223 protein-coding genes, 1 tRNA gene and 1 riboswitch (2 of these 225 only partly in view) are annotated in these 225,073 nt (G+C 69.9%); of the genes, 119 read left to right on the top strand and 105 right to left on the bottom strand.

What is annotated here, in order from left to right:
• Positions 1–52, bottom strand: the start of a protein-coding gene (locus PIR02_02130) for a LuxR C-terminal-related transcriptional regulator (protein WZH37470.1). 2,303 nt of this gene lie to the left of the window's left edge; the window shows 52 of its 2,355 coding nt (coding positions 1–52); its start codon is at positions 50–52; its stop codon lies off the left edge, out of view.
• A gap of 896 nt (positions 53–948) precedes the next feature.
• Here PIR02_02130 and PIR02_02125 point away from each other — a divergent pair.
• Both PIR02_02125 and PIR02_02120 read left to right on the top strand, forming a co-directional pair.
• Complete coding sequence (locus PIR02_02125; GenBank protein WZH37469.1) at positions 949–1,224, top strand: helix-turn-helix transcriptional regulator; 276 nt, start codon at positions 949–951, stop codon at positions 1,222–1,224.
• Between the two features lie 92 nt (positions 1,225–1,316).
• On the top strand, positions 1,317–1,709 hold the full coding sequence (locus PIR02_02120) for a hypothetical protein (protein ID WZH37468.1): 393 nt from the start codon (positions 1,317–1,319) through the stop codon (positions 1,707–1,709).
• 183 nt (positions 1,710–1,892) lie between these two features.
• Here the strand turns inward: PIR02_02120 and PIR02_02115 are convergent, their stop codons facing one another.
• The 4 genes from PIR02_02115 to PIR02_02100 form a co-directional block, all read right to left on the bottom strand.
• Entirely contained in the window at positions 1,893–2,060 is a 168-nt protein-coding gene (locus PIR02_02115; GenBank protein ID WZH37467.1) for a hypothetical protein, read from the bottom strand.
• A gap of 111 nt (positions 2,061–2,171) precedes the next feature.
• Positions 2,172–4,166, bottom strand: coding sequence for an AarF/UbiB family protein (locus PIR02_02110; protein ID WZH37466.1), 1,995 nt, complete (start codon positions 4,164–4,166; stop codon positions 2,172–2,174).
• A gap of 358 nt (positions 4,167–4,524) precedes the next feature.
• Positions 4,525–5,850 carry a UDP-glucose/GDP-mannose dehydrogenase family protein gene (locus PIR02_02105; protein WZH37465.1) on the bottom strand — a complete coding sequence of 442 codons (1,326 nt, stop codon included), beginning with the start codon at positions 5,848–5,850 and terminating at the stop codon, positions 4,525–4,527.
• A 76-nt stretch (positions 5,851–5,926) separates the two neighbouring features.
• The gene (locus PIR02_02100; protein WZH37464.1) at positions 5,927–7,489 is read right to left on the bottom strand and encodes a sugar transferase; all 1,563 of its coding nucleotides are present in this window, start codon (positions 7,487–7,489) and stop codon (positions 5,927–5,929) included.
• 243 nt (positions 7,490–7,732) lie between these two features.
• Between PIR02_02100 and PIR02_02095 the strand changes: the two genes are divergently transcribed.
• Complete coding sequence (locus PIR02_02095) at positions 7,733–8,800, top strand: PIG-L family deacetylase (protein WZH37463.1); 1,068 nt, start codon at positions 7,733–7,735, stop codon at positions 8,798–8,800.
• Positions 8,801–8,818: 18 nt separating this feature from the next.
• On the opposite strand, the gene PIR02_02090 is transcribed toward PIR02_02095, so the two are convergent.
• Positions 8,819–9,100, bottom strand: coding sequence for a hypothetical protein (locus tag PIR02_02090; protein ID WZH37462.1), 282 nt, complete (start codon positions 9,098–9,100; stop codon positions 8,819–8,821).
• Positions 9,101–9,326: 226 nt separating this feature from the next.
• Here PIR02_02090 and PIR02_02085 point away from each other — a divergent pair, with 226 nt between their 5' ends.
• Complete coding sequence (locus PIR02_02085) at positions 9,327–10,400, top strand: PIG-L family deacetylase (GenBank protein WZH37461.1); 1,074 nt, start codon at positions 9,327–9,329, stop codon at positions 10,398–10,400.
• A gap of 27 nt (positions 10,401–10,427) precedes the next feature.
• On the opposite strand, the gene PIR02_02080 is transcribed toward PIR02_02085, so the two are convergent.
• The 5 genes from PIR02_02080 to PIR02_02060 form a co-directional block, all read right to left on the bottom strand.
• Positions 10,428–11,558, bottom strand: a complete 1,131-nt coding sequence (locus PIR02_02080; protein WZH37460.1) for a histidine kinase — start codon at positions 11,556–11,558, stop codon at positions 10,428–10,430.
• Positions 11,555–12,202, bottom strand: a complete 648-nt coding sequence (locus tag PIR02_02075) for a response regulator transcription factor (protein WZH37459.1) — start codon at positions 12,200–12,202, stop codon at positions 11,555–11,557. Before PIR02_02075 ends, PIR02_02080 begins: the two co-directional genes overlap by 4 nt.
• Before the next feature lie 153 nt (positions 12,203–12,355).
• Complete coding sequence (locus PIR02_02070) at positions 12,356–12,775, bottom strand: organic hydroperoxide resistance protein (protein WZH37458.1); 420 nt, start codon at positions 12,773–12,775, stop codon at positions 12,356–12,358.
• Between the two features lie 42 nt (positions 12,776–12,817).
• The gene (locus PIR02_02065) at positions 12,818–13,297 is read right to left on the bottom strand and encodes a MarR family transcriptional regulator (GenBank protein ID WZH37457.1); all 480 of its coding nucleotides are present in this window, start codon (positions 13,295–13,297) and stop codon (positions 12,818–12,820) included.
• A gap of 61 nt (positions 13,298–13,358) precedes the next feature.
• On the bottom strand, positions 13,359–13,847 hold the full coding sequence (locus tag PIR02_02060; protein WZH37456.1) for a hypothetical protein: 489 nt from the start codon (positions 13,845–13,847) through the stop codon (positions 13,359–13,361).
• A gap of 142 nt (positions 13,848–13,989) precedes the next feature.
• On the opposite strand from PIR02_02060, the gene PIR02_02055 reads away from it, so the two are divergent.
• The 4 genes from PIR02_02055 to glmM all read left to right on the top strand — a co-directional run bounded on the left by PIR02_02055 (position 13,990) and on the right by glmM (position 17,427).
• Entirely contained in the window at positions 13,990–14,826 is an 837-nt protein-coding gene (locus PIR02_02055) for an alpha/beta hydrolase (protein WZH37455.1), read from the top strand.
• Between the two features lie 289 nt (positions 14,827–15,115).
• Positions 15,116–15,562: a 50S ribosomal protein L13 gene (gene rplM, locus PIR02_02050; GenBank protein WZH37454.1), complete on the top strand. Its 447-nt coding sequence runs from the start codon at positions 15,116–15,118 to the stop codon at positions 15,560–15,562.
• A 24-nt stretch (positions 15,563–15,586) separates the two neighbouring features.
• Complete coding sequence (gene rpsI / locus PIR02_02045; GenBank protein ID WZH37453.1) at positions 15,587–16,057, top strand: 30S ribosomal protein S9; 471 nt, start codon at positions 15,587–15,589, stop codon at positions 16,055–16,057.
• A 14-nt stretch (positions 16,058–16,071) separates the two neighbouring features.
• Positions 16,072–17,427: a phosphoglucosamine mutase gene (glmM, locus tag PIR02_02040; protein ID WZH37452.1), complete on the top strand. Its 1,356-nt coding sequence runs from the start codon at positions 16,072–16,074 to the stop codon at positions 17,425–17,427.
• 174 nt (positions 17,428–17,601) lie between these two features.
• Here glmM and PIR02_02035 read toward each other — a convergent pair whose 3' ends face one another.
• The gene (locus tag PIR02_02035) at positions 17,602–18,531 is read right to left on the bottom strand and encodes a Ppx/GppA phosphatase family protein (GenBank protein WZH37451.1); all 930 of its coding nucleotides are present in this window, start codon (positions 18,529–18,531) and stop codon (positions 17,602–17,604) included.
• 71 nt (positions 18,532–18,602) lie between these two features.
• Here PIR02_02035 and coaA point away from each other — a divergent pair, with 71 nt between their 5' ends.
• The 10 genes from coaA (at position 18,603) to PIR02_01985 (ending at position 27,414) form a co-directional block, all read left to right on the top strand.
• Positions 18,603–19,547, top strand: coding sequence for a type I pantothenate kinase (coaA, locus tag PIR02_02030; GenBank protein ID WZH37450.1), 945 nt, complete (start codon positions 18,603–18,605; stop codon positions 19,545–19,547).
• 48 nt (positions 19,548–19,595) lie between these two features.
• Positions 19,596–21,446 (top strand): glutamine--fructose-6-phosphate transaminase (isomerizing), encoded by a 1,851-nt coding sequence (gene glmS / locus PIR02_02025; GenBank protein ID WZH37449.1) that lies wholly within the window; start codon positions 19,596–19,598, stop codon positions 21,444–21,446.
• A gap of 159 nt (positions 21,447–21,605) precedes the next feature.
• Positions 21,606–22,028 (top strand): holo-ACP synthase, encoded by a 423-nt coding sequence (locus PIR02_02020; GenBank protein ID WZH37448.1) that lies wholly within the window; start codon positions 21,606–21,608, stop codon positions 22,026–22,028.
• On the top strand, positions 22,025–23,146 hold the full coding sequence (gene alr, locus PIR02_02015; protein ID WZH37447.1) for an alanine racemase: 1,122 nt from the start codon (positions 22,025–22,027) through the stop codon (positions 23,144–23,146). The genes PIR02_02020 and alr overlap by 4 nt, the downstream gene beginning before the upstream one ends.
• Positions 23,143–23,646, top strand: coding sequence for a tRNA (adenosine(37)-N6)-threonylcarbamoyltransferase complex ATPase subunit type 1 TsaE (tsaE, locus tag PIR02_02010; protein ID WZH37446.1), 504 nt, complete (start codon positions 23,143–23,145; stop codon positions 23,644–23,646). Before alr ends, tsaE begins: the two co-directional genes overlap by 4 nt.
• An 89-nt stretch (positions 23,647–23,735) precedes the next feature.
• Positions 23,736–24,944 carry an OmpA family protein gene (locus PIR02_02005; GenBank protein WZH37445.1) on the top strand — a complete coding sequence of 403 codons (1,209 nt, stop codon included), beginning with the start codon at positions 23,736–23,738 and terminating at the stop codon, positions 24,942–24,944.
• Between the two features lie 10 nt (positions 24,945–24,954).
• On the top strand, positions 24,955–25,488 hold the full coding sequence (locus tag PIR02_02000; protein WZH37444.1) for a DUF3060 domain-containing protein: 534 nt from the start codon (positions 24,955–24,957) through the stop codon (positions 25,486–25,488).
• Complete coding sequence (locus PIR02_01995) at positions 25,485–25,766, top strand: DUF4190 domain-containing protein (protein WZH37443.1); 282 nt, start codon at positions 25,485–25,487, stop codon at positions 25,764–25,766. The genes PIR02_02000 and PIR02_01995 overlap by 4 nt, the downstream gene beginning before the upstream one ends.
• On the top strand, positions 25,763–26,479 hold the full coding sequence (locus PIR02_01990; protein WZH37442.1) for a response regulator transcription factor: 717 nt from the start codon (positions 25,763–25,765) through the stop codon (positions 26,477–26,479). Before PIR02_01995 ends, PIR02_01990 begins: the two co-directional genes overlap by 4 nt.
• Positions 26,476–27,414 carry a HAMP domain-containing sensor histidine kinase gene (locus tag PIR02_01985; GenBank protein WZH37441.1) on the top strand — a complete coding sequence of 313 codons (939 nt, stop codon included), beginning with the start codon at positions 26,476–26,478 and terminating at the stop codon, positions 27,412–27,414. The genes PIR02_01990 and PIR02_01985 overlap by 4 nt, the downstream gene beginning before the upstream one ends.
• On the opposite strand, the gene PIR02_01980 is transcribed toward PIR02_01985, so the two are convergent.
• A complete protein-coding gene (locus PIR02_01980) occupies positions 27,401–28,312 on the bottom strand; it encodes an alpha/beta hydrolase (protein ID WZH37440.1) in 912 nt (303 codons plus the stop codon). The two genes, PIR02_01985 and PIR02_01980, sit on opposite strands and share 14 nt — an antisense overlap.
• Positions 28,313–28,374: 62 nt before the next feature.
• Between PIR02_01980 and tsaB the strand changes: the two genes are divergently transcribed.
• The 4 genes from tsaB to PIR02_01960 are packed head-to-tail and all read left to right on the top strand — an operon-like array spanning position 28,375 to position 31,167.
• Entirely contained in the window at positions 28,375–29,007 is a 633-nt protein-coding gene (gene tsaB / locus PIR02_01975) for a tRNA (adenosine(37)-N6)-threonylcarbamoyltransferase complex dimerization subunit type 1 TsaB (protein WZH37439.1), read from the top strand.
• Positions 29,007–29,636, top strand: coding sequence for a ribosomal protein S18-alanine N-acetyltransferase (gene rimI / locus PIR02_01970; protein WZH37438.1), 630 nt, complete (start codon positions 29,007–29,009; stop codon positions 29,634–29,636). Before tsaB ends, rimI begins: the two co-directional genes overlap by 1 nt.
• Positions 29,636–30,736 carry a tRNA (adenosine(37)-N6)-threonylcarbamoyltransferase complex transferase subunit TsaD gene (tsaD, locus tag PIR02_01965; GenBank protein WZH37437.1) on the top strand — a complete coding sequence of 367 codons (1,101 nt, stop codon included), beginning with the start codon at positions 29,636–29,638 and terminating at the stop codon, positions 30,734–30,736. Before rimI ends, tsaD begins: the two co-directional genes overlap by 1 nt.
• The gene (locus PIR02_01960; GenBank protein WZH37436.1) at positions 30,733–31,167 is read left to right on the top strand and encodes a hypothetical protein; all 435 of its coding nucleotides are present in this window, start codon (positions 30,733–30,735) and stop codon (positions 31,165–31,167) included. The genes tsaD and PIR02_01960 overlap by 4 nt, the downstream gene beginning before the upstream one ends.
• Before the next feature lie 6 nt (positions 31,168–31,173).
• On the opposite strand, the gene PIR02_01955 is transcribed toward PIR02_01960, so the two are convergent.
• Positions 31,174–32,361 (bottom strand): class I SAM-dependent methyltransferase, encoded by a 1,188-nt coding sequence (locus tag PIR02_01955; GenBank protein ID WZH37435.1) that lies wholly within the window; start codon positions 32,359–32,361, stop codon positions 31,174–31,176.
• Positions 32,362–32,493: 132 nt separating this feature from the next.
• On the opposite strand from PIR02_01955, the gene groES reads away from it, so the two are divergent.
• The 3 genes from groES to PIR02_01940 all read left to right on the top strand — a co-directional run bounded on the left by groES (position 32,494) and on the right by PIR02_01940 (position 35,362).
• Complete coding sequence (gene groES, locus PIR02_01950; protein WZH37434.1) at positions 32,494–32,790, top strand: co-chaperone GroES; 297 nt, start codon at positions 32,494–32,496, stop codon at positions 32,788–32,790.
• Between the two features lie 138 nt (positions 32,791–32,928).
• On the top strand, positions 32,929–33,870 hold the full coding sequence (rarD, locus tag PIR02_01945; protein ID WZH37433.1) for an EamA family transporter RarD: 942 nt from the start codon (positions 32,929–32,931) through the stop codon (positions 33,868–33,870).
• A gap of 205 nt (positions 33,871–34,075) precedes the next feature.
• The gene (locus PIR02_01940; protein WZH37432.1) at positions 34,076–35,362 is read left to right on the top strand and encodes an ABC transporter substrate-binding protein; all 1,287 of its coding nucleotides are present in this window, start codon (positions 34,076–34,078) and stop codon (positions 35,360–35,362) included.
• Between the two features lie 54 nt (positions 35,363–35,416).
• On the opposite strand, the gene PIR02_01935 is transcribed toward PIR02_01940, so the two are convergent.
• The 5 genes from PIR02_01935 to PIR02_01915 all read right to left on the bottom strand — a co-directional run bounded on the left by PIR02_01935 (position 35,417) and on the right by PIR02_01915 (position 40,250).
• Positions 35,417–36,190, bottom strand: a complete 774-nt coding sequence (locus PIR02_01935) for a hypothetical protein (GenBank protein ID WZH37431.1) — start codon at positions 36,188–36,190, stop codon at positions 35,417–35,419.
• A 62-nt stretch (positions 36,191–36,252) separates the two neighbouring features.
• Entirely contained in the window at positions 36,253–37,035 is a 783-nt protein-coding gene (locus PIR02_01930; protein ID WZH37430.1) for an ABC transporter ATP-binding protein, read from the bottom strand.
• Positions 37,035–37,967: an ABC transporter ATP-binding protein gene (locus PIR02_01925; GenBank protein ID WZH37429.1), complete on the bottom strand. Its 933-nt coding sequence runs from the start codon at positions 37,965–37,967 to the stop codon at positions 37,035–37,037. The genes PIR02_01930 and PIR02_01925 overlap by 1 nt, the downstream gene beginning before the upstream one ends.
• On the bottom strand, positions 37,960–38,940 hold the full coding sequence (locus PIR02_01920) for a branched-chain amino acid ABC transporter permease (protein WZH37428.1): 981 nt from the start codon (positions 38,938–38,940) through the stop codon (positions 37,960–37,962). Before PIR02_01920 ends, PIR02_01925 begins: the two co-directional genes overlap by 8 nt.
• 11 nt (positions 38,941–38,951) lie before the next feature.
• The gene (locus tag PIR02_01915; GenBank protein WZH37427.1) at positions 38,952–40,250 is read right to left on the bottom strand and encodes a branched-chain amino acid ABC transporter permease; all 1,299 of its coding nucleotides are present in this window, start codon (positions 40,248–40,250) and stop codon (positions 38,952–38,954) included.
• Between the two features lie 298 nt (positions 40,251–40,548).
• On the opposite strand from PIR02_01915, the gene guaB reads away from it, so the two are divergent.
• From guaB to PIR02_01865, 10 genes are all read left to right on the top strand, one after another.
• Positions 40,549–42,051 (top strand): IMP dehydrogenase, encoded by a 1,503-nt coding sequence (gene guaB / locus PIR02_01910; protein WZH37426.1) that lies wholly within the window; start codon positions 40,549–40,551, stop codon positions 42,049–42,051.
• 120 nt (positions 42,052–42,171) lie between these two features.
• Positions 42,172–42,477: a hypothetical protein gene (locus PIR02_01905; protein WZH37425.1), complete on the top strand. Its 306-nt coding sequence runs from the start codon at positions 42,172–42,174 to the stop codon at positions 42,475–42,477.
• Positions 42,478–42,573: 96 nt separating this feature from the next.
• A complete protein-coding gene (locus PIR02_01900) occupies positions 42,574–44,262 on the top strand; it encodes an ATP-binding cassette domain-containing protein (protein WZH37424.1) in 1,689 nt (562 codons plus the stop codon).
• Positions 44,263–44,301: 39 nt separating this feature from the next.
• Positions 44,302–44,967 (top strand): TMEM175 family protein, encoded by a 666-nt coding sequence (locus PIR02_01895; protein ID WZH37423.1) that lies wholly within the window; start codon positions 44,302–44,304, stop codon positions 44,965–44,967.
• Between the two features lie 15 nt (positions 44,968–44,982).
• A complete protein-coding gene (locus PIR02_01890; GenBank protein ID WZH39067.1) occupies positions 44,983–46,098 on the top strand; it encodes a GuaB3 family IMP dehydrogenase-related protein in 1,116 nt (371 codons plus the stop codon).
• 13 nt (positions 46,099–46,111) lie between these two features.
• On the top strand, positions 46,112–46,981 hold the full coding sequence (locus PIR02_01885) for an SURF1 family protein (GenBank protein ID WZH37422.1): 870 nt from the start codon (positions 46,112–46,114) through the stop codon (positions 46,979–46,981).
• 9 nt (positions 46,982–46,990) lie between these two features.
• A complete protein-coding gene (locus PIR02_01880) occupies positions 46,991–47,512 on the top strand; it encodes a DUF3817 domain-containing protein (GenBank protein ID WZH37421.1) in 522 nt (173 codons plus the stop codon).
• The gene (gene guaA / locus PIR02_01875; GenBank protein WZH37420.1) at positions 47,509–49,089 is read left to right on the top strand and encodes a glutamine-hydrolyzing GMP synthase; all 1,581 of its coding nucleotides are present in this window, start codon (positions 47,509–47,511) and stop codon (positions 49,087–49,089) included. The genes PIR02_01880 and guaA overlap by 4 nt, the downstream gene beginning before the upstream one ends.
• A gap of 230 nt (positions 49,090–49,319) precedes the next feature.
• The gene (locus tag PIR02_01870) at positions 49,320–50,543 is read left to right on the top strand and encodes an MFS transporter (protein ID WZH37419.1); all 1,224 of its coding nucleotides are present in this window, start codon (positions 49,320–49,322) and stop codon (positions 50,541–50,543) included.
• A gap of 25 nt (positions 50,544–50,568) precedes the next feature.
• Complete coding sequence (locus PIR02_01865; GenBank protein ID WZH37418.1) at positions 50,569–51,936, top strand: glycosyltransferase; 1,368 nt, start codon at positions 50,569–50,571, stop codon at positions 51,934–51,936.
• A gap of 14 nt (positions 51,937–51,950) precedes the next feature.
• Here the strand turns inward: PIR02_01865 and PIR02_01860 are convergent, their stop codons facing one another.
• Positions 51,951–52,664, bottom strand: a complete 714-nt coding sequence (locus PIR02_01860; protein WZH37417.1) for an MBL fold metallo-hydrolase — start codon at positions 52,662–52,664, stop codon at positions 51,951–51,953.
• A gap of 71 nt (positions 52,665–52,735) precedes the next feature.
• Here PIR02_01860 and PIR02_01855 point away from each other — a divergent pair, with 71 nt between their 5' ends.
• Positions 52,736–53,293, top strand: a complete 558-nt coding sequence (locus PIR02_01855; GenBank protein ID WZH37416.1) for a TetR-like C-terminal domain-containing protein — start codon at positions 52,736–52,738, stop codon at positions 53,291–53,293.
• Here the strand turns inward: PIR02_01855 and ligD (PIR02_01850) are convergent.
• Together ligD (PIR02_01850) and PIR02_01845 are read right to left on the bottom strand one after the other, a co-directional pair.
• Positions 53,260–54,489: a non-homologous end-joining DNA ligase gene (gene ligD, locus PIR02_01850; protein ID WZH37415.1), complete on the bottom strand. Its 1,230-nt coding sequence runs from the start codon at positions 54,487–54,489 to the stop codon at positions 53,260–53,262. The two genes, PIR02_01855 and ligD (PIR02_01850), sit on opposite strands and share 34 nt — an antisense overlap.
• Before the next feature lie 331 nt (positions 54,490–54,820).
• Positions 54,821–55,705, bottom strand: coding sequence for a Bax inhibitor-1/YccA family protein (locus PIR02_01845; GenBank protein WZH37414.1), 885 nt, complete (start codon positions 55,703–55,705; stop codon positions 54,821–54,823).
• A 143-nt stretch (positions 55,706–55,848) separates the two neighbouring features.
• Between PIR02_01845 and PIR02_01840 the strand changes: the two genes are divergently transcribed.
• Genes PIR02_01840 through PIR02_01825 form a run of 4 tightly spaced genes read left to right on the top strand, consistent with a single transcriptional unit; the run spans position 55,849 to position 59,905 of the window.
• Positions 55,849–56,838 (top strand): glycerophosphodiester phosphodiesterase family protein, encoded by a 990-nt coding sequence (locus PIR02_01840; GenBank protein WZH37413.1) that lies wholly within the window; start codon positions 55,849–55,851, stop codon positions 56,836–56,838.
• A 53-nt stretch (positions 56,839–56,891) separates the two neighbouring features.
• Positions 56,892–57,821 carry an NAD(P)-binding protein gene (locus PIR02_01835; protein ID WZH37412.1) on the top strand — a complete coding sequence of 310 codons (930 nt, stop codon included), beginning with the start codon at positions 56,892–56,894 and terminating at the stop codon, positions 57,819–57,821.
• Between the two features lie 51 nt (positions 57,822–57,872).
• Positions 57,873–58,829 carry an ABC transporter ATP-binding protein gene (locus tag PIR02_01830; protein WZH37411.1) on the top strand — a complete coding sequence of 319 codons (957 nt, stop codon included), beginning with the start codon at positions 57,873–57,875 and terminating at the stop codon, positions 58,827–58,829.
• The gene (locus tag PIR02_01825) at positions 58,826–59,905 is read left to right on the top strand and encodes an ABC transporter permease (protein ID WZH37410.1); all 1,080 of its coding nucleotides are present in this window, start codon (positions 58,826–58,828) and stop codon (positions 59,903–59,905) included. Before PIR02_01830 ends, PIR02_01825 begins: the two co-directional genes overlap by 4 nt.
• A 24-nt stretch (positions 59,906–59,929) precedes the next feature.
• Here PIR02_01825 and PIR02_01820 read toward each other — a convergent pair whose 3' ends face one another.
• From PIR02_01820 to PIR02_01810, 3 genes are all read right to left on the bottom strand, one after another.
• A complete protein-coding gene (locus PIR02_01820; GenBank protein WZH39066.1) occupies positions 59,930–60,766 on the bottom strand; it encodes a DUF72 domain-containing protein in 837 nt (278 codons plus the stop codon).
• Complete coding sequence (locus PIR02_01815) at positions 60,763–60,948, bottom strand: hypothetical protein (GenBank protein WZH37409.1); 186 nt, start codon at positions 60,946–60,948, stop codon at positions 60,763–60,765. The genes PIR02_01820 and PIR02_01815 overlap by 4 nt, the downstream gene beginning before the upstream one ends.
• 222 nt (positions 60,949–61,170) lie before the next feature.
• On the bottom strand, positions 61,171–62,166 hold the full coding sequence (locus PIR02_01810) for a GTP-binding protein (protein WZH37408.1): 996 nt from the start codon (positions 62,164–62,166) through the stop codon (positions 61,171–61,173).
• Between the two features lie 79 nt (positions 62,167–62,245).
• Between PIR02_01810 and ykgO the strand changes: the two genes are divergently transcribed.
• The 4 genes from ykgO to PIR02_01790 are packed head-to-tail and all read left to right on the top strand — an operon-like array spanning position 62,246 to position 63,234.
• Positions 62,246–62,368, top strand: a complete 123-nt coding sequence (gene ykgO / locus PIR02_01805) for a type B 50S ribosomal protein L36 (GenBank protein WZH39065.1) — start codon at positions 62,246–62,248, stop codon at positions 62,366–62,368.
• 20 nt (positions 62,369–62,388) lie between these two features.
• Complete coding sequence (locus tag PIR02_01800; GenBank protein WZH37407.1) at positions 62,389–62,583, top strand: hypothetical protein; 195 nt, start codon at positions 62,389–62,391, stop codon at positions 62,581–62,583.
• A 49-nt stretch (positions 62,584–62,632) separates the two neighbouring features.
• Positions 62,633–62,941, top strand: a complete 309-nt coding sequence (locus PIR02_01795) for a metalloregulator ArsR/SmtB family transcription factor (GenBank protein ID WZH37406.1) — start codon at positions 62,633–62,635, stop codon at positions 62,939–62,941.
• Positions 62,938–63,234, top strand: coding sequence for a hypothetical protein (locus tag PIR02_01790; GenBank protein ID WZH37405.1), 297 nt, complete (start codon positions 62,938–62,940; stop codon positions 63,232–63,234). Before PIR02_01795 ends, PIR02_01790 begins: the two co-directional genes overlap by 4 nt.
• Before the next feature lie 98 nt (positions 63,235–63,332).
• Here the strand turns inward: PIR02_01790 and PIR02_01785 are convergent, their stop codons facing one another.
• Positions 63,333–63,557, bottom strand: coding sequence for an RNA-binding S4 domain-containing protein (locus PIR02_01785; protein WZH37404.1), 225 nt, complete (start codon positions 63,555–63,557; stop codon positions 63,333–63,335).
• Between the two features lie 171 nt (positions 63,558–63,728).
• On the opposite strand from PIR02_01785, the gene PIR02_01780 reads away from it, so the two are divergent.
• The 4 genes from PIR02_01780 to PIR02_01765 all read left to right on the top strand — a co-directional run bounded on the left by PIR02_01780 (position 63,729) and on the right by PIR02_01765 (position 66,055).
• Positions 63,729–64,058, top strand: a complete 330-nt coding sequence (locus PIR02_01780) for a PadR family transcriptional regulator (protein ID WZH37403.1) — start codon at positions 63,729–63,731, stop codon at positions 64,056–64,058.
• Between the two features lies 1 nt (position 64,059).
• On the top strand, positions 64,060–64,419 hold the full coding sequence (locus tag PIR02_01775) for a DUF1048 domain-containing protein (GenBank protein WZH37402.1): 360 nt from the start codon (positions 64,060–64,062) through the stop codon (positions 64,417–64,419).
• An 89-nt stretch (positions 64,420–64,508) separates the two neighbouring features.
• On the top strand, positions 64,509–65,297 hold the full coding sequence (locus tag PIR02_01770; protein ID WZH37401.1) for an ABC transporter ATP-binding protein: 789 nt from the start codon (positions 64,509–64,511) through the stop codon (positions 65,295–65,297).
• Positions 65,294–66,055 (top strand): ABC transporter permease, encoded by a 762-nt coding sequence (locus PIR02_01765; protein ID WZH37400.1) that lies wholly within the window; start codon positions 65,294–65,296, stop codon positions 66,053–66,055. Before PIR02_01770 ends, PIR02_01765 begins: the two co-directional genes overlap by 4 nt.
• Before the next feature lie 54 nt (positions 66,056–66,109).
• On the opposite strand, the gene PIR02_01760 is transcribed toward PIR02_01765, so the two are convergent.
• Positions 66,110–67,015, bottom strand: coding sequence for an NAD(P)H-binding protein (locus PIR02_01760; GenBank protein WZH37399.1), 906 nt, complete (start codon positions 67,013–67,015; stop codon positions 66,110–66,112).
• 65 nt (positions 67,016–67,080) lie between these two features.
• On the opposite strand from PIR02_01760, the gene PIR02_01755 reads away from it, so the two are divergent.
• Positions 67,081–67,422: a metalloregulator ArsR/SmtB family transcription factor gene (locus PIR02_01755; protein WZH37398.1), complete on the top strand. Its 342-nt coding sequence runs from the start codon at positions 67,081–67,083 to the stop codon at positions 67,420–67,422.
• A 141-nt stretch (positions 67,423–67,563) separates the two neighbouring features.
• Here PIR02_01755 and PIR02_01750 read toward each other — a convergent pair whose 3' ends face one another.
• Positions 67,564–68,082, bottom strand: coding sequence for a DUF1697 domain-containing protein (locus PIR02_01750; protein ID WZH37397.1), 519 nt, complete (start codon positions 68,080–68,082; stop codon positions 67,564–67,566).
• Positions 68,083–68,189: 107 nt separating this feature from the next.
• Here PIR02_01750 and PIR02_01745 point away from each other — a divergent pair, with 107 nt between their 5' ends.
• Complete coding sequence (locus tag PIR02_01745) at positions 68,190–69,470, top strand: Fic family protein (GenBank protein ID WZH37396.1); 1,281 nt, start codon at positions 68,190–68,192, stop codon at positions 69,468–69,470.
• Positions 69,471–69,642: 172 nt separating this feature from the next.
• A complete protein-coding gene (locus PIR02_01740) occupies positions 69,643–69,774 on the top strand; it encodes a hypothetical protein (protein WZH37395.1) in 132 nt (43 codons plus the stop codon).
• 30 nt (positions 69,775–69,804) lie between these two features.
• On the opposite strand, the gene PIR02_01735 is transcribed toward PIR02_01740, so the two are convergent.
• The 4 genes from PIR02_01735 to PIR02_01720 all read right to left on the bottom strand — a co-directional run bounded on the left by PIR02_01735 (position 69,805) and on the right by PIR02_01720 (position 72,032).
• Positions 69,805–69,880, bottom strand: a tRNA-Met gene (locus PIR02_01735).
• 70 nt (positions 69,881–69,950) lie between these two features.
• Positions 69,951–70,676 (bottom strand): GntR family transcriptional regulator, encoded by a 726-nt coding sequence (locus tag PIR02_01730; GenBank protein ID WZH37394.1) that lies wholly within the window; start codon positions 70,674–70,676, stop codon positions 69,951–69,953.
• Positions 70,657–71,562 carry an EamA family transporter gene (locus PIR02_01725; GenBank protein WZH37393.1) on the bottom strand — a complete coding sequence of 302 codons (906 nt, stop codon included), beginning with the start codon at positions 71,560–71,562 and terminating at the stop codon, positions 70,657–70,659. The genes PIR02_01730 and PIR02_01725 overlap by 20 nt, the downstream gene beginning before the upstream one ends.
• Before the next feature lie 32 nt (positions 71,563–71,594).
• Complete coding sequence (locus PIR02_01720) at positions 71,595–72,032, bottom strand: MarR family transcriptional regulator (GenBank protein ID WZH37392.1); 438 nt, start codon at positions 72,030–72,032, stop codon at positions 71,595–71,597.
• Between the two features lie 53 nt (positions 72,033–72,085).
• Between PIR02_01720 and PIR02_01715 the strand changes: the two genes are divergently transcribed.
• Together PIR02_01715 and PIR02_01710 are read left to right on the top strand one after the other, a co-directional pair.
• Entirely contained in the window at positions 72,086–72,454 is a 369-nt protein-coding gene (locus PIR02_01715) for a VOC family protein (protein ID WZH37391.1), read from the top strand.
• A 45-nt stretch (positions 72,455–72,499) separates the two neighbouring features.
• Complete coding sequence (locus PIR02_01710) at positions 72,500–73,438, top strand: hypothetical protein (GenBank protein ID WZH37390.1); 939 nt, start codon at positions 72,500–72,502, stop codon at positions 73,436–73,438.
• A gap of 7 nt (positions 73,439–73,445) precedes the next feature.
• Here the strand turns inward: PIR02_01710 and PIR02_01705 are convergent, their stop codons facing one another.
• Entirely contained in the window at positions 73,446–73,853 is a 408-nt protein-coding gene (locus PIR02_01705) for a YccF domain-containing protein (GenBank protein WZH37389.1), read from the bottom strand.
• Between the two features lie 80 nt (positions 73,854–73,933).
• On the opposite strand from PIR02_01705, the gene PIR02_01700 reads away from it, so the two are divergent.
• Positions 73,934–76,366, top strand: coding sequence for a 3'-5' exonuclease (locus PIR02_01700; GenBank protein WZH37388.1), 2,433 nt, complete (start codon positions 73,934–73,936; stop codon positions 76,364–76,366).
• A gap of 90 nt (positions 76,367–76,456) precedes the next feature.
• A complete protein-coding gene (locus PIR02_01695) occupies positions 76,457–77,497 on the top strand; it encodes an SseB family protein (protein WZH37387.1) in 1,041 nt (346 codons plus the stop codon).
• Positions 77,498–77,931: 434 nt separating this feature from the next.
• On the opposite strand, the gene PIR02_01690 is transcribed toward PIR02_01695, so the two are convergent.
• Positions 77,932–78,558, bottom strand: a complete 627-nt coding sequence (locus PIR02_01690) for a DUF1684 domain-containing protein (GenBank protein ID WZH37386.1) — start codon at positions 78,556–78,558, stop codon at positions 77,932–77,934.
• A 320-nt stretch (positions 78,559–78,878) separates the two neighbouring features.
• Between PIR02_01690 and ligD (PIR02_01685) the strand changes: the two genes are divergently transcribed.
• The 4 genes from ligD (PIR02_01685) to PIR02_01670 all read left to right on the top strand — a co-directional run bounded on the left by ligD (PIR02_01685) (position 78,879) and on the right by PIR02_01670 (position 83,543).
• Positions 78,879–79,904: a non-homologous end-joining DNA ligase gene (ligD, locus tag PIR02_01685; GenBank protein WZH37385.1), complete on the top strand. Its 1,026-nt coding sequence runs from the start codon at positions 78,879–78,881 to the stop codon at positions 79,902–79,904.
• 215 nt (positions 79,905–80,119) lie between these two features.
• Positions 80,120–81,985: an alkaline phosphatase gene (locus PIR02_01680; protein ID WZH37384.1), complete on the top strand. Its 1,866-nt coding sequence runs from the start codon at positions 80,120–80,122 to the stop codon at positions 81,983–81,985.
• A 65-nt stretch (positions 81,986–82,050) separates the two neighbouring features.
• Positions 82,051–83,166, top strand: a complete 1,116-nt coding sequence (locus PIR02_01675) for a hypothetical protein (protein WZH37383.1) — start codon at positions 82,051–82,053, stop codon at positions 83,164–83,166.
• A complete protein-coding gene (locus PIR02_01670) occupies positions 83,163–83,543 on the top strand; it encodes an LPXTG cell wall anchor domain-containing protein (GenBank protein ID WZH37382.1) in 381 nt (126 codons plus the stop codon). The genes PIR02_01675 and PIR02_01670 overlap by 4 nt, the downstream gene beginning before the upstream one ends.
• Before the next feature lie 76 nt (positions 83,544–83,619).
• Here PIR02_01670 and PIR02_01665 read toward each other — a convergent pair whose 3' ends face one another.
• From PIR02_01665 to PIR02_01655, 3 genes are all read right to left on the bottom strand, one after another.
• Positions 83,620–84,663: an ATP-dependent DNA ligase gene (locus PIR02_01665; protein WZH37381.1), complete on the bottom strand. Its 1,044-nt coding sequence runs from the start codon at positions 84,661–84,663 to the stop codon at positions 83,620–83,622.
• 4 nt (positions 84,664–84,667) lie between these two features.
• Positions 84,668–85,849: an AI-2E family transporter gene (locus PIR02_01660; protein WZH37380.1), complete on the bottom strand. Its 1,182-nt coding sequence runs from the start codon at positions 85,847–85,849 to the stop codon at positions 84,668–84,670.
• A 118-nt stretch (positions 85,850–85,967) separates the two neighbouring features.
• Entirely contained in the window at positions 85,968–87,209 is a 1,242-nt protein-coding gene (locus PIR02_01655) for an acyl-CoA dehydrogenase family protein (protein WZH37379.1), read from the bottom strand.
• 220 nt (positions 87,210–87,429) lie between these two features.
• Here PIR02_01655 and PIR02_01650 point away from each other — a divergent pair, with 220 nt between their 5' ends.
• Positions 87,430–87,972, top strand: a complete 543-nt coding sequence (locus tag PIR02_01650; GenBank protein WZH37378.1) for a YbaK/EbsC family protein — start codon at positions 87,430–87,432, stop codon at positions 87,970–87,972.
• Between the two features lie 162 nt (positions 87,973–88,134).
• Here the strand turns inward: PIR02_01650 and PIR02_01645 are convergent, their stop codons facing one another.
• On the bottom strand, positions 88,135–88,803 hold the full coding sequence (locus PIR02_01645) for a helix-turn-helix domain containing protein (GenBank protein WZH37377.1): 669 nt from the start codon (positions 88,801–88,803) through the stop codon (positions 88,135–88,137).
• Positions 88,804–88,970: 167 nt separating this feature from the next.
• Between PIR02_01645 and PIR02_01640 the strand changes: the two genes are divergently transcribed.
• The gene (locus PIR02_01640; protein ID WZH37376.1) at positions 88,971–90,452 is read left to right on the top strand and encodes an FAD-dependent oxidoreductase; all 1,482 of its coding nucleotides are present in this window, start codon (positions 88,971–88,973) and stop codon (positions 90,450–90,452) included.
• A 210-nt stretch (positions 90,453–90,662) separates the two neighbouring features.
• On the opposite strand, the gene PIR02_01635 is transcribed toward PIR02_01640, so the two are convergent.
• Positions 90,663–91,295: a LysE family translocator gene (locus PIR02_01635; protein WZH37375.1), complete on the bottom strand. Its 633-nt coding sequence runs from the start codon at positions 91,293–91,295 to the stop codon at positions 90,663–90,665.
• A gap of 344 nt (positions 91,296–91,639) precedes the next feature.
• Positions 91,640–92,731 (bottom strand): serine hydrolase, encoded by a 1,092-nt coding sequence (locus PIR02_01630; GenBank protein WZH37374.1) that lies wholly within the window; start codon positions 92,729–92,731, stop codon positions 91,640–91,642.
• A gap of 412 nt (positions 92,732–93,143) precedes the next feature.
• Here PIR02_01630 and PIR02_01625 point away from each other — a divergent pair, with 412 nt between their 5' ends.
• Genes PIR02_01625 through PIR02_01605 form a run of 5 tightly spaced genes read left to right on the top strand, consistent with a single transcriptional unit; the run spans position 93,144 to position 99,370 of the window.
• The gene (locus PIR02_01625) at positions 93,144–94,634 is read left to right on the top strand and encodes an amino acid permease (GenBank protein ID WZH37373.1); all 1,491 of its coding nucleotides are present in this window, start codon (positions 93,144–93,146) and stop codon (positions 94,632–94,634) included.
• The gene (locus PIR02_01620; GenBank protein ID WZH37372.1) at positions 94,631–96,022 is read left to right on the top strand and encodes an FAD-binding oxidoreductase; all 1,392 of its coding nucleotides are present in this window, start codon (positions 94,631–94,633) and stop codon (positions 96,020–96,022) included. The genes PIR02_01625 and PIR02_01620 overlap by 4 nt, the downstream gene beginning before the upstream one ends.
• Positions 96,022–96,792 (top strand): hypothetical protein, encoded by a 771-nt coding sequence (locus tag PIR02_01615; protein WZH37371.1) that lies wholly within the window; start codon positions 96,022–96,024, stop codon positions 96,790–96,792. Before PIR02_01620 ends, PIR02_01615 begins: the two co-directional genes overlap by 1 nt.
• Positions 96,789–98,162 carry a hypothetical protein gene (locus PIR02_01610; protein ID WZH37370.1) on the top strand — a complete coding sequence of 458 codons (1,374 nt, stop codon included), beginning with the start codon at positions 96,789–96,791 and terminating at the stop codon, positions 98,160–98,162. The genes PIR02_01615 and PIR02_01610 overlap by 4 nt, the downstream gene beginning before the upstream one ends.
• A gap of 2 nt (positions 98,163–98,164) precedes the next feature.
• Positions 98,165–99,370, top strand: a complete 1,206-nt coding sequence (locus PIR02_01605) for a serine hydrolase (protein WZH37369.1) — start codon at positions 98,165–98,167, stop codon at positions 99,368–99,370.
• On the opposite strand, the gene PIR02_01600 is transcribed toward PIR02_01605, so the two are convergent.
• Positions 99,367–100,320, bottom strand: coding sequence for a hypothetical protein (locus PIR02_01600; protein ID WZH37368.1), 954 nt, complete (start codon positions 100,318–100,320; stop codon positions 99,367–99,369). The two genes, PIR02_01605 and PIR02_01600, sit on opposite strands and share 4 nt — an antisense overlap.
• Positions 100,321–100,748: 428 nt before the next feature.
• On the opposite strand from PIR02_01600, the gene PIR02_01595 reads away from it, so the two are divergent.
• Positions 100,749–101,108: a cupin domain-containing protein gene (locus PIR02_01595; protein ID WZH37367.1), complete on the top strand. Its 360-nt coding sequence runs from the start codon at positions 100,749–100,751 to the stop codon at positions 101,106–101,108.
• 70 nt (positions 101,109–101,178) lie between these two features.
• Here the strand turns inward: PIR02_01595 and PIR02_01590 are convergent, their stop codons facing one another.
• Positions 101,179–102,084, bottom strand: a complete 906-nt coding sequence (locus PIR02_01590; protein ID WZH37366.1) for an EamA family transporter — start codon at positions 102,082–102,084, stop codon at positions 101,179–101,181.
• A gap of 72 nt (positions 102,085–102,156) precedes the next feature.
• On the opposite strand from PIR02_01590, the gene PIR02_01585 reads away from it, so the two are divergent.
• The 3 genes from PIR02_01585 (at position 102,157) to PIR02_01575 (ending at position 103,665) form a co-directional block, all read left to right on the top strand.
• Positions 102,157–103,071 (top strand): LysR family transcriptional regulator, encoded by a 915-nt coding sequence (locus PIR02_01585; GenBank protein ID WZH37365.1) that lies wholly within the window; start codon positions 102,157–102,159, stop codon positions 103,069–103,071.
• Positions 103,072–103,190: 119 nt separating this feature from the next.
• Positions 103,191–103,448: a nuclease gene (locus tag PIR02_01580; protein ID WZH37364.1), complete on the top strand. Its 258-nt coding sequence runs from the start codon at positions 103,191–103,193 to the stop codon at positions 103,446–103,448.
• A gap of 22 nt (positions 103,449–103,470) precedes the next feature.
• Entirely contained in the window at positions 103,471–103,665 is a 195-nt protein-coding gene (locus PIR02_01575; protein WZH37363.1) for a hypothetical protein, read from the top strand.
• Here the strand turns inward: PIR02_01575 and PIR02_01570 are convergent.
• The 6 genes from PIR02_01570 to PIR02_01545 all read right to left on the bottom strand — a co-directional run bounded on the left by PIR02_01570 (position 103,596) and on the right by PIR02_01545 (position 106,557).
• Entirely contained in the window at positions 103,596–103,997 is a 402-nt protein-coding gene (locus PIR02_01570; protein ID WZH37362.1) for an aldehyde dehydrogenase, read from the bottom strand. The two genes, PIR02_01575 and PIR02_01570, sit on opposite strands and share 70 nt — an antisense overlap.
• A 317-nt stretch (positions 103,998–104,314) precedes the next feature.
• Entirely contained in the window at positions 104,315–104,545 is a 231-nt protein-coding gene (locus tag PIR02_01565) for a hypothetical protein (protein ID WZH37361.1), read from the bottom strand.
• A gap of 2 nt (positions 104,546–104,547) precedes the next feature.
• Complete coding sequence (locus PIR02_01560) at positions 104,548–105,153, bottom strand: hypothetical protein (GenBank protein WZH37360.1); 606 nt, start codon at positions 105,151–105,153, stop codon at positions 104,548–104,550.
• Positions 105,154–105,357: 204 nt separating this feature from the next.
• Positions 105,358–105,594: a DUF1653 domain-containing protein gene (locus PIR02_01555; GenBank protein ID WZH37359.1), complete on the bottom strand. Its 237-nt coding sequence runs from the start codon at positions 105,592–105,594 to the stop codon at positions 105,358–105,360.
• Between the two features lie 5 nt (positions 105,595–105,599).
• Positions 105,600–105,920: a hypothetical protein gene (locus PIR02_01550; protein WZH37358.1), complete on the bottom strand. Its 321-nt coding sequence runs from the start codon at positions 105,918–105,920 to the stop codon at positions 105,600–105,602.
• Positions 105,921–106,002: 82 nt separating this feature from the next.
• Complete coding sequence (locus tag PIR02_01545; protein WZH37357.1) at positions 106,003–106,557, bottom strand: CGNR zinc finger domain-containing protein; 555 nt, start codon at positions 106,555–106,557, stop codon at positions 106,003–106,005.
• 90 nt (positions 106,558–106,647) lie between these two features.
• Here PIR02_01545 and PIR02_01540 point away from each other — a divergent pair, with 90 nt between their 5' ends.
• From PIR02_01540 to PIR02_01525, 4 genes are all read left to right on the top strand, one after another.
• Positions 106,648–107,826 (top strand): alpha/beta fold hydrolase, encoded by a 1,179-nt coding sequence (locus tag PIR02_01540; protein WZH37356.1) that lies wholly within the window; start codon positions 106,648–106,650, stop codon positions 107,824–107,826.
• 30 nt (positions 107,827–107,856) lie between these two features.
• A complete protein-coding gene (locus tag PIR02_01535; GenBank protein ID WZH37355.1) occupies positions 107,857–108,318 on the top strand; it encodes an AAA family ATPase in 462 nt (153 codons plus the stop codon).
• Positions 108,319–108,399: 81 nt separating this feature from the next.
• A complete protein-coding gene (locus tag PIR02_01530) occupies positions 108,400–108,774 on the top strand; it encodes a VOC family protein (GenBank protein WZH37354.1) in 375 nt (124 codons plus the stop codon).
• 234 nt (positions 108,775–109,008) lie between these two features.
• Positions 109,009–109,617, top strand: a complete 609-nt coding sequence (locus PIR02_01525) for a hypothetical protein (GenBank protein WZH37353.1) — start codon at positions 109,009–109,011, stop codon at positions 109,615–109,617.
• Between the two features lie 287 nt (positions 109,618–109,904).
• Here PIR02_01525 and PIR02_01520 read toward each other — a convergent pair whose 3' ends face one another.
• Both PIR02_01520 and PIR02_01515 read right to left on the bottom strand, forming a co-directional pair.
• Entirely contained in the window at positions 109,905–111,353 is a 1,449-nt protein-coding gene (locus PIR02_01520) for a hypothetical protein (protein WZH37352.1), read from the bottom strand.
• 19 nt (positions 111,354–111,372) lie between these two features.
• Positions 111,373–112,536, bottom strand: a complete 1,164-nt coding sequence (locus tag PIR02_01515) for an FAD-dependent monooxygenase (GenBank protein ID WZH37351.1) — start codon at positions 112,534–112,536, stop codon at positions 111,373–111,375.
• A gap of 136 nt (positions 112,537–112,672) precedes the next feature.
• Here PIR02_01515 and PIR02_01510 point away from each other — a divergent pair, with 136 nt between their 5' ends.
• Complete coding sequence (locus tag PIR02_01510; GenBank protein WZH37350.1) at positions 112,673–113,392, top strand: helix-turn-helix domain containing protein; 720 nt, start codon at positions 112,673–112,675, stop codon at positions 113,390–113,392.
• A gap of 21 nt (positions 113,393–113,413) precedes the next feature.
• On the opposite strand, the gene PIR02_01505 is transcribed toward PIR02_01510, so the two are convergent.
• The 3 genes from PIR02_01505 to PIR02_01495 form a co-directional block, all read right to left on the bottom strand.
• Positions 113,414–113,836, bottom strand: a complete 423-nt coding sequence (locus PIR02_01505) for a hypothetical protein (GenBank protein ID WZH37349.1) — start codon at positions 113,834–113,836, stop codon at positions 113,414–113,416.
• A 55-nt stretch (positions 113,837–113,891) separates the two neighbouring features.
• Positions 113,892–114,014, bottom strand: a complete 123-nt coding sequence (locus PIR02_01500; protein WZH37348.1) for a hypothetical protein — start codon at positions 114,012–114,014, stop codon at positions 113,892–113,894.
• An 86-nt stretch (positions 114,015–114,100) separates the two neighbouring features.
• Positions 114,101–114,601, bottom strand: a complete 501-nt coding sequence (locus PIR02_01495; GenBank protein WZH37347.1) for a small multidrug efflux protein — start codon at positions 114,599–114,601, stop codon at positions 114,101–114,103.
• A gap of 377 nt (positions 114,602–114,978) precedes the next feature.
• Here PIR02_01495 and erm point away from each other — a divergent pair, with 377 nt between their 5' ends.
• Positions 114,979–115,737 (top strand): 23S ribosomal RNA methyltransferase Erm, encoded by a 759-nt coding sequence (gene erm / locus PIR02_01490; protein ID WZH37346.1) that lies wholly within the window; start codon positions 114,979–114,981, stop codon positions 115,735–115,737.
• A 42-nt stretch (positions 115,738–115,779) separates the two neighbouring features.
• On the opposite strand, the gene PIR02_01485 is transcribed toward erm, so the two are convergent.
• The gene (locus tag PIR02_01485) at positions 115,780–116,748 is read right to left on the bottom strand and encodes an alpha/beta hydrolase (GenBank protein ID WZH37345.1); all 969 of its coding nucleotides are present in this window, start codon (positions 116,746–116,748) and stop codon (positions 115,780–115,782) included.
• Between the two features lie 91 nt (positions 116,749–116,839).
• On the opposite strand from PIR02_01485, the gene PIR02_01480 reads away from it, so the two are divergent.
• Positions 116,840–117,406: a TetR/AcrR family transcriptional regulator gene (locus tag PIR02_01480; GenBank protein WZH37344.1), complete on the top strand. Its 567-nt coding sequence runs from the start codon at positions 116,840–116,842 to the stop codon at positions 117,404–117,406.
• A gap of 362 nt (positions 117,407–117,768) precedes the next feature.
• On the opposite strand, the gene PIR02_01475 is transcribed toward PIR02_01480, so the two are convergent.
• The 5 genes from PIR02_01475 to PIR02_01455 form a co-directional block, all read right to left on the bottom strand.
• Entirely contained in the window at positions 117,769–118,449 is a 681-nt protein-coding gene (locus tag PIR02_01475; protein ID WZH37343.1) for a serine hydrolase, read from the bottom strand.
• 88 nt (positions 118,450–118,537) lie between these two features.
• Positions 118,538–119,014 carry a hypothetical protein gene (locus tag PIR02_01470; protein ID WZH37342.1) on the bottom strand — a complete coding sequence of 159 codons (477 nt, stop codon included), beginning with the start codon at positions 119,012–119,014 and terminating at the stop codon, positions 118,538–118,540.
• A gap of 645 nt (positions 119,015–119,659) precedes the next feature.
• Positions 119,660–120,100, bottom strand: coding sequence for a transcriptional regulator (locus tag PIR02_01465; GenBank protein WZH37341.1), 441 nt, complete (start codon positions 120,098–120,100; stop codon positions 119,660–119,662).
• Positions 120,097–120,927, bottom strand: a complete 831-nt coding sequence (locus tag PIR02_01460) for an alpha/beta hydrolase (GenBank protein ID WZH37340.1) — start codon at positions 120,925–120,927, stop codon at positions 120,097–120,099. The genes PIR02_01465 and PIR02_01460 overlap by 4 nt, the downstream gene beginning before the upstream one ends.
• 128 nt (positions 120,928–121,055) lie before the next feature.
• A complete protein-coding gene (locus tag PIR02_01455) occupies positions 121,056–121,310 on the bottom strand; it encodes a type II toxin-antitoxin system Phd/YefM family antitoxin (protein WZH37339.1) in 255 nt (84 codons plus the stop codon).
• Between the two features lie 48 nt (positions 121,311–121,358).
• Here PIR02_01455 and PIR02_01450 point away from each other — a divergent pair, with 48 nt between their 5' ends.
• The 3 genes from PIR02_01450 to PIR02_01440 are packed head-to-tail and all read left to right on the top strand — an operon-like array spanning position 121,359 to position 124,388.
• Positions 121,359–122,594, top strand: coding sequence for an MFS transporter (locus PIR02_01450; GenBank protein ID WZH37338.1), 1,236 nt, complete (start codon positions 121,359–121,361; stop codon positions 122,592–122,594).
• A gap of 28 nt (positions 122,595–122,622) precedes the next feature.
• Positions 122,623–123,789 (top strand): histidine kinase, encoded by a 1,167-nt coding sequence (locus PIR02_01445; GenBank protein WZH37337.1) that lies wholly within the window; start codon positions 122,623–122,625, stop codon positions 123,787–123,789.
• Positions 123,786–124,388 (top strand): response regulator transcription factor, encoded by a 603-nt coding sequence (locus PIR02_01440; GenBank protein ID WZH37336.1) that lies wholly within the window; start codon positions 123,786–123,788, stop codon positions 124,386–124,388. Before PIR02_01445 ends, PIR02_01440 begins: the two co-directional genes overlap by 4 nt.
• 115 nt (positions 124,389–124,503) lie before the next feature.
• Here the strand turns inward: PIR02_01440 and PIR02_01435 are convergent, their stop codons facing one another.
• Positions 124,504–125,040 (bottom strand): hypothetical protein, encoded by a 537-nt coding sequence (locus tag PIR02_01435; protein ID WZH37335.1) that lies wholly within the window; start codon positions 125,038–125,040, stop codon positions 124,504–124,506.
• Between the two features lie 347 nt (positions 125,041–125,387).
• Between PIR02_01435 and sucC the strand changes: the two genes are divergently transcribed.
• Together sucC and sucD are read left to right on the top strand one after the other, a co-directional pair.
• On the top strand, positions 125,388–126,551 hold the full coding sequence (sucC, locus tag PIR02_01430) for an ADP-forming succinate--CoA ligase subunit beta (GenBank protein WZH37334.1): 1,164 nt from the start codon (positions 125,388–125,390) through the stop codon (positions 126,549–126,551).
• Positions 126,552–126,568: 17 nt separating this feature from the next.
• Positions 126,569–127,471: a succinate--CoA ligase subunit alpha gene (gene sucD / locus PIR02_01425; GenBank protein WZH37333.1), complete on the top strand. Its 903-nt coding sequence runs from the start codon at positions 126,569–126,571 to the stop codon at positions 127,469–127,471.
• Between the two features lie 238 nt (positions 127,472–127,709).
• Here the strand turns inward: sucD and PIR02_01420 are convergent, their stop codons facing one another.
• Positions 127,710–129,161, bottom strand: coding sequence for an NCS2 family permease (locus PIR02_01420; protein WZH37332.1), 1,452 nt, complete (start codon positions 129,159–129,161; stop codon positions 127,710–127,712).
• A gap of 66 nt (positions 129,162–129,227) precedes the next feature.
• On the opposite strand from PIR02_01420, the gene PIR02_01415 reads away from it, so the two are divergent.
• From PIR02_01415 to purH, 4 genes are all read left to right on the top strand, one after another.
• Entirely contained in the window at positions 129,228–129,665 is a 438-nt protein-coding gene (locus PIR02_01415) for a nitroreductase family deazaflavin-dependent oxidoreductase (GenBank protein ID WZH37331.1), read from the top strand.
• Positions 129,666–129,786: 121 nt separating this feature from the next.
• Entirely contained in the window at positions 129,787–131,274 is a 1,488-nt protein-coding gene (locus PIR02_01410; protein WZH37330.1) for a DUF6350 family protein, read from the top strand.
• Positions 131,275–131,316: 42 nt separating this feature from the next.
• Positions 131,317–131,916 carry a phosphoribosylglycinamide formyltransferase gene (gene purN, locus PIR02_01405; GenBank protein ID WZH37329.1) on the top strand — a complete coding sequence of 200 codons (600 nt, stop codon included), beginning with the start codon at positions 131,317–131,319 and terminating at the stop codon, positions 131,914–131,916.
• A 65-nt stretch (positions 131,917–131,981) separates the two neighbouring features.
• On the top strand, positions 131,982–133,592 hold the full coding sequence (gene purH / locus PIR02_01400; protein WZH37328.1) for a bifunctional phosphoribosylaminoimidazolecarboxamide formyltransferase/IMP cyclohydrolase: 1,611 nt from the start codon (positions 131,982–131,984) through the stop codon (positions 133,590–133,592).
• 389 nt (positions 133,593–133,981) lie between these two features.
• Here purH and PIR02_01395 read toward each other — a convergent pair whose 3' ends face one another.
• Both PIR02_01395 and PIR02_01390 read right to left on the bottom strand, forming a co-directional pair.
• A complete protein-coding gene (locus PIR02_01395) occupies positions 133,982–134,500 on the bottom strand; it encodes a DUF1697 domain-containing protein (GenBank protein ID WZH37327.1) in 519 nt (172 codons plus the stop codon).
• An 80-nt stretch (positions 134,501–134,580) separates the two neighbouring features.
• Positions 134,581–136,008: an NAD(P)/FAD-dependent oxidoreductase gene (locus tag PIR02_01390; protein WZH37326.1), complete on the bottom strand. Its 1,428-nt coding sequence runs from the start codon at positions 136,006–136,008 to the stop codon at positions 134,581–134,583.
• 277 nt (positions 136,009–136,285) lie between these two features.
• Between PIR02_01390 and PIR02_01385 the strand changes: the two genes are divergently transcribed.
• The 10 genes from PIR02_01385 to PIR02_01340 all read left to right on the top strand — a co-directional run bounded on the left by PIR02_01385 (position 136,286) and on the right by PIR02_01340 (position 149,928).
• A complete protein-coding gene (locus PIR02_01385) occupies positions 136,286–137,416 on the top strand; it encodes a LacI family DNA-binding transcriptional regulator (protein WZH37325.1) in 1,131 nt (376 codons plus the stop codon).
• A gap of 41 nt (positions 137,417–137,457) precedes the next feature.
• Positions 137,458–138,741 (top strand): extracellular solute-binding protein, encoded by a 1,284-nt coding sequence (locus PIR02_01380; protein ID WZH37324.1) that lies wholly within the window; start codon positions 137,458–137,460, stop codon positions 138,739–138,741.
• Positions 138,742–138,817: 76 nt separating this feature from the next.
• The gene (locus tag PIR02_01375; GenBank protein ID WZH39064.1) at positions 138,818–139,717 is read left to right on the top strand and encodes a sugar ABC transporter permease; all 900 of its coding nucleotides are present in this window, start codon (positions 138,818–138,820) and stop codon (positions 139,715–139,717) included.
• Positions 139,714–140,541, top strand: coding sequence for a carbohydrate ABC transporter permease (locus tag PIR02_01370; protein WZH37323.1), 828 nt, complete (start codon positions 139,714–139,716; stop codon positions 140,539–140,541). Before PIR02_01375 ends, PIR02_01370 begins: the two co-directional genes overlap by 4 nt.
• A 2-nt stretch (positions 140,542–140,543) precedes the next feature.
• Entirely contained in the window at positions 140,544–141,611 is a 1,068-nt protein-coding gene (locus PIR02_01365; GenBank protein ID WZH37322.1) for a glycosidase, read from the top strand.
• A gap of 126 nt (positions 141,612–141,737) precedes the next feature.
• A complete protein-coding gene (locus PIR02_01360; protein ID WZH37321.1) occupies positions 141,738–143,744 on the top strand; it encodes a hypothetical protein in 2,007 nt (668 codons plus the stop codon).
• An 83-nt stretch (positions 143,745–143,827) separates the two neighbouring features.
• Positions 143,828–145,468 (top strand): Ada metal-binding domain-containing protein, encoded by a 1,641-nt coding sequence (locus PIR02_01355; GenBank protein WZH37320.1) that lies wholly within the window; start codon positions 143,828–143,830, stop codon positions 145,466–145,468.
• Entirely contained in the window at positions 145,465–145,959 is a 495-nt protein-coding gene (locus PIR02_01350) for a methylated-DNA--[protein]-cysteine S-methyltransferase (protein ID WZH37319.1), read from the top strand. Before PIR02_01355 ends, PIR02_01350 begins: the two co-directional genes overlap by 4 nt.
• A gap of 289 nt (positions 145,960–146,248) precedes the next feature.
• Positions 146,249–148,114: an ABC transporter ATP-binding protein gene (locus PIR02_01345; protein WZH37318.1), complete on the top strand. Its 1,866-nt coding sequence runs from the start codon at positions 146,249–146,251 to the stop codon at positions 148,112–148,114.
• The gene (locus PIR02_01340) at positions 148,111–149,928 is read left to right on the top strand and encodes an ABC transporter ATP-binding protein (protein ID WZH37317.1); all 1,818 of its coding nucleotides are present in this window, start codon (positions 148,111–148,113) and stop codon (positions 149,926–149,928) included. Before PIR02_01345 ends, PIR02_01340 begins: the two co-directional genes overlap by 4 nt.
• A 326-nt stretch (positions 149,929–150,254) precedes the next feature.
• Here PIR02_01340 and PIR02_01335 read toward each other — a convergent pair whose 3' ends face one another.
• Positions 150,255–151,094, bottom strand: coding sequence for a type IV toxin-antitoxin system AbiEi family antitoxin domain-containing protein (locus PIR02_01335; GenBank protein WZH37316.1), 840 nt, complete (start codon positions 151,092–151,094; stop codon positions 150,255–150,257).
• A gap of 262 nt (positions 151,095–151,356) precedes the next feature.
• A complete protein-coding gene (locus tag PIR02_01330) occupies positions 151,357–151,809 on the bottom strand; it encodes a GNAT family N-acetyltransferase (GenBank protein WZH37315.1) in 453 nt (150 codons plus the stop codon).
• Between the two features lie 175 nt (positions 151,810–151,984).
• Here PIR02_01330 and PIR02_01325 point away from each other — a divergent pair, with 175 nt between their 5' ends.
• Positions 151,985–154,204, top strand: coding sequence for an NADP-dependent isocitrate dehydrogenase (locus PIR02_01325; GenBank protein ID WZH37314.1), 2,220 nt, complete (start codon positions 151,985–151,987; stop codon positions 154,202–154,204).
• A 320-nt stretch (positions 154,205–154,524) separates the two neighbouring features.
• Here PIR02_01325 and PIR02_01320 read toward each other — a convergent pair whose 3' ends face one another.
• From PIR02_01320 to PIR02_01310, 3 genes are all read right to left on the bottom strand, one after another.
• The gene (locus tag PIR02_01320) at positions 154,525–155,925 is read right to left on the bottom strand and encodes a L,D-transpeptidase family protein (protein WZH37313.1); all 1,401 of its coding nucleotides are present in this window, start codon (positions 155,923–155,925) and stop codon (positions 154,525–154,527) included.
• A gap of 102 nt (positions 155,926–156,027) precedes the next feature.
• The gene (locus tag PIR02_01315; protein ID WZH37312.1) at positions 156,028–157,413 is read right to left on the bottom strand and encodes an FAD-linked oxidase C-terminal domain-containing protein; all 1,386 of its coding nucleotides are present in this window, start codon (positions 157,411–157,413) and stop codon (positions 156,028–156,030) included.
• Entirely contained in the window at positions 157,410–157,796 is a 387-nt protein-coding gene (locus PIR02_01310) for a YrdB family protein (GenBank protein ID WZH37311.1), read from the bottom strand. Before PIR02_01310 ends, PIR02_01315 begins: the two co-directional genes overlap by 4 nt.
• Before the next feature lie 104 nt (positions 157,797–157,900).
• A riboswitch (ZMP/ZTP riboswitch) is annotated at positions 157,901–157,986 on the top strand.
• Positions 157,987–158,043: 57 nt separating this feature from the next.
• Here PIR02_01310 and PIR02_01305 point away from each other — a divergent pair.
• The 3 genes from PIR02_01305 (at position 158,044) to PIR02_01295 (ending at position 161,017) form a co-directional block, all read left to right on the top strand.
• Positions 158,044–159,318 carry a serine hydroxymethyltransferase gene (locus PIR02_01305; GenBank protein ID WZH37310.1) on the top strand — a complete coding sequence of 425 codons (1,275 nt, stop codon included), beginning with the start codon at positions 158,044–158,046 and terminating at the stop codon, positions 159,316–159,318.
• Between the two features lie 241 nt (positions 159,319–159,559).
• Entirely contained in the window at positions 159,560–160,444 is an 885-nt protein-coding gene (locus PIR02_01300) for a bifunctional methylenetetrahydrofolate dehydrogenase/methenyltetrahydrofolate cyclohydrolase (GenBank protein WZH37309.1), read from the top strand.
• 90 nt (positions 160,445–160,534) lie between these two features.
• Positions 160,535–161,017 carry a cytochrome C5 gene (locus PIR02_01295; GenBank protein WZH37308.1) on the top strand — a complete coding sequence of 161 codons (483 nt, stop codon included), beginning with the start codon at positions 160,535–160,537 and terminating at the stop codon, positions 161,015–161,017.
• A gap of 66 nt (positions 161,018–161,083) precedes the next feature.
• Here PIR02_01295 and PIR02_01290 read toward each other — a convergent pair whose 3' ends face one another.
• The gene (locus PIR02_01290; GenBank protein WZH37307.1) at positions 161,084–161,707 is read right to left on the bottom strand and encodes an orotidine 5'-phosphate decarboxylase; all 624 of its coding nucleotides are present in this window, start codon (positions 161,705–161,707) and stop codon (positions 161,084–161,086) included.
• Between the two features lie 35 nt (positions 161,708–161,742).
• A complete protein-coding gene (gene hxlB / locus PIR02_01285; protein ID WZH37306.1) occupies positions 161,743–162,321 on the bottom strand; it encodes a 6-phospho-3-hexuloisomerase in 579 nt (192 codons plus the stop codon).
• A 102-nt stretch (positions 162,322–162,423) separates the two neighbouring features.
• Between hxlB and PIR02_01280 the strand changes: the two genes are divergently transcribed.
• Positions 162,424–163,251 carry a LuxR C-terminal-related transcriptional regulator gene (locus PIR02_01280; protein ID WZH37305.1) on the top strand — a complete coding sequence of 276 codons (828 nt, stop codon included), beginning with the start codon at positions 162,424–162,426 and terminating at the stop codon, positions 163,249–163,251.
• 14 nt (positions 163,252–163,265) lie between these two features.
• Here the strand turns inward: PIR02_01280 and PIR02_01275 are convergent, their stop codons facing one another.
• The 7 genes from PIR02_01275 to PIR02_01245 form a co-directional block, all read right to left on the bottom strand.
• The gene (locus PIR02_01275; GenBank protein WZH37304.1) at positions 163,266–163,997 is read right to left on the bottom strand and encodes a hypothetical protein; all 732 of its coding nucleotides are present in this window, start codon (positions 163,995–163,997) and stop codon (positions 163,266–163,268) included.
• 36 nt (positions 163,998–164,033) lie between these two features.
• On the bottom strand, positions 164,034–164,834 hold the full coding sequence (locus tag PIR02_01270) for an HpcH/HpaI aldolase/citrate lyase family protein (GenBank protein WZH37303.1): 801 nt from the start codon (positions 164,832–164,834) through the stop codon (positions 164,034–164,036).
• Positions 164,819–165,604 carry a fumarylacetoacetate hydrolase family protein gene (locus tag PIR02_01265; protein ID WZH37302.1) on the bottom strand — a complete coding sequence of 262 codons (786 nt, stop codon included), beginning with the start codon at positions 165,602–165,604 and terminating at the stop codon, positions 164,819–164,821. The genes PIR02_01270 and PIR02_01265 overlap by 16 nt, the downstream gene beginning before the upstream one ends.
• A gap of 8 nt (positions 165,605–165,612) precedes the next feature.
• Positions 165,613–166,758, bottom strand: a complete 1,146-nt coding sequence (gene hpaD / locus PIR02_01260) for a 3,4-dihydroxyphenylacetate 2,3-dioxygenase (protein WZH37301.1) — start codon at positions 166,756–166,758, stop codon at positions 165,613–165,615.
• Between the two features lie 168 nt (positions 166,759–166,926).
• The gene (hpaE, locus tag PIR02_01255) at positions 166,927–168,447 is read right to left on the bottom strand and encodes a 5-carboxymethyl-2-hydroxymuconate semialdehyde dehydrogenase (GenBank protein ID WZH37300.1); all 1,521 of its coding nucleotides are present in this window, start codon (positions 168,445–168,447) and stop codon (positions 166,927–166,929) included.
• A gap of 75 nt (positions 168,448–168,522) precedes the next feature.
• Positions 168,523–169,221 carry a GntR family transcriptional regulator gene (locus PIR02_01250; protein ID WZH37299.1) on the bottom strand — a complete coding sequence of 233 codons (699 nt, stop codon included), beginning with the start codon at positions 169,219–169,221 and terminating at the stop codon, positions 168,523–168,525.
• The gene (locus PIR02_01245) at positions 169,221–170,771 is read right to left on the bottom strand and encodes a fumarylacetoacetate hydrolase family protein (protein ID WZH37298.1); all 1,551 of its coding nucleotides are present in this window, start codon (positions 170,769–170,771) and stop codon (positions 169,221–169,223) included. The genes PIR02_01250 and PIR02_01245 overlap by 1 nt, the downstream gene beginning before the upstream one ends.
• A 117-nt stretch (positions 170,772–170,888) precedes the next feature.
• On the opposite strand from PIR02_01245, the gene PIR02_01240 reads away from it, so the two are divergent.
• Positions 170,889–172,271, top strand: coding sequence for an MFS transporter (locus PIR02_01240; GenBank protein WZH37297.1), 1,383 nt, complete (start codon positions 170,889–170,891; stop codon positions 172,269–172,271).
• A 268-nt stretch (positions 172,272–172,539) separates the two neighbouring features.
• On the opposite strand, the gene PIR02_01235 is transcribed toward PIR02_01240, so the two are convergent.
• The 6 genes from PIR02_01235 to PIR02_01210 form a co-directional block, all read right to left on the bottom strand.
• Positions 172,540–173,493 (bottom strand): hypothetical protein, encoded by a 954-nt coding sequence (locus PIR02_01235; protein WZH37296.1) that lies wholly within the window; start codon positions 173,491–173,493, stop codon positions 172,540–172,542.
• A 677-nt stretch (positions 173,494–174,170) separates the two neighbouring features.
• Positions 174,171–174,404 (bottom strand): hypothetical protein, encoded by a 234-nt coding sequence (locus PIR02_01230; protein ID WZH37295.1) that lies wholly within the window; start codon positions 174,402–174,404, stop codon positions 174,171–174,173.
• The gene (locus PIR02_01225; protein ID WZH37294.1) at positions 174,394–175,092 is read right to left on the bottom strand and encodes a ribonuclease E inhibitor RraB; all 699 of its coding nucleotides are present in this window, start codon (positions 175,090–175,092) and stop codon (positions 174,394–174,396) included. Before PIR02_01225 ends, PIR02_01230 begins: the two co-directional genes overlap by 11 nt.
• 119 nt (positions 175,093–175,211) lie before the next feature.
• Positions 175,212–176,606: an FAD-linked oxidase C-terminal domain-containing protein gene (locus PIR02_01220; GenBank protein WZH37293.1), complete on the bottom strand. Its 1,395-nt coding sequence runs from the start codon at positions 176,604–176,606 to the stop codon at positions 175,212–175,214.
• Positions 176,603–178,255, bottom strand: a complete 1,653-nt coding sequence (locus PIR02_01215) for a thiamine pyrophosphate-binding protein (GenBank protein WZH37292.1) — start codon at positions 178,253–178,255, stop codon at positions 176,603–176,605. Before PIR02_01215 ends, PIR02_01220 begins: the two co-directional genes overlap by 4 nt.
• Positions 178,256–178,485: 230 nt before the next feature.
• Entirely contained in the window at positions 178,486–178,923 is a 438-nt protein-coding gene (locus PIR02_01210; GenBank protein WZH37291.1) for a GNAT family N-acetyltransferase, read from the bottom strand.
• Positions 178,924–179,004: 81 nt separating this feature from the next.
• Between PIR02_01210 and PIR02_01205 the strand changes: the two genes are divergently transcribed.
• The 7 genes from PIR02_01205 to PIR02_01175 all read left to right on the top strand — a co-directional run bounded on the left by PIR02_01205 (position 179,005) and on the right by PIR02_01175 (position 187,696).
• On the top strand, positions 179,005–179,703 hold the full coding sequence (locus tag PIR02_01205; GenBank protein WZH37290.1) for a hypothetical protein: 699 nt from the start codon (positions 179,005–179,007) through the stop codon (positions 179,701–179,703).
• On the top strand, positions 179,700–180,212 hold the full coding sequence (locus PIR02_01200; protein ID WZH37289.1) for an RNA polymerase sigma factor: 513 nt from the start codon (positions 179,700–179,702) through the stop codon (positions 180,210–180,212). Before PIR02_01205 ends, PIR02_01200 begins: the two co-directional genes overlap by 4 nt.
• A gap of 183 nt (positions 180,213–180,395) precedes the next feature.
• Complete coding sequence (locus PIR02_01195) at positions 180,396–181,889, top strand: aldehyde dehydrogenase family protein (protein ID WZH37288.1); 1,494 nt, start codon at positions 180,396–180,398, stop codon at positions 181,887–181,889.
• Between the two features lie 465 nt (positions 181,890–182,354).
• The gene (locus PIR02_01190; GenBank protein WZH37287.1) at positions 182,355–184,004 is read left to right on the top strand and encodes an amidohydrolase; all 1,650 of its coding nucleotides are present in this window, start codon (positions 182,355–182,357) and stop codon (positions 184,002–184,004) included.
• A 91-nt stretch (positions 184,005–184,095) separates the two neighbouring features.
• The gene (locus tag PIR02_01185; GenBank protein WZH37286.1) at positions 184,096–185,097 is read left to right on the top strand and encodes a sugar ABC transporter substrate-binding protein; all 1,002 of its coding nucleotides are present in this window, start codon (positions 184,096–184,098) and stop codon (positions 185,095–185,097) included.
• Between the two features lie 71 nt (positions 185,098–185,168).
• Positions 185,169–186,695, top strand: a complete 1,527-nt coding sequence (locus PIR02_01180) for a sugar ABC transporter ATP-binding protein (GenBank protein ID WZH37285.1) — start codon at positions 185,169–185,171, stop codon at positions 186,693–186,695.
• Positions 186,692–187,696, top strand: coding sequence for an ABC transporter permease (locus tag PIR02_01175; GenBank protein WZH37284.1), 1,005 nt, complete (start codon positions 186,692–186,694; stop codon positions 187,694–187,696). Before PIR02_01180 ends, PIR02_01175 begins: the two co-directional genes overlap by 4 nt.
• Positions 187,697–188,105: 409 nt before the next feature.
• Here the strand turns inward: PIR02_01175 and PIR02_01170 are convergent, their stop codons facing one another.
• The gene (locus PIR02_01170) at positions 188,106–188,921 is read right to left on the bottom strand and encodes a MoaF C-terminal domain-containing protein (GenBank protein ID WZH37283.1); all 816 of its coding nucleotides are present in this window, start codon (positions 188,919–188,921) and stop codon (positions 188,106–188,108) included.
• A 132-nt stretch (positions 188,922–189,053) separates the two neighbouring features.
• Complete coding sequence (locus PIR02_01165; GenBank protein ID WZH37282.1) at positions 189,054–190,535, bottom strand: APC family permease; 1,482 nt, start codon at positions 190,533–190,535, stop codon at positions 189,054–189,056.
• A 156-nt stretch (positions 190,536–190,691) separates the two neighbouring features.
• Between PIR02_01165 and PIR02_01160 the strand changes: the two genes are divergently transcribed.
• Complete coding sequence (locus PIR02_01160) at positions 190,692–191,423, top strand: SDR family NAD(P)-dependent oxidoreductase (protein WZH37281.1); 732 nt, start codon at positions 190,692–190,694, stop codon at positions 191,421–191,423.
• 44 nt (positions 191,424–191,467) lie between these two features.
• The gene (locus PIR02_01155) at positions 191,468–192,271 is read left to right on the top strand and encodes an SDR family NAD(P)-dependent oxidoreductase (GenBank protein ID WZH37280.1); all 804 of its coding nucleotides are present in this window, start codon (positions 191,468–191,470) and stop codon (positions 192,269–192,271) included.
• Positions 192,272–192,478: 207 nt separating this feature from the next.
• Here PIR02_01155 and PIR02_01150 read toward each other — a convergent pair whose 3' ends face one another.
• The 3 genes from PIR02_01150 to PIR02_01140 form a co-directional block, all read right to left on the bottom strand.
• Complete coding sequence (locus tag PIR02_01150) at positions 192,479–193,435, bottom strand: helix-turn-helix domain-containing protein (GenBank protein ID WZH37279.1); 957 nt, start codon at positions 193,433–193,435, stop codon at positions 192,479–192,481.
• A 114-nt stretch (positions 193,436–193,549) separates the two neighbouring features.
• Complete coding sequence (locus tag PIR02_01145; GenBank protein WZH37278.1) at positions 193,550–194,143, bottom strand: TetR family transcriptional regulator C-terminal domain-containing protein; 594 nt, start codon at positions 194,141–194,143, stop codon at positions 193,550–193,552.
• 112 nt (positions 194,144–194,255) lie between these two features.
• The gene (locus PIR02_01140; GenBank protein ID WZH37277.1) at positions 194,256–196,277 is read right to left on the bottom strand and encodes a primary-amine oxidase; all 2,022 of its coding nucleotides are present in this window, start codon (positions 196,275–196,277) and stop codon (positions 194,256–194,258) included.
• 129 nt (positions 196,278–196,406) lie between these two features.
• Between PIR02_01140 and PIR02_01135 the strand changes: the two genes are divergently transcribed.
• Positions 196,407–197,000 (top strand): TetR/AcrR family transcriptional regulator, encoded by a 594-nt coding sequence (locus PIR02_01135; protein ID WZH37276.1) that lies wholly within the window; start codon positions 196,407–196,409, stop codon positions 196,998–197,000.
• Position 197,001: 1 nt separating this feature from the next.
• On the top strand, positions 197,002–197,643 hold the full coding sequence (locus PIR02_01130; protein WZH37275.1) for a zinc ribbon domain-containing protein: 642 nt from the start codon (positions 197,002–197,004) through the stop codon (positions 197,641–197,643).
• A 109-nt stretch (positions 197,644–197,752) separates the two neighbouring features.
• Here the strand turns inward: PIR02_01130 and PIR02_01125 are convergent, their stop codons facing one another.
• Positions 197,753–198,457, bottom strand: coding sequence for a helix-turn-helix domain-containing protein (locus tag PIR02_01125; protein WZH37274.1), 705 nt, complete (start codon positions 198,455–198,457; stop codon positions 197,753–197,755).
• A 101-nt stretch (positions 198,458–198,558) separates the two neighbouring features.
• On the opposite strand from PIR02_01125, the gene PIR02_01120 reads away from it, so the two are divergent.
• Together PIR02_01120 and PIR02_01115 are read left to right on the top strand one after the other, a co-directional pair.
• A complete protein-coding gene (locus PIR02_01120; GenBank protein ID WZH37273.1) occupies positions 198,559–200,403 on the top strand; it encodes an FAD-dependent monooxygenase in 1,845 nt (614 codons plus the stop codon).
• A 347-nt stretch (positions 200,404–200,750) separates the two neighbouring features.
• Complete coding sequence (locus PIR02_01115; GenBank protein WZH37272.1) at positions 200,751–202,223, top strand: NAD-dependent succinate-semialdehyde dehydrogenase; 1,473 nt, start codon at positions 200,751–200,753, stop codon at positions 202,221–202,223.
• A gap of 198 nt (positions 202,224–202,421) precedes the next feature.
• Here the strand turns inward: PIR02_01115 and PIR02_01110 are convergent, their stop codons facing one another.
• Positions 202,422–203,861: a helix-turn-helix domain-containing protein gene (locus PIR02_01110; GenBank protein WZH37271.1), complete on the bottom strand. Its 1,440-nt coding sequence runs from the start codon at positions 203,859–203,861 to the stop codon at positions 202,422–202,424.
• Positions 203,862–203,976: 115 nt separating this feature from the next.
• Between PIR02_01110 and PIR02_01105 the strand changes: the two genes are divergently transcribed.
• Positions 203,977–205,860: a phosphoenolpyruvate carboxykinase (GTP) gene (locus PIR02_01105; GenBank protein WZH37270.1), complete on the top strand. Its 1,884-nt coding sequence runs from the start codon at positions 203,977–203,979 to the stop codon at positions 205,858–205,860.
• A gap of 159 nt (positions 205,861–206,019) precedes the next feature.
• Here PIR02_01105 and PIR02_01100 read toward each other — a convergent pair whose 3' ends face one another.
• From PIR02_01100 to sdhC, 15 genes are all read right to left on the bottom strand, one after another.
• On the bottom strand, positions 206,020–207,885 hold the full coding sequence (locus PIR02_01100) for an ABC transporter ATP-binding protein (GenBank protein WZH37269.1): 1,866 nt from the start codon (positions 207,883–207,885) through the stop codon (positions 206,020–206,022).
• 237 nt (positions 207,886–208,122) lie between these two features.
• Entirely contained in the window at positions 208,123–209,574 is a 1,452-nt protein-coding gene (locus PIR02_01095) for an MFS transporter (GenBank protein WZH37268.1), read from the bottom strand.
• 179 nt (positions 209,575–209,753) lie between these two features.
• Positions 209,754–210,107 carry a Fe-S protein gene (locus PIR02_01090; protein ID WZH37267.1) on the bottom strand — a complete coding sequence of 118 codons (354 nt, stop codon included), beginning with the start codon at positions 210,105–210,107 and terminating at the stop codon, positions 209,754–209,756.
• Between the two features lie 103 nt (positions 210,108–210,210).
• Positions 210,211–210,684, bottom strand: coding sequence for a 6,7-dimethyl-8-ribityllumazine synthase (gene ribH, locus PIR02_01085; protein WZH37266.1), 474 nt, complete (start codon positions 210,682–210,684; stop codon positions 210,211–210,213).
• Positions 210,684–211,952, bottom strand: coding sequence for a GTP cyclohydrolase II (ribA, locus tag PIR02_01080; protein WZH37265.1), 1,269 nt, complete (start codon positions 211,950–211,952; stop codon positions 210,684–210,686). The genes ribH and ribA overlap by 1 nt, the downstream gene beginning before the upstream one ends.
• Positions 211,949–212,605, bottom strand: coding sequence for a riboflavin synthase (locus PIR02_01075; GenBank protein ID WZH37264.1), 657 nt, complete (start codon positions 212,603–212,605; stop codon positions 211,949–211,951). Before PIR02_01075 ends, ribA begins: the two co-directional genes overlap by 4 nt.
• Positions 212,605–213,636: a bifunctional diaminohydroxyphosphoribosylaminopyrimidine deaminase/5-amino-6-(5-phosphoribosylamino)uracil reductase RibD gene (gene ribD / locus PIR02_01070; protein ID WZH37263.1), complete on the bottom strand. Its 1,032-nt coding sequence runs from the start codon at positions 213,634–213,636 to the stop codon at positions 212,605–212,607. Before ribD ends, PIR02_01075 begins: the two co-directional genes overlap by 1 nt.
• Before the next feature lie 419 nt (positions 213,637–214,055).
• Complete coding sequence (locus PIR02_01065) at positions 214,056–214,919, bottom strand: Fpg/Nei family DNA glycosylase (GenBank protein WZH37262.1); 864 nt, start codon at positions 214,917–214,919, stop codon at positions 214,056–214,058.
• 236 nt (positions 214,920–215,155) lie between these two features.
• Positions 215,156–216,160, bottom strand: a complete 1,005-nt coding sequence (gene trpS, locus PIR02_01060; protein ID WZH37261.1) for a tryptophan--tRNA ligase — start codon at positions 216,158–216,160, stop codon at positions 215,156–215,158.
• Between the two features lie 181 nt (positions 216,161–216,341).
• Positions 216,342–217,190: an exodeoxyribonuclease III gene (locus tag PIR02_01055; GenBank protein WZH37260.1), complete on the bottom strand. Its 849-nt coding sequence runs from the start codon at positions 217,188–217,190 to the stop codon at positions 216,342–216,344.
• 74 nt (positions 217,191–217,264) lie between these two features.
• Entirely contained in the window at positions 217,265–218,464 is a 1,200-nt protein-coding gene (locus PIR02_01050) for a YihY/virulence factor BrkB family protein (GenBank protein ID WZH37259.1), read from the bottom strand.
• Between the two features lie 166 nt (positions 218,465–218,630).
• Positions 218,631–219,416, bottom strand: a complete 786-nt coding sequence (locus PIR02_01045) for a succinate dehydrogenase iron-sulfur subunit (GenBank protein ID WZH37258.1) — start codon at positions 219,414–219,416, stop codon at positions 218,631–218,633.
• A 1-nt stretch (position 219,417) separates the two neighbouring features.
• Entirely contained in the window at positions 219,418–221,247 is a 1,830-nt protein-coding gene (gene sdhA, locus PIR02_01040; GenBank protein WZH37257.1) for a succinate dehydrogenase flavoprotein subunit, read from the bottom strand.
• A gap of 46 nt (positions 221,248–221,293) precedes the next feature.
• Positions 221,294–221,752, bottom strand: a complete 459-nt coding sequence (locus tag PIR02_01035; GenBank protein ID WZH37256.1) for a succinate dehydrogenase hydrophobic membrane anchor subunit — start codon at positions 221,750–221,752, stop codon at positions 221,294–221,296.
• Positions 221,752–222,186, bottom strand: a complete 435-nt coding sequence (gene sdhC, locus PIR02_01030) for a succinate dehydrogenase, cytochrome b556 subunit (protein WZH37255.1) — start codon at positions 222,184–222,186, stop codon at positions 221,752–221,754. Before sdhC ends, PIR02_01035 begins: the two co-directional genes overlap by 1 nt.
• Positions 222,187–222,418: 232 nt before the next feature.
• On the opposite strand from sdhC, the gene PIR02_01025 reads away from it, so the two are divergent.
• The 3 genes from PIR02_01025 to PIR02_01015 all read left to right on the top strand — a co-directional run.
• Entirely contained in the window at positions 222,419–223,534 is a 1,116-nt protein-coding gene (locus PIR02_01025) for a mannose-1-phosphate guanylyltransferase (GenBank protein WZH37254.1), read from the top strand.
• 195 nt (positions 223,535–223,729) lie between these two features.
• Entirely contained in the window at positions 223,730–224,830 is a 1,101-nt protein-coding gene (locus PIR02_01020; GenBank protein WZH37253.1) for a BMP family ABC transporter substrate-binding protein, read from the top strand.
• 172 nt (positions 224,831–225,002) lie between these two features.
• On the top strand, positions 225,003–225,073 hold the beginning of the coding sequence (locus PIR02_01015; GenBank protein WZH37252.1) for an ABC transporter ATP-binding protein. It continues 1,450 nt past the right edge of the window; the window shows 71 of its 1,521 coding nt (coding positions 1–71); its start codon is at positions 225,003–225,005; its stop codon lies beyond the right edge, outside the window.

Genomic DNA, 225,073 nt, shown 5'->3' with positions numbered 1-225,073 from the left:
GGCGAAGCAGCGCCGACTTACCGACTCCCGCGGGTCCGCGCAGCAGCACCACGTCGCTCCTGACGGCGTCGCGGAGTTTCGTGACGGTGTCGCAGCGAGGTGTCCAGAAGCGGCTCGGTCGGCGAGAGGCTCGCGCGAGGGAGGGTGAGGTATCCAGGTCGATCAGCATCGGTATCTCCAACTCAGTGCCGTCGCCCCGTGCCTCGGGAGAGGGCGGGACGAATCGGTGTTTCGCATGATGGGGCGCGCAGTGCCGATCATTGAGCGCATTCGGGCCGAACTCGGGCTCGCGAGGGGGTCTTTCATCCTCGCCGTCATCCCCTCATCACCCTCTCGGGATCACACCCTCCGAACCGGCGGGTGCCCCGCATGACCTCCTCGAGGGGCGGAACGTGCGCCCCGACCAGACCGGACCCTCTGCTCGTGCATCCCCTGCTCGGTCTCTCGTCGGCCCGTCGCCAGCGGGTCATTCGTCCGCGCGGCGGCGCTCCGGCCGGTCGACGTCGGCGGGCTCGAGAGCTCGCGCTCGGGAGGACCGTCGATGGTGAGCCTGGTGACCTGGCAGGTGAAGCAACGACGGATGCCACGGCACCGACGGCTCCGGCACAGGGCGATCCCGCCGTCATCCCGCGGCGAGCAGGTGGTGATCCGACACGGACACCGTCGTCCGGTGGTGGGCCAGGTGTTTGTGTCCGCGGTGCCGAGGCCACCGAGACTGGTCAGGGCGCCGTGCATGACGATGACGGCGCCACGATGCGAACGAACGGGAGATCGACGACGGCGTCAGCAACGGTGTCTGCGGGGTCCCGCAGCTTTCCTCCTCTCTTCACTCACCCGGCTCGCGGATCTATTCACCCTTGCCGTGCGACGGCCGCGTGCGATTCCGGCCTGAGCTATCCACATGTAAACATGTTCATGTGCGCGTTGCTCCCGGATCAAGCTGGGAGCATGACTGATGCGCCCGACCCGTGGAACGAGTTCGCGAAAGAACTGGGCAGGCGGCTCCTCCGCGCTCGTGCGGAAAGGGGACTGTCGCAAGAACACGTCGCTCATGCCGCCGGTCTCGCAACTTTCACGTATCGGAAGCTCGAGAAGGGCGAGTCCAACCCGGGCACGCCCGCGAACCCCCGGCTGAAGACGCTCGTCGTGCTCGCCGAAGTCCTCGGCATGCCACTGGAAGAACTGATTCCGGCGCGCCCGGAAGGTGTGGCACCCGGGCGCTGATCTCGATGTCGGAGGGTCGTGGTTAGCTCTGGTCGTGCCCACCGATGATCGGGTCGTCGTCGTCCGACGGCCCCGCGAGAGAGGTGTCAGGCATGAATCCATTTCCCGGGGAACTCCCGTCGCAGACGGCACCGTGTCCGTTCCCGTGGTGCACGACCGACCACGGGAAGACGGTGCATCCCGACGACGAGACGCACCGGAGCGTGGGGGCCGGATTCGTCGCGCGGGTGCGTGACGGTCTGGTCGGCGGGCCCGGCATACTGACCGACGTCGAGGTCGGCATCCTGCGCCGCGACGACGACGAGGAGTCCTGGGTGTCTCTCGAGTTCGGGGGTGGTCACGGCGTCTCCATCGACCTGGGCGCGGCGCGCACGCTGGGACGACTCCTGAGAGATGATCCGGATCTGGCCGCCGCCCTCCACGACGCAGACGGCGTGCGGTGGCGTGCCGCTCCGAATCACCCGCACCCGCGCGACGAAGACTGAGCGCTCTCTCGCGCGCGGTGACGGCTCGGTCGGGCCGAGGAGTTTCGTTCCCCGGCCTCGAATCGACGGTCGCCGTGTGGGGGAGCCCGGCCGACGAAGGCCACCTCCATTCGATCGGCTCGCGACCTCGGTCTCTGAGGAGACCGCGAACACCGGCGCCCGGATGCGTGGCGCCGGGTGAGCTCAGAGACTCGCGACCGTGTTCTTCGCGTTGCCGCTCACGAGGGAGGGAACGCGACCATCTTCGCTCTCGGAGCGTGCCATGATGCGACCGAGACCGATACCGGCCGCAAGGGCCGCAACGATCCAGGTGACGACGGCGATCAGTGTGACGGTGATAGCGACGACCATGGGACTTCTCCTTCGGAGTCCGGGTGGTGCAACGACGAGGTTACTGCTGCTCACAGTAGCGGTGCGCGCGGTCCGCGCGGCGCACGTGCGCGGTGAAAGATCGGCGTTTCTTCAGCCCCGCCGACCGAATGTCCGTCGGACGATGCGCAGGAGACCGAGGAAGCCGAAAAGACCGATCACCGCGCCGAGGACCGCGAAGAGCGTGACGGACCCGCCGAGCACGGGGCCTCCGCCCGAGATGATCAGGACGACCGCGATCACCACGGCCGCGATCGACACGAGCGTCGACGCCGCTTCTGCGGCGATCCGGCTCAGCACCCCACCCGCGTCCGTGCCGTCTTCGGAGCGCAGAGTGACTCCGATCGAGCCTTTCTCGATCCCCGTCAGGAGCGCCTCGAGGCGCCGCGGAATGCGTTGGATACGGGCCAGTGAGATGACCGCGCTGGCCTGCAGATCGGTGGCGAGCCGCTTCATCGAGACGGTGCGCCGGAGAAGCGTCGGCATGAGCGGCAGCGCGCGACCCACCATGTCGAAGTCGTCGACGATCACCCGGAGGCATCCCTCCAGCGTGGCGAAGCTGCGGAAGGCTGACGCCAGCTCGCCGGGGAGCGCGATGCGGTGCTGACGGATCACGTCGACCATGCGGGTGAAGATGGACCCCTGGCCGCCGGTGCGCAGATGCTCGGTCGTGAGGACGATGCCGACGTCATGGCGGAACGCCTCGAGATCGACATCGTCGGGGGCGTCGACGATGAGCAGGAGCGCATCGGTGGCGGCCACGTCGTTCTCGCTCAGCGCGGCCAGGAGCAGGGCTGTCATGTGCTCTCGACGACTCCGCTCGATGATCCCCACGGCACCGAAGTCGATGAGGCCGAGTGTGCCGTCGTTCTTCAGCAGGACGTTGCCGGGGTGGAGGTCCGCATGGAAGACGCCGTAGACGAGGATCTGTTCGATGACCGTGGACATCAGCACCTGTGCGAGTCGGTCGCGCTCGGCGGGATCGAGGGAGGCGAGGCGGTCCGTCGAGTCGGTCAGCGCGGCACCGTCGACCAACTCCATCGTGAGGACGCGGAGGCCGGAGGCCTCGGGGAAGACACGCGGCACCGAGACGAGCCCTCGACGCTCGGGTTCGGCGCGATCGATGCGCTCGAGCGTGGAGCGGATCATCTCGGTGTTGCGTGCCTCGATCCGGTAGTCGAGCTCCTCGAGCAGAGTGGCGGTGAAGCCGCGTGCGACGGATTCGATGCGGAGGTCTCTGCCGACGCGCGTGCGCGCTTCGGCGCGGTGCGCCAGGCGGCCGATGATGTCGGCATCCGCTTCGACCTGCGCGCGGGCGGCCGGGCGCTGCACCTTGATGACCACGGAGGTGCCGTCGAGCAGTTGCGCCCGATGCACCTGGGCCACCGATGCAGCCGCCAACGGCACGCGGTCGACGTCGGCGTAGACCTCGTCGATCGGAACGCCCAGGTCGCTCTCGATGACGTCGCGGACCGTCTCCCACGGCAGCGTCGTCGCCTTGGTCTGCAGGGTCGAGAGGGCGCTCAGATACGGTTCCGGAATGAGGTCGCGTCGGGTGGACAGAACCTGACCGAGCTTGACGAAGCTGACCCCGGCGTCATTGATGGTGGCGACGATCGCGTTCGCGCGTTCTTCGGCCGTGCTCAGCTCTTGCTCGACGCGGGCATGGCCTCCGTGGAAGAGCCACCCGACGCCGTGGCGTGACGCGATCGCGAGGATCTCGAGGTACCGCCGCGTGCGCTTGCGTTGGCGGAGGGCGGCGCGCACCAGATCGATGGGATTCGGGAGAGGCCGCGTCGGGAAGATGGCCTCGATCGCCACCAGCGTCGCCACTCCGAGAGCGAACACCCACGCGATCGCGAGGGCGACCAGCGCGAGCCACAGCCCGACGTCGCTGGCCGGCTGCGGCGACGTCCCCGTCTGGCGGAGGACCCAATCGGCGAAGGGCACGCCGAGGAAGAAGACCAGGAGGCCGACGACGATGCTGCGTGGCCACCCCACGGCCGTGCCGAGGATGCGGCGGGCGACGAACCCCACGAGCACCGCCGAGACCACGGCGGAGACGGAGATGAGGAGGCTGACGACCACGGGGTCAGCGTAGCCGTCGGATCACGAGACGCGGAGTCGTCCGCATTCCGCGCATCTCCAGGACGGGAAGCGGGCATCGCCGTTCTCGACCATCAGCGTCAGGCACCTCGTGCAGCGCGGAGCGAAACCGGTTGTGCCGTCGTCGTCGCCCGGGAACGTGTCGACCGGGAACGCGCCCCTCGGGAAGACGAGGAGGGGGACGGGAAGAAGCGTGGGGAGCATGGCGGTCCTTCGGAAGCGATAGGGCATTCTCACATGCGCACGCGATGTGGCGGACATTGTCCACAGGGGCCGCCGATCGCCTTTCCCGACGACGATGCCCCGGTCGGAGCCGGGGCATCGTCGGGAAGGACAGCCGTCAGGGGCGACCCATGCCGTGATAGGTCCACCCGGCCGCACGCCATGCAGCGGCATCGAGGCAGTTGCGTCCGTCGACGACGACGTGTCCGCGCGTCAGCGTGGCCGCGTGCGCAGGGTCGAGCTGGTGGCGGTACTCGTCCCACTCGGTCACGACGATGACGGCATCCGCGTCTCTCAGGGCCTCGTCGCGGTCGTGAACGTACGTGAGCTGCGGGTGAACGCGCTGGGCGTTCTCGATCGCCGCGGGGTCGGTGAGCGTGACGTGCGCGCCGAGTCCGTGCAGGCGGACGGCGACGTCGAGGGCGGGGGAGTCCCGGATGTCGTCGCTGTGGGGCTTGAAGGCCGCCCCGAGCACGGTGACGTTCTTCTGGAACACCGATCCGCCGAGCGCCTCGCTGGTCAGTTCGACGGCGCGGTCGCGGCGACGCAGGTTGATCGCGTCGATCTCGCGGAGGAACGCGACGGACTCGCCGCGCCCGAGCTCTTCGGCGCGAGCCGAGAAGGCGCGGATGTCCTTCGGCAGGCATCCGCCGCCGAACCCGATGCCCGCGCCGAGGAAGCGCCGGCCGATGCGGGCGTCATGGCCGATCGCATCGGCGAGAGTGGTGACGTCCGCGCCGGTGACCTCGGCGATCTCTGCGATCGCGTTGATGAAGCTGATCTTCGTCGCCAGGAACGCATTGGCCGAGACCTTGACGAGTTCTGCGGTGGCGTAGTCGGTGACGATGAAAGGCGTGCCCTTGGCGATCGAGGGGTGATAGACCTCGCGCAGGATCTGCGCGGCGCGCTCGCCCTCGGCGGTCGCGACGCCCTCGGCGAAGGGGACGCCGGCGACCAGGCGGTCAGGGTCGATCGTGTCCTGGACGGCCCAGCCCTCGCGGAGGAACTCCGGGTTCCACACCAGCGTCGCACCGCTCTCGGAGACGCGGGGCGCCAGCGTCGCGGCGGTTCCCACGGGAACGGTGGACTTGCCGGCGACCAGATCTCCCTCGGACAGGTACGGAAGCAGACCGTCGACCGCAGCGTTGACGTAGGTGAGGTCGGCAGCGTACCCGCCGGCCTGTTGCGGGGTGCCGACGCCGATGAAGTGCACCTTGGCGCCTTGGGCGGCCGACATGTCGGTCGTGAACGACAGGCGACCGGAGGCGATGCCCTCGGTGAGGATCTCCTGCAGACCGGGTTCGAAGAACGGCGCATCGCCCTTGCTCAGGGCGGCGATCTTGCGTTCGTCGACGTCGATTCCGACCACCTCGTGGCCGATGGAGGCCATCGCGGCCGCGTGAACGGCACCCAGGTAACCGCACCCCACTACAGACAAACGCACGATCAGACCCTTTCAGATTTCTGTCGACGCGACACGGAGACACCCTGTCGCGGACCCGCGGACATGCGCGGGGATTTCACGCGGCAGTATCGCCCGGCGCCAGGGCGGCGCGGGCGGTCCTGCCAAGGATGACGAAGTCGCCCAGCAGAGTCCAGTTCTCCACGTACGACAGGTCGAGACGGACCGATTCCTCCCATGACAGCGACGAGCGGCCGCTGACCTGCCACAGCCCGGTGATACCGGGCTTGGCGAGGAACCGACGGTGGACGTGGTCGGCATACTGCGCGACCTCGGACGGCAGCGGCGGGCGAGGGCCCACCAGCGACATCGAGCCGCCGATGACGTTGAACAGCTGCGGCAGCTCATCCAGGCTGAACTTGCGCATGATCCGGCCGATGGGCGTCACCCGCGGGTCGTTCTTCATCTTGAACAACACCTCGTTGCCGGAGTCCCTCTGCTGCTCCGCGAGTTCTTCGAGGAGTTCTTCGGCATTCACGACCATCGAGCGGAACTTGATCATCGTGAACTCGTTGCCGTGGAAGCCGACGCGCGTCTGCCGGAAGAACACGGGCCCACTGCTGGACAGCCGCACGGTGATCGCGAGGAACGCCAGGAGCGGGCTGAGCAGCACGACGCCGGTGATGCTCGCGACGAGATCGACGGTGCGCTTGAGGAAGACCTGGCCGCGCGAGAACCGGGGGGTCTCGACGTGGATGAGGGGGAGGCCGGCGACCGGACGGGTGTGCAGGCGGGGCCCGGCGATGTCGATGATGCTGGGGGCGAGCACGAGGTGCTGGCGGCCGGCTTCCAGGCTCCACGAGATCTGCTTCACCTTGTCGGCAGGCAGCTCGTCGGCGCTCGTGATGGCGACGGTGTCGGCCCCCGTCGCCGACAGGGCCCGGGAGATGTCGCCGACGTGGCCCATGACGGGGATGTCGGTTCCCGGGATGACGTCGGCGATCTTGCCGTTGGGGACGCAGGCCCCGACGACCCGGTACCCGGCGCTCGGGGTGCGGGCGAATTCGCGGGCGAGTTGCGTCACGGACGGGAGCGAGCCCACGAGGAGGACGTTGGCCGAGTACTTGCCGTGCGAACGCTGAACGATGAGCCACTGCCGCCACAACCAGCGGGTGAAGACGAGGACGGCGATGCCCGCGGGAAGCGAGATGAGCAGATACCCGCGTGCGACGTCGGTCTGCGTGAGGAACGCGACGATCGCGACCGCGCCGAACAGCCGGAAGCTCGAATCCACGATCCGCACGTACTCCTGGGAGCCGGTGCCGATGACGCGGTCGCTCCGGGAATCGACGAACGACAGTGACCACATCCACGCGATGATGAGGATGGCCGAGAAGATCCAGTACGACAGGTCGGTGATGCGGCTGTCGCGGCTGGCGGCGACGGCGACGTTGCCGGTGCCGAACCAGACCAACTGCGTGCCGTAGACGACCCAGACGAGGGCGGCCAGGTCGGTGAGGAAGAGGTTGCGGCGGTAGCGCAGACGCCATCGGTCGCGCGGATGCCGCGTCACGCCGGGGCTGGCCAAGCGCGCGAGATCGCGGGCCGGGTCCAGATCATCGCCCCCGACGAAGGTGTTCTGCGACGTCGATGTCGCGTCGACTCTAAGGTCAGACGTCACAGTGTGTAGGCCTTTCCCCCAGGTGCCTGAATCCGTTTTCTCCCCGCTGAACGATAACAGGCGGATCTCACCCAGTGAATCACCCCCGGGTGAACGCGATGTTTCCGTGACAGCCCCCGTTGCGTGTTCTGTCACGAAGAGGAGGGGCGCGGGGACCGCGGGCGCGACGCGCCGGTCACTACACTCGGGCAGCGGACGACCGGGCGATGTGGCTGGCGGCGCCCCACCCGGAAGGACCCCTCGATGTCGCGCTCGCACACGCGTTCCTCTCGAGTACGAAGGCGCAGACGCGCCGCCCTCGTCGTCGCGATCGTCGCGGTGGTGCTCGTCGGCGGCGCAGCCGTCGCCGTGCCCTTCGCGCTTCGTGGCGTGGGCGACACCGATGCTCCCACGGCGGCGACGCCCACGCCGGGTGACGAGGGTGCGGAGAAGACCCCCACCCCGCCCCCCTCTCCCGCGCCGACGCCGCCCCCCACGTCCCCCGCAGCGCAGCCGTGCCCCGGCGAAGACACCCTCTTGACGGTGTGGGCGCACCCGGACGACGACATCATCTTCGCCAACCCGACGATCTCGGCCGCCATCGCCGCGGGTGAGTGCGTGCGCACGCTCTTCGTCACGGCGGGCGACGCGGGGCGCGGTCTGGACTACACGCACTCTCGAGAGCTCGGCATCCTGCGCGCTTACAACGCGATGCGAGGCAGCGGCGCGTTCTGGGACGAGAGCGAGATCACCCTCGATAGCGGGATGCGTGTCGATCGATTGACCCCTCAGGACGACGACCGGGTGTCCGTGCTGTTCGCCCGACTTCCCGACGGCAACATCACCGACGGCGGCTTCCCGGCGACCGGCTACGCCACGCTGAGCAAGCTTCTCGACGGAGCGATCCCGTCCCTCGAGCCGATCGACCAGGGGCCGGCGGTCAGCTCCGCCCAGCTCTCGGCGAGCCTGGTCGAGCTCGCTGAGGCGCTGCGGCCCGCGCAGACGCTCACGCACATCCCGCGGGGCAGCGCGTTCGCCCCGGGTGACCACCCCGACCATTCCGCCGTCGGCACACTGGTGCGCGACGCGGTCGGCCACGTCGAGGGTGTCGGGCCCGGCCTGCGCTACTTCGTGGGTTATCCGTCCGGAGACCTCCCGCGGAACGTCGACGGCGAAGCTCTCGACAAGAAGGTGGAGACGTACCGCGTCTACAGCCAGCAGGATGACGTCATCCGGTGCGCAGACCGCGCTGCGTGCCTCGGTACCCGCAAGTTCGGGGAATGGCTCCAGCGGTCGTACCCGAAGACCGAGGCCGAGCTGCAGATGCCCTGACCGCCTCCCCGCGGCCCCTCAGCCGCGCAGGCGCAGGAGAGAGACCGCGACCGCATGGCATCCATCCGGTGCAGGCAGCCCGTAGTCGATCTCGATCACCGAGCTCAGATCCGCGGCCAGGTCGTCGGGGGAGGGATCGGATGCCAAGGCGTCGAGGATCGGCACGATGAGGTCGTCGTATTCGTCATCTGGCCATCCGTCGCCGATCGAGCGCACCCCGATCGGGTCCCACTCCCAGAGGACGGCGCGTACACGCAAGGCGGCGGGGGACAGAGACCGCGGCGGTGAGGACGTCTGCATGACGCGAGTGTGGCCACCCTCTCTCGGTGCGCGCTGAGCGTTTCCGATGCACGGGATGGGCGGGCGGGTCGAGTCGGAGGAGAGGGCCCCTCTCCGCCTCCGCACGGATCGCGCGGCGGTGCCGGAGAATTCCCTGGTTGCCGCGATAGCGTCGTGGCCGAGGACGTGCGGTCGGATCCGGCGGGGCGTCCACCCGACGAACCCGCGTGGCGGAGAAGAACAGGACGTGACCGCGGTGCACCACGACGACGACCTCGCACCCGAGGATCCCCCCGAACGCTCTGCAGCAGACCGGGCCCGCCGAGCCAGGGTGACCCGGAGGGGATTGCTCATCGGCGGTCTGGCCGTCGTCGGCCTCGGCGGCGGCGCCCTGGTCTACCGCAACATCCGGCGCAGCGCCGGACCGGTGGGCACCTGGGTGTCTCTCGCGCCGGTGCTGCCCGTCTCCGTCGCCTCGCCGCTGCCCGTATCCCCGGCGGCCGAGACTCCCGGCGCCGTGACCGTCGCGGCCGTGTGGGCGCACGCCGACGACGACATCATCTTCGCCAACCCCGGCCTGGCCGACGAGATCGCAGCGGGGAACACCGTCCGCGCCGTCTTCGTCACCGCCGGTGATGCCGGCAAGGGGCTGGACTACGCGCTCGGTCGCGAAGCGGGACTGCGCGCGGCCTACGACGAGATGCGCGGCAGCACTGCTCCCTGGCAGGAACACCAGATCACCCTCCTCAGCGGCGCGCGAGTGACGCGCTTCGTCCCCTCTGACGATCCGCGACTGTCCATCACCTTCATGCGCCTCCCCGACGGAGGCTTGGATGCGGACGGTTTCGCCGAGACCGGCCACGTCTGCGTGACGCGCCTGATCAACGGTTCCACCTCGACGGTGGCCACTCTGGACGGTTCGCCGGACTATGATCGCGAACGGCTCTCGGCCACGCTCGTCGAGCTGATGGGGGCGGCGCAGCCCTCCCGCGTGACGACGAACATTCCGCACGAGAGCGCCTTCGCGCGCGGCGATCATCCCGATCACTCGGCGGTCGGGTCCCTCGTGCGTGCCCTCGCCCCGACGGCCGGCATCGACCCCGAGGCCGTGTCGTACTTCATCGGGTATCCCTCGCGGAACGAGCCCGCCAACGTCTCAGGGGCGGCGCTCGACGCCAAGGTGCACATCTACCAGACCTACGCCGCGGACGACTCGGTGGTGACGTGCGCCGATGCGGCGGCCTGCCTCGGCCAGCGCGGCTTCGGCGAGTGGTTGCAGCGGTCGTATCCCAAGGACGAATCCGAACTCCGCCTGACCTGAGTCGCGGCGTACCCCGCGCGGCGGTGCTCAGTGCTCGCTGTCGCGGCGCGGGATCGTGACGCGAAGTCGATAGCCGCCATCGCTGCGGGCCGCGGCGTCGAGGTGGCCGCCGAGCAGCTCGGCGCGCTCCCGGAGTCCACGTAGCCCCGTGCCGCTCGAGGGGAGGAACAGCCCGCGCTCGGCGGAGGAGTCGTTCTGGACGACGACGTCGATCGCCGCGGTGGTGGCCACCGCAGTGACGCTGACGCGAGCACCGGGCGCGTGCTTGCGCGCGTTGGTCAGCCCCTCCTGCACGGTGCGGTAAACGGCGCGCTGGAGCGCGGGCGCGAGGTCTGCCGGGAGGGAGACGTCGAGGTCGGCCTCCAGGCCGCTCTCGCCCACGAGCCGGGGAAGATCGCCCAGGGTGGGCTGCGGTTCGGCGGTGTCGGTCCGGGCTCCGTCGGCGCGGAGGACACCCACCATCTGGCGCAGCTCGTCGAGGGTGCGCACGGCGAGGGAACGGATGACACCCGCGATGCGCTGCGCGTCGGGGTCCGACGACGACACCTGCAGCGCTCCCGCCTGTATCGCCACGAGGCTGACCTGGTGCGAGACGACGTCGTGCATCTCGCGCGAGATCCGCGCGCGCTCGCGACGGAGGACGTCCTGTTCCTCGCGGAGTCGTTCGGCCGCCCGAGCCGCGGACAGATCGGCGACCCGGTCGGACAGCTCGCGATGCGTCCGGACGAGCGCCCCCAGTGCGATCGGGGTCGCGGCGTACATCAGCGCGTACAGCAGCGAGGGAGCGAGGAAGTCGATCGAGGGCAGCTGCCAGTCGGGAAGGAGGAAGCACGCGAAGGTCAGTGCGCCTGCCCCCACCAGAAGCGGGATGCGCCGCGTGCGGACAGCGACCGAGTACAGCGCGATGGGAGCGGCGATCGTCATGGCGTCGACGACGAGCCCCGGCAGCACGAGGGCGAACGACACCCACGGGAGCCGACGGCGGACCAGCAGACCCACGACGGCGATGAGGGCGACGGCTGTCTCGACGGTCGTCCACGAGGGGATCGAGACCGCGACGTCGACGAAGGCCGCCGCAGCCAGAGCGAGGTCGACGACGACAGCGAACCATCTCTTCCCCGTGATGCGCGTGAGCGCAGCCGGGAGGGCTTTCGTCACGTCCGGTGCCCTCCGGATCGTGCCCGTTCCGAGATCAGGGCGGCCTCGAGACGGGTCGACACGGAGAGCTTCGACAGGATCGCGCTGACGTGATCCTTCACGGTGGCGCCGCTGAGGTGCAGGCGACGGCCGATCTCGGCGTTGGACTCTCCCGACGGGAGGTGCGAGAGCACATCGCGCTCGCGGTCGGTCAACAGGGCCACGCGCCGCACGGCGTCGCGGTCGGGGCCGCCCGCGTAGCCCTCCACCAGGGTGCGTGACACCTGCGGTGAGAGGACCACCCCTCCGGCCGCGAGGGTCCGGACCATCGCGGCGAGGTTCTCGGGCGCCGTGTCCTTGACGAGGAACCCGGATGCTCCGTCCTGCAGCGCCCGCGCGATGTACTCGTCGGTGTCGAAGGTCGTCAGGATGCCGATCACGGGACGCGGGTCATCGTGCCGCAGATCGGCGAGCACGTCGAGGCCGCTCCGTCCCGGCATCCGGATGTCGAGAAGGACGACGTCGGGACGCTCGCGTCGGATGACGTCTACCGCGACGTCGCCGTCGACGGCGGCGACCACCTCGATGTCGGCCGCCGCTCCGAGGATGAGCTCGAAGCCCGAGCGGACGAGGGCCTCATCATCGACGACTACGACCCGGATCACGACTCACACCCTACGTCTCGGGGCCCTCACGCGGTACGCCACGGCGTGCGTGGGAAGGCATGCGGCGAGGGAGCGGGTCGGCTGCTCCGCGTCGCCGGGCGCGTGGGAACGCGAGAGGCGGGGACGGGGGCCGTCCCCGCCTCTCGCTGGGCGTCAGTCGTCCGAGACGGTGACCGTGACCTCGATGTTGCCGCGCGTGGCGTTCGAGTACGGGCAGACCTGGTGTGCCGCGTCGGCGAGCTGCTGCGCCTGCTCGTGCTCGATGCCGGGGAGCACGACCTCGAGGAGCACGGCGAGCTGGTAGCCGCCCTGGCCGTTCGGGCCGATCTGCACACGGCCGCCGACGGAGGAGTCTTCGATCTTCACCTTCTGAGCGCGCGCGACCGAGTGGAGGGCACTGTGGAAACAGGCCGCATACCCCGCGGCGAAGAGCTGCTCGGGGTTCGTTCCCTGGCCGGAGCCGCCGAGCTCCTTCGGGGGCGCGACCTCGAGGTCGATGTACTCGCCGGCGGAGACGTGGCCGAGGCGACCCTGTCCGGTCGACAGGGCTTCTGCGGTGTAGAGGACGTCCATGGGTGTTCCTTTCTGGGGACGGTCAGGGGGTGTCGCGCGCGATCAGGGAGCGTCGCGCGTCGCGCGCTCCGCGGCAACGGCATCGGCGGGGTGATCGCGGAGGTCGCGCATCGCGGCGGTCAGCTGATGCAGGGCGTCGATGAGCTCTCGGGCGCTGTCGGCGTCGGAGAAACCCGCTCCCTGGGCGATGCATCTCGGTATGTGGGCGAGTTCGGTGCGCAACTCGCGCCCGCGCTCGGTCAGCGAGACGGTGACCACGCGCTCGTCTCTCGTGTCCCGCTCGCGGGTCACGTATCCCGCGGCCTGCAGGCGGGTGAGCATCGGTGACAGGGTGCCGGAGTCGAGCTGAAGCGCCTCGCCCAGGCTGCCCACCGTCTGGTCGCCGTCGTTCCAGAGAGTCACGAGGGCGATGTACTGCGGATAGGTCAGGTTCCACGGGTCGAGCAGGACACGGTACGCCTGCGTCGTCGTGCGGTTCGCGGCGTAGAGCGCGAAACAGACGAGGGCGTCGACGGCAGGCATGACGAAAGGATTGCACACAACTAAGTTGTGCACAACTTAAATATGGTTCCTGAGTGAACGGTCACGGGGAGGGGGATGCCACGCTGCCGTCCGCGAGTGAGACGGACGTCTCGCTTCCGTCCGCGAAAGAGACCAGCCACACCGTCGCGCCACCCGCGCGATCGAGGTCGACCTCGTCCACGCCGACCCCGCCGCGCGCGGCGACCGCGATCCGGACGGCGTCCGCCATCGTGGTCGCGGCCGTGTCGAGAGCGGCGCGGTCGTCCGCGCCTGCCGCGTCGCCATCCTCGCGGGACAGCACGCGTGCTCCATCGGGGCTGACGCGTACCTCGTGGATCGAGCCGTTCGAGAGGACGTGCACCTCCCACGCGCCGTCGTCCTCACGGTCGAGCTCGAGGGCGCGCCCACCCGCGTCGGACTCGGCGCGGACGACGGCGGACACGACCGTCTCCGAGGTGGCTGAGTCGGGTGTCGGAGACGCGCACGCGGCGAGGGGGAGCGCCAGGGCTCCGGCGGCGAGGATGCCGAGGGGGACGCGGAGGGATGCCATGCCCGGAGGCTAGTGAGTCGAAAAGGCGTGCGAACGGTGGTTGCGCGCACCCCTGCTCTTGTGGTGCCGGGCGTCTTAGCAACCCCTCCACGATGCGTCAAGCGTCCCCGAACGTTCAGGGATGGGTCGAACCATGATCGTCATGAGCGAAATCACTGCGCACCACGGACTTCTGACCGACATCCACCTGCATGTCGACGACACCGGCGGCACGGGCCGCCCGGTCGTCCTCATTCACGGCTGGCCCCTCTCCGGCGAGTCGTGGGCACACCAGGTTCCGGCCCTCGAAGCCGCGGGGTACCGGGTCGTGACGTACGACCGCCGCGGTTTCGGCCGCAGTGACAAGCCGCGCGGAGGCTACGACTACGACACGTTCTCCGACGACCTCGAGGCCGTCCTCGCCGCGCTCGACCTGCGCGACGTGACGCTGGTCGGGTTCTCGATGGGTGGCGGGGAAGTGGCGCGCTACCTCACGCGTCACGGCTCCGACCGTGTCCACAGCGTGGTCTTCGCCGCGGCCGTCCCGCCGTACCTGGCCAAGACCGACGACAACCCCGAGGGTCCGCTGGACGACGAGACCGCCGACGGGATGAAGCAGGGGCTCGAAGATGACGAGAAGTCGTTCTACCACCAGTTCACGACGGACTTCTTCTCCGTCGACGGCACGCTGGCCGTCTCCGAAGAGGATCGAGCCGAGGCGGAGCGCCTTGCGAACCAGGCCGACCACCACGCGGCGGTGAAGGCGATGGAGGCATTCGGCACCACCGACTTCCGTGCCGATCTGCCGAATGTCACGGTGCCGACGCTCGTGATCCACGGCGACAGCGACGCGACGGTTCCCTTCGAGGGGTCGGGCAAGCGCACCCACGAGGCGATCGCGGGCAGCGAACTCCACGTCGTGGCAGGGGCCCCGCACGGCGTCAACGTCAGCCACGCCGACGAGTTCAACCGGGTTCTGATCGATTTCCTCGCCCGCTGAGATTCACCTCAGCGCGCGGCGGCGACCCGCGAAGCGGGCAGACCCGTGCACGATGCCCCGTCACCCTCTCGGTGGCGGGGCATCGTCGTTTCCCGCGGCGCGTCTCGAGGACTCGTTTGGTCCTGGCATCTGGATGCCGTAGTGTTGCTCTTTGGTGCCCGCCTCTCTGCGAGCGGGTCGCCCGAACGTGAGCCCTCCACCGGCCCTGTTCCTGCGTCTTCGATGCGGCAACGGACCACCGGAGCGGGATTCACGAACTCCTCCGTTCGATCAAGAAAGCAGCACTACTGTGACGCGCACTTTCACCCCCAAGGCCGCTGAGGTCACGCGCGAGTGGGTCGTTATCGACGCCACCGACGTCGTTCTCGGCCGCCTGGCCTCGCACGCGGCGGTCCTCCTCCGCGGCAAGCACAAGCCGACCTTCGCCAACCACATCGACTCCGGCGACTTCGTCATCGTGATCAACGCCGAGAAGGTGGCGCTCACGGGTCAGAAGCTCCAGAACAAGAAGGCGTACCGCCACTCGGGTTACCCGGGCGGGCTCAAGTCGGTCACGTACGACGAACTCCTCGAGAAGAACCCCGTCCGCGCGGTCGAGAAGGCCATCCGCGGCATGCTGCCCAAGAACAGCCTCGGCGCGGCGCAGCTCAAGAAGCTCAAGGTCTACCGCGGCGCGGAGCACCCCCACGGTGCCCAGCAGCCCACGGCATACACCTTCGACCAGGTCGCCCAGTAAGCGCCGCCGGATAAGGACGAAACAGTGTCGAACATCGACTCCAGCAACTACAGCACCGAGACGCCGGCCGAGCAGTCGGTCGTCGCCGCCGAGCGCCCCGTTCTCTCGGTCCCCGGCGCAGCCGTGGGCCGTCGCAAGCAGGCCATCGCCCGCGTGCGCCTGGTCCCCGGCTCGGGCTCTATCACGGTCAACGGCCGCACGATCGAGGACTACTTCCCGAACAAGCTCCACCAGCAGCTGATCAACGACCCGTTCACGGTTCTCGAGCTCGCGGGCTCGTACGACGTGATCGCGCGCATCTCCGGTGGTGGCCCCTCGGGCCAGGCCGGCGCCCTGCGCCTCGGCATCGCTCGTGCCCTCAACGAGATCGACGCCGAAAACAACCGCCCGACCCTGAAGAAGGCCGGCTTCCTCTCGCGCGACGCTCGCGTCAAGGAGCGCAAGAAGGCCGGTCTCAAGAAGGCCCGCAAGGCGCCTCAGTACTCCAAGCGCTGAGTTCGACACTCCGGATGCCTCTTTTCGGCACGGACGGAGTGCGGGGGCTGGCCAACGGCCTCCTCACCGCCGAACTTGCGCTGCACCTGGCCCAGGCGACTGCCGTCGTCCTGGGCCAGGGCCGTTCTGCGGAGGCGCGGAAGGCCGAAGGCCGCCGCCTCACCGCTGTCGTGGCGCGCGATCCGCGCGTCTCCGGGGAGTTCCTCGCGGCAGCGGTCTCCGCGGGCCTGGCCTCCTCGGGCGTCGACGTCCTCGACGCCGGAGTGATCCCCACCCCCGCCACCGCTTTCCTCATCGCCGACCGTGACGCCGACTTCGGTGTGATGGTCTCGGCGTCGCACAACCCCGCACCCGACAACGGGATCAAGATCTTCGCCCGCGGCGGCACGAAGCTGCCCGACATCGTCGAGCAACGCATCGAGAGCGCTCTCGAAGGCGATCGTCTGCAGCCCACCGGAGCCGGTGTCGGGCGCATCCGGCGTTTCGCCGACGCCGAAGACCGGTACGTGCTGCACCTTCTCGGCTCGCTCCCGCATCGGCTCGACGGCATCCATGTGGTCTTGGACTGCGCGCACGGCGCCGCCGCCGGAGTCTCGCCCGAGACCTTCAAAGACGCGGGAGCGACGGTCACCGTCATCGGTGCCGACCCCGACGGCTTGAACATCAACGACGGTGTCGGCTCGACCCACCTCGACGTCCTCGCGGAGACGGTCGTACGCCTGGGCGCCGACGTCGGCATCGCCCACGACGGCGACGCCGACCGCTGCCTCGCCGTGGACGCGCAGGGCAATGTCGTCGACGGCGACCAGATCATGGCCATCCTCGCCGTGGCCATGAAGGAGCGCGGCGCGCTCGTCGATGACACGCTGGTGGCGACGGTCATGAGCAACCTCGGCCTTCATCGGGCGATGGATGCTCACGGCATCCGGGTCCTGCAGACCGGCGTCGGAGACCGCTACGTGCTCGAGGCCATGAACGAGGGCGGCTACTCCCTCGGCGGCGAGCAGTCGGGACACGTCATCATGAGCGAGTTCGCCACCACCGGCGACGGACTGCTGACCGGTCTGCATGTGGTGGCCGAGATGGCCCGTCAGAACAAGACGTTGGCGGAGCTGGCATCGATCATGACGGTGTACCCGCAGGTGCTCGTGAACGTGCGCGGCGTCGACCGCGACGGCGTGACCGACGAGGTCGTGCAGGAGGCCGTGGCCGCGTCGACCGCGGAGCTGGGCAATTCCGGCCGCGTCCTGCTGCGTGCGTCGGGGACCGAGCCGCTCGTGCGGGTGATGGTCGAGGCGGCATCCGAAGAGGTCGCTCGTGCCCACGCCGACCGGCTGTCCGAGGTCGTGCGGGAGCGACTGGCACTCTGACCCTGCCGTGGGGCCTCGGCGCTGCCGCGGACGTCGGGCAGGTGAACGCCTGAGAGCGCGTGGCGCGTGCGTTCGTCCGAAGGCGCCGAGGGTGGGAGTGGCGGATGCCGCTGACGACGGGAACGTGCACGCCTGAGGCTGCGCGGCGCGCTCGTTCAGGCGTCGATGCAGGGGTCAGTACTCCAGCGACTCGATGTAGCGCAGGAGGACGCCCTCGCGCAGTGCCCAGGGAGAGACCTCGAGCTCTTCCACGTCCATCGCCTTCATCGCCCGTTCCACCACGATCGCGGCGGCCACGATCTGGAATGTGCGGTCGGCGGTGATGCCGGGGAGCGCTTCGCGCGCATCGGCGGGGATCTGTGCCAGCCGCGGGATCCAGTCTTTGAGCTGCTTGCGGGGGAGGACCATGCGGTCGATCCCCGACCAGCCCGGGACGGGGTAGCCGGCGAGCTTCGCGAGCGATCGGATCGCCTTCGACGACCCCACCACGTGATCGGGACGGGGGAGGACGGAGAAGCGTTCGGCCACCGGGGCCAGGACGGATGCCGCGTGCTGGCGCAGAGCGTCGATCTCGTCGGCGCTCGGAGGATCGTGGGGGAGGAACTGTACCGTCGAGCGGCCCGCACCCAGGGGAACGGACTCGGCGAGATCGGGGAGCTCGTCGGCTCCTCCGGCGATCTCGAGCGAGCCGCCTCCGATGTCGAACAACAGGATCTGGCCGGCCGACCAGCCGAACCACCGCCGCACCGCGAGATAGGTGAACCGGGCCTCGGTCTCGCCCCCGAGGACCTGCAGGGGCTGTCCGAGGGCCTCCTCGATCAGCGCGATGACCTGCTCGCCGTTGGTGGCCTCGCGTACCGCCGAGGTCGCCGTGGCGAGGAGTTCGTCGACCCCCTCGGCCTTCGCCGTGGCGCACGCCGCGGTCACGGCATCCACGAGTCCCTTCACTCCCTCGGGCGAGATCGACCCGTCGGGCTCCAAGTAGCGCATGAGGCGCAGGACCGAGCGGTGTGAGGTCGTGGCGGTGGGGCGACCGCCCGCCCGTGCGTTCGCGACGAGCAGATGGACGGTGTTCGAGCCGATGTCGAGGACTCCCAGACGCACGCTCCGAGCGTAGTGGCACGCACCCCGGCCCGGACGCCGGGAAAGAATCCCGCCCCGAGTAGCATTGCCGCGTGTCCGAGACCGCTGCTGCACCGTCGCTGAGTCCGTATCGTCAGATCGACCGAGCCGACTGGGCGCGGATGGCCGGCGGGATCGAGCAGCCGCTGACCGAGACCGAGGTCGTGCAGTTGCGCGGCATCGGCGATCGCCTCGATCAGCGCGAGGTGGCGGAGGTGTACCTGCCGCTCAGCCGCCTGCTGAGTCTGTACGCGCGGGCCACTCGTCGCCTGGGCGCCGACACCAGTGCCTTCCTGGGCGAGCCGGATGCCACGACCCCGTTCGTCATCGGCGTCGCGGGTTCCGTCGCGGTCGGCAAGTCGACGATCGCCCGTCTCCTGCGCGAGCTCATGAGCCGTTGGCCCGACACCCCGCGCGTCGAGCTGGTGACCACTGACGGCTTCCTCTATCCCAACGCCGAGCTCGAGCGCCGCGGCCTCATGGATCGCAAGGGCTTCCCCGAGTCGTACGACCGGCGCGCTCTTGTGGAGTTCCTCAGCGAAGTCAAGTCCGGCGCCGAGGAGGCGCGGGCCCCCTTCTACTCGCACGTGCGGTACGACATCATGCCCGACGCCCACGTCACCGTTCATCGGCCCGACGTGGTGATCGTCGAGGGACTCAACGTGCTCCAGCCGCCGCCCTCGCCGAACGAGGTCGCGGTGAGCGACCTGTTCGACTTCTCGATCTACGTCGACGCCGACGCCGCGCACATCGAGCGCTGGTACGTCGACCGCTTCCTCGCGCTGCGCGACAACGCGTTCACGAACCCCTCGTCGTTCTTCCGGGTCTTCGCCGACATCAGCGACGAGGAGGCCGTGGAGCGTGCGCTCGGGTTCTGGCGCGAGATCAACCTCCCGAACCTCGAGGAGAACGTGCTGCCCACGCGGCACCGCGCCAAGCTCGTGCTGCAGAAGGGCGCCGACCACACCGTCGAGTCGGTGCTGTTGCGCAAGCTGTAGCGCCCGGGCGCGGGGTTCGCCCAGCCGCCGCCCGTAGACTCGGAAGCTATGTGCGGAATCATCGGTTACGTGGGTCCCCGGCAGAGCCAGGACATTCTTCTGGCGGGTCTGTCGCGGCTGGAATACCGGGGCTACGACTCCGCGGGCATCGCCGTGATCGACGGCGACGGCGGACTCGGCATGCGCAAGCGCGCGGGCAAACTCGCGGTGCTGCGCGACGACCTCGAAGCCTTCCCGATGCCCAACGGCACGACCGGCATCGGACACACGCGGTGGGCCACTCACGGTGGGCCGACGGATGCCAACGCGCACCCGCACCTGGCCGACGACGACAAGCTCGCCGTCATCCACAACGGCATCATCGAGAACTTCGCCGAACTCAAGAGCGAGCTGGTGGGTGAGGGCTTCGCCTTCCGCAGTGAGACCGACACCGAGGTCGCCGCCGTGATGATCGGTCGCGAGTACGCCCGCACCAAGGATCTCGTGCAGGCCTTCCGCTCGGTCGTCTCGCGCCTGGAGGGTGCGTACACGCTCCTCGCGATGCACGAGGACCACCCGGGCCTCGTCGTCGGCGCGCGCCGCAACTCGCCGCTCGTGATCGGCCTGGGCGAGGGCGAGAACTTCCTCGGCTCCGACGTCGCCGCCTTCGTCGAGCACACGCGCAACGCGCTGGCGATCGGTCAGGACGAGATCGTCGCGATCACCCCCGACGGCGTCGAGGTCACCGACTTCTCGGGCGCGCCCGTCGAGGTCGAGGCCTTCGAGGTCACCTGGGACGCCTCGGCGGCCGAGAAGGGCGGCTGGTCGTCGTTCATGGCCAAGGAGGTCTCGGAGGAGCCCGAGGCCGTCGCGAACACCCTCCGTGGTCGCATTCACGAGGGTCGGGTCGAGATCCCTGAACTCGAGGGGCTCGACGAGTTCCTCGCCGACATCGACCGCATCCTCGTCATCGCGTGCGGCACCGCCGCCTACGCCGGCATGGTCGGCAAGTATGCGCTCGAGACGTGGACCCGCGTCCCCGTCGACGTGGAGCTCGCGCACGAGTTCCGCTACCGCGACCCGGTGCTCACCCCGCGCACGCTCGTCGTCTCGATCAGCCAGTCGGGCGAGACGATGGACACGCTCATGGCCGTGAAGTACGCCCGTTCGCGCGGCGCCAAGACCCTCTCGATCTGCAACACGCAGGGTGCGACCATCCCGCGCGAGTCGGATGCGATCGTCTATACGCACGCCGGTCCCGAGGTCGCCGTGGCCTCGACCAAGGCCTTCGTCGCGCAGATCACCGCGCTGTACCTGCTCGCGCTGCACGTCGGTCGCGTCCGCGGCGCCGTCGACGCGATGGTCGCCGTCGAGGCGGTGACCGAGCTCGAAGCCGTCCCCGGCAAGATCGCCCGCGTGCTCGAGAGCGAGCAGGCGCGCATCGAGCAGCTCGCGCACTGGATGGCCGACACCCGCTCGGTGCTGTTCCTCGGCCGCAACGTCGGCTACCCCATCTCGCTCGAGGGCGCACTCAAGCTCAAGGAGCTCGCGTACATCCACGCCGAGGGCTTCGCGGCGGGCGAGCTCAAGCACGGCCCCATCGCGCTCATCGAGCCCGGCCAGCCGGTCTTCGTGGTCGTGCCGTCGCCGCGCGGATCGGGGGAGATGCACCGCAAGGTCGTCTCGAACATCGAGGAGATCCGCGCGCGCGGTGCGCGCGTCATCGCCATCGCCGAAGAGGGCGACGTCGCGGTGCTGCCCGCCGCCGACGAGGTTCTGCGCATCCCTCTCGCCGCTCCGCTCTTCGAGCCGCTGCTGGCCGTCGTGCCGCTGCACATCTTCGCGATGGGTCTCGCCGAGGCGAAGGGCCTCGACGTCGACCAGCCGCGCAACCTGGCGAAGTCGGTCACGGTCGAGTAACGCCGACGTCGCGAGGGGCCGGAAGCCATGGCATCCGGCCCCTCCTCCGTTCGCCCGGCCCGCCGTCGCGCGCGACGCGACGTGACGTGACGCAAGAGATCGGAGAGGTCGGGCCGGCTCACCCGGCAGAATGGAACGGATGCCACGAGGGGAGGGCGCATGATCGTCGGTATCGGCGTCGACCTGGTCGACGTTCCCCGCTTCGAAGCGCATCTCGCCCGGACGCCCCGCCTCGTGACCAGGCTCTTTGCCCCCGCCGAACGCGTGCTCAAGCCACGCTCACTCGCTGCGCGGTATGCCGCGAAAGAGGCGCTGATCAAGGCTCTGGGCGGGTCGGACGGGGTGCACTGGACCGACATCGAGGTCACGTCCGAGCCCTCCGGACGCCCGGGGTTCTCGCTGAGCGGCGAGACCGCCGCGACGGTCGCCGCGCGCGGCATCACCGCTCTCCACCTGTCGATGTCGCACGACGCAGGTCTCGCGACCGCCTACGTCATCGCCGAGGCGGGCGGGCCCGCGCCGGTCGCGGTGCCCGAGCACGTGGCATCCGGATTCGCGTCCACCCGAGAGGACACCGCATGAGAATGGCACCGGGAGTGCTCCGCGAAGCGCTCGTCGACGTCGACGCGATCGCCGAGAACGTCCGTCATCTCCGTCGCCTCACCGGCGTCGAGGTGATCGCGGTCGTCAAAGCCGAGGGATACGGCCACGGAGCCCATCGCGCGGCGCTCGCCGCACTGCGCGGGGGAGCGACGCGGATCGGCGTCTCCGACATCGACGAGGCGCTTGCGCTGCGTCGTGCGGGCGTGCGAGCCCCGATCTTCGCGTGGCTGCACGCCCCGGGGGCGTCGTTCGTCGAGGCGGTGCGCCACGACGTCGAACTGGGGATCTCCGACATCGACCAGCTGCTGCGCGCGGGGGAGTCCGCCCAGGGCGACCGCCCGGCGGCGGTGCACCTGAAGATCGAGACGGGGCTCTCGCGCAACGGCGTGGCCCCGGCCGACTGGCGCGTGGTGTTCTCTGAGGCAGCGCGCCTCGAGCGGATCGGCCGCATCCGCGTGGTGGGGCTCTTCTCCCACCTCTCGAACACGAGTGAGGCCGACGACCGCGCCGCTCTCGCGCGGTTCGAAGAGGGTGTCGTGCTCGCGGCATCCGCGGGTCTGAACCCCCCGCTCCGGCACATCGCGGCGACGCACGCGGCGATCGCGCTGCCCGAGACGCGGTTGAACTGCGTCCGCATCGGCATCGGCATCTACGGGGTCTCCCCGTTCTCCGATCGCACATCCGCCGATCTCGGCCTGCGCCCCGCGATGACCCTGCGCGGGGCCGTCGCGGCGGTCCGCCGCGTTCCCGCCGGAACCGGGGTGTCGTACGGCTACGCCTACCGCACCGAGCGCGAGACGACCCTCGCCCTCGTGCCGCTCGGCTACGCCGACGGGGTGCCGCGCCAGGCATCGGATCGCGGACCCGTCGCCATCGGCGGTCGGCGGTTCACCGTGTCGGGGCGCATCGCGATGGACCAGTTCGTCGTCGACGTCGGCGATCACCCCGTGGCGGTGGGCGACGAGGTCACGCTCTTCGGCGACCCGACGCTGGGCGTACCGGCGGCCCGCGACTGGGCGGATGCCGCCGACACCATCGACTACGAGATCGTCACGCGAGTGGGACACCGCGTTCCACGACGGGAGGTCGGCGCGTGAGCGTGCCCGACGACCTGCTCGGCGAGCGCCGCATCGACGGCCCCGGCGACATGGAGGAGCTGGGTCGCGCTCTCGGTCGTGCCCTCGAGCCGGGAGACGTCGTGGTGCTGACCGGTCCGCTCGGCGCCGGCAAGACGACCCTGACGCGCGGGATCGGCGAGGGACTCGGCATCCGGGGTCCGGTCCAGAGCCCGACCTTCGTGATCGCCCGCACCCATCCTTCGCTGATCGGCGGGACCCCGCTCGTCCACGTGGACGCCTACCGACTCGGCGCCGCGGTCGAACTCGACGACCTCGACATCGACGTGGCGGGTTCTGCCGTGATCGTCGAGTGGGGGCGCGGGGTCGCCGAGTACCTCGCCGACACCTGGTGGGAGATCGAGATCGACCGCGAGGTGGGCGGGCGCGGTGTCGACAACGCGTGCGGGGAGATCGCCCCGCACACGCTCGATCTCGACGCCGACGCCCCGCGGACGGTGACGATCTCGCGTCGCCCGTGACGCCTCCCGCGCCGTCGCGGCGAAGGGTGTCGCGAAACAGCGACAACCCGGCGATACGGCTGCGACATCGCGTGAATACGGTGGATGCCATGAGTCCATTCCCCCGCGGTTCCTTCCCCGCACGCCGGGTCGGGGACGTCGTCGCCGCCACGGCGGTGCTCGTGCTGGCCGGGTGCAGCGCGCAGCCCGTGGCATCCGCGCCCTCGTCGCCGGCGACAGCCGCGCCCGTCCCGAGCGCCTCGGAACCCGAGGTCGCCCGCGTCGCCGGCTACGACGTCGGCCAGTTCCCGCCGGTGCCGCTCTTCACCCTTCCGGCTCTGTCGCTGCTCACCGGCTCGGCTTCGGCGTTCACCCTCTCGGCGGCATCGGCGCTGTCGTCGATCCCCGGTGTCACGGTCGCCTCCGCCTCTTGCGACGCGGCGGGCACCGTCGCTGCGGGCGCCGGGACGGCGGTGCTCTACGGCGACGGGTCCGGCGCGTACACGGGACCGGACGGGACCGTCCGCACCTTCGGGGACGGCTCGGGAACCACGACGATCGGCGGCGTGGAGATCCAGAACTTCGGCGATGGGTCGGGCACCTACGCCGCCGGCGACGTCGAGATCCAGAACTTCGGTGATGGCTCGGGTACCTACCGCGACGCGAGCCGCGAGGTGCAGATCTTCGGCGACGGGTCGGGCACCACGACCCACGGCGACGAGTCGATCCAGAACTTCGGCGATGGGTCCGGGACGTTCCGTTCCGGATCCGTGGAGATCCAGAACTTCGGCGACGGGTCGGGAACCTACCGCGACGGTGCGCTCGAGATCCGCAACTTCGGCGACGGCACGGGCAGCGTCGACGGCGTCCCGGTCACGGTCGACCCCGTGCCGCCGGTGCCTCGGCTGGGTGTCTTCCCTCCCCTGACCGCTCTCGCTCCGGTCGCGAGTTGCGGGACGACGCTGACCCTGTCGGATGCGGTGCTGTTCGACTTCGATTCGGCGGCGATCCGTCCCGACGCCACCGCCGTCCTGGACTCCCTCGCGACCCTGTTGACCGAGGCGCAGGTGCCGTCGGCGGTCGTTTCGGGCCATACGGATGCCATCGGCACCGATGCCGAGAACCAGGAGCTGTCCGAGCGCCGCGCGCAGGCGGTGGTCGCGGCCCTGCGCGAGCACTCGAGCGCCACGGCGTGGACGGCCGAGGGGTACGGCGAATCCCGCCCCGTCGCCGCGAACGAGATCGACGGCACCGACAATCCCGCCGGTCGCCAACTGAACCGCCGGGTCGAGATCCTCGTCCCCACCTTCGGAGGCTGAAATGCGCAGAGTGATCACATCCCTGGTGGCCGCGGGTCTCGTCGCCGGCTCCCTCACCGGGTGCGCGGTCAGCGTGACCGAGGGCCCGGATGCCGTGGCCTCGAGTTCCGCACCCAGCGAGGTCTCGACCATCGAGGAGCCCTCCGACGACCCGAGGCCCGAGGTGATCGCCCCGACGGCGTCAGCCGCGTCCCCGGCCCCGGACGCGGGCGACGCCCCCACGAACCTCCGCACCCGCGACGAGGCGATCGCCGTGGCGGACACGACGATCGCCTGCACGCCCGGTCTCGTGATCGCCGACGACGGCAAGGTGGTGCGCGTCGAGGGGGCGTGCGACTCCGTCTCCGTGTCGGGCTTCGCGACAGTCGTGATCCTCGACGACGTCTCGACACTCACCGTGACCGGTGACGGTCTCGTCGTCTACGCGCAGCAGGTCGGCGACCTCGATGTCAGCGGCGACGTGAACACGATCCTCTGGCGAGGGAGCGCTCCGCGCCTCGACGACACCGGCGTCGCGACGACCTCCGTCCGGGACGAGCGGTGAGCGCCCGTCCGGTCGGGTGGGCGCCTGCGCCGCCGCGCACCAACGCCCTGGCGATCGTCGCGCTCGTGCTCGGCCTGTGCGGTTTCGGCATCCTGCCCGTCGTCTTCGGGCACATCGCGCTCGGTCAGATCCGCCGCAGCGGCGACCGCGGCGCGACCCTCGCGATCGTCGGCCTCGTGCTCGGCTACCTCGTGCTGGTCGCCACGGTGATCGGAATCGGCCTGCTGATCGCGGTGGCCGTCGGTGTCCCCGTCTTCGCCACCTGGGTGTCGTCGTGACCGACGACCGCCCGGGCATCCTGCTCGTCGACGACGACGAGACCATCCGTGCAGGGCTGGGTGCCTTCCTCGAACGCAGCGGTTATCGGGTCGTCGTCGCCGCCGACGGGCAGGAAGCGCTCGAGGTGCTCGCCGCGTCCGACATCGCGCTGGCCGTCTGCGACGTCATCATGCCCCGAGTCGACGGCCGCGAGTTCGTCCGTCGCGTGCGCGCTGCGGGTCGGTGGCTGCCGATCATCCTCCTGACCCAGGTGGGTGAGTCGTACGAGCGCAGCGCCGCTCTCGACGAGGGTGCCGACGACTACCTCAACAAGCCCTTCGATCCGCAGGAGCTCTTGTCGCGGGTGCGAGCGGTGCTGCGTCGGAGCGTCCCCGGGGAGCGTCCGCTGAGCGCCGCGCCACGCCTGCGGGCGGGAGCGCTCGAGCTGGACCGTTCGGCCCGCCGGGTCTGGCGCGATGGCGTCGAGCTGACGCTGACGCCCAAGGCGGTCATGCTCCTGGACTACCTCATGGCGCACCCGGGTGAGGTGCACACCCGCGATCGGCTGCTCACCGCGCTGTGGGGCTTCGATTTCGCCACGTCGACGCGTGCCGTCGATCACCGCATCGCGGAGCTCCGTCGCGTCATCGGCGACGACCCCGGCATCCCGCGCTACATCGAGACCGTGCAGAGCGCGGGCTACCGTTTCGTGCACCCGGTCGGTGCGGCATGACGCGTCGCGCGATCGCCCTCGCCGTGAGCCTCCCCGTCGTCGCGGGCGGCATCGTCGCGCTCGTCCTGTTCGTGCTCGGTGAGCGGCGCTCGCTCGTGGTGAGCACCGCGCTCCCGGTGGTGGCCGTGCTCGTCGGAGCCGCCGTGACGATCGCGGTGGCGATCGTCACGGCGGCCCGGGAAGCGCGGCGGCGCAGCCGCACGGCGCTCGACGCGGCTCGGGCGGAGGGGCGGCACGTCGGTCACGACGAGGAGCGCGACGCCCACCGGCGCTTCCTCGCTCGGCTCGACCACGAGCTGAAGAACCCCATCACCGCGATCCGCGCAACCCTCGCCGGGATCGACCCTGCCACGGCCCCTCCGCACGTCGAGGTGATCGACGCCCAGGCGCGGCGGCTGGCGGCGCTGGTGGGCGATCTCCGCAAGCTGTCCGAGATCGAGACGCGCCCTCTCGAGACCGAGCCCGTCGACCTGGAAGTCCTCGCCCGCGACGCCGTGCACGCGATCGAACAGCAGCGCCCAGACGCGAGCGGTCGCATCCGCGTGATCGCCGAGCGTGTGCCGTGGCCGGTGCCGATGCTGCCCGCCGACCCGGATCTGCTGGCCCTGGCCCTCGACAACGTCCTCGCCAACGCGGTGAAGTTCTCGGCATCCGGTCCGATCGAACTGCGCCTGCGGGAAGACGGGGGAGGAGCGGTCATCGAGGTGGCCGACACCGGCCGCGGTGTCCCCGACGACGCGCATGCCCTCGTCTTCGATGACCTCGCCCGGGCGGCGAACGCGCGCGACGTGCCCGGCTCGGGTATCGGGCTCTCGCTCGTGCGCACGATCCTGCAGCGGCACGGGGGCAGCGTCGATCTGCGCTCGCGCGAGGGCTCGGGGACCGTGGTGACGTTGCGTCTGCCGATCCCGGCGCCGGGCATCAGACCCGCGTGACCCGCACCGGAGCGCGGTCGGCGGCCCAGATCCCGCGCAACGCGCGCAGGGTCCGGACGGGCTGCTCCACATGGGCGAAGTGACCGCTGTCGGGAAGGACCACCTCGTCGAAGTCGCGGACCACGCGTGTCCACCCGCGGGGGTCGCGCGCGGCGACGAAGACGTCGTGCTGCCCGCGCACCGATCGGACGGGGCATGCGACACGACGCCAGACCCCGTCGTCGTGTGTGCGGGCGATCCGCACGGCGGCGAGGAACGAGGTGGGACGGATCTCCCGCGCGAGGGCATCGCTGACCGACCGGTCCACGCGGGCCGGATGCCGGAACAGGGGGCGCGACAGCACGCGGAGAGCCCCCGTTCGGGCGAGGAGCCGGAGGAGGGGACGCGCGAGGGGGCCGAGTCCTCGGAGCACATGCATGGCCGCCACCATGCCGGCCAACCCGGGCAAGGTGAAGATCCCGCGGACCGGGTGCCGCGCGACGGTCCGTGCGCTGTCGCCGCTCGGCGAGACGACGGCGACGCCGACCGTCGCCCGCGGGAATCGCGCGGCCACGTCGAGGGCGACGACCCCGCCGAGCGAATGGCCCACCAGACGCCAGCGCGGGTAGCCGAGCGCCCGCGCGACAGCCGCCACGGCGACGGCGAGGTCGGCGGGATCCGGCACCGGTCCGGGGGAGTCGCCCCACCCCGGAAGGTCGATCGCCACGATGTCGGACAAGGGTAGACGCGCCTCATCGGAGGCCGCGATCAGGGGTCCCCACGTCGTCCACGACCCTGCGGCTCCATGGAGCAGCACCGTCGCGACGGGACTCCCCGATGCGCGACCCGCGTGCACGACGATGGACCCCACCCCCGTGGGGACGACGATACGGCGCAGACCGAGCTCGGTGGCATCCACGTCTCTTCTTCGGAACGGAGAGCACGATCGGATGCCGGGACGTCGGCGGATACCCTGGAACGGTGATCCTCGGTATCGACACCTCGCTCGGCACCGCCGTCGCGGCGATCACGCGCGACGGCGAGGTGCTCGCCGATGAGCAGAGCGCCAATCCCCTCGGGCACGCCGAGGTGATCGGTGATCTGCTGCGACGCGCGACGACCGCAGCGCCCTCGCCGACACATGTCGCCATCGGCATGGGACCGGGGCCGTTCACGGGCCTGCGCGTGGGGATCGCGACCGCCCGCGTTTACGCGGTGGGCCGCGGCATCCCCGTCGTCCCCGTTCCCAGCCACGACGGCATCGCGCTCGGCATCCTGCTCGCCGACGCGCTGTCGCGCGCGGACACCGCGCGCTTCGCCGTCGTCACCGACGCACGCCGACGCGAGCTCGCGTACAGCGTCTACGACGGCATCGACGACGACGGACTCCCCGTGCGGATCACGGATGCCGCGCTCAGCCCGCGCGACGACCTCGAGGGTCGGCTCGCCGACCTCGGCGCGGCACGCGTCGACGCCACGTCCGTCTCGGCCGCGATGATCGCCCTCGTGGCGGCGCGGGCCCTCGATGCGGGGCGCACGCTCGCCGGCGCCGAACCGCTGTATCTGCGCAGCCCCGACGTCGTCGCCGCCCACGCCCCGAAGCGGGTCAGCTGATGGAGATTCGGCCGGCCACCCTCGACGACCTCGACGCCATCATGGCGCTCGAGCACGCCTCGTTCCCCACCGATGCGTGGAGCCCGGCGATGATGCGCGAAGAACTCCTCTCCCCGCACGGCTGGTACGTGGTCGCCGAGGAGGCCGGACGACCCATCGGGTACGCGGGATTGCGGGCGGTGCGCGGGGCGCGGGATGCCGACGTCCAGACGATCACCATCACCGAGACCGCGCGGGGTCGCGGTCGGGGGCGTGCGCTGCTCGCCGCCCTGCTCGACGAAGCCGCGCGCCGCGAGGTGCACGACGTGTTCCTGGACGTGCGCGCCGACAATCCCGTCGCGCAGGCGCTCTATGCCTCGGAGGGGTTCGTCGAGGTCGGCCGCCGCGCGCGGTACTACCAGCCCGACGACGTCGACGCGATCGTGATGCAGCTCGATCTGCGAGGGTGGGCGGCGCGACGCGCCGAGGGCGTGGCATCCGGGGCCTCCGCGGGCACCGGCGCGGCGGCATCCGCTTCCGCGGATCCGGAGATGCGCATCGGATCCGGAGCGACCACGCCGATCGATCCGGATCCGCGGTCATTGCCCGGATCTGCGACCGCCGCAACCACCGGAAAGGGCTGGTGCTGATGAACGCCCCCCTCGTGCTCGGCATCGAGACCAGTTGCGACGAGACCGGGATCGGCATCGTCCGCGGCCGGCACCTGCTGAGCAACACGATCGCCTCCAGCATGGACGAGCACGCCCGATACGGCGGTGTCGTGCCCGAGGTCGCCGCTCGTGCGCACCTCGAGGCGCTGCAGCCCTCGATCGATGCGGCGCTCGCCGAGGCGGGTGTGACACTCGCCGACCTCGACGCCGTCGCGGTCACGAGCGGCCCGGGTCTCGCGGGTGCGCTCATGGTCGGTGTGGGCGCGGCGAAGGGCCTCGCCGTGGCGCTGAACAAGCCGCTGTACGCCGTCAATCACCTCGTCGGGCACATCGCGGCCGACATCCTGGATGCCGACGCGGGCGAGCTCGAGTACCCCACCGTCGCTCTGCTGGTCAGCGGCGGTCACACCTCGCTGCTCCTCGTCCGTGACCTCACCAGCGATGTCGAACTGCTCGGCGAGACGATGGACGACGCGGCCGGGGAGGCGTTCGACAAGGTCGCGCGCCTGCTGAAGCTGCCGTATCCCGGCGGTCCCGAGATCGACCGAGCGGCGGCCACCGGCGATCCCACCGCCATCCGCTTCCCGCGTGGCCTCTCGCGCGCGTCCGACATGGCGTCCCATCGCTACGACTTCTCGTTCTCGGGTCTGAAGACGGCCGTCGCACGCTGGGTCGAGCAGCACGAGGCCACCGGTCAGGCCGTGCCGGTCGCCGATGTCGCCGCCTCGTTCCGAGAGGCCGTCGTCGACGTGCTGGTCACGAAGGCCCTCGACGCCTGCGCGCGCTACGGCGTCCCCCGCCTGCTGCTGGGCGGGGGCGTGATCGCGAACAAGCGCTTGCGCGACGTCGCCCTCGAGCGCGCCGGGGCTGCAGGCGTCGCCGTGCGCATCCCCCCGCTGCGCATGTGCACCGACAACGGCGCGATGATCGCGGCCCTGGCCGCCGAGCTCATCTCCTCGGGCCGGCCTCCCTCGACCCTCGCCTTCGGCGCCGACTCGACGCTCCCGGTGACCGAGATCCAGGTGGCGGAAGATCCGGATGCCGAGCCGCCGACGCCCCGTGCCGGAGTCGCCGCGTGAGCGAGGCATCCCCACCGACGCGCCGCGCGCGCAAGGCCGTCGAGGGGGAGAGCGTTCCTTCCGCCCTCGACGAGGTGGCCGAACAGTCGTCCGCCCACGGCGACGCGGAAGACGGTCGCCTCGCGACCGCACAGCTCGAGATGGCGGCATTCGGCGATCACCTCGTGCCGTATGTTCCCCCGGCCCCGAAGCCTCCGCGCTCGCTCGCGCCCTGGGCGCTGCTGCTGGCGATCGTCGCGCTGGCCTCGTCGTTCTTCTGGGGATGGCTTCTTCCCCTGAGCGTGGTCGCTGCGATCCTCGCGATCGTGTCGCTGCGCCGCCCGCACGACGGCCGTCGAGCCGCCGCGTGGGCGTTGTCGCTGGCGCTGGTGTCCGGCCTGTTCAGCGCGGGCTGGTTGGTGTGGGGCTTCTCTCAGCTGCCGGTCGGGTGAGCCCGCTCAGACGCGATCGGCGAGCAGGGCGAGGCGCTTCGATCCGACGCGCGTCATGATCAGGGTCGCGGTCTCGTCCCCGCGCAGCGCGAGCTTCTTGCGCAGGATCGCCGGATCGATGTCGACACCGCGCTTCTTGATCTCGAGGGTGCCCACACCCCGCGCACGCAGGGCTTGTGCGAGCTTCCTCGGGTCCGCCGGGAGCATCTCGCGTACCCGGAAAGACGAGACGAAGGGACTCGTCAGCGGGGAGTCGGAGGTCAGGTACGCGATACCGGGCGCGAGCATCCCGGCCTCGAGGGCGCGAGCGACCTCCCCGATCAGGCGCGCGCGGATGACGGCGCCGTCGGGCTCGTGCACGAAGGCCCCGAGCTCGCGCGGTTCGACGTCGGGGCTGTCGGCCGGCGCCGTGAGCTCCCACGCCTCGTCGCCCCGGACCACGAGCGCCGCGCGGCGCACGTTCTCGCGAGCGAGCGCGCCCGACCACAGTACGAGCTCGATCGTCGATCCGTCGGCACTGATCCACTGCGCTTCCACGTCGTCGGGGATCCGTTCGCGGTCGAAGCCCGGGCCGAGCTTGACCCCACCCGACTTCTCGACGAGGAGCGCGAACACCCATTCCAGCGAGGGCGACCATTCACCCGAGGCCACCTGCCGCGTCTCGGAGTGCCCCGCGGTGCGCCGAGCGGGGTCGAGCCATACGGCGTCGATCCCGTCGAGGTCGGCGTCCTCCGCGCGCGCGTGGGTCACGGTCGCGGTATCGCCGAAGGGAGCGAGGTTGTATGCGGCGATCGCGGCGGTCACCTCGTCGGCGTCGACGGCACGGACCCGGATGCCGAGCCCGGCGAGCCCCAGCGCGTCTCCACCGATCCCGCAGCCCAGGTCTGCCACGTGTGTCAGTCCCGCCGCGCGGAAGCGGCCCGCGTGCCGCGCGGCGATCGACAGCCGGGTCGCCTGCTCCAGCCCTGCGCGCGTGAAGAGCATCCGCGCGGCGAACGGCCCGAACTTCGCCGCCCCTCGCACGCGCAGTCGAGCCTGGCCGACGACCGCCGATACCAGCTCGGGGGAGTGTCCCGCGGCGCGCAGGCGCGAGACGGCGCGGGCTGCGTCGTCGGTGGACGCGATCGGCCCCACCTCGTCGAGCAGGCGGAGTCCGTCCGGGGTGAGCAGGGCGGTCAGCTCGCGGGTATCCACCTTTTCAGCCTAGGTGGGGGAATGTGTTGGCACTCGCGTTGCGTGAGTGCCAACGCTTCTCTACACTCGGATTAGCACTCTCCCCGCGTGAGTGCTGACAAGTCTTCTGTAACGAGAAAGAAGAGGTAGACCGTGTCGGTTTCCATCAAGCCGCTCGAGGACCGCATCGTCATCAAGCAGGTCGAGGCTGAGCAGACCACCGCGAGTGGGCTCGTCATCCCCGACACCGCCAAGGAGAAGCCGCAGGAGGGCGAAGTCGTCGCCGTCGGCCCCGGCCGCATCGACGACAACGGCAACCGCGTCCCCCTCGACGTCGCCGTCGGCGACCGTGTGCTCTACAGCAAGTACGGCGGCACCGAGGTCAAGTTCGGCGCCGAGGAGTACCTCGTGCTCTCGGCGCGTGACGTGCTGGCGGTCGTCGTCCGCTGATCGCGTGATCCTCTCGAAGGCCCCGGATGCCCTGGCATCCGGGGCCTTCGTCGTTCCCGGCGCCGAAAGCACGCGATGTGGCAGGAAACGGAGGGCGATCGACGTTTCCGCGGGGTGGTGCACCCGTAGGCTGGGTCGGTGACCCCCGCTCCTCCCGCTCCGACCGGCGGGAGCACGCGCGGGGCGCTGTACGCCCTGGGGGCCTACCTGCTCTGGGGCGTCCTGCCGATCTACTTCCTGCAGCTCAAGCCCACCGGCCCGTTCGAGGTCGTGGCGTGGCGGATCATCCTCGCGTTCGTCTTCTGCCTTGTTCTGCTGACGGTGCTCCGCGCGTGGCGGCCATTCCTGGCGATCGTGCGTCAGCCGCGTCTCATGGGGCTCACCGCGGTGGCGGGTGTCCTCATCTACATCAACTGGCAGACCTACCTCTATGGCGCTCTGACCGACCACGTCATCGAGACGAGTCTCGGCTACTTCATCAACCCCATCGTGACCGTCCTTCTCGGAGTCATCGTGCTGCGCGAGCGTCTGCGCCTCGTGCCGTGGATCGCCATCGGTCTCGCCGTCGTCGCGGTCGCGGTGATCGTCATCGGATACGGCGCGTTCCCCTGGATCGCCCTGACGCTGGCGTTCTCGTTCGGCTTCTACGGTCTCGTGAAGAAGCAGATCGGCCCGGCGGTGGATGCCGTGAGCGGGCTGACCCTCGAATCGCTCTGGCTCCTCCCGGTCGCCGCGATCCAGCTGGCGTTCGTCGCGAACCTGACCGGCATCACCCTCGGTACGGCGGGAGTGCTGCACACCGTGCTTCTGCTGCTCGCGGGAGCCGTCACCGCCGTCCCTCTGCTGCTGTTCGCCTCGGGCGCACGGCGCGTTCCGCTCACGGTGATCGGCCTGCTGCAGTTCGTGGCGCCCATCATCCAGTTCGCGATCGGCGTGTGGGTGCTCGGCGAGCCGATGACCGTCGAGCGGTGGATCGGCTTCGGCCTGGTGTGGGTCGCCCTGGTCGTGCTCAGCGCGGACTCGATCGTGATGTCGCGCCGTCACCGCCGTTCCGTCTCGGACGTCGCAGAGCCGGTCTGACCGGCCATATTCTGCGTTCCCCGGCCGGCCGGACGCCTCTCCTACGTCATCACGGACGTGACCGCCAGAGCCGTTATGCGGCTGTGACCGCGGCGTCGCACATCGTTAACGAACGGCAACACGACGAAAACGTGGGGCCGGTTAGGTTTAGGTCACCAGGCGGCATTCATGTGTCGCCCAACGTTCATTCACAGCAAGGAGCACTATGAACGTCTTCACGCGTACGCGCGCCGGCAAGGTCCTCGGCGGTATCGCCCTGGTCGGTGCCAGCGCGCTCGTCCTCGCCGGTTGTTCGGGTGGCGGCGGCAACGACGCCGCGGCGCCCAGCGCATCTACCGGTGGCGGCGCCGTGTCCACGGCCGACGGCACGTTCCACGTCGGGACCATCCTGCCTGCCACGGGTAACCTCGCCTTCCTCGGCCCGCCCGAGGTCGCGGGTGTCAAGCTCGCCATCAAGGACATCGAGGCCACCGGCGACGCCTTCCCGTTCAAGACCGAACTCACCGAGCGCGACTCGGGTGACACCACGACCGACATCGCGACGCAGTCCGCGACCGAGCTCGTCGACGCCGGCGCCGACGTCGTGATCGGTGCGGCCTCCTCCGGTGTGTCGTTCACCTTCATCGACCAGCTGGTCAACGCCGGCATCGTCCAGATCTCCCCGGCGAACACCTCGCCCGACTTCACCACGTACGCCGACGACGGGTACTACTGGCGTACCGCGCCGTCCGACGTGCTGCAGGGCCGCGTGCTCGGCAACCTGATGACCGGAGACGGTGCCGCCAACATCGGCATCATCTACATCAACGACCCCTACGGCATCGGCCTGAAGGACAACGCGACGACGGCCATCGAGGCCGCCGGTGGCGAGGTCTCGGTCGCGGTCCCCTACAACCCGGGTGACACCGTCTTCACGTCGCAGGTCGACGAGCTCCTCGCCGCCCAGCCCGACGCGATCGCGGTCATCGCGTTCGAAGAGACCTCCTCGATCATCCCGCAGCTGGTCAGCACCCAGGGCTACGCGGCGTCGAAGGTCTACTTCGTCGACGGTAACCTGTCGAACTCGTACGAGTTCCCGGCGGGCACGCTCCAGGGCGCCAAGGGAACCCTCCCCGGCAACCCGGCCGACACGACCTTCCAGACGCGTCTGAAGGAGGTCGACCCCGCGCTGACCGACTTCAGCTACGCGCCGGAGTCCTACGACGCCGTCATCGTCGCGGCCCTCGCCGCGGCGCAGGCCAAGGACGACTCGGGCACGGCCATCCGTGACAACCTGCAGTCGGTCTCCGAGGAGGGCGAGAAGTGCACCACCTTCGCCGACTGCCTCGCGCTGATCAACGAGGGCAAGGACATCGACTACGACGGTGTCTCCGGCCCGATCACGTTCGACGCGAACGGTGACCCCACCGAGGCGTACATCGGCATCTACCAGTACGGTGCCGACAACAAGTACACCCTGCTGAACACGGAGTTCGGCTCGCTCAACGAGTGACCTGACACCACGCGAGGGGCCCGGATCCGACAGGATCCGGGCCCCTTCCGTATGTCAGGGGGTCAGGCCGCACACCGCGGCCGTGTCCGACAGCAGTGCCGCAGCTACGGTCGATGACCGCTCCAGGGGCACGACCACCTCGCGCCCGTCGACCCGGGCGACGAGGTCGAACAGCGTCCCGACCTTGTCCTCCGCGATCGCGTGCGCGTCGCAGCGTTGGGGGACCACCGCGACGGTCACCGTCGACGCGTGGTCACCCGCGCGCACCGTCACATCCAGGGGTGTCTCGGTGCCGGCGGGGAAGCGCAACAGGGGTGTGCCGCGCAGCGCGACCAGCTCGAGGCTCCCCGCGGTGGCGTCTGCCACCGGATCGATCGAGATCCGCAGGTCGATGGCCCCTCCCGTCCCCACCGAGGCGGAGGTGGCCGAGAGACGAGCCACGGATGCCACGGCGTCCTGGTCGCACGCGGTCGCGCTCAGGCGGGCGAGCACCCCGAGCTCATCGGTGACCGGGAGTGTCACCTCCCGCGGCGCCCCGTCCTGCTCGAGGACCACCGTCGCGCGAGCGGATACGTCGTCCCTCTCACAGACCACGGCGGGGAGGAGGACGGGCAGATCCACGGTCCGTCCGGGCGTCATCGACACGGGACGTTTCGTCTGCCCACCGCCCGGTTGCGACAGCACGGCGGAGGAGAGCGTCGCCGAGGTGATGGTGAGGGCGGCATCCGAGGTGTCCGTCACCCGCAGCTGAACGCGCCCCGGAGCGATATCGCCCCGCTGCTGGACGAGCGCCACCGAGACCGGCGGCGCCGGCTCGGGCGCGCTCACGCATGACGAGAGCGCGACGCCCACCAGGGTGAGCGCCGCGCTCGCGGCATATCTGCGTCGGCTCAGGCGGGGGACTCCCCGTGGTCGCGCTTGGCGTCCTCGTCGGCGGCAAGGGTGCCGAGGTACAGCTCGATGACGCGGGGGTCGGTGAGCAGCTCGCGCCCGGTGCCGGTGTATGCGTCCTTGCCCTGATCGAGCACGTAGGCCCGGTGGCAGATCTGCAGGCAGCGGCGCGCGTTCTGCTCGACCATGATGATCGTCACCCCGGCGCGATTGATCTCGGCCACGCGGAGGAACGTCTCGTCCTGACGCACGGGCGACAGGCCGGCCGACGGCTCGTCGAGCAGGAGGACCGAGGGGTCCATCATGAGCGCCCGACCCATCGCGACCATCTGGCGCTCACCGCCGGAGAGCGAACCGGCACGCTGGCGCCGGCGCTTGGCCAGCTCGGGGAAGAGCCCCGAGACGAACTCGAACCGCTCGGCGAACACCTTGGGCCGCTGGAAAAGACCCATCTGCAGGTTCTCTTCGATCGACAGGCTCGGGAATACGTTGTTGTTCTGCGGGACCATGCCGACGCCCTTGCCGACGAGCTTGTCGGCCTTGAGCGAGGTGATGTCCTCACCATTGAGCAGGACGGCACCGCCGCGGATCTTCACCTGACCGAAGATCGCCTTGAGCAGCGTGGACTTGCCGGCACCGTTCGGACCGATGATGCCGATGAGGTCGCCCTGGTAGGCGTCGACCGTGCACCCGTTGAGGATGTTCACGCCCGGCAGGTACCCGGCCACGAGGTCGTCGGTGCGCAGGACCGCTGTGCGGGTGGTGGTGGCGGTGTCGGTCATCAGAGCTTCCCGTCCTTCTCGTCGGCGATGAGCTCCGCTTCCGCTTCCGCGGCGGCTTCGGCCTGGATGGTCTCGAGCTGCGACGTGGTCATGTCGCCGAGATCGGTGTCGTGGTGGGCGCCGAGATAGGCGTCGATGACGGCCTGGTCGCTCATCACGCTCTCGGGCGGCCCCTCGGCGACGACGCGCCCCTCGGCCATGACGACGACCCAGTCGGAGATGTGGCGCACCATGTGCATGTCGTGTTCGACGAACAGCACGCTCATCCCCTCCTTCTTCAGGTCGAGGATGTGCCCGAGCAGGCTCTGCGTCAGCGCCGGGTTGACGCCGGCCATCGGCTCGTCGAGCATGACGAGCTTCGGGTCGCTCATGAGCGCCCGCGCCATCTCGAGGAGCTTGCGCTGGCCGCCCGACAGGGACGCGGCGAAGTCCTCGCGCTTGGCGTCGAGCTTGAAACGACGCAGCAGGTCGTCGGCGCGTTCGGTGTTCTCCTTCTCCTGCGAGCTCCAGATCGAGGGGATGAGGGCGCGGAAGATGTTCTCGCCCTTCTGCCCGCGGGCACCGAGCAGCATGTTCTGCAGTACCGAGAGGCGCCCGAGCGACTTGGTCAGCTGGAAGGTGCGGACCATGCCCTTGCGGGACACCTTGAACGCGGGGACACCGGCGAGGTTCGAGCCCTCGAAGCTCCAGCGGCCTGTGTTGGGCTTGTCGAATCCCGTCAACAGATTGAACAGGGTCGTCTTACCGGCACCGTTGGGGCCGATGAGAGCGGTGATCTGTCCGCGGGGGATCTCGAGGTGCTCGACGTCGACGGCCTTCAGGCCGCCGAACTGGCGCGTGACGCTGTCGGCGACGACGATCGGATCGACCTTGGCGCAGCCGGGTCCGACCTCGCCCTTGACGAGCGGGTGGGTGACGGTCGTGTCAGACATTGAACGACAGCTCCTTCTTGTTGCCGAAGATGCCCTGTGGTCGGAAGATCACGAGGAGCATCAGTCCGATGCCGACGAGGATGAAACGCACCTGGCCCGTCTGCGTGCTGGACATGAAGCCCAGGATGCCGACGTCGCGCAGTCCCACGATGATGCCGTTCGACAGCGACAGCAGGACCCAGAACAGCATCGCTCCCACGATGGGGCCGAGCAGGGTCGCTGCTCCTCCGAGGAGGAGAGCGGTCCAGATGAAGAACGTCAGCGCGGTGCCGTAGTTACCGGGCTGCACGGCGCGGGGGAGGATGAACACCACTCCCGCGAGGCCGCCCATCACGCCACCGAGCACGAGCGCCTGCATCTTGTAGGCGTAGACGTTCTTGCCGAGGCTGCGCACGGCATCCTCGTCTTCGCGGATGCCCTTGACGACGCGGCCCCACGGGCTGCGCATGAGGAGGAAGACGAGAAGCGTCGCGATGATGACCAGACCCCAGCCGAACAGACGGACCCACCAGTCGTTGGCCGAATACGTCCACGGGCCGATGCCGTAGGTGCCGCCCGGCAGCGGGTTCAGCGCCTGGAACTCACGGTTGTATCCATTGAGGCCCTGCGAGCCGCCGGTGATGTCGGTCAGACCCACCGTCGACACGATGTACCGCACGATCTCGGCGGCGGCGATGGTGACGATCGCGAGGTAGTCGGCGCGCAGACGCAGGGTCGGGATGCCGAGGATGAAGGCGAAGAGCACCGAGGCGACGATCGCGATGAGGATCGCGAGCCACACCGGGGCCGAGAGCGACAGGGTCGCGATGGCGAAGGCGTAGGCACCGACCGCCATGAAGCCCGCTTGACCGAAGTTGAGCAGGCCGGCGTAGCCGAAGTGCACGCTGAGGCCGATCGCGGCGAGGGCGTAGGCCGCGGTGGTCGGGCTGATGAGCTCGCCCGCGGCGTTGTTGAAGATCGAAATCCAGTCCATGTCGTCGTTCCTCAACCAATCCGCTCTTTACGACCGAGCACACCTTGCGGCCGGAACAGCAGCACGCCGATGAGCACGATCAGGGCCACCGCGTACCGCAGGTCGGGTGGGATGACGATGGTCGACAGTTCCGTGATGATGCCGATGATGAGCGAGCCCACGAGCGCGCCGAACGCGCTTCCCAGACCACCCAGCGTGACGGCGGCGAACAGCAGCAGCAGGATTGCGAAGCCCATGTCCCACGTGACACCGCGGTAGAGGCCGTACAAGACACCCGACAGGCCCGTGAGGGCACCGGCGAGCACCCAGACGATGCGGATCACGCGGTCGACGTTGATGCCGGAGGCGGCCGCGAGCGAGGCGTTATCACTGACCGCGCGCGTCGCTTTACCGATGCGGGTGCGTGTGAGGAAGTAGGCCACCAGCGCGAGCATGACGATGCTGACACCCATGCTGATGATCGACGTCAGCGTCACCGTCACCGGGCCGATGGTCACGTTGTCGGTGATGCCGGTCGCGATGTTGCGCGTGCCACCGTCGAAGAAGTAGAGGTACAGGTACCGCAGGACGATCGAGAGACCGATCGTCACGATGAGCACCTGGACCAACCCGACCCCGCGTTTACGCAGAGGTTTGAACAGCACGGCATCCTGTGTCCAGCCGAGCGCGGCCGAGAGGGCCACGGTGAGCAGCACCGCCAACAGGAGGTTCCACCCCATCGCGGTGAAGACGTAGAAGATGATGGCGCCGAAGGTGAGCATCTCGCCGTGCGCGAAGTTGTTCACGCCGGTCGTGCCGAAGATCAGCGAGATGCCGATCGCCGCGAGAGCCAGCAGCAGGCCGAAGTTCAGGCCGTAGAAGAAGCGCGAGAAGAGTGTGTCCCAGATCGATCCGGCGGCGGCCGTCCCTTCGCCCGTCGGGAAGAGGACGTTGACCGTGTTGGTCGTTCCGATGCTCACGTCGCGTTTGACGTTGTCGGGATCGCGTGGGGCGACGCCGTCGGGGAGCGTGTCGACCTGCAGCTCCGCGGTGTAGGAGCCCGGTCCGGGCACCGAGACCGTCCAGCGCCCGTCGGCGCCGGTGGTGCCGACCTCCGAGAAGCCGGATCCCTCGACGAGGACTTCGACACCTTCGACCGGGTCGTCGCCGGCGCGGATGATGCCGCCGATCGTGTACTGGGTCGAGACGTCTCCGGTCCCGGCCGAGGCGGCGGGTGTCGGGGCCTGCGTGGTCTGCGCGCTCGCGGGTGACGCGAGCAGCAGACTCAGGACGGCCACGGCGCTCACGAGGAGCGACACGAGGATGGCCATGCGGGATAGGGATCGCGATCGTATCGCGGTGGGGGAGGAATGACCCACGGAGTCTCCAGTTCGGCAGCGCTGACGAAGTCGTCCCGTCAGCTTCGACGGTCGACGCTACGAGCGTAATGTGTCGCGGGTGTTTCGCCGACCGAGTCGTTAGCGAACCGTGTCATCGCGGATGCGCACCGCGGCCAGCGTCTTCGGGAACAATTCACAGCCTCTCGACGCTTAGAATCGCAGGCGGAGCGCGAAGCGCGCCGGCCGACGACGTCCCTTTCTTATAGGCGCCGCGCGCGCAGGAGGATCCATGGAGCAGCACGACCCCTTCGGTTTCATCGGACTGACCTATGACGACGTGTTGCTCCTGCCCGGGCACACCGACGTCATCCCGAGCGAAGCGGACACGTCGTCGCGGCTCACCCGTCGCATCACCGTCGCGACCCCCCTCCTCTCATCCGCCATGGACACCGTGACCGAGGCGCGCATGGCCATCGCCATCGCCCGCCAGGGCGGCATCGGGATCGTGCACCGCAACCTGTCGATCGAGGATCAGGCGGGCATCGTCGACCAGGTCAAGCGCAGTGAGTCGGGAATGGTCTCGAACCCGATCACGACGACACCGGATGCCACCGTGGCCGAGGTCGACGCGATGTGCGCGCAGTACCGCATCTCGGGTCTTCCGGTCGTCGACCCGGACGGCGTCCTCGTCGGCATCATCACGAACCGCGACATGCGGTTCGTCTCGGGCTTCGAGCGCCAGACGACCCTCGTCAAGGATGTGATGACCAAGGAGGGCCTGATCACGGGCCCCGTCGGCATCCATGCCAATGACGTCATCGCCACGTTCGCGAAGCACCGCGTCGAGAAGCTGCCGCTCGTCGACGACGAGGGCAAGCTCGCCGGCCTCATCACCATCAAGGACTTCGACAAGAGCGAGAAGTACCCCCTCGCGACGAAGGACGACCAGGGCCGGCTGCGCGTGGGCGCGGCGATCGGGTTCTTCGGCGACGCCTGGCAGCGGGCCGAGGCTCTGCGCGACGCGGGCGTCGACGTCCTCGTCGTCGATACCGCGAACGGTCAGTCGGCGGGTGTGATCGACATCGTCACGCGCCTCAAGGCCGACGAGTCGTTCGCCCACATCGACGTCATCGGCGGCAACGTCGCGACCCGTGAAGGTGCGCAGGCGCTCATCGACGCGGGAGTGGATGCCGTCAAGGTCGGCGTCGGCCCCGGGTCGATCTGCACGACCCGCGTGGTCGCCGGTGTCGGTGTGCCGCAGGTCACGGCCATCTACGAGGCCGCGCAGGCCGCAATCCCCGCCGGGGTGCCCGTGATCGCCGACGGTGGTCTGCAGTACTCCGGCGATATCGCCAAGGCCCTCGTCGCCGGAGCCGACACGGTGATGCTCGGCTCGCTTCTGGCCGGCACCGACGAATCGCCGGGCGAGATCGTGTTCCAGGGCGGGAAGCAGTTCAAGCAGTACCGCGGAATGGGATCGCTCGGTGCGCTGCAGACCCGCGGCAAGAAGACCTCCTACTCCAAGGACCGCTACTTCCAGGCCGACGTGCCGAGCGACGACAAGCTCATCCCCGAGGGGATCGAGGGTCAGGTGCCCTACCGGGGGCCCGTATCGGCGGTGGCCTATCAGCTCATCGGCGGCCTGCGGCAGTCGATGTTCTACGTCGGTGCCCGCACCGTCGAGGAGCTCAAGTCGAAGGGGCGCTTCGTCCGCATCACCTCGGCGGGGCTGAAGGAGTCGCACCCGCACGACGTGCAGATCGTCGTCGAGGCGCCGAACTACAAGAAGTAATCCCCGTACCGAAGGGCCGGGCCGGTGGCTGCCCGGCCCTTCGCCGTGTGCGGGTGAGGCGACGGATGACGAATCGCATGTCGACATGCAGGGCCGCCGCTGCGCCCGTAGCCTTTCGGGGTGCGAATGCGTCTCACCTCTCTTGCACCGGAATCGTGGCCGCACCTGCTGTCGTGGCTTGTGCCGGGTCTCGCTCTCGGGTGTGGGAGCTTTCTCGCGCTGGCGAACAGCGTGACGGTGTGGGTACCGAGCGCGCACGATGCGTTCGGTGTCGACACCTTCGTCGCCGAATCCGTGGTGCTATGGCCGGCCGGGCTCGTCCTCCTCGGCGCGGGTGTCATAGCGTTGACAGCGACATCGCTCGTGGAGTCGCTCCGCGATGACGCGAGGGAATCGGAACCGGAGCCCGAGGACGCCGTTCTGTAGACTGGTCGGCTCGCTTCTCGGCGGGCCGACCGGTGACCGGGGTTCGCGCCCGGCGGTCGTCATCACCGCCACAAGCGGTCGACCCGGGAACTCGCCATGGGATACCTCGACCTCACCGCCATCTCCTTCGTCCTCCCCGACGGTCGACCCCTTCTCGATGAGGTGACGTTCCGGGTGGGAGAAGGCGCCACGACGGCGCTGGTCGGCCCCAACGGCGCGGGGAAGTCCACGTTGCTGCGCATCGTCCGGGGCGAGGAGAAAGCGCACGGGGGAGCCGTCTCGATCGGCGGAACCCTCGGGGTGATGGACCAGTTCATCGGCCACGGACGCCCGGAAGAGACCGTGCACGACCTTCTCGTGACGGTGTCTCCGGCGCGCATCCGCCGCGCGGCACGTGAGCTCGAGGCATCCGAGAATGCCCTCATCGAGCGCGACGACCTCGACACGCAGATGCGGTACGCCGCGGCACTCGCCGACTACGCCGACGCCGGGGGCTACGAGCACGAGACCGTGTGGGACACCTGCACGATCGCCGCACTGGGAGTGCCCTACGACCGCGCTCGTTTCCGCGAGCTGGCGACGCTGTCGGGCGGGGAACAGAAGCGGCTCGCCCTCGAATCGCTGCTGCGCGGCCCCGGCGACGTGCTGCTGCTGGACGAGCCCGACAACTACCTCGACGTCCCCGGGAAGAGATGGCTCGAAGACCAGCTGCGGGCCACGGCGAAGACCGTCCTTCTCGTGTCGCACGATCGCGAGCTCTTGGCCCGGGCCGCCGACCGCATCGTCACGCTCGAGACCGGGAGCGCGGGAAGCACGGCGTGGGTGCACGGCGGGGGCTTCGAGACGTACGCCGCCGCCCGCGACGACCGGATGGCGCGTCTCGACGAGCTGCGGCGCCGCTGGGACGAGGAGCACGAGAAGCTTCGCGCCCTCGTCGCCCGGATGAAGGTGGCCGCCGCGGCGAACGACGGCTTCGCCTCGCGCTACCAGGCGGCCGTCACGCGCCTGACGAAGTTCGAGACAGCGGGCCCGCCGCAGGAGAGGCCGCCCGAGCAGGATCTGCAGCTGCGTCTGCGGGGCGCTCGCACCGGCAAGCGCGCGGTGGTCGCCGAGCGGCTCGAGCTGACCGGCTTGATGCAGCCGTTCGATCTCGAAGTATGGTTCGGCGACCGCGTCGCGGTGCTCGGGTCCAACGGGTCGGGGAAGTCCCACTTCCTTCGCCTGCTCGCCGGCGGAGGCACAGACCCTGATGCGCGCCTCGGGCACGTGACCAGCGTGGGCGCCGGACTGGAGCGCGTCGCGCACACCGGTCGCGCCATCCTGGGGGCGCGCGTGGTGCCCGGGTGGTTCGCCCAGACTCATCGGCATCCGGAGTTCGTCGGCCGTTCGCTGCTCGATCTGCTCCACCGCGGTGACGACAACCGCGGGGGGATGCCTCGGGATGCCGCGAGCTCGGCCCTGGACCGATACGGGCTCGTGGCCCAAGCCGAGCAATCGTTCGAGACCCTGAGCGGCGGGCAGCAGGCGAGGTTCCAGGTCTTGCTCCTCGAGCTTTCGGGGGTGACCCTGCTGCTGCTCGACGAGCCCACCGACAACCTCGACCTGGCCTCGGCGGAGGCGCTCGAGGATGCGCTCGCGCGATTCGAGGGGACGGTTCTCGCCGTCACGCACGACCGATGGTTCGCGCGCTCGTTCGATCGCTTCCTCGTGTTCGGGTCCGATGGACGCGTGTACGAGTCGCCCGAGCCGGTCTGGGACGAGAAGAGGGTCGTGCGAACGCGTTGACCTCGTCGTGGGGGAGGGGCGCGCCGATACGCTGAGCCCATGTTCGGTCGACGCTCCCACCCCCGCGCCACGGTCTCCGTGCGTCGAGTGGAGGCGTTCACCGACGGCGTCTTCTCCATCGCTGCGACCCTGCTCGTCCTGGGGCTCACCGATCAGCACTTCGACGACGTCAGCACCGATGCCGGGCTCGCATCGGCCTTGGCGGGCCTCGGCCAGCCGGTGCTCACCTTCGTCCTGTCGTTCCTGCTTCTCGGACTCATGTGGCGCACCCACGTGGAGCAGTTCGAGCACATCACCCGTATCGACAGTCTCGGCATCTGGATCAACACGCTCCGCCTCCTGGCGGTGGTCTTCGTGCCCTTCTCGTCGGCTCTGAACACCGACCACGGCGACCTCATCCTGGGGCGCATGCTCCTGCCCCTGAACTTCTTCGCCGTGGTCCTGCTCGGATGGGTGCAATGGGTCTGGGCGGCGAGGTCGGGAGCGATACCCGACCTCGAGCCCGACGCCGCGCGGCGGTTCGGGCGTGGCGGCCTGAGCGCGACGATCGTCGGCGCCGTCGTGGTGGCGCTGAGCCCGTGGCTCGGGCCGTGGGCCTTCCTGCTGTACCTCGCCGACCGGCGCCTGACCCGTCTCCTCGGCGGAGCGGACCTGCCGCCCGCCGAGCGGGTGGATCCGGGCGGCGGTGCCGAGGGTCGCGGGTAGGCTGGGCGGGTGACCATGGAGATCGATCTCGGCCGCGCCAAGCGCGCCCGCCGCGCGTACACGTTCGACGACATCGCGGTCGTGCCGTCGCGGCGCACGCGCAACCCCGAAGACGTCTCGACCGCGTGGACGATCGATGCGTTCCCGTTCGAGATCCCGGTGCTGGGCGCCCCGATGGACTCCGTCGTCAGCCCGCGCACCGCAATCGAGCTCGGCCGACTCGGCGGGCTCGGCGTGCTCGACCTCGAGGGCCTGTGGACCCGGTACGACGACCCCGAGCCGCTCCTGGCCGAGATCGCGACCCTGCCCGACGCCGATGCGACGCGGCGGATGCAGCAGTTGTACTCGGAGCCGATCAAGCCCGAGCTCGTGCGCGATCGCCTCGCCGAGATCCGTGCCGCCGGAGTGACCGTCGCCGGTGCCCTGACGCCGCAGCGGACCCAGGACCTGTACGAGACCGTCGTCGCGGCGGGCGTCGACCTGTTCGTCATCCGCGGGACGACGGTGTCGGCCGAGCACGTCTCGAGCGTCGCCGAGCCGCTCAACCTCAAAAAGTTCATCTACGACCTCGACGTTCCCGTGATCGTCGGCGGCGCGGCCACGTATACGGCCGCCCTCCACCTCATGCGGACGGGCGCCGCGGGTGTCCTCGTCGGATTCGGAGGGGGAGCGGCTTCCACCAGCCGAGTCACCCTGGGTCTGCACGCGCCCATGGCCACGGCGGTCGCCGATGTGGCCGGCGCACGCCGCGACTACCTCGACGAGTCGGGCGGGCGCTACGTCCACGTCATCGCCGACGGCGGCGTCGGCACGTCGGGCGACATCGTGAAAGCGCTGGCGATGGGAGCGGATGCCGTCATGCTCGGCGTCGCCCTCGCCCGCGCCACCGACGCTCCCGGCCGCGGCTTCCACTGGGGACCTGAGGCTCACCACGCGAAGCTTCCCCGTGGTCGCCGGGTCGCCGTCGACCGCGTCGGTCCGCTCGAGCAGGTGCTCTACGGTCCCGCGCCCGTCGCCGACGGCACGGCCAACCTGATCGGCGCCGTGAAGAAGTCGATGGCCACCACCGGGTACTCCGACCTCAAGGAGTTCCAGCGCGTCGAGGTCGTCGTGGCCCCGTACGGGCACTGATGCCGGAGTCCGCGTGACCACGCCCCCCGCTGTCCAACCGACCATCCCCGAGGTCTTCCCGCCGACGCTGCGCGAGGTGATGCTGCGTCCGCGATGGATCGCGCTGCTGGCGTTCTCTCTCGTGGTCGCGGGGGTGCTCGCGTGGTTGGGGCAGTGGCAGCTGGGTCGCGCCGTCGACACCGCGCCGCCCGAGCCCGGGATGACCGAGGTAGTGCGTCCGTTGAGCGAGGTGGCCCAGCCGGGCGCGTATCTCGCGGAGCCCCTCGTGGGACAGCGCGTCGAGACCACCGGCCGCTGGATCCCCGAGGACTTCATCATCGTGTCGTCGCGCTTCAACGATGACGTGGAGGGGTACTGGGTCACGGGGCAGCTCCGCGTCGACGACGGCGGGAAGCCGGCATCCCTCGCGGTGGCTCTCGGCTGGGCTCCCACGATCGAGGAGGCCGACGCCGCCGCCGATGAGCTTCGCGCGACCGCCGAGGCCGACCCGACCGCCGAAGTCGACGTCACGGGACGCCTGATCTCCGACGAGGGGCCCGCTCGCCCGTCGGCGGGGGTCGACCCGCAGACGCTTCCTCGTATGTCGCCCGCGATGCTGCTGGGGCGCTGGCACGACATCGACGGCGTCGCGGTGTATCGCCAGTACGTGGCCTCGCAGACGGCGATCGGACCCCTCGACGCGATCTCGTCACCCGCGCCCGACGAACGCTCCCGGGTCAACTGGCTCAACATCTTCTACGCGGCCGAATGGGCGATCTTCGCGGGCTTCGCGCTGTACCTCTGGTACCGCTTGGCGCGCGACGCGTGGGAGAAGGAGGTCGAAGACCTCGAAGACGCCCAGACCGAGGCGCTCGAGGCGGGGGCAGCGGTTCCCCGCGACTAGACTCGGGTCATGCCGCGTCCCCCGAAACTCGCCTCGTTCCCGGCGATCCGCGGAGCCCTGACCTTCTACCAGATCTGCTCGATCATCACGGGTATCGGCCTCCTGCTGCTGGTCGCCGAGATGATCCTGAAGTACACCCCCATTCACGTGGAGCTGTTCCTGGGTGGATCGGGCGGGTTCCTCTGGTTCGCGGATGCCATCGCCGGCCCCGGATGCCAGTGGTTCTCGCTCTTCATCCCCGGCGGTGACGGCTGCGAGATGATCTCCACTGGCGACGGCGTCAACGTCTCGCTCGCGATCCTTGTGGTCCATGGCTGGTTCTATGTCGTGTACCTCATCTCGTGCTTCCGCGTGTGGAGCCTGATGCGCTGGCCTTTCCGCCGCTTCGTCTTCCTCGCCCTGGGCGGCGTGGTGCCGTTCCTCTCCTTCATCCTCGAGGTGCGCACCGCCCGCGGCGTGCGCGCCTACCTCGCCGAGCGGGAGGCCGCCCAGGCCTCCGCTCCCGTCCCCGCCCCGGAGGGCAACCGGTGACCGAACAGACAGAAACGTCCCAGCGCCCCGTCCTCGTCGTCGACTTCGGCGCCCAGTACGCCCAGCTGATCGCCCGTCGTGTCCGCGAAGCGGGCGTGTACAGCGAGATCGTGCCGCACACCGCGACGGCCGAAGACATCGCCGCGAAGAACCCCGTCGGCATCATCCTCTCCGGCGGCCCGTCGTCGGTCTACGAAGAGGGCGCGCCCAGCCTCGACACCGGCGTGTTCGACCTCGACGTGCCGACGCTCGGCATCTGCTACGGCTTCCAGGTGATGGCCAAGGCGCTCGGCGGGGAGGTCGCCAACACCGGGCTCCGTGAGTACGGAGCAACGGATGTCACGGTCGTCACCGAGGGCACCCTGCTCCAGGGTCAGCCCGTCGACCAGAACGTGTGGATGAGCCACGGTGATCAGGTCTCGCGCGCTCCCGAAGGCTTCGAGGTCCTCGCTCGCACCGCACACACGCCGGTCGCCGCATTCGCGAACGACGCTCGCCGCATGTACGGCGTGCAGTGGCATCCCGAGGTCAAGCACTCCGACCACGGCCAGCGCGTGATCGAGAACTTCCTGCACCGCGCGGCGGGCCTGCCCGCCGACTGGAACAGCGGCAATGTGATCGCCGAGCAGGTCGAGCGCATCCGACAGCAGGTCGGCTCGAGCCGTGTGATCTCGGCCCTGTCGGGAGGCGTCGACTCCGCCGTCTCGACCGCGCTCGTGCACGAGGCCGTCGGCGACCAGCTCATCGCCGTCTTCGTCGACCACGGGCTGCTCCGTCAGGGGGAGCGCGAGCAGGTGGAGAACGACTATGTCGCGTCCACCGGCGTCAAGCTCATCACGGTCGATGCGCGCGAGACGTTCTTGAACGCCCTCGCCGGGGTCAGCGACCCCGAGCAGAAGCGCAAGATCATCGGCCGCGAGTTCATCCGAGCGTTCGAGAAGGTCCAGGCCGACCTCGTCGCGGAGGCTGCGGCCGAGGGCGAGCAGGTGCGTTTCCTCGTGCAGGGCACGCTCTACCCCGACGTCGTGGAGTCGGGCGGCGGCGCCGGCACAGCCAACATCAAGAGCCACCACAACGTCGGCGGATTGCCCGAAGACCTGCAGTTCGAGCTCGTCGAGCCGCTGCGCACCCTGTTCAAGGACGAGGTGCGCGCGATCGGCCGGGAATTGGGCCTGCCCGAAGCGATCGTCGGACGCCAGCCCTTTCCGGGGCCCGGCCTTGGCATCCGCATCGTGGGTGAGGTCACCGCTGACCGTCTCGAGATCCTGCGTGCGGCCGACGCCATCGCCCGCGCCGAGCTGACCAAGGCGGGCCTCGACGACGAGATCTGGCAGTGCCCCGTCGTGCTTCTCGCCGACGTGCGCTCGGTCGGCGTGCAGGGAGATGGTCGCACCTACGGTCACCCGATCGTGCTGCGCCCCGTCTCGTCCGAGGACGCCATGACGGCGGACTGGACGCGCTTGCCCTACGACGTGCTGTCCAAGATCTCCAACCGCATCACCAACGAGGTGAAGGACGTCAACCGCGTCGTGCTCGACGTGACGTCGAAGCCGCCGGGGACCATCGAGTGGGAGTGAGCTTCGGCTGACTTCCGGCCCCCGCTACGACGCCGTCGTCCGGCTCCGGGGTGCCGTCGTCGAATCGAAAGCGGGGCCCCTGACCCCGATCGGCTCGAAGACGACACCCCTCCGCCGGACGGCGGCGTCGTTGCTGTGTCGTCGCCTGCGTCGGGGGTAAGGTGGCGGGGTCGGCGATCAGCCCTCGGGAATGTCCCGGGTTCGTCCGGCCAGAACGGCACAGGTCTTCCATGGCCCGTCTCGACTTCTCCGGCTACCGCGAGGCGCTGCGCGCCCCGGGAGCCCCCTGGTTCAGCATCGCCGGGTGGGTGGGGCGCTTCCCGCGGGGCACGCTCAACCTCGGCGTCATCCTGCTCGTCCAGGCGGTCACGGGGAGCTTCGCGCTCGCCGGGGCCGTCGCCGCGGCGTTCGTGGTGGGGATGGCGGTCGCCGGACCCGTGTGGTCTCGGCTCATGGACCGCCACGGTCAGCGACCGGTGCTGTTCGTCGCGGCCGCTGCGCTCATGCTCTCCACCGCGGTGTTCATCCTCGCCGTGCGAGGTCAGACGCCGGTCGCGGTCTGGTTCGTGCTGGCTCTCGTGGCGGGGGCCGTCTCGGTGGACGTGGCGCCGGCCGTCCGCGCGCGGTGGAGCGCCTTGGTCGCCCCGGAGCGGCGCCACAGCGCGTACGCGCTCGAGTCGATCGCTGACGAGAGCGTCTTCGTCATCGCTCCTCCGCTGTTGACGCTCGTCGCTGCGTTGTGGGCTCCCCCGGCGGGCCTCGCCCTCGTCGTCGTCGTCGGTGCGATCGGGCTGGTGTGGCTCGGCGCGCTCCATCGTTCTCAACCGCCGCGCGTGCGCCGCGGCGGGCCGAGAGTGAGGGTGTTGCCGCCTGCCGGCATCCTGCCCGTCACCGCGGCATGGATCGGCGTGGGGGCGATGTTCGGGTCCTTCGATGTCACGAGCATCGCCTGGGCGGATCGCACGGGATCTCCGTGGCTGGCGGGAATCATGATGGCCGCACTGGCGGTGGGGAACACCGCCGGCGCGTTCGTCTACGGGGCGCTGCGGCTGCGGGTGTCGCTGCGCGCTCGGTGGCTCGCGGGCAGTGCGCTGCTCGCGGTCGGCTGTCTCGTCCTGCCGCTCGCTGCGGACACACTGCTCGCCCTCGTCGCCGCCGCGGTGGTGGGGGCGGTGATCGGTCCGGTCCTCGTCTCGGGATACGCCCTCGTCGAGGCACGGGCGGACCGCGATCGTGTCACGGAGCTGCTCGCCTATCCGTCGCTCGGCGTCGGTGTCGGCATCCCGCTCGGCTCCACGCTCGCCGGCATCGGTCTCGACGCGGTCGGGCCGGTGGTGGGATTCACCGTGATGGCGGTCAGCTGTGTCGCCATCGTCGTGCTCGGCGGCGTCGGGGAGCTGCTGCTGTCGCTCCGCACGCGGGGTGTCGTGACGCGGCAGCGGCGCTCGGCCTGAGCGGCCGATAGGAGAGGATGGGGACGTGACCGACGCCCCGTTCCCCGACGCCTGGTACCTCATCCTCTCGAGCCGTCTCATTCCCGATCTCGACGGGGGCTACACGATCTCGACGCTCGCTCGCGCGCGGCAGATGGCGGAGGCCGGCGTGGAGCCTCTGCTCTTCACCGTCGATCCGGGAACGCCCGAGGCCCACGCGCAGCATCGCGCGATGTTCGTCGAGCGCGGTGCCGCGGCGGCATCCGGGATGTTCCGCAATCTCTTCGACGAGGCCGTCGCCCCCCGGGGCGGAGCCGCCGACTGGGTGCGTGCTGCGGCGGTGCCGGGCGAGGCCGACCCGGCTCTCGAATATCGTGAGGTCGCCGGGGGCGCGATCGCGCTGCCGAACGTGATCGACCCCGACTGGCACCTGACGATGGCGCCGATCGTCATCCGGGATGCCAAGCGTGAGACCGTCGGCGTCATTCCGGGATTCGGCGCGCTGTATCGCGCGTGGCTGTCGCAGGTCGTCACCGGCCTGCGGGCCGAGACGCCGCGGCCCGTCGTCGTCATCTGCGAGTCGCGTCAGCTCGGTGAGCTGATCGTGGGCTGGGGTGACGACGATGTCCGCATCGTCCACACGGTGCACACGATCCACCTCGAGGCCCCGTACCGCGACGACTCCGCCCTCAACGCCCTGTGGACGCGCTGGTTCGAGATCGCTCCCCGTTTCGACGCGGTACTGTGGCCGACGGCGCACCAGCGTGACGACGTGCGCGCGCGGTTCGGCGGCGCCGCGAACGATCTGGTGGCCCCGCACGCCGTCACCGGCCCCGAGCAGGTGGTTCCCTCGGCGGAGCGTGATCCGGGCCGGGTCGTCGTTCTCGGGCGCCTCGCGCCGGGCAAGCGCCTCGGTCCCGCGATCCGTGCTTTCGCGCGCGTCGTGGCACGGGCCCCGGCGGCACGCCTCGAGCTGTGGGGCGCGGGGGCGCAGCGGGCGGAGCTCGAATCCCTGATCGGCGAGCTCGGGCTCGCCGAGGCCGTCGCTCTCCCTGGACTCACGACCGACCCCGGCGCGGTGCTCGACCGCGCGGCGGTCTACCTCACGACCTCCGCCTTCGAGGGGCAGGGGCTCGCTCTCGCCGAGGCCCTCGCGCACGGTACCCCGGCGGTGGCGTACGACATCCGCTACGGCCCCCGCGACATGCTCGCCGGGGGAGGCGGCATCCTGGTGCCCGATGGCGACGATGACGCGCTCGTCGACGCGCTGGTGCAGCTGCTGACGGATGACGGGCTGCGGGAGCGGCTGTCGGTGGAGGCGGCGCACGCGGCATCGCAGCTGAGCCCTGCCCGGGCGATGCACACCTTGGCGGCCGCGTGCAGCGAGGCCTTGTCTCGTCCGCGGCGCCGCTGAGACCATCCGCTGTCTCAGCGGCGTGCGGCCTCGTGCACGAGCCGAACGGCCTCGGCGGGTGAGCCGTGGAACGCGGGCCCGTGCCCGGGGAGGACCCAGTCGGCGTCGAGGTCGGCGATCCGGGCGAGGGAGGCGAGAGCCACGTCGGGGGCGTCGGTGAAGGGCGCGGGTCCGGGCCCGGTGCGGCCGGTCAAGACGTGCCGGGTCGTGAGCGCGTCGCCGACGAAGACCGCGCGCACCTCGGCGGAGAAGACCGCGATGCTCCCGGGCGAGTGACCGGGCATGCCGATCACGCGGGGCGCGCCGGGAAGATCGAGCGCCGTGTCGTCGTCGATCTCGATCACCTCGGTGAGCCACTGGGGGCGCATACCCTTGCGGATACCGTAGGCGGCGAAGCTCAGCATCGGGCCCAGTCGCATCGGGCCGACGGGGTTCTTCGGCTTGTCGCCGCCGCGGGCGCGGTCGGCGTCGGCGGAGTGGACGAAGACCGGGATGCCGTGATCGCGGCGCAGTCGTTCGGCGAAACCCACGTGGTCGCTGTCGCCGTGGGTGAGGATGACGCCGCGGATCTCGTCGAGGCGGCGGCCGACGGCATCCAGTCGTCGGGCCAGATCGGCGTACATGCCGGGGAGCCCGGCGTCGACGAGGGTGATGCCCTCGGGAGTGGCGATCAGGTACGAGGCGACGATGTCGTTGCCGATCCGGTGGAGGGAGGGGGCCAGCTGCATGGGAAGCCTTTCGCGTGATGGCTACGGACAATAGCCATGATAGCTTATGAGCATAGCCATGAGGAGAGCTGATGCCGACACCCGAACGCACGACGATCGACGAGATCGTGGCGGAAGCCGCGCGACTCCTCGAGGCAGGCGGACCGTCCGCCGTCACGATGCAGGCCGTGGCCGTGGCCGTCGGGGTCAAGGCCCCCTCGCTCTACAAGCGTGTGCGCGATCGCGATGCCCTGCTCGGTCTGGTCGGTGCGGCGGCCGCGGATGAGCTGACGGGCCGACTCGAGAGCGCCGCGGGAGACCTCGGCGACCTTCTTTCTGCGTTCCGTGCCTTCGGGCACGAGAGGCCGGAGGCCTTCCGCCTGCTCTTCACCACGACCGTGGACGCGGACCGTCTCGCCGCGACGAGCGAGCCGGTGCTGCGCGCGACGCGGGAAGTCGTCGGGGTCGCGCAGTCCCTCCACGCCGCGCGGTTGCTCACCGCATGGGCGACCGGTTTCGTCACGATGGAACTCGCGGGCGCCTTCCGCCTCGGCGGCGATCTCGACGAGGCCTTCCGCTACGGCATGGATCACCTCGTGAGCTCACTGATGCACGCTCAGGCGCCGGAGCGGCCCGCCCACGGGTCGTAGTCGGCGATCAGGTCTTCCTGCGCGGGGCGCTCGGCATCCGGGACGTGCTGCAGGTTCACGCGCACCCGGTACCAGAGCGAGCTCGAGCCCCGCATGCCGTCGACGAGGACGTCGGCGGGGTGAAGAGCGGCGGCGGCCTGTGGATGCCGCTCCTTCCAGGTCTCGAGGGCGTCGAGCGCCTCGGGCTTGGTCTTCGTGCGGGCGACCTCGATGAGGGGCATGGTGGAAGCGCGGCGGCCCGAGCCGTCGGAACCGCGTGGGGGTTTCTCGGCGGGGCCGAGTTCCGCGGCCAGCGCCAGCAGAGCATCGAGGGAGCCCGCGGCGTCGTCGATGCCCGAGTGCGGGTCGCCGATGGCCGCGAAGCGCTCGGGTACCGTGAGGACGGTGAACTCTTCGGGGCGACGGTCGCGAACCTCGTCCCAGGTGAGCGGAGTGGAGACGCGAGCGTCGGGAAGCGCCCGGATCGAGTACGCGGAGGCCACGGTGCGGTCTTTCGCGTTCTGGTTGAAGTCGACGAAGACGCTCTCGCCGCGTTCCTCCTTCCACCACCGCGCGGTCGCGAGCCCGGGCGCGCGGTTCTCGACCTCGCGGGCGAGGGTCTCGGCGGCGAGGCGCACGTCGGTGAAATCCCATTCCGGCCGGATGCGCACGAGGATGTGGAGACCCCGCGAACCGGAGGTCTTCGGCCACCCGACGAGTCCGTGATCCTCGAGCACCTCGCGGGCGATGAACGCCACATCGACGATCTGCGCCCAGTCGACGCCGGGCATCGGGTCGAGGTCGACGCGCAGTTCGTCAGGGTGGTCGAGGTCTTCCGCGCGGACGGGGTGCGGGTTGAGGTCGAGGCAGCCCAGGTTGACCACCCACGCCAGGCCCGCGGCATCCCGGACCACCGTCTCTTCGGCCGAGGTGCCCGAGGCGTAACGCAGCGTCGCGGTGTCGATGAAGGCGGGGTGGTTCTCGGGCACGCGTTTCTGGAAGAACGGCTCCTGGTTCAGGCCTTTGGAGAAGCGTTTGAGCACCATCGGCCGACCACCGGCGCCACGCAGGGCGCCTTCGGCGACGGCGAGGTAGTAGCGGACGAGGTCGAGCTTGGTGAGGCCGGGCCCCGTGAAGACCACGCGGTCGGGGCTGGTGACGCGCACCTCGTGGCCGTCGATGTCGAGGATCTCGGCGGGAGTCTTCGCGGGGCTCATGGCGCGAGGCTAGCGCCGCAGCCCACGCGTGACGCACCCCTTGCGGGGCTGCTCTGCGTGCGTGACGGGGCGTTGAGTGTCCAAGACACCCGGACGAATTTTTGTGGCGTCCGGGTGTCTTGGACACTCGGCGGGGTGGCGGGGGTGGCGGGGTGGCGGGGTGGTGGGGTGGCGGGCGGCGGATGGCGGGCGGCGCGTGGGGCTCGGGCGCGTGACCGGGGCGCGGCGCGCGTGGAGCGGCGGCGAGGAGCGACGCCGGGAGCGGGCGCCGAAGGCGGGAACGACGAAGGGCCGCCCCGAAACGGGACGGCCCTTCGTGCGACGGGATGCGTCAGTTGTTGCCGCGCAGGATCGCGAGCAGGCGCAGGATCTCGACGTACAGCCACACCACGGTGACCATGATGCCGAAGGCGCCGACCCAGCCGTAGACGCGGGCGGCGCCGTTGCGGACGCCGCGCTGGATCTGGTCGAAGTCGAGCACCAGCGAGTACGCGGCCATGATGACCACGACGACCCCGATGATCACACCGAGCGGGATGCCGAGGATCTTGACGGTGCTGTACATGCCGAAGGCGCCACCTGCGATCGGGGCGTTGAACAGCATGAGGCCGAGGTTGATGAGGCCGAACACCATGTAGCCGATCATCGCGATCATGAAGATCTTCGTGGCACGAGCCGAGGCGCGCACCTTGCCGCTCGCGAAGAGCGCGAGGGTCACACCGACGACCGACAGGGTCGCGAGCGTCGCCTGGATGACAATGCCGGGGAACATGAACTCGAAGAACGCCGAGATGCCACCGACGAACAGGCCCTCGAACGCGGCGTAGGCGAGGAAGACCGGAACGGACGGCTTCTTCTTGAAGATCGCCACCATCGCGAGGACGAAGCCGACGAGGCCACCGACGATCATGGGGGCGGCGCTGGGGTTGGGGTTGGCGACGTTGACGCCGGCCATCGACCAGATCCAGCCGACGACGGCACCGACGACGAGGATGCCGAACAGCGCGAGCGTCTTGAAAACGGTGTCTTCGACCGTCATGCGGTCGGTTTCGACGGCGCCAGCCGGGGGCGCGGTGTACATGCCCTCGAGGTTGGCTGCTTCAGCGGCTGCGGCAGCGCTCGCGGTGGGAGCCGCGGGAGGGGTGTAACGCGTCTGGGCGCCGGCACGAGGGTCCTGGAACGCCGGGGTATTGAATGCCGGGTTATTGAGGGCCACGGGGACTCACACTCCAAATGATGGTCATCACAGCACCGTGCTGTCAGACAACACTAGCCGAGCAGGGTGCGAGATTCCTTGTGTTGACTGGGATTCCGCTATGAGCAAGAGAGTCGTTCACCTCGCGTCGATACCGTGAGCGGGTGCCGCTCCACCGCCCTCTCGTCATCGGTCATCGCGGGGCTCCCGGCTACCGTCCCGAGCATTCGGCGAGCTCGTACGCGCTCGCGATCTCCGCGGGAGTGGATGCCGTCGAACCCGACGTCGTCCCCTCGAAAGACGGTGTGCTGGTGGTGCGCCACGAGAACGAGATCAGCACGACCACCGACGTCGCCGCTCGACCAGAGTTCGCCTCGCGGCGCACCTCGAAGCTCGTCGACGGGGAGCGGCTGACCGGGTGGTTCGTCGAGGACCTCACGTGGGACGAGCTGCGGACCCTCCGCTGCCGCGAACGTCTCCCGGCTCTGCGGCCGGACAGCGCCGTCTTCGACGACACCGATCCGGTGCTGCGCCTGCGCGACGTTCTCGACCTCGCGCGCGCGGGCCGGGTGGGCGTCGTCCTCGAGATCAAGCACGCGGCCACCTTCGCCGCTCTCGGCTTCGACATGGCGGCGCTCGTCGCCGACGAGCTTCGCGAGGCCGACTGGCTCGACGATCCGACGCTCGTGATCGAGTCGTTCGAACCCCTCGTGCTGGCGCGGCTGCGCGATCTCGGCATCCGCGCACCTCTGGTGCAGCTCATCGAGGCGGAGGGGGCACCCTGGGATCTCCGGGTGCGGGACGGGGCGGATGCCGCGACCTACGCGTCCATGCTCACGGCCACCGGTCTGGACACCCTCGCGGAGGAGGTCGACGGGATCAGCCCCGACAAACGGTTGATCCTCGCCCCTGACCGATGGGGCCGCTCGCGCGGGCCGGCCCGGTTCGTCGCGGACGCCCGCGATCGGGGACTGCGCGTCTTCACGTGGACATGCCGTCCGGAGAATACGTTCCTCCTCGCTGGATTCCGCCGCCATGGGGGACGCGCGGCGTTCGGCGACTACCGGCGAGAGTGGGCAGTACTGCGCGAGGCCGACCTCGACGGCGTGTTCGTCGATCACCCCGACCTGGGCGTGGAGATCTTCGGCAGCTGAGCCGCGGGCGCAACCCCGGCGTGGGCGCGGGCGCCTCGCGTCAGGATGGGCCCATGACAGTTGACGTGACCGTCGTGGGCGGCGGGATCTCGGGACTCGCATGCGCAAGAGCGGTTCAGGACGCCGGGCGGTCGGTGCGCGTGATCGATCGCGGACGTCGCGTGGGCGGACGGCTGTCCAGCCGCACGATCGAAGGGCGGCCCGTCGATCTCGGGGCGTCATACGTCGTCGTCGGTGAGGCCGAGCGTTTCGGCCACGTCGTCGCCGAGTGGGAGGAGCGCGAGCTCGCCCGGCCCTGGACCGACACCTTCGTCGTCGTGGACGGCGAAGGGGACCACACGCCGAAGCCCGGACCGATGCGATGGGCCGCACCGGCGGGCTTGCGATCGCTCGTCCTGGATCTCGCGGAGGGGGTCGACGTGGTGTCGGAACGCACGGTCGAACGGGTCGAACCGTACCGCGTCGACGGGGAGGACGCCGGCGAGGTCGTGCTGGCGATGCCGGGGCCGCAGGCGGTGCGACTCACCGATGCGCCCGTCGACGGTGGTCTCGCGTGGGAACCGGTGATCGCCGTGGTGCTGCGGTGGGAGGAGCGGCAGTGGCCGGCCGACCTGCACGGAGCCTTCGCCGACGGTGACGCCGACGTGTCGTTCATCGCGGACGACGGCGATCGACGCGGCGACGCGGCGCCGGTGCTCGTCGTGCACTCGACCGCCGAGCGCGCTCGACGCCACCTCGATGACCCCGACGCGGCGATCGCCCCCGTGCTGGCCGCCACCCGGCGGCTGCTGGGCATCGACGCCGAACCCGCGTCGGCGTTCGCGCATCGCTGGACGTTCGCGCGCCCGACCTCGACCACGGGGGAGTCGTTCTTCCGATCCCCCGGGCTTTCGGCGTGCGGCGACGCGTGGGGTGAGAGCTCCGCGGTGCGCACCGCGTGGTCGTCGGGTGATGCGCTCGGCCGCGCGCTCGCGGCATCCTGAATCGGGCCCGCCCGCGCGGGCATGTCGGAGTGCCCCTCTAGGGTGGGGCGCATGGATGTGGGGATCGACGCGACGGGGGTGCGGCGCTCTTTCGGGTCCGTCCACGCGGTGCAGGATGTGACCTTCTCGGTGGCTCCGGGCAGGGTGACGGGACTCGTCGGACCGAACGGCTCGGGCAAGACGACGCTCATGCTCATGCTGGCGTCGCTGCTGCGGCCCGACGCCGGCGACATGAGCATCGGCGGCGTCGATCCGATCGCCGATCCCGCCGGTGCCCGCCGTCTTCTGGGATGGATGCCGGACTCCCTGGGAGCGTGGCCGAGTCTCACCGCGCGTGAGGTCCTGGTCGCCACGGCACAGCTGTACGACCTGTCGCGGGCCGACGCCCGCGCCCGCGCCGATGCGCTGCTCGAGCTCGTCGACCTGGCTGCTCTCGCGGACTCTGCGGCGCGCGTCCTCTCCCGCGGACAGAAGCAGCGCCTCGCGCTCGCCCGTGCCCTCGTCCACGACCCGCGCGTGCTGCTGCTCGATGAGCCCGCCTCCGGCCTGGACCCGCAGGCGCGGATCGCCCTGCGCGTGCTGCTCCGACGGCTCGCGTCCGAAGGGCGCACCATCCTCATCTCGAGCCACGTGCTGTCGGAGCTCGAAGAGGTGGTCGACGACGCCGTGTTCATGATGGACGGGCGCACCGTGGGAGTCGACCGGGTCGCGGCGGCGGCGACACGACTGCGGTCGTGGCGGGTGCGGCTCGTCGCCGATCCGTCTCGCGGGGCGGACGCCGCTCGCGCGGATGTGGCGGCCGCGCTCGGTCGATCGGTGGACGAGGTCGGGGTCGATCGCCGTGATCTGCTCGTGCCCTTCGCCGACGACGCGAGCGCCGTCGCCGGGCTGCGTGCGCTCGTGGGTGCGGGCGTCGCGGTCGTGGAGTTCGCCCCGGCGGTGGGCGACCTCGAGCACGCCTTCCTCGATCTGAGAGTCGCCCCGGGCGGCGAGGGGAGCCCCGCATGAGCCTTCATCGTCTTCGCACCGTCATCGGCATCGAACTGCGCCAGCGGGTGCGCTCGGTCGGCTGGTACGTACTGCTCGGAATCTTCGCCGTCATCCTCATCGGTGTGCTGGCGCTGTCGTTCGCGTCGTTCGCGCTGGGCAACGGGGGCAACGAGTGGTTCTTCTCGCTCGTCATCATGCTCGTGCTTCTCCTGGTCCTGCTCGTGTCGCCGACGCTGAGCGGGAGCGCGGTGAACGGGGATCGGGATGCCGCGACCCTCGCGCCCGTGCAGGTGACCCTCGTCACGACGGCGGAGATCGTGATCGGCAAGTTCCTCGCCGCGTGGATCTCCGGGCTCGCGTTCCTCGTCGTGGCGCTGCCGTTCCTCGTCATCGCGACGGCCGCCGGGCAGCTGAACCCCGCCGTGATCGCCACCTCGCTCGGCATCCTGATCCTCGAGGTCGGAGTCGTCGCGGCGATCGGGGTGGGCTTCAGCGCGGTCGTCGCGCGGCCGATCTTCTCGGTGGCGAGCACGTACCTCGTCGTCGCCGCGCTCACGATCGGCACGCTCATCGCCTTCGGCCTCGGCGGTCTCGCGTTCCGGACCGAGCAGGTTTCCATCTCGCGCGACATCGACTGGAACGCGCTCCCGGAGGGGTGCGACCCCGGATTGCTGAACCAGGGCGCGAGCTGCCCGACCTACGACGAGCTGCCGTGCATCGAGAACCGGTACACCTCGGAGGTACCGCGCTTCGACCGGGTCTGGTGGGTGCTCACGGCCAACCCGTTCGTGATCCTCGCGGATGCGACGCCTCCGACCTACGTCGACGGCTATCCGCGCGATCTGTTCTCGCAGATCTCCTACGGGGTGCGCACCGCGCAGAAGGCGCCTCAGACCGAGACGCGATTCGACGGGTGCGTGGCACCCGACATTCCTCCGTACGAGACCGCGCAGGACCAGGTCGCCGGAACGGCGCCGAGCTGGTTCATCGGCCTGCTCGTGCAACTGATCATCGCGGGCGGTCTGCTGGCCTGGGGCGTCGCACGCACGCGGACTCCGGCGAAGCGTCTTCCGCCGGGGACCCGAATCGCCTGAGACCGAGCGCGCGGGGCGGGGTGCTCAGCGCAGTCGCGCGGCCAACGCCATCGCGTCGTACGGAGCCCGGCCTCGCGCGTCGTTGTCGAAGTAGGCGTACACGTCCCGTGGCATCCCGTCGCCCGAGGCGGTGCCGTCGAGCCAGCCACGGATCCGGTCGGCCCACGCGTCGAGCTCGGCGTCGGTGTATCCGCTCGCGTAGAGCTCTCGGGATCCGTGCAGGCGCACGTAGACGTGGTCGGCGGTGAGCGCGTCGAATGCCGGCCACCGCCCCGCGGTGTCGGCGAGGACGAGGGCAACGCCGTGCGCGCGCAGGATCGTGATCGCCTCCGGGTCGAGGAAAGAGGCCGACCGCGGCTCCAGGGCATGGCGCAGCGGGAGGTCGGCCTCGATCTCGAGCCAGTCGCGGCCGTCGAGTCGTTCGTCGTGCTCTCGCGCGAGCGCGAGGGCGTCCCCGGTGGTCCGGGGGAGCTGCCGGAGGAAGTCGTCGAGGACCTCGGCGTCGAACTCCACGCGCTCCGGGAGCTGCCAGAGGAACGGCCCGATGGAAGAGCCGAGCGCGAGCACGCCGGAGGCGAAGAAGTTCGCCAGCGCGGTGTGGACGCCGTTCAGACGCAGCATGTGCGTGACGTAGCGCGACCCTTTGACGGCGAAGACGAATCGGTCGGGCACCTCCGCTCGCCATCGCTGATAGCTGGAAGGTCGTTGCAGGGAGTAGAACGACCCGTTCAATTCGATGCTGTCGAGCTTGTCGCCGACATACGCGAGCTCGCGACGCTGCGCGAGCCCGCGCGGGTAGAAGTCCCCGCGCCAGCGCGGGTAACGCCAGCCGGAGATTCCGATGTACGCCGACGCGGTCAGGCGTGCCCCTCGGCTGCCGGGAAGCCGGGGTCGGCGGCGTCTCCGGTGTCATCGGGGAGGTCGACGTGCTCCTCGGACTCGGCGGCGTCTTGGCGGACCTCGTCCGTGACGGCGTCGGTCGGGGCGGCGGAGTCGGCGTGCGCGTCGTCGGAGTGGCGGGAGGGGATGTCAGGAGTGCTCATGCGCCCACGCTGCCGCACGTGAGGGTCGCCCGGGACCGGGGTTGCGCGGAGGCGGTGGCGGTGGCAGGGGAGGTGCGGCTCGCGGGTACCGGGGGAGCCGCGAGGGGAGGAGATGCGGCGAGCGGAGGACCAATGTCGGGGCATCTGTGCTCCCCAGGCGGTTTCTCCTCCGCTCGCCACGCCGCACCCTTGGCTCCGCGCCGCTTCGCGACGAAACGACGCTCAGTCGGTGGCATCCGGGATCGACGTCTCCACCGCGGGCCAGGCCGGCAGCGGGTCGTCGAACGACGCCCACGCCGAGGGCCCCGCAGCGAGCTCGTCGTCGGTCAGGGCCGCACCGTCGAGGAGATGCGCGAGTCGCGGGGCCGAGAGGTCGAGCCCGGTGAACACGATCTCCTGTCCCAGGCCCATGCGCCCGTCGTCGGCACCGATCGGTTCGATCCACATCGCCGAGCCGACGTGTTCCCACCGCGCGAGGATGCCGGGCCGCGAGGCCAGCCGACAGAACCCGGCCGAGCGGATGAGGCGTCCGGCGGCTCCGTCGTCGAGGCTGTCGAGCGCCGATGAGAGACGGGCCGCGTGGAACGGTCGCAGTTGCTCGTAGCGCACCGTCATGACGCGGTTGTCGCGCATGTACGGGTCGTGCTCGCCGTTGAGGGCGCGGACCCACCCGGCGCGCTCGAGGATCTCTCCCTCGTGGGCGGCGTCCGATCGCAGGTCGCTGAGCGGGTCGCGCGACAACCGCACCACCGCGCTCGGGTTCAGGTGCGAGGCGAGCGCCATCTGGACGGCGAGGGCCGCCGTGGGCACCTGCTCCCAGTTCACCCAGACGATCCGCGTGGCCAGCTCCAGCGCGAGAGCGGCCTGGCGCGCGCGGGCTCCGACGTCTCCGCGCGCGTCACCGGCGACCGCGGATGCCACGAGCGCGGCGTCGTCGAGGAGGTCGCCGATCATGTGCCGCGCGTCCACGACGCACACCGCTTCGACCTCGGCGCCTCCGCGTGCGAGGAGGGCGTGGACGAGGTCGACGTCGGTACCGAGGTCCACCACCGCGAACTCGTCGGTCGCGCGGGGGCGGGGGAGGGGCAGGGCGTGAGCTGCACGCAGGTCGGCGAAGCGCAGCAGGTGCAGGGGTCTGGTCAGGGCGACCGCGGTGCGTTCGGCGTAGGTGCGGCGTTCGGGGGCGCAGACGCCCATGATGGCGATCGTTCGACGCATGGCATCCACCTCTCGTTTGTCAGGGATCGTTCGACACCCTACCTTGTTAATGAGAACGCTTATCAACAAGGAGGATGCCATGAAGGTGCGAGCGTCGATCAAGTCCCTCAAGAAGCAGCCGGGCGCCCAGGTGGTGCGCCGTCGCGGCAAGGTCTTCGTCATCAACAAGCTCAACCCCCGCTTCAAGGGGCGCCAGGGGTGACGACTTCGTAGACTCGCCGCGTGGAGTGGTGGGGCCTCATCTTCGGTGTCGTCGTCGGTATCGCGCTGGCGACGCTGATGGCGTGGAGCGGTCGCCATGTGCTTCGGCGGCAGCAGGCGGAGGAGATCCAGGATGCCGCGCAGTTCGGCTGGATGAAGCTCGAGCACCCTCGCGACGACGGCCTGGACGATAACGGGAACGAGAACCGTTCCTGATTGCCTGAACGTATTGCAATCTGTTTATGTGTGTGATGTTCTCGATGACGTGGACAGGATCGCCGGGCTCGACGAGGCCGCAGAACTCTTCAAGGTTCTGGGCAACGAATCGCGTCTCGCGCTCGTGTGGCTGTTGAGCCGCGAACCGCTCACCGTGGGCGCGCTCGCGGAGAGCGCGGGCCTCTCTCAGCCGTTGGTGTCGCAACACCTGCGAACGCTGCGGCAAGCCGGCCTGGTGACGTCGGAACGCGAGGGCAAAGAGATCCGATACGCCCTGGCTGATCAGCACGTCGCGCACGTCGTGCTCGATGCGATCGCCCACGTCCAGGAACCGAAAGAGCAGGGGAACGAGCAATGACCACCACCGAGACGCACGCGGAGCACACCGTCGACGAGCACGCCCACGGCGACGACTGCGGCCACCAGAAGATCGAGCACGGCGACCACGTCGACTATGTGCACGGCACCCACCACCACGCACTGCACGGTGACCACTACGACGAGCACGAGTCGAAGGCTGAGCACACGGTCGAGGAGCACGCTCACGGCGAAGAGTGCGGTCACGAGAGCGTCAAGCACGATGACCACGTCGACTACGTCCACGACGGCCACCGCCACTCGCTGCACGCCGACCACTATGACGAGCACTGAGGCGTGATGGCATCCCCGAGGGGGATGCCGAACGCGAAGGCCCGCTCTCCCGTCGGGGAGGCGGGCCTTTCGTGTGTCCTCGTCTGTCCGCGTCGCGTTCAGGCCTGGACGCGGAACGAGCGCCCCTCGAACGTCACGACATCGCCGACCTGGAGTTGGCGCCCACGGCGGCGCTCGACCTCGCCGTTGACCTTCACGTAGCCGTCGATGATGGCTTCCTTGGCGTCGCCGCCGGAGTCGACGATGCCCGCGAACTTCAGGAACGGGTTCAGTCGGATGCCATCGCTGCCGACGGGGATGTCCTGGGGATCGGGGCCGCTCATGAATTCAGCATGGCAGGTGTCGCCGGTGGAGGCGGTCGCCCGCTCGGCGGTGAGCCGCCGACCTTTCGGCTGCTCGAGACCTGTCGGTGATTCGCGGGTCGGTATTCAGTCTTGTGGAGTAGCAGTACTCAGTGTTACTTTGTAGCGGTAGTCAGCGAGAAGGAGTACCGCGTGGGGAAACAAGACAGCGAGATGCTCAAAGGCGTCCTCGAGGGTGTCGTTCTCGCTGTGCTCGCGGGGAGGCCCGCCTACGGGTACGAGATCACGGCTGACCTGCGCGCCCGCGGGTTCACGGATCTCGCCGAGGGGACGGTCTACGCCATCCTCGTGCGCATCGAGCAACGCGGTCTCGTCGACGTCGAGAAGGTGGCATCCGAGAAAGGTCCACCACGCAAGGTCTTCACGGTCAACGACACCGGTCGGGCTCAGCTCGCCGAATTCTGGACGACGTGGGAGCTTCTCGCCGATCGGCTCGAAGCACTCCGCGAGAAGGGGAAATGACATGGCCTGGTACGAGAAGATCATCGGTGACCTGAGCGCCAAGAAGCAGTGGCGCGAGTATCGGCGGCGTGTGCATGACCTGCCCGAGCCCTATCGCCAGGCGGCCGCCGCTCTGGAGCGCTATCTGCTGAACCTCGGCCCCACGAACGACACGGACAGTCTCATCCGCATGGTGACGGATCTCGCCGATCTGCTCGAGCAGGGAGCGGCCGACCGTACGCCTGTCCGTGACCTCGTCGGGACCGATCCCGTCGTCTTCGCGGAAGAGTTCATGGCCAACTACGGCGACGGCAGTTGGATCGGCCGCGAACGTGCTCGTCTGACGCGCGCCATCGACGAGGCGGCGCGCACGCGGCGCTGATCGCCTTTTCTCGCACGTCCTTCGGCCCCGGCCGGCCGGAGGCGATGATCTCGTGCGCCCATCGGCCGACCGAATCGGAAGGATCGTGCATGTCGATCAGTCAGACCGCCCCCGCCATCAGCGTGCGGGGGCTCGTGAAATCCTATGGAGACGTGCGGGTGCTGAGGGGTGTCGACCTCGACGTCGCTCCCGGCACGATCCTTGCTCTGCTCGGCTCGAACGGTGCGGGCAAGACCACGATGGTCCGCATCCTGTCCACGTTGCTCGACCGTGATGGCGGAACCGCGGAGGTCGACGGAGTCGACGTGGCGACCGGGGGTGTGCGCGTGCGTGCCTCGATCAGCCTCACCGGGCAGTTCGCCGCCGTCGACGACGTGCTCACCGGTCGGGAGAACCTCGTGCTCATCGCGCGGCTCCGACACGTCGCGGACCCGCGTCGCGTGGCTGACGACCTGCTCGCACGGTTCTCGCTCGCCGATGCCGGTGACCGCCCCGCGGCCACCTACTCCGGCGGCATGCGACGTCGTCTCGACATCGCCATGAGTCTCGTCGGGGACCCCGCGGTGATCTTCCTCGACGAGCCCACCACGGGCCTTGATCCGCACGCGCGCATCGAGGTGTGGGATGCCGTGCGGGGGCTGGCCGCGGCGGGCACGACCGTGCTGTTGACCACCCAGTACCTCGAAGAGGCCGAGCACCTCGCCGATCGCATCGCGATCCTGCACGACGGTCGGATCATCGCTCAGGACACCCTCGCCGACCTGCGCGCCCTGTTTCCACCGCCCACCCGCGAGTACGTGGAGAAGCAACCCACTCTCGAGGAGATCTTCCTCGCCATCGTCGGCCCGACGGGTGCGACCGGAACGGAGACATCATGACCACTCATGCTCTCGCCGACACGGCGGTACTCACCGGCCGATCGCTTCGGCACATCCTGCGCAGTCCCGACACCATCGTGACGACGGCGATCATGCCGATCGCCATGATGCTGCTGTTCGTCTTCGTCTTCGGCGGTGCCATCGACACCGGCGGCACGGCGTACATCGACTATCTGCTGCCGGGCATCCTCTTGGTGACCGTGGCATCCGGCGTCGCGTACACGGCCTACCGTCTCTTCCTCGACATGAAGGGCGGCATCATCGATCGATTCCGGTCGATGGCGATCGCCTCGACGAGCGTGCTGTGGGGGCACGTGCTCACCTCGGTCCTCGCGAACGCCGTGTCACTCGCGGTCGTGGTGGGCGTCGCGCTCCTGCTCGGCTTCCGCTCGAGCGCCTCCGTCGGTGCGTGGCTCGGGGTGATCGGCATCCTGATGCTCTTCACGCTGGCCCTCACCTGGATCGCGGTGATCGCCGGGCTGGCGGCGAAGACGATCGACGGTGCGAGCGCCTTCAGCTACCCGCTCATCTTCCTGCCGTTCGTGAGCTCGGCGTTCGTTCCCACCGGCACCATGCCTGGGCCGGTCCGCTGGTTCGCGGAGAATCAGCCCGTCACCTCGATCGTCGACACCGTGCGTGCTCTGCTGGCGCAGCAGCCCGTCGGTGGGCAGATCTGGATCGCCCTCGTCTGGTGTGTCGCGATCCTCGGGGTGGCCGCGACGGTCGCCGTCGTCCTGTTCCGCCGGACGACGCGGTAGGAGCGGCTGTTGCGCGCGCCGCGGCGCGCCGTGTCTCCGTGGCGACCGGTGCCGTCACCGAGACGCGGTGCGCCGCCCGCGGAGAACGCGGAGGTCGCGTAGCCCGAAGCCTCCCTCGGGGAGTGCTTCGCGGATGCTGTCTTCGCTGAACGGTCGGGAGGGACGGAACTCGCTCGGGGGCTCCGCCGCGGGTGGGGCCGCTTCGGTGACGCCCTCCGCGAGCATCGTCGCCTGCGCTTTGGCGACCAGCGGGGTGACCATCAGCCACTCCGTCACCTGCGCGAGAGCGCGAATGGTCCAGACCGGTGCCGGAACATAGAGCGGGTGACCGCCGGCGATTCGAGCGATGCGCCGGACGGCGGCTCCGAGCTCGAGCTCCTCGGCGCCCATCACGGCAACGGTCTGATTCGGCATCCGTCCCTCCAGCGCGGCGACGAGGACATCGACCGCGTCCGCCACCGGCAGGGGGCGCGCACGGCGTTCGCGGAAGCCCACGGTCGCGAAGATCGGGAAGGTGCGCACCGCGCGCGAGACGTGGTCGACCATGTGGTCTCCCGGGCCGTAGATCATCCCGGACTTGAGCACCGTGTACTCGAGGCCGGAATCGCGGATCAGTTCCTCCGCCTCCCACTTCGTCTGGTGGTAACCGGAGCGGGTGCCGGGGCGTGCACGGAGGAAGCTCAGGAGGACGATGCGGCGGACCCCCGCGCGGCGGGCAGCCTCGACGACGGCGCGCGTTCCCTCGACATGGACCCGGCGGAACGTCTGATCGCCGATCTCGCGATTGATGCCCGCGCAGTGGGCGACGGCCTCGCGGCCGCGGAACGCCTCGGTCAGAGCCTCGACATCGTCGATGTCGGTGCCCGTGCGACGCGAGATGACGACCGTCTCGGTCGGGTCGAGGCGTGCCGCGAGGTGCCGTCCGACGAACCCCGTCCCACCCGTGATTGCTACTCGCATGATGACTCCTTTGCTCTTTAGCTCAGAAGCTACACGCAATTTAGCTTCAGTGCTACATTGGGATCATGAGCGACGCGGCATCCGACATCTTCGCGGCCCTGGCGCATCCCACCCGGCGGCAGATCCTTCAGGATCTGAAAGACGGCGAGATGGCGGCGGGCGAGATCGCCGCGCGTTTCGACGCGAGCGGCCCCACCATTTCGCGGCACCTCGGCGTGCTGCGCCAGGCGGGATTGATCTCCGAGCGACGGGATGCCAACCGCATCCTGTATTCGCTGGTCGGGGAGCGCCTCGCGCTGTCGGTCGGCGACTTCCTCTCGACGGTGTGTCCCGAGCAGATCGTCTTGCGCGAGGTGCGCAAGCGTCGAGCGCCGGCGCGAGGCGCGGGAGTGGCTGCCGAGGCCTGACGCGCTTGCCCGCTGGGCGTCGCCCCTCCCCGGGGCGCTCGCGTCGTTCCAGACCGTTGAGTGTCCAGAACACCCGGACGGATTCGCGAGGCGCCCGGGTGTTGTGGACACTCAACGGTCGGCGGCGCCCCGCGGCCGCACTCAGCTCCGCGGGGCGAAGCGGTCGATGAGGCGTGTGAGAGTCGGGATGCCACGCGACGTCGCCGGAGCGCCGGTGAGGCGCTCGATCACGGGGGTGGCGTGGGATTCGCGATCACGTTCGTTCCGCGTGACGGCCCACCCCGGCCCCGAGGCGACGATTACGCAGCGTCGCCGCCTCGCCTCCGCGGCCGTGCGCTCATCGAGGGCGATCGTCGTCGGAGCGTGGAGGGTGAGTTCGCGCCGTGCGGCGTCCTCGGTGTCGCGGTGTGCGGCGACGATGCCAGCCAGCTCGTCGAGACCGAGCGTGAAGACCTCGCGCGTGACACCGGTGCGCGCCGCGAGGGCGGACAGCGCATCGGCGGCGAGGGTCGCATCTCCCTCGAACACGAGGGTGCCGTTGCTCTGAAAGGACGTCGGGTTCTGGCATCCGGCGTCCGCGAAAGCTGCGACGAGGTCGGCGGTGGAGGCGTGCCCGCGTTGTCCCTGATTGAGATTGCGGACGAAAGCGACGTGGCGCATGAGGGGGAGGGTAGCGGGTGGATCTCTTCTTTCTCCGGCTGGCAATGTGAGGGGGAGGCCGGTCACTATTAACTCTCGTGCACTTAAAGTTAATTAAGGAGGTAATCGTGGCACCCTATGTCGATCGTGTCTGGGCGCCGACCGAAGGCGGACAGCTCAGCAGGCGCGACCGCGCGCCCGGGCAGTATCGCGCGTACGTGCCCCAGGAACTGGGGCCGGGCCTTCCCCTGTTGGGCGAACGGGCACAGAGCGCTGCCGCCGACGCACTCGTCGTGCTGGCACGTGCTGACGAGCGTCTCGGAACGAAGGCCGCCTACCTGTCGCACCTGCTCGTCCGCTCCGAGAGCATCTCCTCGTCATGGATCGAGGGCAATCGCGTGACGCCGAAGAGACTCGCGATCGCGGAGTCTCTGCAGCACGGCTCGCGCGTCGCCCTCGACGTCATCGCCAATGTGCGCGCGACAGAAGACGCGGTCGCCGCGCTCGCCGACCGGACCCGCCCCATCACGGTGGACGATATCGAGAGTCTTCAGCACATCATCGAGCCATCTCTCCCGCGGGGGCTTCGCACTGAGCAGAACTGGGTGGGTGGGTCCGGGTGGAGTCCGATCCGCGCCGATTTCGTCCCTCCGCCGGAAGCCGAGGTGCCGCGCCTCGTCGCTGATCTCGCGGACTTCGTGACGGGCACCGAGGGCAACCCGGTGGTTCGAGCTGCGATCGCGCACGCGCAGTTCGAGACCATTCACCCGTTCATCGATGGCAATGGACGCACCGGACGCGCGCTGATCCATACGGTGCTTCGCCGCGCCGATGCGCTCCGGGAGATCCTGATCCCGATCAGCACGGTCTTCGCCGGAGACACCGATGCCTACATCTCCGGCCTGACCGCATACCGCGCGGAGCCCCCTCGCCTGGACGAATGGGTCATCTCGTTCGCCCGCGCCGCAGAGCTGGCTGCGGAGAACGCGGTGCGTCTCGCCGACGACGTCGCCGAATTGGATGCCGCCACATTCGAGACGCTCCTTCGTCACCGTCGCGAGCGGCAGGTCCGGCCGGCCGTCCCGCGCAGCGATGCGGTCGTTCGCAAGGTGCTCGATCGCCTGGCGGTCGAGCCGGTCGTCACTCTGAAGAGTGTCGCGGAGCGACACGCGGTTTCGACGACGGCGGCGCACCGCGCGCTGTCCGAGCTCCAAGATGCCGGAATCCTGGCCCGCACGAAGGACCATCGCGGCCGCATTGTGTGCTGGAGTGCGGATCAGTACCTCGGTCTGGTCGCGCTGACAGAGCGGAGCAACCGCGTGGGCGCGGGCGATACCGCGCGGCGAAAGCCGCGGAACGCTCCGGCTGCCCCCGATGTCGGGCGCGTGGGGCGACTGCGCGCCGAATGACGTGGCGTGTGGCATCAGGGGCGTCTGGTGGACGGTCTCATCGATCCCACCTCGTGCCGCTCGGATAGTTTGAGGTTCGTGACCGAGAATCCTGACCGAGAACGCGTGTCGACAATCCCGCGGTGGTTTGAATTCTTCCGCCCGCTCCTAAGCGGTGGATGCAGCCGAACGAGTGCCTCAGGAGATCGCGCTCGTCGACGGTGATCGACTCACGGAACTGATGATGCGGCACCGGGTGGGAGTGCAGGTGGCTAACGCGATCGAGCTTCTGAAGGTCGACGAGGACTTCTTCGCGGGCGAGTAATCCTCGTGCGTCGCGACTCCGGCGGCTGAGTGGACGCGACGGCGGGAGTCGAACCCGCCACGCCTTCGGTTATGAGCCGAGGCCCGGGACCGCCCGGATCGCCGCGATGTGTCCCCACGCTAACCCGGACGGCCGGGGGCGCCTAGGCGCGTTGCGAGAGGTGACGCGATGTGTCGTCATGTGGCGCGCCCGCGCCGCCCGTCGATGATCGCCCGCGTCGAGTGGTCCAGGTGTGCGCGCACCGCGCGCTCGGGATCCGCCCAGGCGTCGTCGACGTAGGCGCGATGCTCCGCCGTCAGCGCACCGGGCGCGTAGGCCGGTCGCACGTGCGTGAGCAGGAGGTGCATCTCGGAGTCGAGGCGGCGATACTCCTCGGCGATCCGCGGGCTGCCCGCCGCATCGACCAGGGCACGATGCACGCGCGCGTGCGCCTCGAGGGTGGCGGGCCAGTCGCCGGATGCCTCGGCCGCGGCGAGGGCGTCGAGGGCATCGTCCACGTCGGCGGGACGGATGCCGCGATCCCGGGCGATCCGCACCGCCTCCGTCTCGAGGGCGCATCGCAGCTGCTGCAGAGCGACGAGCGCGTCGTCATCGAGCAGCGACACCCGCACACCCCGGTACGGTTCGGCGGTGACGAGCCGCTCGGCGGCGAGTCGGGTGAGCGCCGTACGGGCGGTGTGCCGGGAGACGCCGTGGGTCGCACTCAGCTCTTCCTCGCGCAGGGGAGCACCGGGAGCGAGCGCGCCCGAGAGGATGCCGGCGCGCACCGCGTCCGCGACGATGTCGGCGGCGCGCGGGCCGGGTGGCGGTGCCGTGGATCGGCGTCCGCCGGGAGCGGCGATCGCGCGCTCACGTGAGCCCGGTGCTGTGCCGGGGGCGTCGTCACGCGGGGGCCGTGGCATCCGGAACCTCCTGACGGCGACGAGAGGGAACCGACACGACGGCGAGACCCACCGCGATGAGCGCGAGACCGACCGCGCTCACGATCGTGAGCTGCTCGTGCAGCACGAACAGGCCCAGCAAGGTCGCGGCCAGCGGTTCGGCGAGGGTCAGTGTCGACACGGTGACGGCGGTCAGGCGCGCGAGGCCCCATCCGAACAGGAGATAGGCGACAGCGGTCGTCACAAGGCCGAGCCAGAGCGCGAGCGCGAGGCCGTTCGGGGTGGTGAGCCAGGAGGCCCCCGCCACCAGCAGCACGGGCAGGCTCGCGACCGCAGCCACGCCGAACACCGTGCCCATGACGCGCGTCGAGTTCCATCCCCGCTCGATCAGCGCTTTTCCGCACACCGTATAGAGGGAATACGACATGCCCGCTCCGGCCGACGCGAGAAGGCCGCCCGGTGCGAGCGCCACCGCTCCGCCCGTCAGCCCCGACACGAGCACGACGCCGGTCAGGGCGACGGCGGTGGCGAGCGCCCACCGTCCGGAGGGGAGGCGGCGCGAGCGCACGGCATCCACGATCCCTGTCGCGATCGGCGCCGAGCCGAGTGCGACGACGGTGCCGATGGCGACGCCGTTCTCACGCGTGCCGAGGAAGAACAGGGGCTGGTAGGCGAGCACGCCGACAGCTCCCACGGCGATCAGCGCCCCCGTCGACAGTCGCGATCCGGTGGGTGTCGACGTTCGCTCGCGTCGCGCCAGGGCCAGCAGGCCCAGGATGCCGCCGCCCACGACGATCCGCGCCGCCCCGACCGCGAGCGGCGAGGCGTCGACGCCGGCGAGCGCCTGCGCGGTGCCGGTGGTGGAGAAGCACAGCGCCGCGGCGAGGATCGCGAGGGCGGGAAGCATGGTCAGATTGTTACACAATCTGACCATGTGCGTCAGCTGCGGAGCGATGTCGCCATCGACCGCAGCGCGCGCAGGGCGGCGGCCTGCTCGGCATCCGTCATCCCGCTGAGCATGCGCCGCTCGACGGATCGCACGGCGGCGCTCGCCACCTCCAGCGATCGCCGCCCCTTCGGTGTCAGTCGCGTCGGGAGAGCTTTGCCGACCGGGGCCTCGTCGGGGCGTGTGACGACGCCGTCGCGTTCGAGTGTCCGGAGGAGCACATTCATCGACTGCCGCGTCACGAAAGCCCCGCGGGCGAGGTCGGAGTTCGACAAGCCGGGCCGTTGCGACAGCAGTTCCAGGCAGGAGTAGTGCGTGATCGTCATGCCGAGCGGCCGCAGGACCTCCTCCATCGCCGTGCGCAGGGCGCTCGCCGCCTCCTTCAGGAGATAGCCGAGCGACGTGTCCAGATCGATTACCTCTTGCGCCATGTCAGTATTCTGACATACGCTCTGTGTCAGATAACTGACACAAGGAGAATGGCATGCCTGTCACCGGACCCGACTTCCTTTCCCTCCAGGTGCGCGATCTCGCCGCCTCGCAGGCGTTCTACGAGAGCTACCTCGGCCTCGAGCGCTCGCCCGCCGGACCGCCGCACGCCGTCGTCTTCACCACCGCGCCCATCGCGTTCGCGTTGCGCGACCTCGTCGAAGGCACCGACCTGGATGCCATCGCCCACCCCGGCCTCGGGGTCGCCCTCTGGCTGCATGCCACGGGCGTGCAGGAGATCCACGACGCCCTCGCCGCGGACGGACACCGCATCGTCCAGGAGCCGATCGACGGACCGTTCGGCCGCACTTTCACGTTCGCCGATCCCGACGGATACCACGTCACGCTCCACGACCGCGGCTGACGCGGAGCGGCCAGACCGTCGAGAAGCGCTGTGTAACGTAGGTGCATGGCGACGGCGGCGGGGCGAGGCATCCTGGCTCTGGTCGTCGCCGGCGGACTGCTGGTGTTCGGCGCGGTCCTGGCCGTGCTGGTCGATCCCTTCGCGCGGACACCGATGACGGTCAACGGGGCGACCGAGTGGATCGCACGTCTTCTCCTCACGCTCAGTGTCGTGTGGGTCGTGGTCGGCATGGTCGCCGCGCGCACCCGACTCGTGCGGCGTCCGGGTGCCGCCGCGGCGCGGGCGAGCTGGATCGCGTCCACGCGTCCCTGGCGGGCGAGCGAATCGAGCTTGGGGCTGCTGCCGCTCGATCGCTGGCTGATGATCATCGTTCCCGCAGGCGTGCTCGTCGCCACGCGCGTCGTGCAGACGCCCCGCGACGGACTCTGGGGGGCCGCGCTCGCGGTGCTCGGGTGGCTCTTCTTCGCGATCATCGTGCGACTGCTGCTCGGAAGGCGCTCGCCGTGGCCCATCATCGCCGCCGTCGGGGGCGCTCTCGTGCTTCGCTGCATCCTGGCCCTGGGAGTCATCTCCGTGTCGGGGCCCGAAGGAGTCTGGCCGGCGCTCTGGACGATCCCGATCGTGCGCGTGCTCTATCTCGCCGTCGCGTTCGCGCTGCTCGCGTGGGTCTTCGTCGTCGCCGGGTGGTCGCTGCGTCCGCAGCTGGGTCGTCGTCGCGCAACCGGAATCGCGCTGGCCGGCATGGGGGTCGCGTATGCCCTGCCTTCGGTGACGATCGCCGTGGTGGGCGCAGCTGACGCGCTGCGCTCGTGGAACGAGCAGTTCGGCATCCTGCCCTGGGATCTCGCGCGACTCACGGGGGCGCGCGAGGGCCACATCCCGACCGAACTCGTCACCGTGAGCGCCGTCGTCGGGGTGGTCGTGACGATCGTCGGCATCCTGCTCGCCCTTCCGCGCAGGTCCGCGGGGCGCTCGACACCGTAGCGCGGCGTCAGCTCCCGAGCGTGCGGTCGAACGGGCCGCCGCGCCGAATGTCGCGTACCTCTTTACCGAGCGGCATGAGCGACACGGGCACGAGCTTGAAATTGGCGATCCCGAGAGGGATGCCGATGATCGTGACGCACAGCACGATCCCGGTGATGATGTGCTCGAGGGCGAGCCACCAGCCCGCCAGGATCACCCAGACGACGTTGCCCAGGAACGAGCCGACGCCCGCCGTCGGCTTCGCGACGATCTCGCGCCCGAACGGCCACAGGGCGTAGAGGCCGATGCGGAACGCGGCGATGCCCCACGGGATCGTCACGATGAGGATGCACAGGATGATCCCCGCGAAGAAGTAGCTCACGAAGAGCCAGAAGCCCGACAGGACGAGCCACAGGATGTTGAGGATCAGGCGCATGCGTCCATCATGACGGGCGGTCCTGGATGCCGGGAGGGGAGAGGCCGATGTCGGAGGCCCCGCCTAGACTTGAAGGCGCCATGACCGACGCCTCCACGCCCCTGATCGTCGGCGGTCCCGCACCGTCGGATGCCCGCCCCGACGCCGACCTCCTCGAGGGCCTGAACGGCCCCCAGCGCGAGGCCGTGACCTACCGCGGCCAGGCATTGCTGATCGTGGCGGGAGCAGGGTCGGGAAAGACCAGTGTGCTCACCCGGCGCATCGCCTCGCTGCTGCGCACGCGGGAGGCGTACCCGAGTCAGATCCTCGCGATCACCTTCACGAACAAGGCCGCCGGCGAGATGCGCGAGCGCGTTCACCAGCTGATCGGGCAGAAGGCCGACGGCATGTGGATCTCGACGTTCCACTCCGCGTGCGTCCGTATCCTCCGGCGGGAGGCCGATCAGTTCGGCTTCACGAAGGCGTTCACGATCTACGACTCCGGCGACTCGCGCGCGCTCATCAAGCGGCTCGTGAAGGAGCACGAGGGCGATTCGTTCGGCCTCACGCCCGCGGGCACGCAGAGCCGCATCTCGAAGTTGAAGAACGAGCTCGCCGACGCGGAGTCGTACGCGCGCTCCGCGAACATGAGCGATCCGGCCGAGCGCATCTTCGTCGAGATCTTCTCCTCGTATCAGCGCGAGTTGCAGCGGGCCAACGCCTTCGACTTCGACGACCTCATCGCGCAGACGGTCTACCTGTTCCGCGCGTTCCCCCAGGTCGCCGACCGATACCGCAAGCGGTTCCGGCACATCCTCGTCGACGAGTACCAAGACACCAACCACGCGCAGTACGCGCTCATCCACGAGCTGACGCGCCCCGTCGGATCGGACGCGGAGCCGTTCTCATCGGGCGGGATGATGATCTTCGACGCCGAGCCCGCGGGCGACGATGCGGCGTCCCTCACCGTCGTCGGTGACTCCGACCAGTCGATCTACGCGTTTCGCGGTGCCGACATCCGCAACATCAGCGAGTTCGAGCGGGACTACCCGGGTGCGAAGGTCGTGCTGCTCGAGCAGAACTACCGCTCGACCCAGAACATCCTGTCGGCCGCCAACGCGGTGATCTCGAACAACTTCGACCGCAAAGACAAGAAGCTCTGGACCGACGTCGGAGCGGGCGACCCGATCATCGGCTTCACCGGGTACTCGCAGCACGACGAGGCGCAGTTCGTCGCCGACGAGATCGAAGCCTTGCACAAGAAGGGCGTCGACTACTCCGGCATCGCGGTGTTCTACCGCACCAACTCCCAGTCGCGAGCGTTGGAAGAGATCTTCATCCGATCAGCCGTGCCGTACAAGATCATGGGCGGCACCAAGTTCTACGAGCGCGCCGAGATCAAGGACGCGCTTGCCTACCTGGTCGCCGTCGCCAACCCCGCTGACGGTATGGCGGTCCGCCGCATCCTCAATCGTCCGCGCCGCGGAATCGGCGATGTGACGGAGACGGCGATCGCCCGCTACGCCGCCGAGCACGACATCACGTTCCGTGATGCCCTGGCCAACTCCGCACAGATCGGCGTCGGCCCCAAGCTGCAGAAGGCGATCGACCAGCTCGATGCCGTGCTGACCGAGGCCACGGCGGTCATGCTCCCGGCATCCGGAGAGCTCGCCCCCTCCACCTCGGTGACCGAAGGCCTCACGCTGCTGTTGAACAAGAGCGGCTACTTCGACGCCCTGCGCGCCAGCAAAGACCCGCAAGACGAGGCGCGCCTCGAGAACCTCGACGAGCTCATCGCGGTCACTCGCGAGTTCGCGCGCAACAACCCCGAGGGCACGATCATCGACTTCCTCACCGAGGTCACCCTCGTGGCGGATGCCGACGACCTCGACGACGCGTCGGGCTCCGTGTCGCTCATGACGCTGCACACGGCGAAGGGCCTGGAGTACGACGCCGTGTTCCTCACCGGCGTCGAAGAAGACCTTCTGCCGCACCGCATCTCGGCGAACGAGCCGGGTGGGCCGCAAGAGGAACGGCGGCTGTTCTACGTCGGCATCACGCGCGCACGCAAGCGCCTCCACGTCTCCCTCGCGATGACCCGCGCGCAGTTCGGCGAGGTCACCGTGGCGATGCCGAGCCGGTTCCTGCAGGAGATCCCGGCCGACCTCATCGACTGGCGCCAGTCGCCGGGCGACGTGAATGGCCGCGGTGGCACGCAATCGCGTGCGCTGAACGCCCGCGGTCGTCGCCCCGGGCAGACCGGTGGAGGCAGTCGCTACGGCGATGACCTCGTGCCGCTGCCCAAGCGTGCGCCGGCCGACCCGAGCAAGTTCCCCAACCGCATTCCGGCGAAGGTGCGCGACAACGGCGACATGGTGCTCGCCGCGGGGGATCGCATCCGTCACGACGACTTCGGTGAAGGACGCGTGGATGCCGTGACCGGCGAGGGCGCGAAGCGCGTGGCGCACGTGCGCTTCGACACGGTCGGACCCAAGAAGCTGCTGATCAAGATCGCCCCGATCACGAAGCTCTGAACCGAGGTCGCTTCCGAGGTCTCTTCTGGGGTCACCTCCGAGTTCACCCGACGGGGACTGCCGGACAGGCCACGAGGCTAGGCTGGCTTGATGGCACTCTTCTCGCGCCGAAACAAGTCCGACGACCGCCCCGACACCGCGATCGAGCCGGGCGAGCAGCCCGTCGACCCCAGCGGCCCGAGCGACGCCGGCGTCGAGCCCGAGTCCGCGCCGGCCCCCAACGTCACCATCTCGACCTCCTCGTTCCGCGGGGTGGGGGCCGCCCCCGAGACGCCTTCGACGCCGCCGGTCGCCGCGCGCCCCTCGGCCCGTCAGCCCGGCCCGATGGAGGCACCCGAGGGATTCGAGTCGGTCCCGGGCCTTCGTGACAACGCGCTGCTCGCAACGGCGCTCGCCGAGATCACCGGACAACCTGAACCCGCTCAGCTGCTCAACGTCGCGCGCCAGCTCCTGCAGGGCCACGTCTTCCTCCGCGTCAAGGGCGACGCCCGCGCGCTCCTCGCCGAGGGCAAGGATCTGCCGCTCGCCATCGCTACCCGCGGCGACGAGCAGCTCGTGCTCGCCTACAGCAGCGGGCAGGCGCTCACGAAGAGCGTCGAGGCCGACGGCGACCGTGACACCTCCGCGATGGGCCAGCCCGTCATGGCGTTGCTCCGTCACGTGCTGGGCGGACCCTACGCCGGCGTCGTGCTCGACCCCGCCTCGGGCGATGCCCGCGCCGTCCTCCCGCACGCTCTCCTGGAGCGCATGGTCGCGGAAGCCGACGAGCAGCTGCGCATCAAGACGGCGCTCAGTGAGAAGCGCACCGACGAGACGGCATCCACGATCATCGCTTCGATCCTCGACGGCGCCCCGCTGTGGATCGCCGTGAACCAGACCGAGGAGGGGGGCCCGGTCGGTGTCGCCGAATCGCGGTCGGCCTCCGGCGATCGGTTCCTCGAGGTCTTCTCACACCCGCTCGAGCTGCTGGCCCTCGGCCGCGGCGACCAGCCCGTGCCGCTCAAGCCCGAGCAACTCTCGAAGGCGCTCGCGGGCGACGAGGGCCTCACGGGTCTGCTGGTCGACCCCGCGGGTCCGTGGATCCGTTTGTCGCGCGCCGACCTCGCGCCGGTCATCGCACTGGCGGAGTAAGCGCTCGGGCCGGGCGGTCGCCGCCCCGGTGCCGCCGGGTGGGCGAAACTCCTGAGTTTTCGCGGCCTTGTGCCCCTGGCGTGCGGCGGGGGGCGAGAAGTCGTCGTTTCCTCAGGAGTTTGGCTCGGGGCGGGTGCCGCGGCTGTTTGTCCCCGGTGCCGCCGGGTGGGCGAAACTCCTGAGTTTTCGCGGCCTTGTGCCCCTGGCGTGCGGCGAGGGGCGAGAAGTCGTCGTTTCCTCAGGAGTTTGGCTCGGGGCGGGTGCCGCGGGTGTTTGTCCCCGGTGCCGCTGGGTGGGCGAAACTCCTGAGTTTTCGCGGCTTTGTGCTCCTGGCGTGCGGCGGGGGGCGAGAAGTCGTCGTTTCCTCAGGAGTTCGGCCCGGGCGGGTGCCGCGGGGCGGGGGGCGGATGCCGCCGCTGCGGCCATCCGTGTCGTCAGACGCCGTACAGCTCGCCCACCGGCACGGCGACCGGGAGCACGTTGCCCGCGGGCGCGAGCGGGCACGCCCACATCGGGTCGTACGCGCACGACGGGTTGTAGGCGAAGTTGAAGTCGATCACGAGCGTCTCGGGAGTGGCGCCCCGTCCGAGGTCGGCGCCCTTGATCGTGTCGAGCAGGTAGCGACCGCCGCCGTAGGTGCCGCCCGGGCGACCGGCCGCGGCGTCCCGCACCGGCACGAACAGGCCTCCGCCATAGGAGGTGAGACGCCACACGTCGAGCGAGCCGGTATCGGGCAGGTCGACGCGGCCGATCCGCTCGAAGCCCACCTCGCCGTCGGTGCCGGTGGTCGCGACGAAAGACGCGTCGTCGGTGTCGAGCAGCGGCACCTCGAATCGCCACGCGGCGTCGTACGGGGCGAGGGGCAGCCTGCCGAACGTCTCGCGCTGTTCCGGCAGCAGGGGAGTGGCGGGGTGACCGGCGAAGAGTGCGTCGCGCTCGATGCGCCACAGCTCGTGCGCGTCCTCGGGGTCGTCGGCTTCGCGCACCGCCTCGTAAAGCGCGAACACGCGGCGGCGCCAATCGGCGATGTCGAGGGCAGTGCGGGCGGCGGCGGAGGTCATGGTCCGAGCGTAAACGGACACCGGATGCCGGGCCCCGGGGTGGACACGGTCTCCCTGTCCCGTTGCTCGGCGCCGCCCGGCTCCGCACCGCCCGGCTCCGCACCGCCCGGGCGTCCGACGGTCCGCTGACCCTCACGGTCCCCACCCCGCTCACGCCCGCCCGGCCAGCCTCGCGCTGTCCACGCTCGCCCCCTCGCACATCGAGGCCCACGCTGCTCGCTCCCTCACGCGTCGGGGTCCGTGCCGCCCGCGCCATCGCGTGTCGAGCGCGGCGACGCAACGGGGAGACACGGCAGCGGGCGCGGCGCTAGCGTCAGGGCATGGCATCCCCTCGCATCACGCTGACCGTGCCGGGCCCGGAGGGCGACCGTGAGATCGGCATCTCGAACCCCGATCGCGTTCTGTGGCCCGAGGTCGGGATCACCAAGCGCGAGCTCGCTGAGTACTTCATCGCCGTGGCAGAGCCCTTCCTGGCCGCGAACGGGCACCGGCCCGTATCGCTCGAGCGCTTCCCGGAGGGGATCGAGGGGGAGAGCTTCTTCTCGAAGAACCCGCCCAAAGGCGCCCCCGGCTTCGTCGAGGCGGTGACGGTGACCTACAACAGCGGGCGTCGGCACCCGCAGCTCATCGTCAGCGAGATCGGCACCGCCGTGTGGGCGGCGCAGATGAACACGATCGTGTTCCATCCGTGGGCGTCGCTCGCCACCGACCCCGACCACCCGGTCGAGCTGCGCATAGACCTCGATCCGCAGCCGGGCACGGGCATCGCGGAGGCGGCGACGGCGGCGCACGCGTTGCGGAAAGTGCTCCGCGAGGCCGGGCTCGAGGCCTGGATCAAGACGAGCGGCAACCGTGGCCTGCATGTCTTCTGCCCGATCGAGCCGACCCACGAGTTCCTCGATGTGCGGCACGCGGTGATCGCCGCCGCCCGCGAGCTGGAACGACGGATGCCGGATGCCGTGACGACCAACTGGTGGAAGGAAGAACGCGGCAAACGCATCTTCGTCGACTTCAACCAGGCGAACCGTGACCGCACCATGGCGGGGGCGTACTCGCCGCGTGCGCTGCCGACAGCGACGGTGTCGACGCCGATCGCGTGGGACGAGCTGGACGGTCTCGACCCGACGGCGTTCACCGTCCGCTCGATCCCGGAGCGGTTGACATCCACCGGCGATCCGTGGGCCGACTTCGCCGCGGAGCCCGGGCGGATCGACACGTTGCTCGAGTGGTGGGAGCGCGATCTCGAGGCAGGTCTGGGAGAGCTGCCGTTCCCGCCGGAGTTTCCGAAGATGCCGGGCGAGCCGCCGCGGGTGCAGCCCTCGCGGGCGCGGAACCCCGCCGAGTAGCGCTCCCGACCCCCGCCGCTCGGCGGGGGCGAATGGTGCCATTTTCTCCCCGCGGACGCCAGATCTCACCTCAGTGTTCACCGAACGGTGAACGAGCGGGCTGAATGTTCACGGGCGCGTGTGGTGAGAGTCGTTCTCAGGACGACCTGTTCCGTCACCGTGGGTTCTGGCCGGCCCGACGGCCGGTGACCCCCTATGGAACAGAAAGAGAAGCCATGACTACGCGCACGACCGGACGCACGCGCCGTCTGATCGTCCTCAGCACCGTCGCGGGCGTCGCCCTCGGTGCGACTCCCGCCCTCGCCGCCTCGGCTGAGACCGACGAGGCCGCCCTGCCCAAGAACATCATCGTCCTGATCTCGGACGGTGGCGGGTACAACCAGTTCGACGCCGCTCGTCTGTATGAGACCGGCGTGAGCTACCAACAGGTCGAGGTGACCCCGAACAGCGGTGTCGCAACCAAGGTCCCCGGTACGGCGAGCGAGGTCTATGACGCGTTCCCCGTGCAGGTCGGCCAGTCGCATTACTCGGCCAGCGGCCGTGCTTCGTACTCGCCCGAAGAGGCATGGGGCGCTTTCGGATGGGTCGCGTCGGGGGCGACCGACTCGGCCGCCGCGGGTACCGCGCTCGGCACCGGCGTGAAGACGACCAATGGCACGCTCGGTTTCGACGCCGACGGGGAGCGTCTTCTGACGGTCGGCGAGCAGGCGCTCGAGGTCGGCAAAAAGGTCGGCCTCGTCACCTCCGTGCCGTTCAACCACGCCACCCCGGCCGGCTTCATCGCGCACAACGCCAGCCGCAACGACTACCACGGTCTCGCGACCGAGATGATCGATTCGGGCGTCGACGTGCTCATCGGCGGCGGGCACCCCAATTACACGGATGCCAACACCTCGCGCTCCTCGCACTTCGGTGCCGGGTCGTGGATCTCGCAGGCCGACTTCGACCGCGTGACGCAGGGGCAGACGCCGTTCTCGTACGTCGAGAGCAAGAGCGAGTTCGAGAAGGTCGCGGCGGGCGAGAACGTCCCCGACAAGCTGTTCGGCCTCGCGCGCGTCGCCGAGACGTTCCAGTACAACCGGCCCGGTGTTCAGAACAAGACCGTGGCGCCGTGGACCGACGCCGTGAATGTGGACGTCCCCTCGCTCGCCACGTCGGCCAAGGCCGCGCTCAACGTGCTCGAGAAGGACGAGGACGGCTTCTTCCTCATGGTCGAGGGCGGCGCGGTCGACTGGGCGGGTCACGCCAACCAGACCACACGCATCGTCGAAGAGCAGCTGTCGTTCAACGACTCGGTCGACGCGGTCACGGAGTGGGTCGAGGCGAACTCGAGCTGGGACGAGACGCTCGTCGTCGTCACGGCCGACCACGAGACCGGCTACCTCGCCGGCCCCGGTACCGGTGAGACGCAGGGGTGGACGGCGCTGACCGGTTCGGCGGGCGATCTGCCGAACGTGTCGTGGCACTCGGGTGGCCACACCAACGCCCTCGTGCCGCTCTACGCCAAGGGCGCGGGTGCCGAGGTGCTCGAGACGCGCGCGACGAAGTGGGACTTCGCCCGCGGTGCATACCTCGACAACACCGATGTGGGCGAAGCGATCTTCGACTTCCTCGGTCACGCGGAGGCGGAGGGCGACGCGGTCGGCGTCGAGGCCTCGGTCCCGCTGGTCGCCGCGGAGGGGCAGCTGAGCATGGCGCTGCCCGCTCTCGAGGGACCGGTCGTGTTCGCCGACGGGGCTGCGGTGCTCCCCGAGGTCGTCGTCGATGACACTCGCAACGAGGCCCAGGCCCAGGGTCGCGGGTGGACCCTGTCGGGCTCGGCCTCGGCTTTCGTCGCGGGCAACCGTTCCTTCGGTGCGGAGAACCTCGCGTGGACGCCGCGCATCGCGCGTTCCGAGGCCGGGGCGAACGCGGGTGACACGGCCACCCTCGAGCGTCCCGCCACCCTCGCGTCCGCCGGTCGCGTGGAGCGGGTCGGGGAGACGGCCGTCAGCGCCGACCTGTCGCTGACCATCCCGGCGGACGCCGAGAGCGGACGCTACGGCAGCGAGATCACGCTGACGCTGTTCGCCCAGGACTGACCATCTCGCCGGTGCGCCTCCCCGGTGGAGGCGCACCGGCATCCCTCGTTCCCGAAGGACTCCCCGTGTTCCCCCGTACCCTCGCCGCGGTCGCCGCGGCCACCCTGCTCCTGACCACCGCCCCGGCTGCGGCGCTCGCAGCCCCGACCACGGCGATCGCTCCCGCGGTTTCCGGCTCGGCGTCGGTGCCGATCGTGCTCGCTGCGACGCCGGCTGCCCAGTGGGCGGTGTCGCCCGCCGACGCGAACGGCCCGGACGGTCGCGTCTCGCTGCGGCACACCATCGATCCCGGAGCGAGCGCGACCGACGCCCTCGCCGTCACCAACCTCGGAGCCGCCGCCGCGACGTTCACCGTTGCCCCCGGCGACGGCATCGTCGGCGACGGTGGCGCCTTCGACATCGCCTCGGGCGACGCGCGCGACTCGGGCGCCTGGATCACCGTGGACGGGCTGGATGCCGGCACCATCACGCTCGCTCCGGGGGAGATGCGCGTGCTGCCGGTGCGCATCGATGTTCCTGCCGACGTGACACCCGGCGACCATCCCGCCGGCATCGTGGTCGGCGTCACGAGGGCCGACGACGGCGTCACCGTGACCAACCGCATCGGGGTGCGCGTGCACCTGCAGGTTGCCGGCGAGATCGTGCCGGCCCTGCACCTGGGCGCCGTGGATGCCTCGTTCACCCCGTCGTGGATCCCCTTCGCTCCGGGTACCTTGCGTGTGGAGACGGCTGTCGAGAACGTCGGCAACGTGCGCCTCGGGGCGCTCGCCGGTGTGGCCGGGGTCGGTGTCGACGCGGCGACGCTCAGGGGAGATCCCGTCGAACTGCTCCCCGGCGACTCCGCGACGGTGATCACCGAGACGAGCGCCTGGCCGATCTTCGCCCTCGTCGGCACGTCGAGCGTGCGGCCCGTCGTGATCGGCGACGATGCGATCTCGGCACCAGCTGTGATCGACGGGAGCTTCGTCGTCTTCGCGCCGTCATGGACTGGCCTCGCGCTCCTTGTTCTGCTCGCGGGAGCCGTCGCCGCGTGGGTCATCGCACGATGTCGCAAGCGACGGGTGCCGGATGCCGCCGGCCCGGCCGATCCGTCTGCCACGGCGGCTCCCGGTGCCGAAGCCCGCTCGACCGCCGACCTCGCTGCGGCGTCCTCCTCGCGTGCCGGGACGGACGTGCGATGAGCGCCGCGGGGGCGTTGCTCGCGGGCGTGGTCGCCGCGGTCCTCGTCGTGGCCCCGGGTGCGGCGGTCGACGACACAGACCCCTCGGGAGCCGTGGACCGTGCGACGGTGCGGGTCGTCGTGGACGTCCCGGAGCGCTCGCCGGCTCCCGTCGAGCCGACGCCCGCGGAGCCGACCCCTGCGGAGCCGACGCCCGCGGAGCCGACGCCGGGGACGACGCCCTCGTCACCGGCATCCGGTCCCGACGACGCGGCACCCGGGGGAGACACCCCCGGCGTCCTCGCGCTGACGGGGTCGTCGCCGTGGTTCCTGGGCGGGGCGGCCGGCCTTGCGATGCTCATCGTCGGGGCGGCCCTCTTCCGACGCCGTCGCGCCTGACGCGGGCCACGAACAGGCCTGTACGGAGGAGCGCGCCGTGGCGTAGTCGACGACCGTCGGGCCGAACGAAGCGAACTCAGTCGAGCACGCCGCCCAGGTCGTACGCGCCCACGGTCTCGAGCTGCGCGAACGTGCACGAGCGCGCTTCTCGGTCGGGGCGCCAGCGCTCGAACTGCACCGTGTGTCGGAAGCGCATCCCTTCGAGCTGGTCGTACCGCACCTCGAGCACGCGCTCCGGGCGAAGCCGGACGAATGACACATCCTTGGATGCCGAGAATCGCGAGCGATCGGTCTCTCCGACGACCGCTTCTCCCTCGGCATCGCGCTCGACCAGCGGTGCGAGCTCGTCGATCAGCTCGAGGCGACGCTTGTCGGTCCATGCCGAGACGCCCCCGACACCGTGGAGTCGTCCCTCGTCGTCGTACAGCCCGACGAGAAGTGAGCCGACGCCCTGCCCCGACTTGTGGATGCGATACCCGAGCGCCACGACGTCGGCGGTGCGCGCGTGCTTGATCTTGAACATCGTGCGCTTGTTCGGCGCGTAGGGCTGCGCGAGAGGCTTGGCGACGACCCCGTCGAGTCCGGCACCCTCGAACTCCGCCAGCCAGCGGCGGGCGAGGTCGGGGTCGTCCGTCGTACGCGTCACGTGCACGGGATGGGGCACCGCGCCGAGCAGGTCTTCGAGCTGCGCGCGACGCTCCGAGAACGGTTCCGCCTGGAGGTCGCGGTCACCGCGGGCGAGGAGGTCGAACGCGATGAACATCGCCGGCGTCTGCTCGGACAACAGGGCGACGCGCGACGCGGCGGGGTGGATCCGTTGCGACAGGGCTTCCCAGTCAAGGCGCTGCGCCCCCGGCTCCCCGCGCGCGACGACGACCTCGCCGTCGATCAGGCACGGCTCGGGCAGGATCTCGGCGAACGCGGTGACGAGCTCGGGGAAGTAGCGGGTGAGCGGCTTGGCGCCGCGGCTGCCGATCTCGACATCCGTGCCGTCCCACGACACGAGCGCGCGGAAACCGTCCCACTTGGGTTCGTAGCTGAACCCGCCCTCGACCTTCGCGTGCTCGGGGACGGCGGGCACGGCTTTCGCCAACATGGGCGCGGGGATGTCGTACGGCACCGCGTCAGTCCGAGCTCTCGTCTCCGGCGAGCGGCACGGGGTTCCGGCGCTTCTTCCGACGCGCCCACTCGGCGGGCTTGGCGGGGCCGTTCCAGACGGTGATGATGCCCCACGCGACGGCGGTGAGAGGCACCGCGAGGAGTGTGCCCAGGATGCCGCCGATCGCCGTGCCGCCGGCCAGCACGACCAGCACGACGAACGAGTGCAGCTTCATCGTGCGCCCCATCAGGACGGGCTGCAGGAAGTTGCCCTCGAGCTGGTTCACCAGCACGACGACGCCGACGACGATGAGGGCGACGATCGGCCCGTTGGTGACGAGCGCGACGAGCGCCGCGAGGATACCCGCCGTCACGGCACCGACGATCGGGATGAACGCGAGCAGGAACACCAGGACCGCCAGCGGCAGGGCGAGCGGCACCTGCAGGATCAGCAGACCGATGTAGATGCCGATCGCGTCGACTGCGGCGACCGACGCCGTGCCGCGCATGTACGAACCGAGGACGGTCACCGTCTTGTCGCCGATGCGGCGGGCACGGTCGTAGTGCGCACCGCGGAAGGGACGCAGGATGAACTCCCACATGCGCGGGCCGTCCTTCAGGAAGAAGAACAGGATGACCACCATCAGCACGAACCCGGTGACGAAGGACGCGATTGCCCCGACGCCGGTGGCCGCGGCCGTGCCGAACTGCGAACTGGTGACGAAGCCCTTGATGCCCTCGATCGCCTCATTGACCTGATCCTGCGGGATCGCGAAGGGGAGCGTGTGGTACCAGTCCTGTGCTTTCTGGAAGCCCTGCACCGCCTGCTCGCTGAGATAGTCCCACCGGTTGATCACCGAGGTCACGACGAGCCACCCGAGGCCCGCGAGGACGAGCACGACCGCGAGGAGTGTGAGAAGGGTGGCGATCACGGCGGGGACGCCTTTACGGCGCAGCCACATCGTGACCGGCCCGAATGCCGAGGCGAAGATGAGCGCGAGCACCAGCGGGATGATGACGAGGGTCACCTGCTGGATGCCCCAGATGAGGCCAGCCACCAGAAGCACGACGACGATGATCTGCACCGCGCGCACCGCGAGTCGGCCGAACCCGTCGGCCCACAGGCTCTGCGGCGGGCTCTCCTCGGCGTGGGGGATCGCGGTCGCGACAGGATCGCGGGGCGCAGAACGGCGAGAGAACAGGCTCATGCCCCGACGGTATCGGGAGCTACCGTCATTCCGCCTCTGCTTGCGTCGTGTGGCGGCGCCCAGTACGCGGAATGGCGCGCCCTGACGCACTCCGAGCGCCAGGGCGTGGCATCCGGTGTCAGACGAACGCGCTCATCCCGGTGATGTCGCGACCGAGCAGGAGGGCCTGCACGCTCTCCGTGCCCTCGTACGTGTGGATCGCCTCGATGTCGGCCATGTGCTGCATGACCCCGTTCTCGAGCAGGATGCCGTTGCCGCCGAGGAGGTCGCGCGCGGTCGCCGCCACGCGGCGCGCGGCGCGGGTGTTGTGGTACTTCGCGAGCGAGGCTTGCGTGGGGCGCAGGCCGCCGGAGGTCTCGAGGTCGGCGAGACGGCGGCAGTACAGCTGCATGGCGGTGAGCTCGTCGAGCATCTGCGCGAGGCGCTCCTGCACCATCTGGAACTTCGCGAGGGGCTTGCCGAACTGCATGCGCTCGGTGGCATACGTTCGCGCGATCTCGTAGCAGGCCATCGCGTGGCCGAGTGCCGACCAGGCGACACCGGAGCGCGTGGCGAACAGCACGGTCGACGCGTCTTTGAACGTGCGGGTGCCCGGGAGGGCGGCATCCGGAGCGAGGCGTACGTCGTCCATCGCGATATGCGCCTGATGGATGCCACGCAGCGAGACCTTGCCGGTGATGACGGTGCCGGTATAGCCCGGGGTGTCCTGCTCGACGAGGAAGCAGCGGACGTTGCCGTGGTCGTCGCCGCCCTCGTTCTCGACGCGCGCCCAGACGAAGGTGATGCCGCCGGAGGCTCCGTTGCCGATCCACTTCTTCGTGCCGCTGAGGGACCAGCCGTCACCGGTCCACGTCGCGGTGGTCTCGAGCGAGACCGAGTCGGAGCCGTGGTCGGGCTCGGTCAGCGCGAAGGCGCCGAGCACCGTGCCCTCGGCGAGGGGCGTCAGCCAGCGTGCCTGTTGCTCGGGCGAGCCGAAGAGAGCGAGAGTGCGGAGAGCGAGCCCGCCCTGCACCGCGAGGGCTGTGGCGAGCGAGCCGTCGTGGCGTGACACTTCCATGTTCACCAGGCCCGCGGCCAGCGGTGACGACGCGGGGAGGTCGGGGTGGTCGATGCCGTCGGTGAACAACTCGAGCTCGCCCATTCGTCGGAGGAGCTCGACGGGGTAGGTCGCGGCATCCCATTCGCCCTGCATCCGGGTGCCGATCTCGTCGCAGAAGGCTTTGGCGCGATCCCACACCGCGCGGTCGGCCTCGGGGATGTCGGCGAACACGGCGAAGTAGTCGGTGTCGCGGCGCTGGAGGAGGTCGTAACGGGCGACGCGCTCGCCGGGGAGCGTGCGGGCATCGGCATCGATGGTCATGGTTCCCAGTATCGCTCATGTTGGTACTGGGTGTCACGCGCGAGAGGCTCTGCCATGAGCCGGGGATTCCTTCCCCACGGGCGGCATACGTCGCTGAGTGTCCAGAACACCCGGGAACGGTCGCGCTCGCGTCCGGGTGTTTCGGACACTCAGGCGCCTCGGGGTGTCGCGAGGGGGCATCACGCGGGCAAGCGAGGGCGTGCCCGGTAGGGTCGCGGGCGTGAGCACGCTGACCTTCTTCCCCGCCGCAGAGAACCCGCAACTGCTGGCCGCCCCCGTCGCGGCAGCGATCGCTGCGATCGATCCCGCGACCTCGGCGCGCATCGAGGTGGCCGAGGTCGACCCGGCCCTGGCCGACACCGCCGCGTTCTGTGAGGCGTACGGCCAGAGCCTCGACATCTCGGCGAACTGCCTCGTCGTGCAGGGGACCCGCGGCGGCGTGACCTCGACCGCGGCCTGCCTCGCGCTCGCGACGACCCGCCTCGACGTCAACGGCGCCGTCCGACGCCTCCTCGATGCGCGCAAGGCGACCTTCGCGCCGATGGACGATGCCGTCGCGCAGACCGGCATGGAGTACGGCGGCATCACCCCGCTCGGCATCCCGTCGGACTGGCGGTTGCTGCTCGACGCCCGCGTGGCCGCGTTGCCGCGGGCGATCATCGGCGCCGGGATCCGCGGCGCGAAGATCTTCCTGCCGGGTGAGGTTCTGGCATCCCTCCCCGGTGCCGAAGTCGTCGAGGACCTCGCCAAGCCGGTCACCTGAGTCCGCGCCCACGCTGCGCCGGGTTCTTCCGCGCCTTCGCGGGGTGAGTGTCCAAAACACCCGGACGATTCTTCGAGGCGTCCGGGTGTTTTGGACACTCAACGGGGCGTAGAGCGCGGCCGGGCGCGCGCCGCGGGAGCGGCAACGCGGCGCGAGAGCGCGTTACTCGCCGAGTGACGCGCGCAGGCGGCGGGTGACCTCGGCGGCGGGCATGCGGCGGGGGAAGGCCGCGACGATGAGGTCGTCGCCGGCCGCGTCGTCGCGGTCGGTATGCACGCCGTAGCGGCGGAGCACGTCGTCGAGGGCACGCCGGAGAACGGATGCCGGGACCCGCGCGCCGCGCATGAGCCGGCGCAGCACGTGGTTGTGCACGGCGGTGACGAGGGCCGCGAAGCCGACGGCATCCAGGGGGTCGAGTCCGGGAAGGGCGGACCGGAGGTACTCGTCGAAGAGGCGCTCGTAGCGGAAGACCGTGATGATCTCTCGGTCGCGCAAGCCAGGCACTTCACGCACGATCGCGTAGCGGCGCCGAGCGAGCTCGGGGTCGGCGGCGAAGTGACGGAACACCCGCACCGAGGCCTCGCACACCGCGGCCCAGGGGTCGTCGTGTGCCTGGGCCAGGTAGGCGCGCACCTCGCCCAGCAGGACCTCGTGGTCGGCGAAGACGACATCTTCCTTGCCGCCGAACTGCCGGAAGAACGTCGACCGGGAGACCCCCGCGGCCTGGGCGATCTGCTCGACCGAGGTCTGGTCGTAGCCGCGCTCGGCGAACAGGTCGATCGCCGCGGCCACCACGGCCGTGCGGCTCGAGGGGGCGGCGCTGTCGGTCACGCCCCGAGCCTATCCGCGGCCCGCCTGTGCGCGTGCGAGAGGTCGAGAAGTGTCGCCGAGAGCGTTCCTGGGCGACAGGTGTGGCGACCCCTCCCACGGGAGTAGACGATCCGGGCGACGGAGGCAATCGGATGCCGAGACCCCCGCGCCCGCGATGGGATGAACGCATGACCTCCTCCCTGTGGCACCGCGACCAGACCTTCGTCGATGGGACGCCGTTCGAACCCGACGCGCGGCACGACGTCATCGTTGTCGGTGCGGGGATCACCGGCCTTTCGACCGCCGTGATGCTCGCCGAAGCGGGGGTCGACGTCGCCGTGGTCGACGCCGGACACGTCGGCCAGGGGGCGACCGGGGCGTCGGTGGGGATGGCATCCCTTCTCCAGGGGACGACCCTCGCGGCGCTCCGCACGCATCACCCGGCCGGGCTCGTGAAGGCCTACGTCGACGCCAACCGCGCGGGGCAGGAGTGGCTCGCCGAGCGCGCCGGCGACACAGCCGACCGGCGCACCGCCTTCACCTTCGGTCGGGGGATCGCGACCGATTCGGCGATCGACGCGGTCCGCGACGTCGCGCGGGAGGCGGGGCTCCCCGTCCGCGAGGATGCCCCCTCCGACCTCGGCGGACGCACGCCCGTGCGAGCCCTCGCCCTCGACGACCAGCTCGCCCTCGACCCCGCGGCGCTTTCGCGCATGCTCGCCGACGCGGCCCTCGCGGCCGGGGCGACGCTGCACACCGGCGTCCGCGTGACGGACGTACACGCCCTCCCCACCGGTCGCGTCGACACCGCCCACGGCACGATGTTCGGCGACACCGTCGTGCTCGCCACCGGCACTCCCATCGTGCGCCGGGGTCTCTACGACCTCAAGACGCGCGCGCGGCGTTCGTGGGCGATCGCCTTCGAGATGGAGGGGGATGCCGAAGCCCCCGGCGGCATGTGGAGCGAGGTGGGCGCCGACGGTCGCAGCGTCGTTGCGGCACCGTCCTCGTTCGGGCGCGGCGTTCTGCTGGTGACCGGGGCACGGCATCCGGTCGGCTCCGCGTCGTCGGAGGTCGCGCTCGCCGAGGGACTCGCCGCCTGGGCCCGCCGCACGCTCCCGGTCGGTGCCGAGATCGCCCGCTGGTCTGGTCAGGACTACCAGTCGCACAACCTCGTGCCCTTCGTCGGAGGGATGCCGAGAGGCCTCGGGCGCCTTCGCTTCGCCACGGGATACGCCGGCTGGGGCCTGACGAACGGCCCCGCTGCAGCGATGCGGTTGGCCGACGAGATCCGCGGTGTCTCGCGCAGCGACCGCCCGCAGTGGATGCGCACGATCGGCACGCGCATGACCGTTCCCGCTGACCTCGGGCGAGGGATCGGCGATGCGGGACGGCGCGTCGGCGTGGCCGCGAGGGCCTTCGCGGCGGCGGCTCCGGCACCGGTCGAGCGCCCCGCCGAGGGAGCGGGCGTGGTGTCACGGCAGGGACTGCGCACGGCCGCGGTGTCGACTGTCGACGGAGAGACCCGCGCCCTGGTCGCCCCGGCCCCACTGACGTGGAACGACGCGGAACGCTCCTGGGACAGCCCCGTCGACGGCTCGCGCTACGCGCCGGATGGGACGAGGCTCGAGGGTGCGGCATCCGCTGATCTGGGCGTGCGGGGGCGCTGAGGTCGGCGTGGGCAGAACGGGCCGGCCGCGTCGTGACTTGGCGCTCCGCGGTGACCAGATGGCGTGTGGGGAGGCTCCCGGCTGCTTCGCGGCAGCCGAGACGGCGACTCGCTGACGAGGCCGTTACGGGTTGACGCCGAGTTGTGAGCGCAATGCTGTCTCGCGAGCCCGGGACCTCGGGCGGGCGCCCGTGTCAGCTCTTCGCGGCGGTCAGCTCTTCGCGCCGGTCAGTGCGAGCGCGCCGCCGAGGCCGATCATCATGAAGCCGCCCGTGCCCGATAGTGCGGACAGGCGCTTCGGCGAACCCGCGAACCACGCGCGCGCGGTGCCTGCGGCGACGGCCCAGATCGAGTCGCAGACCACGGCCAGCACCTGGAAGATCATGCCGAGCGTGAGGAGCTGCAGCCACACGGCGCCCGCGTGCGGGTCGACGAACTGGGGCAGCACGGCGACGAAGAACGCAATCGTCTTGGGGTTCGTGACGCCGACGACGAAGCCTTGACGCAACAGGATCCACCGAGACTTCGGGGTCGGCGCGGGAGCGGCGACGTGATCGCGGCGGTGACGGATCGCCTGGATGCCGAGCCACACCAGGTAGGCCGCCCCGATGACCTTCAACACCGTGAAGGCCACGATCGACGACGCGACGAGCGCACCGATGCCGAAGGCGGTGGCGAGGATCGCGGGGATGTTGCCGATCGCGTTGCCGAGCACGCTGAGCAGCCCTGCGCGGCGACCGAGTGAGATGGAGCGCCCGATCACGAACAGCACGCCCGGGCCCGGGATGACGATGAGCACGAACGCCGCGGCGACGAACGCCAGGAGGTTCTCGATCGGAGGCATGCGTGAACTGTACTGCCGTCGCGTTTCGGGACGGTATCGCGAGATGCGGCGGGCCGAACTCCTGAGATCCGGGATGCCGGAGGCCGTTCGCGCGGTCGGGGGCGAGGTGCGCGTCCGCTTTCTCAGGAGTTTCGTACGGCCGCGAGCCGGCGCGGCGACGGAGCCGGACTCGGCTTCGACCCCGAGCTCGCGAGAGGGGTGTTCGTCACCGACGGGACTCAGGTCGCCAACCCGTTCCTCGCCGTCGTCGAACTGTCCCCACCGACGACGTCGGCCGGTTGGAGCAGGTGCCGAGGACGGCGTCGTGCTTCCTGACTCCGCGGCGGAGACGGAGAGCGAGGGGTTCAGCCTGTGTTCAGGGCGTCGAGCGCCGCGGGGGCCAGTTCGACCAGGCCCGGGTAGCCGGGAGTGAGTCCCGCCGGGTCGATGTCGTTCAGGACGACGATGGCCAGTTGTTCGTCGGGGCAGTAGGCGGCGACGCCGTTCGAGCCCGGGATGGACCCGGCGTGGCCGACACAGGTTCCGAGCCCCGGCACTGCCCACGAGGTCAGGCCCGTTCCCTCGCCGAGTTGCACCGCGGTGAGGTGCGCCGACGAGTAGGCGTCGCGGTAGTGCGCCGATGACAGCGGAGTGAGCGCCTGCATGTCGGCCTTGTGGGCGTCGTCGACGACGTCTCCAGCGACGAGAGCCCTGATCCAGACCGCCTGGTCACGGGCGGTGCTCACCATACCTCCGGCCGCCCAGGCTCCCGTCCACTGCGGCGACGGATCGGGCGAGGTGGGAACAGCCGTCGAGGGACGGCCGAGGCAGTCGCCACCCGTCAGTCCCTCGCCGCAGCCGAGGTCGTATCCGCTCACCGTCGTCGGGCGCGTGCCGGAGCCGGTAGCGGAGCCCGAGGCTGACCCGGCGCCCGAGTCGGCACCGGTGACGTCGAGATACGTCGAGCTGAGACCGAGCGGTTCGATCAACCGGTTCTCCACCAGATCGTGGTAGCGACGCCCGGTCGCCTCCTCGATCACACGACCGAGGATGATGTAGCCGGCGTTCAGGTACTGGTACTGCGTGCCGGGCGGCGAGACCGGCGGCTTCGAGAAGACATCGTCGACGACCTCCTGATTGGTGGCGGTGCCGACCAGGGCCATGTCGAGTTCGCTCAGTCCGCTCTCGTGCGTCAGCAGCATCCGCACCGTGATCTGCGCGCCGTTCGGCGCCTCGGGGAACCACCGGTCGAGGGTGTCGTCGAGCGAGAGCGCGCCCTCCTCGTCGAGTTGCATCACGAGGGCGGCGGTGAACAGCTTCGTCATGCTGCCGATGTGGAAGGCGTCGTCGGGATCCATCGGCGTCGAGCCGAGAACTCGGTCTCCGCTCGCCGCGAGAGCCACTGGGCCGTCACCGAGCGTCGCCGCCACGACCGTTCCGGGAACGGTGAAGCTCATAGAGCTCGCACGAAACGAGGTGCGCCAGTCGTCGATGGGCCCGGCGAGGGCGCCCGCGAACGAACTCGGCGCCGACGCTGACGCGGAGGTGAGTCCGGCGGTCGGTGCCGGGTTCGCTTCGCCGGGAGAACCTGGGGTGATGCATCCGGTCAGGACAGAAAGCAGGATGCCGCCGGCCGCGGCCTGGGCCGCGGACCGCCGGCCGCGGTGATGATGCGCTCGCACGAACGTTCCTCCGTCGAGACCGGTGCCGGGCCTCAGAGGCAGCCGCGTGACACAGATCGAGCGCCAGCATGACCGACCGCGGGTGGCGGGGGAAGCGGATGTCCTGTCCTCTAGCGGACGTGTCCGCAAGAGGATCTTGTCGGCCGACTCTCGCGCTCGTCACACTGAGGCAGATCGAGGGAGAGCCATGCCGGAACGTTTCACCGCAGCGGGGATTGTGCCGTCGGCTGAGCCGCCCGCGGTCCAGAGCTCGGAAGACCAGCCGCAGCTGAAGCGCACCCTCGGCGGCTTCCAGGTGTTCGCCATCTCGTTCGCGTTCATCTCCGTGGCGGTCGGTGTGTTCGCCACCTATGGCGAGATGCTGCAGACGGCCGGTCCGGTGGGGATCTGGCTGTGGGTGGCGGCAGCCGTGGGCCAGACGCTCGTGGCGCTGGTGGTCGCCCAGTTCGCGGCACGCATCGCCCTCAGCGGGTCGTCGTACCAGTGGGCCTCGCGGCTGGCGAACCCGAAGGTCGGTTGGTTCTTCGGTTGGCTGAGCTTCTGGTACCTCGCCATCGCCGTGGTCACGATGGCCAACGCCATGGCGAGTCAGGCGGTGATGCCGCTGCTCGGGATGGACGCCGACGAAGACATGGCGCGCGTTCTCACCTTGGTGATCCTCGTCGTCCAGGCGGTCTTGGTGATTGCCTCCACACGGCTGTTCGGCATGATCACGTCTGCCGCTGTGGCGGTCGAGCTCGGGATCATCGCGGTGCTCGCGATCGGACTGCTGATCGTGCTCGCCGTCACCGGTGGCGGCGACATCGGCAATCTCGGCTCCCGCGGCGCCGCGCTGGCCGACCCGAACTACTTCGGTATCGGGGGCGGGTTGATGGCCGGAGCGTTGATGGGGCTGACCACTCTGGTCGGCTTCGACTCGGCGGCCAACCTCGCCGAGGAGGCCAAGAACCCTTTCCGCACGGTGCCGCGCGCGATCGTGGGCTCGGTGATCGCCGCGAGCGTCGCAGGGCTCATCTTCCTCATCGTGCTCACCATCTCGATCAAAGACGTGGATGTAGTGACCGGTGACCCTTCGCCGGTGGCCGCCATCATCCGCGGCCAACTAGGACCCGTCTGGGAGCGCATCCTGCTCGGCGGAATCGCCTTCGCGTTCTTCGGCGCGGGAATGGTGGTGATGGCGGCGTGCTCCCGCCAGGTGTTCGCCATGGCGCGTGACGGCCGCTTCCCCTCTGCGAAGCTGATGAGCCGGGTGAGCCCGTACACCCGCACACCGGTCGCCGCCACCGTGCTGATCGTCGCGATCGGCGCGGTGCTCATGGTGGCACTGCCGGGGGAGGCCCTCGTTCAGCTGATCGTGGGCGGAACATTGCTTCCGGCCCTGATGTACGGGGCCATCGTGGTGCTCTACCTCGTGGTGCGCGGCAAGCTCGAACGAAAGCCCGGTGGATTCAACCTCGGCCGCTTCGAGCTGCCCGTCACGATCGTGGCCCTGATCTGGGTGGCCCTCGTCCTGGTCGTGCTCGTGACGCCGCCCGACGCGTTCGTGCCGGCGCTCGTGGTGCTGGGGATCATCCTGGCCGGTGGTGTGTACTTCGCCTGGCTGATGATCTTCCGGCGGGCAGTGCTCGAATCCGAGCCGGACGGCGGCGCCGCAGTCGTCGCCGTCGAGGCCGAATGAGCACCACCGCAGACGCCGCCGCCTTCCTCGGTCTCGGCTGCCGCGTCGTGCGCCCGGGCGACGATCAGTACGACACCGCCCGCTCATCGTGGAACCGTCTGTTCTCGCATCGGCCGACGGCGATCGTCTATGTGCAGTCGACATCACAGGTCGTCGCCGCGGTCACGTCGGCCCGCCGCGTCGGAGTGCCCCTGCGTGTTCGGAGCGGGGGACATTGCCTGGAGGGCTGGTCGACCGTCGACGATGGTCTGGTGATCGATGTGAGCGATCTCACCTCCGTGTCGATCGACGCGGTGAGGATGACGGCCACCGTCGGCGCGGGTCTCACGCAGGCGGCGGTGGTCGCCGCCCTGGCCGCCGAAGGCCTCGCGGTGCCGACCGGGACCGAAGGGTCGGTCGGTCTGGTGGGGGCCACGCTCGGCGGCGGTCTCGGACTGCTGACTCGCGCTTACGGCATGGCCTGCGACAACCTTCTCGCGGCCGAGATCGTCGTCGCCAGCGCGGACGGCGCGGCCGAGGCCATCTACGTCGACGCCGACCATCACGCCGATCTGTTGTGGGCCCTCCGCGGCGCCGGCAACGGCAGTTTCGGCGTCGTCACGTCGTTGACCTACGCGGTGCATCCCCTCTCTCGGGTCAGCACACTCACCGCGACGTGGTCGGGTCTCGACCTGGTGTCCGAGCTGCTCACGGCGTGGCAGGGCACGGCTCCCTTCGCGGATGAACGACTCACCAGTCAGCTCGAATTGAGCCGCAATTCGATGACCCTGTTCGCGGTGCTCGCGCCCGGCGGTGACCCTGCCGAGATCGAACGTCTGCTGCATCCGCTGCTCTCGATCGGACACCCCGATGTCCTCACCATCGACGCTTCCTGGGCCGATGCCTACGACGGCCTGCAGATTCCCCTCGACGACGAACCTGCGAACTGGAAGTTCTCGTCGCAGTTCGTCGCTGCACCCTTTCCGGTCGAGGCGATCGAGATCGTGCGCTCGTTGCTGGCCGAGGCGCCCACCGACGGCTGCAACTACTTCACCAACGCTTTCGGAGGAGCCGTCGCCCGCAGCGAGCCAGCCGGCGGCAGCGCCTTCGCCCACCGTGACGCTCTCTTCTACGCAGAACCGGGGGCAGGTTGGGGGGTGCGCGGGGGCGTGCCCGCCGCCGACGACCCGCTCACCCCCGACTGCCTGCGCTGGGTAGACGACTTCACGGCCGCCCTCACACCGTTCGGAAACGGCGCCTACTCGAATGTTCCGAACGCCGAGGCCGTTGATTGGCAGCGCGACTATTGGGGCGCCGGGGCGGAGCGACTCCGCGAGGTGAAAGCGCTCTACGACCCTTCCGACGTGTTCTGTTTCCCGCAGAGTGTTCCGCTGGATTCGGGCGCCTGATGTACGTCACCTTCTCCGTCACTGCATCGGAGCGCGAACCGGGCGATACCGGCTCGAACAGGGTCGACTCGCTGCCGGTCGACACGTCTGTTCTCGATGCCTGGCGCGCACAGATCGAGGGGGGCGGGTGGCTGACTGCCCCGGCGCAGGCCGGAGCGGAGCTCGAGGTACTCGAGCGTTCTCTCGCGGCGGCCGACCCGTCCTTCCCTGATGCCCACCGCACGGCAGGCGAGGCGGTAGCCGCAGGGTTGGGGCTGGCCGTGAGCGACCCGCGCACCGGGTGCAGCGGAGTGACCGTGGTCGGACTCGGCCGAGCCGACGTCGTGCTCAGCGGCACCGACGAGGTCGCGCTGCGGAGCGCGGTCGAAGATCTCCTGAACGTCATGACCGCGAACGGTCGCAGTTCGCCGAGCGAGAGTGCCGAGTGGGATGCGGGTGGCCGTCTGCGCGCGAGGGGCCGTGTGCGGGTGCTCTCGACGACGGGCCTCTACGGCTACGCCGCTCGGCACGGCGCGCCTCTCGTGCTCTGGGTCATCACCCTGGCGCTCGCCCTCGTGTCCGTGCTCATCGCGGCGGCAGTGGGCGAGAACTCCAGCCAGGGCTGGCTCGCCGACTGGGCGCATGCAACTCTCGACCGCGTCTTCACCGGCGCACTGGGCGCGGCGCTCGTGGCGACCGTGATGGCCGGCCGACAACTGCAGCGCGGCTCCGGCCGCCGGCGCCGCCACGTGCTCGTGCGCTGGACCGATCCCGAAGGAGCCCCCCGATGATCGACTGTCTCCCCGCGACCGGATCGGAGCCGTTGCTGCCGCTCGGTGCCGGCATCCTGATCCTGCTCCTCGGCCTCGCCCTTGTGATGCGTCCTCGTCGGCGTGTCCGTCGTCCCGGCCGGTCGACGCCACCGGCTGCGGGAGGTGCGGCGACGCTCAGCATCGCGCTGCTCCTCGCGATGTCCGTCGGTCTCGGCACACTCGGGGGTGCAGCGCCCGCGGCACGCGCCGACACGCGCTGCGACACCACCCCGATCGCCACGACCACGCCCGTTCCGACGCCGGAGCCGGCGGCCATCCTGCCCGACCAGCCGGTCTCTTTCGACAGCGGCGGTGTCACGTTCTCCGGCAGCTACCGCGGGCCGGTCGATCCGACGCACGCGGTGGCCGCGGCGGTCATCATCGGGGGCACCGGTGCCATCGATCGCGACGGCAACACCGCCACGCTGGCGACCGAGGACTACTCCTGGCTGGCCGACCTGCTGAGCTCCGAGGGGATCGCATCCCTCCGTTACGACAAGCTGGGAACCGGGCAGACGGGCCTCGGGCCCTACACGAGCGACCCGTCGGCCATGCTCGCGCTCGACTACGACCAGCTCCGCATCCGACCCGGGCGCGATGCTCTGTCTTTCCTCGCCACCCAGCCCGGGATCGACACGAACCGCCTCATCCTCGTGGGCCACAGCGAGGGCGGAGCCGCAGCCCTCACCATCGCCGCAGACCTCGCCGGGGCACCCGCACCGGCCGGGCTGGCCCTCATCGAGCCCGCGTACACGCACATCCTGGACATCCTGACGCGACAGTTCTCCGAGCAGATGACCGGAGCCGTGGCGGCCGGAGCGATGACGGAAGCCGACGCGGAGACCATCACAGCATGGATGACGGCGGGTGTGGACGAGATCCGCACCGCAACCCCGCCCTATCCGACTCCCGGGCCGGTTCCGCTGCCCGCCGCCACGGATTACACCCAGGCGATCCAGGCGGTGATCGAGACCAACATCTACGGCAGTGACCCGGCTCAGATGGTGGTCACTCACGCTTATCGCACCCTCTACGGAAAGGGGTACGACGCCCTCGACCCGGCCGACGTCGCCCCATCGGTCACCATCCCCACGCTGATCACGTGCGGCACGAAAGACTTCAACACCCCGTGCGGCGACGGCAGTGCAGGCTCAGGCGTCGTCGCCCTCGCGGACTCGTTCTCGCCCGGAGTCGCGCGTTTCGTCGAGCTGCCGAACATGGTGCACATCCTGCGAGATGTGGGGGACGCTGACGTCCCGAACCTCGCGGATCAGCTCGCCTACCCGTTCTCGTCAGCGCTTTCAGCGGAGTTCGGCACGTTCGTCGCCGGCGTGCGCGAGGGGAAGTGACCATGCGTCGACCCGCCCGTTTCGTCCCCACCGCCGCACTCATCGCCCTCCTCCTCCTGGTGGCCGGATGCACAAGCACGGCACCCACCAGCCCGGTTGCCCCATCGACCGGGTCAGATCCTTCCGCGTCCTCCTATCCGGACAGTACGGCGACCGCGATCAGAGACGCCGCCACGACCGTGATGGAGGCGAACGGCATCCCGGGCGCCATCGTGCTCCTCCAGACGCCAGGGGGACGATTCGAAGAACCGCTCGGGGTCTCCGACAAGTCGACCGGCGCCCCGCTGACCGTCGACGATCATCTGCGGATCGGGAGCATCACCAAGACGATGACGGTGACGCTCGTGCTGCAACTGGTCGACGACAAGCTGGTCGATCTGGATGCGCCCATCCGCACCTATCTGCCCGAACTCCCCGACGCCTGGAAAGACGTCACCGTCAGACAGCTCGCCGAGATGCGAAGCGGCATCCCGAGCTACACCGGCACCCCGACCTTCGATCAGCAGTTCCTCGCCGACTCTCAACGCCAGTTCACTCCCCGCGAGTTGATCGCGATGGTCGAACCCCTCGATCTGCTCTTCAGCCCGGGAACGGACTTCGACTACTCGAACTCCAATACCGTCATCCTGGGGCAGCTCGTCGAGCGCGTCTCCGGCACACCGTATGCCTCCGCCATGCAGCACCTCTTCGACGCGGCCGGCCTCGCGCAGACCACGTATGCGGAAGCAGCCACCGCGTTCACCGCACCCCGTGCCCAGGGCTACACCACCCTCACCGCGGACGGGAAGGAAGCCGACGCCACGGAGTGGAACGCGTCCTGGGCGCAAGCCGCGGGAGCAGCTGCTTCCACGGTGGGAGATCTCGAGACCTGGCTGAACGATCTCACGACAGGATCCCTCCTCCGTGCGGAGACCCAGAAAGAACGCCTGAGCATGGTGGCCATACCGGGCAACCCGGCCGGCACGGGGTACGGCCTCGGACTCGTGGCCACGAACGGATGGACGGGACACAGCGGCGATCTGCCTGGATACTCCTCCACCATGTACGCCCGGGACGATGGTTCCGTGCTCATCGTCCTCACCACGACGAACGTCCTCGTCAACCGGGCGGACGGCACGCCCATCCCGCCGAGCGCCGCGATCGCCGAGGCCGTGTCGGCGATCGCCGTACCTGGTGCACCCTTCGTGTTCCCGCGGGTGGGCGCCTAGCCGGTAGGGCGTGTGGCGCTCTCGTCCGCGGCCCAGGCGACACCGAGAGCGAACAGCGTCGAGACTCCGTAGTGGGCCATGGCATCTGAGATCCTGCGCCGCCCGGTACGGGGGGCTATGCCAACCCGGCGAGACGCCGTGTCCAGCGTGATCCCCTGACGCATGAGCTGGAGCAGCGGTGACCAGGAGTTCTCCACGGGCACGACGGGTTGTGCGCGCCGCCAGAGACATTCGAAGTAGTCCCGCGCCATCCCTGCGAGCGCGGCATTCCTCACGCCGAGGACACTCGTCGGTCGGCCCTCGCCCCATTCGAAGGGCACCGCCAGTTGATCCCCATCGACCCAGAACCAGCTCGGTGGGGTGTCCATCAGGCGGTACTCGACACCCACAGAACCGTAATGTGCCGTACTGGAGCGGGTGTCCGCATCATCGGTCGCCCACGTCGGCATGATGACGCGCACCGCATCCTTGCCGGACAGAGCCCGACCGAAGCGGGCAGACCGGTCCGGGGAGCTTCCGGCAAAGCGATCGATCTGAGGCAGGACCGCATCCAGCGTGCCCGAATCATGCCGCGCGGTATCGAACCAGAGGTCCTCTGAGGCGTGTGGCCCGTGCCGGATGACGACGGGCACCGGGTCATCCGACGCTTCACCGACAGCCCAATCCCGAAGCATCTCGGGCAAGTTGGACACGATGTTCTCGAGGTCTGCCAGCGCCTCCGCAGCGGTGCTGCGCAGCTCAGCCGAACGGGTGGCAACGGCGCCCGCGGCCCAGAATGCCGGATTCGTGTACGCGAGTTCATCGCCTGTGCCGCCCAGCAGACCCCGGCGCCGGAAGTCATCGACAGCCGCGCGGGCCTCCGGCCCTCCCAGATGGGACAGGGTGGCGAGTTCGGCAACCGTAGCCGGCCTCCCCCGATAGATGACGGCAAGCAAAGAGTCACTGCCCACGCGCGAACCTCGTCTCTACTGCGGGTGAACGTACCTCAGCCGGGGCCGCCGCCACAATGCTGCGGCGCTCGATCGGTCGGCGAGTGAAGCGACTGTGACGACGCGAGCTGATCGGCAACGGATGGCGGGGAATCATCACCGATCGTCTTCGAGCCCCGGGGGAGCGTCCGAGCCCGCCCAGCCGAGGTGCGCGCGGTTCACTTCCTGTGCCGCCGTGGTGGTCCGAGAGAGCACGATGAGGCCGCACAGGCCGTGGCGGCTCACCGTGTCGAAACCCTGGGCCGTTCGTACGTCGAGGCCACAGGTGCCGTCGGCATCGTGGCATCCGTTCTTGCCCTCTCCCGTGAGACGTCTCGCCTCGCGAGCGTGTCGAGCCGAATCGCGCGGGCGTCACGTCGCCGCGACCTCGTGCGGGCCAGGATGAATGCATGAATGACACCACTGTGCAACGCGTGCTTCTCGACACGGTGACCCTCGACGGTGCGCCGAGCTTCGCGTCGGTCGAGGTGCGGCGCATCACGATTCCGTCCGGGGTGCATCTCGGTGCTCATTGGCACAACGGTCCCGTGTTCGGGGTCATCGAGGCCGGGTCGGCGATTTTCCAGGTCGGAGCCGGGGAGGAGTCGATCTTGCGAGCCGGAGACACCTTCTACGAACCGGCCGCGCGAACCATCTCGCGATTCGACGCCACGGAGGAGGGGGTGACGTTTCTCGCGTGGTTCCCCGTACCCGCCGATACGAGACCGGAGCTGATCATGGGTGCCGCACCCGCTCCGCCGGCGGCGTGATCTCCGCCCCGGTCGTTCGGCAGCGGACGCGCTCGCACCCCTGGCCGCGGTGGGGCGGATGCGCTACACCTCAGCGGTTGCGCACCGTCATCGCCAACGTCGCCCCTGCGATCACCGCGATGCCGAGCAGCTGCAGCGCGTCGGGCACGTGCCCGTAGACCATCACGTCGACGAGCACCGCGACGGCGGGGTTCACGAACGACAGGGCGGCGAGCGTGATCGTGGAGAGCACGCGGGCACTGCTGTAAAGGATCGAGTACAGCAGACCCGTATGCACGATGCCCATCACCGCGATCCAGCCCCAGAAGGGGCCGCTCCAGTCCAGTGCGCTCGCGAACGGGAGGAGAATCGCGGCGCCGACGACGCACTGGATGAGCGTCATCGGGTAGGGACGGATGCCGCGAGTGTGCTGCGCGGCGAAGGTGGCGACCGCGTAGAGGGCTCCGGCAGCCAGCGCGGCGCCGATGCCGAGCAACTGCGCCGGATCGAGCGGCTGGATGCCACGGAAGCCGATGAACTGCGTCGCCAGCAGGAGTCCGCCGAAAGCGGCGACCAGCCAGGCGATGTCTCCCCGCCGCGGGGCCGTGCGGCTGGCGATCGCGCCGAGAGCGACGAGGAAGAACGGCTCGAGGTGGTACGCGACGGTCGTGATGGTGATGGTCGTCTGACCGAACGAGAAGAAGAGGAAGGCCCAGTTCGCCACGAGCGCGAGCCCGCCGAGAACGGTCAGCGCGACAGCGCGCCGCGTCCACACCGACGTGCCGAACGACCGCGTCGCCAGCGACAGCACCAGGAGTGTCGCGGCGCCGAACACGCAGCGCCACGCGGTCGTGGTGATCGCGTCGCTTCCCGCCTGGATGCTGAAGAGGCCGATCGTGCCCCACCCGGCCATCGCGAGCGCCAGCATCACACTCGCCCGGGTACGCGGGTTGTGAGAAGAAGGGATGCCGGGGGCGAGCGGGGTCGTCTGAGTCACTTCTCGATGGTCGCGGCGTAAACCGTGAAGCACAATCGAGCTTTAATTGGCTACGCGATTTACGATCAGTGAATGATCGATGTGCAGGGGCTGCGCGCCCTCATCGCCGTGGCAGACACTGGTTCGGTGACCGCGGCCGCGGGACTACTCCACTACACCCCGTCGAACGTCACCCAGCGCGTGCAGCGTCTCGAGCATGCGGTCGGGGCGCCACTGCTGGAGCGGGTGGGCCGTGGGGTCGTTCTCACCGAGTTCGCGCGCCGGCTCGTCGATGAGGGGAGGGATGCCGTGCTCCGTCTCGATGACCTGGCCGAGGTCGCGGCATCCGATCGTCCCTCCGGTCGTGTGCGAATCGCCGCCTTCCCGACGGCGCTGCGCGGACTCGTGGTTCCTGTCATCGCAGCGCTCCACGACGCGCACCCGGCGCTGCGCGTCGAGCCGATCGAGCTGGAGCCCGACGAGGGCGCCCGGTACGTGCGACTGGGGCTCGCCGATGTCGCCCTCGTGAAGTCGTGGGGCGATGCGCCGACCCGCCGTGCCGACCCCGACCTGCACCGGGTGGACCTCGGACAGGATGCCGTCGACGTCATCCTCCCCGTCGGCCATCCGCTCTCGGGTGCCGCCCGCGTACGGTGGAGCGACCTCGTCGAGGAGAACTGGGCGGTGACCCCCGAGGGTGACCCCTACCGCCGGTGGCTGGACTCGACGGCGGGGCTCGAACGGAGCGCCGGCACCATCTACGAGGCCGCGGAGTTCCAGTCGCTGCTCGCGTTCGTCGAGCGAGGGCTCGCGATCGCGGCGCTCCCCAGACTGGGGCGGGGCGCTCTCCCGACGGGCACGGTCGCAGTGCCCCTGGCTGATGAGACCGCGTTCCGAGAGATCACCGCCATCGTGCGCGTCGCGCGCCGGGATGGCCCGAACGTCCGTGCCGTCCTCGATGCGCTGGAACACGCGATGACTCAGATCGCATCGCCTCGTGAGAGCTGAGGAACGAAGCCGTGGCGCCCTCGACCCCGGGTGTTACGTTCCGCTACGCCATCCGCGCCCCGAGCCCTCGGCATCCCGTAGCTTCGTCTCACCGAAACCCCTCGAAGGCAGGTGAAGCCATGTCCCGCACGATCTCGTCGACAGTCCACCCGATCCAGCGCTGCATGGCAGCCTCGAACCCGTCCGCGTGGTGGGACGGCCTCGTGATCGACGCCGACGGCGCGACGATCACCGTCGCGCTGCTGAGCGGCGCGACGGTAGCACTCCGGGTCGTGGGTCCCGCGTTCGACATCGCGGTGGGGGAGCCGGTGGCTTATCACCCGGTCGCGGAACTCCTGAACGCGGCGACGGTCGTCACGACCGCGCGCGCCGCCTGACGCCGCGGGGCATACTGACGGGATGACTCAGGACCGGCGAGAAGGCTCTCCCGTCGTACTGGTCCTCGTTCTCGTCGTCGCCGTCGTGGCGGTGTTCTTCCTCGTGACCTCGGGGATTTTGGCGATGCTGTTCGACCCCGATACGAGTCAGGAAGACATCGAGGCCATCATGGCCTCGCACTTCATGACCATGTCGTCGCAGGCCATCGCGCAGTAGCGGCACATCTCGTCCATGTCGGCGTGCGCGCGGCATTCGGCGGCGCAAGCCTTGCCCATGGTCATGCAGGCGGTCATCATGGCGCTCATCACGTCCATGTTCATCCCGGCCGGACGCATCATCATGTGCATCGTCGCCTGAGCCATCTCGACCATGTTCGAGCACATGGCACAGCACGTCGCCATCTCGGGGCCGTGCATCATGTCGCTGCCGGCGCACATCGCCGCGGCCATCGCGCAGGCGTTCAGGGACTGCATGCATTCCTGCATGGCATCCATGTCCATGGTCATTTCGCCCATGTCCATCGACTTCATCATTGCCATCGTGTCCATCTGAATCTCCCGTGTTCTCGTCGTGACGGAGGGACCGGATGCCGTGGAGGGACTCCGGCGTAAGGGTGATCGTACGCGGGGTCGCCGTCACGAGACAGTGCTCGCAGCAGGTTGATCGGTTGCTGGTAAGGCGTTGTGCGGAGGGCGGTGTGCACTGCGGATGCCGGGGGATCGGCATCCGGGTTCGAGCGTGGAAGCGGCATCGGCCGTGCATATCGTCCGCGATGCGCGCAACCTGAGTCGGAATGGACGCATGTCGATGGAATTGTGCGCATCGCGGACGTCCCGTCCCTCTTGCGGCAGGACGTCTGCGCCAATCAGCGCCGAGGAGGGTCGGCTGTTCCTGATCGCGCCGCGTCGCGATCGTTACTCGCCCAGATGTACGCGACCGTGCCGAGCACGAGCGCCGGAAGGATGGCAGACAGCGCGAGGATGCCGAGTCCCCCTGCGAATCCCGACGACACGAACACGGGTCCGGTCGCGATAACGAGAACGATGAATGCCAAGGCTGCCGCGAATGACAGGCGCTTCCGGTGTTGGGGACTCATGCTCATCCACCTCCGGGGTAGGAGACCGGGCGACAAATGACTTGCGAGTACGCGGGCCCGGTCGGGCCGTCAGTGTAATAAACCCACAACTCGTCGTTACCGGAGCACGCACCTTGGTCGTTTACATAGGTGCCCGCCCATCCCACAAAGACCGAAGCTGCGAATCCGACACCTGGATTGAGGAGCGCTATGGCTCCGAGGAGGGCCGTCACAGATCCGTTCTTGATCGCAATCTGATCGGTGTGGTTGAACGAGATGTACTGTCCGTCAGCGTCAGAACCGACGCCGATCGCGGGCGAGACGGTACCGGGGTCGGGGGGCACCCGCAGGCCGAAATCACCCTCCGGGAAGTGATAGACATTCACCGTACCCGTCGCGTCCTCGACGGCGTCGAAGGGGATACCCGCGGCCTGAAAGTCCTGGTGGGCTTGTCGAACCTCATCCACTGTCAAGCCCAGGGAGAACGTCTGAGCGTGTTCTGGACCGCTCGTCTCTGCCGCAGTCGCGGGCGCGGATACGAGGGGTGATAAAGCGATCGCCGCGACGGCTGACGCTGCCACGCTCCATCCGAATTTTCGCGCCGATCGTGTGGCGATGTGATGACTCATGTGGGCTTCCTCGCTTTCATGGTTCGTACACCTCCGCTTTCGACGCTGCTCCGAAGCCCCGGGAACATCAAGCGCGCACAGGAAACCTTCAGGCGATGCCCACCGCGAATGAAGCGCCTGTCCCCCGTTCGGGGGAGGTGATCGGGCGCTGTCACCGCGCCGTGGTTCGAGACCCCTTCCATCGGCCCCAAGGCCTGTCGGAAGCTACGCGATGCGACGGAACCGCGGCCCCGAGTACCCGTCCCGCTCGACGGTCTCGGTGAACATCTCGATCGGGCGCACCCAGAACGAGTAATCGTCGTAGAGCTTGCGGTACGAGACGAAGATCTCCTCCGTCTCGGAATGCCTGGCCGTCCCGAACACCTCGTACCGCTGGCCCTTGAAGTGCTCGTAGATGCCGGGTTCGATATCCGGACGCATCGCTTCGTCGGAAGAACTCACCGGCGTCAGATCGTGCGCGACTGCAGGTACTCGCAGAGGCGCCCGGTCGTCAGCAGCTCCTCGCCGAGAGCGATGAGATGGCCGCCCGAAAGGGGGAACTCGCCGGAGCGCTCCGTCAGTGCCGCGGTCCATTTGCGTTCGCAGTCGACATTCAAGTAAATCGACGCGGGTCCATGATTCAGGTGGACGGCGACGATTCCCGACTCGGGGTGCTCGGGGTCTTCCTGGGGGAGTACGTGCACGGTCGCGTGGGCGACGTGATCGTGCTTCTCGTAGTCAGCGACCCACTCGCTGATTTCGGTGAACGTGGGGCGAGAGCAGGTCATGGGACGAGACTAGTTGCACCGACGCGCGGCGAAGACGTCGCGCGCTGCCAGCCTGCTCGGAAACCGGCTGAGTCGTCGCACCTCAGCCGCGCCGGGCTTTCAGTCGCGCTTTCTTCTCGTGATTGCCGCAGGTGTTCATGTCGCACCAGCGCCGCGTGCGGCCGCGACTTGTGTCGAAGAACGCGGCGCGACACGTCGGAGACGCGCACAGAGCGAGTGCCCCCGGGCGCACGCCGGCGAGGATGTCGATCGCGTCGGCGGCGACGACTCCCAGGGCCGCGGCGACGGTCTCGGACCCACCGAGCACCCACTTTCTCCGGCCATCCGCGGTCAGAGAAGCCGTGGCTCCGCCGCGCGCGCTGAAGACATTGATCACGTCGACGGCATCGCGCGGGCGTGGTTGTCCGAGAGCTTGGGCCGTCGCGGCGGTGTGGATCGCCTCGCGGAGCTCGCGCGCCGCATCGAGGTCGGCTGATGAGCACGTGTCGACGGCGAGGTCCATCTCGCGAAACCACGCCGCGAGGCGCGCGGGAGTGGGGATGCGTTCGACGGGCGTGCCGGATCGCTCCGTGAGCGTTCCCGTGAAGGTGGTCGCGAGCACGGAGCCGAGGCGGAACTCCGGATCTCGGTCGGTCACGGAACCAGCATAGGCGGTTCCCCGCATCGCCCGCGCCGTGCTAGAACCGTCTTAGCCGGTTCGCGGCGACTCTGTGTGAAGGGAAACTCGATGCCCGAAAAACCACTGGATGACCGGATCGAACGGTTCGAGTGGCGCGCGCCGGAAGAGGAACTCGCAGATCTCCGCTCACGCCTGGCCCTCGCGCGCTTCCCTGAGCGCGAAACCACGAATCCTGACGCGTCGGGCGCCAAGCGCTGGGAGCAGGGCCCGCCCCTCGCCGACATGGTGGACCTCGTCGACTACTGGCGAACCGCCTACGACTGGCGCGCCTTCGAGGAGCGACTAGCCGAGATCGGCCAGTTCCGCACGCGCATCGACGGGCTTGGCATCCATTTCCTCCACCGTCGTTCGTCACGACCCGATGCCACTCCTCTCGTCCTGACCCACGGGTGGCCAGGAAGCGTCGCCGAGTTCGTCGATGTCATCGACGCGCTCACCGAGCCCGATGACCCCGACGTTCCGGCGTTCCACGTGGTCGCCCCCTCGTTGCCGGGATTCGGCTTCTCCGACAAGCCGGCCGAGCCGGGGTGGGGCACCGAGCGCATCGCCGCCGCGTGGGCCCAGCTGATGGGGCGGCTGGGATACGACCGCTTTCTCGCACACGGCGGGGACTGGGGCGGGCCGATCACGATCGCGCTCGGCGGACGGTTCTCGCGTCACGTCATCGGCATCCACACGACGACACCGGTTGCGCCGCCGGGACTCGGTCTCGACGTGCTCGACGACACCGAGCGGCAGTGGGTCGCCCACACGCGGGGGTTCGAGCGCAACCGTCTCGCGTACGCGAAGGTGATGGCCACCTCGCCGCAGACGATCGGCTACTCGCTCGCGGACTCGCCGGTGGGTCTTCTGGCCTGGATCCTCGAGAAGTTCTTCGAGTGGAGCGACACGGCCGACAGCCCGTTCGAGACCATCTCACGCGACCGGATCCTCGACAACGTCACGCTGTACTGGCTCACCGCCACCGGGGCATCGGCGTCGCGCATCTACTTCGAGAGCCACCAGTCGCTCGACCCCGACCTGCGCGTCGACGTGCCGGCGGCCCTCACCACCTATCCGCACGACATCGAGAAGCACCCGCGTCCCTGGGCGGAGGAGCGGTTCCGCCGTATCGTGCGATGGCGCGCGCCGGAGGCCGGTGGTCACTTCCCGGCGTTGGAGATGCCGGATGCCTTCGTGGTCGACCTCCGCGAAGGGCTCGCTGCCGTGATGGCCGCGGTCACGTGAGATGTCGGCGGCGCGCGTTAGCGTGGGGCGATGGGGAGAGTCCTGATCACCGGGATGTCGGGTACGGGCAAGTCGACGGTGCTCGCGGAGCTCGAGGCGCGCGGGTACCGGACTGTCGACACCGATTACGACGGGTGGACCGATGGTGACGGTGGCCCGTGGGATGCCGCGCGGATGGCGGATCTGCTGGCGACCGAGTCGACCGTCATCGTCTCAGGAACGAGCGAGAACCAGGGGGATTTCTCCGACCGCTTTGAAGAGGTCGTGCTGTTGAGCGCGCCCGTCGAGGTCGTGATCGACCGCGTTCGGTCACGCACGAACAACCCGTACGGGCGCACGGCGGAGCAACAGGAGGAGATCCGCGCGAGCCTCGAGGAGGTCGAGCCGCTGCTGCGTCGCGGTGCGACGGCGGAGCTGGACGCTCGGTCATCGGTGAAGGATCTCGCTGACGCGATCGCGCTCCTGGCGGGGCCACCGTCGGGAGCGAGCTGACCAGTCCCTCGACACGTCCGCCCTCACGCGAGAACATGGCGCTGCCCCAACGCGCCTCTGTCAGGAAGGACGGTCGTCGAGATGCTGTCTGTCGGTTCCATCGTCATCCGGGTAGACGACCTCGCTCGTCAACAGGAGTTCTGGACGCGCGCTCTCGACTACATCCCGCGCGGCGCCACCGACGACTTCGTGATCCTGCAGCCACGAGCCGGAGGCGGACCCAACGTGTCGCTGGACGCGATGCGCTCGTCGCGGGTGCTACCACCGCGCATCCACCTCGACCTCTACGCCGACGATCAAGCTGCGGAGGTCGCGCGCCTCATCGACCTCGGCGCGCGTGAGGTGGAATGGAGCGGTCGGCCGGCCGACGCGGACTACGTGATCCTCGAAGATCCGGAGGGCAATCGGTTCTGCGTCGTCGACGCGGGGCCTGATACGGGTGGCGCCGGGTCGTGACCGCGGGCCGCGCCTCGGGGACGAGGCAGGGGCGGCGCTCCACGTGAGTCCACCTGGAAAAGGGTGTGTGCCCGGTCGCGCGTGTTTCCTTGCGCAGCCCCGTAACCGCGTGTCTGCGGGTGACGAAGTGGCGGAGTGTGGGTGTAAACCCGCCCGTGAGCATGTTTGCATGCCTATCGTGGACGCTCGTCGAAAGACGTGAGGAACAGTGCTCATGGAAGCGAGGAAGCTGAGATGCGTAACACGGCCATCACTCCGACAATCCGGAAGATCGTGTGCGTAACCACTGCGACTGTCGTCGCCGGGCTGACGTTGTTCCCGCTTGGCGCAGCGTCAGCCACAGCCGCCGACGTCGCCCCAGCTGGCGATTCGGGGGAGGCGTCTGCGTTTGGGTTGACAGTCGACCAGGTGCGGCAAGCACACGCAGACTTCCAGACCGCGGGGGTCCCATTCGATGTGGTGAGGAGTGAGGGGCGCGTCGTCAACGTCTACCACTTTCCCGAAGGTGATCTCGGCCTCGTCGTTCCGCCGCAGGCGGGCGCGGCGATTCCGGCGCTCGCCGTCGGCTCGGACGGGGAGGGACAGTACATCTCGCTAAACCACACGGACCAGGTGGCTCTCAAGACCGGCGCGACTTCGGCTCTCGCCATCGCCATCGGGGTGCTGAATCCCGACGTTGGCTTAGCCGTCGGTGCTCTCTTGAACATGGCGAACATCTATGTCGGCAATAACGGCATGTGCTCTGGAAATGATGAGCTCTGGGTTTACTACAACGATGGGCCGACCGGCCCGTCGTACTCTCAGGTCATCTGCCGCCCGGTTTCCTACCGTGGGGGCGGATGAAGATGACTTCTCAGCACCGCAGGCGCCTGAGCTTCGGCGCGGCCCTCGGGCTCATCGTCCTGAGCTTCAGTACAGCACCGGTCTTCGCCAGTGAGGGCCCCGGAACGGGACTCGCGGTATTGGCGCTGTCAGCGCCTCTGCCGCTCATCGCGCTCGCGGTAATTGCTTCCGTCTGGTCCGCGAACGATCGGGAATCAGCGAAGCGGACCGGGGCCAGTCGGCCCTTCAGGCTCTGACACGACGTAAGCCCCGTCTCTATCAGACGGGGCTGACGTCTCGTGAGTCTCCTACGCCGTCACCTCGACCAGCACCACCGACTGCGGTGTGATGTCGAGCTCGAGCTCGAGCTCACCCTCATCGGACACCCGCGCCTCCCGGGGCGGGGCCGGGTCGCCGGTCAACGCCGTCTGGATGACCGATACGGTGCGGCCGGGCCACGGAAGGTGGCTGATGGTGACGTGTGCGGAAGTGACGCCGGCGGATGCCAGCTCGGGTCGCTGCGGCGGGAGATCGAGGCTCAGCTCGATGCGTTGTTCGCCGATGGGGATCCTGAACGTGAACGAGTCGCTTTCCCTGTTCTCGAGCGCTGACGCGGGGGCGACGAAGTTCGCGACCAGCACCCGCACCGTGTCGCCGTCGCGACTTGCCGCACACGCGAAGCCCGACGTGTCGCCGCCCGTCACCGCGAGGCGCTCACCCGTCAGTGCCGTGCCCGCGAGGATCAGCGCGCGTGTGCGTTCATCCGGACCGTCGGCGCCGGAGATCCCGGCGGGGTCGACCATGCCGTAATGAGGATCCAGCCCGCTATCGGCCCGGAAGAAGAAAGCCCGGTCGATGACCGTGTCCTGCAGGTGGATCGCGGTTGCGGCTTGGAACGCGCCCTTCTCGTCCGTCGGCGCGGAACTCGTGGGAATGGACAGGTAGTTCCAATAGCAGAGCCACAGCTCGGTGTCCGTGAACCCGTAACCGTCGAGCAGGTGGCGCAGGTCGTCGGCGACATATCCGAAATTCAGGGGATCACGGCTGGAATCGGTGAACCACAGGAACGAGAAGAAGTCCAACGGCAGGTCGTGCTCGCGGACATAGGAGAGGAAGCCTTCCCGGTAGGCGGCATCCGCGTTCAGGGGGAAAGCGACCGCGGGGCCCCCGATGACGAGCGAGTCGTCGACCCGCCGCACCGCGGCGCAGAACGCCGCGTACATCTCGTAGAACTCCTCCGGGCGACCGGCGAAATGCAGCGGGCCGAGATCGGGCTGGTCGCCGAACTCCCACAGGTGAATCGGCGTCGCCGGGCCGCCCGCCCACCCCTGCGCGTAGTGGCGGACGACGTGTTCGACGACTCGCCCGTACAGCTCGATGTCGTGCGCGGGCAGCTTGTTCGACGGAATCGAGCTCGCCACCGTGAACAGCACCTCAGCGCCGATGGCGTGCACCGCGTCGACCCACTCGTCGGTCGCCGTGAAGTTGTAGCTCGCCGGGTCGTCGGGGTCGGCATCCCATTTCGGAAAGAGGCTGGTCGGGTTGTCGCGGGTGTCGAGGCGCGACATCCAGTCGAACGAGCGCACGAGGGTCACCCCGGCGTCTTTCCAGACCGGCGTGAGGTCGGGGAACTGCGGGTGCCCGGTGGCGGGGCCGGGGAGGCCGCCGACACCGTTGAGGGGCTTCCACTCGCTGGCGGCGCCGGCGTCGACCCGCACGGCGCGGACGGTCGGGGAGCTTTCGCGGGTTGTGGACATGGGTCTTCTCCTCGATCGCTCAGATGGGCATTCTCAGGAGCCGGTTCGCGTACTCGTTCGCGATCGGCTCGTCATGGGCGAGGAACTCGATGCGGCGCCGGAAAGCGTCGGGTGTCACGGAATCGAACTCTTCGTTCATCGATTCGATGGACCGGTCATGCACCGCACGGACGCGGGGGAGTCGACGCCTCATCACGGCGAGCTGCGCGTCGAGCAGCGTCTGGTCTTTCGCCAGCTCCTGCGCGAGCACGACCCCGTCTTCGATGCTCATCGCGGCACCCGAACCGAGGTACGGAGTCATCGCGTGCGCGGCATCCCCCAGGATCATGACGCGACCGCGGAACCACGGGTAGGGCACCCAGACGGTGGAGTAGGGCGTGTACGCGACGCTGTCGGAGTGGAGGACGTCGTCGAGGGCGTCGCTCAACCAGTCCGCTCCGCCCATCAGCGCGGAGGCGCGGTCGTGCATGATGCGTGGCATCTCTGCCGGGTCGTACCGCGGGCGCCCCTCCTCCGCCACGGTCAGCACCATGTACATCGTCTCGGCCGACAGCGGGGTGAGCATGATCTTGCCGCCGTAGCCCTGGCAGATGATCGGCTGGGTCAGGCGGCGGCGGTTGGGCAGGGCCGACCGCCAGGCGACACCGCCGACGGGCTTCGGGTCGTACTGCGCGCCGAAGTACTCGTGACGGATCTGGGAGTTGATGCCGTCGTAGCCGGCGACCAGGTCGTAGTCGGCGCTGTCGCCGGTGTTGAAGACCACGGTGACGCCGTCATCGTGTTGCCGCAGGTCGGCGACGGTCGTGGCGAGGCGGATGGTGCACCCCATTTCGAGGGCGCGTGCGGTCGCGATCTCGAGGAATCCGATCCGCGACATCGTCACGCACCCGGGCAGGCCCTCGTCCTCGGTGCCGTAGCTCATGGTGCTGAGGAGGCGCCCGTCGGGGTCGTAGAGGTCGATCGCCGGGGACTGCTGGCCCATCTCGAGGCAGCGCTCCAGAAGGCCGAGGTCTCGAATGGCGCGCAGTCCGTTCAGGCGGAGACCGAAGCCGACGCCGGGCACGCTGTTGTCGGGCTTGATGTCGATGACGTCGACCTCCGCGCCGATCTGGGCCAGGGCCGTCGCGGCGCACAGGCCACCCAGGCCGGCACCCACGATCAGGACTCTCTTCGCGGCTGACATGCCGTGCTCCTCTCTGAGAGGGTGATCGCGGTCGTCTTCGGGAGGGGCGCACCTGTCGCGGCATCCATGAATCCGAAGATGAATACGTATTCGGATTTCACACGGTAGCCTCGTCCCAACGAAAGGGCAAGGCGACATGGCGACTCGAGTGACGGAGCAGTCCCGCGAGACGACGCTGCCTCCCGCAACGCAGAACCGCAGTCGCGCGTCGCTCGAGCGGGTGATGGACGCCACGGTCGCGCTGCTCGTGCAGAGGGGAGCCACCGGGTTCACCGTCGCCGAGGTGAGCACCCTGGCCGGTGTCGCTGTGGGGACGATCTACGGCCGCGTCGGAAGCAAGGAGTCTTTGCTGCTGGCCGTCTCATCGCGTGAACTCGATCGCATCGACGCCGACACGGCGACCTCGCTCGCTGATGCCGCGGAGGAAGGCGACACGTTCGCCGAGGCCCTCGCCCGTGTGGTCGAGGCGCGCCTGACGATCCTGACGCGGGAAGCGACCCTGCTGCGCGCCATCATCCGCGCGGCCGACGACTACCCGGCCGCTGCCGGCCGGGGTCACACCTCGGGTTCCGTTGTGCAGCGCACCGTCACCGACGCGCTCGATCGCGTGTGCCGCCGCTTCGAGATCGCGGCGACCACGGACGACCTTTACTGGGCGGGGGACGTCGTCGAGGCCGTGGCTACGCACCACCTCAGCATCGGCCTGCCCGATCACGCCGCCCCCGCGCGCGGTGTCGATTCGCGCGAGTTCGCGGAGAGGCTCACCGAGACGGTGACGTCCTTCCTGATGGCGAGGGCCAGCATGCCGAAGACGAGCGCACCTGCCGACACCGCGCCGTCAGCTGCTGAGCGTTGACGCCCGGGCGGTTTCGTTCTCTCAGACCCGGATGCCGACAGACTTCAGCTCGAGACCGGCGAGGCGACGCACGACCTCGGCATCTCCGCGTCGCCATGCTCCGAGAGCGTCCGGGTCGACCTTGGCGATCGTGCCGATCTTCTGGTTGGTGAGGGCGCGGAGCGCGAGCAACTCGACATCGAGACCGGCGCGTACCAGTGCGCGGGTGCGCGTCGCGCGCGTGGCGAAGCGCAGGCGCGGCAGGAGCCACACGAACACCAGCAGAAGGATCGGCAGGGCCGCGACGCCGACACCGAGCGCGATGGCCGCGCGCAGGATCAGATCCTGCTGCGTCTGACCGGCGGCCTCGAGCGTGTTCCCGGCGCCGCTCGCCGCGTCGAACGGCACGCTGATCCCCTCGCCGATGAACGGAACTCCGCCCAGTCGGTCGCCGACGTCGGTCATCGACGTCCGGAAATTCGCACCGGCATCCTGCATCTGCCGACCGAATCGCGACAACTCATTGACGGTCGAGAAGACCGCGACCCCCGTTCGCGACACTCGCCACGATCAGAACGACGGCGACGATATCCGTCGCGATCTGGCGCGTACGACGCGCGGCGAAGTCGGAATACAGTTTCACGCCGCCACTCTCCCATGCCGGTCGGCGCAGGAGAGCGGGGGCTTGACGAGGTCAGGGGCAGGCGGACATCTTCCGCTGTTCAGCGGTCACGCCACCGCGCGGATCACACCCGTGATGATGAGCGTGATCACGGTGGTCCACAGGGCGATCGCCGCCGCCTGCCAGGCGAGGACGCGCAACGGGGGGACTCCCGTCGAGGTGAGGGCTGCAGCGGTGAACTGCGTCGGCAGAAGCAGCGGGCCCAGCAGGCTCACGCCGGGCGTTCCGTATCGGTGGTAGGCGCGCTCGAACTTCTCACGGCGGGCGGTGGCAGGCTTCGCCGAGCCTCCTCGCCGGGTGGTCACGGCGGTACGCACGCGCGAGGTGGCCAGCACCACGATGGCCACGCAGATCAGGTTGCCGATCGCCCCGGCCAGGGCGGCGACGATCGGATGGATGCCGCCGATGATGCCGATCGCGGCGGCCCCCTCGCCCTCGATGAAGGGCACGGCGCCGGCCAGGGCGACGACGAGGGGCTGAACGAGGTCGGGGACCCCGGCGACGAGGTTCTGGAATCCGAGGACGAGGTCGGAGACGGGGTTCGACATGGATGCTCCCGGGGGATGAGCCCGCGGCGTGTTCCGCGGTGATTCCATTCCAATAAGAGCGACCTGTGCGCGGCAGTGTCACAGCGTCACGACGGGTCAGGAAGAAGCGCGGAGGCACCCGTGACGAATGTCACGGAACCCGTATTCTCGCGTCGAGCGGGCCCGTCCATTAGCCTCGAATCGTGGGTTCGATAAACAGCGCGTTCCTGACGGGGCGCTTCTTCACTTTCCGCGACCGCCGCGCCTGACGGCGCGCTCGCTCTCGCACGCATAAGCGCGCCGTCCTTCCGAGACGTCATTCGCACCTCGGACGGGCTTTTCGCGTTCTCATCGACGCCGCCCACGGGGTGCTCCCTTCTTCCTTCGGAGCACCGCTTATGCCTCGTTCCCTTCGTGGTGGCCGCCACGAACTCGGCCAGAATTTCCTCATCCATACGCCGTCGATCACGACCATCACCGACCTGGTGAGATCGACCGGCGGCCCGATCCTCGAACTCGGCGCCGGAGACGGTGCCCTGACACGACACCTCGCCTCGCTGGGCCGACCGCTCACCGCCATCGAGATCGACGAGCATCGCGCTCGGAAGCTCGCCGCGAAGCTCCCGGCCGTCAAGATCGTGCACGGGGACGCGCTCGCCGTCTCCCTCGCGGCGTCGACCATCGTGGGAAACATCCCGTTCCACCTGACCACTCCGATCCTTCGCCGCCTTCTCCGTGCGCAGCAGTGGCAGCACGCCATCCTTCTGACGCAGTGGGAGGTCGCGCGCAAGCGCGCTGGCGTGGGCGGCGGAACCATGATGACCGCGCAGCACGCGCCGTGGTACCGGTTCGCGTTGCGAGGGCGCGTGCCTCGCAGCGGCTTCGCCCCGGCCCCCAGCGTCGACGGCGGCATCCTGACGATCGATCGCCGCGCCGCGCCGCTCATTCCGGCCGCCGATCGGCGCGCGTACGAACGATTCGTCGCCGGGGTGTTCGCGGGAAGGGGCGGGCGCCTCGAGCGCATCGTCCAGCACGTGGCGCGGGTCGGCCCCTCGACAGCGCGGGCCGCCGTCCTGGGGGCAGACGCGCGCGGCGCTCTCCCGCGTGACCTGATAGGCGAGCAGTGGGCTGATCTCTGGGCGGGGCTTCGGTCGTGATCGGCGGGCCCCGGGGCGACGTGATCCCGGGGCCCGACGCTCTCAGCCCTGGGAGTGCAGCGCGGCGGAGAGGAAGGCGACGGCCTGGCCGACGGCGGCCTTCGCGGCGAAGGTGTCATGCAGGGCGTTGACCATGACGAAGTCGTGGACGATGCCCTGGTAGCGCACGGCGGTGGTGGCGACGCCCGCCTGGCGGAGCTTCGCGGCGTACGCCTCGCCCTCGTCGCGCAGCACGTCGGCCTCCGCCGTGATGACCAGCGCCTGTGGGAGGCCGGCGAGCTGCTCGAGCGTGGCGCGCAGCGGCGAAGCCGTGATCTGCGCGCGGTCCTCTTCGCTGGTGGTGTACTGATCCCAGAACCACTTCATGCCGTCGCGGGAGAGGAAGTACCCCTCCGCGAAGCGGTGGTAGGACTCGGTGTCGAAGGCCGCGTCGGTCACCGGGTAGAACAGCACCTGGGCGGCGAGATCGAGCCCGCCGCGCTCCTTCGCGATCAGCGTGAGCGCGGCCGACATGTTGCCGCCGACCGAGTCACCGGCGACCGCGATGCGCGCGGGGTCGAGGTCGTGTGAGGAGCCCTCGGCGACGACCCATTGCGCCGTCGACCAGATCTGCTCGATGGCGTGCGGGTAGCGCACGTCGGGCGAGCGGTCGTACTCGGGGAACACCACCGCCACCTCCGCGCCCACGGCGAGGTCGCGCACGAGACGGTCATGGGTATGCGCGTCGCCGAAGACCCATCCGGCCCCGTGGATGTAGATGACCACGGGAAGAACGCCGGTCGCGCCGGCCGGTCGGACGATGCGCACGCGGACCGAGCCGCTCGGGCCTCCGGGAACCTCGATCCACTGCTCGTCGATCTCGGGCTTGAAGATGGGAGCATCCTGCACGCTGTCGACAGCGGCGCGACCTTCGGCCGGGGGCAGCTGGTAGAGGAACGGGGGCTCGCTGGTGGCATCGACGAACTGCTGGGCGGCGGTCTCCAGAGCGATGCCGTGCGGGTTTCCGGTCATGATCGTGCCTTTCGGAAGGAGTGAGAACGATCGTTCTCGATTGGATTCGACGATAGAGAACGACCGTTCTCGTGTCAAGTACACTGGACCGATGAACGACATCCGCGATCGCATCGTCGACGCCGCCGACGCTCTCTACTACGGCCGCGGCATCGGTCAGGTGGGAATGGATGCCGTGCGCGACGCCGCCGGAGTGTCGTTGCGGGCGCTTTACAAGGAGTTCCCTTCGAAAGACGACCTGATCGTCGCGGTGCTGGACAAGCGTCATCGGATGTGGACTGACGGGGTGACGGCGGCGGTCGAGCGGATCGACGACCCCCGCGACCGGCTGCTGGCGGTGTACGACTACCTGGCTGGGTGGTTCGACGACGCGGACTTCCGCGGCTGCGGTTTCATCAACGCCTTCGGTGAGCTCGGAGCCGCCAACGCGGAGGTGGCTCGTGTCGTGCGCGCACACAAGGTCGACTTCCAGCGGTACGTCGAACAGCTCGTCTTCGCCGCAGGAGGGCCCGCGCATCTCGCGCCGCAACTCGCGATCCTCGCGGAGGGTGCCCAGACGACGGCTGCTATCGCCGGCAATGCGAACGCTGCCCCCCAAGCGCGCGCTGCCGCCGAAACGCTTTTGGCGGCAGCCTTCTCGCACGATGCAGCGAAGTAGAGGGCGACGTCATTGTGGCGGAGGTGCCGACAGCTCGTGTGCCTTCCGACCGCGCCTGACCTGGCGTTCGAGCAATGGGCCCTCTGACCCTGGTCTGGGGCTGATCGTCTAGCGGCGGCGTGGGCTCGTGAGAGCGGCGAAGTCGTTCAGCATCGGTGACCCTTCCGGTCCGTCGAGTGCGACCTGCGTCAGAAGGATGCTGACCTGACCCTGTGCGGGGAAAACTCGTGCGTAGGTTCCTGCGCCGCCGGACCAGCCGAAGCTTCGGTCGGGACGGACACTCCCTCCGTAACCCCACCCTTCGCCCTCGTCGAGGAAGGGTCGACCCATCGAACGCTGCTCGGAGGTCAACTGGTCGGTCATCATGGCCTTCGCCAATGCTGGGGGAGCAGCTCGCGCCCTTCGAAGGTGCCGTGGCCGATCAACATCGTGCCGAACTTGAGCCAGTCGTCAGCAGTGCCGATGAGTCCGCTCGCTCCGTCGGGGAAAGACGGAGGGTGCGCGTGGGCACCCGAGGGTGGGTCGATCAGCTCAAGAGGCTGTTCGAGGTTTCCCGTGGTTCTGTAGCGACTTGTGAACCTCGGTTGAAGTCCTTCTGGAACCCACCACTGCGCGTCATGCATATGCAACGGACCGAAGATCCGGTCGCTCATCAGGTGGTCCAGGGGCTTTTCCGCAACACGCTCGAGGAGCAGCCCGAGAATGGTGCTCCCGGTGTTGTAGGTCCACCCGCGACCGGGTTGATGGGCGAGCGGCACTGCGCCGGCCGCCGACAGGAATGTCTCTCGATCCAGCGTGCGCGGCGATGGCCCCTCCTGCATCGTTTCGACAAGCGCATCGACGAGCGGAGAACCGAAGTCGGAGGTGAAACCGAGGCCCCCGCGCAGGGTGAGGAGGTCTTCGATGGTGACGGGCCGGTCGGCCGGAACGGAATCGTCCAGGTGGGCACCGGGATGGCGGAGGACGCGCGATGCGGCAACCTCAGGAAGCCATCGCCTGATGGGGGAATGCAACTCCACGCGGCCCTCTGCCACGAAAGTCAATGCCAGTGCGGCGTATCCGCGATTTGAGAATGAACGACCCGGCGTTGTGCGCGGTGGGCGGGTGGCATCTTCAATGTCTCCGCGCTCCTCAGTCCTGCGAGGTCGCGTCGAGGACGAGAAGCGTGCCGAGGGGATCAGCGCAGTACCGTGCGGCCACGTCGGGTGTGAGCAGTCCGCGATCGACCAGGACCGCGATTGCCGCGTCTTTATCTGCGGTCACCTCGGCCAGCCATGCGGCGTCGACGTCTCCCTGCCACGCTGCCATCCGCTGCTCCGCCGCGGAAGCTGCCGCGTCCACTTCGTCGTACCAGCGGTCGAGGGGAGACTGCTCGGGTTCCGGGTCGCTCGGGCCGAGCAGACGCGCGAGCCACCCTCGCGGTGGTGGCGGATCGAGGCTCGGACGCCGCTGGCGAAGCTCCCCGGCCGCGCCCCGGGCGGCCTCGGCAATCGCGAGCGCTTCCCCGCCTCGCGGATCATTGCCGATCGCTGCGCGTTCGAGGCCCGCGAGCTCGGAGAAGTGCGTGATGGGCTCGCTCATCGACTCCGCGACATGAACCGCGCTCATCGCTCGCCCCGCCGCGACGGTGCAGGCCGGCTTCGCGTCGCGTCCGCATGCCATCGCGCGGATGGAAAACCTGTCATCCTCGTACGCTCCCTCCCGCGGAAAAGGCTAGGCGATCGAAGGACTTCGACGCGGCGGCGCGAGACTCGCATGGTCCTCGGTGACCAGGTGAGCACCGAGGACCTCCCTCGTGAGGGGGAGACGTGCGGAAGAAGCCGTTGTCTACCCTGTCCGCATGGATGCCGTGTTCGGGTGGGGGACGATCGCGATCATCCTGAGCGTTCCCGCGGTCTTCGCCGCTGTGGCTCTTTCCGCTCGTCGTCGTCAGCGCGTGGGTGATCATGGCGCGCCCTCGTCAGCGGGTCTGCTGGGGTTCGGTGAGCTGTTCCACCCTTCCGCGCACAACGCGCGATGGTCTGGGAGGCGGGGCAAACGATTCCCGCCCCCTCTCCGACGCCCGACACGGGGCCGGGAGTGATCGAGGCAGGCGGGCGAATCACGATCGAGGTCGAGCTGCCGCCGGGGCGCGCTACACCGGAGCGGTAGGCGAGAGACGCACATTTCCGCGGCGACACTCGCGACGGGTCGTGTCTCGCCGTGCGTCAGCACGCGGCGCGACTTCGACGGGTAACCGAGCGTTGGCGTGCATCACGGCGGAGAGCCGGGCCGCAACGCCTGATCGGCGGCGTCCACGTACGAGGTGAACAGGCTCGTCACGTCGCGAAGGCGTGTGGCGGCACTCGAGCTGTCCGTCAGACGTTCGGCGGCTTCGAGGGTGCGGATGAACGTGCGGGTGCGCTCGTGGCTGGCCGCCAGAAGCTGCTCGAATCCTCCGGCAGCCTCGACGAGCAGCCGTCTGCTGCCCGGCTGCGGAAGCGTCCGCGCCAACCCCCAGGACACCAGTTCTCGAATGGCGGTGCTCACCGCGCCCGAGCTCAGAGCGAGGTCTTCGCGCAGCTCTTCCGAGCTCGATGCCGTCCCTCGGAGGAGGAGGTAGCCGTAGACGCGCCCGGTGGATCGCGAAAGGTGCCAGGTCGCGAGAGTGTCGCCCATGGCGTTGATGAACTGATGCTGCTCGCTCGAGATCACGACCTCTTCTCCTCGTGCTCGTCTGCGCTTCTCCAGTTCTCGAGGATCTCGCGGAGAGTGTACGTGGTCTCTGCCGGCGCGTCCCACGTGACGATGTGTCCGGCTTCGGGAATGACGTGCTCGGCAATGTTCTCGAAGGCAGCCCAGCGGGACATCGCGTCGTTGATGTTGCCCGTGCGGTCATCAGCGCCGCGGACGAGGGCGAGCGGCACTCCGGATCGATGGTGCGGGGTGGGATCGACGAAGGACACAGTCGCCCTCCACACGTCCAAGAACCTCGATTTCGGCATTCGCGCGAACAGCGCCTCCGCGCGAGCAATCGCGCCGGGTGTCGCCGCCGAAGCCCGCGCCATGAGACCAGGCAGTCGCCGTGCCGGGATGAGGGACAAAGCGGGGGCGGCGAGACGTAACGCGAGCCGCTCGAGGCTCGACAGCGGCCCGCTGTTCCAGGTGGAGTCGACAATGATCATGCCGCGAACGCGATCGGGGTGCTCGCGCGCGAAGGCCTGTGTGAGGTTGCCTCCGAGCGAGTGCCCCACCAGCACCGCTCGGGTCACCTCGCATTCCGCGAGGAGAGCGTCTAGGTCGGCAAGCGCGTCTCTTGCGGCGAATCGAGTTCCTTCACTGAGCATCGACTGTCCGTGCCCACGGAGATCCCACACGATCACCCGAAAGCCGTCGCGGACGAGGGCTGCAGCGTGCGCGTCGAACATCGAATGGTCGAGACCTGCTCCGTGTGTCAGGACCACCGGCACGCCATCAGCGCCCGAGTCTCCGTACGCGATCACGGCGTTCGGACGATCCAGGTGTTCGCTGATTTTCACCATTCTCTGAAAATAGCGCAGCCTTGATGGATCTTCCAGGCGACTCCGTGAATACGCACCGTCGCTGCCGATGTCGGGGCTTGTCGTAGCGAGGTGCCGGGGTGCTCCTGTCTATCGCGTCTATCGCGCGATCATCGATAGTCCGGATCCGATTGGGCGGCTATCTGCCTCGTCGGCATGGACCGCGCGCTCAGATCGATCACCTGATTGGGTGGCTCCGGGTCTGTGGATGCCGTCAGATCTGCGGGTAGCTGCTCGATGGGCACGAGAGCAGCCACGCCCTTTCCGTGGCGAGTGAGGACGATGGACTCGCCTCCGAAGCGGACGCGGTTGACCAGCTCCGAGAGTTGTCCCCGAGCCTCGGAGACCGGGACTTCATCTGCCATGCCCTCATGCTACATTACGTACAATTTGTACAAATTGGGAGGTCGGGCATGCAGTCTCGCGACAATCGGCGACACGGCTACAGATGGCTGTGGGGTGCGTCGGCGGGCGCTGCGCTCGGTGACGGGCTCTCCTCGACGACCTTCCCGTTGCTGATCGCGAGTCAGACCCGCGATCCGCTCATCGTTTCCCTCCTTCAAGTGGCCACCGGTCTACCCTGGCTGCTGTTCGGCCTCGTGGCGGGGACCCTCGTTGATCGGTGGGACCGTCGGGCCGTCATGTGGCGCACCGATCTGGCGCGCGTGTGCATCGTGCTCGTGCTCGGTGTGCTGGTCGCGCGTGGCCATGCGCCGGTGGTCGTTGTACTTTTCGCGGCTTTCCTTCTGGCGTGCGGATCGACGCTGATCCGTAGCGCTGCCCCTGCGTTGCTGCCCACCCTGGTCCCGCGCGAACAGCTGGCGCGCGCGAATGGTCGCCTCCAAGCGGGGGCGACCCTCTCGGGCAGTTTCGTCGGGCCCGCTGCGGGAAGCGTGCTGCACTCCTTCTCCGCTTCGGCGCCCGTTCTCGCGCAGACGGTTGCTTTCATCGCGTCGGCCGTCTGCGTCGGGCGGCTCCCCGCCGCAGCCTCCGTGGAGGCCGCGCGGTCATCTCGCAGATCGATCTGGATCGAGACCGCCGAAGGCCTGCGATGGCTGTTCGCGCACCGCGTCCTTCGCTCCGTTGCCGTCGGCACCGTCCTCCTCGCGGCCTCGACCGGTGTCCTGCTGGCCGTGCTCGTCATCCATGTGCTGGACGTCCTCGATGTCCCCGCCGCGGGCTATGGCCTGCTGATCGCCGTGTATGCCGGGGGCAGCGTGATGGGGTCGCTACTCGCCGCACGACTTCGTCGCAGGCTCGGCACCAATCGGTGTCTGCTGATCTCGGCGCTGCTCGGGACTGTCTCGATCGCCGTGCTCGCGGTGGCGCCGAGCGCTGTTCTTGCCGGAGCCGCCCTTATCGTCCTCGGCGTCGCGACCATGCTGTGGAACATCCTGGCCGTCACGGTTCGTCAGGAGTTCACACCGGACCATCTCCTCGGGCGGGTGACGAGCGCGTTCGCCGTTGTCGGTGTGGGGACCGCCCCCATCGCTGCGCCCTTGGGGGGCATCGTCGCCTCCCTGACCAGTACGTCGGTGGCGATCGGGTTCGCAGCGATGCTCTGCGCACTGGCCTGCATTCCTGTCGGGCGACTCCCCGATCTCGATCGCGTCGGGCACACCCCTCCAGAGACTCCACCCCACCCATGACGAATGTCACGGTCGTACAGTGGCCGGGGTGAGCACCCCCACATCCGCGACCTATGCCCGCGATGTCCGCGTGACGTGGTGGTACACGGCCGCCTCGATCCTTTCGCTGCAGGTCTTCGGCCTGGGTATCTGGGGTCTCCTGATCGTGCTTCGCGAGCCCCTTCCCATCGCGATCGTGCACCTTCTCGGTGCGGCTGGCTCGGTGGCGTCCGCGGTCCTGCTGCTCGTGCGTTACCGACGCGAGCCGCTCGATGAGGGCGACACGACGGCGCGCCGTCCCGTGTGGCCGCTGGTTGTTGCGGGCGTGGTGTCGGCGGTGGTCGCCGGGGTCGCCGCGGGGTCGTTGCTGCTCGGCGTCGCCCTGTCGGCACAGGCCCTGTGCCTGATGCGGTGGCGGTCCGGCATCCGACTCCGTCTGGTCCTTCTCCTGGTTGCGGCGATCGTCGCGGCGTGGGTGATCGAAGCCAGCCGTCTCAACCCCGAGGGATACGTCGCCCAGGTCGTGGGGATGGGCATCTTCATCGCGATGCTCCCGCCGCTGACGGCGACGTCGCTGTGGTGGTGGGACATCGTGCGCGAACTCGACCGCGCCCGCCGCGCCGAAGGCCGCCTCGCCGCCGCCCAAGAGCGACTGCGTCTGGCGAGCGACCTCCACGATCTGCAGGGACATCACCTGCAGGTCATCGCCCTGCAGCTCGAGCTCGCCGAGAAGATGATGGGACGCGACCCGGAGGCCGCGGTGGAGCAGGTGCGCGCGGCGCGCGCCAGCGTCGACGAAGCGCGCCGCGGCACCCGCGACCTGGCCGCGCGGTTCCGCGGGGTGCCTCTGCCCGACGAACTCGCCAATGCGGCCGACCTGCTTCGCGCCGCGGGCCTCACCGTCGATCTCCTCGTCGACGCCGAAGCCGTCCGAGCGCCCGCCGACGTGCTGGGGCCGGTGATCCGCGAGTCGACGACCAACGTCCTCAAGCACGGCGGTGGGGTCTCGGCATCCCTCTCGCTCGCCCGACATCGGGGGTCGTGGGTGCTGGTCATCGAGAACGACTCCCGTGCCGCGGCGTCTCCCGTGGGAGATGGGGCAGGACTCTCGGGGATCGCCGAGCGCGTCGGCGCCGTCGGCGGAACAGTGGATGCCGAGCACTCCGGCGAACGATTCCGGGTCACCGTCTCGGTGCCCGAGGAGGTGATGGCGTGATCCGCGTGCTCATCGCCGATGACGAAGACATGATCCGCACGGCGCTCGCCGCGCTTCTGCGCCTCGAGCCCGACCTCGAGGTCGTGGGGGAGTGCCGCGACGGCGAGAGCGCGATCGCCGAGGCCGAGCGACTGCGACCCGACGTGTGCCTGCTCGACCTCGAGATGCCGGGCCTCGACGGCGTCGACACGGCCGCACGGATCCTGCGGCGGGTGCCCTCGCGCTGTGTGATCGTGACGCGCCACGCGCGGCCCGGCGTGCTGCGACGTGCGCTCGGCGCGGGCGTCGACGGGTTCCTTCCGAAATCTCGACCCGCGGATGACGTGGCCGCGGTGATCCGCGAGGTCGCCGCCGGGCGCCGCTACGTCGACCCCGAGATCGCTGCCGATGCCCTGAGCGATGAGCGCAGCCCGCTGACCGACCGGGAGCTCGACGTCCTGCGGGCGGGGTCTCGAGGGGAGACGATCGCCGAGATCGCGGCATCCCTGCACCTGTCGGCGGGGACGGTGCGCAACCACGTGTCGTCGGTGCTCGGCAAGCTGGGCCTGGCCAGTCGGCAGCAGGCGACGATCCACGCGCGCGAGCGCGGCTGGATCTGAGGCGCGGCGCGTCTCACTCGGTCGTGCGGGTGACGGTCTCGGCCGTCGACGGAGATCGTGGGTCAGATCGAGGCGGTGTCGGCGCACGACGGGCGCGCGCCGACACCGTCGGATATCAGGGCGTGGCCAGCGACTGGTCGCGGACGCCCAGCGTCTGCGCGTTGTTCATGCTCGTGCCTTCGCCGACCATGGCCCAGTTCTCGCCGAGGAGGTAGCTGGTCGGCCCGTCGACCTTCACCACGGTCTGTGCGTCGTACCAGGACTTGGCCTCGCCGGGCGTGGCGAAGACCGCGATCGTCTGCGTGCGCCCGTTCGGACCGAGGCAGTCGATCGACGACGTGGCGATCGACAGGTGCGAGTCGACGGGGTCGGTGCACACGCCACCGGCGTCGACGAAGGCGGACACGACCGCTGTCGCCGTGTCGTAGGTCGAGGCGGCGACATCGTTGGCCTCGTCGTCGTCGGACTCGTCATCGGCATCGTCGTCTGCCGTGTTGTCGTCGTCGCCGGCGGTCGCAGACGACCCGGAGGTGGCATCGGACGACGACGTGGTCGACGGGCTCGAGCATCCCGCCAGGCCGATGGCGGTGGTCAGGATCGCCACGGCGAAGCCGAGGGTGAGGAGGTGGTTCTTTTCTCGCAGGTCGATCATTGTTTTCCCTTTCACGACGGCGACCGCCCCCATCGCTTCCCGCCACCGGGCCGCCCGCCTCCGAGGACGGGTGACGCCTGGTCAGCAGCGACGAACACGCCCTCCCGCGTCGACGTGGATCCGCCCGGACGGGCGACCTGTTCCTGATGCTAGTGAGTCGAGCCCTTCGTCTCGGGGCCGATTGCCGTGGGCCGCAGGGCGATCGGCATCCGGAGTCCCTCCCGATGGAGGTGCACGCGTCGGGTCTCGTCAGCCCCGTCTAGTAGGGTAGACGATTGGCGCAGATCTCTTGATATCGAGAGACTTTCGCCTCCTCCCACCACCGATCGCCCAGCGAAGGATTGTCCGTGGATCTCTACGAGTACCAGGCACGTGACCTGTTCGAAAAGTACGAGGTGCCGGTACTCGCCGGCATCATCGCCGACACCCCTGAGGAGGCGAAGGCGGCCGCGGAGAAGCTCGGCGGAGTCGTCGTCGTCAAGGCTCAGGTCAAGACCGGAGGCCGCGGCAAGGCCGGCGGCGTGAAGGTCGCCAAGAACCCCGACGAGGCGTTCGAGGCGGCGCAGGCCATCCTCGGCCTCGACATCAAGGGCCACGTCGTCAAGCGCGTCATGGTCGCCGCCGGCGCCCGCATCGCCAAGGAGTTCTACTTCTCGGTGCTGCTCGACCGCTCCAACCGCTCCTACCTCTCGCTCTCCAGTGTCGAGGGCGGCATGGAGATCGAAGAACTCGCCGTCGAGCGCCCCGAGGCGCTCGCGCGCATCGAGGTCGACCCCATCGAGGGCATCACCTCGGACAAGGCGCTCGAGATCGCTCGCGCCGCCAAGTTCGACGAGGAGCTCGCGCCCAAGGTCGCTGACGTCTTCGTCAAGCTCTTCAACGTCTACAAGGGCGAGGACGCCACGCTCGTCGAGGTGAACCCCCTCATCCAGAGCGAGGACGGCGACATCATCGCCCTCGACGGCAAGGTCTCGCTCGACGAGAACGCCGGCTTCCGCCACCCCGACCACGAGGCGCTGGAAGACAAGGACGCGGCCGACCCGCTCGAGGCCAAGGCCAAGCAGCACGACCTCAACTACGTCAAGCTCGACGGCCAGGTCGGCATCATCGGAAACGGCGCGGGTCTGGTCATGTCGACCCTCGACGTCGTCGCGTACGCCGGCGAGAAGCACGGCGGCGTCAAGCCCGCCAACTTCCTCGACATCGGTGGCGGCGCCTCGGCGACCGTCATGGCCGCCGGCCTCGACGTCATCCTCGGTGACGAGCAGGTCAAGAGCGTCTTCGTCAACGTCTTCGGTGGCATCACCTCCTGCGTCGCCGTGGCCGAGGGCATCGTGAAGGCCCTCGAGATCCTGGGCGACACCGCGACCAAGCCGCTCGTCGTCCGCCTCGACGGCAACCAGGTCGAGGAGGGCCGCGAGATCCTCGCCGCCGCCAACCACCCGCTCGTCACCCTCGCCGCCGGTATGGACGAGGGCGCCGACAAGGCCGCCGAACTGGCCAACGCGTAAGGGATAGGGACAGAGAAATGTCGATCTACCTCAACAAGGACTCCAAGGTCATCGTCCAGGGCATCACCGGCGGCGAGGGCACCAAGCACACCGCCCTCATGCTGAAGGCCGGCACCCAGGTCGTCGGTGGCGTGAACGCCCGCAAGGCCGGTACGACGGTCTCGCACAAGGACGCCGACGGCAACGACGTCGAGCTCCCCGTCTTCGCCTCGGTCGAAGAGGCCATCCGCGAGACCGGCGCCGACGTGTCGATCGCGTTCGTGCCCCCGGCCTTCACGAAGGACGCGATGGTCGAGGCCATCGACGCCGAGATCCCCCTGCTCGTCGTGATCACCGAGGGCGTGCCCGTCGGCGACACCGCCGAGGCGTGGGCCTACGCGAAGTCGAAGGGCGAGAAGACCCGCATCATCGGCCCGAACTGCCCCGGCATCATCACGCCCGGCGAGGCGCTCGTGGGCATCACCCCCGCGAACATCACGGGCAAGGGCCCCATCGGCCTCGTGTCGAAGTCGGGCACCCTGACCTACCAGATGATGTTCGAGCTGCGCGACCTGGGCTTCTCGACCGCCATCGGCATCGGCGGCGACCCGGTCATCGGCACCACGCACATCGACGCGCTCGCGGCGTTCGAGGCCGACCCCGAGACCAAGGCGATCGTCATGATCGGTGAGATCGGTGGAGACGCCGAAGAGCGCGCCGCCGCCTACATCGCCGAGAACGTCACGAAGCCCGTCGTCGGCTACGTCGCCGGCTTCACCGCCCCCGAGGGCAAGACGATGGGCCACGCCGGCGCCATCGTCTCCGGCTCCGCCGGTACCGCTCAGGCGAAGAAGGAGGCCCTCGAGGCCGCCGGCGTGAAGGTCGGCAAGACGCCGTCCGAGACCGCGTCGCTGATGCGCGAGATCATCGAAGCGCTCTGACGTTTCGCTCGAGGGCCTGGATGCCATGGCATCCGGGCCCTTTCGCGTTGCCTGGGCCCGCACCCGGCGTTCCCCACGCCCGTTTCCGGCGTTGAGCGTCCAAAACACCCGGGCGTCTCGAAAATTCGTCCGGGTGTTCTGGACACTCACGTGGGCTCGGATGGGCGCGGCGCGCCTTTCGCGGGGCGAAAGAGGAGCCCGGATGCCGTGGCATCCGGGCCCCTGCCACGCACCAGGCTCAGCCGAGAAGCGCCTCCACCGGGCCGCGGGCGAAGAAGACGACGAAGCCAGCGGCGACGATCCACAGCAGCGGGCTCACCCGACGCGCACGACCGGACAGAGCCTGGATCAGCACCCAGCTGACGAAGCCCGCGCCGATGCCGTTGGCGATCGAGTAGGTGAGGGGCATCACGGTCACGGTGAGGAACACCGGGATGAGCACCGCCATGTCGCTGAGGTCGACGTGGCGGATCTGCCCCATCATGAGGGCGCCGACGATGACCAGCGCCGCTGCGGCGATCTCGGTGGGCACGATGCTCGTGAGAGGCGTGAAGAACATCGCGAGGAGGAAGAGACCGCCCGTGACCACGTTGGCGAGGCCCGTGCGGGCGCCCTCACCGATGCCGGAGCCCGACTCGATGAACACGGTGTTCGACGACGATGAGGTCGCCCCGCCGGCCACCGCGCCGATTCCCTCGATCACGAGCGCCGAACGCAGACGGGGGAACGTGCCGTCGGGAGCGGCGAGACCCGCTTCGCGCGAGAGGCCGGTCATGGTTCCCATGGCGTCGAAGAAATTCGTGAACACGAGGGTGAAGACGAGCATGAGGGCCGACAGAACGCCGATGCGGCCGAAGGAGCCGACCAGATCAACCTGGCCGACGAGCGACAGGTCGGGGAGGCTGACCAGCTGCGACGGGAGCGTCGGCACGCTGAGGCCCCAGCCGCCGGCGTTGCCGTCGGCGCGCGAGCCGAGGTGCGCGACGGCCTCGACGAGGACCGCGATCACGGTGCCCGAGAGCAGACCGATGAGCAGGGCGGCCTTGACCTTGCGAACGAGCAGCACGGCGGTGATCACGAGCGTGAGGACGAACAGCGCGGTCGGAATGGTCGCGATCGAGCCGCCGACGCCGAGGCCGACCGGGGGAGAGTTGATGCCCGTCGAGGTGACCAGGCCGCTGTCGACGAAGCCGATGAAAGCGATGAAGAGTCCGATACCGACCGTGATCGCGGTCTTGAGCGCGAGCGGAACCGCCTCGAAGATCATGCGGCGAAGGCCCGTGACCGCGAGCAGCACGATGATGAGGCCGTTGATGACGACGAGGCCCATGGCCTCGGGCCAGGTCACTCCGCCGACGATGCCGACCGCGAGGAACGAGTTGATGCCCAGACCCGCCGCGAACGCGAACGGCAGGCGCGTCACGAGGCCGAACAGCATCGTCATGACGCCGGCGGTCAGCGCGGTGGTGGCGGCGACCTGAGGGAATCCGAGGGCGTTGCCCGCGACGTCGGGCGTGCCCGACAGGATGATCGGGTTCAGGATGACGATGTACGCCATGGTCACGAAGGTGACGACGCCGCCGCGGACCTCGGCGCCGACGGTCGAGCCGCGGGCGGTGATCTCGAAGAAGCGGTCGAGACCGTTTTTCGGTTCGGGGGCGGCCGTGGTCTCGGGAGCGGAAGCGCTCATGAAGGCTCCAAGAAACAGGGGGAGGGGGAGAACCGGAGGGGCAGACGCCGACGTATCGTGGAAGACATGTCGCTCTCAGGAGAGTATCTGCCCAGCACCAGCGAGTGGGCCCGCCAGCAGGCCGAGGCGTTCGAGGCCACCGGGGGCCGCGAGGCCGCCGAACTGCGGGGCGTTCCCATCATCGTCCTCACCACCGTCGGCGCCAAAACCGGCGGGCTGCGCAAGACCGCGCTCATGCGCGTCGAGCACGACGGCAAGTACGCGGTCGTGGCATCCAAGGGTGGTGCTCCCGAGCACCCCGCGTGGTTCCACAACCTCGTGAAGAACCCCCGCGTCGCCCTGCAGGACGGCGATGTGAAGAAGGAGTACGACGCCCATCAGGCCGAGGGCGCCGAGCGCGACGAATGGTGGGCGCGCGCCGCAGCCGTGTGGCCCGACTACGACGAGTATCAGAAGAAGACCGAGCGGCGTATCGAGCTGTTCGTGCTGGAGCCGGTCGAGTAAGACCCGAGCTCGCGGCGGCAGGGGCACCGCGCGCCTCGCGGGGACCACGAGCGGCGATGTTGCGCTCGCCGCCGCGCCTGAAAGCACCTCACGACCGGCGCGGGTAGGGTCTCACACGCCCATGCATCGCCTTCTCGTCGCCCTCTTGGCCGCCCTCGACGCCGTCCTGGCCGCCGCGGGTGGTATCGCCGTCGTCCTCGCCCCGCTCGCCCTGCTCTGGGTGGCCGGTCTCGGCAGTCCCGACTGGAGTGCGCTGTGGCCGGCGACGGCCGCCATCTGGCACCTCGGGCATCTCGTGCCGCTCGCGGTGACCCTGCCCGACACGTACCTCGCCGCCACCGGCATCGACCCGTCGTTCGCGACCTTCACCCTGTCGCTGGCGCCCTTGGCCTTCGCCACGTTCACAGCCCTCTTCGCCGCCCGGTCCGGCGTCCGTGCGGGTGAGGCGGGCGCGGCTCTCACCGGATGGCTGTCGGGCTCGATCGTGTTCGCCGCGATCGCGACCCTCGTCGCCCTCACCGGCAACGCCGCGCTCGTGACATCCGAGACCTGGCTCGCCATTCTCCTGCCGTCGCTGCTGTTCTTCGTGCCCTCGTTCGTCGGGGCGGTCGTCGGTGCGTGGCGCGTCGGAGACGACGGGCCGATCGACGCCCTCCGGGCTCAGCTCGCCCGGCTGCCACGTGCCTGGGCGAGTGTGCCGACCCTCGCGTTGCGCGGTCTCGCGACGACGACGCTGGGCCTCGTCGGTGTCGGCGCCGTCGTGGTCGTCGCGGGCATCGTCGCGCGCTCCACGCAGGTCATCGGCATCTACCAGGCCAGCAACGCGGATGCCATCGGCGCCACCGTCATCGCCCTCTGCCAGCTCATGTACCTGCCCACGCTCGTACTGTGGGGCGTGGCGTTCGTCGCCGGTCCTGGCTTCGCGCTCGGCACCGACACCGCGGTCACCCCCGCTGCCACGCAGGTCGGTGCGCTCCCCGGCATCCCGGTGCTCGGCGCGATCCCCGACACCACCTCGCCGTGGCTGCTGCTGCTGGCGTTGCTTCCCGTCGCGATCGGCGCACTGACCGGATGGATCCTGCGATCCCGGATGCCGTTCACCTCGGGCCCCGAACCGGTCGGTCCGCGCCTGACCCTGGCTCTGGCCGTCGCTGCCCTCACCGGCGGGGTCGGCGCGCTGATCGCCGTGGTGTCGACGGGCGCGATCGGACCGGGTCGCCTCACCGAGACGGGCCCGCAACCCGGTCCTCTCGCCCTCGCTCTCGGTCTCGAGGTGCTGGTCGGTCTCGCGATCCTGCTGCTGAGCCCACGGCCCGACGGGCGCTCCGCCGAGCGCGACCACGAGATCTTCGACGAGCGCGACGCGACGCCGGCCCTCGTCCCTCCCTCCCGCGCGCACGTGCCCTTCGATCGAGATGAGCACGCCACCGGCCCCGCCCCCACGGTTTCCGCCCCGGGAACGGGCATCGCGCACGACGTGTGGCCGAGCTCGTATCGCGGCCCCGACGAGGCCGAGTCGGCAGCGCTCAGCGACGACGAGGTCCGGGCGCGGATCCGCGCGGCGTGGGCGACGCATCCCGACGAGGACGGGCCCGCGGGCGCACGCTGAGCCGCGCGGCGGGTGCGAGCGCACCTGCGTAGACTGACCTCCGTGCTCACGGTCGCCGTCCTCATCTCCGGCACCGGCTCCAACCTCCGTGCCCTGCTCGAGGCGGCTGCCGCCCCCGACTTCCCGGCGCGCGTGGTGGCGGTCGGCGCCGACCGCGAGGCCGACGGCTTCGCACACGCCGAGCACTTCGGCATCCCGACCTTCCTCGTGCCCTTCGGCGCCTTCGCCTCGCGCGAAGAGTGGGGCGCCGAGGTGGGTGCGCAGCTGGCCGTCTGGAACCCCGACCTCGTCGTGCTGAGCGGAATGATGCGTCTGCTTCCCGCCGACCTCGTCGCGGCGTGGGAACCGCGCATCATCAACACCCACCCCGCGTACCTGCCCGAGTTCCCGGGTGCCCACGGGGTGCGCGACGCCCTCTCCGCCGGAGTCGAGCAGACCGGGGCGAGCGTCATCGTCGTGGACTCCGGCGTCGACACCGGCCCGATCCTCGCCCAGGAGCGCATCCCCGTGCTGCCCGGCGACGACGAGCACTCCCTGCACGAGCGCATCAAGCCCGTCGAGCGGCGTCTGTTGATCGACGTCGTGCGTCGCATCGCGGAAGGTCACCTCGACCTCGCCGCCGCCGCATCCCGAACCGCCTGACCCGCGCGACGGGCGCCGGCCCGTCGCGCACCCGAATCCGACTCGAGACACAGGAGCCGAAAGCCATGGCCGGACCCCGCCACGACCCCGCCGACTACCGCCCCCGCGATGTCGTCCCCATCCGCCGCGCGCTCGTGTCGGTCAGCGACAAGACGAACCTGCTCGTGCTCGCCGAAGCGCTGGCCGGAGCGGGCGTCGAGATCGTCTCGACCGGCTCGACCGCGGCCACCATCCGCGACGCCGGTTACGACGTCACCGACGTCTCGGCTGTCACGGGCTTCCCCGAGTCGCTCGACGGCCGCGTGAAGACCCTGCACCCGAAGGTGCACGCCGGTCTCCTCGCCGACCTGCGTCTCGCCTCCCACGAGGCGCAGCTCGAAGAGCTCGGCATCCTGCCCTTCGAACTCGTGGTCGTGAACCTCTACCCGTTCGTCGAGACCGTGGCATCCGGTGCCGAAGGCGACGATGTCGTGGAGCAGATCGACATCGGCGGCCCCGCCATGGTGCGCGCGTCGGCGAAGAACCACGCGAACGTCGCGATCGTCGTCTCGCCGGAGTCGTATCCCGCGATCATCGACGCGCTGCAGGCCAACGGTGGCACGAACCTCGTGCAGCGCCGCGAGCTCGCCGCTCGTGCGTTCTCGCACACCGCCGCGTACGACACCGCCGTGTCGACCTGGTTCGCCGAGGGGACGCTCGGCGACGACATCGATCTGCCCGCGCACCTCACGATTCAGGCCGAGCGCCTGTCGACGCTGCGCTACGGCGAGAACTCGCACCAGCGCGCCGCGATCTACACGCGCGTCGGCGGACACGGCATCGCCCAGGCCACGCAGCTGCAGGGCAAGGAGATGTCGTACAACAACTACGTCGACGCCGACGCCGCGCTTCGTGCCGCCTTCGACATGGTCAAGCCCGCGGTCGCGATCATCAAGCACGCGAACCCCTGCGGTATCGCCGTCGCCGCCCCCAACGCGCTCGACCCGATCGCCTCCGCGCACCTGCGCGCCCACGAGTGCGACCCCGTGTCGGCGTTCGGCGGCGTGATCGCTGCGAACCGCACGGTCACGCTGAAGATGGCGGAGAACCTCCGCGACATCTTCACCGAGGTGATCATCGCCCCCGACTTCGAGCCGGAAGCGCTCGAGGTCTTCAAGCTCAAGAAGAACCTCCGCGTGCTGCAGCTGCCCACGGACTGGCAGCAGGAGCGTATGGACGTGCGGCTGGTCTCGGGCGGCCTGCTGCTGCAGGACGCCGACCGCTTCCCCGACGACATCGAGTCGGTCGCGAAGAACTGGGAGCTCGTCTCGGGCGAGCGTCCGGCCGAGGGTGCGATGGAGAGTCTGATCTTCGCGTGGAAGGCCTGCCGCGCCGTGAAGTCGAACGCGATCGTGCTCGCGCAGGCCTCGGCCACCGTCGGCATCGGCATGGGCCAGGTCAACCGCGTCGACTCGTGCCGCCTCGCCGTGGAGCGCGCCGGTGAGCGCGCGGCCGGGTCGGTCGCGGCATCCGATGCGTTCTTCCCCTTCGCCGACGGCCCCCAGGTGCTCATCGACGCGGGGATCTCGACGATCATCCAGCCCGGCGGTTCGGTGCGGGATGCCGAGGTCGTCGACGCCGCGCGCGCCGCCGGCGTGACGATGTTCTTCACGGGGGAGCGTCACTTCTTCCACTGACCGCGCGATCGACGCGCTCTGTCTCGGTGCCGTCGCAGCCTCGGCTGCGGCGGCACTGTTGCGTGCGGATGGCGGGTGTGCCGCATGCGGCGGGGCCGCGTCGCGTGGTGACGCGCGCGATGGTGGGGCGTCGCGTGGCGGCGCGGCGCGTCGTCGCGCGTGCGGCGTCGCGTCGAGCGAGCGGGTCATGCATAAACGCTTCTCGCGCGCATAAACGCGAGGAGAGCGTGTTTATGCGCGTGGATGGCGTTTATGCGTGAACGAAGGGCGCGGGTGGTGCGGCGCCGCGCGGTGGGCTCCGCGCGCCAAAGGGTGGGCGGAGGGCGCGGGTGGTGAGGTACCGCGCCCCGAACGGCGGGCGGAGGGCGCGGGTGGTGAGACGCTGCGCGTCAGGCGCTCAGGGCGACGAGCTTGGCGATCGTGTTCGCGTTACGGGCGGTGCCGGTGACGCCGAGGCGTCTCTCGAACCACCCGGCCTGCAGCTTCGACCCGCCGATGCCCTCGGGGTAGCGCACGAACACCTCGCGGCCATCGAGCACCGCGTCCTCCGGGATGCCGTCGGGCAGCGCGAGCGTGGTCACCGCGGGAGGCGCGTCGAGGAACACCGTCTGCACCCACCGCCCCTCGGCGGCGTCCGCGAAGGGGTTCCGCGCCACGGAATCGGTGAGCTCCGCGTGAGAGCGCACGAGGACGGGGAGGTCGAAGCCGAACGATCCGTGGACGGCGTCGCGAATGGTGGCCGCGACCTCTGCGGGGGAGCGGCCGTCGGCATCCAGGACCACATTGCCCGCGACCTGCAGCGTCTCGACCTCGCCGAGACCCGCGGATGCCAGAACCTCGCGCAGCGCGGGCATCTTGAGGGCGGTGGGTCCGCCGACTCCGCGGATGAGGGCGACGGTGCGTGGCATGGCTGCGAGACTACTCGTCGCGCCGGGCCCGGGTATCGCGCCGGTGTCGTCCGACGGCGGGTCCGCCGGACCGGGTGGGGTCAGGCGCTGTCGCGGCCGAGCGTCTCGAGCAGCCGCAACCAGACCTCGCTCACGGTGGGGTACGACGGCACCGCGTGCCAGAGCCTCTTCACCGGCACTTCTCCGACGATGGCGATGGTCGCGGAGTGCAGCAGTTCGGCGATGTCGGGGCCGACGAACGTCGCGCCGACGAGGACACCGCGATCCAGATCGACGATCGCGCGCGCCTGACCGACGTAGGAATCCGACTGCTCGCTCGATCCGGCCACGTGGGCGAGGTCGTAGTCGAGCACCTTCACGTTCAGGCCCCGCTCCTCGGCCTTCGCGGCGGTGAGTCCTACCGATGCCACCTCGGGATCGGTGAAGGTCGCCTGCGGAACGGCGTCGTGATCGGCCGTCGCGACGTGCGCGCCCCAGGGGGCGTCGTCGACCTCTCCGCCCTGCGCGCGGGCCGCGATCACGTCGCCGGCGGCGCGGGCCTGGTACTTGCCTTGGTGGGTCAGCAGGGCTCGGTGGTTCACATCGCCGACGGCGTACAGCCAGTCGACCCCGCGCACGCGCAGGGTGTCGTCGACGTCGATCCACTCGCCGGCGGTGAGGCCCACGGCATCCAGGCCCAGATCGTCGGTCCGCGGAACGCGACCCGTCGCGACGAGGACCTCGTCGGCCGTGACAGTGGTGCCGTCGGAGAGGTCGAGCACCGCGCGCCCGTCGGTGTCGCGGCGCGCGGCCGTGGCATCCGTTCCGGTCTTCACGGTCACGCCCCGCTCACGGAGCGAGGCGGCGACGAGCTCGCCGGCGAAAGGCTCGGTGCCGCCGAGGAGACCCGAGCGGGCGATGACCGTGACCTCCGCGCCCAGGCTGGCGAACGCCGTCGCCATTTCAGCACCGACCACCCCGCCGCCGAGGATCGCCAGCGAGCCGGGGATCTGCTGGACGGCGGTCGCTTCACGGCTCGTCCACGGAGAGATGTCGGCCAGGCCCGCGATGTCGGGAAGCAGGGCGGCCGAGCCGGTGCAGACGGCCACGGCGTGACGGGCGACGAGGTCGGTGGTCGTGCCGTCGGCGGCGGTCACCCGGACGGTCTTGTCGCCGGTGAGTCGCCCGTGGCCGCGCACGAGGTCGATGCCCGCCCCCTGCAGCCACTCGACCTGGCCCGAATCGTTCCAGTCGCTCGTCATGGTGTCGCGGCGGCGGAGGACCGCGGCGACGTCGAGGTCGCCGGTCACAGCCTGCTTCGCGCCGTCGACATCGCGCGCCGCGCGCAGAGCCGCGCCACTGCGCAGCAGCGCCTTGGACGGCATGCAGGCCCAGTACGAGCACTCGCCGCCGACGAGTTCGGACTCGACGATCACCGCGGTGAGCCCCGCCTGGACCGCGCGGTCGGCGACGTTCTCGCCGACGGGGCCGGCGCCGATGACGATGAGGTCGTATTCGCTGTCGCTCATGGCCTCACGCTACCCATGACCTCCGACATCGCGCGGGGGTTGCGCCGGGACGCCCTGGCCGTTCCCGCCCCCTTCGTGCGCGCCGCTCACCCGCCGGCCCGGGCGAGGACGAGGAGCGAGCGGAGGACTTTCGCGGGGCATTCATCCTCCCTCGGCCCCCGGCCCTCCGCGGGCCACGCCGCTCGCCCGCAGGCTCTTGACCTCCGCGCCTGAACCGGTTTAGAGTAGCGATCACTTAACCGGTTTAGACCGGCCGACCACGACGAGGTGACGGACCATGGACGAGACGCGACCCACGATCGCCGACGTCGCGCGGCGCGCGGGTGTCAGCAAGGGCCTCGTGTCGTTCGCCCTGAACGGCCGTGCCGGTGTGTCACCCGACACCCGCGAACGGATCCTCGCCGTCGCCGCCGACATGGGGTGGAGCCCGAGCCTGCGAGCGCGCTCCCTCAGCGTCGGTCGTGCCTTCGCGTGCGGCCTCGTGATCGGCCGCAGCCCCGACGTGATCGCCGCCGACCCGTTCTTCCCCTCCTTCATCGCGGGTGTCGAAGACGAGTTCTCGGTCTCGGGGCAGGTGCTCGTGCTCGCGGCGGCGACACCGGGGCGCCACGAGGCCGAGACCTACCGGGGCCTCGCCGCCGACCGCCGCATCGACGGCGTCATCCTCTCCGACCTTCGTGCCGACGACCCGCGGGTGAATCTCGTCGCGGGCCTCGGCATCGCCGCCGTGACCCTCGGTGTCCCCGACGTCGACAGCCCCTTCACCTCGGTCTCGGTCGACGACGGTGCCGGCATCCGGCTCGCCGTCGACCATCTCGCCGACCTCGGGCACACCGACATCGCCCACGTCGCCGGCCCCGCCGCGATGCTGCACGGGCGACACCGCGCGGCGGCGTTCGAGAGCGCGGCCGCAGCCCGTGGCATCCGTGCCCGCGTCCTCGAGACCGACTTCAGCGCGGCCGACGGCGCACGCGCCACGGACGAGCTTCTGGATGACGCCACCCCGCCGACCGCGATCGTCTACTCCAACGACAACATGGCGATCGCCGGTCTCGGGCGTGCGCAGAAGCGCGGACTCCGCGTGCCGGACGACCTGTCGATCACGGGCTTCGACGACGTCGAGATCGGCCGCCACCTGCACCCGGCGCTCACCAGTGTCGCCACCGACGCTCGCGGATGGGGCGCCGCCGCAGCCCGCGCCCTGTTGGCCGCGATCGGCGGCGCCGTCCCCGAGGCCCTCGCGCTCCCCGACCCCCGGCTCGTCGTGCGTGCCTCGACCGCGGCACCGCGTGCCTCGACCGCCCCGCGTCCCCGCGCAGCCGGGAAAGCCCCGCACGCCGCCCCGCGGCCTGCCGCGCACGGGGACCCGCGTCCCACGACCGAGACGGACGCGCCCCCCACCCCCTGACGCACCCGCGGACCCCCGTCCGCACTCACAAGGAGGAAGACATGCGACGACGCATTCTCGCCACAGCAGTAGCAGCCACCGGCATCCTGGCCCTCTCCGCCTGCAGCGGCGGCGGTGGGGGAGGCGGCGGCATGGACGCCCGCGGCCCCATCACGATCTGGTACTCCAACAACGCCGCCGAGATCGCGTGGGGCCAGCAGATGGTCGACGCCTGGAACGCGGCCAACCCCGACCAGCAGATCACCGCGCAGGAGATTCCCGCCGGTTCGTCCAGCGAGGAGGTCATCGGCGCCGCGATCACGGCCGGCAACGCCCCGTGCCTGATCTTCAACACCTCGCCGGCAGCGGTTCCGGGCTTCCAGAAGCAGGGCGGCCTGGTGAACCTGTCGGAGTTCCCCGACGGCGAGCAGTACATCACCGACCGCAGCGGCGACCTCGCTGACCAGTACCGCTCCGACGACGGCGGCTTCTATCAACTGCCGTGGAAGAGCAACCCCGTCATGATCTTCTACAACAAGGACCTCTTCGCCAAGGCGGGCCTCGACCCCGAGAACCCGCAGCTGTCGACGTACGACGAGTTCCTCACGGCCTCGCGCACCCTGAAAGGGGCCGGGGTCGCCCCGTACGCGATCAACCCGGCGCCGACGAGTGAGTTCTTCCAGTCGTGGTTCGACTTCTACCCGCTGTACGCGGCGCAGACCGGAGGGACGCAGCTCGTCCAGGACGGCCAGGCGACCTTCGACGACGCGAACGGCGAGGCGGTCGCCGACTTCTGGCGCACCATCTACAGCGAGCAGCTCGCCGGCAACGAGCAGTATCAGGGCGACGCGTTCGCCGATGGCCAGGCTGCGATGGCGATCGTCGGTCCCTGGGCCGTGTCGGTCTACAAGGACAAGGTCAACTGGGGCGCCGTGCCGGTGCCGACCGAGAAGGGCGTCGCGGCCGATCAGACCTGGACGTTCAGCGACGCGAAGAATGTCGGCCTGTTCACCGCGTGCGACAACAAGGCCACAGCCTGGGACGTGCTGAAGTTCGCCACCAGCGAGGAGCAGGACGGCGCCTGGCTGAACGAGACCGGCCAGATGCCGCTGCGGAAGGATCTGACGACCACCTACGCCGACTACTTCCAGGCGAACCCCGCCTACGAGGAGTTCGGTGACCAAGCCGCGCGCACCGTCGAGGTGCCGAACGTGCAGAACTCGGTGGAGATCTGGCAGGCGTTCCGCGACGGCTACTCGAAGGCGGTCATCTTCGGTGAGGGCGACGTGTCGACCTTCCTCTCGGATGCCAAGAGCCAGATCGACCAGCTCGCGGCGGGGAAGTGACATGACCGTCGATCTCGCCGGCACGACCGGTCGGACCGGGGGCGACCCCGGCCGGTCCGGTCGTGCCGGGGGAGCGATGGATGCCGGGACGAAGCGGCGCCGACCGTTCGGCGCGCAGCCGCTCGGCATCCTGTTCTCCGCTCCGTACCTGATCTTCGTCGGCGTCGTCTTCGCGTACCCCGTGATCTTCGCGGTGTGGATGTCGTTCCACGACTACTTCTTCACCGCCCCGGGAGCGCAGGTCGACCGGCCCTTCGTCGGGCTCGACAACTATGTCACCGCCCTCACCGATCCCGACGTCTGGCGGGCGTTCGGCAACGTCGGGATCTTCCTGATCATCAACGTCCCGCTGACCGTGGTGCTCTCGATCCTGCTGGCCACGGCCCTGGACCGCGTGGTGCGCGCCCGGACCTTCTTCCGCGTCGCGTTCTACGTGCCGTATGTCACGGCATCCGTCGCCGTCGTCGCTGTGTGGCTGTTCCTGTTCTCGAACACGGGACTCATCAACAACGTGCTGGGGCCGCTCGCGCCGAACCCGTCGTGGCTGGTCAACTCGGCCCTCGCCATGCCCACGATCGCGCTGTTCGTCACCTGGAAGGGACTGGGGTTCTACATCCTGCTCTACCTCGCGGCGCTGCAGAACGTGCAGAAAGAGCTGTACGAGTCGGTGGCGATGGACGGGGGAGGACGCCTCCGCCAGTTCTTCTCGGTCACGGTGCCGGGCGTGCGGCCGGCGACGTTCCTCGTCGTGCTGCTGGCGACCATCACGGGGGCGAACCTCTTCACCGAGCCCTACCTGCTCACGAGCGGCGGCGGACCCAACGGCGCGTCCACGTCGCCCGTGCTCCTCATCTACCAGAAGGGCATCGAGCAGCAGAACCCCGACGTGGCCGCGGCCATCGGCGTGGTGCTCATCATCTTCGTGCTCGTCATCGCGCTGCTGCAGCGGCGGTTCGTGGGAAGGGAGGAATCGTGAGAAGCAGAGTCGTCACCTACGGTGTGCTCACGCTGGGCGCGCTCGCGTTCCTGTTCCCCTTCTACTACATGGTCGTCGGGTCGCTGCAGACGAGTCCCGACACCTCCATCGCGGGGGCCTTCCCGCACCCGTCGAACCTGACGACGGAGAACTACACCGCCATCGACGGGCGCATCAATCTCCTGCAGGGGTTGGCGAACTCCGGCATCTTCACCGGCGGGGTCATCCTCGGCACCCTCGTATTCGGGGTGCTCGCCGGGTACGCCCTCGCGGTGCTGAGATGGCGGGGTCGGTCGGCGACGTTCGCCCTCGTCCTGCTCGTGCAGGTCGTGCCGTTCCAGCTGCTGATGATCCCGCTGTACGTGATGATCGCCCGCGACTACGGGCTCAGCGACAGCTACCTCGGCATGATCCTGCCGTTCTTCATCAACTCCACGGCGGTGGTGATCTTCCGGCAGTACTTCCTGCAGCTGCCGAAAGAGCTGTTCGACGCGGCACGCATCGACGGCGCGGGGGAGTTCCGGCTCCTCTGGAACGTTGCGCTGCCGTTGGTGCGGCCGGCACTGCTCACCGCGGTCCTGCTGACGTTCATCGGCCCGTGGAACGAGTTCCTCTGGCCGTTCCTCATCACCAAGGACGCGACGATGCAGCCGCTCGCGGTGTCGCTCGCGAACTTCATCTCCACGATCGCCGCCTCCACCACCAACCCGTTCGGCGCGATGATGGCCGGCGCCGTGGTGCTGGCCGCCCCCGCGGTGGCGCTGTTCCTGATCTTCCAGCGCTACTTCACCTCCAACGACCTCGGATCCGGAGTGAAAGGATGACAATGACCCCCGAATCCCCCGTCCCCTACCGCCTCACGCGCATCGGGGTGGTGATGACCCCCGAGCCCGGCAACGCCGACGAAGCCGAGGGCGTCTTGAACCCGGCATCCGGTCGCGGTCCCGACGGCCGGCTGTATCTTCTGCCGCGCCTCGTGGCCGAGGGCAACGTCTCGCGCGTGGGCCTGGCCCGCGTCGTCGTCGAAGACGGCGTGCCCGTCGGTGTCGAGCGCGAGGGTGTCGTGCTCCGACCCGATCGCGGGTGGGAGCGCGGCGCCGACAACGCCGGCACCGAGGACCCCCGGACGACCTGGATCGAGGCTCTCGGCCTGCACGTCATGACCTACGTCGCGTACGGCCCGCTGGGCCCTCGCACCGCGGTCGCCGTGTCGGAGGATCTCCGCGAGTGGCGCCGGCTCGGGCCCGTGCTCTTCCGCTACCAGGACGACCTCGACATGGACCTCAACCTCTTCCACAACAAGGACACGGTCTTCTTCCCCGAGCCGGTCACCGCGCCAGACGGCACCGAGGCCCTCGCGGTGCTGCACCGCCCGATGTGGGATCTCGGCGAGACCAAGCCCGGACAGGGTGTGCGGGTTCCGGCCGGCGTCGACGACGAGCGGCAGTCGATCTGGATCAGCTACGTGCCCCTGGCATCCGTCCGCGACGACCTCTCGAACCTCGCGCTCTGGGAGCAGCACCACTTCGTCGCGGGGCCGCAGTTCCCCTTCGAAGAGGTGAAGATCGGCGGCGGCCCGCCGCCGCTGCGCGTCCCGGAGGGCTGGCTCGTGCTGCATCACGGGGTCACGGGCGTCATCGACAGCGCGTTCTCGCAGCAGCAGAAGGTGAACTACGCCGCGGGCGCTCTGATCCTGGATGCCGACGACCCCCGCCGCGTGATCGCGCGGACGCCGGAGCCACTGCTCGCCCCCGAGACCGACGACGAGCGCAGCGGCATCGTGCCGAACGTCGTGTTCCCGACCGCGATCGAGGAGATCGACGGTCGCCACTTCGTGTTCTACGGGATGGCCGACTCCAAGATCGGTGTCGCCCTGCTCGAGCGCACGGACTGACCCCCGCGCCGCGCTCGACGCCGTGACGGCTCGGGCGCGGCGTGGACCGACCTCGCCCGCCTGCGCTGGATGCTGTGACGGCTCCGGTGCGGGCGGACGGACCCCCATCGAAAGGATCCCCTCCCCATGAACGCACGATGGAGTGCGCGCATCACGGCGGCCCTCGGTGCCGTCGCGCTGGCCGTGCCGCTGACCGCCGGGCCGGCGTCCGCTGCGGCGCCCGCGGACGGCGCCGCGGCCCCGGCCGCCGCGCCGCTGACCAACCTCGACCACCTCGACTTCCTGCTCGGTGAGGCCACTCCGCCCGCGGGCGTCGCGGGGCACTCCACCTACCGTCAGGCCGAGGAACCGACGCTCCTCGCGCCCTGGACGTACGCCGATGCCCGCGACGGCGGCACCTTCGAACGCGTGGGCGGGGGTCCGCTCGATCCCGTGACCGGCGACTGGGGGCAGGGTGCCTACAACGCCGACGACAACACCCGCGCCGCGGTCGTGTACATCCGGCACTGGGAGCAGACCGGCGACGCCGACAGCAGACGGAAGGCATACGAACTCCTCCGGACCGTCGCGTACCACCAGACGACCGACGGCCCATCGGCGGGCAATGTCGTGCTCTGGATGCAGCCCGACGGCGATCTCAACCCGTCGGCGGAGCCCGTCGAACTGCCCGACCCCTCGGACTCCGGCCCCAGCTACTGGACGGCCCGGACCGTGTGGGCCCTCGGCGAGGGGTACGCCGCCTTCGTCGACGACGACCCGGACTTCGCGGCGTTCCTCAAGGAGCGCCTCGCCCTCTCCCGTGCAGCGATCGAACGCGACGTGCTGTCCTCGTACGGGCAGTACGACGAGGCCGACGGCATGCGGGTGCCGTCGTGGCTGATCGTCGACGGGGCGGATGCCTCGGCCGAGGCCGTCCTCGGACTGACCGCGGCCGTGCGCGCCGGTGATGAGTCGTCGGCCACCGCGGCGCGACAGCTCGCCGAGGGCGTGGCGGCCATGGCATCCGGGAACACGCGCCAGTGGCCCTACGGGGCGATCCTGCCCTGGGCGCAGTCGCCCGCGATGTGGCACGCGTGGGGCTCGCAGATGCCCGCGGCGCTCGCCGAGGCCGGTGCACTGTTCGGCGACGACGCTCTTGTTGCTCCGGCGATCACGGATGCGACGAGCTTCACCACCACGCTGCTGACCGCCGGGGGACCCGACAACGGCTGGTTCCCGAGCCCCACCGATCGCGTGCAGATCGCGTACGGTGCCGACTCGCGCGTGCAGTCGCTGCTGGCGCTGGCGGATACGACCGGGTCGCCGGCCTTCGCCGAGCTCGCGGGCCTGCAGGCGGCGTGGTTCTTCGGCGCGAACCACGCGGGGGTGCGCATGTACGACCCCGCGACCGGAGTGAGCTTCGACGGACTGCAGCCTGACGGGACGGTGAACCGCAACAGTGGCGCGGAGTCGACGATCCACGGTCTGCTGACCGCGCTCGCGCTCGACGCGCACCCCGAGGTCGCGGCGCGCGCGACGGCGTTGACGTCGGTCGAGAGCCGCGTGGGTCTGACGTACGTCGAAGCGGAGGATGCCACGCACACCGACGGTGCGGTCTCGACGCCGACGTCGTGGACGGGCGAATCGAGCTGGTCGGGTGACGCGCTCACCCTCACGCGGAAGCAGAGCGCGACGTGGGACCTGGGACCGTCGGACACGCGCCGATGGGTCGAGCCGGTGGTCTACGCCGAGCCGGGGGAGACGTCGCACTCGACGTGGCGCGGCGCGGGCGTGCTGAAGGTCGAGGGGCCCGCACAGGGCATCTCGCCCACGCCCGGTGCTCTGCTGCCGCAGCAGCTGACCTCCGCGGTGAACGGGTCTCAGGCCCGGGTGACGGTGCAGCGGGGTGAATTGACGCTCGACGGGCTCATCGTGCGGCCCTGGATCTCGCGGCTGGTGCTCGGCGGCGACGCGCGCGCCGAGCTCGTGCAGTCGAGCGCCATCGCGCCCCAGCGCACCACGATCGGTGCTGCCGGTGCCACGTCCACGGTGAAGGTCTACGACGCGTCGGGTGGACTGGTGCGGACGACCTCGGCGACGGGGGCGGTCACGGTGGTGGTTCCCGCGGGAGGGTTCGCGATCGCGCAGGGCTGAGCCGCGCGGGGGGCGTCGGGCGGCCCACGGCCGTGTCCGATTTCCGCCAGCCGATGTCGGAGGTCGGTGGCAGGGTGGATGCCATGACCCTCCGCTCCCTCGACGCCCCCGTCCCCGCGGTTTCGGGATTCGCCGAGCGCTACCGCGTGATCCAGTCGCGCGACCGGCGTTTCGACGGGCAGTTCGTCACGGCGGTGCGGTCGACGGGCATCTACTGTCGGCCGAGCTGCCCCGCGCGTACGCCCAAGGAAGCGAACGTGACGTTCTACGCCACATCCGCGGCGGCGCACGAGGCGGGCTACCGCGCGTGCAAGCGGTGCCTGCCCGAGGCGGCTCCCGGGTCTCCGCTCTGGGACGTGCGGGGCGACGTCGTCGCCCGCGCCATGCGGCTCATCGCCGACGGGGTGGTCGACCGCGAGGGCGTGCCGGGTCTGGCCCGACACCTCGGATACTCCCCGCGACACCTCACCCGGGTGCTCACAGCCGAACTGGGTGCGGGTCCTCTCGCCCTCGCGCGGGCTCATCGGGCGCATACCGCGCGCGCGTTGCTGGTCGGCACCGATCTGTCGTCCGCCGACGTCGCCTTCTCCGCGGGATTCTCCAGCATCCGCCAGTTCACCGAGACGATCGGAGAGGTGTTCGGGATGCCGCCGCGCGACCTGCGCGCCCGGCGATCGCGCGCGTCGGGCCTCGAAACGACCGCGGGAGAGATCGACCTCGCGCTGCCCGTGCGCGGCCCGATCGATACGACCGGTCTCTTCGGCTGGATGAGGGCGCACGCGATCCCGGGCGTCGAGGTCGGAGACGACCGGTCGTTCGCCCGGGTCGTCCGACTCCCCGGCGGGCCGGCGTGGTTCGAGGTGCGTCTTGCCGACGACGGACGACTCCGTCTCCGCGCCCGCTTGACGGCCCTTGCCGATCTCGGCACCCTCATCGCCCGGGTCCGACGCCTGTTCGACCTCGACGCCGACCCGCTCGCGGTCGACGCCGAACTGTCTCGGCATCCCGAACTCGCTCCCGCCGTGGCGGCGATCCCCGGTGTCCGCGTTCCCGGCGCGATCGACGCGGGCGAGATGCTCGTGCGCGCGATGATCGGCCAGCAGATCAGCGTGGCGTCGGCCCGCACGATGCAGGGGCGGCTGACCGCCGAGCTCGGCGAGCAGGTCACCATCGGTCCCGAGCCGATGACCCTGTTCCCGGATGCCGCGACCATCGCCGCGCGAGGGCTCGAGGTGCTGCGCGGCCCCGGTGCGCGCCTCCGCGCGATCGTCGGCGCTGCTCAGGCGCTCGCGGACGGGTCCCTCACCCTCGGCCCCGGCGACGACGGCGTCGAGCAGCGCGAGCGGCTTCTCGCCCTGCGCGGCGTGGGGCCGTGGACGGCCGACTACGTCCGGATGCGGGTGCTCGGCGACCCCGACGTCCTCCTCCCCGGTGACGTCGCCGCCCGAGCGGGCGCCGCGGCGCTCGGCCTTCCGTCGGACCCCGCGGGATTCACCGCGTGGTCTGAGCGCCTGGCACCCTGGCGCAGCTACGCGATGGCGCACTACTGGTACGCCGCGCCCGTGACGCACGCGTGGCGCGTGTCGGGTGCGGAGTCGGCTGCCGCCGCGGCCGTACGACGACCCGGCCGGAGCGCTCCCTCGCCCGCGGCCTCGAAGCGCCTCTCTACCACTCGACCGTCGGCATCCCCGACCCCCGCCCCCGAAAGCGAGCCCCGCCCATGAGCACCGCCACCCTCCAGTTCGTCGAGACCCCCGACGGTCCGTTCGCGATCCTCGCCGACACCGATGGCGCCGTTCTCGTCTCGGGCTGGACCGCCGACCCCGTCGCCGTGCTCGCACGCCTGCGTCCCGAGCGCCGTCCCGAAAAGGTCGCCGAGGGCGAGACCGCCGCCGCCGACGCGGTGCGCGCGTTCTACGACGGCGACCTCGCGGCGATCGATGCGGTGCGGGTCCGCCAGTTCGGCACCCCTCTGCAGCGAGCGGGGTGGGATGCTCTCCGCCGCATCACCCCCGGGGCCCCGCTCACCTACACCGGGTTCGCCGCAGCCCTCGGGTCGCCGAGCGCGGTACGCGCGGCCGCGTCGATCTGCGCGCGTAATGCGCCGGCGCTGTTCGTCCCCTGCCATCGCGTCCTCCGCGGCGACGGGACCATGGGCGGGTTCGCCTGGGGGACCGACGTGAAGCGATCGCTCCTCGTCCGAGAGGCGGCGTGAGCGGACAGCCCAACCCGCTCTTGCCTTCAGCCTTCTCTCAGAGATATTCTGAAGGGCTGTCACACCCCCGGGCAGCTTCCGATCATCTCGAGGAGGATGCCATGGATCACATCGACGCCCCCGTCGCGCGTGTCGCTGCGCCCTCCGTCTTCGCGCGCCCCCGCGGGCGCCACTAGGGCCCTCGCCGGCGCTTCGGCGCCGCCCCACGCCCGTCCCGGCTCCACGCCGGTGCCCCTTGGCATCCCTTCCCGCGCCCGATCCCGGCGCTCGCTTCGACCCCTCGAGGATCATGACTTCCGCTTCGCCCCGTCCGCACCTGTCCACTCCGCGCGCGCTCGCCCGGCTCCTGCCCGTGGCGCGCCCCGTGCTGCCGCGCCTGCTCGCCGGTGCCGTCACCGCGCTCATCGCGAGCCTGCTCGCCCTGGCGATCCCGCTCGTCCTCGAGCAGATCGTCGCCGGTCCCATCGCCTCGCTCGACCCCACGGCGCTCGTCTGGGGGTCGCTCGCCGTGCTCGGTCTCGGGCTCGCCGAGGCCGTGATGGTGTGGCTGCGCCGCTGGTTCGTGCTCGCTCCGGCGACCAAGGTCGAGTACGACCTCCGCCAGTCGTTCTACTCGCGCCTGCAGCGCCTCCCCGTCGCGTTCCATGACCGCTGGCAGTCGGGGCAGCTGCTGTCCCGCATGATGCAGGACATCAGCATGCTGCGTCGCTGGCTCGCGTTCGGCGTGATCCTGCTCGTGGTCAACCTGCTCACGATCGTCATCGGCGCGGTCCTGCTCTTCCGCTGGCACTGGCTCCTGGGCGCACTGTTCCTGGTCACCTCCGCCCCCGTCATCTACGTCGGCTTCCGCTTCGAGAAGCGCTACGGCGCGCTGACCCGGCAGAGCCAGGACCAAGCGGGCGACCTGGCGACGTCCGTGGAAGAGAGCGTGCACGGCATCCGTGTCCTGAAGGCCTTCGGACGCGGTCGGCACGCCCTGCAGAAGTTCACGCGTCAGGCCGAGTCTCTCCGCGAGACCGAGATCGACAAGGCGCGCGCGGTCGGCTGGATCTGGTTCTTCCTCGTGCTCCTGCCCGACATCGCCTTCGCGGTGTGCCTGGGCGCGGGCATCGTGCTGAACCAGCTCGGACAGCTGCAGGTCGCCGAGCTCGTCGCCTTCTTCGCGATGGCGACCGTGTTGCGGTGGCCCATGGAATCGATCGGCTTCCTCTTCTCGTTCCTGCTCGACGCGCGCACGGCCACCGACCGCATCTTCGAGGTGTTCGACGAGCAGAACACGATCGTCGACCCCGAGAACCCGCGCACGATCGTTCAGCCCCGTGGAGAGCTCACGTTCGAGGGCGTGCATTTCCGGTATCAGGATGCCGCTTCCTCCGAGCCCGATCTCATCGACGGCGTCGACCTGGTGCTGCGCCCCGGTGAGACCATGGCACTGGTCGGCCTCACCGGGTCGGGGAAGACGACGCTCACGACCCTGCCCGGGCGCCTGTACGACGTCACGGGTGGTCGTGTGCTGCTCGACGGGATCGATGTGCGCGAGCTGACCCTGGCCGAGCTGCGCCGCCACGTCGGGATGGCGTTCGAAGACGCGACGCTGTTCTCACAGACCGTGCGCGAGAACGTGCTGCTGGGTCGCGAAGATCTCGAGCCCGGATCGGAGGAGGCCGACCGCGTCCTCCGCGAAGCGCTGCAGGTCGCGCAGGCGCACTTCGTCTTCGACCTGCCCGACGGCCTCGACACCGTCATCGGCGAGGAGGGACTCAGTCTCTCGGGCGGACAGCGGCAGCGCCTCGCGCTCGCCCGCGCGGTCGCCGCGCGCCCGGCGGTGCTGGTGCTCGACGACCCGTTGTCGGCGCTCGACGTCGACACCGAGGCGCTCGTCGAAGACGCGCTGCGCGAGGTTCTGAGCGAGACGACCGCCCTGGTCATCGCCCACCGCCCCTCGACCGTGACGCTGGCCGACCGTGTCGCCCTGCTCGAGAACGGCCGCATCACGGCCGTCGGCGCGCACTCCGACCTGCTGCGCGAGAGCGAGCACTACCGCTACGTCATCTCGAGTCTCGAAGAGGCCGAGCGCGAGGCGCGCACCGGCGCCATCGATGTGATCCGATCGAACGACGACGACACCCTGACCGAGAAGGAGGCGACCCGATGAGTACCGCGACCGTCTCCGGCACCAGCGGTGAAGACCGCTCCGACTACACGCGCGACGAGAGCCGTGCGATCCGTCAGCGCTCGCTGCGCCTGCTCGGATCGCTCGTCTCGCCGCTGCGGTGGCAACTCGTCCTCGCGGCGGCCGTGCTCGTGGTGTCGACGGCGCTGCGCGTCGCGGGTCCGGCGCTGATCGCCTATGGCATCGACAATGCCCTTCCCGCGGTGATCGAGCAGGCCGACTGGATGCCGACCATCGGCGTCGTGGGCATCTACCTGCTCGCCGGCGTCGGGGGCGCAGTGCTCATCGGCTGGTACGTGGTGGTCGCGGCACGTTTGACCCAGGCCGTGATGCTCGACCTGCGCAAGCGCATCTTCCTGCACACGCAGAGGCTGAGCCTCGAGTTCCACGAGTCGTACACATCGGGCCGCATCATCTCGCGCCAGACGAGCGACCTCGACACCATCCGCGAGTTGCTCGACGGGGGACTCAACGAGCTGGTGTCGGGCGTGCTCTACGGTCTGTTCACCCTCATCGCGCTGTTCCTCATCGACTGGCAGTCGGGACTGATCCTCACCGTCATGGGCATCCCGATGTACCTGCTCATGCGCTGGTTCTACCGGCGCTCACAGGTGATCTACCGCGAGTCGCGAGTGATCAGCGCGCAGGTGATCGTGAAGTTCGTCGAGACGATGACGGGAATCCGCGCTGTGAAGGCGTTCCGCAAGGAGCCCCGCAACGACGAGGAGTTCGGCAAGCTTGCCGGCGACTACCGCGACGTCAACATGCGCTCGATCCGCCTCTTCGGCACATTCGAGCCCGGCATCATGGCGGTCGCCGCGGTGTCTGTCGCTGTGGTGCTCCTGTGGGGCGGGGGACGCGTGATCGCTGGCCCGCTCGAGATCGGTGTGCTGACGGCCGCGGTGCTGTACGTCCGCAACTTCTTCTCGCCGCTGCAGGAGGTCGCGTTCTTCCTGAACTCGTACCAGTCGGCCACCGCGGCGCTCGAGAAGGTGTCGGGGGTGCTCGAGGAGGAGCCGACCGTTCCCGACCCGACCGACCCGGTCGATCTCTGGTCGGCGAAAGGCCACGTCCGCTTCGATGAGGTGACCTTCGGCTACAGCGACGATCGCGTCATCCTGCCGAACTTCTCGCTCGACATCCCCGCCGGGCAGACGATCGCGTTGGTGGGCACCACGGGTGCCGGGAAGTCGACGCTGGCGAAGCTCGTCTCGCGCTTCTACGACCCCACACGAGGGGCGGTGACGCTCGACGGCGTCGACCTTCGTCGGCTGCACCCGAAGGACCTGCGCCGTGCGATCGTCATGGTGACGCAGGAGGCCTACCTGTTCAGCGGCACGGTCGCCGACAACATCGCCCTCGGTAAACCCGACGCGACGATGGACGAGATCCGGGCCGCCGCGCGCGCGGTCGGTGCCGACGGCTTCATCGAGAAGCTGCCCGATGCGTACGACACCGACGTGAACAAGCGCGGAGGACGCGTCTCGGCCGGGCAGCGTCAGCTCATCTCGTTCGCGCGCGCCTTCCTCGCGAACCCTGCGGTGCTGATCCTCGACGAGGCCACAGCGTCGCTCGACATCCCGAGTGAGCGCCAGATCCAGGACGCGCTGCAGACCTTGCTCGCCGACCGCACCGCGATCATCATCGCCCACCGCCTCTCGACGGTGGCGATCGCCGATCGCGTGCTGGTCATGGAACACGGCCGCATCATCGAAGACGACACCCCCGCCGCCCTCATCGCCGGTACGGGCAAGTTCGCGCAGTTGCACGCCGCCTGGCGCGAGTCCCTCGTCTGACCCTGCGGATGCCACGCCCCCGCCGTCGCGGCGGGGCACGGCATCCGTTCGTTCGGGGTGTTCGCTCTCTGCTCAGCGGTTCATCGGCCTGCCCGGTGCCCCCGCGTACCGGCGCGGTCGCCCCGGTACGCAGATCCGGACGTGTGCGTCAGAACCGGACCGCGCGCGCCGAATGCTCCGGATCTGCGGTGCATCTCCGGATCTGCGGTGTGCGCGGCCCCGCGGCGATCTGCGCGATCGGGTGGTGGGGCGCCACCGCGGCGAGGCATGGGTCGCGGTGAGGCGCTCACCCTCCTGCGGCGACGCGTGGGTCTCGGCCGGGACCGTCACCCGGCGCGGTGATTGCCCTGCGCGAGGTGCTGCATGATGACGCGCTCCACCCGTTCCCACTCGGACACGACGTCGCGATACGTGAAGCGCAGCACCGTGTACCCGCGTGCGCGGAGCTCCCGGTCGTGCGTGACGTCGCGCTGGCGATCGGCCGGCGTCGAATGGAAGGCGAAGCCGTCGAGCTGAACGACCAGACGCTCGCCGATGAGGACGTCCACGTCGTGCCCCGCGATGTTCACCTGTTGGCGGATGACGACCCCCCACGGCGCGAGCCGCACCACGAAGAGGGTCTCCAAGCCGGAATCCGAGTCGCCGCGCGCCGTCGCGGACAGTCGTCGTGCCTTCCCGGTCCGCCACCGGATGCGGGCGAGTGCCTCAGGATGCAGGTGCTCGTGCGCGCACGCGGACTCCCACACGACGAGAGCCTGCTCGAACGGCAGACACGCCGCGACGTGCTCGAGGGTGTCCGGCACCGATTCGATGAGTCGGTGGGGTGGTTGAGGAATGAGAGGCGTCGACCAGTGGATGAACGCGGTTGTTCCTGTGGGCAATTTGGCATCCGGACGCACCGTGAGATGGATCTTCGGCGCCGCGCCTTCCGGCATCCACCACCCGCGGTGTGTCGCGGCGCTCACACAGGCGAGTCGGCCAGACGCCCGGGCGGCTTCGAGGAGGAGGGGAGGGGCAGCGCCCGCCGCCACCCAGTAACGCCGCACCCGCACGACGTCACCTCGGGTCAGGGCCGCGCGAAGCGCGCGGAGCGGGACACCGTCGTCGAGCAGCTGCTGCCGGTGGACGATGCCACCCTGACGGGCGACCCGCGAAGCGATATCCATCACGCCACCGTGCCCGATCACGCCCCTCGCTGCCGGGCTGAGGGACCGGATGGGGAGGAGTTCGGGCTTTTCCTCGGTGTGGAGGAGGAGTCGCGCGAGGCCCGATGTCGGCAGATCCGGAGATGCGTCGTGGATCCGGATGGAATCAGCGGACTGATCCGGATCTACGCGCCATTTCCGGATCTGCGCGCTACCCGCACCCGCGCGCTACCCGCACCCGCGCCACACGCGCGCCCAGCCACGCGCGCCTCCGAGCGCGGCCTCAGACGTTGACGCGCGCGATGACCTCGCCGTACTCCGTCTCGCCGACGGGCTGGAAGCCCACGCGCTGGAAGAAGGCCTCGGGACCGCCGACGCCGGGCTCGTAGATGACGTCGACGTGGTCCATGCCGCGTTCGCGTGCCTCGGCGAGCACCGCGGCGATCGCGTAGCTGCCGACGCCGCGGCCCTGCTCGTCGGCGTCGACGTTGATGCGCCACAGCACCGAGCGGAAGTGCTCCTCGTGGGCCTCGGGGTCGAAGTTCGCGCTCACGAAGCCGACGACCTCGTCGCCATCGAGGACGACGCGCTGCCACGAGGTCGAAGGATTGATGACTGTCGCGGCGATGCCGTAGCTCACGGGGGCGAGGAACTGCTCCTGCCCGGGCTTCAGCGACAGCGTGTTGACCGCCACGATCGTGGCGGCGGACAGTTCGACGAGACGAAGGTCGGCCATGCGCCCAGGGTATCGGGCCGATGAGGGTGTGCAACCTTCGGGATGCCGCAGAGTCCCGGACGAAACGGACCTGAGGCTGAGCGACGGACCGCCGAATTATCTTGACATCAAGAGACTTTGCCGAGGTGCGATAGGCTGAAACGCAACCCTGGCCGCCTCTACGGAGAGATCTGACGTGCCCGATTCCACCATCATTTACACGTACACCGACGAGGCGCCGGCTCTTGCCACCGCGTCGTTCCTGCCCATCGTGCAGGCCGTCACGAAGCAGGCGGGCGTCGACGTCGAGACCCGCGACATCTCGCTCGCCGGCCGCATCCTCGCGGCCTTCCCCCAGCGCCTGACCCCCGAGCAGCAGGTGGGCGACGCGCTCGCCGAGCTCGGTGGTCTCGCCACGCTCCCCGAGGCGAACATCATCAAGCTGCCGAACATCTCGGCATCCATTCCCCAGCTGAAGGCCGCCATCGCCGAGCTGCAGGCGCAGGGATACGACATCCCCGACTACCCGGACGAGGCGTCGAGCGTCGAAGACAAAGACGTGCGCGCCCGCTACGACCGCATCAAGGGCTCCGCCGTGAACCCCGTGCTGCGCGAAGGCAACAGCGACCGCCGCGCGCCCCTCGCGGTGAAGAACTACGCGAAGAAGCACCCGCACCGCAACAAGCCGTTCGCCGAGGGCTCGAAGACGCGCGTCGCCACGATGGGCCACGACGACTTCTTCTCGAACGAGAAGTCGGTCGTCATCGCCGACGACGACGTGCTCACCATCCAGCACGTCGCTGAAGACGGCACCGTCACGCCCCTCAAGGAGGGCCTGAAGGTCCTGCAGGGCGAGATCGTGGATGCCACCTTCCTCTCGGCCGCGGCCCTCGACGCGTTCCTCGCCGACACGCTCGCGCAGGCGAAGGCCGACGACGTGCTCTACTCGGTGCACCTCAAGGCCACGATGATGAAGGTCAGCGACCCGATCATCTTCGGCCACGTCGTGAAGACGTTCTTCGCCGACGTGTTCGACCACCACGGCGACGCGCTCGCCGCCGCCGGCCTCACCCCCAACGACGGTCTCGGCTCGATCCTCGCGGGGCTCTCGAACGTCGAGGGCGGTGACGCGATCGCCGCGGAGATCCATGAGGCCCTGGCATCCGGCCCCCGCCTCTCGTACGTCAACAGCGACAAGGGCATCACGAACCTGCACGTCCCCTCCGACGTGATCGTGGATGCCTCGATGCCGGCGCTCGTGCGCAACGGCGGCAAGCTCTGGGGCGCCGACGGGGGAGAGGGCGACACGCTCGCCGTCATCCCCGACTCCTCGTACGCCGGTGTCTACCAGGCGACGATCGAGGACGTCATCGCGAACGGTCCGCTCGACCCCGCCACCATCGGCTCGGTGCCGAACGTCGGCCTCATGGCGCAGGCGGCTGAGGAGTACGGCAGCCACGACAAGACGTTCGAGATCGCCGCCCCCGGCCGTGTGCAGGTCGTCGCGTCGAACGGCGACGTGCTGCTCGAGCATGACGTGAACACGGGCGACATCTGGCGCGCCACGCAGACCAAAGACGTGGCTGTGCGCGACTGGGTGAAGCTCGCCGTGACCCGTGCCCGCGCCACCGGCGTCCCGGCCGTGTTCTGGCTCGACGAGACCCGCGCGCACGACCGCAATCTCATCGCCAAGGTGCACGAGTACCTCGCCGACCACGACACCGAGGGCCTCACGATCGAGATCCTCGCTCCCGCCGAGGCGACGCGCTACTCGCTCGAGCGCATCCGCCGCGGTGAAGACACCATCTCGGTCACCGGCAACGTGCTGCGCGACTACCTCACCGACCTCTTCCCGATCCTCGAGGTGGGCACGAGCGCCAAGATGCTCTCGATCGTTCCGCTTCTCGCGGGTGGCGGCCTGTTCGAGACCGGAGCCGGCGGCTCGGCTCCTAAGCACGTGCAGCAGCTCGTCGAAGAGGACTACCTGCGGTGGGACTCGCTGGGTGAGTTCTTCGCGCTCGCGGCGTCGCTCGAGCACCTCGCCGACACCACGGGCAACGAGCGCGCCCGCGTGCTCGCGCAGACCCTCGACGCTGCGACGGGCACGTTCCTCGAGAACGACAAGTCGCCCGGCCGCGCCCTCGGCACGATCGACAACCGCGGCAGCCACTTCTACCTCGCCCTGTACTGGGCGCAGGAGCTGGCCGGACAGACGACGGATGCCGATCTGGCCGCCGTCTTCGCCCCGGTCGCCGAGAAGCTGGCAGCCTCGGAGGAGACCATCGTCTCCGAGCTCAACGCGGTCCAGGGCAAGCACGCGGAGATCGGCGGCTACTACCGCCCCGACACCGCGCTGGTCGAGAAGGTCATGCGCCCCTCGGCGACGCTGAACGCGGTGGTCGACGCTCTGCGCTGAGTCTGAACCCGAGAGGGGCGGATGCCGTCGGCATCCGCCCCTCTTTCGTACCCGCGCCCGCTCGCGCCGCGGCGCCGCGCGAGCGCCGCGCCTGCCCCGTCGCCGGTGACGTGCGCCCTTCTTCGTCGGGTTGCGGCTTTCGCCCGCTGGCGGGAGTGTTCGGCGTGCACACGGCGCGCGTCAGCGCCGGATGAGTGCGACGGTTCGAGTCGCGCCGGGCTCGCCTTCGTCGAGTACCGGGACAGCGGGGCGGGCGGACGCGCAGAACGAGAAAAGGGGCGGATGCCGGATGGCATCCGCCCCTCTCGAAGGGTCCGGGCTCAGTAGTGGACCGACACCTCGGTGCCCCGGTAGGCCCAGTCGTAGAGCTCCTTCGCCGCGGAGATCGTCATGTTGATGCATCCGTGGCTCATGGGCGTGCCGAAGTTGTTGTGCCAGTACGTTCCGTGGAAGCCCTCGTCACCGTTGAAGTAGGCGACCCAGGGGACGTCCTTCGTGCAGTAGTCGTAGCCGGGAACGCAGCCCATGTCCTGCATCGACGTCTTCCAGCCGATGCGGAACTCGCCCGTGTGGGTGGCGTGCTCGCCCGCACCCGAGGAGATCGACCAGGACCGGTAGACCTGACCGTTCTGCCACAGCGTCGTGGTCTGCGTGCTGAGGTTGACGTCGATCCAGCGCTCGGTCTTCGTCGTCTCGAACGGCGTCTCGCTCACGGCCAGGGCGAACTTTCCGTTGCCCTCGGCGAGCTGGGAGGCGAAAGCTGCTGCGACGCCGGAGGTGTCGCCGAGCGCGCGTCCCGTCTGGCCCTCGGTGTTCGTGTGGATGACCTCGCCGCCCTTGTCGACGATCACGTCGGCGTTGACCGCACCGCGATCGACCGCAGCGGGGAGCCCGTTGACGGCCTGCTGGATCGCGGCTTCGTCGGCCGAGATCGCGAAGGCTCCCTGGCCGTCGGGCGTCACGGTCAGCCAGGAGGCGGCCGTGGCGCGGTCGACGGGCACGGTGCGCTCGTCACCGACGTAGAAACCGGCGTTGTCGAGGATGCCGTTCAGCTGAGCCACGGCGGCATCGGCTTCTTCGGTGGTCACGGGAGCCTCGACCGGGACGACGCCCGCCTGCGCGGTCGTGCTGACCGTGCCGGCGTCGAAGGCGCTCTGGAGCGCGGCGGTGACCGCGGCGGGGTCGATGCCCTCGCCGGGCTGGGCTGGGGTCGAGACGTAGGACTGCGAACCGGCGTCGTACGCGACGGTGGCGTCGACGGGGGCCTTGTAGGTGTCGGGGGCGAGATCGCGGAGCGCGGCCGAGGCCTTGGCGGGGTCGACGTTGATCGACACACCGGTTCCGGCGGGGAACCACGACGAGGGCTTCCACATCGGGTTCTCGGAGAAGGCCTTGTCGGCGATGGCCTGCGCGTCGACCGTCGCGCCGAGCTCGGCACCGGTCACGGTCACCGACCCGACCGGGCTCTCGACCGCGATGCTCGTGGTGGCCAGACGGTCGGAGATCGCCTGCGCGGCGGCGCCTGCCGTGAGACCGCCGATCTGCACACCGGCGACCGACGCACCGGGGGCGATGAGGACGAACGAGGCGGCCAGCAGCGCGACAGCCGTCGCACCCGCCGGGATGCCGATCCACAGGCCCGATCGGTTCTTGCGCTTGGTCGGCTCGGGCGGTGCCCACGCGTACGTCGCGCCGTCGGTGCTGTTTGCGCCGTCGGTCATAAGTCAAACCCCCCGATACTCAGTCTTCTCATGCTACGGGCGGCTGCTGCGCAACGGCCGTGAGGATTATCACGGTCTTATCACGCCGATCGCGCAGCCGGGTCAGGGCGCGAAGACCTTGCCCGGATTCAGGATGCCGAGGGGATCGAACACCCGCGCGATGTCGCGTTGCAGTCGCCACTGGTCGTCGCCGAGCTCGTCCGCGAGCCAGCGTCGCTTGAGCACGCCGATGCCGTGCTCACCGGTGAGCGTGCCGCCGAGGGCGAGGGCCGCACGGAAGACCTCTTCGGCCGCATCCCAGACGACCGACGGCACGTCGGGACCCTCGAAGATGAAGTTCGGGTGCAGGTTGCCGTCGCCCGCGTGGGCGACCGTCGGGATGACGAGGCCGAAGGCGCGCTCGATCCGCGCGATCTCGTCGAACATGTCCGGCAGGGCGCTGCGCGGCACCGACACGTCTTCGATGAGGGTGGTGCCCAGCGACTCCATTGCACCGTGCATCGCCCGACGGATCGCGAGCAGTTCCTCGCCCTCGGCGTCGTTCGCGGCGATCGCCACACGTCCGCCGACCCCGGTCAAGACGTCGGCGATCGCGCGAGCCTCGGCCGCGGCGACCGGACCGTCCGTCTGAATGGTCAACTGGGCCGCGCCGGCGGGTGGTGCGGGCAACGACAGCAGACGGTGCACGGCCGCGAGGCTCGTGGCATCCATGAGCTCCATGATCGCGGGCTGGACACCGGATGCCGTGACGGCCGCCGACGCGACGGCGGCGTCGCGCACGCCGTCGAAGAGAGCCGTGAGGGTCACGCGCTCGCCCTCGACGATGCGGCGCAGCTTCAGTGTCGCGCCGACGACCACGCCGAGCATGCCCTCCGAGCCGATGACGAGCGAGGTGAGGTCGAGGCCGGTGACGCCTTTGACACTGCGATGGCCGAGATGCAGGAGGCGGCCATCGGCGAGCACGAGGTCGACGCCGAGCACGGCGTCGCGCACCACGCCGTACTTGGCGCACAGCAGACCGCCCGCGCCGGTGGCGATGTTGCCGCCGACCGTCGAGATCGCTCGGCTCGCGGGATCGGGTGCCCACCACACGCCGTCCGCCTCGAGCTGGGTGTTGAGGTCGGCGTTCAGGATGCCGGGCTCGACGACAGCGAGGAGGTCGTCGGGGCGCACCTCGAGCACGCGGTCCATCGCGCGCACCGACAGGGCGATCTCGCCGCCGCCGGTGTTCGCTCCGCCCGCGAGTCCGGTGCCGGCGCCGCGAGGGACGACGGGGGTGCGCGTGGCCGACGCGATCCGCATCACGGACTGCACGTCGGCGACCGAGGCCGCGTGGACGACCGCGAGCGGCAATCCGTCGGCGGCGTGGCCCGATTTGTCGGCCCGGACGGCCTCGAGGGACGCGGGGGAGGTGTCGACGCGGTCGCCGAGCTCCGCGCGCAGGAGCGCGAGGGTGTCCCCGGCCGCGCCGCGCACGTCGGCGCTCACGCCAGGCGCCGGCGGCCGTTCAGCGCGCCGAGGGTGACGGCGACGATCGCGAAACCGAGGCCGATCCACGCCTGCCCCATGCTCCACCAGGCCACGGTCGCGGCGGCGTAGACGAAGAGCTCGACGAGCGCGCGGACGAACGGGTGCACCGCGAGCACGGCACGCGGGGAGACGAAGAGCGCCCAAACGAGGATTGCCAGGGCGGGGGCACCGAGGCCGGCGACGATGTTCCACGGCAGCGGGTAGGCGAGGAAGCCCCAGATCGCGAGGGTCACGAAGGCGAAGACGCCGCAGAGGACGCTGCCGATCTCGATCGCGGTCGGGCGCGGGCGCATGCCGGGAGCGAGCGGCGCCTGCGCGCGGACGTTCGGAGAATCGGTCACTCGAGCATTTTACGCGGGCGGGGGTCGCGGCATCCGGGGTCTCTCGCCGTCGAGCCGACGAGGTTCCGGTTCCCAGGCGGCGCCGTCACCTTTACCCGCTACAGTGGCAGGGTCGCGACTGGCGTTGAGGTGGGGAACCACCGGGGAGCGACCGCTTGACGGTATTCGACCGCACGCCTGGGTCGATGCGGTATCTCCGCGGACTCGCCGAGTCCGTGGCATCCGGAACCATCGTCAAGGAGATCGCATGACCGATCCGTACTTCAACGCCCCTCTCTCGGAGGTCGATCCCGAGATCGCCGAGGTGCTCGAGCGCGAGCTCAACCGCCAGCGCGGCTACCTCGAGATGATCGCGTCCGAGAACTTCGTCCCCGTCTCGGTGCTGCAGTCGCAGGGCTCGGTGCTGACGAACAAGTACGCCGAGGGCTACCCGGGTCGCCGCTACTACGGCGGCTGTGAAGAGGTCGACGTCGCCGAGTCGCTCGCGATCGAGCGCGCGAAGCAGTTGTTCGGCGCCGAGTTCGCCAACGTCCAGCCGCACTCGGGGGCGTCGGCCAACGCTGCGGTGCTCCACGCGATCGCCCGCCCCGGCGACACGCTGCTCGGCCTCGCCCTGGACCAGGGCGGTCACCTGACGCACGGCATGAAGATCAACTTCTCGGGCCGTCTGTACGACATCGTCGCCTACGGCGTCGACCCCGAGACCTCCATCATCGACATGGACGAGGTACGTCGCCTCGCCGTCGAGCACAAGCCGAAGGTCATCATCGCCGGCTGGTCGGCCTACCCCCGCCAGCTCGACTTCGCGGCCTTCCGCGCGATCGCCGACGAGGTGGGTGCCCTGCTGTGGGTCGACATGGCGCACTTCGCCGGCCTCGTCGCCGCGGGCGTGCACCCTTCGCCGATCCCGCACGCGCACGTCGTCTCGACCACCGTTCACAAGACGATCGGCGGCCCGCGCTCGGGCCTCATCCTCACCAACGACGAGGCTCTCGCGAAGAAGATCAACACGGCGGTCTTCCCCGGACAGCAGGGCGGCCCGCTCATGCACGTCATCGCCGCGAAGGCGACGGCGTTCAAGCTCGCGATGACGCCCGAGTTCAAGGAACGCCAGGAGCGCACTCTGCGGGGAGCGGCGATCCTCGCCGACCGCCTCACCCAGGACGACGTGAAGAACGCCGGCATCGCCGTGCGCTCGGGCGGCACCGACGTGCACCTCGTGCTCGTCGACCTGCGCGAGGCTGAGATCGACGGCAAGCAGGCCGAAGACCTCCTCCACGACATCCACATCACCGTGAACCGCAACGCCGTCCCGAACGACCCGCGTCCCCCGATGGTGACCTCGGGACTGCGCATCGGCACGCCGGCGCTCGCGACCCGCGGCTTCGGCGACGCGGAGTTCACCGAGGTGGCCGACATCATCGCGCTCGCGCTGATCCCCGGCGCCGACGTCGAGGCGCTCCGCGCACGCGTCGCGAAGCTGGCCGACGCGTTCCCGCTGTACCCCGACCTGCAGCAGTGAGCCGTGCCGGGGCGGAGTCGCTGCGGCGGTCCCGTCCCGGCATCCCGGGGGGTGAGGCCCGCGGCAGCTCCGCCCCGGCGCCTCTTTGGGCCCGGAATCGCGCGCCGGGCAACGACCCCCTCCGCATAAACGCAATCCACACGCATAAACACGTGGAGAGAGCGTTTATGCGAGCAAACAGCGTTTATGCGTGCGGGGTGCACCCCGCATGACCCCATCGACACCCAGGAAGAGGGATGCCATGACGGCGACGATTCTCGACGGTAAGGCCGCCTCCGCGGACATCAAGGCGGAGCTCACCGAGCGGGTCGCGGCCCTGCGTGAGAAGGGGATCGTCCCGGGCATCGCCACGGTGCTCGTCGGAGCCGACCCGGCGTCGCAGCTGTACGTGGGCATGAAGCACAAGCAGTCCGAGGCGATCGGTATGAACTCCATCCAGGTGGAGCTGCCCGCCGAGGCCACGCAGGAAGAGGTCGAGGCCGTCATCGACCGCCTCAACGCCGACCCCGACTGCCACGGCTACATCGTGCAGCTGCCGCTGCCGAAGCACATCGACACCGATGCGATCCTCGAGCGCATCGACCCGGCGAAGGATGCCGATGGCCTCCACCCCACGAACCTCGGTCGTCTGGTGCTCAACGTCAACGCGCCGATCCACACGCCGCTGCCGTGCACGCCGCGCGGGGTCATCGAGCTGCTGTTGCGCAACGACTACGACCTGAAGGGCAAGGAGGTCGTCGTCGTCGGGCGCGGCGTGACGATCGGCCGCTCGATCGGTCTGCTGCTGACTCGCCGCGAGATCAACGCGACCGTCACCCTCACGCACACCGGCACCGCCGATCTGTCGAAGCACCTGCGTGAGGCCGACGTCATCGTCGCCGCCGCCGGAGTGAAGCACATCGTGCGCGCAGAGGACGTCAAGCCGGGTGCCGCGGTGCTCGACGTGGGCGTGACGCGCGAGACCGACCCCGCGACCGGGAAGTCGCGCGTCTTCGGCGACGTGCACCCCGACGTCGCCGAGGTCGCCGGTTTCGTGTCGCCGAACCCCGGTGGCGTCGGCCCGATGACCGTCGCGTTGCTCATGACGAACGTCGTCGAGGCTGCGGAGCGTGCTGCCGCCGACTGACGGTGAACGAGGAGCGGACGCCCGGGGAACGGACGGAGCCGTGCGTGCAAGGGCTGGGCACGATCGCCCTCGCCGTGGGATCGTAGGGGCATGACTGAGTCCGTGCTGAACGACCTCCTCCGCCGCGTCACCGAGAGCGGCCTGCTCGACGACCCCCAGATCGACGAAGACAGCGTCATCGGTGTCGGGCACCTGGATGCCGCGGGCGTCGAGGTGGAGGTCGACCTCGACCCCGAGATCGACGACGAGGACGAGCCTGACCTCGACGACATCCTGACGAACCTCAAGGACATCCTCGCGGTGACCGAGGACCGCTGGCGTGCGATCGTGGACGAGGTCGCCACCGAGATCGAGGAAGCGGTGGATGACGACGAGCTCAGCGCCGACATCGACCTGCGCACCGATCTGGAAGCGATCGGCGTGGGCGTGTTCGCCGACGCGATCATCGTGGTCTTCGCCGGTCAGGCCTCGTTCCCGGACGCGCTCGTGCACGTCCAGCTCACGCCGGAAGAGCTCGAGGTCGAGGACATCGAGATTATCGGCGACGACGACGAGGACGACGCCGAAGACTGAGCCTCTCGACGTGAAGAGGGACCGGGCCTGTGGCCCGGTCCCTCTTTCTCTGTCGTCGGTCGGTGGTCAGACGATCGCGGCGCGAAGAGCCGCCGCGGCGGCGCCCACGTCGGGCGCGCTGTAGATCGCGCTGCCGGCCACCGCGACCTGCGCCCCCGACTTCTGGACGTCGGCGATGCTCGAGACGGTGACACCGCCGGCGACGGAGAACGGTACCCCGGCCGCTTCACCGTCACGGAGGAGGGTGCCGAACGTGAAGCCTTCCTCGGCCTGCTCGTCGAGGCCGGCGTGCATCTCGACGAACTCGGCGCCGAGGGCGACGACCTCCTTGGCGCGGGCCGGCTTGTCGGCCACACCGATGAGGTCGACCACGACGCCCTTGCCGTGCTTCTTGGCGGCCTTGACGGCTCCGGCGATCGTGCTGTCGCCGGCGGAACCGAGCACGGTGACCAGATCGGCGCCGGCGGTGAAGGCGATGTCGGCTTCGAGCTCACCGGCATCCATCGTCTTCAGGTCGGCGAAGACGACCTTGTCGGGGTGCGCCTGCTTGATCGCGGTGATGGCGGAGAGTCCCTCGCTCTTGATGAGCGGGGTGCCGAGTTCGAGGATGTCGACGTGCGGAGCCGCGGCGGCGGCCAGGTCGAGGGCGGCTTCGGTCGAGAGGGTGTCCATGGCGAACTGCAGTTTCATGCGTGAGTCCTTACTTCTTGCGGGTGGGGAGGGGGTCATTCGAGGTTCGCGTGGCGCGGCCAGAGGTCGTCGGCGGAGAGGCCCGAACGGTGCCACAGGGCGTCGAAGATCGCGTCTCCGACGAGAACCACCGCCTGCTCGAAGAGTCCGCCCGCGTACTGCGTCGACGCCGACCCCGAGCGATCGAGCTTCGCCGCGGCGGGGACGGTGATGAGGGCATCGGCGGCCCGGCCCAGGGGAGAGTCGGCGGCCGTGGTGATCGCCACGATGCGCGCGCCCACGTCGGCGGCGGTCTCGGCCGCGCGGACGATCCCCGTCGTCTTCCCCGAGCCGCTCGCCGTCAGGAGAACATCGTGCGCGCGGATGGCGGGGGTGGTCGTGTCGCCGACGACGCACACGTCGAGGCCGAGGTGCATGAGACGCATGGCGGTCATGCGCAATGCCAGCCCCGACCGTCCGGCGCCGAGGACGAACACACGCTCGCCGCCGGTGAGCACGTCGAGCACGCGGTCGAGATCGTCGTTCGCCGCCGTGAGGGCAGGGACGACGGATGCCACCTCCCCCGCGATCCGGGCGAGGGAAGACTCGACGGTGGTGTCGGCGCGGGAGGTCATCGCTCCATCGTCCGCCGGGGCCGCGCGGGGCGATGCCGGTCGATCGCAGGGGGATACCTACCCGAAAGGAGAGGTCCGACCGGTGGTCTAGGTTGGAGGTCGATGGACGACGCGACCGGACTTCCCTCTCCCGCCTCACGCGCGCTGGTCACCGAGCACGAGCGCGTCGTCGCGGAGCAAGCGGATCGGCACGCGGTGACCCTCGAGTCGGTGCTGGCCGTGCTGCGGTCGTCGCGGTTGGACGACCGTGCGGCGCGGACGCTGGCGACGGAAACCGCGGCGGCTGCCCTCGTGGCCCTGCGTACCTCCACCGATCGGCAGCGCAGCGCGCTCCTCGAGCCGGTGACGGGAGCGTTCGCGCGGTTACGGGGAGACCTGCGTCCCCTCGTGCGGCACGGAGATGTGGACGTCCAGTTCGTCGAGCCGCCGAAGACGGGGCGCGCCCTCCCCGGAGAAGTCGCTCACGAGGCGCGGGCGATCGTGCGCAGCGCCGTGCTGGCGATCCTCGATCGCGGCGACCCGCATCGGGTGCGGATCCAGTGGGACTGCGACGGTCTGAACCTGCTGATCGGCATCCGCGACGACGGCGAGGGGCGACTGACCGCTCACGATGACTCCCTCCGCCCGATCGTGGAACGGGTGAGCGCCCTCAACGGCGCCTTCGACGTCGCCTCGACGCCCGGGTGGGGGTCGGAGTTGTCGGTGACCTTGCCGCTCGACCCTCCGCCCCGGCCCGAGTTCCTCGACGACGCCGTCGATCTCAGCCCCCGCGAACGCGAGGTGCTGAGCCTCGTCGTCGACGGCTCGCGCAACCGTGCGATAGCGACACGCCTAGGGATCAGCGAGAACACCGTGAAGTTCCACGTGTCGAATCTGCTCCGCAAGGCGGGCGTGACCACCCGGGCAGAGCTCGTCGCGCTGGCGCGCTGAGCTGGTCGCCTGTCTCAGGCCGGGGCGCCGAGCGAGCTCTCCATCGCCGTGATGCGGGCCTGCTCGTCGAAGCGGAACGTCATCGATCCGGAGGCGTCGCTCAGAGTCGCCGCGGAGAACGCGCCGTCGGCCCACTGGAGGGTCCACCCGGCGAGGCGCGCGAGGTCCCACACCGAGCCGCGCGGGTCGGCGGGAGTCGTGGTGGCCAGCATCCGCGGCATCCGGATCGCCGCCTGCGCGACCGTGAGGGGCGGCAGCGGCGCGTCCAGGAGCAGGACCGCGCGGGTGCCGGCTTCTCCGACGGGCGCCGAGTAGTACGGCGCGCGGCCGGTGATCTCGACCGCGGTGCCCGCGATGACGTGGGCGGCTTCGGCGATCCAGTCGGCATCGCCCGCCGCGTCGGCGGGGAACGGAGCCTCCGCCGCGCTCAATTCGGCGATGCCGTGGGTCTGACCGTAGGCGCGCAGCTGCGCGGCCGGCCCGTCATCCCCGCCGCCGTGGGGGTGCGCCCACCCCCAGAGGACCGACCGGGGTCCGGGAGCGATCGACGCGATGAGGTGCGCGCGGGTCACCAGGGTTCGCCGCGGGTCGTCGACCGCACTGAAGGTCAGGGTGCCGGCCGTGAGGTCGGTGTCCCAGCGGTGGGGGCCGAGGGCGTCGGCCGCGGCTCCCAGGTCGTCTTGTCGCAGCGCGGTGAAAAATGCGGCACGGTCGGCGAGCGGCTGCAGCGCGGAGAACGTCGTCATGCCGTCACCTTAGGGACAGACCCTTTGCGTCGGGTCTCAATAACTTGCGCGTTCGCCGCTGCCGGGCGCGGTGAAGCGATGCGCGAGAGCCTCGGAGGCGCGGGCGAGCAGCGCGACGTCGGCCCCCACCGCCACGAAGTCGGCCCCCGCTCCGAGGTACGCCTCGGCCACCGCGGGGTCGAAGGCGTTCACGCCGATCGGGGTCCCGGCATCCCGAGCCGCGGCGAACACGCGATGGACCGCCGCCACGACGTCGGGGTGCGACTGCTGGCCGAGGAGACCCATGGATGCCGAGAGGTCGGAGGGGCCGACGAAGATGGCATCCACTCCCTCGACGGCGGCGATGTCGGCGGCGGCGGCGACACCCGCTGTCGTCTCGATCTGCACGGTGAGCGAGACGTGATCGGCGGCACCGGTGAGGTAGCCGTCGACGCGGTTCCAGCGCGCGCTGCGGGCGAGCGCGCTTCCGACACCGCGGATTCCCTCGGGGGGATAACGCGTCGCGGCGACGGCGGCCCGGGCCTCGGCGGCGGACGACACCATCGGCACGATGAGGTTCTGGGCGCCGAGGTCGAGCACCTGCTTGATGGTGACGGGGTCGTTCCACGGCACGCGCACCACCGGGGTCACGGGGTAGGCCGCCGTGACCTGCAGCAGCGTGAGCACTGTCTCGAGCGAGGTCGCGGAATGCTCCATGTCGAGCAGCAGCCAGTCGAGGCCCGCGCCGGCGGCGATCTCGGCGGCGACCGGACTGCCCGAGCACACCCACATGCCGGCGAGGGGACGATCGGATGCCGCGAGGGTTGTGCGGAAGGTCGGGTTCAGACGAAGCGGCACGAGATCGTTCCCATCGGTCCGTAGTCGCAGAAGACGTCGTCGCCCCGCGACACCCACATCGGGCGCGTGAACGATCCTGCCAGGATGATCTCGCCCGCCTCCAGCCGCGCTCCGTGCTGGTGGAACTTGTTCGCCAGCCACGCGACCCCGGTGGCGGGGTGCCCGAGGACGCCGGCTGCCACCCCCGTCTCCTCGATCTCGCCGTTGCGGCTCAGCACGCCGGGCACCCAGCGCAGGTCGATCTCGTCGGGGCGCTTGTGCACGTCGCCGAGCACCATCGCGCCGTACGCGGCGTTGTCGCTGATCGTGTCGACGATCGTGCGGCGCTCGAGCTCGATGTGCGAGTTGAGCACCTCGAGCGCGGGGACGGCGTAGTCGATCGCGGCGAGGGCGTCGTCGAGCGTGCAGTCGGGGCCCTCGAGCGGCGCCTTGAGCACGAAGGCGAGCTCGACCTCGATGCGCACGTTCGAGAAGTGATCCACCGGGATCTCTGCACCCGAGCGGTACACCGTGTCGTCGAACATCACGCCGTAGTCGGGCTCGGTGATCCCCGTCGCCTGCTGCATCGCCTTCGACGTCAGGCCGATCTTGCGCCCCACGAGCGTGCGACCCGCGGCGAGCTGCGTGTCGCGCCAGCGGCCCTGGATCCGATACGAGTCTTCGACCGTGGCATCCGGAAATCTCGCGGTGATGCGCGGGATCACCGAGTGGGTGCGGTCGGCCTCGGCGAGTTCGGTCGCGATGGCGTCGAGCTGTGCGTCGGTGAGCATGTGTCTCCTCAGAGCTGGTTGCCGAGCTTGAACTCACCGTCGCGCTCTTCGGGGGCGCGGGTGTAGCTGAAGCCGTCGGCGCCGATCGTCACGGCCATCTCGCTCGAATCGGTGCGGGCGCGCACCGGCTGCGGGTTGCCGTCGAGGTCGAGCACGAGCGACCCGTCGGTGTACCAGGACGGGACGACGGGGTTGCCCCACCAGTCGCGCCGCTGGTTGTCGTGGACGTCCCACGTGATGACGGGGTTGTCGGGGTCACCGGTGTAGTAGTCCTGCGTGTAGACCTCGACGCGGTGGCCGTCGGGGTCGCGCAGGTAGAGGTAGAACGCGTTCGAGACGCCGTGGCGACCGGGGCCGCGCTCGATGGCATCCGATCGGCGGAGGGCGCCGAGCTTGTCGCAGATGGCGAGGATGTTGTGCTTCTCGTGCGTGGCGAAGCAGACGTGGTGCATGCGCGGGCCGTCGCCGCCGGTCATCGCGGTGTCGTGCACGGTGGGCTTGCGGCGCATCCACGCGGCGTAGACGGTGCCCTCCTCGTCTTGGATGTCTTCGGTCACGCGGAAGCCCAGCGCCTGCATGAAGTTCACCGCGCGGGGCACGTCGGGCGTTATCTGGTTGAAGTGATCGAGCCGCACGAGCTCGCCGGGGGAGTGCAGGTCGTAGCGCCACGACAGGCGCTCCTGGTGCTCGGTGTCGAAGAAGAACTCGTACGGGAAGCCGAGCGGGTCGACCACCCGCACCGAGTCGCCGATCCCCTTGGTGAAGCCGGTCGGCTCGCGGCGCACGTCGCAGCCGAGCTCCTCGTAGAAGGCGACGGCTCGGTCGAGGTCGTCGGAGGAGCGAACCCGGTACGAGAAGGCCGCCACCGCGGCCACGGGACCCTTTCGCAGCACGAGGTTGTGGTGGATGAACTCCTCGGTGGAGCGCAGGTAGATGGCCTCGTCGTCTTCCTCGGTCACGTGCAGGCCGAGCACGTCGACGTAGAAGACGCGGGATGCCGCGAGGTCGGTCACTACGAGCTCCATGTAGGCGCAGCGCAGGATGTCGGGCGCGGGGGCGATCGGGGTGGGGACGGGGTCGTCGGAGACGATGGGTGCCTCCTGCGTCACCCAGAATCCCGAGGAGGTCTTCTCTTCTTCGGTGTGCTTCGTCATGGTCGCGTCCTTGCGTCGGATGGGCGTCGGGGGAGAGGTGCCGTGAAATCACACGATCGTGTCGAGGTCACACGCTGTGGGCGGTGCGGGACGGGTGATCTCGGGCGGAACGTGTGTTCTCGCTCGGTGGGGAGGGCGACGGAGCCGCACGTCCCGTGCGGAGCGGAGTCAGTGCGTCGGCGCCTTGCCGAACGTGGGGTTGTGGGCGGGGCCGAGCGTGATGTGCACGGCCTGCTGGTCGGTGTAGAAGTCGATCGAGCGGTACCCGCCCTCATGACCCAGGCCGGAGGCCTTCACCCCACCGAAGGGGGTGCGGAGGTCCCGGACGTTGTTCGAGTTCAACCACACCATCCCGGCCTCGACGTTCTGCGCGAAAAGATGGGCGCGCTTCAGATCGTTCGTCCAGACGTAGGCGGCGAGGCCGTACTTCGTGTTGTTCGCCAGCGCCAGTGCCTCGTCGTCGGTGTCGAACGGCGTGATCGCGACGACCGGGCCGAAGATCTCCTCCTGGAAGATCCGCGCGTCGGGGGCGACATCGGCGAACACCGTGGGCCGCACGAAGTTCCCTTCCGGGAACTCGTCGGGGCGACCACCGCCGGCGACCAGGCGCCCCTCGGTCTTGCCGAGTTCGACGTACGACATCACCTTCGCGTAGTGCTCGGGGTGCACGAGTGCACCGACCTCGGTGGCCGGATCGTCGGGGAAGCCGACCTTCACCCGCTCGGCCTGCGCCGCGTAGCGCTCGACGAAGTCGTCGTAGACGTCGCGCTGGACGAGGATGCGGCTCCCCGCGGTGCAGCGCTCGCCGTTGAGCGAGAACACACCGAAGATCGTCGCGTCGATCGCGGCATCCAGGTCCGCATCGGCGAAGACGATCGCGGGGCTCTTGCCGCCGAGCTCCATCGACAGCCCCTTCAGGAAGGGGGCCGCGTTGCCGAAGATGAGCTGGCCCGTGCTGCTCTCGCCGGTGAACGAGATGAGCGGGACGTCCGGATGCTTCACCAGCGCATCTCCGGCGTCTTCGCCGAGGCCGTTGACGAGGTTGAACACGCCCTCGGGCAGGCCCGCCTCCTCGAAGATCCCGGCCCAGAGCGATGCCGACAGCGGGGTGAACTCCGCGGGCTTGAGCACCACGGTGTTGCCGGTGGCGAGAGCGGGGCCGAGCTTCCACGACTCGAGCATGAACGGGGTGTTCCACGGTGTGATGAGGCCGGCGACCCCGATGGGCTTGCGATTGACGTAGTTGAGCTGCCGACCGGGCACCTTGAACGCATCGTCGGTCTGGGCCACGATCAGGTCGGCGAAGAAGCGGAAGTTCTCGGCCGCGCGGCGCGCCTGGCCGAGTGCCTGCGTGATCGGGAGTCCCGAGTCGAACGACTCCAGCTCGGCGAGGCGCTCGTCGCGTGATTCGACGAGATCGGCGATGCGATGCAAGACACGCGAGCGCTCGCGGGGGAGCATGCGCGGCCACGGACCGTCGGTGAAGGCCTTCCGCGCGGCGGCGACGGCGAGGTCGATGTCAGCCTTCTTGCCCGCGGCTGCCTGCAGGTAGGTCTGGTTGGTCACCGGGTCGAGCACGTCGAACGTGTCGCCGTCGAGCGAGTCGACGAAGCGCCCGCCGATGTAGTGCTGGATGTGCTCCGGCAGATCGGCCGGAACGCGGCGGGCGGTGGTGAGCGGGGTGGTCATAGGTGCTCCTTCGGTGAAGAGGGATCGGTTCGCGACGTCGGTGTCGCCGGGGCGCGGAGTCTTGGCATCCGGGATTCAAAAAGCGGGGAGGCCGAGCACCTGGTCGGGGTGCTCGTGGATCATGTAGGCGTCGAGGGTGGCCGAGCGGTGGCGTCTCGAGACCTTCTCGATCTCGCCGAGCGGGGCACCCGTCTCGATGAGCACGAGGATGTTCTCGTGCTCGCGGACCGACTCGGCGGCGCGGCCGGGGACGAAGCTGAACGTCGAGTCGCGCAGGTGTCCGAGGCGGGCCCACTCGGCCTGCACGAGCTCGAGCAGGCGCGGGTTGGCGCACTTGGCGAACAGGATGGCGTGGAACTCCTGGTTCAGCGCCGTGAAGGCACGCGGATCGAAGTGCTCGAGGGTCTCGACCATCAGCTCGTTGATCTGGCGCGCGCGTCGCACGTCGTCGACGGTGAGCGCGCGAGCCGACAGGGCGGTCGCGGCCCCTTCGAGCAGGCTCAGTGCCTGCATGCTGAAGCGATAGGCGGTGTCGTCGACCATGGATACCCGGGCGCCGACATTGCGCTCGAACGTGACGAGTCCCTCGGCCTCGAGCTGGCGGATCGCCTCGCGCACCGGTACGACACTCATCTCGAGGTCGCCGGCGATCGAGCCCAGGACCAATCGGTAGCCCGGGGAGAACTCCTGCGACGCGATGCGGTTCTTGATCCAGTGGTACGCCTGCTGCGACTTGCTCTGGCCCGGCGCGGTGGTGGGGGTCTCGGCATCCATCAGCTCCGCCTCTCGCTCTCGAACCGCGCGCGCCACTCCGCGTTCATCGGGAACAGGCCGTCGACGGGGTGACCGGATGCCACCTGGCCGGCGATCCATGCGTCTTCCTCCTCTTGCGCGAGGGCGGCATCGACCACCTCTTCTGCCAGGGCGGGCGGGATGACGATCACGCCGTCGCCGTCGCCGACGAGGATGTCGCCGGGCTCGACGGTGGTGCCGCCGCAGCCGACGGCGACGTCGGTCTCCCACGGGACGTGGCGACGGCCGAGGACGGCGGGGTGCGGGCCGGCGGTGAAGACGGGGATGCCGACGGCGGCCACGGCTTCGGCGTCGCGGACGCCGCCGTCGGTGACGATCGCGGCGGCCCGGCGCGCGTGGGCGCGGATCGCGAGGATGTCGCCGAGCGTGCCCGACCCCGTCTCGCCGCGGGCTTCGATGACGATGACCTCGCCCTCCTCCACCGCGTCGAAGGCGCGCTTCTGCGCGTTGTATCCGCCGCCGTGTGCGGCGAAGAGGTCTTCGCGGTGCGGGACGAAACGGAGGGTGCGGGCTGTCCCGACGAACCGGCTGCCGGGAGTCAGCGCGTGGACGCCGTCGATCGTGACGTCGTTGAGGCCGCGCTTGCGCAGTTGGCCGCTCAGGGCCGCCACCGGCACACTCTCGAGCTTCGTGCGGAGGTCGGGGGTGAGCGCGGGGGTGTCGGCCCCGAGAACAGGGGATGCCGCGGGGACAGGCTGATTCGCGGTGGATCGCCCTGTTGCGGTGACGTCACCTGTTCTCGTGGCGGCAACGCCGGCGGCCGCGGCCTCCGCCGACCCCCACGCCTCGGTGCGCTGGGTATCGTCGGCCGCGGGGAGGGATCCGACCGCGGGGTCGAAGGCGCGCTCGCCCTGGACCACGGTGGTGCGCAGTCGCCCGGTGGAGAGGGAGCCGGCATCCACCTGCACGTCGACGACCTGTCCGGGCGTGACGACCGACGAGCCCGCGGGGGTGCCGGTGAGGATGACGTCGCCGGTCTCGAGGGTGAAGTGTTGCGAGAGGTCGGCGACGATCTGCGGGAGCGGGAACAGCAGGTCGGCGGTGGAGTCGTCCTGGACGAGCTCGCCATCGACCCACGTGCGCAGGCGCAGGGCCGCGGGGTCGACCTGGCGGGCGTCGATGAGCGCCGGCCCCAGCGGGGTGTAGCCGTCTCCACCCTTGGAGCGGACGTTGGAGCCCTTGTCGTTCGCGCGCAGGTCGTAGAGCCCGAAGTCGTTCGCGGCGGTGACGGATGCCACATGCGACCAGGCGGCATCCGGAGTCACCCAGCGCGCAGGGTCGCCGATGATCAGCGCGATCTCGCCCTCGAAGGCGAGCAGCTCGGTGCCGGCCGGCCGCACGATCTCGGCGCCCGAAGGGGCGATCGAGCTCGACGGCTTGAAGAAGTATGAGGGCGTGGCGGGGCGGCGGCCGCGCTGATCGGCGCGGGAGGCATAGGCCAGGTGGACGGCCACGATCTTGCCGGGTCGCCCGCCGAGGGCGGAGAACCGGGGGTCGGTGCGGTCGGTCATAGATGCTCCCTTGCGTCGTATCCGAAATCGTATACGATAACGAACGCCCCAGCAACACCACGCCTCGTCACCGACGACGACGTCCGGGGTCTGACGATGACGTCTCGAAGGAGTCCCATGTCCCGCTCTCACTCACCGGGCTTCACGCCCACCGGCACCATCTCCACCTCCACGGACCGCCGTCGCGTGGTCTTCGCCACCGTTGTCGGAACCACTGTCGAGTGGTACGACTTCTTCCTCTACGCCTCCGCTGCGGGCCTCGTCTTCGGGCAGTTGTTCTTCGCGCCCGCCGGCCCCGGCATCGCACAGATCCTGGCGTTCCTGACCGTCGGCCTGAGCTTCTTGTTCCGGCCTCTCGGCGCGTTCCTCGCCGGCCACCTCGGAGACAAGTACGGCCGCCGCGTCGTGCTGATGCTGACGCTCATCCTCATGGGTGCCTCGACGACGCTCATCGGCGTGCTCCCCACCTACGACGCGATCGGTGTCGTGGCCCCCGTCCTGCTGATCCTGCTGCGTGTGCTGCAGGGCATCTCGGCGGGAGGCGAGTGGGGCGGTGCGGTGCTCATGGCGGTCGAACACGCGCCCAAGACCAAGCGCAGCCTTTTCGGTGCCTCGCCGCAGCTCGGCGTCCCCCTCGGCCTGCTTCTCGCGAGCGGCATGCTGGCGCTCATGGCGCTCATCGCCCCGGGCGACGCGTTCCTGGCATGGGGTTGGCGCGTGCCGTTCCTGCTGTCGTTCGTGCTCATCCTCGTCGGCTACTACGTGCGGAAGAAGGTCGAAGAGAGCCCGGTGTTCGTCGAGATCGCCGAGCGCAAAGAGCAGACCCGGATGCCGATCGTGCAGCTGTTCCGCAAGCACGCGCTGCTCGTCATCATCGCCGCGTTCGTCTTCGCCGGCAACAACGCCGTCGGTTACATGACCACCGGCGGGTACATCCAGCGCTACGCGACCAACCCCGACGGCCCCCTCGGTCTCCCCACCGCCGACGTGCTCGGCGCGGTGACGCTCTCAGCGGTGTCGTGGTTCGTCTTCACCTGGTTGGGCGGGTGGCTGGGCGACAAGATCGGGCGTCGCAACACCTACATCATCGGGTGGATCGCGATGCTCGTGGCGATCGTGGCCCTGTTCCCGCTCGTGAACACCGGCAGCGTCGGGCTCCTCACCCTGGGCATCGTCTTGCTCACGGTCGGTCTCGGCCTCACCTACGGCCCTCAGGCCGCGCTGTACGCCGAGCTGTTCCCGGCATCCATCCGCTTCTCGGGGGTGTCGATCTCGTACGCGATCGGCGCGATCTGCGGTGGCGCGTTCGCCCCGACCATCGCCACGGCACTGGTGGACGCCACCGGCACGACGGTGTCGGTGACGGTGTACCTCGCGGTCATGGCCGTACTCGGCCTCATCGCGACTCTGCTGCTGCGTGATCGCAGCGGCATCCCGCTCGGCCCGGACCACGAGGCCGAACAGGAGGTCAGCCCGATCCGCGGGCTCGCGAAGGTCTGACGCTCGCTCGGGCGGCCCCGTCGTGCTTCGGCGCGGCGGGGCCGTTCGGCGTGCGCGGGGCGCGGGCTCCTCGGCTGGGTTGCCTCAGGTGGTCACTGGTGCGGGCATGATGCGGGCATGTGCGGTAAGTGGATAAGCGGGCCGTCGGTTTGGGTGCCTTAGGTGGTCATGCGCGTGGGCGCTATGCGGCCATGTGCGGCAAATGAATGGATGCCGTGGCTCGGCGGACGGCGACGCGGGCGCTGCCCGGCAGGGGCGGCAGCGGGTGTCAGCCCGAGCCGGCCCGACCGGTGAATGCTGCGCGCGCCCTCTCCACGAACGGCGCACGGTACTCGCCGAGGTCGGACCTGGTGACGCGAATGATGCGCCAGCCGAGGTCGGTGAGCATTTCGTAGCGCCGGATGTCGCTCGCCCACTGTCGTGGGTCGGTGAGGTGCTGCGCGCCCTCGTACTCGAAACCCAGCTTGCGCTTCGGAAAGGCCAGGTCGACGAGTGCGACCACCCTTCCCTCCACGACCACCGGCCAGTTCAGCGACGGTTCGGGAAGCCCCGCAGCCCTGAGGACCAAGCGCGTCTCGGTCTCCTTCCTCGACCTCGAGCGTGTCCGCACCAGGGGCAACGCTTCGCGCAGCGCGGCGGCACCCCGCCGGCGTCCCGCTTCGAGGGCTGCCGTGAGCTCCGCGATCGTCGCGAGCGCCGGTGGGTCATCCGAGCGCATCGGCTCGCGCACGAATGCGTCGCCGAGCGCGACGAGGTCGTCCGGTTTCAGCAGAGCGCCCATCATCGCCCAGGTTGTCGCGGGGCTCGTCGCCCGCAGGCCGCTCACGGGTTCGGTGCGCACACTGCCCATCCCCTCCGCGATCGAGGCGCCGCGCACTCCTCGCGCCCTGCTCGCGCGCGCGGGCAGGAGCACTCCGACGTCAAGAGGACGTGCGACGAGTTCGTTCGATCCGTCGCGGACGCGAAAGACCGACGAGGGCAGGGGTGCGCCCCACAGCACGGCAGCGGCGACCAGGCAGAAGAACTCGCACTCCCGCATCCGCGCGGCGTATTCGGTCGATCGACGCCGAACGGACGCCTCGAATCCGTCGTCCGGCGCGGCCGAGCGCGTGCGCACGCCATAGAACGGAGACGACAAATCGGTAGCCCGGAGTCGTCGCCGCGACACGCCGAGCTGCAACGCCGCACCAACGGCGAAGGATTCGGGCAGCTCGGCGGGCAAGGATGCAACTCTCACCTTTGGAACATCGCACGGTCGGAGCGGCGCGTCGGCACGGCATCCGCAACCTGTGGACAAAACGCCGGAGATCTCCGGCGGGTGAGCCTCGCAAGCCGTGCGTCGTTTGCCTCGGGATGTCGCTTCGTGGGTGTGGTGCGGGCGATCTGCGGCAAGTGAGCGTTGTTGGTTGTGCGTCGTTTGCCTCGGGTTGTCGTTTCGTGGGCGTGGTGCGGGCGATCTGCGGCAAATGGGCGTTGTTGGTTGTGCGTCGGTTTGCCTCGGGTTGTCGTTTCGAGGGCGTGGTGCGGGCGATCTGCGGCAAATGGGCGTTTCTGGCGGGGGCGTTGTCGCTCTGTTCGAGTGCGCTCGATCCTCTGCGGCGAGCGTGCGTTGTGGACCCGCCTCGCGTGCCTCGGCTTGTCGCTTGGCGAGTGGGGGGGCGGCGATGTGCGGCGGGTGAGCGTTGCTGGCCGTAGGGCGTTTGCCTCGGGTTGTCGCTTCGTCGGCACGCGGCCGACCAACTGCGGCGAACGCGCGTCGCTAGCCGTGGGTCGTTTGCCCCGGATTGTCGCCACGTGTGCGCGGCGCCGGCGATCTGCGGCAAACGAGCGGACCGCGCGGGGAGGGCGCGGGGGAGGGCACCCTCGTCGCGAGTCAGGCGCCGAGGGGATGCGGTTCGATCACGCGGGCGACCGGCGCGTCAGCAGGCCCCCCGCGAGAACCACGATCCCCACGACGAAGACCACCGCCGCGACACCCATCACGGCGGCGTCCGCGGGAGCCTCGGGCAGTCCGCCGAGGTGTCCTCGCCGTCGCAACTCCGCCAGAGCCGGAAGAGGAACAGCACCACCACCGCGCCACCGATCAGTGCGATCGCGGCAGCCGCGGCGACGGCGCGCGTCCTCACGCGTCACGCACCTCGACGTTCGCGCCCCAGCCGTCGTAGTCGCCCTTCCTCGCTTCGACGATGCCGATGACCTCGGTGAGGAACGCCGCCACCGAGGCATCCGTCAACGTCTCGACGCGTGTCGCGACCAGGATCAGCTGCAGTCCGCGGCGACGGATGTCGACCGTGAAGCCGTGCGAGCGAAGATCGTCGGCTGCGGCGTCGGCGGATCTGCGCCAGCGGAAGTATGCGAAGTGTTCGACCGGTCGTGGGGCCGTGAAGGCCTCGCCGAGCTCTCGGCGAGGTGCCACCTGTTCCGGCCACATCGCGATCTCGCGCGCGACCGTCGCCGAAGGTCCTGCGTGCGATGCAGGGGGCTCGGATCTGTAGACCCCCTGCTCGTCGACCGCATCGGCGAACTCCTCCCACCCCATGTTGGCGAGGTTGAGGTTGTTGTCCACGGCCCAGAGGTCGGCTGCAACGCAACGGAACGGCGGATGCCTCTCCCGGAGGTCGATGACGAGCACGGGGTAACCCTCGGTCGTCAGGGCGATGTCGTCCGCGATGAAGAGGACGGAGGCGCCCTCATCGTTGTCGGCAATCGCCGACCGGACGTCGTCCTCCGTTGTGCCTACCCATCGGACGTCGTCGACGAACTGCACGGAGGCGCGAAACCCATCGGCGTTCTCGGTGCGCACCGCGGCCACGAGGTTCATCCATGGGTCCGGGGTGCTGCCGCGGTGCGCACGAGAAGAGAGTCGCTCGTTCGGGGGAGGGGGTCCATGCGGTCAGTATGCCGGGACCGTTCCGCTTCCGGGCCGCGGAGCGGTGCGCGTCAGATCGCCCGCCCCGGGGTCAGGATGCCACGCGGGTCCAGCGCGGCCTTGATCGCGCGCTGCACGTCGAGGGCGGCGGCATCCTGCTGCCAGGGGAGCTCGTGGCGTTTGACCGAGCCGATGCCATGCTCGCCCGAGATGGTTCCGCCTAACGACAGGGCGAGGCGCGTGATGTCGTCGATGACGAGCTCGGCCGCGGCGTACTCGTCGGGGGTGTCACCGGCCTCGACCGTGGGGTGCAGGTTGCCGTCGCCGGCATGGGCGACGATGGCGACGCGGCGCCCGTGGCTCCGGGCGATCTCGCCGATGCCGCGGAACACCGCCGCGAGCTGCGCCACCGGCACGCCGACGTCGCACGACACGCGAAGTCCTTGCGCGGTCAGCGCGGGATTGGCGAGGCGGCGAGCCTCGAGCAGGCTGTCGGAGTCGCTGATCTCGGTCTCGGCGGCGCCGTGCGCCCGGCAGATCGCGGCGATCTGCTCGGCGGTCTCGTGTGCCGCGAGGCCGACGGTCTGACCTACGAGCATCGCGGCCCCGGGGGAGGGCAGGCCGCTCGGGTGGAACGCCTCGATGATCTCGACGCTGCGCGCATCGATCAGCTCGAGCACCTCGGGGGCGGCGGGGCCCGAGACGATCGCGGTGACGGCGCGTCCGGCATCCTCGATGTCGTCGAAGCTCGCGCGGAAGGTGCGGGGCTGCCCCGGCGGCACGGGCTTGAGGCGGACGGTCGCGCCGGTGATCACGCCGAGCGTGCCCTCGGAGCCGGTGAACAGACTCGTGAGGTCGTACCCTGTGGTGTTCTTGCGCGTGCGCGCGCCGGTGCGCATCACGCGCCCGTCTGCGAGCACGACCTCCAGGGCCGCGACCACATCGGTCGTCACGCCGTGGGCGACGCAGCGCAGCCCGCCGGCGTTCGTGGCGATGTTGCCGCCGATCGTCGACCACTGGGCGCTCGCCGGGTCGGGCGGGAAGAACAGGCCGTGCGCGAGAGCCGCGGCATCCAGTTCCGCTGTGATCACCCCGGCCTCGACGTCGGCGAGCCGGTTGTCGACGTCGATCGAGAGGATGCGGTTCATCGCTTCGAGCGAGATGACCAGCCCGCCCGCGTAGGCGACCGCGCCGCCGGAGAGCCCGGTCCCCGCTCCGCGGACGGAGACCCGGATGCCACGGGCGTTCGCCCACGCGAGGGCGGTCGACACGTCGTCGGTCGAGGCGGCCCGCACCACCGCGAGCGGCAGTCCCTCGGGCTGCGCGCGCGAGCTGTCGACGGCATGGGCGGCGAGGCTCGCGGGGTCGATGAGGAGGCGGTCGCCCAGGGCGGTGCGGAGGTCGTCGAGGACTGCGCCGGGCACCTGGTCGCGGCCCCCGCCCAGCGGCTGGGCGACCCCGCTCACGAGTTCACCTTGATGATCTCGCGCTGGTACGGCGCGATGACGTCGCCGCTGATACGCAGATCGAGCAGCAGGAACGGGCGTTCGCCCGGGTCGCGCGCCGTCCATGCGGCGAGGGCGTCGAGGTCGGCCACCTCGCGCACGACCACGCCCTCCGCGCCGAAGCCGCGGGCGACGGCGGCGAAGTCGACCTCGGGGATGAGCATGGGCTCTCGGGCGAGGCCCTTGAGGCCGTACAGGTTGACCTCTGCGCCGTAGGCGGCGTCGTTCCACACGACCGCGATGCCGTGCCCCCGGGCCGCTCGCACCGCGCTCTCGAGGTCGGCGATGGCCATGAGCCCGCCGCCGTCGCCGGTCGTGAGCACCACGGTGGAGTCCGGCCGGGCGGCGATGGCTCCCGCGACCGAGGGGAAGCCGAGGCCGATCGACTGGTACGCGGTGCCGATCATCATCATGCGGTCGGGTGAGGCTACGGGCCAGTACATGTTCGACCAGCCGAGGAAGTGTCCGCCGTCGGAGACGACGACGCGGTCCTCGGGGAGGAGCTCCGCGAGCCGTGCGGCGGCGGAGCGCGGGTCGAGACGCCCGTCCGGCGCGAGGCCGTCCCCGGGCTCCTGCTCGCGAAGGGGCGCGACGTCGACGCGATCACGCCAGCCCGACGACGGCGCGCCGCGAGAGCGCAGCCGTTCGACGAGCGTCTCGGCGGCCACCCCGGCATCCGCCCGCACGAAACCGCCCACCTGGGCGTGCGTCGCGGTGGGGGCCACGTCGATCTGGAAGACCTGCGTGCGGGGTCCGAAGAGCTCGCCGAAGCGCATCGTGAACTGGTTCAGGCCCGCGCCGAACACGACGGCGACGTCGGCCTCGCGCACGAGCTCCATCGCGCCCTCGGCTCCGAAGCCTCCCGTCACGCCGAGGTCGTGTTCCGCCGCGGGGAAGATCCCGCGGCCGAGGGCGGTGGATGCCGTGATCGCACCGGTCGCGTCAGCGAGGCGACCGAGCGCGGGGCCGGCGTCGGCGAGCCACGCGCCACGGCCCGCCAGAAGGAAGGGGCGCTCGGCGCGGGCGAGCGCGTCGGCGATGCGGTCGAGGGTCGCTTCCGCCGCAGGTCCGCGGGGAGCGAGGGGCGCGGGCAGGGTCACGGTCCCGGCGTCGGTGAGCGGACCCGCCTCGCGCGTGACGACGTCGTAGGGGATCGCCAGCACCACCGGCACGCGGTAGGTCAGCGCGTGCTCGAGTGCGATGAGGACGGTGGCCGTGGCATCCCGATCTCCCACCGTATAGGTGCGCACGCCGACCGCCGAGGCGAGGGCGACCTGGTCGACGCCCCACGGGCGCGGGCCGGAGGTGGGCTCGTCGCCGACGACGAGCAGCAGAGGGATGCGGGCCTGGGCGGACTCGGCCAGGGCCGTGAGGGTGTTGGTGAAGCCGGCGCCGTAGGTGGCGGTGGCCGCGGCGATACGGCCCGATGCGCGGTAGTGGGCGTCGGCGGCGACGACTCCGCCCGCCTCGTGCCGCATCGCCGTGAAGGTCACGGCGGTCTCGCGGTGCAGCACATCGAGGAAGTGGGCGTTGCCGTTGCCCATCACCCCGAAGACGTGGTCGAGGTGGCGACCGAGGGTGTGGGCGACGTGGGCGGAGACGATGGGCATGCGGAAGCCTTTCGCGAAACAGGAACGGGAATGAGCCGTATGTGTCTCGCGCGGTTCTCGCGCTACGTGCCCCTTTTTCGAGCAGCGACCCACGACTTCGTGCGCCTGACGGGAGAGATCATATACGATCTCGCGGGTCGCGCGCAGCGCGTCTCCGTCGCGGGGCGGCGTCCCGAACGCCTCGCGTAGATGCTCCCAGACTGTCGGCAGAGGTGCTTCGAGACCGTTTCTCAGGCCCTCAGCCCGCCCGAAGGTCCGGGCGTCGGCGCGGGAGAGGACGCGACGTCCATCCCCGGACCGTCGGCGGGCCGCCGGACGAACCCGTTGCGCTCGTAGAACGCCGCCCTTCCCCGTGCCGCGAACAACTGCACGTCGTGCACACCCCGACGCTGAGCCTCCTCGACCAGGCGGCGCAGGATCTCGGCCCCGGCTCCCGCCCCTCGCGCGCGCTCCGCGACGATCATCTCGGTGACGAAGGCGTGCAGGGCGCCATCGCTGATCAGGCGCCCCATCCCGACGAGCATGCCGTCGTCGTCCCGGGCGGCACAGACGACCCAGGTGCCCGCGAGGGCCCGGTCGAATGTCTCCTCGGGCTGGTCGCCCCAGCCGGTCTCGGCGTAGAGCGTCGCGAACTCGCGCGCCGTCGGGGGATCGAAGGAGAAATGCACGAGCGAGAGAGTAGCGCGGGGTGTCACGTTCGCGAGGCGTCGCGACATGAACGGGATGAAGAGAATGAGAGAGGACTCGCCATGAACCCCGACCCCTTCGACGCCCTCGCCGCCGCCGACCCGGCGCGTGACGTTCGTATGCCGCCCGACCGCGCACGACGGCTCGTGCGCGCGGCGACCCGACAGCCCGTGCGCCACGGGCGGTGGGTCGTTCCGATCGTGGCGATCGTCGCGGTGAGCGGGATCGGGATCCCAGCCGCAGCCGTGGCCTCGGGGTACCTCGCGCGCACCGGATGGTTCGGCAGCCCGAACCCCGGTTCCCCCGAGGGAACGCGGCCGATCGGCACCGAGGCCGACGGCAGCGAGTGGATCGACACGTCGGCGTCGGACTACCCGGACTACGCGGTCACCCTGTGGCCCTCCTACGCCTCTCTGCCGATCGGCTACGACGCCGCGACGTTCGCCCGTGCCATCGCCGCGGACGCCCCGGAGGGTCTGCGGCAGGTCACCGGCATCCGGAGCGAGTTCGAGCAGAACGCCCGCTGCGCGTGGCGGGAGGAATGGCTGGATGCCGACGCGGCCGGCGATGCGCACCGCGCGGCGATCGCGGCGCAGACGCTGACCGGGGCGGCGACGTGGCCGGCGACCGTCACGACCGACGGGGGCGGGATCGTCGACGAGGAGAAGGCCCTCGCGGCGGCGGCAGACGCGGGCGATCGCGCCGGGGTCGAGGCGGTCGACGCGTGGTGCGGCGAGATGCTCGAGGGGCGTCGACCGTGACCGTGGACGCGGAACGCGCGCGTTTCGAGGCTGCCGTCGAACCGCTCATCCCCGACCTCTTGCGGTACTTCGTGCGTCGCGTCGACCCACGCGCCGACGCCGACGACTGCGTCTCGGAGACCACGCTCGCGCTGTGGCGTCATCGGCGGCGGTTGCCGGTGGCATCCGAAGAACAGCGCATGTGGGCGTTCGGCGTCGCGCGGAACGTGCTCGCCAACCACACCCGCAAGCGCGCTCGCCGCGCGCGGATCGACGACCTCCTCGTGCGTGCGGAGCCGGAACCGGTCAGCGATGAGGCGTTCATCGCGCTCGAGGCGCTCGGGACGCTCCCGGCGAGCGACCAGGAACTGCTGCGACTCGTGCTCTGGGACGGGTTCGGCGTTGCCGAGGCCGGGGCGCTCGCGGGTGTGCGTCCTGCCGCGGCGCGCAAGCGGTACGAGCGGGCTCGCGCGCGGCTCCGCGCGGCGTTCGCCGCGCTGCAGCCCACGCTCGTGCGCGACGGCGCGTGAGAGGTCGTGCTTCGTCGCTCGCGTTCGCGCCAGGACAGAGGGGATGGCGCGCGGCCGGGCGGAAGCGGGCGCGGCCGGTCTAGGGGAGCGCGCGGGGGGACAAGCGTCGAGCGGGCACCGGGCGGAGGCTGACGGAACGGGCCCCGCGCACGACGGCCCGGGACACGAACCGAAGGAGCAACGATGTCCGACCCCACCCCCGCCCTCGCCGATCCCGCGGTCGAGACCGAGGCTCCCGTCGCCGATACCCCGGCGGGCGCCGCAGACGCGGCCGCGGACGCCGCCTTGCTGGCCCGCGTGCAGGCCCCCGAGGGGCAGGGGCGGGAGATCCCGGATGCCGCGACCCGCGAGGTCATCGGACGCGCGCCCGTGCACACCACCGCCGACGTCGACGACGCCGTGGCCCGGGCCCGCGCCGCGCAGCCGGGGTGGGATGAGCGCGGGCACGAGGAACGCAGCGGTCTGCTGAGGGCCGCGGCCGATCGCATCGAGGCGAACGCCGAGGCGCTCGCGAGACTCCTCTCCCGCGAGCAGGGCAAGCCCCTCGACGGACCGAACGCCCGCTTCGAGGTGGGCGCGTGCGCCGCGTGGCTCCGCGCCACCGCGGCGACAGAGCTGGCCCCCGAGGTCGTCGTGGACGACGGCGAGGCGTACGCCGAACTGCATTACCGCGCGCTCGGCGTCGTCGCGGCGGTGGGTCCGTGGAACTGGCCCATGATGATCTCCGTCTGGCAGATCGCCCCGGCCCTGCGCATGGGCAACACCGTCGTGGTCAAGCCGAGCGAGTACACGCCGCTGAGTGTGCTCGCCCTCGTGGACGTCATCAACGGGGTGCTCCCCGACGACGTCCTCATCGCCGTCTCCGGTGACCGTGATGCCGGTGCGCGTCTGGTGGCGCACCCCGACGTCGACAAGATCATGTTCACCGGATCGACCGCGACCGGCCGCAGAATCGTCGAGGCCTCGGCCGGCAACCTCGCCCGGCTGACCCTCGAGCTCGGCGGCAACGACGCCGGCATCGTCCTGCCCGACGTCGACCCCGCGGCCATCGCCGAGGGACTCTTCTGGGGCGCGTTCATCAACACCGGCCAGACCTGCGCCGCTCTCAAACGCCTGTACGTGCACGACGACGTCTACGACGCCGTCGTCGAGGCGCTCGCCGCATACGCCGCGCAGGTGCCGATGGGGCGCGGTCTCGACGAAGGGGCGGTGCTCGGGCCCTTGCAGAACAAGCAGCAGTTCGACATCGTCGATCGACTCGTCCAGGATGCCAAGGCATCCGGTGCCCGGATCGTGCTGGGCGGCGAGCCCGCCACCGAGCTCGGCGAACTGTTCTATCGCACCACGATCGTCGCCGATGTGACCGACGGCGTCGCCCTCGTCGACGAGGAGCAGTTCGGACCGGCGCTTCCCGTCATCCGGTACGGCGATGTGGAGGAGGCCATCGCCCGCGCCAACGGCCTCGATGTGGGTCTCGGCGCCTCGGTGTGGTCGAGCGACCGCGACGCCGCGCTCCGGGTGGCGGCACGTCTGCAGGCGGGCACCGTGTGGATCAACTCCCACGGAGGGGTGCACCCTCTCATTCCGTTCGGCGGGGTGAAGGGGTCGGGCTACGGTCTCGAGTTCGGCGTCGAGGGGCTCAAGGCCCTCGGGGTACCGCAGGTCATCAACGGCTGAGGAAGGCGTCGGTGCGCACGCCGTGAACGCACGCCGTGAAGGCACGCATAAACGCGATTCGCGCGCGGAAACGCGAGCACAGCGCGTTTATGCGCGCGAAAAGTGTTTATGCGTGGGTCGTCGCGCCCGGGGGAGCGGGCCGGGCAGCGCGCGGGGCGGCGGCGCGGGCGCTTCGCGGACGGGTCGTGCGTTGACCGTCAACGCCGGGGCATCCCTGGTCAAGCCGCGCGGGACGGATGCGCGCAGGATGTACTCACCCGCACCGGAGCCTCGCGCACCGGGTCGTCCGCTCCACCGGTCCCACCCGCACCTCCGCTCCACCGCACTCGCCGGTCCCGGCGGAAGCCGGACCCCCGTGCCCGCTCCGCCCGCACCCGCTCCGCCCGCACCCGCTCCGCCCGCACCCGCTCCGCCCGCACCCGCCCGGGGTCCTTACCCGACCCCGCCGATCCCCCGGGAGACCCCATGACCGTCGCCGACCTCATCCTCCACGGTGCCGACGTGCACACCGCCGACCGTTCCCGGCCCCGCGCGACCGCGCTCGCCGTGGCCGACGGCCGCCTCCTCGCCGTGGGCGGCGACGACGAGGTGCTCGCCACCGCCGGACCCGCGACCGAGGTGCGCGACCTCCGCGGCGCAACCGTCGTGCCCGGTCTCGTCGACGTGCACAACCACCACCTCATGGCGGGGGAGGGCGACCTCTTCCAGCTCTCCTTCCCTCCCACCGCCGGACTCGACGAGGTGCTCGACGCCGTCCGTGCGTGGGCGGCCGACCTCGGCCCCGACGAGTGGGTCGTCGGCGAGGCGTTCGGCAGCGTCCTGCTCGACGACTTCGCCCGCGCCGAGACCCGCGCCCGCTTCGACGAGGCCGCCGGCGGACGACCGGTCGTCCTCACCGACGACAGCCATCACAACCGCTTCGCCAATTCGGCCGCGCTGGCGGCAGCCGGCATCCACTCCGACACTCCCGACCCCGCGCAGGGCCGCATCGTGCGCGACCAAGAGACGGGGGAGCCGACCGGACTCCTCATGGAGTCCGCGACGCTCCCGGTGACCGAGGCGTTGGATCGCAGTCTCGCCCGCACCCCTGAGCGCTACCGCCGGGCGAGCGCCCGCGCGATCGAGATCCTGCACTCCTTCGGGATCACCGCGTTCCAGGACGCCGCCGCCACCGTCGAGATCATGGGCGCGCTCCGCGACCTCGACATCGACGGCGACCTGCACGCCTGGGTCGTGTCGTCGTTGCTGTCGAGCGAGTTCCTCTTCGCGAACACCCCCGTCGGCGACGATCTCGTCGCGCGGCGCGAGGAGTTCCGCACCGCACATCACCGGCCCGACTTCGTCAAGATCGCCCTCGACGGGGTGCCGCCTACCCACACCGGCGCGTTCCTCACCCCGTACCTGCCGACCCCTGACCACGGCCACGCGCACTGCGGAGTCACCACGATGGCCCCCGCCGAACTGACCGACTGGCTCACCCGCACCGCCGCCCAGGGCCTCGGGGCCAAGATCCACTGCACCGGGGATGCCGCGGTCCGCGTGGCACTGGATGCGATCGAGGTCGTCCGCGCGAGCGGTGACACGAGCACCCCGTACCAGATCGCGCACGGGCAGTTCGTGCACCCCGACGACCGTCAGAGGTTCGTCGACCTCGACGTCTCGGCCGACATCTCGCCGTTCCTGTGGTTCCCCGGCGTGATCCCGGATGCCATCGCCCAGGTGCGTCCCCAGCCCGAGGCCACGCAGGTCCAGCCCAACCGCGACCTCGTCGACCGCGGCGTGCTCGTCGCGGGCGGCTCCGACTGGCCGGTCAGCGTCTCGCCCAACCCGTGGGAGGGCATTCAGGGTCTCGTCACCCGCGCCGACCCGCTCGGCCGCGCACCCGGGACCCTGTGGCCCGAGCAGGCGCTGACGCTCGAGGAGGCGTTCGAGGTGTTCACGATCAATGCGGCGACAGCGATGGGGCTCGGCGACGTGACCGGCTCGCTCGCCACGGGCAAGTCGGCCGATTTCGTCGTGCTCGACCAGGACCCGTTCGCCGTCGAGATCGACCGCGTCGTCCACACCCGTGCGGTCGAGACCTGGTTCTCCGGCCGACGCGTGTGGACGCCCTGACCCCTGGCATCCGCCCCGCTCGAAAGCTTCCCCCCTGCACCACCCGCATGACAGCACCCGCACCCGCACTCACCTCATCGCAAGGAGCATCATGAAGCGCAGTCTCCGCCTGACCGCCCTGGCCACGGTCGCCATCGCCGGTCTCGCTCTCTCGGCGTGCAGCACCACGGCAGCCGACGACGCCGGCTCGGGCGCCTCGGCCCCCGCCGAGCGCGGCCCGGTCAAGAAGATCCTGTTCGACTACCCCTTCACGGCGCTGCCGGTCTACGGCGCCATCGTCAACATCGTCGAGGCGCGCGCTGCCGAGAAGGGCGTGGAGGTCACCTTCACGAACGACGAGATGGACCTGCAGAAGCAGGTCAGCCAGCTGACCTCGAACCTCGGCAGCGACGTCGATGCCGTCGTGTCGTTCCCCGTCGACCCCGCGAGCCTCGAGTCCGTCGCCCAGCAGTACCGGGATGCCGGGAAGTACTGGGTCACCTACGGCGGCGACATGACGAACCAGGACGCCACTCTCCAGTTCAGCTTCTACCAGTCGGGCTACGACCTGGGGAAGGATGCCGCCGAGTGGGCGCTGGAGAACGTCGGCCCGAACGCCGAGGTCATCGTGCTCAGCGAGACCGAGCGCCAGATCGGCCAGGAACGCACGCAGGGTCTGCTCGACGGTCTGAAAGAGACCGGCCCCGACCTGCAGATCGTCGGCGAGCAGCAGGCCGTGACCCCCGACGACGGGCTCTCTGTCACGACGACCCTCCTCGCGCAGCACCCCGACGCGAACGTCGTCGTCTCAGCGGTCGGCGACGCCGCGCAGGGCGCCTACCAGGCCCTCGTCGCCGCGGGTCGCCCCGAGAACGACCCGAAGACCTATGTCGGCGGACTCGACCCGAACCTGTTCCTGCTGCAGAAGATGAAGGACGGCAACTTCTTCCGCGCCGCCACGTATTTCTCGCTCAAGGACCTCGTCGACAACGTCATCGACATCCCCGTCGCCCTTGGCGAGGGGAAGGCGGATGCCAGCGTCGATCTGCCCGTGACCGTCGTGACGGTCTCGGACCCCAACCTCTCGAGCTACATCACCGAGCTCGGCGGCTGACCCGCCCGGGCGGGGCGGGGCGACCCGCTCCGCCCGTCGACGACGACCCCTCCGACGAGAACGGATACGACATGTCTGTCACCGTGCGCGGTCTGACGAAGCGGTACGGGGCGACCCTCGCCCTCGACGACGTCACCCTCGACATCCCCGGCGGGCGTATCCACGCCCTGCTCGGCCACAACGGCGCGGGGAAGTCCACCCTCATCGCCTGTCTCGGCGGCGGCGTCGCCCCCACCGAGGGCACCATCGAGATCGACGGCGCCAGCCATGACTCCCTGACCCCGCGAACCTCCATCGCCGCCGGCGTCGCGGTGATCTACCAGCACCTCAGCCTGCTGGAGAACATGACCGTCGCCGAGAACCTCTTCATCGGCCAGGAACTCACCGCCGGGGGGATCATCCGCCGCGGCGAGCAGCGCCGCCTGGCGCGCGAGGCGCTCGACGCGGTCGGTGCAACGGGAATCGACCCCGACGTCAAGGTCGCGACCCTGCCGATCGGACAGCGGCAGCTGGTCGAGATCGCCAAGGTCGTGCGCCGCGACGCGCGGCTCATCGTGTTCGACGAACCGACCGCCGCGCTCTCGCGTGCCGAGGCTGCCCGCCTGGGCGAACTCGTCCGCGATCTCGCCGGGCGCGGGATCGCGATCCTCTACGTCACGCACCTGCTCGGCGAGGTGCTCGCACTCGCCGACGCCGCGACCGTCATGCGCAACGGGCGGGCGGTGTGGTCGGCGGAAGGCTCGGAGATCACGCGCGAGTCCCTCGTCGCGGCGATCAGCGACGGGCACGGAGCCACCAACGACCGCCCCGCGGCGCCGCGTCGCGGTGAGACGCCGGTGCTCGAGGTCCGCGGGCTCACGGCCCCCGGGCTCCAGCCCACCGATCTCTCGGTGGCCCCGGGCGAGATCGTCGCCTGTTACGGGCTCGTCGGGTCGGGGCGCACGCGGTTTCTCAGCACCGTGTTCGGGCGTCTCCCGCGCACGGGCGGCACCCTCGCGATCGACGGGGTCTCCCGCGAGACGCGGTCACCCGCTCAGGGACTGCGCGCCGGGATCGCCCTCGTCCCCGCAGACCGGGCTCGTGAGGGCCTGTTCGCCGCTCTGCCTGCCCAGGACAACACCGTCATCGACGCGATGCGCCGTCTCGGATCGTGGGGGCTGCGGTCGCTTCGCGCGGAGCGCGGCGTGTTCGACCGCGTCGCCGACGGCCTCGCCCTCCGCCCGCGCGCAGCCGATCTGCCCGCCGGCCGCTTCAGCGGCGGAAATCAGCAGAAGATCCTGCTCGGACGGTGGGTCAACGACGCCGCCCGAACGCGGGTCATCCTGCTCGACGACCCCACTCAGGGCGTCGACGTCGGTGCCCGCAAAGACATCTACGACGCCGTCAAAGCCCTCGCCGCCGAGAAGGGGATGGGTGTCATCGTCGCCACGAACGAGCCCGAGGAAGTGATCGACCTCGCCCACCGGTGTCTCATCTTCGCGAGGGGCGCCGTCATCGACGAGGTCGATGTCGCCCTGACCACGGCCGACGATCTCCTCTCGGCCGTGCATTCCGTCCCCGCTGATCTCACCGCCCCCACCGAAGGAACCCTGCCGTGACCGACAACCGCTTCCTCCGCGCCGCCGTCGAGGGCGTCGTGCGCACACCGCTGCTCATCGTGCTGATCGTCCTGGTGATCGGCGTGCAGGTGGCGACCGACTCGTTCTTCGGATGGCAGAACATCCGCGGCATCCTGCAGGACAGCGCGGTCATCGCGATCGTCGCCATCCCGGTGGCCATGCTGCTCATCGCCGGGTACATCGATCTCTCGGTGGGCTCGAGCCTCGCTCTGGGCGGGGTCGTGGCATCCCTCGTCATGGACAAGGGGGCCGGCCAGCCCGCCGTCGCGATCGTGCTCGCGATCCTCGCGGGGGCCGTGGTGGGGCTCGTGAACGCCGTGATCATCACCGTGCTGGGACTGAACTCGTTCATCACCACGCTCGGCACCCTCACGGCCGTGCGCGGGGTGGCGCAGCTCATCAGCCCCACCCCACGCAACAACTTCGGGGATCAGTTCGGCCTGCTGGGTGTCGGAACCGTCGCGGGTGTTCCTCTCTCGGTGTGGATCGCGGTGCTGCTGCTCATCGTCGCCGGGATCTTCCTGTCGCTCACGCCCACCGGCCGCCACGTCTACGCCGTCGGCGTCAACCGACAGGCGGCGTACCTTTCCGGCGTCCCGGTGCGGCGGCTGCCGTTCGCCCTCTTCGTGCTGTCGGGGGCGATGTCGGGCTTCGCCGGCACGATCGTCGCGGCCCGCCTGAACAGCGCCCCGGCCGGTCAGCTGGGCGCCGGCTTCGAGCTCGTCGTGCTGACGGCAGTGCTGCTGGGCGGTGTCGCTCTGACGGGAGGCGAGGGCACGATCTTCGGCGTCGTCGTGGGCGTGCTGTTCTACGGGGCGCTGAACAACTCGCTCGTGCTGCTGGGCGTCACGACGTTCTGGCAGGCGGTGGCCAGCGGCCTCGCGCTCGTCGCGGCGATCGGACTGAGCGCCCTGACGCACGTGCTGCGGATGCGCCTCGCGACCGCGCGGGCGAGGAAGCTGGTGGCGCTCGCCGCCTGACCTACGCCGAGAAGCCGCGCCCCCGGTCGGGGCGCGGCTTCCGCGTGTGCGGGGCGTCCCGCGGGCGCGGCTCCGGTGTGCGGCGGGCCGCTGGTGGTGACGGGCGGAGGGTGAGGGGCGACGGGAGGAGCGTGAAGGTGCTGGGATCCTCCGCTCGTCCCTGGTCCTCCGCCGGTCACGGTGCCACGGCAGATGCCGGCGCGTGACGCCGTGGAATCGAAACCAGCGCACCGGAATTGGACGGATGCCGCTGCGGCATCCGGATCTGGTGCCTCCGTCCGATTCTGGGAGGCGTCCTCGTGGGGTCGGAGATGTCGGGGCTCGGCGCGCGGGTCTCGGGCGCACGGGACACCCCCGCACACGCGAGAGCCGCGCCCCCGAAGGGACGCGGCTCGGGGGCGAACGGGCCTCAGCGTTCCAGCGGGCGCGCCGGGTCGTACTCGACCGGGTGCACGGTGTTCGACAGCAGGCGGCCGTGCGCACCGAAGGTGAAGTGCGTCGCGCCGGTGCCGGACTCGTCGGTGCCGAACAGCACACCATGGGCGCGCAGCGCCTTCTGGTCGCGGTGGTCGGCGATCGTCACCGAGCCGCACGGGATGACCTTCTCGCGCCACGTGAACACGTAGATGCCCGGGCGTACGCGCCATACCGTGTTCTCGTCGGTGTCAGCCAAGCCCTGCTCGGGACCGGCGAGGCAGTGCCACGAGTACCAGTGCGGTGAGAGGTAGACGTGCTCGTACGCGTGCACGGTCGAGTACACCCACAGCACCCGCCGACCGATGAGCTCGTCGGTGGGCGCCGGGGCCTCGCCGCGCACCTCGAGTTCGGCGATGCGCGCCGGGGTGAAGCTCATCTGCACGGCCGTGCGCCCCGGCGCCGCGGCGCCGAGCGTGCTCACGACGGTCAGAGCGTGGCCGCTGCGCAGGTCGAGGATCAGCGTCACGGCCTGGTCGGAGCGCAGGGCGGGGGCGTACTGCGCGTAGTACAGCTCCTCGTCGACCTCGATCACCTCGACGGCGTCGCGACCGGTCTCGGACCCCGACTCCCACGCCACGGCATCCGTTTCGAACCGGTACGCGGTGCGCGTGCCCTCGTCGTCGACGGTGGTGAAGGTGCGCCTCGCGAGGGCGTCGGTCAGGTCGGCTTTGGCGGCGTCGAAGCCGGGAGCCAGCCCGTCGAGCGGCAGCCAGGTGCTCGTGTCGGACAGGTTGAGAGTGTCGGTCATGCGATCTCCTTCGGGGGTGGAATGGATGCCGTGGCCCGGCCGCGCGAAGGGCGATGCCGGGAGGCGGGGGATCGGATGCCGCCCCCGCTCGCGCCCGAAAAGGTCGGTGCGGCCGGGGTTCGGCATCCGGGGTCAGAGTCCGGGGACGGGGTCTTTCCCCTTCTCGGCCGAGGCGACGTTGAAGGCTTCGAGGTCGTCGGCGAGCCCGGCGTAGACGGCCGGCTTGCGGCGGCGCAGGTGGACGCCGTAGCCGATGCCCCCGATGACGGCCGCGACCAGCAGAAGCGGCATCGCGCGGATGGCGGGCTCGCTCGATCCGGCGACGATGTCGAAGTTGACCACGGCGAGGATCACGATGACGGACAGGGCGAGGAAGCCGATACCGGGGGCGATCAGCGTGCTCCACCAGCGGCGGTCTGCGCGGCGGCGGAAGAACACCACGATCGACAGGGCGGCCAGCGCCTGCAGCACGATCACCGCCAGGGTTCCGAACCCGAGCATCGCCGGGACGAGGGTGAGGATCGGGTCGAGTCCGGCGAGGGCGAACAGGCCCGCGACGATCGCAGCGAACCCGGCCTGCACGATCCCCGCGATCTGCGGGGCACCCGAGGCGCGCGTGCGGGCGAGGGCGAACGGCAGCACGCGCGCGCGGCCCAGAGCGTAGAGGTAGCGGGTGGCGGAGTTGTGGAAGGCGAGCATCGCCGCGAACAGGCTCACCAGCAGCAGGATCTCCATGACCACGGTGAGCTGGGGGCCGAGATAGGTCGCCGCAAGGCTGAAGATGAGATCGCCCGTGGCCAGGTGCTCCTGCGCGGTGCCCTGCGCCTGGGCGACGCCGGTCGCGCTGACGACGGCCCACGTGGTGACGCCGAGGATGACGCTGATCGCGACGATCGCGGTGTAGGTGGCGCGCGGGATGGTCTTCAGCGGGTTCCGTGCCTCTTCGCCGAAGAGCGCGGTCGCCTCGAAGCCGAGAAAGCCGGTCGCCGCCAGCAGCAGACCGATCGGGAGCGAGCCCGAGAACACGGCCTCGGTCGAGAATGCGCCGAGGTCGTATCCCGTCTGCACGAGGACCGAGACGTCGAACACGACGAGCATGAGCACCTCGAGCACGAGGGCGACACCGAGCACCTTCGACGAGAAGTCCACGCCCGTGCGCGCCAGGACGAAGCAGACGACGATCGACAGCAGACCCCACAGGTACCAGTGCATGTCGAATCCGGTGAGCCCGGCGATGATCGACTGCATGAAGAAGCCGCTCGTGCCGATCGTGCCGACCACGAAGAAGTTGTAACCGAGGGTCGCGATCAGGCCCGCGATGAGCCCGCCGGTACGACCGAGGCCCTTCACGACGAAGGCGTAGAAACCGCCCGCGTTCACCAGTTGCTTGGACATCTGCGCGTAGCCGACGGCGAACAGCAGGAGGATCACCGCGATGATCAGGAACGATGCGGGCGTGCCGCCTCCGTTGCCGAGGGCGATCGCGAGAGAGGCGACGACGACGATCCCGGTCAGCGGCGCGACCGCGGCGAGGACGAGGAAGACGATGCCGGCGACGCCCAGCGCGCCGCGCTGCAGCGCCGTCGACGAGCCGGCGGAGGTCGAGTCGGTCATGGCGGGTCCTTCGGTTCGGGTTCCGAGCGGGAGCGACCGCCCGCTGCAGCGATCTTGCTCCGCCCCGGCCCACCCGACTTGACCGCCGGCGAGGGGGCCTGTTGCGTCCGTGCAGGGACGGATGCCGCGCGCCGCCGCCGCGCGCAGGATGGCCGCATGGACCTGAACTTGACCGCGCGGCGCGCGTTCGTCACGGGGGCCGCCGGCGGAATCGGCCGCGCCGCCGTGCGGGCGCTCGCCGCGGAAGGGGCGCGCGTGGGCGCCGTCGACCTCGACCCGCGCGTGCGCGAGATCGACGGTGCGTCGATCGTCGCCGATCTCACGGATGCCACGGCGGCGGCCGCCGCCGTCGACACGTGCGCGCGTGAGCTGGGCGGGATCGACGTGCTCGTCCTGGCCGCAGGGATCTCCGGACCGGTGGGCACGCCGCTCTCCGAGACGTCTGTCACCGACTGGGAGCGTGTCTTCGCCGTCAACGTCACCGGAGCCTTCGTGACTCTTCGCGCCGCGCTGCCGTGGCTGCGGCGATCGGAGGCTCCCGCGGTCGTCGTCGTCGCGAGCGATTCGGCACTCGTCGCCACCGCCGGCATGGTGCCGTACAGCGCCTCGAAGGCGGCGCTGCTGCAGCTGGCGAGAGCCGCCGCCGTCGAGCTCGCCCCGGAGGGCATCCGCGTCAACGCGGTGTGCCCGTCGATCGTGGACACACCCATGAGCCGCGGAGACCTCGGGATGCCGCAGGGCTTCGCGGGCGCGGACTACCCCGTGCAGACACCCGCCGAGGTGGCCGATCAGATCGTCCTGCTCGCCTCCCCGCGGTTGCGACCCGTGTCGGCGGCGACGTGGGTGTCGGACTTCGGGGTCAGCGCGCGATCCGGTTTTCCCGCGTGAGCGCGCGAGGCGCCCGGCGCGAGTCCGGGCAGAAGGAGGAACGAATGGATGCTGACCTGAACGGTCAGGTGGTGCTCATCACCGGCGGGGGAACGGGCATCGGCGAAGCCGTCGCGCGGCGGTTCGCCCGCGAGGGAGCGCACGTCGTCGTGACGGGCCGCCGCGCGGAGCCCCTCGAGCGGGTCGCGGCCGAGATCGGGGGCATGGCGGTCACCGCGGATGCTGCGGACTCGGCTGCCGCCGCCGCGCTCGTCGCGCGCGTGCTCGAGGAGCACGGCCGGCTCGACATCGTCGTCGCCAACGCCGGCGGACACGGCTTCGCCACGGTCGCCGACACCGACGACGACGCCTGGGAAGCCGCCCTGCGCGCGAACGTCACGACCGCGTTCGTGGTCGTCCGCGCGGCCCTGCCCGCGCTCATCGCCGCGCACGGACGGGTGGTGGTGATGTCGTCGATCGCGGGTCTCGCCGCGGGGCCCTCGGTCGCGGGCTACACCGTCGGCAAGCACGCGCTGATCGGCCTCACCCGCTCCCTCGCCCGGGACTACGGGCGCGCCGGTGTTCGGGTCAACACGGTCTGCCCGGGGTGGGTGGCGACGCCCATGGCCGACGAGGAGATGGACGCCTTCGCCCGCGCCGCCGACCTCGACGACCGGGCGGCGGCCTACGCCGCCGTGACCACCGACGTGCCGCTCGGGCGCCCGGCGCAGCCGGAGGAGATCGCGGGGGTCGTACGCTTCCTCGCCTCGACCGACTCCTCGTACATCACGGGGGCGACGATCGTCGCGGACGGCGGCGCGCACATCGTCGACGTGCCGACGATCGCGTTCGACCACGCGGGGATGTGACCGCGCGAGCGGCGCCGGGCCTTCCGGTCGCCCATGTCCCCCTTCTGGTCGCCTGGAGGCTCCAGAGCCCACCGTGTGCCGGGACATGCTCGGCCAGAAGCGGGACCTGGGGGCGGCTGCGCGCTGCGGCGTCCCGCGCTGTCGGCCCCGTCCCCCGTCGGCTGGCTGGGGGCTTCGCAGCCCGCCCTTCGTGAGACGTGAGGGGCCTCAGCGCCCCGCGCGGCACTCGCTCGGCGAGAATCCGAACGCCGATTTGAAGGTGCGGCTGAAGTGCGCGGCATCCGGGAACCCCCATCGCGCGCCGATCGCCGAGACCGACTGATCGGCGAGCAGCGGATCGGTCAGGTCGCGACGGCACCGTTCGAGCCGGCGCGAGCGGATGAGCGCGGCCACCGTGGTGCCCTGGCCCTGGAAGAGCGTGTGCAGGTGCCGTGTCGAGATGTAGTGCGCCGCGGCGATGGTGCCGGGGGAGAGGTCGGCGGAGGCCAGGTGCGCGTCGATGTGCTCCTCGACCCGGCGCCGCAGGGCAGCGTGCGGGTCGCTCGCCGCGACGTCCGTGCCGAGCTCGTGCGCGTAGACGGTGGTCAGCAGGTCGAGCGCCGTGTGCACGAGGCGCGACCCCGAGGGGCTGGCGACCTGGTCGAGGTGCGTGCCCAACTGCGCGAGGAAGGGGGCCACCACACCCCCGAGGCCGCCGTCACCCGGAACCCGCACGGCGGTGAGCTGCGCGAGGGCCGACGACGGCAGGGGGAGCGCGCTGGGCGCGAACATCGTGACGATCGTGCGGAAGTCGCCGCTGAAGCTCAGCGTGTACGGGCGCGACGTGTCGTAGACGGCGAAGTCGCCGGGGCGCAGGAGCGCCTCGCGGCCGTCCTGGATCAGCAGGCCGGTGCCGGCGAGCATGAGGCTCATCTTCACGGCCGGGCCGTCGGCGCGGGCGATGAGGTCGGGCGTGCGCTCGACGACGTGCGGCGACGCCGCGACGGTGCTGACGTGGATGCCGTCGGCGGAGGCCGCGCGGATCGTGCCGCGGAAGCGATCGGGGTCGGCGGCGGTGACGTGCAGCGGCACGAAGCTGTCGTCGACCGCCGCGCGGAACGCGGCCAGATCGGCGGCGTGGATGGCGGTGACGCCCGATCGGGGGCGGGTGATGACGATCGACATGGGAGACCTCCTCGTTTCCCTCGACTTTCGGCTCCTGCGTCCTTTTTATCCGACGCTTGTAGAGCCAAAGTTTCCCGTATATTACCTCGATGTATCGGATGCCGCGAGAGGCGATCAGCGGAGCATGTCGACGAGCGCGTCGACGGTGGCGAGCATGCGCTCTTCGCGCGCCGTCTCGGGCAGAAGGACGCCGTTGGCCTGCATGCCGTTGACCGCGTGCAGGATGGCATCGCTCACGGCCTGCACGTCGAGACCGTCGCGCACCTCGCCCCGTTCCTGCGCCTCGGCCACCATGGCGGCGAACGCCTCCTGCCACTGGCGCATCAGGCTGCGGAACATCTCGGCCAGCGCGGGATCGGCTGCGGCGTACTCGAGGAAGGCGATGACGATGCGTGCCTCGAGCGTGCGCTCCTCATCGATCGGTGCCGCCTCGAGCAGGAACGCGCGAAGGGCCGCGAGACCGGTGTCGCCCGTGCGCGCGCGGCCCTGCGTGAACCGCGCCGTCGTCGCGTCGAACACGTGCGCGAAGGCGGCCGTCAGGATCGCGCTCTTGTCGGGGAAGTAGTGCGTGACGCTGCCATTGGCCAGGCCCAGTTCACGGGCGAGCTCGCGCATGGTCGTGGCCTCGATACCGCGTTCGGCGATGAGACGCCAGGTGGCCTGCACGATCTCATGCCGGCGGGCTTCGTGGTCCACACGTCGGGGCACGGGCGTCCTCCTTGTCGATCGACCGTCCGACCCTATCGCCGCCGTGGCGGGACGCCGATGTGAGGGGCGGCGGTGGGAGCCCGTGGCATCCGTCGCCCGTCGCTCGAGGTCGTCAGTGCCCGCAGTCGCAGGCGTCGCCGCCGCCGCAGCATCCGTCTTCGCGCTGCGCGTGGGCCTGCGACGACTCCGGCACATCCAGCGCGGGGTTGCGGTCGAGGAATCCGTAGGGCTTGAGTCGGAAGCCGGCGTGGTCGACGGGCATGATCGGCCAGTCCTCGGGCCGTGGCACGTGCGTCAAGCCGAAGGTATGCCAGAGCACGAGGTCGGCGCCGTCGATCGAGCGGTCGTCGGCCGTGTACGCCGGCAGCCCCGCCCCTCCGGCGTGGGCGTTGGGGTAGCGGCCGGCGGGCCACCGCTCCTCGGGGTCGTACGCGGTGCCCCACAGGTGCTTCGTCGCGAACGCGGCGCGTGCCGCGACCGTCGAGGCCGGGTCGGCCAGGAGCAAGGCGGTCGGCTCGGGAACGAGGTGGTACGCGGTGGGCTTGCCGATGTCGTTGGTCCGCGAGGTCGACTGCACCTCCCACACGCGCGCGACCGCGGTGTCGGCCTCGCGCCGGGCCTCCTGCTCGGTGCGCAGCAGCGTCTGCGACCACGTGAAGGCGTTGCCGAAGGGGTTGTCCTCGCCCATCGGGATGCGTACCGCGTCGACCTCGAACAGCCGGTTCTCGTCTCCGTCGATCGCCATGTCCAGCCGCGCCGAGAAGAGGTGCTGATGCACGGGCGCGAAGACGCCGGGGGCGATCTCGGGAGCGTGGCGGTTCGAGGAGCCCGGCACTCCGCCGCCGACGAAGACGATGCCGGTGGCTTTGGCCTCGACCTGGATCGACCCGTCGAGGGAGAAGGACCAGAAGAAGCCGTAGTCGTAGTTCCCGATCGTGGCGAAGTACGACACGACCAGCCGGCGCGAGCGCCTCACGTGCGAGCCGACGGGACCGGGCTCGGTGTGCTTCCACAGCACCCCGTCGTCCTCTTCGTGCATGCACACGGCGTTCGGGATGCGCATCGCGTGCCCACGGTCGTCGGCGACGTGGCCGTCGAAGTAGTGGATGACCCCGAGGCAGTCGCATCCGAGTTCGAGGTGGTTCGCGTTCTTGCCGAGGAGGTACTCGCCCGCATCGAAGTAGCTGATCCAGAAGCGCGTGTTGCTCGTGTCGCCGTACGGCACGACCATCTCGGGGATGCTCGCGCGCGAGAGCACGGGGCGGTCGTCGAAACGCACGTCGTGCAGCACGAGACCCTCGCGGGCGTTGAAGTCGACGCGTAGCGTCCAGTTCTCCCACCGCACGTGCGAGCCCTCGACGTGGAAGCTCGGACCCTCGGGTTGCGTGATCTCGATCGGCTTCAGCGTCGTGCGTGCAGGACCGGTCGCTGCGGGGTCGTAGCGGCCGCTGCCCGACGGCACGGGGACGTCGCCCTCGTCTTCGATGCCGATCACCCGGTCGGCGGTGAGATCGATGTGCACGATGAGACCCTCGACGGGGTGCGCCCAGGCGATGTCGTCCTCGCTGTCGCGCAGGAACGTCAGCGACCGGATGACCCGGCGCCCGATCTCGTTCTCGCGTCCGACGAACCCGGGGGCGAGTGGGGTGCAGAAGGCGAGGTCGATCCGGTCTTCGAGCCCACGGCGCTGCATCGCGGCGCGCCACTCGGGGGAGGCCTTGACGAGTTCGGCCGCGCGTTCGTACTCCTCGAAGAGGTATTGCGGCTGGCCGTACGGCGAGGAGTCGGCGGCGTACCGGCGGGAGTCGCGCACCTCGCCGGTCGTGATCGAGACGATCACCTCGGTCACCTCGCCGGTCGCGGTGTCGAGCAGCGTGACGTCGGCGCGGCGGTCGATCGGGTCCCCCGGATGCCATGACGCCACGACCCTCTTGTCGGGTTCGGCGGGCAGCAGCATCGGGACCCGGACGGTGTCGCCCAGGAGCCCCGCGGTGACGAGGACATCGCGTGCTCGTTCGATCTCTTCCGCGGTGAGGGGGTCGAGGGGGTGGACGGTCGGTCGGGTGCCGGCCGCTCGGTCGAGATCGGGGTTCTCCATCGCCTGGTCGGGGACGGCGTGTGCGTGTTCGTGCATGGTGGGGCCTCCGGTATCCACTCTCGCCCGGCACCCAAGATGCGCGTTGTCATCCCGTGCACGGCGGATGTCCGATCGCGCGCGCCGCGCTATTATCGAGCGATAACACCGCCCCGGAAGGACCAGCGGATGCCGACCCCCCGACGCCGTCCCGCTCGCGATGCCGAGCTGCTCGCCGCCTCCGTGCGGGCGTTCGCGGCGCGGGGCTACTTCGGGACGTCGACCACGCAGGTCGCGGCCGAGATGGGGGTGTCCCAGCCCTACGTGATCCGCACCTTCGGCTCGAAGCTGGAGTTGTTCGTGCGGACGCATGCGTTCGCGGCCGCGGAGATCGTCACGGTCTTCCGCGCGGCCACCGTCGACGGGTTCGACGGCGATCGTCTCGGCGCCGCCTATCGCGACCTCGTCCTGTCGAACACCGCCGCCCTCCTGGTGTGGGCGCACGCCTTCTCCGCGGCGACGGCGGAACCGGCGATCGGCGCGGAGTCGCGTCGACAATTCGATGACGTCTACCGCGTGCTCCGCGATGCCGGAGCGTCCGATCTCGAGCTGTGGGTGTTCATGGGCCGCGGCATGCTCATCAACAATCTGCTCCTCATGCAGGCTCCGCGGTTCGCGGACGACTACGACTTCGCGCCGCTCGTCGACCTCGTGTTCGGTGCGCGGCCCTCCGTTTCCCCCATCCCGGCGCCGACGGCGCCCCCGCCCCGCGATCAGGAGTGACATGAGCGACCTCGTCCCGTTCACCGACAACTTCAGCGATCTGTCGAACACCGACGGATACCAGTTCGAGTTCCGCTGCGAACGCTGCGGCAACGGCTACCGCTCCGCCTTCCGTCCCGACCCGCGCGCGACCGGGCAACGCCTGGCGCGCGGGATCGGCAACCTCTTCGGAGGACAGCTGTCGCAATTCACCTCGATGGCCGACCGCCTGCTCGACCGGGGGACGAACTCGCCCGCGAAAGATCAGGCCCTTCGCGCGGCGACCGCCGAGATCGCTCCTAAGTTCCATCAGTGCCGCGCGTGCAGCGACTGGGTCTGCGACGACGTGTGCTGGAACGACGGCGTCGGGCAGTGCGTGCGGTGCTCGCCCATCGCGGTGGAAGAGCTGGCGCAGTTGCAGGCCGAGGCGCGACGTCGGCAGGTGCAGGAGCGGCTCGAGACCGTCGACCTCGTCGGCGGGGTCGACCTGAAGACCCCGGCGCGCCCGCGATGCGGCGCGTGCGGGGCGCAGTCTCACGGCGGGAAGTTCTGCGGGGAGTGCGGATCGCCTCTCGTCGTCGTGGCGACCTGCACGGGCTGCGGGTCCGAGAACCCCTCCGGCGCTCGCTTCTGTTCCTCGTGCGGCACAGGCTTGGCGTCCTGAGGTGCGTCCGTCCACCGATCGCTGACGTGCGCCGAGCCCGCGCGCTCGCCGTGCACGCGGCGCACGTCGCCGCCGCGCGAAGCCGCGAGGCGGCACACGGAGGCGCGGGCTACAACCCCGCGCGGATCGCCTCGGCCGCCACCGACAGACGCGCCGCGATCGCCGCGTCGTCGAGCGTGCTCGTCACATGGACGGATGCCACCGCGGCGGGCTCGCGGCCCTGAATGGCGAGCGGCACGGCCACCGCGCGCAGGGAGGGCACGACCTCGTCGTGACTCGTCGCCCAGCCGCGCTCGGCGGCGTCGGCGACCTCCGCCGCGAGGCGGGCATCGACGCTCTCGGGCCAGCGGCGCGGGGGGAGCTGCGCGAGGATCGCACGCCCGGGAGCGCCACGGGTGACCGCGTGTCGTGCTCCGGGGCGCTGGGCCACGGCGGTCATCGCGTGTCGCGGCTCGACGCTCGTGAGCGTCACGCACTCGTCGTGGTCGAGCACGACGAGGAAGCACGTCATCCCCAGATCGTTCGCGGCGGCCGTGAGCTCGGGCAGGGCCTCGGCCTGCAGGTCGGCGGCGACACCCGCGGCCAGCGCGGCCAGGCCCGTTCCCAGCCGTACCGCGCCCGCGGCATCCCTCGTCACCAGTCCGTGGTCCTCGAGGGTGCGGAGCAGCCGATAGGCGACGGAGCGGTGCAACTCCACCCGCGCGGCCAGATCGTCGATGGTCAGGGGAGTCCGCGCGTCGGCGAGCTCTTCGAGCAGGCGGATGCCACGGCTGAGTGTCTGCGAAGCGGGGGCGACGTCTTGCCGTGGCGGCATGGATCCTTTAACCTCTCGTTCGATAGAAGAACGGTGCGTTCGAATATAGAACGCACAACGCGGCGGCGCAAGCGCACCCGACATCGACGTCAGGAGAAACGATGCAGTTCCACCACCACGGCTACGTCTCGGGTGACCCACGCGTGCAGAACGCGGCGGGAACCGGCATCGACCGCCCGGTCGATCTCCCCGATGAGGTCGACGTGCTCATCGTCGGCTCCGGACCTGCGGGCATGCTGCTCGCGGCGCAGCTGTCGCAGTTCCCGCAGCTGACCACGCGCCTCATCGAGAAGCGCGAGGGGCGCCTCGCCCTCGGCCAGGCCGACGGCATCCAGCCCCGCAGCGTCGAGACCTTCCAGGCGTTCGGTTTCGCCGATCGGATCACCGCCGAGGCGTACAACATCGGCTGGATGAACTTCTGGGCGCCCGACCCCGAGAACCCCGACCGCATCGTCCGCACCTCGCGCACGGAGGACTACGGCCTCAAGATCAGCGAGTTCCCCCACCTCATCGTCAACCAGGCGCGTGTGCTCGACTACTTCGCCGAGGCTGCCGCCCACGGTCCCGGGCGGATCGTGCCCGATTACGGCGTGGAGTTCCTCGGCCTCGAGGTCCAGGGTGACCACGTCGACGTGCGCGTGACGGACGCCGGGGGAGAGCGCACCATCCGCGCGAGGTACGTCGCGGGGTGCGACGGGGCGCGCAGCGGGGTGCGGCAGGCGATCGGCCGCAGCCACGTGGGCGCCGCCGCGCAACACGCCTGGGGAGTGATGGACGTGCTCGTCGAGACCGACTTCCCCGACTGGCGGATCAAGTGCGCGATCAACGCCGCCGCGGGCAACATCCTGCACATCCCCCGCGAGGGCGGTTACCTCAGCCGCATGTACATCGACCTCGGTGAGGTCGCCGAGGGCGACAACCATCGCGTGCGGCAGACGCCGATCGGAGAGGTCATCCGCCGGGCGAACGAGATCCTGCACCCGTACACGCTCGACGTGAAGCAGGTCGCGTGGCACAGCGTCTACGAGGTGGGGCATCGGGTGACCGACCAGTTCGTCGACGACCTCGAGAACCCCCGAGTCTTCCTCACGGGCGACGCCTGCCACACGCACAGCGCCAAGGCCGGTCAGGGAATGAACGTGTCGATGCAGGACGGCTTCAACCTCGGCTGGAAGCTGGGTCACGTGCTCACCGGTCTCGCGCCGGCCGAGCTGCTGCGCACGTACGACGCCGAGCGTCGCCCTGTCGCCCAGCAGCTGATCGACTTCGACCGCGAGTGGTCGTCGCTCATGGCGCGCAAGCCGAGCGAGATCACCGACCCCGACGATCTGGCGACCTACTACCTCGCCACCGCCGAGTTCCCCTCGGGCTTCATGACGCAGTACGACCCCTCGCCGATCGTCGCGGGCGATGCGGCGCAGGATCTGGCATCCGGATTCCCCCTCGGCAAGCGCTTCAAGAGCGTCGAGGTCGTGCGGGTGTGCGACGGTAACGCCGTGCACCTCGGGCATCACGCGAAGGCCGACGGGCGATGGCGGATCTACGCCTTCGCGGATGCCGAGGGCGCGGCGCTGCGCGCGTGGGCCGAGGAGGCACGCCCGATCGTGGAGCGGTTCACCCCCGCCGGGGCCGACCTCGACGCCGTGTTCGACGTGAAGGCGGTCTTCCCCGGGCGCTGGGAGGACGTGGTCGACGTGCCGTCGCTGTTCCGCCCGCGATCCGGGCCGCTCGGGCTGACGGATCTGGAGAAGGTGTTCGCCGCCGCGCCCTCGGCGTGGACGAGCGCCGACATCTTCGCGGAACGGGGGATCGGGGTCGAGGGCGCCGTGGTGATCGTCCGCCCCGACCAATACGTGGCGCACGTGCTGCCGCTGTCCGCGCCCGAGGGGCTGGAGCGCTTCCTGGCCGGCGCGATGGCTCTGCCCGCGGCCGCGGGCGCGCACTGACTCACCGGGCCCGCTCCATGCGCGCGCCGACCCGTCGGGCCCGTCGAGCCCTCGGGCCTGTGGACCCCTCGGGCCCGTCGACCCGCCGGACCCCGCCACGCATAAACGCGATCGGCGCGCATAAACGCGAGTACAGCGCGTTTATGCGCGCGGAGAGCGTTTACGCGTGAACACCGGCCGCAGTTCCGCCGTGTGCGAACGGCACCGCTCCGCACAGGGCACTCCCCCCGACTCCCCACCGGCCACGGTGGCGACAACGACGATCCCTTTGTACGCAACGTATATCGGCGCCCATCCGTGCGCTGAGAAGAATGGGCGGGGAACCCCGCCCCGATCCAGGAGGACCCATGACCGATTCGCGTGAGAGCGAGCTGCTGGCATCCGTACCCACCGGTCTGCTGATCGACGGTGAGTGGCGCGAAGCCACCGGCGGCAAGACGGTCGCCGTGTACGACCCGGCGACGGGCGACGTCATCCGCGAGATCGCCGACGCGAGCGTCGACGACGGGGTGGCGGCGATGGATGCCGCTGCCGACGCTTTCCCGTCGTGGGCCGCGACCCCGGCGCGCGAGCGTGCCGAGATCCTCCGCCGCGCGTTCGACCTGCTGCAGGAGCGCAAAGAAGACATCGCGCTGCTGATGACCCTCGAGATGGGCAAGCCCCTCGCCGAGGCGCGCGGCGAGGTCGGCTACGGCGGCGAGTTCCTCCGCTGGTTCAGCGAGGTCACCGCTCACACCCAGGGCCGCTACGGCGCGAACCCCGAGGGCACCGGTCGCATGATCGTCACGCAGCACCCGGTCGGACCCTGCTACCTCATCACCCCGTGGAACTTCCCCCTCGCGATGGCCACCCGCAAGATCGCCCCCGCGCTCGCCGCCGGCTGCACGGTGGTCATCAAGCCGGCCACCCTGACGCCGCTGACGACGCTGTTCTTCGCGCAGATCCTGCAGGACGCCGGCGTCCCCGCCGGTGTCGTCAACGTCGTGACCACCACGAACACCGGTCCGGTCTCGGAGCGCATCATCTCCGACCCGCGCCTGCGCAAGCTCTCGTTCACCGGCTCGACCCCGGTCGGCGTGAAGCTCCTTCAGCAGGCCGCGCCCGGGGTCTTGCGCACGTCGATGGAGCTCGGCGGCAACGCCCCCTTCGTCGTGTTCGACGATGCCGACCTCGACAAGGCGGTCGAGGGCGCGATGCTCGCGAAGTTCCGCAACATCGGCCAGGCCTGCACCGCGGCCAACCGCTTCATCGTGCAGCGGAGCGTCGTCGAGGAGTTCACCCGCCGGGTCACCGAGCGGGTGCAGGGCATGAAGATCGGCCGCGGTACCGAGGAGGGCGCGCAGATCGGACCCCTCATCGACGACCGCGCGGTCGACAAGGCCAAGACCTTGGTGGGGGATGCCGTCGAGCGCGGTGCGACCGTGACCACCGGCGGCTCGCCGGTCGAGGGCCCCGGCACGTTCTTCGAGCCGACCGTCGTGTCGGATGTGCAGCCGGGCAGCGACATCCTGCGCGAGGAGATCTTCGGCCCCGTCCTCGCGATCGTCCCCTTCGACACGGAAGACGACGCCGTGCGCATCGCGAACGACACCGAGTACGGCCTCGTCTCGTACGTCTTTACCGAGTCGCTCTCTCGCGGTCAGCGCATGATCGACAAGCTCGAGACCGGGATGATGGGCCTGAACGTCGGTGTCGTCTCCAACGCCGCGGCCCCCTTCGGCGGCTGGAAGCAGTCGGGCCTCGGTCGCGAGGGCGGCGACGAGGGCATCCACGAGTACCTGCAGACGAAGTACACGCTCACGGCCAACCCGTACGCGTAAGACACGGATGCCACGGCCCCGGCGCCCCGCGAGGGCCCGGGGCCGTGGCATCCGCGCGTCTGCCGCTCGCGCAGCGTGCGAAACTCCTGAGTTTTCGCGTCGGCAGCAGCGGAACGGGCACTCCGAGGACTCTCGCGCCACACTTCTCAGGAGTTTCGCCCGACGGCGCGCGCGGAGGTGACCGGCGGAGCCGCGACGTCAGTCGCCGGCGTGCCGGTCGAGGAACGAGAACACCTCGGCGTCGTCCACCCCGGGGAACATGCCGCGAGGGAGCGGCGAGAACATGTGCCGGTGCACCCGCGCGCTCGGCCAGGCCTTGCCCTGCCAGCGCTGCGCCGACTCGGAGTCGGGACGACGGCAGCACGACTCGTCGGGGCAGCGGGAGACTCCGCGCGTCGAGGTCTCGCGTCCGCGGAACCATCGCGCATCGTCGAAGGGCACCCCGACGGTGATCGAGAAGTCCCCGTCGGAGGTGCTCCCGGTCTGCGTCGAACACCAGAAGGTGCCCGCGGGGGTGTCGGTGTATTGGTAATGCTCGGTTGTGCGGTTGTGCTCGGCGAAGGCCGACCGCGCCGAGAACTTCTTGCACACGATCTGCCCCTCGACCGATCCCGTGACATCGGAGGGCAGCGGCAGGCCGTCGTTCTCGTAGACGCGCGAGATGGCGCCGTCGCCATCGACACGCAAGAAATGCAGACGGATGCCGAGATGCGCCGTCATGAGGTTCGTCATCCGCATCGCGGCGGCTTCGTGCGTGACACCGAACGCGTCGCGGAAGTCCTCGACCGCGAGGTTGCGGTCCTTCTTGGCCTGGGCGAGGAAGGCGACGGAGCTCGTCTCGGGCATCAGGCAACACGCCGCGTAGTAGTTGATCTCCAGACGCTGCTGAAGGAAGTCGGCGTAGTCGGTGGGTGGGCGGTGACCGAGCAGGCGGTGCGCCATCGCCTGCAGCGCCATCGACCGCAGGCCGTGACCCCCGGGGATGGAGGCCGGCGGCAGGTAGATGCGCCCGTTCTCCAGGTCGGTGACCGACCGGGCCGAGTGGGGGAGGTCGTTCACGTAGATGAGTTCGAAGCCGAGCTGCTCCGCCATGATGCTCACCGTGCGGTGCGTCAGAGCGCCCGTGCCGTGACCGGCGGCTTTGAGCTGCTTCTCGGCGAGCTTCTCGATCTCGGGCAGGTGATTGTCGACGGCGCGCATGCGCAGACGCATCTCGGTGTTGGCGCGGCGGGCCTCCTCCGGGCTCGCGATGGTCTCACGCTCGCGACGCTGCAGCTCGCGATGGAGGCCGAGGACCGCCTCGATGGTCTCGTCGGTGGTGCCCTTGCTGACCTTGATGGGAGGGATGCCGAGCTGCTGGAAGAACGGACTCGACTGCGCGCGCTCGAGCTCGATCTCGAGCGCGGCGCGTCGGTTGGGCGGCTCGGTCGACAGCAGCTCGGTGACCTCGGTCTCGGTCGCGCGGGCGATCTCCTGCAGGAGAGACAGCTTCGGTTCGCGTTTGCCGTTCTCGATCAGGCTGAGTTGGCTGCCCGCGACGCCGACCAGCGCGCCGAGCTCGTCGAGGGTCAGCCCGCGTGCCAGCCGGTGGTGACGGATGCGGTGTCCGAGCGTGGTGAGTTCGAGCGACGAGGCCATTCCTTGACCATATCGAAAGATCAGTGACTTTTACGCACAATTTTGCTCTAAAGAACACCCGCATCCGGGTCAGAGTGGGGGAACACCGAAGAATTCCGCTCAACAAGGAGACGACATGGCCCTCGCCGACATCTTCGCCCGCCCCACCGGCCGCGCCGCCGCGACCGCTCCCGTCGCACGCCCCGGCTACGGCGCGCGGCCTGACGTCGACGGCCCCGGTATGCCCGGCCTCGTCGCCTGGGTCGACCAGGTCGCTGCCCTCACGCAGCCCGACCGCATCCACTGGGTCGACGGTTCCGCCGCCGAGAACGACGCCCTCCTTCGCGAGATGGTCGATGAAGGCAAGCTCATCAAGCTCAACCCCGAGTGGCGGCCCGGCTCGTACCTGGCCCGCTCGCACCCCAGTGACGTCGCGCGCCTCGAGTCGCGGACCTACATCGCGTCGGACAACGAAGAAGACGCCGGTCCGACCAACAACTGGATCGCCCCCGCCGAGATCCGCGAGACGCTCAACGGTGTCTTCGAGGGGTCGATGCGCGGCCGCACGATGTACGTCGTGCCTTTCTCGATGGGCGCGGTCGGTGGCCCGCTGAGCCACATCGGTGTGCAGATCACCGACAGCGCCTACGCCGTGGCATCCATCGGTGTCATGACCCGCGTCGGCGTCGCCGTCACGGAGCAGATCGCCGAGGGCGCTCCGTGGGTCAAGACCGTGCACTCCGTCGGTGCCCCGCTCGCTCCGGGGGAAGCCGATGTCGCGTGGCCCTGCAACGACGAGAAGTACATCGTCCACTTCCCCGACACGCTCGAGGTCTGGTCGTTCGGCTCGGGGTACGGCGGCAACGCGATCCTCGCCAAGAAGTGCTTCGCCCTGCGCATCGCGTCGGTGATCGGCCGCGACGAGGGGTGGCTCGCCGAGCACATGCTGCTCATCCGCGTGATCGACCCGAAGGGCAAGGCGTACCACGTCGCCGCGGCCTTCCCCTCGGCCTGCGGTAAGACGAACCTCGCGATGCTGCGCCCGACGATCCCGGGCTGGCGGGTCGAGACCCTCGGCGACGACATCACGTGGATCCGCCCCGGCGAGGATGGGCGTCTGTGGGCCATCAACCCCGAGGCCGGTTTCTTCGGGGTGGCTCCCGGCACCGGCGAGTCGACCAACGTCACCGCGATCGAGACGCTCTGGGGCAACACGATCTTCACGAACGTCGCCCTGCGCCCCGACGGCGACGTGTGGTGGGAGGGCCTGACCGACGAGGCGCCGCCGCAGCTCATCGACTGGGAGGGCAAGCCCTGGACGCCCGCGTCGGGCCGTCCGGCCGCGCACCCGAACTCGCGCTTCACGGTCGGCGCCGCGCAGTGCCCGCAGATCGCCGACGACTGGGAGGCACCCGAGGGCGTTCCCCTCGACGTCATCCTGTTCGGCGGCCGCCGAGCGACCAACGTCCCGCTCGTCGTCGAGGCGACCGACTGGTCGCACGGGGTCTTCATCGGCTCGACCGTCTCGAGTGAGAAGACCGCCGCCCAGGAAGGGACCGTCGGCGAACTGCGTCGTGACCCCTTCGCGATGCTCCCCTTCTGCGGGTACAACATGGGCGACTACTTCAGTCACTGGCTCGAGGTCGGCCAGAAGCTCCGCTTCGACCGCGCTCCGCGCATCTTCCAGGTCAACTGGTTCCGCAAGGGTGACGACGGGCGCTTCCTCTGGCCCGGGTTCGGCGACAACGCCCGCGTGATCGACTGGATCATCCGCCGTGTCGACGGTCAGGTCGACGCGGTGGACAGCCCCATCGGTCGCCTGCCGCGCGTGGAAGACCTCGACCTCTCGGGCCTCGACGTCCCCACCGCCGACCTCGAGGAACTGTTCTCGATCGATCCGGCCTCGTGGCTGGCCGAGGCCGACTTGACCGAAGAGTTCTACGACACCTTCGGCTCGCACCTCCCGGCCGCGCTCCGCGCCGAGCTCGCGGCGCTCCGCTACCGCCTGCAGCGCGCATGACCGGGCGCCCGCCGTCCGACGGCGGGCGCCTCCCGAATCGACGCCCCTTCCCGCTCTTGGCGCGCGGGAGGGGCGTCGTGCTGTCCGGGCCCGCGTGCCGCGCGCGCCGACCACGCGTGCGCAGCCTCGCCCCACCGCCCCCCGGGGCGCGGGCGCGGGTCAGACCAGCAGCTGGTGCTTCGCCAGATCCCGATACAGGGGAGTGGATGCCACGAGCTCGCTGTGGGTGCCCTGACCGACGACGCGGCCGTTCTCGAGCACGACGATGAGATCGCTGTCAACGACGGTCGAGAGGCGGTGCGCGATGACGAGCAGCGTCCGGTCGGTCGCCACGGCGTCGATGGCCTCGCGCATGCGCTGTTCGTTCACGCCGTCGAGCGACGACGTCGACTCGTCGAGCAGGAGCACCGGGGGAGCAGCGAGCAACGCACGCGCGATCGCGAGCCGCTGGCGCTCTCCTCCCGAGAGCATCACGCCGTCCTCTCCCACGGGGGCGTCGACGCCGAGCGGACTGCGCTCGAGCACGTCGCCGAGATTGACTTCGCGCAGCACCCGCTCGCAGTCGGCATCGCTCGCGTCGGGCGAGGCCAGGCGGAGGTTGTCGGCGATCGTGCCGGCCAAGGTGGGGGCGTCCTGCTCGACGTACCCGAAGCGTCGGCGCAGGTCGTCGCGCGCGATGTCACGGGCGTCCACGCCGTCGAGGAGAATCGCCCCCTCCGTCGGGTCGTAGAAGCGCTCGATGAGCGAGAGGATCGTGCTCTTTCCCGCTCCCGACGGTCCGACGAGCGCCACTCGCGACCCGCGCGGCACGGTGAACGAGACACCGCGCAGTACCTCGTGATCGGTCTCCACCGGGAGGTCCTCCGACTCGAGGTGCACGTCGGCGAGCACCGAGCGGGCCTCGCGGGCCGCCGCCTCCCGCGCCTTCACGACGTGCTCGGGATAGCGGAAGCGGACGTCGCGGAACTCCAGGGCCGCAGCGCCCGGAACCGGCGCCGCCGCGCGCGGCTGGTCGCCGTCGCTCTCGAGGGGAAGCTCGAGCACCTCCTGGATCCGTCCGAGCGCGCCCAGCGCCTGGTTCACGGAGGTGATCGCGCCGATGGCGGAGGCGAGCGGCTGCACGAGCAGGAAGAGGAAGATCACGAACGTGACGAGGGAGGCCACGTCGATCGCTCCGGATGCCACGCGGTACCCGCCGACGCCCAGGACGACGAGCAGCGATACCTGGAGCGCGACGAAAGCGATCGGCACGATCAGGGCCGACACCCGCGCGATCCGCACCCCGGCGTCGTAGGCGGCCGTCGCCGTCTGCGTCACGGCCGCCGTCTCCCGTTCCGTCGCCCCGGCGGCGCGGATCGTGCGGATGGAGCCCACCGCCCGCTCGACCCCCGACGAGAGCTCGCCGACCCTCGCCTGCTGATCCGCGGATGCCGAGCGGATGCGCGTGCTCAGCAGCACCACCACCGCGAGCGAGGCGCCCACGACCACCACGATCAGTCCGAGCAGCAGGGGGTCGATGAACGCCATCGCGATCACCGCGCCGACGAGGATGAGGGCGTTGCCCACGGCATCCGCGAACCCCTGCGTGAGAACGGCGTAGAGCAACGTGGTGTCGGTGCCGACGCGCGAGACGAGGTCGCCCGTGCGGCGGGCGTCGAACTCGCTGATGGGAAGTCGCAGGATGCGCGCGATCAGCCGTCGCCGCGAGGAATAGACCACGGCTGTCCCGGTGCGTTGGAGCAGGTAGTGCTGGAAGCCGGAGATCACCGATGACAGCACGACGAAGCCCACCAGCACCCACACCAGGGCGCCGAGGGGCACCGTGTTCTGCACACGGGAGATGACCTCGCCCACGAGGAGAGGCTGCGCGAGCGTGGCCGCTGCCCCCAGCACGCTGAGGACGCCGACGACGACGAGGGTGCGCTTGTGCTCGAGCAGGAACGGCAGGAGCTGGCGAAACGACGCGCGCGGACCCTCGGGGCTGCGGCGGCCGCGCCGGCCACGCGCGGGAGCGGGAGAAGACATGCGGACCTCAGGGGAAGGAAGTGGGTGATTCGACCGTACCTCTCGGCGTGCGCGAGCCGGATCCGCTCGCTCGCCGGTGGACCAAACTCCTGAGAATCCTCGACCGTCACCCGGTTTCGGCGCGGCCTGGCGCCGCTCGGCTCGACAACTTAGGAGATCGGCACGGCACGGCGGTGCGGAGAACGACGGATGCCACGAGGCCGGGGCCCCGTGGCATCCGTCGTCGGAGAATTCCGCTTACGGCGCTGTCGCTCCGGCGGCGATGTTGTCGTCGTAGTCGACGTCCTTCGTCTCAGGCGAGAGGACGAGAGCGATCAGCGTCAGCACGCCCATCGCTGAAAGGTACGCGCCCACCAGCCACGGGTTGCCGTCACCCGCCGCCCACAGAGCCACCGCGACGATCGGGGCGAGGGCGGCGCCGAGGATCGACGACACGTTGTACGAGATCGCCGACCCCGTGTAGCGGACGTTCGTCGGGAACAGCTCGGGCAGCACGGCGCCCATGGGGCCGAAGGTCGTTCCCATGAGCAGGAAGCCGATGATGAGGAAGGCCTGCACGAGGATGCGGGTGAGGCCCGCGTCGGCCTGCGGCATGAGGAAGAACGAGAACGTCAGACCGAACACGATGATCGCGATCGTCACCCCGATCAGCAGGCGCTTGCGCCCGAGCCGGTCCGCGACCGGGCCCGAGAGCAGCGTGAAGATCCCGAAGAACACGACGCCGATGATCTGCATGATGACGAAGTCGGTGTAGCCGAATCCGAGACCGGGGACGAACGTGGCCGCGTCGGAGGGCGTCCCGGCCTTCTCTGCCGCGGCCTGCGCCCCCTCGATCGTCGGCTTGGTGCCGTACGAGAGGGTGAAGCTCGTCATGAGGTAGAAGAGCACATACGTCGCCAGCATGATGAACGTGCCGAGGATGAGCTGCTTCCAATTGCGGCGGATCGCCTCGCCGAGCGGGAACTTCTTGATGACGCCGGTCTTCTCGGCCTTGGCGAACGACTCGCTCTCGACGAGCTTGAGACGCACCCACAGCCCCACGATGACCATGACGGCCGAGAACAGGAACGGCACGCGCCAGCCCCACGCGAGGAACTCCTCGGAGCGCTGCGCGGTGCCATCGGGGTGCGGCAGAGCGAAGTTGATGATGAGGAACACGCCGTTGGCGATGATGAAGCCGATCGGCGCGCCCAGCTGCGGGAACGTGCCGTACCAGGCGCGCTTGCCCTTGGGGGCGTTCTCGGTGGCCACGAGCGCGGCGCCCGACCATTCGCCGCCGAGCGCGAAGCCCTGCGCGAGACGCATGACGAGAAGCAGGATCGCCGCCCACACGCCGATCTCGTTGAAGGTGGGGAGGCATCCGATGAGGAAGGTCGCGACACCCATCGTGAGGAGGGATGCCACGAGCGTGGCCTTGCGTCCGAAGCGGTCGCCGAAGTGTCCGAACACGATCGCGCCGAGGGGCCGCGCCACCATGGCGGCGCCGAACACGCTGAACGACAGCAGAAGCGAGGTGGTCTCGTTGCCGGTGGGGAAGAAGAGGATCGGGAAGACGAGCACCGCCGCGGTGGCGTACGCGTAGAAGTCGTAGAACTCGATCGTCGTGCCGATCAGGCTCGCGGTGATGACACGCGAGCGGGGATTGGCGGGAGCGGACGTCGAGGGGGCGGTGGGGGATGAGGAGGTCATGACAGCCTGACGAGAGAGCGATCGGTTGCGTCCGTCGTGGGATCGCGGGGTGGGGCGGGACGGATACCGGGGGTGATGGCATCCGGGATCGCCGAACAGCACCCGGTGACGGTCCCGAGTGGGGACCATCGACCCTCCAGTCTATGCGCGGGCTGGGAAGACCTCGGCGCGAACGGGGGTCAGCGCCAGAGCACCGCGAGCGCGGCGTTCAGGAGCGTCAGGATGCCGACGAGCCAGAAGACGGCGGACGGGAGGTCGGCGCCGCGCTTCTGGCGGGCCGAGCCGATGCCGAGGAGAGCACCGATGACGAGGAGCACGACGAGCTTCACGCCGATCTTCACGTAGTTCAGCTCGTGGTCGAGGCCCCACGGGGCGGCGAGCGCGAGTCCCGAGACGAGCGAGATGACGAGCGCGTAGTTCATCAGCGGCGTGACGCGCGCCCGTCGCGCGACGGCCTCGACGACCCACGCCCCGAAGAGGATCGCGAACCCGACGAGGTGGACGAGGACGACGGCGTGACGCAGGATCTCCATACCGGTCAGGGTAGGGATGCCGCCGCCGCCCCGCCAGCAAGGCGGACCTCACCGCGACGCGGCTCCCTGAGCTCGTCGAAGGGTCCGCCCACCCCGTGCGGGATCAGCCCCGCAGCTCCCGCAGAACCAGCGCGGTGCGGATCGCTGCGTCCGCGGCCTCGGCACCCTTGTCTTCCTTCGAGCCCTCGAGGCCCGCGCGGTCGAGACCCTGCTGCTCGTCGTCGAGGGTCAGCACCCCGAATCCGACGGGCTTGCCGGCGTCGAGAGCGACGCGCGTGAGCCCGTCGGTCGCGGCCGACGAGACGAACTCGAAATGCGGGGTGCCTCCGCGGATGATGACGCCGAGGGCGACGACGGCATCCGCGCCCCCGTCGAAGGCGGCGCGGGAGGCGACCGGCAGTTCGAACGATCCCGGGACGCGCACCACGCGGTACGTCGCGCCCGTGGCATCCAGAACCTTCCTCGCCCCGGCGATGAGGCCGTCGGTGATGACCTCGTGCCAGGTGCCGGCGATGACGACGACGTTCAGGCCCGACGCGTCGACGCCGCCGGTCTCGGGTGCTCCACTACCGGCCATCAGGCGCTCTCTTCCTTCATGTGCGCGAGCGCGTCGCGCAGGTCGTCCTCGGCGATGATGTGACCCATCCGGTCGCGCTTCGTCTCGAGGTACTGGTGGTTGTTCGGGCCGACGCCCACGAGGAGGGGTACCTGCTCGACGACGTCGAGGCCGAAGCCGCGAAGCTGGTTCACCTTGTCGGTGTTGTTGGTGAGCAGGCGCACCTGCTCGACGCCGAGGTCGGCGAGGATGCCTGCGGCGGCGGCGTAGTCGCGCGCGTCGGCGGGCAGGCCCAGGGCCAGGTTGGCATCCACCGTGTCCAGGCCGCGCTCCTGCAGGTTGTAGGCCCGCAGCTTGTTGATGAGGCCGATGCCGCGTCCCTCGTGGCCGCGCATGTAGATGACGATGCCGCCGTCCTCGTCGATGCGATCCAGCGCCGCCTCGAGCTGAGGGCCGCACTCGCACTTCAGCGAGCCGAACGCCTCACCGGTCAGGCACTCGGAGTGCACGCGGACGAGAGGGGCGTCCGCACCGAGCTCTCCCGAGACGACCGCGATGTGGTCGGTTCCGGTCACCCGGTCCTTGTACGCCAGGAAGCGGAAGGTGCCGTGCGTCGTGGGCACGTTCGACTCGGCGCGCAGGCTCACGCGGCGTCGGGTGGGAGCAGACGCGGGCAGGGGATCGGTCTCGTTCAGGTACCCGATCAGCTGCTCGATGGTGATGACCGGGATGCCATCGCGCTCGCCGAGCTCGAACAGTCCGGGCAGGCGCATCATGCTCCCGTCCTCGGCGACGACCTCGGCGATCGCGCCGACGGGCTCGAGGCCCGCGAGGCGCATGAGGTCGACCGCGGCCTCGGTGTGGCCGGCGCGTTCGCGTACACCGCCGTCGACCGCGCGCAGCGGCAGGACGTGCCCGGGGCGGATGACGCTCGTCGGCACCGACTCGGGGTCGGCGAGCACGTTGAGCGTGCGGGCGCGGTCGGCGGCGCTGATGCCGGTGGTGACGCCGGAGGCGGCGTCGACGCTCACCGTGTACGCGGTGCCGCGGGCGTCTTCATTGACCGCCACCATGGGCGGGAGGTCGAGGCGGTCGGCCCATTCGGCGGGCATGGGCGCGCAGACGTACCCGCTCGACCAGCGGACGGTCCAGGCAAGCGCCTCGGGGGTCGCGAGCTGGGCCGACAGGATCACGTCGCCTTCGTTCTCACGGTTCTCATCGTCGGCGACCAGGATCGGTCGCCCGGCGCGCAGGGCCTCGAGGGCCTCGGGGATGGTGGACAGGCTCATGCGGAGCCCCTCTCGGTCGATGCGGCGTCAGCCGCGGGATTCTCAGAAGCGCGGAAGCTCAGCATGCGCTGGACGTGCCGAGCGAGGATGTCGGTCTCGAGGTTGACCGGGCTGCCCACGGTCGCGGAGCCGAGGGTCGTGGCGGCGAGCGTCTCGGGAATCAGCGACACCTCGAGCCACTGCTCGGCCTCGTCGGGGGCGCTCACGGCGCTGACGGTCAGAGAGACGCCGTCGATGGCGATGGAGCCCTTGTCGACCACGAGGGGGGCGAGACGGGGCGGGATGCCGATGCGCACGACGCTCCACTGCGCCCCGGGTCGCACGTCGCGCACGACACCCGTGCCGTCGATGTGGCCCTGCACGATGTGTCCGCCGAGGCGCCCGTGCGCGGCGGTCGCCCGCTCGAGGTTGACGGCGCGGCCGGGCGCGACGTCGGCGAGCGTCGACATGTCGAGGGTCTGCTTCATCACGTCGGCGGTGAACCAGTCGTCGCCCTGGTCGACGACCGTGAGACACACGCCGCTGACCGAGATCGAGTCGCCGTGGCCGGCATCCGAGACGGAAAGGGGAGCGCGCACGGTCACGCGCACGCCGTCGCCCGCGGGCTCGACGGCGGTGATGGCGCCCATCTCTTCGACGATTCCGGTGAACATCAGTGATCTCCCTGCGTTCGCGTGGTGGGGTGGGCGACGATCAGGAGGTCGTCGCCGAGGGACTGGACGGATGCCACGGCGAGCCGCCGCGCGTCGTCGATGGTCGGCACGCCCACGTCGCCGAGGGCGAGGCGCGAACCGCCGAGGAGCACGGGGGCGACGTACACGAGGAGCTCGTCGGCCAGATCGGCGTGCACGAAGGCGCTCGCGAGCGTGGGGCCGCCCTCGACGAAGACGCGTTGGACGCCTCGCGCGCCGAGGTCGGCGAGCACCGCGGCCAGGTCGTGCATGGCGTAGAACAGCGGCTCGCGCGGGTGGCGGCGGACCGCGGCCTCCGGGGCCGTCTCGCTCACACCGACGATGACGGGCACGGGCTGAGACTCCAGCAAGGTGCCGTCCTCTCCGCGGGCCGTGAGCGCGGGGTCGTCCGCGCGGACGGTGCCCGTTCCGGCGACGATCGCGTCGGCGGCCGCGCGGCGCGCGTGGACATCACGGCGTGCGGTCGGGCCGGTGATCCACTGGCTCGTCCCGTCGTCGGCGGCGGCGCGGCCGTCGAGGCTCTGCGCCCACTTGACGGTGACCCGCGGACGGCCCGTGCGCTGCAGGGCGACCCAGTCGTGGATCAGCTGTTCGGCGGTGTCTGCTTCGACGCCCTTCTCGACATCGACACCCGCGGCGCGCAGGCGTTCGGCTCCGCCGGCGGCGGCATCCGTCGGATCGTCGAGGGCGTAGACGACTCGGTCGACACCGGCCTCGATGAGTGCGACGGCGCACGGGCCGGTGCGACCCGTGTGGTTGCAGGGCTCGAGGGTGACGACGGCGGTGGCGCCGCGGGCGGCACCCGGGGCGAGCTGCGACAGGGCGTCGACCTCGGCGTGGGGGGTGCCTGCACCCCGGTGGTACCCCTCCGCGAGCACTTCGCCGGTCGGGGAGAGGATGACCGCACCCACCTGCGGGTTGAGACCGCGCGGGCCGCGCCGGGCGAGCTCTAGCGCTCGTCTCATGGCGTCGATCTCGACGGCGGATGCCATTTTCCCTGTCCTTCCCGCGGTGTCGGGGCAGGATCAGCGGGAAGGCGCGACGCGCCATCCGTGCTGCCTCCTATCCGGACTAGCGACGGATTCCCGTCGCATCACCGTCGGTCCCGGAATTCCACCGGATCGGCCCCACCGCCGAGCGGGAGGGTTCGCGGACTGTCACCGCCGGTTCGGATTCTCACCGACCCCGGAGCACGTTGTTGCACTTCGAAGTGTAGTCAACGCGCTGTGCGGGGTTTCATTCCCCGACATGGATTGACACGTGGCGGGGCGGCGCCGGATCACGGTCAGGGGCGGGGCCGCGCGGCTGCGGCCCGCGCATCGCCGCCGTGGACCCGGCGTGGCCGTGGGCCGTCGTGCCGAGCGCCCGGCCCTGCCGCCGTGCCCCGCGCCGCCTCGGTGCGCCCCGCGCGTCACTTCAGCAGTCGCGAGAGCCTCCGGTCGGCCAGCAGCTTGCCCCCGGTCTGGCAGGTGGGGCAGTACTCGAGCGAGTTGTCGGCGAAGAAGACGCTGCGCACCTCGTCGCCGCACACCGGGCACTCCTGGCCGCGGCGACCGTGGACGCGCATGCCGCGTCTCTTGGCATCCTTCAACTCCGCCGGGGGTTTGCCGCGCGCCTCCGCGATCGCCTCGGTGAGCGTCTCGGTCATCGCGGTGAAGAGGCGATCGACCTCGTCGTCGGTGAGGGTCGCCGCCAAAGCGTAGGGCGACATCTTCGCGGCGTGCAGGATCTCGTCGGAGTAGGCGTTGCCGACCCCCGCGATGATCGACTGGTCGCGCAGCACGCCCTTGATCTGGGTGCGTCGCCCGACGAGCAATTCGCCGAACGCTGCCCGGTCGAAGCCCTCGCTGAGCGGGTCGGGGCCGAGCCGCGCGATGCCCGGCACCTCGTCGGGAGAGCGCACCGCGTACACCGCGAGCGACTTCTTCGTGCCCGCCTCGGTGAGGTCGAATCCGGAGCCGTCGTCGAAGCCGATGCGCAGGGCGATCGGCGTCTTCCCGGGCTTGATGACCGTGGACGGCAAGGCGTCGTACCAGCGCAGCCAGCCGGCCTTCGCGAGGTGGAAGATCAGATGCACACCCGCGTCGGTCGAGACATCGACGAACTTGCCGTGCCGGTCGACGGCGGTCACGGCCGCGCCCACGAGCGCCGTCAGGGGCGGATCGTAGGTCTTCAGCGCATTGATCGCCGACACGGTGGCCTTCGACACGTGCAGCCCCGTGACGCGGGCACGGAGGAACTCCACGAGTCCCTCGACCTCAGGCATCTCCGGCATGCGCCCATGCTGCCATGAGTTCCCGACATCGCTCAGGCCCCTTGCGAGGCTCGGGGTGCACCGGATCCGGAGATGTGCAACGGATTCGGATGCACGAGGCCGATTCATCCGTATCCGGTGCCGTTCCCCGGTTCTGTGACGCAATCCCTCCCCGTCCGCTGAAGCGCGGCGAATGGATCGCCGGCGATCAGGGTCGGCATCCGCCGAGCGGTGCACGCGGGCGCCGGGAGGGGTCCTCAGCCGCGGCGCAGCAGCCCCACGCGGTCGTACACGTCGGCGAGGGTCTTCTCGGCCACGGATGCCGCCCGCTCCGCGTTCACCGCCAGCACGCGGTCGAGCTCGGCGGGGTCGGCGATCAGCTCGAGAGCGCGCTCGCGCACCGGCTCGAACTCGTTCACGACGACCTCGGCGAGGCCCTTCTTGAAGTCGCCGTAGCCGCGGCCGGCGTACTCGTCCTCGATCGTCGTGATGTCGCGGCCGGTCAGGGCCGAGTAGATGACGAGGAGGTTCGAGACGCCCGGCTTCTCCTCGCGGTCGAAGCGCACCGACCCCTCGGAGTCGGTGACCGCGCGCATGATCTTCTTGGCGCTGACCTTCGGCTCGTCCAGCATCCACAGCACGCCCGCGTCGGACTCGGCCGACTTCGACATCTTCGCGGTGGGGTTCTGCAGGTCGTAGATGCGGGCCGTCTCCCGCTGGATCATCGGCGTGGGCATGGTGAACGTCTCGCCGAAGCGCTGGTTGAAGCGCTCGGCGAGGTCGCGCGTGAGCTCGATGTGCTGCTTCTGGTCGTCGCCGACGGGCACGACGTCGGTCTGGTAGAGCAGGATATCGGCGGCCATGAGCACCGGGTAGGTGAACAGGCCGACGTTCGTGGCATCCGTGCCGTACCGGGCCGACTTGTCCTTGAACTGCGTCATGCGCCCGGCCTCACCGAAGCCGGTGAGGGTCGACAGCACCCACTGGAGTTCGGCGTGCGCGGGCACGTGCGACTGCACGTACAGTGTCGAGCGCGAAGGCTCGATGCCGGCGGCGATGTACTGGGCCGCGGTGCGACGCGTCTTCTCGCGACGTTCGGCGGGGTCGCCGGGCTGCGTGAGGGCGTGCAGGTCGACGACGGAGAAGAAGGCGTCGTACTCGTCTTGCAGCTGACGCCACTGCAGCAGCGCACCGATGTAGTTGCCGATCTGGAGGCTGTCGGCGGAGGGCTGCATTCCGGAGTAGAGGCGCTGCTGAGTCACCCCTCGATCCTAGGCGTGGGTGCGCACCTCCCCGTCGCGTCGCAGCGTCCATCCGCTTCACCGAGCCCGCAGACGGGCGACGTGCGATCCGGGCGCATCAGTGGGTGCACGATCGGTCCCGGTTTCGAGACGCCGGCCGGGGAGGCGCCCCGGCGCGCGGGACTTCCGCCCGGCGGGCGTCTCAGCGGCCGAGTGTGTAGTCGACGATGACGGGGGAGTGGTCGCTCCACCGGGTGTCGTAGGAGGGGGCGCGGTCGACCCGGTAGTCGGTGACCCGTTCGGCGAGGGCGGGCGTCGCGACGTGATAGTCGATGCGCCAGCCGCTGTCGGTGTCGAATGCTTTTCCGCGCATCGACCAGAACGTGTACGGTCCGTCGACCTCGCCCATGTGGCGGCGTCCGACATCGATCCAGCCGAGGCCCGTGCCCGTCGATCCGTCGACCCCCTCGACCTGCTCGCCGGCGGGGCCGAAGAAGCGGTCGAAATACGCCCGCTCCCGGGGGAGGAAGCCCGCGTTCTTGCGGTTGCCGCGCCAGTTCTTGATGTCGAGCTCGCGGTGGCCGACGTTGAGATCGCCGGTCACGAGCGCGAGCTCGCGCTCGGCCTTGAGAGTGGCGAGGCGCTGCTCCATGGCATCCAGGAACAGCCACTTCGCGTCTTGCTTGGGCGTGTCGACCTCGCCGCTGTGCACGTAGGCACTGACGATCGTGATCGTCTCGCCGTCGATGTCGAAGTCGGTCTCGATCCATCGTCCCGAGGCGTCGAGCGGCTCGGGACCGAGGTGCGTCCGGGTCTCGACACCGGGGAGGCGGCTGATGATCGCGACGCCCGCGCGCCCCTTCTGCAGGGCCTCGTCGTTGACGATCTCCCAGCCGGGGAGGGCCTCGGCGAGCTGCTCGGCGGTGGCGCGCACCTCCTGCAGGGCGACGATGTCTGCCCCCGAGCCCTCGAGCCACTCGACCATGCCCTTGCGCACGGCGGCACGGATGCCATTGACGTTGATGGAGACGATACGTACGGAACGAGCCACCCGACGAGCGTAACGCGGGCCTCCGACATCGCTCTCGGGCTCCTCGTCCCGACGCCGATGACGCCGGCTCCGGCTCAGTCGGGCAGCAGGGTGGCCCGCCGCGGAGTGGGGAGGGCGGCCTGCGCCTGCGCGAGGTTCTTCTTCGCACCCGCGAGACGTCGCCGGGCGCGCCAGCGCCAGGGCCACCGCGCGAGCGCCGCGGCACGCTCAGCCTCGCGCAGCGCCACCTGCGCCGCGATCACGAGCGCCGCCTGCTCCATCGCCCGTCGGTCTTCGGGGGAGCGGAGGGGAACGTCGCGGTCGCCCGCGGCGACCGCGATCCAGGCTGCCGACACGAGGATGACGATGCCGATGAGGCGGAACCACAGCAGAAAACCGATGAGCGCGGCGAACGTTCCCAGGAGCGGGTTGGTCGGGGTGTACACGAGGAGGAAGCCCGCGCCGATCTGCAGGAGCACCATGCCGGCCGCGCCGACCAGCGCGCCCGGCCACGCCCGTCGCCAGGTGAGGGTGGTACCGGTGAGGAAGCGGAACAGCGAGGCGAGAGCCACCGTGTTGACGGCGAAGGCGATGAGGGCCGACACCGCTCGCGCCCCGATCGTCCACCCGGGCGTCTCGCGATCCCAGCCGAGGATGCCGAACACCAGGTCCACCGCGCCGGTCGTGATCGAGCCGAGGAGCGCTCCGATCAGCAGAGCGAAACCAAACAACAGGGATGCCACGAAGTCGCGCGCCTTCAGCAGCACGTAGTTGCGCATGTCGAACGGCAGGCCGAACGTGTCGCGCACCGCGCGGCGGGTGAAGGTCACGAAGCCGATCGCCGTCCAGATGACGACGACCGCGGCCACGCCACCCGTGATGCCGAGGAGCTTCCCGCTCTCCTGGGCGACGGCCTCGACCTTGTCGGGCTGCACGAGCCCGTTCTTGCTGATGAGGCCCGGGATGTACCCGTTGACGATGCCGATGAGGCCGTCGATCGCCGCTTTGCTGCCGCCCAGCCAGATGCCGACCGCGGCGAACGAGAGATAGAGCGCGGAGAACACCGCGAACAGTCCCTGGTAGCTGATGCCGGCGGCGAGCAGGAAGCCGTTGTGCTGCAGGAAGTGCCGCCACACGCGGATCGGGAACCACTGCACGACCTGAGCCGCGCGCGCGAGGGGCTCGTCGAGACGGTCGCGCAGGGCCGACTGGGCCGCGTCGAACCGTTCGCGGAGCGTGCGCTCGTCCTCGCTCGCCGCGGGCAGCGGGTGCGGGTCGTGGCGGCTCTCGGTCACCCGTCGAGCCTAGTGAATCGACCCGCGCGCTCGTCGCTCGCCGCGTCCGGCCGGCCGGGCTCGGGTCGCACGACGTCGAACTCCGCTCGACGCGGCGCACGGTGTGCCCCTGGGAGACGCCGAACGGCGGGGCGCCGAAGCGCACCCGCCGTTCGCGAGGAGAGGGTCAGCGACCGCCGCGGAGGACGGCCTGCTTGACCTCGGCGATGGCCTTGGTGACCTCGATGCCACGCGGGCACGCCTCGGTGCAGTTGAAGGTCGTGCGGCAGCGCCACACGCCTTCCTTGTCGTTGAGGATGTCGAGACGCACATCACCGGCGTCATCGCGCGAGTCGAAGATGAAGCGGTGCGCGTTGACGATCGCGGCGGGGCCGAAGTACTGCCCGTCGGTCCAGAACACGGGGCACGACGAGGTGCAGGCGGCACAGAGGATGCACTTCGTGGTGTCGTCGAAGACCTCGCGGTCCACGATCGACTGGATGCGCTCCTTGCCCGGCTCGGGCTTCGAGTTCGAGATGAGGAAGGGCTGCACCTCGCGGTAGGAGGCGAAGAACGGCTCCATGTCGACGATGAGGTCCTTCTCGAGCGGCAAGCCCTTGATCGCCTCGACGTAGATCGGCTGCGAGATGTCGAGATCCTTGATCAGCGTCTTGCAGGCCAGGCGGTTGCGGCCGTTGATGCGCATGGCATCCGATCCGCAGATGCCGTGCGCGCACGAGCGGCGGAACGACAGCGAACCGTCGGTCTCCCACTTGATCTTGTGCAGGGCGTCGAGCACGCGGTCGGTCGAGTACAGCTCGACGTCGTAGTCGACCCAGCGGGGCTCGTCGTCGACCTCGGGATCGAAGCGGCGGATGTTGAAGGTGACGAGGAACGACTGGATGCCGGTGTCGGCGGGAGCCTGCTCGATCTCGTCGGAGACGTCGGTGGTGTCGAGAACGGTGGATGCCATCTCAGTACTTCCTCTCCAGCGGCGGGTAGCGCAGCTCCCCGGCCTCGTTCTTGGTGAACACCACGGGCTTCCAGCCGAGTTCGATGTGGTCGGCGGGGTGCGACGAGTGGGGGTCCCCCGACAGGTACGCCATGGTGTGCTGCATGTAGTTCTCGTCGTCGCGCGTGGGGAAGTCGTCGCGCATGTGACCGCCACGGCTCTCTTCGCGGTTCTGCGCCGAGTAGACGACGACCTCGGCCAGATCGAGCAGGAAGCCCAGCTCGACGGCCTCGAGAAGGTCGGTGTTGAAGCGCTTGCCCTTGTCGTCGACGTGGATGTTCTTGTAGCGCTCGCGAAGGTCGGCGATCACGTCCATGACGTGGGCGAGCGACTCGTGCGTGCGGAACACCTGCGCGCCCTTGTCCATCTCGTCCTGCAGCGTCTTGCGCAGGACCGCGATGCGCTCGGTTCCCCCGTTGTTGCGGAGGCCCTCGATCAGCCCGCGCACCTCGGCGGCCGGATCTTCGGGAAGCGCCACGAAGTCGGCGGTCTTGACGTACTCGACCGCGTTGCGCCCCGCGCGCTTGCCGAAGACGTTGATGTCGAGCAGCGAGTTGGTGCCGAGACGGTTCGAGCCGTGCACCGAGACGCAGGCGCACTCGCCGGCGGCGTACAGCCCCGGGACGACGGTGTCGTTGTCGGCGAGCACCTCGGCCTTGATGTTGGTGGGGATGCCGCCCATCGCGTAGTGCGCGGTCGGCATGACCGGCACCGGCTCGACGACCGGGTCGACGCCGAGGTAGGTGCGCGCGAACTCGGTGATGTCGGGGAGCTTGGTCTCGAGCACCTCGGCGCCCAGGTGCGTGCAGTCCAGCAGCACGTAATCGCGGTGCGGGCCGGCTCCGCGGCCTTCGGCCACTTCCTGCACCATGCACCGCGCGACGATGTCGCGGGGAGCGAGGTCCTTGATCGTGGGGGCGTAGCGCTCCATGAAGCGCTCACCGCTCGCGTTGCGGAGGATCGCCCCTTCACCACGCGCACCTTCGGTCAACAGGATGCCGAGACCGGCGAGGCCGGTGGGGTGGAACTGGAAGAACTCCATGTCTTCCAGCGGCAGGCCCTTGCGCCACACGATGCCGACGCCATCACCGGTGAGGGTGTGGGCGTTGGACGTCGTCTTGAAGATCTTGCCGAAGCCGCCGGTCGCGAAGATGACGGCCTTCGACTGGAACACGTGCAGCTCACCCGTGGCGAGGTCGTAGGCGACGACGCCGGCGACCTGCGTCTTGCCCGCGGCATCCTTCACCGTGATGAGGTCGAGCACGTAGAACTCGTTGAAGAAGTTGATGCCGAGCTTGACGCAGTTCTGGAACAGCGTCTGCAGGATCATGTGACCCGTCCGGTCGGCGGCGTAGCACGCGCGGCGGACGGGCGTCTTGCCGTGGTCGGCGGTGTGCCCGCCGAAGCGGCGCTGGTCGATCTTGCCCTCGGGCGTGCGGTTGAACGGCAGGCCCATGTTCTCGAGGTCGATCACGGCGTCGATCGCCTCTTTGGCGAGGATCTCCGCGGCATCCTGGTCGACGAGGTAGTCGCCGCCCTTGATCGTGTCGAAGGTGTGCCACTCCCACGAGTCTTCTTCGACATTGGCCAGCGCCGCCGCCATACCGCCCTGTGCCGCACCCGTGTGAGAACGGGTCGGGTAGAGCTTGGAGATGACCGCGGTCTTCGCGCCCGGGCCGGCCTCGATGGCCGCGCGCATTCCCGCGCCGCCCGCGCCGACGATGACGACGTCGAACTGGTGGTAGTGGACGCCGTCCTTGACGACGGAATCCGAAGAAGTCTGGGTGCTCACGTGTGCGATACCTCTGCTGTCGGGGAAAAGGAGGGATGCCCGCGGCTCACGCCGCCTGGCACACATCCCACAGGGAGCTGCTCTCGGTCACGCCGAGGCAGGGGTCGAAGGTGAAGACCACGAGGGTGCCGAGAAGGATCAGGAATCCCGCCGACAGCCACAGCGACCAAACGAGGACCTTGCGGACGGTGGCGTTCGTGACGTAGTCGTTCACGATCGTGCGCATGCCGTTGGCACCGTGGATGAGGGCCAGCCACAGCATCAGCACGTCCCACCACTGCCAGAACGGCGAGGCGAGCTTGCCCGCGACGAACGCGAAGTCGATCTGATGGATGCCGTCGCCCGTCATGAGGTTGACGAACAGGTGGCCGAAGATGAGGACGATCAGCAGCACGCCGGACGCGCGCATGTAGATCCATCCCCACTTCTCGAGATTGGAGCCCTTCTTGCGCACGCTCGGCGTGCGCGGGGCGGGGATCGTGCTGGCTTCCTGGGCGACGGACATCAGTGGCTCCCGGTGACGGCGCTGAACACGTTGATGAGGTGGCGCGGGGTGAAGCCGAGCATCGTGACGACCCACAGGCCCAGTACGCCCCACCACAGCTGACGCTGGTGACGCGTGGCCCACGGCCAGAAGTCGACGAGGATGATGCGCAGGCCGTTGAAGGCGTGGTAGGCGATCGCGCCGACGAGGGCGACCTCGCCGAGACCCATGATCGGGTTCTTGTAGGTGCCGATCACCGCGTCGTACGCCTCGGGCGAGACGCGGATGAGCGCGGTGTCGAGGATGTGCACGAGGAGGAAGAAGAAGATCGCCACACCCGTGATGCGGTGCAGGACCCACGACCACATGCCCTCGCGACCGCGGTACAGAGTGCCGCGCGGCCTCTTCGAGGTGGTCTCTTTCACCGACGGCGTGGCACGTGCTGGTGCTGACACGGTCGTCCTCCCTGATCGAACACGGTGGGGGAGCCGGCAGAGGCCCCAAGCGTCACACGGGCGCTAGCAAATACTACGGCCGAGCTATGAATCCGGGGGATTAGGGGCGCCTAACAGTCTCTCGACATCGAGATACTTTCCGGCTGCCGAGGCCGTCGCGGATCTGCCCGCGTCACTCCCGCGCACACCGCTCGACCAGGGGCGGAAACACGATGCCGCTAGGGTCGGTGCCATGGCAGACTCCGCTATCGACGACTTCTACGCCGTGATCCCCGCCGGAGGGATCGGGAGCCGGCTCTGGCCCCTCTCTCGGGCCGACGCCCCCAAGTTCCTCCACGACCTCACCGGCTCGGGGCAGACCCTGCTGCGTGACACCTGGGACCGCCTCGCTCCGCTGGCGAGCGAGGAGCGCATCGCGGTCGTCACCGGTCGCGCCCACCGCGCCGCCGTGGAGCGGGAGCTGCCGGGCGTGCCCGACCACAACGTCTTCCTCGAGTCCGAGCCTCGCGACTCGTCCGCGGCCATCGGTCTGGCCGCGGCCATTCTCGTGCGCCGCGAGCCCGACGTGATCATCGGCTCGTTCGCCGCCGACCATGTCATCCGGCAGACGCGCCAGTTCGAGTTCGCCGTGCGCCAGGCGGTCGCCGTCGCGCGTGACGGGTACATCTGCACGATCGGTATCCAGCCGAACGAGCCCTCCGTCGGTTTCGGGTACATCAAGCAGGCCGGCGAGCTCATCGTCGACGGCGCCCCCGAGGCGTACCTGGTCGAGCGCTTCGTCGAGAAGCCCGACCTCGACACGGCCAAGCAGTACTTCGAGGACCGCGCGTACCTGTGGAACGCGGGCATGTTCATCACGCGCGCCGACGTGCTCCTCGCCGAGCTCGCGGTGAACGAGCCGGAGCTGCACGCGGGCCTGCTGGAGCTCGCCGAGGCCTGGGACGACCGCGACCGCCGGGGCCCCGCGGTGGACCGGCTCTGGCCCAGCCTGAAGAAGATCGCCATCGACTACTCGGTGGCCGAGCCCGCCGCCGAGAAGGGGCGCCTGGCCGTGATCCCCGGGCATTTCGATTGGGACGACGTGGGCGACTTCGCGAGCCTGTCGAAGCTCAACTCGCACGGTCGCAACGAGCTCGCGATCCTCGGTGAAGACGCGCGGGTGCTCGCCGACGCCTCGAGCGGCATCGTCGTGACCCAGACCAAGCGCGTCATCAGCCTCATCGGCGTGCGCGACATCGTCGTGGTCGACACCCCCGATGCCCTTCTGGTCACGACCGCCGAAAACGCTCAGCGTGTCAAGGGAGTCGTCGACGCCCTCAAGCTCACCGGTCGCGGCGACGTTCTCTGAGACCGGATGCCAGTGCCCCTGGCATCCGGTTCCTCTATGACAGGCGGCTTGTAGCGCGCGCGTCACGCGAGATTGCGTCTTTGTAACCATTGCGCTGCACGGGGCCTGCCGGGTCACAAGCGGATCGTCACAGTGGGTAACGTGACGGGATCGTCCCCCGAACCCGTTGGGGGCCCCCGTCTTGGAGGACCATTCGTGAAGACCACGAAGAAGGCCGTCGTCAGCGGCCTCGCCATGATCGGCACCGCCGTGCTGCTCGCCGGCTGCGGCGCCGCACCCGAGAGCAACGGCTCGTCCGCCGCGGCCGGTGCCAGCGACTACCTGCCCTGCATGGTCTCGGACTCCGGTGGCTTCGACGACAAGTCGTTCAACCAGCTCGGCAAGGAGGGCCTCGACGCCGCCGCCGAGCAGCTCGGCTCGAAGAAGCCGATCGAGGTCCAGTCGCAGTCGGAGACCGACTTCGCGTCGAACCTCTCCAGCCTCGTCGACCAGGGGTGCAACACGATCATCACGGTCGGCTTCCTCCTCGCGCCCGCCGCGCTCGAGTCGGCCAAGGCCAACCCCGACCTCGAGTACGTCTCGATCGACGACACCGTCGACACCGACTTCGACGGCAAGACCGACGCCCCGAACATCAAGCCGATCATCTTCGACACCGCTCAGGCGGCCTACCTCGCCGGCTACCTCGCCGCGGGCACCTCGAAGACCGGCGTCGTCGGCACCTTCGGTGGCATGAACATCCCGACGGTCACCATCTTCATGGACGGCTTCGCCCAGGGCGTCGAGAAGTACAACGCCGACAACGGCGCGTCGGTCCGCGTCGTCGGCTGGGACCGCGCCGCCAAGGACGGCTCGTTCACCGGTGGCTTCGAGGCCAACGACACCGCGCGTCAGACCGCGCAGGCCATCATCGACCAGAACGTCGACGTGCTGCTGCCCGTCGGTGGCCCGATCTACCAGTCGGCCGCCGTCGCGATCCAGGACGCCGGTCGCGAGATCGCGCTCGTCGGCGTGGACGCCGATGTGTTCGAGACCGACCCGGCCATCGGCGACCTGCTCCTGACCTCGATCCTCAAGGGCATCGACGTGGGCACGAAGGACGCGATCGTCGCCGCGGGCGAGGGCTCGTTCGACACCACCCCGTTCGTCGGCACGCTCGAGAACGAGGGTGTCGGCCTCGCGCCGTACCACTCCTGGGAAGACCGCGTCCCCGCGGAACTGACCACCAAGATCGACGCCCTCAAGGCCGACATCATCAGCGGCAAGATCACCGTCGAGTCCTACCTCGCCGGCTGAGACACGGACGCTCCCGGGGGAGGTCGGCGCACGCCGGCCTCCCCCGCTCTATGGGCGACGGTGTACCGGGCCCGGTGCACCGTCGAGCCACCCCTGACCGGACACGCTCACGAGGCGCGTCCTTCCGCCGCGAACCCCCGCGCGCGGTGCCACAGAACCTAGGATCGGGAACATGAAGCTCGAACTCCGCGGGATCACGAAAACCTTCGGATCCCTGGTGGCGAACGATCACATCGACCTCAC

The organism is Microbacterium enclense (genome assembly GCA_038182865.1).
GTDB classification, from domain to species: Bacteria; Actinomycetota; Actinomycetes; order Actinomycetales; family Microbacteriaceae; genus Microbacterium; species Microbacterium enclense_B.
This window is presented reverse-complemented; position numbering and strand designations above follow the sequence as displayed.

What these genes read in the sequence shown, in the direction of transcription:
- PIR02_02125 (WZH37469.1), top strand. Translation starts at nt 949, where the DNA reads ATGACTGATGCGCCCGACCCGTGGAACGAGTTCGCGAAAGAACTGGGC.
- PIR02_02120 (WZH37468.1), top strand. Translation starts at nt 1,317, where the DNA reads ATGAATCCATTTCCCGGGGAACTCCCGTCGCAGACGGCACCGTGTCCG.
- PIR02_02115 (WZH37467.1), bottom strand. Translation starts at nt 2,060, where the DNA reads ATGGTCGTCGCTATCACCGTCACACTGATCGCCGTCGTCACCTGGATC.
- PIR02_02095 (WZH37463.1), top strand. Translation starts at nt 7,733, where the DNA reads ATGTCGCGCTCGCACACGCGTTCCTCTCGAGTACGAAGGCGCAGACGC.
- PIR02_02090 (WZH37462.1), bottom strand. Translation starts at nt 9,100, where the DNA reads ATGCAGACGTCCTCACCGCCGCGGTCTCTGTCCCCCGCCGCCTTGCGT.
- PIR02_02070 (WZH37458.1), bottom strand. Translation starts at nt 12,775, where the DNA reads ATGGACGTCCTCTACACCGCAGAAGCCCTGTCGACCGGACAGGGTCGC.
- PIR02_02065 (WZH37457.1), bottom strand. Translation starts at nt 13,297, where the DNA reads ATGCCTGCCGTCGACGCCCTCGTCTGTTTCGCGCTCTACGCCGCGAAC.
- PIR02_02060 (WZH37456.1), bottom strand. Translation starts at nt 13,847, where the DNA reads ATGGCATCCCTCCGCGTCCCCCTCGGCATCCTCGCCGCCGGAGCCCTG.
- PIR02_02055 (WZH37455.1), top strand. Translation starts at nt 13,990, where the DNA reads ATGAGCGAAATCACTGCGCACCACGGACTTCTGACCGACATCCACCTG.
- glmM (WZH37452.1), top strand. Translation starts at nt 16,072, where the DNA reads ATGCCTCTTTTCGGCACGGACGGAGTGCGGGGGCTGGCCAACGGCCTC.
- glmS (WZH37449.1), top strand. Translation starts at nt 19,596, where the DNA reads ATGTGCGGAATCATCGGTTACGTGGGTCCCCGGCAGAGCCAGGACATT.
- PIR02_02020 (WZH37448.1), top strand. Translation starts at nt 21,606, where the DNA reads ATGATCGTCGGTATCGGCGTCGACCTGGTCGACGTTCCCCGCTTCGAA.
- alr (WZH37447.1), top strand. Translation starts at nt 22,025, where the DNA reads ATGAGAATGGCACCGGGAGTGCTCCGCGAAGCGCTCGTCGACGTCGAC.
- PIR02_02005 (WZH37445.1), top strand. Translation starts at nt 23,736, where the DNA reads ATGAGTCCATTCCCCCGCGGTTCCTTCCCCGCACGCCGGGTCGGGGAC.
- PIR02_01985 (WZH37441.1), top strand. Translation starts at nt 26,476, where the DNA reads ATGACGCGTCGCGCGATCGCCCTCGCCGTGAGCCTCCCCGTCGTCGCG.
- rimI (WZH37438.1), top strand. Translation starts at nt 29,007, where the DNA reads ATGGAGATTCGGCCGGCCACCCTCGACGACCTCGACGCCATCATGGCG.
- tsaD (WZH37437.1), top strand. Translation starts at nt 29,636, where the DNA reads ATGAACGCCCCCCTCGTGCTCGGCATCGAGACCAGTTGCGACGAGACC.
- PIR02_01940 (WZH37432.1), top strand. Translation starts at nt 34,076, where the DNA reads ATGAACGTCTTCACGCGTACGCGCGCCGGCAAGGTCCTCGGCGGTATC.
- PIR02_01930 (WZH37430.1), bottom strand. Translation starts at nt 37,035, where the DNA reads ATGACCGACACCGCCACCACCACCCGCACAGCGGTCCTGCGCACCGAC.
- PIR02_01925 (WZH37429.1), bottom strand. Translation starts at nt 37,967, where the DNA reads ATGTCTGACACGACCGTCACCCACCCGCTCGTCAAGGGCGAGGTCGGA.
- PIR02_01920 (WZH37428.1), bottom strand. Translation starts at nt 38,940, where the DNA reads ATGGACTGGATTTCGATCTTCAACAACGCCGCGGGCGAGCTCATCAGC.
- PIR02_01915 (WZH37427.1), bottom strand. Translation starts at nt 40,250, where the DNA reads ATGGCCATCCTCGTGTCGCTCCTCGTGAGCGCCGTGGCCGTCCTGAGT.
- guaB (WZH37426.1), top strand. Translation starts at nt 40,549, where the DNA reads ATGGAGCAGCACGACCCCTTCGGTTTCATCGGACTGACCTATGACGAC.
- PIR02_01900 (WZH37424.1), top strand. Translation starts at nt 42,574, where the DNA reads ATGGGATACCTCGACCTCACCGCCATCTCCTTCGTCCTCCCCGACGGT.
- PIR02_01895 (WZH37423.1), top strand. Translation starts at nt 44,302, where the DNA reads ATGTTCGGTCGACGCTCCCACCCCCGCGCCACGGTCTCCGTGCGTCGA.
- PIR02_01890 (WZH39067.1), top strand. Translation starts at nt 44,983, where the DNA reads ATGGAGATCGATCTCGGCCGCGCCAAGCGCGCCCGCCGCGCGTACACG.
- PIR02_01880 (WZH37421.1), top strand. Translation starts at nt 46,991, where the DNA reads ATGCCGCGTCCCCCGAAACTCGCCTCGTTCCCGGCGATCCGCGGAGCC.
- PIR02_01870 (WZH37419.1), top strand. Translation starts at nt 49,320, where the DNA reads ATGGCCCGTCTCGACTTCTCCGGCTACCGCGAGGCGCTGCGCGCCCCG.
- PIR02_01860 (WZH37417.1), bottom strand. Translation starts at nt 52,664, where the DNA reads ATGCAGCTGGCCCCCTCCCTCCACCGGATCGGCAACGACATCGTCGCC.
- PIR02_01855 (WZH37416.1), top strand. Translation starts at nt 52,736, where the DNA reads ATGCCGACACCCGAACGCACGACGATCGACGAGATCGTGGCGGAAGCC.
- ligD (WZH37415.1), bottom strand. Translation starts at nt 54,489, where the DNA reads ATGAGCCCCGCGAAGACTCCCGCCGAGATCCTCGACATCGACGGCCAC.
- PIR02_01835 (WZH37412.1), top strand. Translation starts at nt 56,892, where the DNA reads ATGACAGTTGACGTGACCGTCGTGGGCGGCGGGATCTCGGGACTCGCA.
- PIR02_01830 (WZH37411.1), top strand. Translation starts at nt 57,873, where the DNA reads ATGGATGTGGGGATCGACGCGACGGGGGTGCGGCGCTCTTTCGGGTCC.
- PIR02_01825 (WZH37410.1), top strand. Translation starts at nt 58,826, where the DNA reads ATGAGCCTTCATCGTCTTCGCACCGTCATCGGCATCGAACTGCGCCAG.
- PIR02_01815 (WZH37409.1), bottom strand. Translation starts at nt 60,948, where the DNA reads ATGAGCACTCCTGACATCCCCTCCCGCCACTCCGACGACGCGCACGCC.
- PIR02_01810 (WZH37408.1), bottom strand. Translation starts at nt 62,166, where the DNA reads ATGCGTCGAACGATCGCCATCATGGGCGTCTGCGCCCCCGAACGCCGC.
- ykgO (WZH39065.1), top strand. Translation starts at nt 62,246, where the DNA reads ATGAAGGTGCGAGCGTCGATCAAGTCCCTCAAGAAGCAGCCGGGCGCC.
- PIR02_01790 (WZH37405.1), top strand. Translation starts at nt 62,938, where the DNA reads ATGACCACCACCGAGACGCACGCGGAGCACACCGTCGACGAGCACGCC.
- PIR02_01785 (WZH37404.1), bottom strand. Translation starts at nt 63,557, where the DNA reads ATGAGCGGCCCCGATCCCCAGGACATCCCCGTCGGCAGCGATGGCATC.
- PIR02_01775 (WZH37402.1), top strand. Translation starts at nt 64,060, where the DNA reads ATGGCCTGGTACGAGAAGATCATCGGTGACCTGAGCGCCAAGAAGCAG.
- PIR02_01770 (WZH37401.1), top strand. Translation starts at nt 64,509, where the DNA reads ATGTCGATCAGTCAGACCGCCCCCGCCATCAGCGTGCGGGGGCTCGTG.
- PIR02_01765 (WZH37400.1), top strand. Translation starts at nt 65,294, where the DNA reads ATGACCACTCATGCTCTCGCCGACACGGCGGTACTCACCGGCCGATCG.
- PIR02_01760 (WZH37399.1), bottom strand. Translation starts at nt 67,015, where the DNA reads ATGCGAGTAGCAATCACGGGTGGGACGGGGTTCGTCGGACGGCACCTC.
- PIR02_01755 (WZH37398.1), top strand. Translation starts at nt 67,081, where the DNA reads ATGAGCGACGCGGCATCCGACATCTTCGCGGCCCTGGCGCATCCCACC.
- PIR02_01750 (WZH37397.1), bottom strand. Translation starts at nt 68,082, where the DNA reads ATGCGCCACGTCGCTTTCGTCCGCAATCTCAATCAGGGACAACGCGGG.
- PIR02_01730 (WZH37394.1), bottom strand. Translation starts at nt 70,676, where the DNA reads ATGCCACGGCCCCCGCGTGACGACGCCCCCGGCACAGCACCGGGCTCA.
- PIR02_01725 (WZH37393.1), bottom strand. Translation starts at nt 71,562, where the DNA reads ATGCTTCCCGCCCTCGCGATCCTCGCCGCGGCGCTGTGCTTCTCCACC.
- PIR02_01720 (WZH37392.1), bottom strand. Translation starts at nt 72,032, where the DNA reads ATGGCGCAAGAGGTAATCGATCTGGACACGTCGCTCGGCTATCTCCTG.
- PIR02_01715 (WZH37391.1), top strand. Translation starts at nt 72,086, where the DNA reads ATGCCTGTCACCGGACCCGACTTCCTTTCCCTCCAGGTGCGCGATCTC.
- PIR02_01710 (WZH37390.1), top strand. Translation starts at nt 72,500, where the DNA reads ATGGCGACGGCGGCGGGGCGAGGCATCCTGGCTCTGGTCGTCGCCGGC.
- PIR02_01705 (WZH37389.1), bottom strand. Translation starts at nt 73,853, where the DNA reads ATGCGCCTGATCCTCAACATCCTGTGGCTCGTCCTGTCGGGCTTCTGG.
- PIR02_01700 (WZH37388.1), top strand. Translation starts at nt 73,934, where the DNA reads ATGACCGACGCCTCCACGCCCCTGATCGTCGGCGGTCCCGCACCGTCG.
- PIR02_01695 (WZH37387.1), top strand. Translation starts at nt 76,457, where the DNA reads ATGGCACTCTTCTCGCGCCGAAACAAGTCCGACGACCGCCCCGACACC.
- PIR02_01690 (WZH37386.1), bottom strand. Translation starts at nt 78,558, where the DNA reads ATGACCTCCGCCGCCGCCCGCACTGCCCTCGACATCGCCGATTGGCGC.
- ligD (WZH37385.1), top strand. Translation starts at nt 78,879, where the DNA reads ATGGCATCCCCTCGCATCACGCTGACCGTGCCGGGCCCGGAGGGCGAC.
- PIR02_01680 (WZH37384.1), top strand. Translation starts at nt 80,120, where the DNA reads ATGACTACGCGCACGACCGGACGCACGCGCCGTCTGATCGTCCTCAGC.
- PIR02_01670 (WZH37382.1), top strand. Translation starts at nt 83,163, where the DNA reads ATGAGCGCCGCGGGGGCGTTGCTCGCGGGCGTGGTCGCCGCGGTCCTC.
- PIR02_01660 (WZH37380.1), bottom strand. Translation starts at nt 85,849, where the DNA reads ATGAGCCTGTTCTCTCGCCGTTCTGCGCCCCGCGATCCTGTCGCGACC.
- PIR02_01655 (WZH37379.1), bottom strand. Translation starts at nt 87,209, where the DNA reads ATGACCATCGATGCCGATGCCCGCACGCTCCCCGGCGAGCGCGTCGCC.
- PIR02_01640 (WZH37376.1), top strand. Translation starts at nt 88,971, where the DNA reads ATGACCTCCTCCCTGTGGCACCGCGACCAGACCTTCGTCGATGGGACG.
- PIR02_01635 (WZH37375.1), bottom strand. Translation starts at nt 91,295, where the DNA reads ATGCCTCCGATCGAGAACCTCCTGGCGTTCGTCGCCGCGGCGTTCGTG.
- PIR02_01630 (WZH37374.1), bottom strand. Translation starts at nt 92,731, where the DNA reads ATGAGCTTCACCGTTCCCGGAACGGTCGTGGCGGCGACGCTCGGTGAC.
- PIR02_01625 (WZH37373.1), top strand. Translation starts at nt 93,144, where the DNA reads ATGCCGGAACGTTTCACCGCAGCGGGGATTGTGCCGTCGGCTGAGCCG.
- PIR02_01620 (WZH37372.1), top strand. Translation starts at nt 94,631, where the DNA reads ATGAGCACCACCGCAGACGCCGCCGCCTTCCTCGGTCTCGGCTGCCGC.
- PIR02_01615 (WZH37371.1), top strand. Translation starts at nt 96,022, where the DNA reads ATGTACGTCACCTTCTCCGTCACTGCATCGGAGCGCGAACCGGGCGAT.
- PIR02_01610 (WZH37370.1), top strand. Translation starts at nt 96,789, where the DNA reads ATGATCGACTGTCTCCCCGCGACCGGATCGGAGCCGTTGCTGCCGCTC.
- PIR02_01605 (WZH37369.1), top strand. Translation starts at nt 98,165, where the DNA reads ATGCGTCGACCCGCCCGTTTCGTCCCCACCGCCGCACTCATCGCCCTC.
- PIR02_01595 (WZH37367.1), top strand. Translation starts at nt 100,749, where the DNA reads ATGAATGACACCACTGTGCAACGCGTGCTTCTCGACACGGTGACCCTC.
- PIR02_01585 (WZH37365.1), top strand. Translation starts at nt 102,157, where the DNA reads ATGATCGATGTGCAGGGGCTGCGCGCCCTCATCGCCGTGGCAGACACT.
- PIR02_01580 (WZH37364.1), top strand. Translation starts at nt 103,191, where the DNA reads ATGTCCCGCACGATCTCGTCGACAGTCCACCCGATCCAGCGCTGCATG.
- PIR02_01575 (WZH37363.1), top strand. Translation starts at nt 103,471, where the DNA reads ATGACTCAGGACCGGCGAGAAGGCTCTCCCGTCGTACTGGTCCTCGTT.
- PIR02_01570 (WZH37362.1), bottom strand. Translation starts at nt 103,997, where the DNA reads ATGGACACGATGGCAATGATGAAGTCGATGGACATGGGCGAAATGACC.
- PIR02_01565 (WZH37361.1), bottom strand. Translation starts at nt 104,545, where the DNA reads ATGAGTCCCCAACACCGGAAGCGCCTGTCATTCGCGGCAGCCTTGGCA.
- PIR02_01560 (WZH37360.1), bottom strand. Translation starts at nt 105,153, where the DNA reads ATGAGTCATCACATCGCCACACGATCGGCGCGAAAATTCGGATGGAGC.
- PIR02_01550 (WZH37358.1), bottom strand. Translation starts at nt 105,920, where the DNA reads ATGACCTGCTCTCGCCCCACGTTCACCGAAATCAGCGAGTGGGTCGCT.
- PIR02_01540 (WZH37356.1), top strand. Translation starts at nt 106,648, where the DNA reads ATGCCCGAAAAACCACTGGATGACCGGATCGAACGGTTCGAGTGGCGC.
- PIR02_01535 (WZH37355.1), top strand. Translation starts at nt 107,857, where the DNA reads ATGGGGAGAGTCCTGATCACCGGGATGTCGGGTACGGGCAAGTCGACG.
- PIR02_01530 (WZH37354.1), top strand. Translation starts at nt 108,400, where the DNA reads ATGCTGTCTGTCGGTTCCATCGTCATCCGGGTAGACGACCTCGCTCGT.
- PIR02_01525 (WZH37353.1), top strand. Translation starts at nt 109,009, where the DNA reads ATGCGTAACACGGCCATCACTCCGACAATCCGGAAGATCGTGTGCGTA.
- PIR02_01520 (WZH37352.1), bottom strand. Translation starts at nt 111,353, where the DNA reads ATGTCCACAACCCGCGAAAGCTCCCCGACCGTCCGCGCCGTGCGGGTC.
- PIR02_01515 (WZH37351.1), bottom strand. Translation starts at nt 112,536, where the DNA reads ATGTCAGCCGCGAAGAGAGTCCTGATCGTGGGTGCCGGCCTGGGTGGC.
- PIR02_01510 (WZH37350.1), top strand. Translation starts at nt 112,673, where the DNA reads ATGGCGACTCGAGTGACGGAGCAGTCCCGCGAGACGACGCTGCCTCCC.
- PIR02_01505 (WZH37349.1), bottom strand. Translation starts at nt 113,836, where the DNA reads ATGACCGACGTCGGCGACCGACTGGGCGGAGTTCCGTTCATCGGCGAG.
- PIR02_01495 (WZH37347.1), bottom strand. Translation starts at nt 114,601, where the DNA reads ATGTCGAACCCCGTCTCCGACCTCGTCCTCGGATTCCAGAACCTCGTC.
- erm (WZH37346.1), top strand. Translation starts at nt 114,979, where the DNA reads ATGCCTCGTTCCCTTCGTGGTGGCCGCCACGAACTCGGCCAGAATTTC.
- PIR02_01485 (WZH37345.1), bottom strand. Translation starts at nt 116,748, where the DNA reads ATGACCGGAAACCCGCACGGCATCGCTCTGGAGACCGCCGCCCAGCAG.
- PIR02_01480 (WZH37344.1), top strand. Translation starts at nt 116,840, where the DNA reads ATGAACGACATCCGCGATCGCATCGTCGACGCCGCCGACGCTCTCTAC.
- PIR02_01470 (WZH37342.1), bottom strand. Translation starts at nt 119,014, where the DNA reads ATGAGCGCGGTTCATGTCGCGGAGTCGATGAGCGAGCCCATCACGCAC.
- PIR02_01460 (WZH37340.1), bottom strand. Translation starts at nt 120,927, where the DNA reads ATGGTGAAAATCAGCGAACACCTGGATCGTCCGAACGCCGTGATCGCG.
- PIR02_01455 (WZH37339.1), bottom strand. Translation starts at nt 121,310, where the DNA reads ATGGCAGATGAAGTCCCGGTCTCCGAGGCTCGGGGACAACTCTCGGAG.
- PIR02_01450 (WZH37338.1), top strand. Translation starts at nt 121,359, where the DNA reads ATGCAGTCTCGCGACAATCGGCGACACGGCTACAGATGGCTGTGGGGT.
- PIR02_01435 (WZH37335.1), bottom strand. Translation starts at nt 125,040, where the DNA reads ATGATCGACCTGCGAGAAAAGAACCACCTCCTCACCCTCGGCTTCGCC.
- sucD (WZH37333.1), top strand. Translation starts at nt 126,569, where the DNA reads ATGTCGATCTACCTCAACAAGGACTCCAAGGTCATCGTCCAGGGCATC.
- PIR02_01420 (WZH37332.1), bottom strand. Translation starts at nt 129,161, where the DNA reads ATGAGCGCTTCCGCTCCCGAGACCACGGCCGCCCCCGAACCGAAAAAC.
- PIR02_01415 (WZH37331.1), top strand. Translation starts at nt 129,228, where the DNA reads ATGTCGCTCTCAGGAGAGTATCTGCCCAGCACCAGCGAGTGGGCCCGC.
- PIR02_01410 (WZH37330.1), top strand. Translation starts at nt 129,787, where the DNA reads ATGCATCGCCTTCTCGTCGCCCTCTTGGCCGCCCTCGACGCCGTCCTG.
- purH (WZH37328.1), top strand. Translation starts at nt 131,982, where the DNA reads ATGGCCGGACCCCGCCACGACCCCGCCGACTACCGCCCCCGCGATGTC.
- PIR02_01395 (WZH37327.1), bottom strand. Translation starts at nt 134,500, where the DNA reads ATGCCACGCACCGTCGCCCTCATCCGCGGAGTCGGCGGACCCACCGCC.
- PIR02_01390 (WZH37326.1), bottom strand. Translation starts at nt 136,008, where the DNA reads ATGAGCGACAGCGAATACGACCTCATCGTCATCGGCGCCGGCCCCGTC.
- PIR02_01385 (WZH37325.1), top strand. Translation starts at nt 136,286, where the DNA reads ATGGACGAGACGCGACCCACGATCGCCGACGTCGCGCGGCGCGCGGGT.
- PIR02_01380 (WZH37324.1), top strand. Translation starts at nt 137,458, where the DNA reads ATGCGACGACGCATTCTCGCCACAGCAGTAGCAGCCACCGGCATCCTG.
- PIR02_01375 (WZH39064.1), top strand. Translation starts at nt 138,818, where the DNA reads ATGGATGCCGGGACGAAGCGGCGCCGACCGTTCGGCGCGCAGCCGCTC.
- PIR02_01365 (WZH37322.1), top strand. Translation starts at nt 140,544, where the DNA reads ATGACCCCCGAATCCCCCGTCCCCTACCGCCTCACGCGCATCGGGGTG.
- PIR02_01360 (WZH37321.1), top strand. Translation starts at nt 141,738, where the DNA reads ATGAACGCACGATGGAGTGCGCGCATCACGGCGGCCCTCGGTGCCGTC.
- PIR02_01355 (WZH37320.1), top strand. Translation starts at nt 143,828, where the DNA reads ATGACCCTCCGCTCCCTCGACGCCCCCGTCCCCGCGGTTTCGGGATTC.
- PIR02_01350 (WZH37319.1), top strand. Translation starts at nt 145,465, where the DNA reads ATGAGCACCGCCACCCTCCAGTTCGTCGAGACCCCCGACGGTCCGTTC.
- PIR02_01345 (WZH37318.1), top strand. Translation starts at nt 146,249, where the DNA reads ATGACTTCCGCTTCGCCCCGTCCGCACCTGTCCACTCCGCGCGCGCTC.
- PIR02_01340 (WZH37317.1), top strand. Translation starts at nt 148,111, where the DNA reads ATGAGTACCGCGACCGTCTCCGGCACCAGCGGTGAAGACCGCTCCGAC.
- PIR02_01335 (WZH37316.1), bottom strand. Translation starts at nt 151,094, where the DNA reads ATGGATATCGCTTCGCGGGTCGCCCGTCAGGGTGGCATCGTCCACCGG.
- PIR02_01330 (WZH37315.1), bottom strand. Translation starts at nt 151,809, where the DNA reads ATGGCCGACCTTCGTCTCGTCGAACTGTCCGCCGCCACGATCGTGGCG.
- PIR02_01320 (WZH37313.1), bottom strand. Translation starts at nt 155,925, where the DNA reads ATGACCGACGGCGCAAACAGCACCGACGGCGCGACGTACGCGTGGGCA.
- PIR02_01305 (WZH37310.1), top strand. Translation starts at nt 158,044, where the DNA reads ATGACCGATCCGTACTTCAACGCCCCTCTCTCGGAGGTCGATCCCGAG.
- PIR02_01300 (WZH37309.1), top strand. Translation starts at nt 159,560, where the DNA reads ATGACGGCGACGATTCTCGACGGTAAGGCCGCCTCCGCGGACATCAAG.
- PIR02_01295 (WZH37308.1), top strand. Translation starts at nt 160,535, where the DNA reads ATGACTGAGTCCGTGCTGAACGACCTCCTCCGCCGCGTCACCGAGAGC.
- PIR02_01290 (WZH37307.1), bottom strand. Translation starts at nt 161,707, where the DNA reads ATGAAACTGCAGTTCGCCATGGACACCCTCTCGACCGAAGCCGCCCTC.
- hxlB (WZH37306.1), bottom strand. Translation starts at nt 162,321, where the DNA reads ATGACCTCCCGCGCCGACACCACCGTCGAGTCTTCCCTCGCCCGGATC.
- PIR02_01280 (WZH37305.1), top strand. Translation starts at nt 162,424, where the DNA reads ATGGACGACGCGACCGGACTTCCCTCTCCCGCCTCACGCGCGCTGGTC.
- PIR02_01275 (WZH37304.1), bottom strand. Translation starts at nt 163,997, where the DNA reads ATGACGACGTTCTCCGCGCTGCAGCCGCTCGCCGACCGTGCCGCATTT.
- PIR02_01265 (WZH37302.1), bottom strand. Translation starts at nt 165,604, where the DNA reads ATGCTCACCGACGCACAGCTCGACGCCATCGCGACCGAACTCGCCGAG.
- hpaD (WZH37301.1), bottom strand. Translation starts at nt 166,758, where the DNA reads ATGACGAAGCACACCGAAGAAGAGAAGACCTCCTCGGGATTCTGGGTG.
- hpaE (WZH37300.1), bottom strand. Translation starts at nt 168,447, where the DNA reads ATGACCACCCCGCTCACCACCGCCCGCCGCGTTCCGGCCGATCTGCCG.
- PIR02_01250 (WZH37299.1), bottom strand. Translation starts at nt 169,221, where the DNA reads ATGGATGCCGAGACCCCCACCACCGCGCCGGGCCAGAGCAAGTCGCAG.
- PIR02_01245 (WZH37298.1), bottom strand. Translation starts at nt 170,771, where the DNA reads ATGACCGACCGCACCGACCCCCGGTTCTCCGCCCTCGGCGGGCGACCC.
- PIR02_01240 (WZH37297.1), top strand. Translation starts at nt 170,889, where the DNA reads ATGTCCCGCTCTCACTCACCGGGCTTCACGCCCACCGGCACCATCTCC.
- PIR02_01225 (WZH37294.1), bottom strand. Translation starts at nt 175,092, where the DNA reads ATGAACCTCGTGGCCGCGGTGCGCACCGAGAACGCCGATGGGTTTCGC.
- PIR02_01215 (WZH37292.1), bottom strand. Translation starts at nt 178,255, where the DNA reads ATGCCCATCGTCTCCGCCCACGTCGCCCACACCCTCGGTCGCCACCTC.
- PIR02_01205 (WZH37290.1), top strand. Translation starts at nt 179,005, where the DNA reads ATGAACCCCGACCCCTTCGACGCCCTCGCCGCCGCCGACCCGGCGCGT.
- PIR02_01195 (WZH37288.1), top strand. Translation starts at nt 180,396, where the DNA reads ATGTCCGACCCCACCCCCGCCCTCGCCGATCCCGCGGTCGAGACCGAG.
- PIR02_01190 (WZH37287.1), top strand. Translation starts at nt 182,355, where the DNA reads ATGACCGTCGCCGACCTCATCCTCCACGGTGCCGACGTGCACACCGCC.
- PIR02_01185 (WZH37286.1), top strand. Translation starts at nt 184,096, where the DNA reads ATGAAGCGCAGTCTCCGCCTGACCGCCCTGGCCACGGTCGCCATCGCC.
- PIR02_01180 (WZH37285.1), top strand. Translation starts at nt 185,169, where the DNA reads ATGTCTGTCACCGTGCGCGGTCTGACGAAGCGGTACGGGGCGACCCTC.
- PIR02_01170 (WZH37283.1), bottom strand. Translation starts at nt 188,921, where the DNA reads ATGACCGACACTCTCAACCTGTCCGACACGAGCACCTGGCTGCCGCTC.
- PIR02_01165 (WZH37282.1), bottom strand. Translation starts at nt 190,535, where the DNA reads ATGACCGACTCGACCTCCGCCGGCTCGTCGACGGCGCTGCAGCGCGGC.
- PIR02_01160 (WZH37281.1), top strand. Translation starts at nt 190,692, where the DNA reads ATGGACCTGAACTTGACCGCGCGGCGCGCGTTCGTCACGGGGGCCGCC.
- PIR02_01155 (WZH37280.1), top strand. Translation starts at nt 191,468, where the DNA reads ATGGATGCTGACCTGAACGGTCAGGTGGTGCTCATCACCGGCGGGGGA.
- PIR02_01150 (WZH37279.1), bottom strand. Translation starts at nt 193,435, where the DNA reads ATGTCGATCGTCATCACCCGCCCCCGATCGGGCGTCACCGCCATCCAC.
- PIR02_01140 (WZH37277.1), bottom strand. Translation starts at nt 196,277, where the DNA reads ATGCACGAACACGCACACGCCGTCCCCGACCAGGCGATGGAGAACCCC.
- PIR02_01135 (WZH37276.1), top strand. Translation starts at nt 196,407, where the DNA reads ATGCCGACCCCCCGACGCCGTCCCGCTCGCGATGCCGAGCTGCTCGCC.
- PIR02_01130 (WZH37275.1), top strand. Translation starts at nt 197,002, where the DNA reads ATGAGCGACCTCGTCCCGTTCACCGACAACTTCAGCGATCTGTCGAAC.
- PIR02_01125 (WZH37274.1), bottom strand. Translation starts at nt 198,457, where the DNA reads ATGCCGCCACGGCAAGACGTCGCCCCCGCTTCGCAGACACTCAGCCGT.
- PIR02_01120 (WZH37273.1), top strand. Translation starts at nt 198,559, where the DNA reads ATGCAGTTCCACCACCACGGCTACGTCTCGGGTGACCCACGCGTGCAG.
- PIR02_01115 (WZH37272.1), top strand. Translation starts at nt 200,751, where the DNA reads ATGACCGATTCGCGTGAGAGCGAGCTGCTGGCATCCGTACCCACCGGT.
- PIR02_01110 (WZH37271.1), bottom strand. Translation starts at nt 203,861, where the DNA reads ATGGCCTCGTCGCTCGAACTCACCACGCTCGGACACCGCATCCGTCAC.
- PIR02_01105 (WZH37270.1), top strand. Translation starts at nt 203,977, where the DNA reads ATGGCCCTCGCCGACATCTTCGCCCGCCCCACCGGCCGCGCCGCCGCG.
- PIR02_01100 (WZH37269.1), bottom strand. Translation starts at nt 207,885, where the DNA reads ATGTCTTCTCCCGCTCCCGCGCGTGGCCGGCGCGGCCGCCGCAGCCCC.
- PIR02_01095 (WZH37268.1), bottom strand. Translation starts at nt 209,574, where the DNA reads ATGACCTCCTCATCCCCCACCGCCCCCTCGACGTCCGCTCCCGCCAAT.
- PIR02_01090 (WZH37267.1), bottom strand. Translation starts at nt 210,107, where the DNA reads ATGGAGATCCTGCGTCACGCCGTCGTCCTCGTCCACCTCGTCGGGTTC.
- ribH (WZH37266.1), bottom strand. Translation starts at nt 210,684, where the DNA reads ATGGCCGGTAGTGGAGCACCCGAGACCGGCGGCGTCGACGCGTCGGGC.
- ribA (WZH37265.1), bottom strand. Translation starts at nt 211,952, where the DNA reads ATGAGCCTGTCCACCATCCCCGAGGCCCTCGAGGCCCTGCGCGCCGGG.
- PIR02_01075 (WZH37264.1), bottom strand. Translation starts at nt 212,605, where the DNA reads ATGTTCACCGGAATCGTCGAAGAGATGGGCGCCATCACCGCCGTCGAG.
- ribD (WZH37263.1), bottom strand. Translation starts at nt 213,636, where the DNA reads ATGGCATCCGCCGTCGAGATCGACGCCATGAGACGAGCGCTAGAGCTC.
- PIR02_01065 (WZH37262.1), bottom strand. Translation starts at nt 214,919, where the DNA reads ATGCCGGAGATGCCTGAGGTCGAGGGACTCGTGGAGTTCCTCCGTGCC.
- PIR02_01045 (WZH37258.1), bottom strand. Translation starts at nt 219,416, where the DNA reads ATGGCATCCACCGTTCTCGACACCACCGACGTCTCCGACGAGATCGAG.
- PIR02_01035 (WZH37256.1), bottom strand. Translation starts at nt 221,752, where the DNA reads ATGTCCGTCGCCCAGGAAGCCAGCACGATCCCCGCCCCGCGCACGCCG.
- PIR02_01025 (WZH37254.1), top strand. Translation starts at nt 222,419, where the DNA reads ATGGCAGACTCCGCTATCGACGACTTCTACGCCGTGATCCCCGCCGGA.